This window comes from Vibrio sp. A2-1, assembly GCF_021728355.1.
GTDB lineage: Bacteria > Pseudomonadota > Gammaproteobacteria > Enterobacterales > Vibrionaceae > Vibrio > Vibrio splendidus_K.
Map to the genome: position 1 here is coordinate 1 of NZ_JAKKCO010000003.1, position 230,686 is coordinate 230,686.

Genomic DNA, 230,686 nt, shown 5'->3' on the forward strand with positions numbered 1-230,686 from the left:
CTGGACGGTGAATGTGGCGGGTGAAGACCTGGCTGCGGACACAGCGTTCGATGTGAACGTGGCGTCTACGGACGGCGCGGGCAACCCAGTGACCAGCACCGGTTCTTCAACGCATACGGTCGATGTTTTAGGTCCGACAGTGATAATCACAGCAGCGGACACCTATCTATCGGCAGGCGAAGCAACAACCATCACGTTCCAGTTCAGCGAATCGGTAGAAGGTTTCGCGGCAGAAGACATCACGGTAGCCGGCGGTACGCTGAGCGGGCTAACGCAAGTCAATGGCGACACCTGGACAGCGACATTCACGCAAAGTGGTAACGAGACCCCGATCGTGAGCGTGAGCGATGAAAGCTACACCGACGTGGCGGGCAACCTAGGTGCGGAAAGCACGCTGAGCATGTTGATTTCGCCGAGCGCCAACGACGATACATACACACATACTCAAGGTTTATCAGGCGCTTATTACGGACACAATAGTCAAGTGAGCAGTGTAGCGGTTGCCCTTTCAGTGATTAACGCTGGTGATCCAGATGTCACTTTTACAGCAACGGATCTTGATTACTCCTTGAGCGTGACGAGTGGAGTCGATGATGATACGCAATTAAGAGACTTCTTAGGTGACGACGCGGATAGTATTTCTGGCAATGTTCCTAACGGAACAACCGATGGGGTGTTCAATTTAACTGGGGCAATTTATTTAGATGAAGGGGAATTTGCGCTTAAGGTGAATGCTGACGACGGTTATTCAATCGTAATTGATAGAGTTGTCGTTGCTGAAGTGAACCGTAACCAATCACCAACAGAACGAATTCATGATGTTTTTGAAATTACTGATGCTGGTTATCACACCATAGAAATTGTTTATTGGGACCAAGGCGGTAACGCTGTACTTGATATTGACATTGGCCAGTATGATGAAGACGGTAATCTGATTGGTGCGTTTACTCCATTGTTGGACGCTCCTACATTAAATGATGAGTTAAGTACCGTAGAAGATGTCGCGCTAATAATTGATCCAGAAACACTATTAGGTAATGACACAGATCCTGATGGCGATGTGTTAAGCATTATTAGTGTACAAGATGAAAATAATGGAAGAGCGTCTATTGACCCTATAACGGGTAAAATCATTTTTGAGCCAGCAGAGAACTATAGCGGAGAGGCTACATTTACTTATACAGTTTCTGATAATAATGGTGGGTCAAGCACAGCAAAAGTAACTGTCTTTGTTAGTAAAGTTAATGATGCGCCAGCTCTCGATTCGGATACAAGCTTTGTAAAAGAAGAGCAGAGCGCTACAGGCAATGTCTTGACTAATGATTATGATCAAGACGATATACTCACAGTTGATAGTTTCCGTGTCGATGGTCAAATTTCGATGGCTGGCAATGCTTTGACACTGAGTGGGATTGGTTCAATTGTGATTGAATCTAATGGTGATTATGTATTTACTCCAATATCTCATTGGAGTGGGGATGTGCCAGCTATTGAGTACACGACGAATACTGGTGCTAGTGCTAGCCTTAATATCAAAGTTGAGGCTGTAGCTGATATTCCAACGATTGAACCGCTGGAAGAAAGTAAAGTTGTTTTCGATTCAGGGTTTGAAACAGGAGTCAATGGTCAAGGGTTTTATAGTCAAGTTGGAGCTTGGAAGCCTGCCTCGGGGGCTGAATCGATTGAAGTTTGGGTTAATGGGTCTCAAATGCTGACTGGTAATGGTCGTTATATCACGGTTAATGCATCGGAAGGGCAGAATATTGTTGAACTAAACAGCTCTGAAAATTTTGCTAATGCTAGTGGTATACAAACAAATCTTGATACAACTTCAGGAAAACTGTACACGATTACGCTTGATGTCGCACCTAGACCCGGCTATGGAGCTTCGGTTAATTCGTTTGATGTTGTTGTTGATGGTATTGTTGTGGGAACTTGGAGTGCTTCAGGCATAGGTGATAATTCACTAAATTGGAATGAAGTTCAGTTTAGTTTTATGGGATCTGATGATATTACCAATATTCAACTGATTGAGTCTGGGGTAGATAATAGACAAGGCCGTGGCGTTCTTATTGATGATATTAAAATAGTAGAACACGATGGAGTTCAAGCTGGAAATTCCGACCCACAAACTCATATTGAACTTGTCGAGTATATTAATGGTTCATTAGTTGATATTGACGGTTCTGAGTCGTTAAGTTATGAAATTGGTAATATTCCTCTACGTGGTTATATCTATGTCGGAGGGGTACTTCTTACACCAATTGATGGTAAGATCACACTTACTACTGAGCAATTACAAGTCGCTAAACTTGCATTTGATAAGGCGATGATAGGCTCTTTTTCATTGACAGTTTCTTCGATTGCGCTTGAAGCCTCTAACGATAGTTCAGCTAAATCAGTACCGGCAGTTATTGATTTTGTAATTGCTAAAGAAGGTGTTAACACTTCCCCTATTACCTCTGATAGTGATCTTATTTTGACCGGTGATTTTAATGATCAGATCACATCGGGTTGGGTGCAGTCGCCAGGCTTAACGCCTGTTCGTTATGATATTGGTGATGCTAATATTATTGATAGTCAAGCGGGTAATGACCATGTTGCTTCTGGTAATGGTAATGACACAATAATGCTTGGCGAGAGTCATACCCCTGGTTTTGATGAAACCCCATCAGCTTATCAAGCTGCTATTGTTGAGAAAAATCAGTTTGCAGCTGGTTCAGATGCCTCAAAACTGAATGAACACGACCTCGACTCATTTGTTAGTGGCTATAGCCCTTCTGCGCATGTCGATGCAGCTCATGCTGGCGATGGTAGTGATAGTGTTTATGGTCAAGAAGGTATCGACTTAATTTATGGTGGTAATGGTGATGATTATTTAGATGGTGGTATTGGCGATGATGTTTTGAGAGGCGGTGTTGGTAGCGATACATTAGTTGGCGGTTCGGGTAATGATATTCTTATTGGCGGAACGGGTAATGATATTCTTACTGGCGGAGAAGGTGATGACATCTTCAAATGGGTTGATGACTCATTAGATAACCAAGAAGATGTGATTACTGACTTTAATCGTGATAGTGATAATATCGATTTGTCCGAGCTTGTGTCTGATACCGGAAGTTCTGACATGAATGATTTACTGTCAAAGATTGATGTTTCAATTGATGGGGAAGATCTTACCTTAACAATCCCATTTGGCTCTGAAAATCAAACCATTGTGCTTGATCATGCTGCAACTCAGTTCAATGAGTTTACAGAACAACCTGATGGACACTATTCTCAATCTGACATGTTAGCAATTTTGAATATACTTCAAGTGGACTAATTTAAAGTATTAGAAAAAGAGCCGAAAGGCCCTTTTTTAAGTTTCATCGCGGCTTTCCGGGGAAAGCCGCTTCTTTCGTCATGAAGAGGTAGTTGTTCTATATAGCTTTTGAGGCGCTTCGTTATACGAGCAGAAGGCTCCAACCAAGATAGAGATTCTGTTTTTATACCGCAGTCACAACACTTAATTCTTCGTGTTTGAACGGAAAGTTCAACAGGAACACCGATCAACATAGCTTCTTTTTCATGGCGCCATTGATATTCATGGATAGCTTCGGCTCCAAGGCCACAAAGGTATTTAGCCTCAGAGTTAGGTTTAAAAATCAGGTTAATCAGTGATGATGTCTGATGAGACTTTACTATTTGAAAGCCTTCTCAGAATGAAGATAGGAAAGTATGATTCAGCATGAAAACGGTAGTTTGTGTATGATTTTTGTTTGGCGACTAAACCATATCACTTACTACCGTTTTTGTTATTAGTTCCCGTGAATCCGCGATGAACCTTTTTATTACGTCTATTTGGCTATGAAAACTAGACTCTAAAGCACTAAAATTAAAGCACCTTACATGCAAAACCTTTCAGGTAGAAACCTTCTGGGTAAGCTGTATCAATTAAGTGATCGGCAGCTTGCTCGAAGCGCTCTACAAACTTAACCGTTCGACCTGCATCTAGAGCGGCATCAGCAATGATTTTTTGGAATAAGTCAGCACCCATTAAACCTGAACAAGAGTAGGTGAGTAGGGTTCCACCTGGTTTAAGGATTTGCATCGCTAGCATGTTAACGTCTTTATAGCCGTTAGCACCAGAAGTTAGGTTGTTTTTGCTTGAAACGAACTTTGGTGGATCCATGATCACTACGTCAAACTTAGTGCCCTGGTCACGGTATTCGCGAAGTAGTTTGAATACGTCAGCGTTTAGGAATACAGCACGCTTTTTCGAGATATCAAACTCATTCAGTTCAGCGTTGAACTTAGCTGTATCAAGAGCCAACTGCGATACGTCTGCGTTGATCACACGCTTCGCGTCGCCTTTAAGCGCGTAAAGGCCAAAACCGCCAGTGTATGAAAAACAGTTGAGGACATCTTTGCCTTTAACGTACTTCATAGACTCTTTGCGGCTATCACGTTGGTCCATGTAGAAGCCAGTTTTATGGCCTTCCATGATGTTCACGCTGATCTTCACGCCGTTTTCTTCAATGACTACTGACTTAGGTGGCTCTTCACCGTGAAGTACACCAACAACCTGTTCTAAGCCCTCTTTTTTACGAACTGCTACGTCAGAGCGTTCGTAAATATTACACTCAGGGAAGCACTCAACTAACGCTTCAACGATAATGCTCTTGTTGAACTCTGCGCCAGCGCTCAGTAGTTGGCAAACTAAGAAGTCTTGGTATTTGTCGATAGTAATACCTGGCAGGCCGTCAGATTCAGCCGCCGTTAATCGGTATCCCGTTAGGCCGTCACGTTCGATGATATCTTCACGTAGTGATTGTGCGTCTTTAAATCTTTTGATGAAAAACGCTTTATTGATTTCTTCCTTTTCAAACGTCCAAACACGAGCGCGAATTTGAGATTCTGGTGAGTAAGCTGCTTTTGCGAGCCATTGACCATTTTGAGTATATACGTCTACAGTTTCACCTGATTGTGGCTCGCCTTCGACTTTATCGATACCGCGTGAAAATACCCAAGGGTGTTTGCGGCGTAGTGATTTGTCACGGCCTTTAGCTAGATGAATTGAAGGAGTCATAATTTACTCTGTTTGTTGAATTTGAAGGAGGGGTATTGTCGGGGAAGTCCAGTTGAAAAGCAAATAGGAAAGGGCTGCAGAAGCAGCCCTAATAACGTTTTTTAATGAATAAGCTGTCATTGGGTAAGACAGCTATGATTAATACCTCAGCGGTCAGATATCAGTATTAAGCCTTTAAGCCTGTCAGCAATTCTTCCATTGTGTCGCTCTGCTTACGCAGTTGATCAACATTGGAATTGCTCTTGCTGATCATTTCACAGATGTTATCTGATTGATGACGAATCTCTTCAACACTTTGTGCAATGTTGTCAGCAACAACACCTTGCTCTTCAGCAGCAGTAGCAATTTGAGTGCTGCTATCAGAAATAGATTGGTTCTTTTCAGCTAACGATCCAATCTCAACGTTTACTTCCGACATCAATGTTTGACCTTCGTTAGCATTGCTAACAGTCACTTCCATCAATTTTGTCAGTGATTGGCTGTTACGTTGTAATGATTCGATCATGCTCTGGATTTCAACCGTTGCTTGTTGAGTACGGCCGGCAAGGGCACGGACTTCATCGGCAACAACAGCAAATCCACGACCTTGCTCGCCAGCACGTGCAGCCTCAATGGCAGCATTCAGGGCTAATAGGTTAGTTTGTTCAGAGATGCCATTGATGGTTGCGACCACTTCATCAATTTGCGCTGCGTTAGCATCAAGCTCTTCTACCGCTTGCGAAGCTGATTGAATTTCTTGAGATAGGCTTGAGATAGATTCTAATGTATTTGAAACTTTTACTTGGCCACTCTGTGCAACACCGCGAGCGTCCATAGTTTGAGAGCTAGACTCATGAGCAAGGGTAGCGACTTCACGAATCGTAGCTGCCATTTGTTCCGTTGCACTTGCTAAACTATTCAGGTGTTCTTGTTGGTTACCCGAGATGTCTGAGCTCTGTTGTGTCGACTGGTTTAAGTCAGAACTGATCTGCTGCATGAGTGCGACAGACTCTTGGATTGATAGAACCATGTTTTGTTCACGTTCTGCTACTTTATCAATAGTAATTGCGATTTCACTGAACTCATCACGAACAAGGAAGTAGTTCATACGACAGGTGAGATCACCACTCGCTAGCGTGCTTAACGCTTTGTTCATAGAGAACATTGCGCCGCCGATGAAAGTCATGATGTAGTAAACACCTAGCGCGATCAGCGTTAGGGTTACTGCGATAATTGAAACCTGAGTCGTAGATAGAGCTGACCATAAGTTTTGGTCATGGTTCGCAACCAAGCTGAATGCACCGTTCATAACTGAGACGGAACCAACACCATAGCCTAAAGAGATGGTTTCAGAATTACTGACAAGTTGAGCAACTTGATCTTTCGTCAGTTGACCCGCTTCGATAAGTCCTTTCATCAAGAGCATTTCTTCTTGATAAAGATGAGCAAGTAAAGAATCTGCGGCGCTATCTAAAACAAGAGTTAATATAACCAGGGCGAGAAGAGGTAATAAGAAGAGTAGATAGAACTTTTCTTGGATTTTTAGGTGAATGAGATATTTGTCAATCCAACGAAATGGGATTTCTTTCATAATCGTTATACTCGAAGTAAGTCCACCAATAAGCGGTGAATGAATAGAGTCGCAACTATATCATTCATACAATTTATGAGGCAACGTTATGGAAAGTTCACAATATATTTTTGTCGTATCAGGCGTAGTTCAGTGTGTTGGTTTTCGCTATCACACCAGTAGGCAGGCACAAGCTCTGGGCATTTCAGGCTATGCAAAGAACCTAAATGATGGCCGAGTTGAAGTGTTAGCTGTCGGAAAGGGTAAGGAAATAGAGAAGTTCCACGCATGGCTCAATATTGGCCCTTCGAGTGCGACAGTAGACCAAGTAGTGATGCATCGAGTTAAAGAAAGTGAGCGACAGGATGTACGTATAGATGAGTTTAAAATACTGTAGCTAGCGCACTACAGTATTTGCCTTTTTACCTTGAGAGTAACCTAAAGTTGTTTAAGCGTTATAAGCATTTTGCTGGTTTAGGTAAACCTGCGAGCTTGGTTGCTTGTTTAGCGGGGCCTTTCTTGAACAATTTGAATAGGTACTTACTGTTACCTTTCTCTGGGCCGTGCGCTTTTTCCATCGCTTTAACGAGCATACGAACAGCCGGAGAGGTTTTGAATTCTTCGTAAAAGCTTCTTACAAAATGTACCACTTCTAAGTGCGCATCAGTCAGTTCAATCGCCTCGTCTTGAGCAAGAATCTCAATCATATCTTCTTCCCATTGTGTGTAGTCCAATAGGTAGCCTTGAGCGTCGGTTTCAATTTGTTTGCCATTATATTCAAACATGTTTAGTCCAGAATCAGTTTAACTCAGTAAATAGGGTACATGACCACGTTTGCCTTTCTCAAGAAATATCGTCGTTATCTCTAGGAAGATTGCAACTATAGATACAAAAAAGCCCAAGAGACAGGCTCTTGGGCTCAAATTTGAACGAACTATGATTAGTCGTTGCTGTTCATAATACCTAAGATGCTTAGTAGGCTGATGAAAATGTTGTAGATAGAAACATACAAGCTAATCGTTGCTGAGATGTAGTTTGTTTCACCGCCGCGGATGATGCTTTGCGTTGTTAGCAAAATAACACCAGTCGAGAATAGGATGAACATACCGCTCATCGCTAAAGACAGTAGAGGCATTTGTAGGAAGATGTTTGCAACCATCCCTACTAGCAGAACAACAAAACCAGCCATTAGCATACCGTTAAGGAATGAAAGGTCACGTTTAGTCGTCAGTGCGTAAGCTGATGCACCCATAAATGCTAATGCTGTACCACCAAGTGCAGTAAGGATGACATCACCCATACCTGCGCCAACGTACATGTTTAAGATTGGACCAATGGTGTAGCCTAAGAAACCTGTAAATAGGAATGTGAAGACTAGACCCATGCTGTTGTCACGGTTCTTTTCTGTTAGGAACAGTAGGCCGTAGAAACCAACTAGCATAATGATAAGACCAGGGCGAGGAAGGTTCATCGCCATAGATACGCCTGCTACTACAGCAGACCAAAGTAGTGTCATAGACAGTAGTGCGTAGGTGTTACGCAACACTTTATTGGTTTGCAGAGCACTTTCTTGAGATGCTGTGCGTGAAAACATAGGGCTGTTCATAATCTTCCTCGTAAGGTGACTTCAATAGTTATTAGTACATTTATGGGGCTGAAAGTTCGAAAAATCAAGTCTTTCATTCCTTTTGTATACCTAAAATAATAATCAAAATAGTCGGTTAAGTGTTTCTTAAGGTGTAACAAAGTGTTTCTAATGACGTATAAAGTGTCGCTAATACTCGATGTTCAAACTTTTATAGTTACTGGTTAATGATTTATAACCTTTGAAAAACTAACTATAACCTTGAAAAATAAAGAGGCGACCTAAGCCGCCTCTATAGTTTATGCATCATAACACATTAATGGTGCAAGATTTGGCTCAAGAAGTTCTGCGTTCTGTCCGATTGTGGGTTTTCAAAGAAGTCGACAGGGTTGTTCTCTTCTATGATTTCACCTGCATCCATAAAGATAACGCGGTCGGCAACTTCTTTAGCAAAACCCATCTCGTGCGTTACACACAACATCGTCATGCCTTCTTCGGCAAGCTCAACCATAACGTCTAGTACTTCACGAACCATTTCCGGGTCGAGTGCCGATGTTGGTTCATCAAACAACATGACTTGCGGGTTCATACATAAAGAACGAGCAATTGCTACTCGTTGTTGTTGACCACCAGACAGTTGGCCTGGGAATTTATCGGCTTGCTCTGGTATTTTTACACGCTCGAGGAATTTCATCGCGATGGCTTCAGCTTCCTCTTTCGGCATCTTCTTCACCCAGATTGGTGCTAGGGTGCAGTTTTCCAATACCGTTAGGTGAGGGAACAAGTTGAAATGCTGGAAACACATACCCACATCGCGGCGCACGGCTTCAATGTTTTTCAGGTCTTCCGTCAGCTCATTACCGGATACAAAGATATGACCTTTTTGGTGCTCTTCTAACCGGTTGATACAGCGAATCATCGTGGATTTACCTGAACCGGAAGGGCCACAAATTACAATTTTCTCACCTTTTCTAACTTCCAAATTGATGTTTTTAAGAACGTGGAACTCACCGTACCACTTGTTCATGTCTTTTAACTCGATCATAAGACCTTGAGAGTTGTTTTCTGTTTGCTGCGTCATAATACGTCCTTGATCTTGTTAATTATCGTTTGTGACCGGTGTGAAGTCTGTTTTCTAGCCAAATCGAGTATCTCGACATGCCAAAACAAAACACCCAGAACACTAACGCGACAAATACATAACTTTCTGTGGAGAAACCAAGCCATTCAGGATCGGTATTCGCGGCTTGGCCAATTCCCAATACATCAAACATACCGATAATTAAAACCAGACTGGTATCTTTGAACAAACCAATAAAGGTATTCACAATTGAAGGAATTGTGATTTTAAGAGCTTGAGGTAGAATGATAAGCCCTGTTTTTTTCCAGTAGCTCAACCCTAAAGCATCAGCGGCTTCGTATTGACCTTTTGGTATTGCTTGTAAACCACCGCGGATTACCTCTGCCATATAAGCAGCACTAAATAGTACTACCCCAACCAACGCTCTGATCAGTTTATCGGTTTCCATCCCTTCAGATAAAAAGAGTGGAAGCATTACCGAGGCCATAAACAGAACCGTAATCAGCGGTACACCACGCCAAATTTCGATGTAAACGGTACACATACTGCGGATGATCGGCATCTCTGAACGACGCCCAAGTGCCAATGCAACGCCAATAGGAAGTGACACTACAATACCAACAAGTGCTATGATCAGCGTAACCAGTAGACCGCCCCATTTATGGGTATCAACAACCTCTAGTCCAAATACACCACCGTATAATAAGCCAGCAATGATAAACGGGTAGATGTTTACGAAGAACAACCAAATCCACGTGCGCTTAGGTGTTTTTTCGTAAGCTAACAAAACGACAAAAATAGCTAACGTTGCGTAGAAAAGGCGAGGGCGCCACAGTTCAGCTTCTGGATAAAAGCCGTACATGAATTGGTCCCAACGAACACTAATGAAAACCCAACAAGCACCGTCGCTAGTACAGGCATCGCGTGTTGTTCCAATCCAATCAGCATTAATGAATGCCCAATCTGCTATTGCCCACAATAAAGTGAAAGCAAAATAACCAAGGACCACAGTGACGACACTGTTAATTGGTCCATTAAATAGATTTTTTCTTAACCAACCGACAGGTCCAACAGTATTCGCTGGAGGCGGAAGATCAGGTTGAAATTGATGTGTACTCATCTTATCTCTCCACCAACGCTACTTTGCGGTTGTATATGTTCATTAGAGCGGATGTTAATAGGCTTAGAGTCAGGTAGACGCCCATTGTCATCGCGATTACTTCGATAGCTTGTCCAGTTTGGTTCAATGTTGTTCCTGCAAATACAGACACAAGATCGGGATAACCAATGGCCATCGCAAGTGATGAGTTTTTGGTCAGATTCAAATACTGACTGGTTAATGGTGGAATGATGATTCTTAATGCTTGTGGAATAATCACCAACTTGAGGGTTCGTGTTCTAGGGAGACCTAGAGACATCGCAGCCTCTGTTTGCCCATGGTTTACCGCGTTAATACCTGAACGCACAATCTCGGCGATGAACGCTGCAGTGTAGATACTTAAAGCAAGCATCAACGCAGCCAGTTCAGGGATGATGCTAATACCGCCTTTGAAGTTAAACCCTTTCAAAACAGGGTACTCCGCAGAGATAGGCATGCCCATAACAAAGTAAGTTACCAATGGTAAGCCCACAATCAGTGCCGCAGCAATTCGCAACATTGGTGTTTGTTGGCCGGTTAGCTTTTGCTTGTTATTAGCCCATATGTTGATAACAAAAGTAGCGATGACACCCGTAATCAATGATGCGATCACAATACTACTGCCTTGCTCTAACACTGGTGCAGGGAAGTACAAACCACGTACGTTCAAGAAAATGGCTTCACCAAGGCTCATACTTTGACGAGCAGAAGGTAAGGCTTGTAGAACGGCGAAATACCAGAAAAAGATTTGCAACAGAAGAGGGATGTTTCGGAATATCTCAATATAAATAGCTGCAAATCGGCTAACTAACCAATTTGAAGAGAGCCTTGCAATACCCATACTAAAGCCCAGTACCGTGGCTAACATGATGCCGAGTACAGAAACCAAAGCGGTATTGAGAAGACCAATAAAGAAGGTACGACCGTATGAGAATGTTTCGTCGTATTCAATCAGTGTTAAGCCGATACCAAAACCAGCTTCTTGGGATAAAAAATCAAAACCAGTGGCGATACCACGGGAATCTAAGTTAGTGAGTGCATTATTTACAATCGTGTAAAAGAAAGCACAAAGCGCCCCGACGGCGATAATTTGGAAAACAATTGAGCGAAAAGTGGGGTTGTAAAACAGGTTGGCACTTTTGGGCTGTGGCTTTGCCTGAGCTGGAGAAATAGTTTCATTAGGTTTCATACTGCTATAACCTCAAATCCATTTAATAAATAGGGCGGAAAAGTCCGCCCTAATTGATGCTTGTAAATTTATTAACGGATTGGTGGAGCGTACATAAAGCCGCCCGCATTCCATAGTGCGTTTACGCCACGAGAGATCTGTAGTGGTGAACCTGTACCAACAGTACGTTCGAAGCTCTCACCGTAGTTACCAACTTGTTTAATGACTTGGTAACCCCAATCGTCACGAATACCAAGGCCTTTGCCTTTAGGACCGTCAACACCAAGAATACGTTTGATGTTTGGATCTTTTGACTTAAGCATTTCGTCAGCATTCTTAGACGAGATACCGTACTCTTCCGCGTTAATCATTGCTGAAAGTGTCCATTTAGCAACGTTGAACCACTTGTCATCATCTTGACGAACAACAGGGCCTAATGGCTCTTTAGAGATGATTTCAGGAAGTACCTGTGCAGATTTAGGATCAGCTAAGTTTAGGCGAAGTGCGTATAGACCAGATTGGTCAGTCGTTAGCACATCACAACGACCCGCGTCGAAACCTTTAGATGTTTGTGCTGCCGTATCGAATACCACTGGCTTGTAAGACATGCCACTGTTTCGGAAGTAATCGGCTAGGTTAAGTTCAGTTGTTGTACCTGATTGAACACATACAGAAGCGCCATCAAGTTCTTGAGCACTTGTAAGACCTAGTTCTTTCTTAACCATGAAGCCTTGACCGTCGTAGTAGTTAACGCCTACGAAGTTCAGACCTAGAGCAGTGTCACGATGTAGTGTCCATGTTGTGTTACGAGATAGTACGTCGATTTCGCCAGATTGAAGCGCGGTAAAACGTTCTTTAGCAGTAAGAGGTACATACTTAACTTTAGTTTTGTCACCGAGTACAGCCGCTGCAAGAGCTTGACAATACTCAACATCAATTCCTTCCCATTCACCTTTTGAGTTAGGGTTAGAGAACCCTGGAAGACCGGTACTTACACCACAAGTTAGAAAACCTTGAGATGTGACTTTGTCCAGAGTGCTTTCTGCCGCTGATGCTGATGTTGCCATCATCGCAGTTGATGCAGCTACTACTGAAGCAAGAAGTGTTAGTTTATTTGTCATTTGTATCCTTCCTTGTTAACCAGGTGACACCTGATACTCGTGCTCATTTGAGTTTTTCTATATGTGTTGCGTTTTCTATGACCTTGTTACTCAAATCAAACTGGTTGCATTTTGCAAATGAAACTGTGTGCGATTTAAACAACTATTTATAAGGTTAGGAAAGGATCCGTACTTTCACAAATGTATAATTTAAAAAGAATTTTGAATGAAATCACAAATCCGAACACAATTAGAATGACCAAATGTTAACTTAATGTAAATAGTGCAGCGCTTCACACTGTTGGTGCAACGAGATTTAGATTTTTATATTGACAATTGACTAGGTTAATATTCTGAATCAATGTCACAATGATGAAACATTAAACTTCAGAAAGATTGAAATTTGGTGAATAAATATTTTTATTGCACTTGGATAGTTATTAATATGCTCCAAATTTGGTAGCATGGCTGAATAGTTATTGAAGTCAACTCAAGGAAGAACATGCGTTATTTCCCAATGTTTTTAGATGTAGAAAATAAGCCGATCTTAGTGGTAGGTGGGGGTGAGGTTGCTTGCCGAAAAGTCGATAGCTTGTTAAGAGCTGGGGCGGATGTCACGTTAGTGTCCCCAAAGGTAGAGCCTTACTTAAAGCAGCTTGTCGATGATAATAAATTACATTGGATTCAAAATTTTTACTCTTCACAACTTATCTCGAAAAACTACTTACAAGTGTGGGCAACAACAGACAACCCAAACCTAAATCATCAAGTACATAATGATGCAAAAAAAATGGGTATTCTTGTCAATGTGGTCGATGACTTACCCTATTGTGACTTCATCACTCCCTCAATGATAAATCGCGGAAGAATCCAAATTGCGATCTCAAGTGGGGGCGCATCACCTGTTTTGGTGAGAAATATTAGAGAAAAACTCGAAACGGTATTGCCACAAAACATAGGTTTGATTGCGGACTTTGGTGCATCAAAACGCAATTCGATTAAGGAGTCCTTTCCTACTGTTGATGAACGCCGTAAATTCTGGGAACGCTTTTTGTCATCCAGTTTTATCAATCAAGTGACGGATAGGGAGCAACTTGAATCGTATTATCAACAGTCGCTGACTGAGCAAGTTGATAGTGAAGGTCAGGTAACTTGGATCGAATTTGAGCAAGACGTTGAGTTATTGCCTATGAAGGCCCTACGTTTGATGCAAGAAGCAGAGTTAGTGCTTTCACCGAGCGATTGTCCATTTGAATTTGTTGACCTGTGCCGCCGAGACGCAGAAAGAGAAGGTTATGCTGACAGTGGAGAGCTGTCGACCAAGCTTGAGCAAGCGAGGGCCGAGAAATTGCGAGTGTGTGTCTTTATTCCACCAGCGAGTGTTGAGTTCAATTTACTGGCCGGCAAAGACCTTAAACTGTCTGTTGCCAAAGTGCTCAGTTGAGTTGATAGATTTTAGTTGAAGTGAGCACTTTCTAGTTGTTTGAAATCGGCTAGAGACGCTGAATAAGACGACCCGATAAATAAAAAGCCACTTCCCAAAGAAGTGGCTTTTTGCTATTTCGAACACGACGACATTGTGCTGATGAATGAGCAACCCAAAGTAAGCGGTCGCTCAAACTCAAAAATTAGTCGCGGAAGTTGTCAAACTGGAAAGGTTGACCAAGTTCACCGCTGCGAACTAGAGCCATAACAGCTTGTAGGTCATCACGCTTCTTACCGGTTACACGAACTTTGTCGCCTTGGATAGAAGCTTGAACCTTAACTTTGTTGTCTTTGATTAGCTTAACGATTTTCTTAGCGACATCCGTTTCGATACCTTGCTTAAAGATAACCGTTTGGTGCCAAGTGCGACCTGTTTGGTCTGCCGATTTCGCTTCCATCGCGTTAGGATCAACATTACGCTTTGTCAGGTTGCTACGAAGGATATCGCGCATTTGCTTCAGTTGAAAATCGTCTTGAGCAGTCAATTTTACTGATTCATCTTTGTAATCAAAGCTTGCTTCAACGCCGCGAAAATCGAAACGAGTCGACAGTTCACGGTTTGCGTTGTCTACCGCGTTACGCAGTTCTACTGCTTCTACTTCAGAGATAATGTCAAATGATGGCATTGTGTTGTTTCCTTAAGCTAAGTTTCTATCTTTAATTGCTGTTGCAAGCATATCTAGCATTGTTGCAGTATCTTCCCAGCTTAGGCATGGGTCAGTAATAGACTTGCCGTATTCTAGGTTGTTGATATCTGTCATTGGCTGGTTACCTTCAACAATGAAGCTTTCTGCCATGATGCCTGCAATTTGATTCTTGTTAGATTTGATTTGCTCACAAATGTCTTGTGCAACTTCTAACTGTTTACGGTGCTGTTTCTGACAGTTAGCGTGGCTAAAGTCTACAACCAAACGTTGAGGTAGATCGAATTCAGCCAGTTGCTTACATGCGTTATCTACAGATTCAGCATCAAAGTTAGGGCCTTTATCACCACCACGTAGAATTACGTGACCGTATGGGTTGCCAGAAGTACGGTAAACCGTCATACGGCCGTTCTTATCTGGAGAGTAGAAGTAGTGTGATGCATGCGCAGCACGAATCGCATCAATAGCAATTTTGATGTTGCCGTTAGTTGCGTTCTTGAAACCAACTGGGCAAGACAGTGCAGAAGCCATTTCACGGTGAATCTGAGATTCAGTCGTACGAGCGCCAATTGCGCCCCAAGTGATAAGGTCTGCAATGTACTGACCGGTGATCATATCAAGGAATTCAGTCGCGGTAGCTAGGCCAAGCTTATTGATATCTAGTAGAAGTTTACGAGCTTTGTTCAAGCCTGTTTCAAGTGCATATGACCCATCAAGGTTAGGATCGGTAATCAAACCCTTCCAACCTACAACAGTACGAGGTTTCTCGAAGTAGGTTCTCATTACAACGAACAGTTCATCTTTGTACTGGTCTTGAATCTGACTTAGACGCTCAGCGTAATCAAGTGCCGCTTCTGTATCGTGAACAGAGCAAGGGCCTACGATAACTAATAGGCGGTTATCACGACCTGTTAGAATATCTTCGATTTGGCGGCGAGAATTTTTAATGCGCTCAGCAACGTCGTCAGTAATAGGATGTGCATTGCCTAGTTCGGCAGGAGTTGGCATAGGACCCAGAGCTTGGGTTCTCAACTCATCAGTTTTTAATGGCATGTGATGGCTTTTTTATTCTATTGCGAAGTGGTTAAGATAACGGAATTGAACAGAGGAATAAACTCTCTTAAGTCAAAGTTATCTCTGTTATTGCTAATATTCTTATTTTTATCAGCAGGCCAGCGTCAAATAAGGGATTTTCACTTGTATTAACAGGCAGCTATCGGTATTTTCGTTTGAACACAACATAAAAATGCTGGAGCAGCAATGACTCAAGAAAATCAAAGCACTTTGCACCCAGAACTAGTCTTAGGTGATGTGCTGCCTTCTTACAACGATAATAATAATTCTAACCACTTATACGTTTCATTATCTGAATTGGTTATGGATCGTATCTTCTATCACCCAAGTATTGAAAGTCACTTAGATACACTGACTGATATCGAAAAAACCTCTTTAGATGCGATCCTTGGCGATAAAACAGTCGATGAGCATTTTGTTTCGACCTTAGTGATTGCCATCCAAGCTGCCGTTCAGCCAAATCATACCTCTGTTCGTATCGCGTTAAGTAATGCTGACAGCTATGGCTTCCGTTCACTACTTGGTGGTAGTTGTGAAGCCGAAGAGATAAACCCGGCACTAGGTGTTCGAGGGGTTGCTCGTTATGCAACATCAGAGTACAGCAAAGCATTCGCTTTAGAGTGTCAGGTAATTAAAGCGTTGCGAGAGCAGGGTATTAACGTTGAAGTGGTTGTACCGTATGTACGAGCATTAAGCGATGCCGCTAAGATTATTGATTTGCTTGCAGAGCAAGGCTTACCGCGAGGCCTTAATGGTTTGAAAGTACTGTTCTCGTGCGATGTGCCGTCTGCAGTGCTACTGAGCGAAAGATTGCTGCATTACTTTGATGGTGTTGTAGTGAACGTTGATAGCTTAGCGTCTTTCACTTTAGGCGTAGACAAGCACAATGAAGCTCAGCAACATGCTTTTGATCCACAAAACGAGGCGGTTATTACCTTGTTGAGTATGATTGTTAAAGCAACGCTGAACGCGAAGAAGCCCGTCCTGCTTGTGACTCAAGGCTTGGTGGACTACCCGCGTCTACAAGGCTTTATCGCTGATCTTGACGGTGTTGAGACAGTCGTTACTGCATAGACCAGCTTATTGTCTAAATAAATCAACTTGCTGTATGAGTTTATTTAAAGCAATAAAGCTTTGAGAATGAAAGAGATATCATTATGCGATGATATCTCTTTTTTGTAACATTTTTTTGACATCTCGAGCGCTAATCGATTAACTGGTCTGATGACTTATTTGACTAGGTAACTCGAATGTTGACCCCTCTACAAAAAGCAAATTTCTACTTGAGCATGTTTGGCTTTTTCAAAGTGCCTCTGATCTGGCTATGCCGACCAAAACTGCTCGCGCTGGATAATCAACATGTTGAAGTGAAAATTCCTCTCAAAAGACGAACTAAGAACCACCTCAATAGCATGTACTTTGGTGTGTTAGCAGTAGGTGCTGATGTGGCGGGGGGCTTTCTTGCAATGAGTAAATCCCAGCAGCAAGGCGAAAAGATCTCGTTGGCATTTAAAGAGGTGACAGGTAACTTCTTGAAGCGCCCGGAAGGTGACGTACACTTCACTTGTAACGATGGTGAGCTGATCAACACTATGCTGGCTGAAACTATGTCTACTGGCGAGCGTGTGAATCAACCCGTGACCATAATCGCGACATGTCCGTCTTTGCATGGCGATGAACCAATGGCGGAGTTCACGCTAACGCTTTCGATTAAGAAAGTTCCTTCTAGAAAATAGCTCGGAAGTATAAGGTTGGTCGGAATCTAAATCTGAAGATCATAGTTCAACTGAAGGCATTCGTAGAACAAGTGGAAGAGCGGTATGTGAATCTAGTGTCCACATACCGTAACAACGCTATGACTCTTGGGTGATTTGCTCGATATCAACGATCTTTGAACGGTTCATTACGATTTTCCAACGGTAATAGGTCGGTTCAGTATCGTGATTGTTCTCTTTAATGATCAGGTTGAGCAGGTGACGCTTTTCGACAGACTCACGGCTTACTTGCCCTTCATTCAGGCGATATACGTTATTTGACCCCTTGTCCATCAAGCGTGTCAGCGCTCTCAGGCTGATCGATAACGTTTCACGAGTCTCCTCGTAACCACTCATGAATGTTGACGTCGACATCTCGGTATGTGAACGATAGTGCAAGACTTGCTCTTCACGCTGAACGACACGTTTCTTGCGTATTGATTGAATACGGTCAGCTAACTTGGAAAAGTTCGCATAGTCCAACCATTCAAGCTTGTGGCCGACAGATTTATTGGTTGTTGGGTCAAAGTAGCGACGCTTCCACTTGGGTTTGCCTTTACGAAGCCAACGCCAAAGGATGTCTCTCAAGTCATCTTTAAATATTTCACGCAGTGCGTAGATAAATGACATCGACACGATGAAAGAAGCGGTAATCTCTCCTAGAAAATCACGAGCCAATATGACGGTTGTCGTCACCACCACCATGACTAAGCCTGTCGCAATACCTTTAACGGCACGCTTAACGTTTTTACCCATGGAGGTGGTCCTCTCCTTGAGTACGATAGGGTGTTCTATCAAACGTCGCAGCAGTCGCATCTTGTTACTCAGGCGCGTTACGTCTTCACGAACTTTGGCTGAGTTATAGCGATTAAGTTTACGATGGGCTGTCTCTTTGTCACACAGCGTTAAGAGTCGCTCTTTTATCGTCGAGTACTCACTGCCACGCGGCATATGAGAGACCAGAGATAAGAATTTTTGCTCTGTGTACCAAGAAAGATAGTTATCAATGTTTGCGTAGTAGCGTTTGAGGTTTTCTTCATAAGGAATACTTCGGCGAAGCTTCTTCAAGATGTCTAACGCGAGCTCAATGACTTCATCAACCTCATCCGCTGTTACGTCGTCACTATCAGTCTTATTTAAACTGCTCACGGCTTTATCTAAAGCAATAACATATTGATATGCGAACAAACTCAAACTCACACGATACTGTGTCGTTGATAAGCGTCCACGTTTTGCCAAGCGACTGTGTACCAAAGGTAACAGTGTCTTGTCACTGTAGTAGGCGCGCTTTTGAGTAATTGAGCTGTAGAAAAAGGCACTTTCAGAAAGTACTTCGGGAGTGAGTCCGAGTTCACCGGGAATGAATAGATAAACGTCCATGTCGAGCTTTTTGGTCTTCGCCATTGCATGGTTAATTTTGAGTGTTATCGCATCTTGTTTATCAACGGTGATCAACGATGTCTCCTAGAATGTAAAAATATGAATGAAACTAGCGAAAGCATATCAGAGATCACGTATAATCACCGCCAAATTTAAAGTAGAGAAAATCTTGATGATTAATATTGGTCAAATAAACAACTTAGAAGTAGTAAAGCAAGCCGACTTCGGTGTATTCCTTGACGCTAGCGACTATGGAACCGTGTTGCTGCCAAAACGATTTACTCCTGAAGGTGTTGAAATTGGTCAAAAACTGGATGTTTTCTTATACATTGATTCTGACAACCAGATCGCTGCAACGACTGAAAAACCAATTGCTCAAGTGGGGCAGTTTGGCTTGATGACGGTTGAAGGCGTAAACAGCACCGGTGCATTCATGAGCTGGGGCGTGAAAGGTAAAGATCTTCTTGTTCCTTTCAGCGAGCAACGTGGCCGTTTAAACGAAGGTCAGTCAATCTTAGTATATGTGTATATTGATAAAGCATCTAGCCGCATTGTAGGTACAACAAAGTTCAACAAGTGGTTAGACAACACGCCTGCGACTTATAAGCAAAACGAGCAAGTGGATCTCATTATCGCTGAGCGCAGCCAGTTAGGTTACAAAGCGATCGTTAACGGTGAGCATTGGGGCATGATTTTCCCATCAGACATCATCGGTAAGCTGTTCATAGGTAAAGCGCTAAAAGGCTACATTAAAAACGTTCGTGAAGAAGACGGTAAGATTGACTTGTCTCTTCAGAAAATTGGTGTGGCTAAAATGGATGACCTAAGCACTAAGGTTCTCGATCTGCTTGAGAAGAAAGGTGGTTACTTACCTTTGAATGATAAATCTTCTCCGGAAGTTATTTTCTCTGCATTCAGAACCAGCAAAGGTACGTTCAAGAAGACAATTGGTGGTTTGTACAAGTCTGGCAAGATCACTATCGACAAAGAAGGCATCAGCCTAGTTAAATAAGCGAGCTTGTCGGTCAAAAAAAAGCCCAAACCTTCCTGTTTGGGCTTAGGGGAAAGGGCTCCGAAGAGCCTACGCTAATCGTTTTAATTCTTTGACTGTTAGACTGAAGTCTAGTTTAAATTCCCTAATAAGCGATTTTTGTTATTGGAAATAGCGACTTGAATTGATATTTGTGTAATTAAGTGTTGATTTTTCAGTGCTTCCCTTGAAATGAGCTAGCCGACAAGAATAGAAAAAGCCCAAACAATGAAGGTTGTTTGGGCTTTTTGTTTTTCTCAGTACAGTGAGAGCTTTAATCGAACGACTAGAAAAGGTTTTTGTCGCGTACTAGCTCTCTCGGTAAGCCATTCTTCACTCGGTTACCTACCCATTTACCAAGGCCGATGATTGCGCCGTTGTATTTTACTAGCACTTCGCCTTTGCCTGACAAGCCTTCTGGGCGAACGTCTCGGCCCATGAACCATTCTCGAGCATCTTCGATGATGAGGTCTACAATGTTAGCTTCATTACCTGTCGCGAGCGTTGTCGCGACTTGGTGTTGCCATCGGTAACCTTTTTTATGGGTTTCAGCGATCTTGATGCCCATACGAGAGAAACGGAATGCACCGATCATAGGCTCAAGCGCCTCAGGGAATAGCCAAACGTCTTTATCTCGGATCCAAACTTGAGTATCACTTGGTAGTTCGATATCGAGAGCACTAAGAAGTTGTTCAGCGACTTCTTGCTGAGCTTTCTTTGACGCTTTTTCAAATGGGAACTTACCCATGCGTTTTTTAACTTCTGGTGGAGTCACAGACGCTAGTTTACGGATACGTGCAACAAAGAAACCTTCAGAGTCATACACCTGAGGGAAGATGTGAAGAAAGCCTTCTTCAGTCGTCGTTGCTTTTGCGTTGTCGAACAGTGATTCAAGAGATTCAAACTCAACCGCATCACCAAAGGTTTCTTTTAGGTGATGGCACACTTGTTGGTTCTCTTCAGTGCTTAACGTACATGTTGAGTAAACCAAAACACCATTAGGTTTAAGAGCATGGAATGCACTTTCAATCAGGTCTTTTTGCGTGTCGGCAATATCGACTACAGATTGATACGTCCAGTTCTTCATCGCATCAGCGTCTTTACGAATAGTACCTTCGCCAGAGCAGGGTGCGTCCAGCAAGACAGCATCAAACTGTTCTGGCAACCAACCACCGAAAACTCGACCATCGAAGTTACTGAGTGCGGCATTACGAACGCCACAACGTTCGATGTTGGCGTGAAGTACTTTCACGCGGCTTGCAGCGTATTCATTGGCAACCAACACGCCGCGATTATTCATTAGCGCAGCGATTTGCGTTGTTTTAGAACCGGGTGCAGCAGCAGTATCTAGCACGGCTTGGTAATCAGCTTCGCCTTGGAAAAGTGCAGAAGGTGGCATCATAGAACTGGCTTCTTGGATGTAGAAAAGACCAGACATGTGTTCTGCCGTATTACCTAGAGGCGCTTCACTTTCATCGGCTGTAATCCAAAAACCTGTTTCACACCAAGGTACAGGTTCCAGTTCCCAGCCTTTCTCTTTTGCTCGCACTAGGAAGTCTTCAACACTGATTTTCAGTGTGTTGACTCGAATACTTTTACGAAGTGGTTTTTGGCATGAGGCAACAAAAGAAGCCATATCTAGGTGACTAGGCATGATCGCTTCGATGTGCGTTAGGAATTCTTCAGGAATATATACGTTAGCGTGCAAAAGAGTATCTCGAATTATTGCATTAATGCGGGGAGTTTAAAGCAAAATGAGGTCGTCCTAAACCATATTTACGGCAAACAACAAAAATGCAGCCGAATGGCTGCATTTTGATGAAGAATTAATCTTCGTTAAGCTGTATTAATTTGCATGGAGCTTCTGAGGATTCACTCTATGGACGAGGAATCGCTGTTCTCCATGACTTCCACTCATCTTCTGCTTGTGGATATAGGTAGAAAGACTGATCTTCGCTTGCCACAGGCTGAAGTTCACTCGTCGGTGGCGTTGAGAAGGTAATTCCGCCTCTTAATAAACTGTCTACCGTTCCGGCTTTGATGTTTGCACCAGAGAGGCCGATAGAGACATCGACACCCGACACGTTCCAGAACACAGTGTTTGCGCGGATCAGATACGCGTAGTCAGGTTCTATTTGAATCGTAGAGATGATGCGATCAGCAAACTCGCCTAGTTGTACATCGATAACACTACCGATTTCTAGCTCACGGAATAGGATAGGTGTGCCTTCAGACACCGAGCCTCGCGTTTCGCTTTGTAGCTGGAATATCTTGCCTTCAGGCTGCACGGGTCCTTTGCTAAGCTTAAATTTCGTACTTCTGTCACCATTGCCCGGATCTACGTTGATGTGCTTAGAGAGAAGCGCAGAGACGTTTTTGATGCCATTAAGGCCGATCTCAGGTTCTGCCAACCAGAAGTGACTGTTCGCCACGGCAATCTTGCCAACGTACTCAGGTAAGATTCGCGCGGTAATTTCAATGCCGCCTTTATTGAAGTTAGGAATCACCAAAGTAACCTCACCAACAGTGACACCTTGGTATTTGATAGCCATACCCTTGCTGACTTCTTGATCGCCAGAAGAGGTAATCGTAATCGCGCGGCCAAACTTTCGAGCGGATTTAGAATCTTTGTACAGCTTCCACACATCACCAAGCTTATTGTCTATACCGGGAAGCGAATCAAAAGCAATACCACCTTGAATTAGCGTTTTAACGGGTGCCGCTTTAATACTAATACCCGATAGCGAAGCATCAATCTCAACGCCTGAGCGGTTCCAAAAAACGGTATGTTTATTGAGTAAGTGCGTGTAACGATTTTCGATCGTGACTTTGATTCTTACACCACCATCAGCAAGCTGAAAATCCGAAATACTACCCACTTGTAGGTTACGGTAGAGCAGTGGGCTGCCTTTAGAAATTGAAGGTAACTCACTAGCAAATAATGAAAGCGTTTTTGAGCCTGACTGATTAAACTTAGCGATTTCTGCTAACGATTTGCTTTGGAAAAGTTGGTAGTCAGTTCGAGCTTCAGGTTTACCTTCACTCACAAAGCTGATCGAGCCAGTAAGAAGCTGCTTTGCCGGTGGAACCGTAACACTTAAACCTGATTCGGTCAGCTCTGCGGTCGCACTGCCTGTCACAAAGAAACGGTTGTGACTTTTGATTAGGTGCGCATATTCGTTATCGATAAGCGCATCCATAAACACTTCGTGCTTGTCAGAGCCAGTGCCAACACCATCAACTAAGCCAACTTGAATGATAGAGCCAACGGCAATACCTTTGTAGAGCAGTTGTGTACCGACATCCAATCCGAATGAGTTGTTTGATGTTAAGCGAATCGCGACTGACTTTTCTTGTTCCTGACTGAACTCGTTTTTACGAATCGCAGTGAATCGACGTGCCTTTTCACCTTCGCCCGGTACCAAGGTTAAAAAGTTACCTGTCACTAAGTTGGCAATGTTTTTCATACCAGTGAGTGACAATTCAGCTTCTTCTAAAACGAATTTACTCCCGCTATTTAAAAAGTCGCTGAATGCCGGTTGGATAGCGGCAGATGCAACCACGTTTTCGCGACCTTCGCTTAAAGATAAATCAGTGATCTGACCGATTTCTATGCCTCGATACATGATCGGAGCGCCAGTTGCGCTGATCTTGTTGTCATCTGGCACAGCGATTTTGATAGAGATGCCACGACCGGCAGTTTTCAAATCTGGGTAGAGCTTGAACTTGGTGTTCATCTCGACGGGCTGACCTTCTCCGGGAGAGTCAACCGCAATTGAACCGCCAAGCAGCGCGCTTAGGCTTTCTAAGCGCACATCGACGCCTGAAAATCCAATACTGGCACCTAAGCCACTGACATTCCAAAAACGGCTTTGGTCGGTAATGATATGGCTGTATTCATCTTTAATCGACGCTTGGATCGTAACGGACTTCGCGTTGTCGTTTAATTGGTAGTTGTAAACCTCACCAATTGGAATTTTACGATAAACGATTTGAGAGCCAACAGACACACCGCCCAGATCTTTGGTCGTCAGTGAGATATTTAGACCTTCAGAGGCCAATAAATCAGAAGGGGAGGATTCTAGAGCTTGGAAAACGGTTTCTAGTTCTTCTTTGGTTTCGCTAGGATGAATAGCAATGTAGTTACCCGAAACAAGCGCGTCTAACCCTGAGATACCAGACAAACTCGCCGTTGGTTTTACGAGCCAGAAACGAGTGCCCTTTGAAAGTAGCTTCTTCGCTTCTGGGTAGATGTCAGCATCGACATAGATACTCGATAAATCTTTGGACAAGGTGATGTCGCGCACCATACCCACCTCTAAGCCTTGGTAACGAATTGTCGTTCGACCGGCGACTAAACCTGCGGCATCTGAGAAGTATATCTGCACACGTTGCCCTGCATCGTGTATCGATTTCATGACCAACCAACCGGCTAATGCGACGGTTAATATCGGCAGAATCCACAAAGGTGAAATGCCTTTGTTTTTCCTTACTTCTGGTGAATATGACGCTTGTGATTGGTTATCGTTGTTCATTCACTGACTCATCTTTAGAGGTGTAGTTATCCCAAATTAGCCTAGGATCTAAGCTTTCCGCTGCCAGCATCGTGAGAACAACAACGACACCAAAAGCGACTGCACCATAACCTGGTGTAAAGTTTAAAATCTGTCCACGGTCGACCAAGGTCATCATGATCGAAATAACGAACAGATCCATCACCGACCATTTTCCCACCCACTTCACAATGAAATAGATGGTCATGCGCTGCCTGTGGTAAACCGCGCGCTTCATCTTGATACAAATTAAGATGTACGTTAGGCCAAGTATTTTCGCAACAGGCACGACGATACTGGCAATAAAAATGATCGCTGCGATGCCATACATGTCGCTATTGATTAGCGAAGCGACACCAGAAATTATCGTGTCTTCTAGCCTTTGTCCGTTTGTAATAAGGATAGAAATAGGAATAACGTTGGCTGGTATGATAGCCACTGACGCAGCAAACAACAGAGCCCATGTCTTCTGTATAGAGTAGGGCTTACGGTGATATAAGTCATGGTGACAACGTACGCAAGTATGACCGTCAGGTTGAGAAAGATGGCAGTTGTGGCAGTGTACGTTCTTACTTTCTACAAAAGAGTAATCAGACTCTTGAGCCCAAGCTTCCCAATAGCGACGCACACTGATACGGCTTACCAGTAATACACTGAAAAGCTGCAGTAAAATCAATCCTACTAAACCAGGGCCGACAAAAATATCTGAGTAATCCTGCAGTTTGAAGCATGAGACAGCCAAACTTACCAGAAATACATCCAACATCATCCAATGCTTTAATGTTTGGATGATGGATAACGCATACCTAAATGGCGTGAAAATCTTAAAGCGCAGTGCTGCATGAGTGACGAGTACAGAGGTACAAACGAGTAACGGGGCGATCGAACTACAGAATAGGATGAGTAGGCCTAGTAGAGGGAAGCCTTCACCCATTAAAGTAAAGACACCTGATGGTAACGTCGCAGGTATCATGACGCCAATCAGACGAATACTGATAAATTCAAAAAAGTGTGAGGGGATAAATAGCAATAAGCAGGTAATCGCGATTGCTAGGTTTCCAGACAGGCTAGGTGTACCGCCTCGGTAAAGCTGAGTGCCACACCTTGGACAATATGCGGATTTCCCTAGAGGGATATCCATTTTATCAACGGGTAGTTCGCAGCCCTGACACAGACGTACAGAGCTGCTGTCGCACAGGTGCTTGGTTCTTAACGGAGACTTAGTTGCTAACGGAGACTTAGTTGTCAACGGAGACTCAGTTGACAACTGGTGCTGAGTCGATAAAGAGTTGGTTTCGGATGGGGAGGTCACGCGACCTCCCAAGTTGAAACACTAATCAAGCTGAAAACCTGATTTAAATGCCTAGAACTACACTGACTTAAATCTCTAGAACAATAAACATCAGGCGTGCGATTGCACACTGCCATAGAGTGTTTGATATAGTCCTTGTTGTTCAACCAATTCACCATGCGTTCCTGTCTGTGTGACTTGCCCATCTTCTAAAACATAGATTAGATCGGCCTGTTTCACCGCTGATAATCGATGAGCCACTATCAAAGTTGTGCGATCTTTCAAAAACTCGCTTAGTGCTTTATGCAGTGCTGACTCTGTTGCTGTATCCAAGGCAGATGTCGCTTCGTCAAGAATAACAAACTTAGGATTACTCAGCACCATGCGGGCGATCGCTAAGCGTTGTCGTTGACCGCCAGACAGTCGAACGCCATTCCTACCAATTTGCGTATCCAAGCCATTACTCAGCTGTTTGATTACATCTTGCATTTGAGAGACTTCAAGCGCGCGCCACAACGACATTTCATCGTATTCAGCACCAAGGGTCAGATTATGCCTTAATGTATCGTTAAAGAGTATAGGTTGTTGTAAAACAACGGCAATTTGACTGCGTATTATGTCAAAACTGATGTCGTCCGTTGTTTCACCATTAAAGCGTATACAACCAGAGTCCGCCTGATAAACCCCAATTAACAACTGGATCAACGTTGATTTACCACCACCGCTAGCACCCACTAGGGCGACTTTTTTTCCTGCTGGAATGTGTAGCGATAGCCTATTTAAAACAGTGTTTTCTAATGTGTAAGAGAATGTAACGTCTTCAATGTCGACTGTCACTTCTTTATGGTCATCAAAAGGGTTTACCTTGCTAACAGGGCGATGTTCTTCTTCTAGTTGCAGTAGGTCGTTAATACGTTGCAGCGCTGCTTTCGCGCTATACCAAGAGAATTGAATCCCTAGCAATTCTTGGACAGGGCCTAACATGAACCATAAATAGCCGAACACCGCAAAAATCTGACCTATCGTCAAGTCACTGAATAACACCATTAGCATTGCGACGGCACGGAATAGTTCAAAACCTAATAAGAACAGTAGAAACGAAACACGGCCGGCAGCTTCCGATTGCCAAGCGTATTTATCGGCATCAATTCTTACTTGGTTTGCTTGAACTTTAAGTTCATCAAGAAAGATACGCTCCTTATTAGCGGCGCGGAGTTGATAGATGCCATCCAAGGTTTCAACTAAGCGATTCTGAAAACGCTCAAAAGACTGGTTCTCATATTTTTTGAGGTGTTTAACTCGGCTGCCGAGTTTACGAGAAAAATAAATAACAACAGGATTGACGAGTAAAATAAATAGCCCAAGTCGCCACTCTAACCATAGTAGGACGATAGCGGTTCCGAATACCGTTAAGAAACTGATGATAAATTTAGAAAGGGTCGAGCCAATGAACTTATCAATGGTCTCTATGTCTGTAATTAGGTGGGCATTAATACCGCCGCTGCCCTTGGTCTCATATTGTCGGATGCTAATGCGGCCAAGTTTATCGATCATCTTGCTACGCATCTGGTAGGTGATCGTTTTGGAAACCAAAGTAAATTGGCGACCTTGTAGAATATTCAGCGCTTGGCTGGCCGAGCGCATTAAGATAACCAACAAGAGAGTAAGCGCAATATAACCAGTCGGCGTTTGCAATGAGACTGGAAGTAGCTGATTCATCATCTCTAACCCTGAAGCTGGCTTATCAAGCAAAACTTCATCGACCATGAGTGGCATAAGTAGAGGGATAGGGACGCTAATTAGGGTTGCAATAATGGCAACAAAGTTAGCAAACAGTAATTTGGACTTGTGTTTTTTTACTTGAGTTATCAACCAAGAACGGCTAATAGTGTCTTCTGAATTGTTCATTGTAATGAGAATAAGTCCTATTTAGTTTGATGACCGCATTTTACTGCGTTCTCTTGATAATGGAAGTCTCAATTTAATTGGAAGTTAATATGAAAATAGAACATTACCAACGCTTAACCAAACAAGCCGTTGCATTAATTGAATCTGAAACCGATCTAATTGCAAATCTTGCAAATATTAGTTCATTATTATTCATGGAATTGGATGAACTGAATTGGGCGGGTTTCTATTTAATCAAGCAAGATTTAGCTAAGGAAAAAGACGAACTAGTACTGGGCCCATTCCAAGGTCAACCTGCTTGTGTTCGAATTCCGGTAGGGCGTGGTGTGTGTGGAACTGCGGTTGCGACAAATACAGTTCAGCGTATTCATGATGTGCATGAGTTCGAAGGTCACATCGCTTGTGACGCTGCAAGTAACTCAGAAATCGTTATTCCATTCTCTATCGATGGCAAAGTTGTGGGTGTTCTTGATATCGATAGTCCAAATATTGGTCGTTTTTCTCAAATTGATGAAGACGGATTGACATTTTTTATGGCTGAAGTGGAAAAGGTGCTTAATTCGCACGCGAACAAGGCATAAATTATTCTCTTACTGTGGTTTTTCCCAAGCATCTCTCTATAATACGTAAAAATATTTTCTTAATGCTCGCGGAAAACCGCAAAAACCAGGAACCCACATGGAAAACACTGAAAAGTTAAAAAACAGCAAAGAAGTTATCGCATATATTGCTGAATGTTTCCCTAAATGCTTTACTCTAGAAGGTGAAGCAAAACCACTTAAAATTGGTATTTTTCAAGATCTTGCTGAACGTCTAAATGAAGACGAAAAAGTAAGTAAGACTCAGCTTCGTGCAGCGTTAAGACAGTACACATCATCATGGCGTTACCTGCACGGCGTAAAAGCTGGCGCAGATCGTGTTGACCTAGACGGCAACGCGTGTGGCACATTAGAAGAAGAGCACGTTGAGCACGCTAAGGCTACACTTGCAGAAAGCAAAGCGAAAGTTCAGGCTCGTCGTAAAGAACAAGCACAGAAAGCTCGTGAAGAAGGCAAAGCGAAAGCTAAGGCGAAGAAAGCTCAACAGCCTCGTCGTCAAGCGCCTAAAGCACCGAAAGTAGAAAAGCCTGTAGAAACACGCGCTTTGAACGCTGACGAATTCATCGCTGGCAAAGAAGTAAATGTGAACATGGGTACAGGAAACATGGCTGCGACCATTGTTGAAATCAATAAGGAAGATGTGCGTGTTCAGTTAGCAAACGGCCTACAAATGGTTGTTAAAGCGGAGCACTTGCGCGCTTAAAGGAGATACTCCTACGCATGAAATGCCGTTCAAAATTGACACTGATTGCTGCTAGCTTTTGTCTAGCAGCTTCAGCTCAGGCTCTTGAAGCCAAATTAGATCAGGACGATTTACCTTTACTCGTTCCTGAGGCCCAACACGAAACTGCTAGTAAACGTGTTACTTCTCGATTTACTCGTTCTCACTATAAACACTTCAATCTCAACGATGATTTCTCTCAAGCTATCTTTAATCGTTATTTAGAGATGCTGGATTATAATCGTAATATCTTCACTCAAGCTGATATTGACTCTTTCTCCTCATCATCTGTTCAAATTGATGATCAGCTGAAAGCGGGTAATAACCAGATTGCTTTCGATGTTTATAATCTTTCTATGCAGAAGCGTTTTGAACGTTTTCAGTATGCGCTGTCTTTGCTAGACACTGAGATTAAGTTTGATACCGATGAAAGTATTGAGCTCAATCGCAATGAAGCGAAATGGCCAAAAGATATCGCCGAAGTGAATGAGCTTTGGAGGAAGCGTGTTAAATACGATGCGTTGAACCTAAAACTTACTGGTAAAGAATGGCCAGAGATTCAAGAAGTTTTGGAAAAGCGTTACAACAATGCGATGAAGCGTATCACGCAGTCGCATAATGAAGATGCTTTCCAAATCTACATGAACGCATTTGCGCGTGAAGTTGATCCTCACACCAGCTACCTTTCTCCAAGAAATGCAGAGCAATTCCAATCAGAGATGAATCTATCTCTAGAAGGTATTGGTGCTGTACTTCAGATGACTGACGACTACACCGTTATTCGATCTCTCGTTGCTGGTGGCCCTGCGTCAAACAGCAAACAATTGAGCGACGGCGATCGTATTGTTGGTGTTGGTCAAGATGGCGAAGAGATTGTTGATGTTATCGGCTGGCGTCTAGACGATGTAGTGCAATTAATCAAAGGACCGAAAGGGACCAAAGTTAAGCTACAGATCTTGCCAGATGGTAAAGATGCAAAAAGTCACGTTGTCACAATTGTACGCGATAAGATTCGTTTAGAAGACCGCGCTGTTAAATCAGAAGTTATCGAGAAAGATGGCAAGAAGATTGGTGTACTCGAAGTACCAAGTTTCTATGTTGGTCTTTCTAAAGATACAGACAAACTGATCACTGAGCTTAAAGGGCAAGGTGTTGAAGGTATTATTGTTGATCTGAGAAACAACGGTGGTGGTGCACTCACTGAAGCAACTGAACTCTCTGGTTTGTTTATCAAAGAGGGACCCGTTGTTCAGGTGCGTGATAGCTACGGTCGTGTCAAAGTGAACAGTGATACTGATGGCGAAATTAGTTACCAAGGCCCACTAACGGTATTGGTCAATCGCTACAGTGCTTCAGCCTCTGAGATCTTTGCGGCAGCGATGCAAGATTACGGTCGTGCAATCATTCTTGGCGAAAACTCTTTCGGCAAAGGAACGGTGCAACAACATCGCTCTTTGAATCATATCTATGATTTATTCGATAAAGAGTTGGGCTATGTTCAATACACAATCCAGAAATTCTATCGAATCAATGGTGGCAGTACGCAAAACAAAGGTGTAGTACCTGATATTGCTTACCCAACGCCAATTGATCCTGCTGATACCGGTGAAAGTGTTGAAGATAATGCTCTGCCTTGGGACAGTATTGATAAAGCAAATTATTCAGTGTTACAGCGTAACGATGAAGAAATAATTGCTTTGACTGCCCAACATCAAGCTCGCATTGCTACTGACATGGAATTCGGCTTTATTGCGCAAGATATTGAAAAATATAAGGCAGATAAAGACGATAACGACCTTTCTTTGAATGAAAAGGTACGTCAGCAAGAGAGCGATGATGCGGATACGCTTCGTCTAGATCGTATTAACCAACGTCAAAAGGCCGCTAAATTAGAGGCATTTAAAACGTTAGATGATATTCCTAAAGACTATGAAGCCCCGGATGCTTATCTTGATGAGTCTGTTGCTATCATGCTGGATATGATCAAGAAATAGAGCAAATACCTGTTAAAGGTGATTGTTTAAAGATGCACAATTTAAAAAGCGAGCCTAGGCTCGCCTTTTTTGTGTCTATGATTTGACAGGAATACCTGATTGTAACCGTTGAGATTGTCGCAAAGAACACTCAATACTCAGGGTCATTTAGCTCTATTTTGCATCGAATAATGACACTTAAGTTACTTTGCACTTAAAATTTAGTGACTTGGATCATATTTTTTCGCTTTCTATTCATTACGTGCCTAAGCTTAAAGAAAACGAGGGGGCGCGTATGAAATGGATTCTACTATTTTTATCTTGTTTAAGTTTTGTTGCTTTTGGGAGTGAGGTAGCTGCTTCGAGCGATCAACAATCAAAAAGTGATAGCAATCTATCTCATTTTGACCTTCCTCTGTTGCTTGGTGATTGGTATTTGATGAACCCAGATCCTGAGCAAGGTACTGAAAACTTTAGAGCAATCAAACTCACTCTCGATTCAAACTACTCTTTCTCTATTGATATTCAGAAGAAAGACTATAGTGTCGACCATTGGGAAGGTTTGTATAACGCCAATGAAGACACGATTATTTTGGGTTTAAATACTTCTGAGCCTCAGGTTTACGCTTACAGCAGTAATCACAATATGCTGAATCTTAACGGTGTGATGTTCACCAAAGCCTTGCCCAACGCCCTGGCGGGAATATGGTCAAGCGCAGAACTTTCCGGGAGCGATTTGCGTGCCAGTAACATTCAAAAAATGGATTTAGTGCTTCAACCTGACTTTATCTTCATGTTCCGAGTGTCTGATGAAGAAGGGGGGGAAGTCATTCGTCGTGGAGTGTATTACACCGAAGGCGACCAATTAGTACTGCTGTATGAAAATGGCGAACACGGTACTCGTTACACACTGAACAGTGATGTGTTGACGCTTCAAGGTGAAGAAGGAGACATGTTTGCGGTGCTCAATCGCATTCGTTAAGCACTATATCTTGCTGTTAAGTCGGGCTCGTTGATAATATGGTTCACAGTTCATTTCTTAGCCGTTCCTGTCTGATTTGATTGATAAAATAGTAAAACATGGAGGCATTTTCCTACAATGCCTCCTTTTTTCAATATTCCCCTTGTTTTATTGGCGCTCAACCTTTAGATATATACAGTTAAAAAATAATTACGTATAACGATCAAAAGGAACCCGTCATGGCACATACACCTCAAGCCAAGTATCGTAAAGATTATCAATCACCATCTCACACTATTTCTGAAATCGATCTTACTTTCGATTTGTACGATTCGGCGTCCATTATTACCGCTGTTTCTAGTGTTAAGCAGGAGAAAGAAAGCTCGACATTAGTACTTGATGGTGAAGGCTTGAAGTTGGTGTCTGTTCTGGTTGAAGGTACGGAGTGGACGCAGTACGAACAGTCTGAAACTCTACTTACTTTGAATTACCTTCCGAAAGAATTTACGCTAACGATCGTGACTGAAGTCGACCCTGAAGGAAACAGTGCACTTGAAGGCTTGTACAAATCGGGTGGTGCGTTCTGTACTCAATGTGAAGCTGAAGGTTTCCGCCGTATTACATATTACATGGACCGCCCAGATGTATTGGCGAAATTCACGACAACGGTTATCGCAGACAGAGCCGAAAATCCATTCCTACTCAGTAACGGTAACCGTGTAGACGAAGGCGAAGCTGAAAATGGTCGTCACTGGGTGAAATGGCAAGACCCACATCCAAAACCTGCGTATCTGTTTGCTTTAGTTGCGGGTGACTTCGATGTACTTCGTGACGCATACACCACACAATCTGGTCGCAATGTCGATCTAGAAATCTTTGTCGACAAAGGCAACCTCGACCGCGCAAACCACGCGATGGTTTCTTTGATTAACTCAATGAAGTGGGACGAAGAGCGTTTCAATCTTGAGTATGACTTAGACATCTACATGATCGTAGCCGTTGATTTCTTCAACATGGGTGCGATGGAAAACAAAGGCCTGAACGTATTCAACTCTAAGTTCGTTTTAGCAAATGACCAAACAGCAACTGATACAGATTACCTAGGTATAGAAGCGGTTATCGGTCACGAATATTTCCATAACTGGACTGGCAACCGAGTAACGTGTCGCGATTGGTTCCAGTTAAGCTTGAAAGAAGGTTTAACGGTATTCCGTGACCAAGAGTTCTCTTCTGATCTTGGCTCTCGCGCAGTTAACCGTATCAACAATGTTCGCATTATCCGCGGGCCACAATTCGCTGAAGATGCGAGCCCAATGTCTCACCCAATTCGCCCTGAAAAAGTGATAGAAATGAACAACTTCTACACGTTGACAGTATACGAAAAGGGCAGTGAAGTGATCAGAATGATCCACACACTGTTGGGTGAGGAAGGTTTCCAAAAAGGCATGAAGCTGTACTTTGAACGTCACGATGGCACGGCTGCAACATGTGAAGACTTCGTAGCGGCAATGGAAGATGCATCGGGCGTTGACCTGTCTCAGTTCCGTTTATGGTACAGCCAATCTGGTACGCCGACGCTTTCTGTTGAAAGCCATTACGATGCAGAGAAAGAAGAGTACACGTTAACGACTCGCCAAGTAACAGCGCCAACTCATGAGCAAACTGAAAAGCAGGCTCTGCATATTCCTCTAGATATCGAGCTATACACAGCGTCAGGTGAAGTGATTGAGTTACAATGTAACGGTCAGCCAGTTCACAATGTATTAGACGTGAAAGAAGCGGAACAAACGTTCGTGTTTGAAAACGTTTCAGAGCAACCAGTTCCATCTCTGCTGCGTGAGTTTTCTGCGCCAGTGAAACTTGAATACAATTATTCAGACGAAGAGCTGATCTTCTTGATGGTGAATGCTCGTAACGAATTCTCTCGTTGGGATGCAGGGCAAATGCTGCTAGCGAAATACATCCGTAGCAACGTAGATAACGTTCAGCAAGGTCAAAAGTTTGCACTTTCTTCTGAAGTCGTTGATGCATTCCGTGGTGTATTACTCAGCGATTCGTTAGAACCTGCGTTTATTGCAGAGATGCTTTCTCTACCAAGTCATAATGAAGTGTCTGGTTGGTATGAGCGTGTCGATATCGATGCGGTTGCATCTGTATTGAAAGCGATGAAAGTGACGCTAGCGAAAGAGCTCGAAGATGAACTTGCTGCGGTTTACCACAGTCACGCATTAACAGAATACACGATTGACCATGATTCAATTGGTAAGCGAACTCTGCGTAAAGTTTGTCTAAGTTACTTGGCTCATACTGAAAAGGGTGATGACTTGGTTGTCGCTATGTACCAGCAAGCAAACAACATGACAGACACAATGGCAGCAATGGGCGCGGCGAACATTGCACAACTCCCATGTCGTGAAACTTTAATGGCGGATTACAGCGACAAGTGGAAACATGATGGTCTTGTCATGGACAAATGGTTTGCTCTTCAAGGAACAAACCCAAGTTCAAATGCACTTGAGGTGATCAAGGCGTCTATGTCACACCAAGCATTCAGTTTGAAGAACCCGAACCGTACTCGCAACTTGGTTGGTTCGTTCTTAAATATGAACCCGGTTCAATTCCACGACAAGTCAGGACAAGGTTATGCGTTTGCTGGCGAGATCCTACGTGAGCTGAATAGCAGCAACCCGCAAGTGGCTTCGCGCTTGATTGACCCGCTACTTAAGTTCCGTAAATATGATGATGAACGCCAAGCTCTAATCAAGAAAGAACTTGAGACGCTGAAGAACATGGACAACCTAGCGAATGACTTATTCGAGAAAGTGGCAAAAGCACTAGAGGCTTAAGTTCGCGCTCATTCAGGTAACTGTTTGTTAATATGCGGTTTGCTAATAAGCGGCTTGCTAATAAACTGTTTATTAATAACAAAAATTCATCAGTGGTAGATAATATCTGCCACTGATTTTTTTGTTTCTGGGTCATCGAATTTTCGATAAGCTAGAGAAGTTTTCAAGCTCAGTTGTACAGTCAGACATCGTTAAGTGCCAAAAAACACTGGTACTGTATATTTAAACAGGTATTGTATGAATCGCTATATTTTCCAACTTAACATCTCATATCAGCAGTTTCTGGCCAGCTATTCTGGTGCGGCAAGTAAAGTTCAAGTGATAACGACTACTGGATTACGTCTACAGTTACCTGCAACTCGGTTCAGACCTTTTCTTACACAAATAGGGGTTAGAGGGCAGTTTAGACTGACAACTGACCAAAAAAATAAGTTTATTAAGTTGGAAGCTCTGTAAACCTTGGCGTGCCTAGTGAGTTAAAAGGAATCTTAATCACATAATCAAACATTTCACCTCTTACCACCTCCAAAACAATTAACTATTTCTCAATAATACTTTTACAATAAATGAATGCATTACCTTTGCTTAACTCGTTAGTAGGAAAGAGCTCAACGGCTCAATTCAAACACTAGCTTAAGTAAGTCCCCTAATAATAAAATATAATTCTAATTGTGGAGTGTGACTATGACCGCACGTGAAACTGTGGTTCCAGTTTTACTTGAAAAAGTGTACAAACTGATTCAAGACAAACTTGACCTTGCTCATCGACCTCTCGTAACTCAACTTGCTCAACACTTGTTTAGTAACGTTTCTCACGACGACCTGACTCAGAGAAACGAATCCGATTTATACGGTGCTGTAGTTAGCTTATGGCATCACATCAATGAAAAGAAAGCCGACGAAATCTCTGTCCGTGTTTTTAACCCGACAGTAAGTCGCCAAGGCTGGCAATCTACTCACACTATCGTCGAGATAGTGGTACCAGATAGCCCATTCCTCGTTGATTCTGTAAAAATGGCATTAACCCGCCTCGACCTCTCTTCTCACCTTATGCTTCACAACCCAACACAAATCTCCCGTTCTGATAAGGGAAGTGTTGTTGGTGTAAGCAACAATGAAGGTGCTTTCCAATCGCTTTTCCATATTGAGGTTGACCGTCTTAGCAGCAAAGCTGAAATGACAGCGCTTAAAACAGAGCTGTTGGATATCTTTACCGATACAGGTCTTGTGGTTAATGACTGGCTACAAATGGTAGAAAGACTTGAAGAAGTCACAAATCAAGTTGAACAGCAAAAAGACACGATTCCAGTCGATGGTCAACGCTTTGATGAAACGCTTGCGTTCCTTCGTTGGTTAGGTGAGCACAACTTTACATTTATGGGCTACAAGGAATACGACCTTGTTTCTGTGAATGGCGACACTGAACTACAACCTACCAAGGAGCAAGGCCTTGGTTTGTTCGCAAATTCAGATCGTGTACGTAACGTTAAGCTGTCTGAGTTTTCTGACTCGGCGCGCTTAGAAGCGAAAAAACCGTATGTATTGATCGTAACCAAGGGCAACACGGCTTCACGCATTCACCGCCCAGCTTACAATGATTACATCGGCATCAAGAAGTTTGATAAAAACGGCAAGGTAATTGGTGAGCACCGTTTTACGGGTCTTTACACTTCTGCTGTTTATAACCAAACCGTTGAAAGCATTCCTCTAGTTCGCGAGAAAGTAGAGCGTATTTTAGATGCAAGTGGTTACCGTAAGGGTTCATACTCTTACAAAGCACTGCACAATATTCTAGAAAACTATCCGCGTGATGAACTGCTTCAAGCTCGAGAAGAAGAGCTACTTGAAGTCGGTACGGGCGTTGTACAAATGCAAGATCGTGATCTTCTGCGCTTGTTCGTTCGCAAAGACCCGTTTGGCCGTTTCTTCAGCTGTATGGTTTACGTAACAAAAGATCGTTACAACACCGAGCTTCGTCGTCAAACCCAACGCATTTTAAAGCAATACTTCGGTTGCGAAGAAGAGGTCGAATTCACGACATACTTCTCTGAAAGCCCACTGGCAAGAACGCACTATATTGTTCGTGTTGATAACAACAACATGGATGTGGACGTGAAAACAATTGAGCAAAATTTAATGGAAGTATCGTCTACGTGGGATGACCGCCTGTCTGAATCAATCGTTGCTAACTTCGGTGAGAGCAAAGGTCTTCCGTTATCTAAAGAGTACATGCGTGCATTCCCACGTTCGTACAAAGAAGACATGATGCCTGGTTCTGCGGTTGCAGACATCGAGCGTCTAGAAGCACTAAGTGAAGACAACAAACTTGGCATGCTTTTCTACCGTCCTCAAGAAGAGGCGGCAGATTCTAAAGCTGTTCGTTTGAAACTGTTCTACCACAGTGATGAGCCAATTCACCTGTCTGATGTTATGCCAATGCTTGAAAACTTTGGCCTGCGCGTTATTGGTGAATCACCTTATGAAGTGCGCAAGACCAATGGGGTGACTTATTGGATCCTTGATTTCTCGATGCTTCATAAGAGTGACAAGACGATTGATCTTCGTGAAGCTCGCGATCTATTCCAACAAGCTTTTGCTGCGATTTGGGCGGGTGAGTTAGACAGTGATGGTTTCAACCGCTTGGTATTGGGTGCAGGTCTTTCTGGCCGTGAAATCTCAATCTTACGTGCATATGCGCGTTACATGCGCCAAGTTGGTTTCCCATTCAGCCAACAATACATTGAAGACACATTGTCTCATTACCCAGATCTAGCGAAAGGGTTAGTGAGCTTATTCGGCAAGCGTTTTGATCCTAGATTGAAGGGCAGCGCGAAAGGCCAACAAGATCTTATGAAGAAGATCACTGAACAGTTGGATCATGTAGAAAGCTTGGATGATGATCGTATCATTCGTCGCTACATGGAAATGATCACAGCAACGCTTCGTACTAACTATTATCAGTTAGACGACAACAAACAGTCTAAACCTTGGTTGGCTCTAAAAATGAGACCAAGCGAGATTCCAGATATCCCAGCGCCGGTTCCTGCATTTGAGATCTTCGTTTACGCACCAGACATTGAAGGTGTGCATCTACGTGGTGGTAAAGTTGCTCGTGGTGGTTTACGTTGGTCAGACCGTCAAGAGGATTTCCGTACTGAGATTCTAGGCTTAGTTAAAGCACAACAAGTTAAGAACACGGTTATCGTTCCGGTTGGTGCAAAAGGTGGTTTCGTTTGTAAGCGTCAACACACTATGTCTGGCCGAGACGAGATCTTTGCTGAAGGTCAACGTTGTTACAAGCGCTTCATCCGTGCCTTACTAGACGTATCAGACAACATCATTGAAGGCGAGGTTATCCCACCTAAGAGTGTTGTTCGTCACGATGAAGATGATCCGTACTTGGTTGTTGCTGCCGATAAAGGCACAGCAACGTTCTCGGATCTCGCAAACTCAGTATCTGAAGAATACAACTTCTGGTTAGGCGATGCGTTTGCCTCTGGTGGTTCTAACGGTTACGACCACAAAGCAATGGGGATCACAGCGAAAGGTGGTTGGGAATCTGTTAAACGTCACTTCCGTGAAATGGGCATCAACTGCCAAACAACGGACTTCACTGCTATTGGTGTAGGTGATATGGCGGGCGATGTGTTTGGTAACGGCATGCTGTTGTCTAAGCATATTCGTATGCAAGCTGCGTTTAACCACATGCATATCTTCATCGATCCGAATCCAGAATCTGCCTCTAGCTGGGTAGAGCGTGAGCGCTTGTTTAATCTACCTCGCTCAAGCTGGGAAGATTACAACAAAGATCTTATCTCTCAAGGTGGTGGCATCTTCTCTCGTCGAGCGAAGTCTATCTCTCTGACGCCTGAAATTCAGAAAATGCTGGGTACCAAGAAAGCATCAATGGCACCGAATGACTTGATCAAAGCGATCTTGTCTATGCAGGTTGATCTTCTTTGGAATGGCGGTATCGGTACATACGTTAAGTCTTCAAACGAGACTCATACGGATGTTGGTGACCGTGCAAATGACGTGCTTCGTATCGATGGCCGTGACCTGAAAGCTAAGGTTGTTGGTGAAGGCGGTAACTTAGGTATGACTCAACTGGGTCGTATCGAATACGCACTAACGGGTGGCCGTGTTAATACCGACTTCGTTGATAACGTTGGTGGTGTAGACTGCTCAGATAATGAAGTAAACATTAAGATCTTCTTGAATGGTTTGGTGTCTAATGGTGATCTAACCGTTAAGCAACGTAACCAAGTGCTTGAATCGATGGAAGATGAAGTGGGTGAAATCGTACTAGACGACGCATATTGCCAAGCTGAGTCTATTTCGGTTACTGAGCATCAAGGTGTTGGCTTAGTCAAAGAGCAAATCCGCTTTATTCATACAATGGAAAAAGCAGGGTACTTGGATCGTGGTTTGGAATACATTCCAGACGACGAAACATTGCTTGAGCGTGAAAAGCAGGGCCAAGGCCTAACAAGACCAGAGCTTTCTGTACTTGTTGCTTACGGAAAAATGGTGCTTAAAGAAGATCTTGTTAGTGATGATATCGCTAATGATGAATTCCATGCTCAACAACTTATGCAATACTTCCCAACAGCGTTACGTCGTAACTATTCTCAGCATATGGATAACCATCCACTACGCTCTGAAATCATTGCAACGGCACTGGCTAACCAAATGGTTAACGAAATGGGTTGTAACTTTGTTACTCGTCTGCAAGAAGAGACGGGTGCAAATATCGTTGATATTGCAAATGCTTACGCGGCATCACGTGAAATCTACGGTCTTGGCCATGTTCTGAAGAGCATCCGTGAACTGGATAATGTTTCAAGTTCTGAAGCTCAATATGAATTGATCTACCATGTTCGCCGTACACTTCGTCGCTTGGCGCGTTGGTTGTTAAGAAACCGTACCGGTAAACAGTCAGTGAAAGCACTGATTGAACTTTACCAAGGCGATGTTCTTACTATCACAGAGAAACTGGATGAAAACCTAGTGGCTTCTGAAGTAGAAGAGCATAACGCAATGGCACAGTTATGGATTGACCAAGGCGTAAACGCTGAGTTGGCTAATTCAGTTGCGCGTTTGTCTAGCTTGTACTCAGCACTGGATATATCCACAGTGGCTCGTGAAACAGGTAAAACAGTACAACAAGCGTCTAAGCTTTATTTCAATCTTGGTGACCGTTTGTCTCTGCACTGGTTTTTGAAACAAATCAATGGCCAAGCAGTAGACAACAACTGGCAAGCATTGGCACGTGCCGCATTCAGAGAAGATCTGGATTGGCAGCAACGTCAGTTAACTGGCCAAGTACTTAACTGCGGTTGTGCTTCAGATATTGATGTGATTAAAGCGCTTGATGATTGGATGGAAAGCAACTCGGTTTCTCTGCATCGTTGGGAAAGCATCTTGAACGAATTCAAAGTGGGTTCGGTTCATGAGTTTGCTAAGTTCTCAGTAGCACTACGTGAATTGATGCTACTGAATCTAAACTGCATGTCGACAGACTAGCGATTAGATAAAAACGAAAATAAACAAGGGCAGGCCATTAGGTCTGCCTTTTTCGTTTGGCCGAACAATGTTATTTGACAGAACAGTGCTATTTGGCTGAATAGTGAATGACGTGTCCGATTATTTCATTGAGTCACTTATGCTTGGTCAAGTTAGCTTATCCCAGGTCGAGTTAATCTATGCTCGTTACACGAATGATAGTCAAATGGACTATCCGTTGGAGGATACGGTAACGTTTGCTTAATAATAAACCTCTTTCGTTAGCAAACTCGATTATCTTACCCTAACAGACAGTAATAGATTGAATAGTTGGGTAAATAAGTAAATAATATCGCCCCGTTTACACGGCGCTTTTTTCTATCGGAGGCACAATGCTTTACCGTCTAGCCAGAACTGGCTTTTTCCAACTTGATGCCGAAAAGGCTCATGATCTTGCAATTCAAAATTTCAAACGCTTCACTGGCACACCTATTGATCTTTTGTATCGCCAACAATTACCTCACCGACCTGTAGAGTGCATGGGTCTTACTTTTAAAAACCCAGTTGGCCTTGCTGCCGGCCTAGACAAAAACGGTGAATGTATTGATGCATTTGGCGCAATGGGTTTTGGTTTTGTAGAAGTAGGGACTGTTACTCCTCGTCCACAAGCTGGTAATGATAAACCACGTCTGTTCCGTCTTGTTGAAGCCGAAGGTATTATCAATCGCATGGGCTTTAACAACCTAGGCGTAGATAACCTAATTGAGAATGTTAAGAAGTCGAACTATGACGGCATCTTAGGTATCAATATCGGTAAGAACAAAGACACGCCAATTGAAAAGGGCGCGGAAGATTACATTATCTGTATGGAGAAGGTTTACCAATACGCGGGTTACATTGCGGTAAATATCTCTTCACCAAATACTCCAGGACTTCGTTCGCTACAATATGGCGAAGCACTTGATGATCTGTTGTCTGAACTAAAAACCAAGCAATCTGAATTAGAAGCGAAGCATGGCAAATATGTCCCGCTTGCTCTTAAGATCGCGCCGGATCTAAGTGATGACGAAATCAGTCAGATTTGCGAATCATTGATCAAAAATAAGATCGACGGTGTGATCGCAACAAACACAACATTAGATCGCAGCATTGTTGAAGGCATGAAACATTGCGACGAAGCGGGTGGCCTAAGCGGACGTCCGGTTCAATCTCGCAGTACTGAAGTTGTTCGTAAACTTCACGAAGAGCTGGGTGACCAATTACCGATCATCGGGGTAGGTGGCGTTGACTCTTACGTTGCTGCAAAAGAGAAAATGATGGCGGGCGCGAAGCTTGTACAAGTTTACTCTGGTTTCATCTACAAAGGTCCAGGACTTGTAGGCGACATCGTCAAAAATCTATAGTTCGCAAAAACGATCTTAGTCCAAAGACTACAATCCGGCATCGTCTTAATAAAAGAGACACTGTAACTCACTGAGTTGTAGAGAAAAGCAATAAGAAAGAGGAATTCATTTCCTCTTTTTTTTTGCCTATCGCACAGTAAAATTACTGTAATTGAAGGTAATTTTGCGTTTTACCTAATGGAATGGTTCAACAGTGTGAGACGAAATGATGCTTAAACCTAGCGATACATGGAGTTGGTATTACGATGAGCAGCAATGTTCATTGATGCTAAACCTCGGAGAGGATATGATTTTTAAAACGAATCTGGTCCGCAATAAGCTGGTGGACTGCGCTTTTAAAGATAATGAATTCACTGTTGATGATGCATCTTCCTACCAAACCTTCAAAGAACAAATTTCTGGCTTAGAACTGTCTGAGCCACGACAAGCTGAGCTTGCACTTTATTGTGTGGCTGCAAAGCGTTTCCATAAGCCTGTGCAGCCTAAAAGCTGGTTCTTCGACTCACAAGGCGCTGGCCATGAATATCCTCAAGAAGGGGATATTGTACAAATGAATAACGAGCATAGTCTTGGTTACTTCATTGTATTAGAAGTAGGAGAGTGTGCGAGCTTATGTGCATTTGTAGACTTAGAAGAGTTCCTGTTAACGCCTTCAAAAGGGTTACGCTTTGGAGACTCGATTAAAGTCATGCACGATAGAATGACTGACGCAAATGCCATCCTTCATCAAACGCATATTGCGATGGTGGGTTAATCTTTAATCTCTAACCTAGAGCATCACTAGAGCATTATTTCACCCAACCATCGCTACGAATAAACCTGTAATACCTTCCCCATAATCGGCTTAATAGCCGATTTTTTTGTGCCTAAAAAAGCCTATCTCAATAAATACGACGTAGTTCATTCATTTGAATGACGTTGTTCACTTATTTAATTTGTAAAAAACGTATCTTTTTTAACCTCAATTTCGACCGATTCTCTTATTATCGATGGTGGGTTTCCTCTGTTTATTCCCTGTTTGGGGTCTTTTGTTGCTAAGTTTCAACTTAAATTTACCTCTGGTATATACCAGTTTCGGGGTGAATATAAATGCACTTAATGATTTAAGCCTATCGATGAGTGTTATTTCTGCGAGATTGAGAGTTGTTGTGTTGTAAGGGGATGCGAGTAAGCGATCGCTTCATGACTGACCATTTGCTAAGCAGTTAGTAGAAAGATTCAATGAAAAGACGAGTTTAGTGTGATGCTCTAATAGCAAATTCAGGTATAATCGAGCTCATTTTTATCAATAAAAGAACACTATGAATCAATATCTAGCGGTTACCTCAAATGGCCTTGAGAATTTATTAGTTGAAGAACTAACCCAACTAGGGATTACAAACGCAAAACCTGTTCAAGCAGGTGTTAAATTCAAAGCCACCAATGAGCAAATTTATCGTTGTTGTTTGTGGAGCCGTTTGGCTTCTCGATTTGTACGTGTCCTTTCAGAATTCACTTGTATGGATGACATGGATCTTTACCTATCGACCACTGCGGTTAACTGGGTAAATCAATTCCATAGCACCAAGCGTTTCGTTGTTGACTTCAATGGTACGAACAACGAAATCCGTAATAGCCAATACGGTGCGATGAAAGTAAAAGATGCCGTTGTAGATTGCTTCGAGAAGAAGTCTTTACCGCGCCCATCTATTAGCAAAGAAAATCCAGATATTCGTATTCACGTTCGTCTGCATCGTGACAAGGCGATCCTTGGTGTAGATATGGTAGGCAGTGGCCTTCATCAACGTGGCTACCGTCCAGAATCCGGTCGCGCACCATTGCGTGAAACTCTTGCTGCTGCGATTCTTCTTCGTAGTGGCTGGGATGCAACCAAACCTTTCCTAGATCCTATGTGTGGTTCAGGTACGTTAGTAATTGAAGCTGCGATGATGGCTGCAAACATGGCACCTGGTGTGAAACGTCAGAAATGGTGTTTTGAATCACTAGAAGATTTCGAACCTGAGCTTTGGGCTGAAGTTAAAGCTGAAGCGAACGTTCAAGGCCGTCGTGGCGTTAAGAAAGTAGAATGTAAGTTCTTCGGTTATGATAATGACGAACGCATGATCAAAACGGCGCGTGACAATGCACGTCGTGCTGGCGTTGAAGAGTTGATTGAATTCGAAGTAGGTGACGCAGCAAAGCTTAAACGCCCTGCAGAGTTTAATGATGGTGTGATTGTGTCAAACCCTCCTTATGGTGAGCGTTTAGGTACAGAGCCAGGCTTGATTGCACTGTACACTGCATTTGGTGCTCAACTGAAGGCTGAGTTTGGCGGTTGCAACGCTTCTATCTTCTCAAGTTCTGATGAATTACTTAGTTGCTTGCGTATGCGTGCAGACAAACAGTTCAAACTGAATAACGGTGCGTTACCGTGTCACCAGAAGAACTACTCAATTTCAGACCGTCCTATGTCTGAGCGTCCAACTGGCGAGCAAGAACAGCTAATTGCACCTGATTTCGCGAACCGTCTTAAAAAGAACATCGGAAAAATCGGTAAGTGGGCTAAGAAAGAACAACTAGATTGCTACCGTATCTACGATGCTGACTTACCAGAATACAATGTAGCGATTGACGTATACCCGGGTCACCTTGTGATTCAAGAATACGCAGCGCCGAAAGATGTGCCAGAAGACAAAGCTAAGCGTCGCTTAACCGATATCATCCGTGCTTCTATTCAAGTAACTGGCGTTGAAGCAAACAACGTAGTGCTTAAGGTTCGTCAGAAGCAGAAGGGTCGTTCTCAATACCAGAAGATGGCTCAAGACTCTTCTAACCTAGAAGTAAACGAATATGGCGTTAAGCTGATTGTTAACCTTCATGACTACCTAGATACAGGCTTGTTCTTAGATCATAAGATTACTCGTCGTCGTATTGGTGAGATGGCTGGTGGTAAAGACTTCTTGAACCTGTTTGCTTACACAGGCAGTGCTTCTGTTCACGCTGCAGTAGGTGGCGCTCGCTCTACAACGACAGTGGATATGTCGAACACGTATCTTGAGTGGGCAAAAGAGAACATGGAGCTGAACGGCCGTGTTGGTCGTCAACATCAATTCGTTCAAGCAGACTGCTTACAATGGTTGGCGAAAGAGCAAGGATCTTACGACTTGATCTTTATTGATCCACCAACGTTCTCAAACTCTAAGCGTATGGATCAATCTTTTGATGTTCAACGTGACCACATCCAGTTGATGGAAGATTTAAAGCGTCTTCTAAGAGAAGAAGGCACGATTGTGTTCTCTAACAACAAGCGTCATTTCAAGATGGATATGGAAGGACTGGAAGAGCTGGGTCTTAAAGCTCAGAATATCTCGTCTAAGACATTGCCTCTGGATTTCTCTCGCAACAAGCACATTCATAACTGCTGGTTGATTACTCATAAGTAATTAAGAGATTGTATAAGGATATATAGTGCTGACTCTCTACAGTACAGAAGGGTGCCATCTATGTGAGATGGCATTCAAACTCACGGAACAGCTGAATATAAGTCATCAGATCAATGTGGTGGATATCGCATTGGATGATGAGCTCTTTTCCCGTTACGGGGTCACTATTCCGGTGCTCAAATTTGAAAGCTCTGACTTGTCTCAACACTCAGAGCTTAACTGGCCATTTGGCTTGTTAGAACTTAACGATTGGTTAAAGAAGAATGGCATTACTTACAATTCATAATGGGCAATTAGCGTTTGGCGATCACCCATTATTAGATGGTGCGGATTTCGCACTGCAAGAAAATGAACGTGTGTGTTTGGTTGGCCGTAATGGTGCAGGCAAATCAACGCTGATGAAGATTTTGTCTGGCAACATCATCATGGATGACGGCAAGATGCAGATCACACAAGATGTGGTTGTCTCTCGTCTAGAGCAAGATCCACCGCGTAATGAGCAAGGCTCTGTTTACGAATACGTATCTGGTGGTTTAGCTGAGATAGGTGAGTTGCTTAAGGAATATCACAACTTACTTGATGTTATTGCAGAAGATCCTAGCGAAAAGAATTTAAACCGTCTTACTCGCGTTCAAGAAAAATTGGATCATGCCAATGCTTGGCGTTTTGAAGATCGCGTAAGTAATGTTCTTGCCGCTCTTAAACTAACAGCAAATACCAAACTGACTGAACTGTCTGGTGGTTGGCAACGTAAAGCTGCACTTGCACGTGCGCTTGTATGTGACCCTGACGTATTACTGCTTGATGAGCCTACCAACCACTTGGACGTAGCTACGATCGAATGGTTAGAAGCTTTCTTAAAAGATTTCCGCGGTTCAATCATCTTTATCTCGCATGACCGTGCTTTCATCAAATCAATGGCAACACGCATTGTCGACCTTGACCGTGGCAAGCTAAGTTCTTTCCCTGGTGACTACGACAACTACTTGCTAGAGAAAGAAGAAGCGCTACGTGTTGAAGAGATGCAAAACGCTGAATTCGACAAAAAGCTAGCGCAAGAAGAAGTTTGGATCCGTCAGGGGATCAAAGCGCGTCGTACGCGTAATGAAGGCCGTGTTCGTGCCCTTAAAAAGCTTCGCGAAGAGCGTCAAGATCGTCGTGAAGTACAAGGTAAAGCGAATATCCAAATCGATACGTCCGCACGTTCAGGTAAAATCGTATTTGAAGCAGAGAACCTTAACTTCGCATTTGAAGGCAAAGAGATCGTTACAGACTTTAGCTTCAACATCATGCGCGGCGACCGTATCGCACTTATCGGGCCAAATGGCTGTGGTAAGAGTACGGTTCTTAAACTGCTTCTTGATCAACTTAAACCTGATTCAGGTCGTTTGCATTGTGGTACTAAACTTGAAGTGGCTTACTTCGACCAATACCGCGAAATTCTAGACCCTGAGAAGTCGGTGATTGATAACCTAGCTGATGGTAAACAAGAAGTGACCGTAGGCGGACGTGAGCGTCATGCACTAAGTTACTTACAAGATTTCTTGTTCTCTCCTAAGCGTGCTCGTACGCCGGTTAAAGCGCTATCTGGTGGTGAGAAAAACCGCTTGTTATTAGCTCGTATTTTCCTTAAATCGAATAACTTGTTGATTCTCGATGAGCCTACCAATGATTTAGATATCGAAACATTGGAACTTTTAGAAGATTTGCTTGCCAACTATGAGGGTACGTTGCTTCTCGTGAGCCACGATCGTCAGTTTGTAGATAACACGGTAATGACGAGTTGGATATTTGAAGGTAACGGTGTAGTTGAAGAGTTTGTTGGTGGTTACCACGATGCTCAGAAACAAAGAGCACAAGCACTGGAGTATCGTCAGGCTGAAAAGCCAGCAAAGGCGGAGAAAGTTGTTGAGGAAACTCCCAAAACTGCGCCAGTTAAAGCTAAACCTAAGAAGTTATCGTATAAGCTACAACGAGAACTAGAAGCGCTACCAATGCGTTTAGAAGAATTGGAAACCGAAATTGAAACTCTGCAGCAAGAAGTTAATGATCCAGACTTCTTCTCAAAATCTGTAGAGCAGACACAACCAGTTTTAGATAAGCTATCTGCAGTAGAGCAGGAGCTTGAAGTTGCTTTTGAGCGCTGGGAAGAGCTCGAGGCACTACAACAGGAAAGTTAAGAAGTAATAATGACTTGTACTAAATTTAAATTAACAACAGTTGCAGCATTAGTATTTGCTGCAACTAACGCAAATGCTGCGCTTTACAAGGTAGTTGAAGTAACGCCTTCTTTTGCTGATGAACCTGAAATATCTGAGATATTTGGTGTTGCAATTCAGCCAGGTAAAGCTGTCAACGTTAACGCAGTATTGCCAGCATTACCTGATGATGAGTTACTTCTAGGTTGTTTTGATTCTAATGCAACTAACTGTGCCGATAGTACATTTAAACTCGCAGGCGAGACACGTAACACCGTTGAAGCAATTAGCTACCGGGAAGAAGTTCCATTCGCAATGGATGCTCGATTTCAATACATCCAAGAGCGCGATGATTTCGAAAACTATTGTGATCGAGAGCTGCGATACTCTACGTGTGAAAGTTGGGCATCCATCCGCTGGTATGACACTTGGAATAATGAACGAAATGACCTAAGTTATGTAAATGCAAAAGCATTTGTAGAAGGTGGTGATACTTTTGAAGCTCGCAATACGGTAATCAACTCCCTAGATGATAATGCTAAACCAGTGGGGGTTAAATCTGAAGGTGACATTCGCAATAATGCATTGTTTACGACGACAGCTGCGCCTGCCGGAAGTTCAGAAACTCGTGTATGGAAAGCTATAACAGCAAGTAACGGTACTGTTTATAACGTAGGTAGTGTATCTACGAAAGGCCCTAAAACAGACACTTCAAATACAACGTTTAGTTCAAAAGCAGCAATCTGGGATGGAACTAATACAGAAGAAATTGATTGGGTCAGAGGTGGCAACGCCCAACAAGGTGATTACTTTGCCCAAGGCAGCATGCGCTCAATTACCGAGTCAAACTCTCTTTTTTACGGTGTAGGCTATAACACTGTAGATGGTAATGGCGATTTACAAGACATGAATGCCAGTGTTTTTGTGAGTGACTCATTAGATCTGACTAGTGCCAAATGGACTACTACACAGGTTAGTGGTGCACAGGTGAATTCTGGCTCATCTAATGATGATGCTAGATACAGTAATTCTGTAGTTACAGATATAAACAAGAACTTGTTGGCTATAGGTTACGCGAAGCGAAATGGATATGTTCCTGAAAGTGGAAGTGCAGCCAACAAAGCTTTCTTTGTTAAAGATGCTTCTAATCCTAGTGCAACATTCTTATCCGGTGGTATTTTCTTTACTGGATCTGGTGGTGAAGCAAAAGCGGTAAACAACTTTAATGAATTTGTCGGGCAGATTGATGCTGAGCCGATTCGAGAAGTAGATGGCAGTGAGCGTCGACACCGTGGTTTTATTTATCCCTATAAATCTGATGATGTCTCAGGTACGTTGACGGAACGTTACAGTGGGGTTTTTCGCAGCAAATCGTGGTGGTTAGATGACTTAACTAATGGTGCTAATACTGATGGTCAGGATTATTCTAACGCTAATAATTATTTCCGTGTGATCGATGCGACAGACATTAATGATGCAGGTGTTATATCGGGAACTGCCATTAAGTGTACTGTAAATGGCACAGCGCAACCTTATGACACAACTGCACATAACTCCTACTGTGGCGGAGCTGCTTCCAACGCAGTTGAAGAGGTTGTCGCGGTTAAGTTGATTCCTATTAGCGGTGCTACTGAAGAAGATATCCAGACTCGTAGCACAGACACAGAAAAAGTTGACCGCCAAGGTGCAGGCTTAGGTTGGTTAGGTTTGACTGTGCTTGGCTTGTTAGGGTTCCGTAGAAAATTTAAATAATTTTATCTCTTGAGCCCGAGTTCACAATTCTGAACTTGGGCTTTTTTTCGCCTTGAGAAAAGTGCAAAAGTGGTCGATTCTTAAAGCTGGAGTAAACAAAACTCCACGAAGTTGTAATCATTGTATGTTAGTAAACGAACACCCGTATGAGGACTGCACTATGAAGAGACAAAAGCGTGATCGCCTAGAACGAGCACAATCTCAAGGTTACAAAGCTGGTTTAAACGGCAGGTCACAAGAAGCTTGCCCATACAGCCAAATGGATTCTAAATCGTATTGGTTAGGTGGTTGGCGTGATGCCAAAGATGATAAGCATTCAGGTCTCTATAAGTAGATAGGGCGAACATATTCAAAGGTCAAGGCTCCATGTTGTATAACAGCTGGAGCCTTGTTAGTTTCTGAGAACCATACAAGGCCTTATAAACCGAGAACTGGCTGATTAGAAAGTGATTTAAGGTTGTTTCGCTGGTGGACATATCATTGATGAGAGTTACTTAGCCACATCTTAATGCACTATAACTGAATATGTTGGAATGAAAATAAAGCAACCATTGGCTGCTTTATTAAAAATCTAACTATTAGACTAGAATGCTGATGTGTCTTGGAAAAGACCAACTTTCAAATCTTTAGCAACATAGATCTCTTTACCATCAACAAGAACGCGACCGTCTGCAAGGCCCATTACTAGGCGACGGTTAACAACACGCTTCATGTGAATTTCGTAAGTTACTTTTTTAGCCGTAGGTAAGATTTGGCCAGTGAATTTAACTTCACCAACACCTAGAGCACGGCCTTTTCCTTTGCCGCCAACCCAACCAAGATAGAAGCCAACAAGCTGCCACATTGCATCAAGGCCTAGACAACCAGGCATTACTGGGTCGCCAGGAAAGTGACAGTCGAAGAACCATAGGTCAGGAGTAATATCCAGTTCAGCAAGAATCAAACCTTTACCGAAATCACCTTCAGTCTCAGACATTTTAGTGATGCGATCCATCATCAACATGTTCGGTGCTGGTAGTTGAGGACCTTCTGGCCAAAGTTCGCCTTGGCTTGATGCTAGAAGATCTTCGCGAGTGTAAGAATCACGTTTGTTTTGCATTATCAATTACTCCGATTTTTGATAGGTGCATATTAGTGAACAGGTGTACGCTAAACAAGTCCGATCAGTACTAGACAAACCAGTTTTTAATGCGTCCAACGATTCCAATAGGGTGCTCATGTCTTTCAAAGTTTTCAATACGTTCCGCAATTTTACTCAGAACGCTTTCTTGTTCTTCGTCCCTAAATGGTGCGTTCATAATAAGAGGAATCGCTTCATCTACATTAGACACAGACCAGATATGGAACTCTTTGTTTTTGATGCTTTCAATTAGGTCTGGCTTCAGAGCAAGGTGTCTTAAGTTAGATCTAGGAAGGATCACACCTTGTTCGCCAGTTAGCCCGTTGTGTTTACACACATGGTAGAAGCCTTCGATTTTCTCGTTTAGCCCACCAACGGCTTGTACACGGCCGAATTGGTCAACTGCGCCTGTTACCGCTATTTGTTGATTGATAGGATATTCCGACAAAGCACTTACCAGAGAGCAAAGCTCAGCAAGGGAAGCGCTATCGCCATCAACTTCGCAGTATGATTGCTCAAACACAACAGAAGCAGCATATGGCAACGGATCTTCTAAGTTTAGCGAGCTACTTAAAAATGCTTGCATGATCATCATGCCTTTCGCATGAAGATTACCACCAAGCTCTGCTTTTCTTTCTACATCGGTAATGTCACCATCGCCAAAGTGAATAACACAGGAAATACGAGCTGGTTCACCATACGATATCGGGTGCCCCGGTACATCGATAACAGTCAGGCCGTTAACTTGTCCTACTTGCTCACCCTCTGTTTCGATGATGACTTGGCCATCTCGAATATCATCAAGGGCGCGCTCTGGCAGGTACGACTCTCGGTTGTACTTGTGCTGTTGAGCTTGTTGGATATGCTGAATGTCAATGTCACCATTGTCCGCTTCAACTAAAGCTTCGCTCAATAGCGCATTGTGCCAAATAGGGCATAAAGGGATATAGCTCTGATCTTCAGTCTCACGCGCGCCAGCGGTAAGAATCCCAATTAGTGCCTGTTGCGTAATGTATGGGAGGTTATAACGTTGCTGAAGCCATCTTAGATACCCAAGATATTGGGTCAAAGTATCGTGTGAAAGCTTAATATCTTGTTCTATTTCACTGAATAGACAAAACCCTGTTTGAATATCGCCATCTAGATAATCCAGATCACCAAGTTGAGCGCGGTCTCCGACAACAATCAACTTAATGTTGTATGTCAGTGCAGCGATAGGCGTTTGATTTAGATGCTCTGGAAAACTGCTAATTGGTTCGACTGCTTCACCGAGAAGTGCGGATTTCAATAACAACCAACTTCCTGGATTTGCAAGGATCAGATTCGCTGAGACAACGAGGTAACCATTGTTCGCTCTAGAAAGTAGACCTGGCTTTGTCGCTACAATTTCACCATTTTTAGACTGAACTTGGTCAAATAAAGCGGCTGCATTTAAAGATTCGGTTTTTATAACAGGCTGAGCATCGTCTTTTAACTCTGTCGTCAAAGATTCAACGATAAGTTGACGATAGATTGAGTTGTCAGGCGCATTAACAAGTAGAACTCGTGAAAGATTGGATAGGCGTACAAAACGGGTTAGCGCATCTCTAAATCGATGTTGAATATCTGAGAATGTGAAAGGAGAGATGTCAGGGAATTGCTCTAGTTGAGCGCTATATTCATCGTACTGAGGCGTTACATGTCGCCAATCTACTTGAGTCATTTAAATGTCTGATTATGATAATAAGGTAGGGAGTATATAGAAAAACCGAGGAGTCATATAGGTCTATGTTGTAGTTACTAAACACTAAGCTAATATAAGTATGATCTTGGTCTATTCTTTCAAGACAATAATTGTTAAATGACCTATTGTGGGTTACGCTGTCACTAGGTTAACTCTCGAGATTAGACATGAAATATCAGCAGCTTGAAAATTTAGAATGTGGTTGGAAATGGAACTACTTGGTAAAAAAATGGAAAGAAGGTGATTCGATCACTTGCCACATTGATTCAAGTGAAGCTGATGTTGCTGTGAAAGCTTTGTTGGAGCTAGAACACCAACCTACAGGGGTTCTTGAGTGGATCTCAAATAACATGTCGCCTGAGCTTGATAACAAGCTCAAGCAAGCGATCAGAGCCAAACGTAAGCGTCATTTCAACGCTGAGCAAGTTCATACTAAAAAGAAGTCTATCGATCTTGATTATCGAGTCTGGGAGAAGTTATCTCAACGAGCAAACGAACTCGGTTGTACGTTATCTGATGCGATAGAGTATTTGGTTAGCGAAGCGTCTCGAAGTGAGCAGGCCAGCAAGACAGTTACTAGCCTTAAAGAAGATTTGAGTAAGCTCCTTTCTGACGATAAATAGCCGTCAACAGTAGTGGTGACATTATGATGTATGTAATCTTAATTGGTGCAGTGTTGGTTTTCTGGTTAGTCGCAGTTGATCGGCCGGTATTGAAAATCAAATTTAGTGACGGGGCGATCGAACAAGTTAAAGGTCATCTTCCACCGAGCTTTAAGCACAACCTTCAAGAAATTGGCCACAACAACGCTTTTAAAGGTGAGTTAAAAGTGTATGCTAAACGCTCTGGCTACAATCTCAAGTTCACTAAAGATGTGCCTAAAAGCGTTCAACAACGTATTCGTAACGTATTTCCGCATAATGGATTTAAATCCACAGGTTCAAAGAAAGCGTAACTGTCGAGAATTACGCGTTATCTGGTAAAACGTCATACTTAGTTAATTCTTCATCCCCCTTAACTGTAAGCATACTGTTCTCACCCCCAATAAAGAGAGAGCAGTATGAGATATCTAATATTCTTGTCGTGTTTTTTATCCCCATTCGTTTTTGCCGACGATGCATTGGTTAACCCCGTAGCCAAAAAAATTAAAGCCACAGTGCTGAAAGGGCTCAACAAGAGTAATATTGATTTTGATGGTTATTGCGACCTGATGATAGAAATGAAGCACTCTAAAGGTTATGCCAGAATTAAAAAGGCTAGGGCATCTGGCGATAGCAAAGCATGCAAACAAGCTAAAAAGCACTTACCGAGGAAGAAAAAGTTCAAATACAGCTTTCCTGAAAAGTACATCCGCCTCCATATCACATAATAATCCGATTTCATGCACTATAACTAAATAACCTTAATTTTATTGAAACAATCACGTGAACCAATCTCTAATTTCTATTAATATTAGTTTTATTATAAAGGCAGGATATGCCGGCAAAAGAGCATTTAGGGCAAAGGAAAGTCACGGTTGTTGTTAGCACATAAAAATTACCCCCCTGAAGTGATTGAGATATCTAGAAAAGTCTCAATCAATGTTGAGGCTCGCTTTAATCGGTGGCTGATCTCACCGGAATATAAACTCGAGCAATCTACGGTAGATACATTGCTGAGTTTGGAAAATAGATACTGTGATAGCGTTATATTTGATGAATCTGACCGCATATCTCACAATCAACGTATTCTATTGCGTTGTGAACAAGATAGAGTTAACGCTCATCGTGAGAAAGTTGTCGCGAAGCAACAAACATTGCGCTACGTGATTGAAGATGTCAGTAATGCTGCCACTGCGCTTATGCTTGAGAAGCTTCAAGGAACCTTAATAAGCACATTGTTTTCAGAGCTACCAGACTACAACCAGTTTGCTAGTGTTGTGTATACGCCATCCTTAAACTTTTCTAAGATCCATCAGATTTTAGATACGAGCAGATTGTTGAGTTCAAATTTAATAGAGTTTGTTTCCAATCCGGAGTTTTCTGAGAAATACGGTAGAAAGTCTAAGATGATTCTCGACCCTAAGGTTGCAGCACAGCAGATAGGTATAGACAACTGTCGTTTATTGTTTCCATTACTAATGAGCCAGAAACTAATTAAATGGAGTGATGGCAACATCAAGCACATTACTCCTAAGGTTTGGCAACATTTAGTCGTAACTTCTAATGCGACTCGGATTCGACTTCAAGACACGTCGATAAAGGATCCTAACGTCGGTATTCTACTGGGTGTTTTGAGGGTTCTGCCTTTGTTTTTGATTTGTAACCATTTTTCTTCAATATTTGAAGATGCATTGGTAAAAACGATGCTTGGCTATCGTGAAGCAAGTGACAAGCATGATGAGTATTATGCTTGTACTGAAATCCTCCCAAACACACAGTTTCTCGAGACCATGATAGATCAATTGGATCTTAAGCTACTCAAAAATTTTGTTGAGTTTATAGATTGGAGCCCCGGTAACCAATTTATAAAGGAGGCGCTTCTAGAGGAAGTGAATGATATCCCCGTGCTTGAGCGAACAGTTTATGGTGCAGCTCTCGCTCAGGGAAGAAAATTTTCTATTTTTGAAGCGTTAGATAACAGCGAATTGTTTAACTTTAAGCATCGCCCTTATTGGTTTTCCACAGTTCAAATGTCTATAACGACAATTGAACAAATGCAGGATAGAGTGCCTGGAAAACTGACAACGAACATGTAAACAAGGAAAAGGGAGCCACATTAAATTTGGCTCCTTTGTTACACCGTAACCTTGGGTGATTACTATTATTCCCAATAAAAATCAGTTGGTTATATTAGCTGACGACTTCGAATGTAAACGACTCCTGTTTGGCTGTTGCGTGTTTAACAGGAATACCAAGACGTTGGCAAGTCATCAGAACTTTCAGCTTCCTGTCGGCAGGAGCGTGTTCAGAGAGGATCACAGAGCTTAGGCATTCTCTATTAAGGTACAGCTTATTGCCGAGCATCTCCTCATCAGGCAACACCCAGCGATATTCCTTTTCGTAACGCCAGTTAGAATGCTTTATCTTGAATATTTTTGCTTCCAATTCAGATGGTTGGAATTCCCCCAACGATTCTAAGCGGAACATACTTAGGTCGTCTTCATACTGGACTTCAAAGCAATCGAGCTTGGCCTCACCATTATAACAATTGAGATCATACTCGATGCACATGCCTTTAAAGTTGTCGCCATACTGAGACCATAGTATTGGGTGGTCACTCGACTGAGAAAAACACATAACCTTGAAGTCGTTTTGAAGCTCTTTATCGAGCAGATGGTTAGACTCAAATGGGTTATTAAATGTCTTAGCGTAATCAAACCACAACGAACATTCGGCAATAGATTGTATGTTTCTGTCGTGGAGCGATCTGAACTTATAAAGTTTAGGCAACATATCAAACACCTAGTTTACAACATTGCTTGATGTTAACACTTTAATTCATAACTCATACCCGAATGCATAGCATTTGATTGCTCAATCACCAAATTTATTGGCACAACTGTTTGATAGATCAAAATTTAAACACGAAATAGTGACCGGTTTAAGTGGTTTGTTTTGCAGTAGAGCAATAGCGAACTAAAGTAGGTTAGTTGCAAATAAGATACAACGTAACTTTTTGTTTAGACTAAATAGCTTAGGCTTAGTATTTGAGAATCGTAAGGTTAATCTAATAAAGGAAGTGTTCTAGTTGACTCTTGAGGGTTTCTTGCACTTGAAAATATCGTCGAGTTCTTGCTTGGATTATCGAACCTGACGATGCATGTCTTTCGGGTATTGAGCGGGCTTAGCAAAGCGATGGTTAAAATCGGCGATGAAGTAGGGAAGCCAGACGTTGGCTTGTTCTATGGTGTCGATACCTTGTAAGCGCATCTCTTTTACCAGCCGGTCTTACAGCGTGAGGTTGGCTCGCTCAACGCGGCCTTTGGCTTGGGAGCTGTTGGCACAGATGAGTTCTATCGCCAGTTCTTTCAACACGCGCTCGTATTTAGTTTGGCCAACTTGTTTGTGTTTCTCCTGATTCACTCGAAAAATCGAGTGCTTGCCGCTGTAAAATGCGATGGGTTTACCATTCTCATTGAGGTATTCACGCGTGGTCAGCATGTAGTCAAACGCGGATTCAGTCTCACTGAATCTTAGGTTCATCAAACGCTCAATCGCATCATCAATGAACACCAATGTCGCTGCGACCTTCAAACCAGTCATGATGGGAGCCGTCAATTTGGATAAGTTCACCCAAGCAATCACGGCGATAACTAGTCTGATAGACCGAGGTTTGCGTTGTGAGTGCGGGATCCAAAGGTTGTCGGCAATCATCCATTGGCGAAGTGTCTCTAACGAGATAGCTAAATTATGATTTTCTATGATCTTTTCACGTGCAAATGTGGGTGAGAAATCAGAATAGTGTTTATGGATAGTCGAAAGAATCTCTTTGCGATATTCGTCAGAATAACGCCGATTACTGGGTTTACCTCTAGAAGCATGGGTTAAACTAGCCGCACCATGTTCACATAGTTTGTTCATTAACCTTTGAACTTGACGCTCACTTAACGAAAGTATCTCTGCCGCATCAGTACGACGCAAACGATGTTCACAGACGTCTTGAATAACTTTGAATCGACTAATTTCTTTTTCACTCATGGCAATCAACATCTCAGTAGTCCTTAGTAACCGAAGCTGGTACATGAAATGTAGCCAGTAACCAGCACTAAGGTGATATTTTAATCTAGCTCAAAAGTGACATTACTATCTGGGGTCTACAAGATCAGTGCGTATTATGTATATTATGTTAAATTGAATTTGGTGTTTATAAGGCAGGTATCTTTCTATGATGCCCTGCCTCTTGTTTATCTACCAAATTGGCGTTCTATTTAACAGTAAGGCTATTTACCATAAAATACCTAATAAACATATATCCTAATCTTCGATTAAGAATACGTTTATTAGATTTCAAGCATTAATCGATCGATAGCCTCTGTGATCTCTTTGGTTCTTACTGGTTTGGTGACGAAATCATTCATGCCTACATCTAAGCACGAATATTTATCTTCTAGTGATGTGTGTGCTGTTAGCGCGACGATTGGCGTTTTGATGTTCGCGTCTCTCATGTATTTAGTTGTCGTTAGGCCATCCATTACTGGCATCGACACATCCATCAAGATAATATCTATCGAGTCGTTTCCTCTTTCAACAAATCCAATTGCTTCTTCACCGTTACTTGCGATAAAAACTTCGTGGCCTTGTCGCGTTAGAATCAATTTAATCACCATTTGATTTGTTGGATTGTCTTCGACAACTAAAACTGAATAGCGGCTTCTGAGTTCTCTTGAAGATTTGTCCTCTTCACTGTGAGCTAGATTGTTCGTGACTCTGGTAAGTACTGGTAACTGCACTTCGAATTTAGAACCTTTTCCGGGTTCACTCTCTACAGATATGCGTCCTCGCATCAGTTCTACCAGTCGCTTGGTTATCGCAAGGCCTAAACCGGTGCCACCAAATCTGCGTGTGATTGTACTATCAGCTTGCACGAATGGGCTGAATAGCGACGAAAGTTGTTGTGAGCTAATGCCAATCCCGGTGTCTTCTACTGTTATATAGAATGAGCTCTGCAGGTATTTGATCGAAACATGGACATGCCCACGCTCAGTGAACTTAATCGCGTTACCGATCAAATTAAATAGGATTTGTGCCAAGCGACTTGGGTCGATGTAATGAAGTTCACCTTCAGGGATATCGCTGGATATTGTTAGCGCCAAACCTTTATTGTCTGCTGTCTTCTTTTGTTCAGACAATACAAAAGTTACAGTGTCTCTTACGTTGCTCCATTGAGGTGCTAGTGAGAAACATCCAGATTCAATCTTAGAAAAATCCAATACGTCACTGATAATTGCCAATAAAAGCTCAGATGATGTGCTCATATTAAGCAGTATAGACTGTTGCTCTTCGTTCAGTGATGTGGATTTTAGGGCGTCTATCAAGCCAATGATGGCATTTAGCGGTGTTCTTAATTCATGACTCATCATTGCGAGGAATTCAGACTTGGCCTTGTTGGCTCTTTCTGCGTCTTTTCTTGCTGTGACAAGCTCTGCTGTACGCTCTCGAACGGTTGCTTCAAGCTTTTCTTTGTTTTCAATATCGAAAACAGCACGCTCAATTAGTGGTCTAAAGCGGTTTAGGGTTGCTTTTGTTTCAACACTAAAGTGCTTGGTATTGGAGTGGATAAAGATGATGACGGATTGTGTTAGTCCGCTATCGATACCAGTAATTAGAACAGAGTTGATTTGATCGAGGATGATGGGATGTAAGGAATTGAACTCACCCAGAGACTTGGGTTCAAAAAGGATGGCGCATTCTCCATTGATCACTCGAGATAGCTTGCCACAATCACTCCAATTCATTTGTTCGAAGACTTTGTTATTGGTTAGTAGGGTTTTGAAATTGCCTTCGTTCCCTACCCTAGATATTACGATAAAGTCATCAAACTTAATGTATTTTTTGAGCACAAATTCAAGACTATAAAATATCTCAGATATGTTACTTGCCTTACTGATCGCAGAGATGGTTGATAAGATCACCCTGTTCTCTTCAGCCAGTTTTCGCTCACGGGCTTTTAGTTTTTGCAGTTCAATACGTGCTTCTTGCAGCGCTTCTTGACCTTCAGAGCCCATTATTTTTTCAACCTATAAAACGTTGCAGACGATACCATTAAATTTCCGTGCGCACTCTCACCGCCAGATAACCTTCCTTGTTCACCAAAGGTGAATGGGCATATGTATGGGAGTCCGTTAAGTGCTTGATTTATTTGATCGCATACTTCGTCCATATCTTGCTTAAGGTTCAACATTGGACCTGCACAGAAGATGTTGATCGCACCTAGTTTCTCTTCTAAATCCATGTCGTTGTAGTAAGAAGAGTGAATAATATTAGCGGCACGGCTTATCAATTGCTTTTTAGAGCCCTGCATCAAATAAATGGTGTCGCCTTCACTGATATCTGTGAATAGCTCGATTCCATTGCACTCTGTTTCTCTGATTGAGTGGGACAATTTGAAATATGGGTAGTCGTATGAAGAGCCAACTTTTCGCCCTAGCGGATACACGGACGACTTTTCGAATATATAGCCATCATCACTACCACCTAGATGGAAATTGGTCCATTCGTTATAAACGGTGACGGCTGGTCTATGGTCAATCTCCAACAATATTCGGTTTCTTACTTTAGTCACGGTCCCAGAATAGCGAGTGGGCGTATGGCCTGCACTAAAAGACGAATAGATGGACTGAGAAGCAAATACCACAGTTAAAGATACGCCATTGATAGAGAGTGACTCTTCGGTAAAGATACTCCAGTTTCCAGAAACCTGATTGTCCGCCGCGCTGCCACCAATAACAGGTACCTCAGTACCAAACTTCTTATCTATAGCCGCCATTACCTTCTCTTCATTGCCTGGAGTGGAATGCAGTAAGATAAGATCAGGGATTTCACCTTCTCGGTTGGCGTTCTTAAGTGCTTTATCGATGGCGCTGAAGGTGCTTTGGTTTATGGAGTCGCTAAAGTGCTCGATACCCGTACCATAGGCGTTGATCCCAGAGTCATAGATGATGAGTACGCCTATCACTGGGCCTGAGTGGAACCCAGTTTCGGTCATAATGCCGTGACAAGTGGTGCAGCCATGTATTGGGGTGTTAGGGAGAGCATCTACGAAATATCTCTGCACAGCGAGTGTTGAGTACTCTTCTGTGCAGTAGCAAATAAGACAGGCAATATCGTCAGGGTTTTCTACTCCACTGAGCAACTCATCTACTGCGATTTTATCGTCTAGGGAATAAGAGACTTTTGATAGAAATTTCATAGATTCCGGGAAACTTTATTAATGTCCTCTTTATAACACTTTAATGCATGGTGTTTCACTGATTTGGTACATATTTCTATCAAAAGAACCGAGGCGTGACTCAGTTTTCCCTCTATTACTCTTTAGAAAGGTTTACGGAAAACGTGCTTATCTGTTGTGGAAATGTAACTGTTATTGAGGAGGTCTTATCATTAGTTTGTAACAGCCAATTCGATGGCCCTTTTTCTTCTAGAATTCCACTCTCATTGTAGCTAATGATAAATTTGCCAGTTTTAGATGTTTCGATTGAATACCCTGATCTATCGCCCGAAATTAAAACATTATGATTATCAATACCAAATTCACACGGTTTTGAAATTATACAGCTTACTGTTTCGTGATTATCGTATGTTACTGTTCTCCAAGTAAATGCCGCTATTAAAATAACCAACATGACGATAATTTGAACAAGCCTGCCTTTTGTTAGCTTTTGTGCCGCCATTATAATCTTTACTCCTTGTTACAAAGTTCAAAGTTTTTAAATAAAAATCCAATTCCAGACCAAGCGTAAGGTTACTACTCTGTCATTGATTTGTTAATTCAAGTATAGTGTCGCGTTGAAAATGCCACTTTTTTTTAAAATCAGCAAGTGGAAATAAAGCCCTGAATAGGCTGAATTTCCTTTTCTAATTTGGGTGGCATTACGACGTGAGTCGTGTTGGAAGTAAAGTGTAGTAAATAAGAAATTGGAAGCATGCAAATGAGCCAAGAAAAGCAGCTTGAACAAAACTACAACTATACGGTCGTCCGTCAATTTACCCTCGTTACAATTTTGTGGGGTATTGTCGGTATGGGCGTTGGTGTTTTGATTGCCGCTCAATTAGTTTGGCCACAGCTAAACTTTGATACGCCGTGGCTGACGTACAGTCGTTTACGTCCCCTGCATACTAATGCGGTTATTTTTGCGTTCGGTACAAGTGCGCTGTTTGCAACATCATATTATGTTGTACAACGTACCTGTCAGACGCGTCTCTTTGGTGGCCCTCTCGTAGCCTTTACCTTTTGGGGTTGGCAAGCGATTATCCTGTCCGCTGCAATTACTTTACCGTTAGGTTTAACCTCTGGTAAAGAATATGCAGAACTTGAATGGCCAATCGATATTGCTATTACTCTTGTGTGGGTAGCTTACGCAGTCGTGTTCTTCGGAACCATGATTAAACGTAGGACATCGCACATTTATGTAGCAAACTGGTTCTTCGGAGCCTTCATCATCACGGTTGCCGTGTTGCACATAGTTAACAGCTTAGCTGTTCCTGTATCTGCGTTTAAATCTTACTCGATTTATGCAGGCGCAATTGATGCAATGGTGCAATGGTGGTACGGACACAATGCGGTAGGCTTCCTATTGACAGCTGGTTTCCTAGGTATGATGTATTACTTCGTTCCTAAACAAGCTGGTCGCCCTGTTTACTCTTACCGTTTGTCGATTGTTCACTTCTGGGCTCTTGTGTCACTGTATATCTGGGCTGGTCCACACCACCTACACTACACTGCACTTCCAGACTGGACTCAGTCTCTAGGTATGGTTATGTCATTGGTTCTGTTTGCTCCGTCTTGGGGTGGCATGATCAACGGTATTATGACTCTATCTGGTGCGTGGCATAAGCTTCGCTACGACCCAATCCTACGTTTCCTAATCGTTTCTCTATCATTCTACGGCATGTCGACTTTCGAAGGCCCTATGATGGCAATTAAAACGGTTAACGCACTATCTCACTACACGGACTGGACCATTGGTCACGTTCACTCTGGTGCGTTAGGTTGGGTTGCTATGGTTTCAATTGGTTCGGTTTACCACTTAGTTCCTAAACTATTTGGTCAAGAGCGTATGTACTCTGTATCTCTAATCAATGTTCACTTCTGGTTAGCAACGATTGGTACAGTTTTCTACATTGTTGCAATGTGGATCTCTGGTGTGATGCAAGGTCTGATGTGGCGTGCAGTTAACTCTGACGGTACATTGACTTACAGCTTTGTAGAATCTGTAGAAGCTTCTTACCCGTTCTACTTTGTGCGTTTCTTAGGTGGTCTTATCTTCCTATCTGGTATGTTCTTACTGGCATACAACACGTACAAAACTGTTTCTGCACCTAAAGATAGTCTTAAAGCTATCCCTCAACCGGCTTAAGGAGATTTAGAATGAGCTCAAATTCAAAGAATCGCCATGAGTTGGTCGAGAAAAACGTTGGTCTACTCGCGATCTTAATTGTTATCGCAATCAGCTTTGGTGCTTTAGTAGAAATCACTCCGCTTATTTTCCAAAAGCAGACGACTGAGCCTGTAGAAAACCTACGCGTTTACTCTGCTCTGGAAATGGAAGGTCGTGATATTTACATTCGTGAAGGTTGTAACGTATGTCACAGCCAAATGATTCGTCCTTTCCGCTCTGAAACAGAACGTTACGGTCACTACTCTGTAGCTGGCGAAAGTGTTTGGGAACACCCATTCCTATGGGGTTCTAAGCGTACTGGCCCAGATCTAGCGCGTGTAGGTGATCGTTACTCTGATGAGTGGCACCGTGTTCACCTTCTCGACCCTCGCGAACTTGTTCCTGAATCAAACATGCCTGGTTTCCCATGGCTTGCTGAGAATGTACTTGATGGCAAATTGACTAAGCAGAAGCTTGAAATCTTCCGTAATCAATTTGGTGTTCCTTACACAGACGAACAAATTGCTAACGCTAAACAAGATGTTGAAGGAAAAACAGAGATGGATGCAATCATCGCTTACCTTCAATCGCTTGGCCACGCAATGAAATAAGGAATAATTATGGACATTATTACATTTCAAAGTGTTTGGACTGTTACTGTTTTTGCTTGTTTCATCGGCATCGTTTGGTGGGCTTTCGGTAAGAATCGTAAGTCGCGTTTCGACGAAGATGCAAACCTAGTGTTCGCTGATGAAGCACCTGCGAAAAATAAAAATCAAGGAGTGACGAAGTAATGAGTACATTCTGGAGTATTTGGGTAACAGTCATCACAATCGGTACGCTGATTGGCTGTGCAGCCTTACTTCGTTGGTGTTCCAACGATAAAACAGGTGTAGAAGAAGGTCATGACATGGGCCATGAATACGATGGTATTCGTGAGCTTAATAACCCACTACCTAAATGGTGGACATACCTTTTCGTTAGCACAATTGTGTTTGCAGCTGTTTATCTTGCTCTATACCCGGGCCTTGGCAACTTTAAAGGTCTACTAGGTTGGACGAGTTCAAACCAAACAGTTCGTAGCGTAGAAGAGTCTCGCTCTGCAATCGCGGCAGCTCAAGCTAACAAACAGTTAGATGAGTACGCAAAAGAGCTTGATGACGCGAACACTTACTTTGGCGAAGCATTTAAGAAGCTAGCTCATGATGAGAACGGTCTTCGTTCTGTTCCTGACATTGCATCAGATGCTGACGCAATCAAAGTTGGTCAACGCTTGTTCCTGCAAAACTGTTCTCAGTGTCATGGTTCTGATGCTCGTGGTCAAAAGGGCTTCCCTAACTTGACTGACGATGCATGGCTATATGGCGGTGAACCACAAGCGATCGTTACTACCATCATGCATGGTCGTGTCGGTCAAATGCCAGCGTGGAAAGACGCACTTGGCGAAGAAGGCGTTAAAGAAGTGGTTAGCTACACTCTTAGCCTTTCTGGTCGTAGTGTGAACGTACGTGAAGCAGAAGCTGGTAAAGCACGTTTCGTAGTGTGTGCTGCATGTCACGGTACAGATGGTAAGGGTAACCCTGCTGTTGGTGCTCCTGACCTAACAGACCGCGATTGGTTGTTTGGCGATTCTCGTGCTGATGTAACTGAAACAGTAATGAACGGTCGTTCTGGTGTAATGCCGGCTTGGAAGGATATCCTCGGTGAGGATAAGGTACAGCTCGTCGCTGCCTACGTCTGGAGCCTCAGCAACTCAGATAAAGAGTAACATAATAATAACAGCCCCTTCTTAAGGGGCTGTCTTTCTTTTACAGTTATAACCTTAAGTGTTTGTAAAAATTAGTTTTATTTCATTGGATATATTGAGAATAATAATATGGTACAACCTTGGTATAAGCAGTTTTGGCCGTGGTTTTTGATCTTCCTAACCGTTGGCGTTTCTATGCTAACATTGGTTCGAGTCGCGATACTTACCAACCATTCAGTTAACGTTGTCACTGAAGATTACTATAAAAAAGGTAAAGGTATTAATGTCGACATTTCAAAAGTAAACGTTGCTAAAGAGCTTGGCCTATCAGCTTCAGTTAGCGAGAAAGGTAACGCAGTTATCATTACCCTAGACAAAGGCAAGCTAGACCACTTCCCTGCTATTAGCGCAATGTTCGTGCACCGAACGCTCCCTGACCGTGATTTTACTCAGCTACTGACCGCTGATGCGAGCGGCAACTACACGTTGACTCTGGACCATGAAATGCAAGGTCCATGGTTTATCGAGCTTTCTCCGCATGATTCTGAATGGTTAGTGCAAGGTCGCATGAACTTCCCAATTGATACTCCTACTCAACTAACGAACTAAAGCTTATGTGTGAATCCTGTTATCACTGCGGTGAAGATGTACCAGCGGAAACGGATTTTAAAGTAGAAATCTTAGGATCGGTTCGACCGATGTGTTGTCCAGGTTGCGAAACTGTAGCCCAGACAATCGTTGATAGCGGTTTGGTCTCTTATTACCAATATCGTACCGCTCCGGCTGAAAAAGCGGATCTAGTTCCAGAGCAACTTCTGGCACTTAGTCATTACGACAACGAAGATGTTCAATTGGAGTTCGTCCGTAACTCTGAAAATACATCTGAAGTGACATTGTCACTCGAAGGTGTCTCTTGTGCTGCTTGTGCATGGCTTATTGAAAAGCAAGTCTCTTCAAAGTTAGGGGTTGTTAGCATTCGTGTTAATACCACGACTAACCGCGCCCTGCTCAGCTGGGACAACACTCAGGCTAAACTGAGCGAGCTGTTGTCTTCAATCCATACCCTAGGCTACAAAGCAGCACCATTCGAGGCTGATCAACAAGAAGCCGCCTATCATCGATCGATGAAGAATTATCTCTATCGTCTTGGTATTGCTGGTTTAGCGACCATGCAAGTCATGATGTTAGCTGTAGCGCTCTACCTCGAAGTATTTGGCAGCCTTGAACCTGAATTCAAAAGTTACTTCCGTTGGGTAAGTTTGATCTTCGCAACACCTGTTCTCCTATACTCTGCGTTACCTTTCTATATTAATGCGTGGCGCAGTATTAAAGGCCGAACATTGGGTATGGATGTACCCGTTTCGATCGCTCTGCTATTTGCTTACGTTGCGAGTTTAGTGGCAACAGTGACAGAGCAAGGTGAAGTGTTCTTTGAATCTATCTCGATGTTCACCTTCTTCTTGTTGCTTGGTCGATTCCTTGAGATGCGCGCGCGTCGTAAAGCGGCAGCCGCTAGCGGTAACCTGCTTAAGCTCGTTCCTGCGATGGCGACAACGCTAGACGGTGAGCAAGTACCGGTAAAAACCTTAAAAGTTGGCGACCAGATTCGCGTTCTACCGGGTGAACATATTCCCGCAGATGGCAAAGTATTGTCTGGCAGAATTCATATCGATGAATCCATGCTGACTGGCGAATCTATCCATGTGGTTAAGAATGAAGGTGATACGGTCTTTGCTGGCACATTGAATGGTGATGAATCGTTTGAATTGGAAGTGATGACCTCTAAAGCGGATTCGGTTATTTCTAATATCGTTCGTCTTCAAGATGAAGCTCAATTGTCTAAACCCCGAATTGCTGAAATCGCCGATGTGGTGGCTCGATACTTTGTCGCGGTTATCTTAATCATTTCATTCGGGACTTGGTTCTACTGGCATCAAACACGACCAGAAGACGCTTTCTGGATCATGCTTTCAGTATTAGTAGCGACCTGCCCTTGCGCTCTGTCTCTTGCAACGCCGACGGCGATTACGTGTTCAACATCTCGTATGGGTAACTTTGGTATTTTGCTGCGCAAAGGTCACGTATTTGAAACCTTGTGCAAGGTAAACCACTTAATCATCGATAAAACGGGCACTCTGACTGAAGGTGATATTCGTATCAGTAAAGTTGAGACGTTTGCTGACCTTGATAAAGACACTTGTTTGCAAGTTGCAGCAAGCCTAGAGCAACACGCTAACCACCCTATCGCTAAAGCGTTCAAAACTTATATTTCTGATGATATCGAAGTGGAGTCGGTAAACAACGTGATTGGCTCGGGCATTACTGGCGAGTTGAATGGGCAAGAAGTGGCGATTGGTAGCAGCGAGTTCATTCTAGGTGAAGCTCAGCCATCTGAAAGCAATGGTATTTACTTGTCGATGGCCGGCCGTCATATCGCAACATTCACTTATGAAGACCCGATTCGTAAAGAAAGTATTGAGCTCATTAAGCAATTCAAAGAAGCAGGAATCAAAACCACGCTGCTGACTGGCGACTCTTTGATTAACGCGAAGCCTGTTGCGGCAGAGATTGGTATTACTGACATTGTTGCTAACGCGAAGCCGGAAGATAAACTGGCTTATTTAAACTCTAGAGACGCAAGTGACATCACCATGATGGTTGGCGATGGTATCAATGACGCCCCTATTCTTGCTGGTGCTCACCTGTCTGTTGCTATGGGCGGCGGTACTGATGTGGCGAAAGCCTCTGCGGATATGGTGCTATTGGGTGATAAGCTCGATAGATTACTTAAGTCCCGTACTTTGGCGCTAAAAACGCGTAGGATAATCCGTGAAAACCTAGCTTGGTCACTAGGATATAACTTACTTATTCTTCCATTGGCTGTTGCAGGTTTGGTTGCTCCATACATTGCCGTTGTTGGCATGTCTGCTAGCTCTATTATTGTAGTATCTAACTCGTTAAGGCTTTTAAAAGAGCAAGGTAAATAATGGAAAGTTTATACATACTCATTCCAATTGCGATCGTACTTGTATGTATCGCGGTTGGAATCTTTCTATGGGCAGTGAAGAGCGAGCAGTTTGAAGACCTTGAACGCCAAGGCCATAACATTCTGTTTGATGAAGATACTAATGTTCATCATCATTCTGATAGTAAACCTGTCAAGAATGAGAAAGCTAACGTAGAAAGCCAAACTAACTTAGACAAAAAGAACGATGACGCCTGATTGGATCGGCGCTTTTGTTGTTGGGTTGATTGGCGCGGGCCACTGCATGGGAATGTGTGGAGGTATTGCGTCGCTTCTTTCGATTGGCAACAGCAAACCTTCCCCTGTCATTCCCCTGCTTTATAACTTAGGGCGGTTGCTAAGCTATGCTGTGATTGGCGGTGTGATTGGTGGTGCAATCTCTTCGATAGGTCAGCTGAGCGATTTTAATGCTCTGTTGGGCTGGCTTCGTTTGTTTGCTGCTGGTTTTATGATCGTCTTAGGTTTGTATATTGGTAAATGGTGGTTTGGCTTGTTGTTCTTTGAAAAAGTTGGACAGAAGCTATGGCGTTATATCTCTCCTTTAGGCAAATCATTTCTACCATTAAAGCACCCTAGCCATGCTTTACCTTTTGGTTTTATCTGGGGTTGGCTTCCATGTGGTCTTGTTTACTCAATGCTAACGTGGGCGGCAGTGTCTGGAAGTTGGTATAACGGAGCGGGTATCATGCTTGCTTTCGGTTTAGGTACTCTTCCAGCGATGCTCACGGTTGGAATGGGTGCCAATTTCCTCAAAAAACTGCAACAAGCTGACTTATTTCGCCAGTTTGGCGCAATTTTAATCCTTATTTACGGCTTCTATACCGGTTATATGGCGCTACAGCTCATTATTTATACCGTATAGTGGTGTCTTTAATCCGGTTTTTTTACTACCCTTTAGGATTAAGGAATGCTAAAATATTGACGTATATCAAATAGTGAAAGATTGTTATGATTTCTGAAAAGCCTGTGACGAAACGAGTTCAGTCTGGTGGCTGTGCGATCCACTGCCAAGATTGTAGTATTAGCCAACTCTGTATCCCATTTACTTTGAATGAATCTGAGCTAGATCAACTTGATCAGATCATTGAAAGAAAGAAACCTATTCAAAAAGGCCAAGAGCTATTTAAAGCGGGAGACGAACTTAAGTCTCTTTATGCTATTCGCTCTGGAACGATTAAAAGCTATACGATTACCGAGCAAGGTGATGAGCAGATTACTGCATTCCACTTAGCGGGCGATCTTGTTGGCTTTGACGCGATCACGGGTGACGAACACCCTAGTTTCGCTCAAGCTTTGGAAACTTCTATGGTATGTGAAATTCCATATGAGATTCTCGATGATTTATCAGGGAAAATGCCTAAATTGCGTCAGCAGATTATGCGTTTGATGAGTAATGAGATTAAAGGTGACCAGGAAATGATTCTGCTTCTTTCTAAAAAGAACGCGGAAGAGCGCCTTGCGGCATTCCTTTACAACCTTTCAACTCGCTTCTCTCAGCGTGGCTTCAGCCCTCGTGAGTTCCGCTTAACGATGACTCGTGGCGATATTGGTAACTACCTTGGTTTGACTGTTGAAACAATCAGCCGTCTGTTAGGTCGTTTCCAAAAAGCGGACATCTTGAGCGTTAAAGGCAAATACATCACTATCGAAGATCACGATGCGTTGATGGAACTTGCTGGAGTTTCAAAAGAATAGTCTAGATATCAATGATGTAGTTCAATAATGAGCTACATCATGTTTCTCTCTTAAAACCTCTTATATTTCTCTTATTCTCTCCATAACTACGCTACATTATTTATATGTTCGGTCTGAAAAGTAGGCTTAGTTATGAGTATCTATAACAAAATTTTAGTTGTCGCAGACATTAATCACGATGAGCAACCTGCTCTAGTTCGTGCTATCCAACTTGCCAAGAAAAGCACCTCAACAAGCCACATCACTTTCTTTTTGTCGATCTACGATTTCTCGTATGAAATGACATCTATGCTCTCTGTTGATGAGAGAGATGCAATGCGCAAAGGCGTAATTCATCAGCGTGAAATTTGGATGAATAAGGTTGCTGCTCCTTACCTTGATGATTCTATTGAATTTAACGTACAAGTGGTTTGGCATAATCGCCCGTATGAAGCGATCATTGCTGAAGTTTACAGTGGTGAGCATGACATTTTGATCAAAGGCACGCGTAAGCACGATACCTTAGAATCGGTCATATTTACTCCAACCGACTGGCACCTATTGAGAAAGTGCCCTAGCCCAGTGCTGTTGGTTAAAAATGATTTCTGGCCAGAACACGCGAAGATCTACGCTTCCGTTCATGTAGGCTCTGAAACAGAAGCTCACTTAGAGCTCAATGATACGATGGTCGACAGATTACTTGAGATCACTAGTCGTTTGGATGCTGAACCGTTCTTGGTGAACGCCTACCCGGTGACACCTGCGAATATCACAATCGAATTGCCAGAGTTTGACCCAACCTCTTATACTGATGCGGTTCGTGGCCATCACTTAACCGCGATGAAAGCACTACGCCAGAAACACGGTATGTGTGAAGAGCAAACCGTGGTTGAGCAAGGCTTGCCTGAAGATGTTATTCCTCGTGTAGCGTCTGAACACAATGCGGCTATGGTTATCCTTGGTACAACTGGTCGTACTGGCTTGTCTGCCGTGTTTATCGGCAATACTGCGGAACATGTCATCGATAAGATTAACTGCGATGTACTGGCTCTTAAACCGTCAGGTTACGTTAGCCCACTCGATCCGAATCTGTCTAAATAGTTGGTTTTTTTTAATTAAAAAACGCCTCAAGCAATGCGTGAGGCGTTTTTGTTTATCTAAAGCTTACGCGATTCCAACAACAGAATCGTTTATATCGCGTTATAGGTTAGTTACATCGATGAACATTGACTCATCAATGTTTGAAGACGAGATTTCAGCTTCTTCGAATTCGTATGCTTTGCGATCTTCGCTACGATCCAGTGGAAGGTTAATGAAATCAAACAACTCACGGTCAGCCAATTGGCTTGGGCTCACGTTCTGAATTGACTTGAAGACCTTCTCAACACGGCCTGGAGTCTGTTTATCCCAATCAATTAGCATCGCTTTGATGTTTTGACGTTGCAGATTTTCTTGAGAACCACACAGGTTACACGGAATGATCGGAAACTCTTTATGCTCTGCGTATTTGATTAGGTCCGTTTCGCGACAGTAAGTCAGAGGACGGATTACAACGTTACGACCATCGTCAGAGCGAAGCTTAGGTGGCATAGCCTTGAGGCGAGCACCGTGGAACATGTTCAGGAACATAGTCTCAACAATGTCGTCTAGGTGGTGACCTAGAGCAATCTTCGTTGCGCCAATCTTCTCTGCAAACGAGTACAAAGTACCGCGACGCAGACGTGAACAAAGGCCACAAGTTGTCTTACCTTCTGGCACTTTTTCTTTTACCACTGAGTACGTATCTTTATCTACGATGTAGTAAGGAATGTTCAGAGTTTCAAAGTACTCAGGAAGAATATGCTCAGGGAACCCCGGTTGTTTTTGGTCTAGGTTTACGGCAACAACATCAAATTTGATGGGTGCTGCTTCACGTAAACGTAGCAAAATGTCTAGCATCGCAAATGAATCTTTACCGCCACTAATACACGCCATTACTACGTCATTCTCTTCGATCATGTTGTAGTCGACGATGGCATTCCCAACATTTCTTCTTAGAAGTTTCTGAAGCTTGTTGAATTCAAGTGTATCTTTTTTATTTTCGTTTTGGTTCATTGCGACTCTCACACCGTCGTATTACCGACTGTAGATTGCTAGTGGGACTGTTTTAGGGCGTGGATTATACGGATTTTTATTTCAGGTTGGAACAGTAATGGCAGGATAAACAAGCCAAGCAGGAGAAAGATTCCGCCTTATCATACGATCTGTCCTCTAGCGGTGAGAAAAATATGTCTTAATAAGAGGTTAGAATCAAAGATGAAAGGCCGTTGAGATATGTGATTTGGTAAGATTTAAAGGTTTAGGTTTAAGACTTTAAACGAAAACAGCCTGTTCAAAGAAGAACAGGCTGTTTCGTCAAGATCTTAAGCTGAGCAAACAGCTTCTGGCCGGTAGTTATTATTGCGCAGGGATGTAAGGCAAAACACGAACTGTGGCTTCTGGTAACGTGATGCTGTCACTTCCGTTCAGTTCGTCCAGCGTGAATTTCGCACGCCCTTCTTTGATTGGGATTTGCTTACCATTAGACAGGGCAATATTGCCTTCAAGTTTACTATCAAATTCTAGCGTCAAACCTTGAATATCAGGAGTGAACCAACTAGAGAACATGCCGCTGACGTCTTCTAGCATCGCTTGCATCTGTGGTAATAGGCTTTCTAACTGTGCAACCTGAACCGTTCCAGCCAAAGGTTCCTGAGTCATTACGACGAGCGAATACGCGCATTCTTGTTCTTGGGTTTGTACAAAGATAAGAGGGTTTGCTGAGCGTAGGTTTTTATCTACCGGTAGAAGCAGCTCATTCGCAGGAGACACTTTTAACTCTTCGTAATGCTTTTCTTTCTCCATCCAAGCTTTGCTGATGTGACAGGTTTTCTGTGCTTGTTGGTCAACAAAGAAGACCGCAACTTTGACATCATCGTGCCCTTCTTTGGTGTTGTTTTTCAGCTGAGTATAGAGTTTAGAATACGTGAACATGTATTCTTGCGCCGAAGCAGGAAGAGAAACGCCAAGGCTTAAAGTGGCTAATAGAGCGAGTACTGTCTTTTTCATTATTATAATCTTGTCGAAGTTGAGCGTTTATAAATAGAAAGAGCAGCCAATGAGCTGCTCTTTTTGTGATGTTACTTAGTGTCAGCCGACTATCGAAGGCAACCAAGTTGGTATCAAAATGAGTTACTTTTTCCAGTATACCTTGTTGTGACGGATCATAGCTTGTAAATCAGTCACATAGTCTGAACCTCGCTCAGAATATTTTAACAAGCCGTTGGTGAGCTCTGTCGCTGTTTCGGTTGTTAAAAGGTCGTCACCTTGTGCAGCAAGTTTTGCGCGAATGGCTCTTAAATCAGAGTAAGCACGGTTGCGGTTAAGGTTCATGAAGTAACGATGCACCGATTCTTGGCTTGAAGAGAATGTTGCTACTTCATGCGAGCTACCTTCGTTACGTTGTAGCGGAACAAGTCCACAACCTTTGGTGTAACACCAGTGTCCGAAATAGTTGTTGGCTTTGGTGGCGAAACGCGATGTCCCCCAAGCCGATTCATTAGCAGCCTGTGTCAGTACCAGCGCCTCTGGCAGTACGTTGACACGGCTCAGCATCTCTGTCAGCCATGCCTGATCTAAACCTTCACTAGGTACTGGTAAGCTGTACAACTTCCCTAGCCTTTTCGCATAAGACGCGTCTTCAGAGTCAATATTGCTCAAACCAGATTCAGATAGCTTAGTTAAAAACGCGCGCTCTTTGGTGATACGTTTGTTTTCAATATTGATGCTTGGGCGAAGGAATGAAAAGAATGTGTCTTTTTTCACGTTCACATCTTCGATAGCAGCAAAATTTGGTCGATCTGAAGCCACGGTCAAATCACCAAACTCACTTGATGTATTTGAACTTTGGTCTGCCGAACGTCGGCGCTCTTCTTCTTGGTAAATGTATGGACCAACCAGTGAGATAGAACCCACGATCGCCAGTGCAGTTACCTTTAGCGCAAGTGATTTACTTGCGCTGCCTTTGACATTATTACGCATCGAACACCTGAGGGTTTTTGTTACCATCGTTACTGTTGTTGCCGTCGTTATTACTGTCGCCGTTGCTGTTGTCGTCATCACTATCAGGTCGATCTGACGCAATAACCTTCAGTTTGATGCCAAACATTTCACGGTAGATGATGCCTTTCACATGAAAGAAAAACGGAAGAACGAATATCAAGCCAATGCCGTACATCATTGCTGCCACAATGAACATCAGCATAACCATTAAGTAGATAGATGCGACGACGAAGATTTTCTTATTTACCGCTCTTAGAGAAAGCAGCAGCGATTGCATTGGCGGTACTTTCTTATCACAAATCAGCAGAATTGAATTGCTGAATGCTAGTGAGAAGTAGATAGACAAAAATGGCAAAAGCATACCTGCGATGCCTTGAAGCATGAGGCTGAACAAAGTAACTAGAATGACTGGAACCGTGAACTGTAAACCTTTTCCGATATGACGCACTTTGGTTTGTAAGCCTGCGGCGTGGCTCATTGCCATTAAACAGATGCCAGCATAGATAGGCGCGCTGATTACTTCGTAGCTGAAGTTAGCAATAAAAATGGATTCAACGACCTGTGGTGTAAATGCCTCTGGGTCGATAACCGCGTCTAAGATAATCGCGGGGTCACCAAGCTGCAGTTTTAGTGCGATATAAAAGATAGCCAATTGCACGAACATCAGCGCAACAATCGCAGGGGAAAACGAAAGAAAGTGACTTATCGTATGTTTCCAAGCTTCTTGGAATACAGCCGTTGCTTTGAGCTCATAATCGCCGGAAAGTGCACGGTCGATACTACCGCCCAAATTAAAATCTTTTTCGATGTCGTTGTTCATATTGATACCTAGGTGCGCCAACTAAACGAAGCCACCTAACTTATTGATAAAAAATTGCCTTCATTATACCCATATGTCGGCTGCAAACTAAAATATGAATCTGTAACAAGGCTTGCTTTTGCGTCTTAATGGTTAATAATTAGACACTTGTTAGGGTGTGAACCCAATAAATAACAGTATGGTAAAGGATGTTTACTTTTACCTGCGAATTTTTTTATCTATGAATGGTAAAAAATGCTTTGAATTCACGTTTTTGGTGATTATGATGCGCGCCTTAAAGGTGTATAGCAACAGGTCTCAAATAGAACCAAGGTGGAGAAAAACAGACGTTGAACGCTAAAAAATCAGTAGGAAAGCCAGTCGTACAGTTAACTGGCATTAGTAAAAGTTTCGATGGTAAGGAAGTCATCGGCAATCTTGATCTAAACGTAAATCATGGTGAGTTTCTCACGATATTAGGCCCGTCCGGTTGCGGTAAAACCACGGTACTAAGGATGATTGCAGGGTTTGAAACGGCAGATAGTGGTGAAATACTATTAGCTCAACAGAATGTAACCCAAGTTCCTGCTGAACAAAGGCATGTTAACACTGTATTCCAAAGCTATGCCCTATTCCCACATATGACCGTTTTCGACAATGTGGCATTTGGTTTACGCATGCAAAAAGTGCCAAACACCGAGATTGAACCTCGTGTCATGGATGCTTTAAAAATGGTGCGCCTAGAACAAATGGCACAACGAAAGCCACACCAGCTATCCGGTGGCCAACAGCAACGTATCGCAATCGCTCGTGCTGTCGTTAATAAGCCTAAAGTTCTTTTGTTGGATGAGTCTCTGTCTGCTCTAGATTACAAACTACGTAAACAGATGCAAATTGAGCTTAAACAACTGCAACGTCAACTTGGTATCACGTTCATTTTTGTAACGCATGACCAAGAAGAAGCATTGTCCATGTCTGATCGTATTATTGTTATGCGTGATGGCGTGATTGAACAAGACGGAACACCAAGAGAAATCTACGAAGAGCCTAAGAACTTATTTGTTGCTCGTTTCATTGGTGAAATTAACGTATTCGAAGCGACAGCGAAATCTCGTCAAGATGAAAAGCGCATTGTTGCGACAATCGAAGGTGAAGAGTCAATTATCTATCATGATAAAGACGTAGCACCGGGCCAAAAACTGCAAGTACTACTTCGCCCTGAAGATCTTCGTATCGAAGAAATTAAAGAGTCGGACCAAAGCGGTATTGTCGGCCACATTGTCGAGCGAACCTACAAAGGCATGACATTAGATTCAGTCGTAGAACTTGAATCAGGTATGCGTGTCATGGTTAGCGAATTCTTCAACGAAGATGACCCTGATGTTGATCACTCACTGGGCCAAAAAGTTGCAGTAACTTGGGTTGAGAGCTGGGAAGTGGTGTTAGAAGATGAGCAAGAAGTTTAATTTACAAAACGCGATTGTTGCTTTAATCACAGGTTGGTTAGTGCTGTTCGTGATGATTCCAAACATCATGATCATCGGCACTAGCTTTCTAACTCGTGACGAAGCGAACTTGATCGAGATGACCTTCACTCTCGACAACTACCTGCGTTTGGCTGATCCGCTGTATTTTAAAGTGCTGATGCACTCTTTCTATATGGCGATAGTCGCAACCCTACTTTGTTTAATTATTGGTTATCCATTTGCCTATATTGTGGCAAAAATGCCTACGAAATGGCGCCCAATCATGTTGTTCTTAGTGATTGTGCCATTCTGGACCAACTCTTTGATTCGTACTTACGGGTTAAAAGTGGTTCTGGGTACTCAAGGTGTGTTGAACAAAGGTTTGTTGGCGTTAGACATTATCGATAAACCACTTCGTATCATGTATTCAGAAACGGCAGTAATGATCGGGTTAGTGTATATCCTATTACCTTTCATGATTTTGCCGTTGTACTCAGCGATAGAAAAGCTAGACGATACTTATTTAGAAGCGGCTAAAGACTTAGGTGCGAACAAACTTCAAACGCTATTGAAGGTTGTTTTACCTCTAACGATGCCAGGCATTATCGGTGGTTGTTTACTTGTATTGCTCCCTGCGCTTGGAATGTTCTACATTTCAGACTTGTTGGGCGGTGCTAAGAACCTGTTGATCGGTAACGTCATTAAGAGCCAAGTGCTTAATGCCCGTGATTGGCCGTTTGGCGCCGCAACCAGTATTGCACTGACTACCGCTATGGCCGTGATGCTTTATGCCTACTACCGTGCAGGCAAGTTATTGAATAAGAAAGTGGAGCTAGACTAATGGGTCGCACAGTTAAGTTCAGCTTTATGGCGCTGGTATACGCTTTTCTATACCTACCTATTATCGTATTAATTGCCAACTCTTTTAATGCCAATAAGTTTGGTATGAAATGGGGTGGCTTTACCACCAAGTGGTATGACGCGCTGATTAACAACGATAGCCTAATGCAGGCTGCGTGGCACTCGATCAACGTCGCGGTGTTCTCAGCAACTGCCGCAACGATTGTTGGCAGCCTGACAGCAGTAGCCTTATTCCGTTACCAATTTAAAGGTAAAGGCATAGTCAATGGCATGTTGTTCATCGTGATGATGTCTCCAGATATCGTAATGGCGATTTCGCTTCTTGCGCTATTCTTAGTTATGGGTGTACAACTTGGGTTCTTTACCCTACTTGCAGCGCACATTACTTTCTGTCTGCCGTTCGTTGTTGTCACGGTTTACAGTCGCTTGAATGGCTTTGATGTGAAGATGCTAGAAGCTGCAAAAGATTTAGGGGCAAGTGAATGGACGATTCTAAAACAGATCATTCTGCCTCTTGCTAAGCCAGCGGTTGCTGCGGGTTGGTTATTGAGCTTCACCCTGTCTTTGGACGATGTGATCATCAGCTCTTTCGTAACGGGCCCAACTTACGAAATCTTACCACTGAAGATTTACTCGATGGTTAAAGTCGGTATATCTCCAGAGGTCAACGCCCTAGCAACAGTGATGTTAGTGGTGTCGTTAATACTGGTGATTATTTCTCAGTTATTAGCGAGAGAGAAAATCAAGTAAGTCTCCTATTCTTTACTGAGACGGACTTGATAAGATTCAAGTTTAACAAAAATGTTATTCATAAACAGAATGGTAAATTGCCATTCTGTTTTTCTATCTAGTGCCTTCGGGCAACGTTTAGTTTGGAGCTAACGTCAATGAAAAAATGGGCTACTCTATTAGCTGGTAGTGCATGTGCGCTTTCAATGTTATCTGCACCATCGTTTGCAAAAGATAACAAAGAATTGGTATTCATGAACTGGGGACCTTACATCAACAGTGAGATCTTAGAACAGTTCACGGATGAGACTGGCATCAAAGTGATTTACTCGACTTACGAGTCGAATGAAACTTTGTACGCAAAATTGAAAACGCACAATAAAGGTTACGACCTTGTGGTTCCTTCAACCTACTTCGTGTCTAAAATGCGCGACGAAGGCATGCTTCAAAAGATCGACAAAACCAAGCTGAACAATTTTGCGAATCTAGATACAAACTACCTAGATAAGCCATATGATCCGAACAATGACTACTCTATTCCACACGTAGTGGCGATCACTGGCCTAGCTGTTAACACAGACATGTACGATCCAGAAGATTTCCAAAGCTGGGCTGATCTATGGAAGCCAGAGCTTGAAGGTCAGCTGATGATGATGGACGACACGCGTGAAGTGTTCCACATCGCACTGCGTAAGTTAGGTTACTCAGGTAACACGACTAACGAGCAAGAAATCGACGAAGCCTACGCTGAACTGCGTAAGCTGATGCCAAACGTTCTTGTGTTTAACTCAGATAACCCTGGCGCGCCATACATGTCTGGTGAAGTGGGTCTTGGTATGCTTTGGAACGGTTCTGCTGCTGCAGCGCAAAATGAAGGTCTGCCAATCAAACTGGTTTTCCCTAAAGAAGGCGGCATCGGTTGGGTTGATAACTTTGCTATCAGTTCTGGCGCAATCAACGTAGAAGCTGCTCATAAGATGATCGACTTCCTACTTCGCCCAGAAATCGCAGAGCAAATCTCTCGTGACACCGGTTACCTAACGGCAGTTAAAGCGTCTAATGAGAAGTTCAAAGACAGCCCTGCTCTGTTCCCGTCGCAAGAAGATCTTGACCGTGTTGAATGGCAAGCTGCGGTTGGCGATAAGACAGTGAAGTACGAAGATTACTTCATGAAGCTTAAAGCCGGTCAGTAAACGAGTTCGTTATCTCATTGCTCTGGTCAACAGAGGCTAATAAGTAACTGGTTTACTTAACAAGCCTAGTTAGGTAATCAACAAGTTAAAAATAAGAATATCAACGAATAGGCAGCTTAGGCTGCCTATTTTGTTATATCACTGCTATAATTTAGCGCGATTTTTAGAAATCCATTTACTTTGGGTTCAATACCCAGCTCCAAATCAAACAAATGAACGGAACAGTAATGAAAAAAACACTGTATACCGGCGCATTGTGTGCTGCTACTTTACTTTCTACACCCTCTTTCGCAGCTGACCAAGAACTGTATTTTTACAACTGGTCTGAATATATTCCAAATGAAGTACTAGAAGACTTCACAGAAGAGACTGGCATTAAAGTCTATTACTCAACTTATGAGTCTAACGAAAGCATGTACGCTAAGTTAAAAACTCAAGGTACGGGTTACGACTTAGTGGTTCCTTCTACTTACTTCGTTTCTAAGATGCGTAAAGAAGGCATGCTTCAAGAGCTTGATAAAACTAAGCTAAGCCACTTTGCAGATTTGGACCCAAATTACTTAGATAAGCCATTTGACCCAAACAACAACTACTCGATCCCATACATCTGGGGCGCAACGGGTATTGGTATCAACTCAGATATGCTAGACAAGTCTTCAATTAAAAACTGGGGCGATCTGTGGGATACACAGTGGGAAGGTCAACTGATGATGATGGATGACTCTCGTGAAGTTTTCCATATCGCATTGTCTAAACTGGGTTACTCTCCAAACACAACGAACCCTGAAGAAATCAAAGAAGCGTACGAAGAACTTCGTAAGCTGATGCCAAACGTATTGGTATTTAACTCAGATTTCCCTGCGAACCCTTACCTAGCGGGTGAAGTGTCTCTTGGTATGCTTTGGAATGGCTCTGCTTACATGGCACGCCAAGAAGGCGCAACGATTGACATCATCTGGCCAGAGAAAGGCGCTATCTTCTGGATGGACAGCCTAGCGATTCCAGCAGGCGCTAAGAACACTGAAGCGGCACATAAGATGATCGACTTCCTTCTTCGCCCTGAAAACGCAGCTAAGATTGCTTTAGAGATCGGTTACCCGACGCCAGTTAAAACGGCTTACCCTCTTCTTCCTAAAGAATTTGCTGAAGATAAGAACGTTTTCCCACCGCAATCAGTGATGGATAACGGCGTTTGGCAAGATGAAGTTGGCGAAGCGAGCGTTATTTATGACGAGTACTTCCAAAAACTTAAAGTAAACAACTAGATTGTTACTGATAGGTTAATAAAGCGGCGTAAGCCGCTTTATTTTTATCTACACTTTATATAGGATTGCATCAAACAATATAGAGTGCGATTTAATATGCCAGCAAACCCTATTTTATTGGTTGTGACACTGATGCTTCTCGCGTCATTCTTGATGCTTGGCCTCAGCTCGTTTATTCATATCGACTCAAATTACGACCTGTTTTTCGAAACAAACACGCTCGTGATTACCATGTATATCTACTACGTTTCTCGCCACGCCATTCGTCCCCATAAAACCCTTCGCTACGGCGCTCTGCTGCTTATTTTTAATCTATTCTATGACGTGACCACAGAGCTTAAACATCTCGACGAATGGGCAGACAGAAACGAATTGCTCGACACTTTCCTAGAAGATGGTTTATTGCAGATCGCCTTCCTACTTATCGCCTACGGCATTACTGAACTGACAACCAAGTTGAAAGATCAGGGTAAACAAGATGAGCTGACAGGTTTATACAATCGCAAGAAGTTCGACGCGATTCAGCTTAAGGAATTCGAGTTGATCTATTTTGATTTGGATGGATTAAAGCAGGTTAATGACCGTAAAGGTCATCAAGTTGGCGATCTAATGATTGTTCGCTTCTCTCAGGCTTTAAGCCAAGCGGTATTGGAAGATGAAATGGTGTTTCGAGTTGGCGGCGATGAGTTTGTCGCGACTGCACAACTTGGCCGTGGTGGCGAGTTTGTAAGCCAAGTGACGAATCTATTACATGGAGAGAACATCGGCTTCTCTTACGGTATTGAAGTAACGAGTCGAGAGAACTTTAAACAGGCGCTCGATGAGTCAGATAAAGCGATGTACGAAATGAAAAAAGCGCAGCGAACAGATCAACGAGCCTAATTACTCCATTATTTAGTGGCTTATTTGGCCGTAAGGCAGGTAAAAAATAGAGACAAAAAAGCAAACATACATACGACTCTAATTCTCTTTAGGTCAATGTATATTTGCTTATATATAGTGGATAAAGATTAGTTAAGCCGTTAAAGAGCCTTTCTCTAAAGACAACAGCTCACCGACTAATTTCGGCACTTCAATACTGGCTTTACCGTAACGTTTCTCTTCAAATTCGCTCTCAACCGCACTTGGCTCGAGGTTGATTTCAATTGTATGTGCGCCATGCATTCTTGCGTCATGTACAAAACCAGCCGCTGGATAAACCACACCTGATGTGCCGATCGAGATAAACAGATCAGCTTCTTCTAACGCTGAATAGATGTCGCCCATTCTTAATGGCATTTCGCCAAACCAAACAATATGAGGACGCATTTGAGCTGGTATTTGGCAACAATGGCACAATTCACCAGTATGGATGTCGTCTTTGTGCTCTAGAACTTGATTTGATTCGCTGCAACGTGCCTTAAGAAGTTCACCATGCATGTGAATAATATTGTTGCTACCGCCTCTCTCGTGCAGGTTGTCGATGTTTTGAGTGATGATCGTTACTTTGCTGTCTAGCTTCTCTTCGAGCTCACCTAGCGCCTTATGGGCAGAGTTTGGCAGAATACTTTCGTTCTGTAAGCCATGGCGACGCTTATTGTAGAACTCTTGCACCAAGTCTGGATCTTTTGCAAAACCCTCTGGTGTCGCGACATCTTCGATTTTATGGTTTTCCCATAATCCGTCTTGTGCTCGGAATGTTTGAATCCCCGACTCCGCAGAGATGCCGGCGCCAGTAAGAATTACGATATTTCGATATGGGAAATGCATATAACGTCCTTTTCAATATGTCACTTTGTAACAGCTTAGCACTGTTCAAATTCCAACAATAGTTTTAGGGATTAGACCATAGTCTTAGCCAACTGAATTCATTGATTATTTGTGACATAACTCGCTTGTTCTCCTTCGTTCTTTCTCAATCTCCTTTCTGACTGACTCGTATTGCTTTCTATTTCCCATAAACGCAAAAAAGCGGCCGAAGCCGCTTAGTTATAATTTAATTTGTGTCTAGCAAGGGCTTAACACTCATCAAGATTGATGACGTTAGTCTTCGTTAATCGAAGAGATCTTATGGATTGAAAGATCCGCACCGTTGAACTCGTCTTCTTCACTTAACCTTAGGCCAGTTACTTTGCTCAACACACCGTAGACAACCAATGCACCGATTAAAGCTACTGTAATGCCCGCTAGCGTACCAATCACCTGAGCACCAAAGCTCACGCCACCTAGTCCCCAGAGGGCTTGCTGGCCGAAGATGCCAGCTGCAATGCCACCCCAAGCGCCACACACGCCGTGCAATGGCCATACACCCAGCACATCATCAATCTGTGTTTTGTTCTGCATGTAAGTAAACAGGTAAACGAACAATGCGCCCGCTACACCACCTGTAACGAGAGCGCCAAGTGGGTGCATTAAGTCTGAACCTGCACAAATCGCTACGAGACCAGCCAAAGGACCATTGTGGATGAAGCCTGGGTCATTTTTACCTGCGACTAAAGCCGCTAGAATGCCGCCGACCATCGCCATAAGTGAGTTCATGGCTACTAGGCCGCTGATGCCATTGATAGCTTGAGCTGACATCACGTTGAAGCCAAACCAACCCACACATAGGATCCAAGAACCCAGTGCTAAGAATGGGATGTTAGATGGTGCGAAGTTAGTGTGTTTACCTGCACGAATACGACCTTTACGCATACCTAAGAAGTAAACCGCGACCAAAGCAATCCAACCGCCAACGCCGTGAACTACTACAGAGCCTGCGAAGTCATGGAAGCCATAACCGAATTGTGCTTCAAGCCAATCTTGGAAACCAAAATTACCATTCCAAATGATGCCTTCAAAGAATGGATAAACAAACCCAACGGTGAAAAGTGTTGCGATGAGTATTGGATAGAAACGTGCACGCTCAGCGATACCACCAGAAACGATCGCTGGAATCGCCGCTGCAAACGTCATCAAGAAGAAAAACTTCACCAGCTCGTAACCATTACCTTGCGATAAGGTTTCTGCATCTGCAAAGAAATGCGCACCGTAAGCCACCCAGTAACCGATAAAGAAATAGGCAATGGCAGAAACGCCGAAATCCGAGAGGATCTTAACCAGCGCGTTCACTTGGTTTTTCTTTCTTACTGTACCGACTTCCAAAAATGCAAAGCCTGCGTGCATTAAGAAGACCATGATGGCGCCTAATAATAGAAATAGAGTGTCTGAACTCTGCGTCAAGCTCTCTACTGCGCTATGAACTTGGGTAACCGTTTGACTCATTAAAGCTCTCTCCCTTAGCTTTGTCTCAATTGCACTAGAACCGTGCGAATTGATGTCGTAATTAATTAAAGACTCAACAGTAAACGCAAGATGCGTTCCAACACGCTCACGTAATTTTCGTGCAACAAGTTTTTGCTTTAAACTTATGATTTTAAAGGGTTAAAATTACCACTGCACTTTTTTGGATATTTGAGATGGAGGGATGTTTAAAATTAATTGCACCAATTAAGGGAGTTGCACCATATTGGCGCGGTCAATATCATGCTTGGTTCTGTTTTAGAGCTACTCCAAATATTTTGAAGCATTCACTAAAAATCTTCTTCCAAGTTGACTAGACCCTTGTTCAGGGTGGACAAAAAAAGCCCAGTGATTCGAATCACTGGGCTTTCTATACAATGGTTGCTTTGAGTAAATCGCTCTAGATAAGTTGTTATCTACTTCGTCTGATACTCACTACAGGTTTGGTCCTGTTGTCGGGTTTTGCGGTAGGTTTTGACTTAAGCGCTGCATGCCTTGATACATACGAATAAACCACACCACAATCGCCACACCACCAAACAGCATGCCGACATAGGGAATGTAGTAAGCGATGTCATCGATAATATGGTTTTGATACCAGTAATCGTTCACACCAATTAACACGCCGTTAGAGGTCGCTACTGTGACGATAAGTACAACAAAGAACGTCAGGTTCAAGAAGAACGAGCGAATCAAGCCATAGTAGTGCGTATCCACTACTTCGCCGTCTTCACCTTTATCTAAACGATAGCCTGCGTAGATAATCGCGACCACACCAGAGAGAAGACAAGTAAATGGTGTAAAGCAGCTTAGGATGTAAGCGACCCAAATACCTTTATGAGGTTTGTTCATTCTTATTCACCCCTTCTGTTTTCTCTGTTGTTACGTTAGCGCTTTGTTCAGTGCCGTTTTTCTCTTGTTCCATCACTTCTTTGTACCAAAGGTCATGGTGCTCTTTAGCCCAAGTTTCATCAACTTCGCCTGTTACCATGCCTTCAAGTGCACCTTCCATACCGAACAAGCCGATGTAGATGTGGAACACAAAGCCACAGATAAGGATTAAAGCAGCCAACATGTGGACTAGGTTTGAAAGCTCCATATCACGACGGGTTTGACCGAAGATTGGGAAGTCCAAAACCAAGCCACTGATCGCAGCGACACTACCCATAACAATCAATAGCCAGAATAGCGCTTTCTCACCCGCGTTAGAAAACTCTGCAGATGGATGAGAACCTTTATGTTTCCCGACCATACCACCCAGTTTTATAAACCACTGGATATCGACCATTTTGAAGATCGACTTGCGCCACCACTTGATAAGAACAGCCATCAACAGCACATAGAAAATCGGGCCGATGTAGTTGTGGTATTGCTTCGCCAATAGAACGATGAAGCCCCATAAATCGGTTGGGATATAAGGTTTCAAGAAGTGTTTACCGTAAACCAACATCAAACCACTGAAAGCCAGTGTTAAGAAGGTAAACGCCATACTCCAGTGCAGTGCGCGGTCAAGTCGCGACCAACGTTTGATCTTACGACCCGTTCTTGGCGCACTCAGCATTAGTGGGCCAATCACAACGTACATTAAGGTAACGAAAGCAATACTGCCAAAGATAGCGACAGCACCGGCTGGTGACATCCACTTCTCCTTCAATATGTACCACGTTTGACCTGGAGTACTGATCAACACACCGTGCTCAGCAGATTGAGATGTGGTGTAACCTTCTTCACCGTTTCTTACTTGTCGCCAAAAATCGGCGCCAGCAAGTTGTGTGATTTCTCTTTCTGCACTACTCGATTGAGTTTGTGAAGCGTTAGTCTCTGATGCATGGCTCATAGGAGACAGCATTGTTAGTGCTGCCAACATTGGCAGCACAACAAGGAAGAGACGCTTAAACATTGTAAGCATATGTCTCTCCTAACTAGCTCTTCATCGCATCGTAAGAAAGGTCATTGCCGTCTGTCCAGCCTGCACCCTTCGCACCACGCTCAACAACACGCTGACGGAATACATCAGAGACTTTCTCTGCATCACCCGCTAGCAGTGCTTTGGTTGAACATAAAGAAGCACACATTGGTAGCTTGCCTTCAGCAATACGGTTCGCACCGTACTTCTGACGCTCTTCCACAGAACCTGGCTCTGTTTCTGGACCGCCAGCACAGAAGGTACATTTGTCCATTTTACCGCGCTCACCAAAGGCTTCCTGTTTAGGAAATTGAGGTGCGCCAAACGGACAAGCAAACAAGCAGTAACCACAACCGATACATAGATCTTTATTGTGAAGTACGATGCCGTCTTCTGTATGTTCAAAACAGTCTGCTGGGCAAACTGCCATACAAGGTGCATCAGTACAGTGCATACACGCTACTGAGATAGAGTTTTCACCCGGTTCACCGTCGTTCAGTGTTACAACGCGGCGACGTTGAATACCCCATTCCAGAGCATCATCATTTTCGTTCTTACATGCAGTGACACAACCGTTACATTCGATACAACGTTTGGTGTCACAAAGAAATTTCATTCTAGCCATTTTAAGACTCCTTACGCTTTACGAATATTACAAAGGGTTACTTTCGTTTCCTGCATCAACGTGACAGGGTCGTAACCGTATGTGGTTGCTGTGTTTGCAGCTTCACCAATAACGTAAGGATCAGTGCCTTCTGGATACTTAGAACGCAAATCTTCGCCTTGGAACTTGCCACCGAAGTGGAATGGTAGGAATGCTAGGCCAGGTTTCACACGACGAGTAACCATCGCTTTCACCTTAATTCGACCTTTCTCAGCACCTTCAACCCAAACATCATCACCATCTTTGAAACCGATGTCGTTCGCATCTTTCGGGTTCACTTCAACGAACATCTCTTGTTGAAGTTCGGCTAGCCATGGGTTTGAACGGGTTTCTTCACCACCTCCTTCGTACTCAACCAGACGACCAGAAGTAAGAATAATCGGGTATTCACCAGACTTGTCTTGGTCTTGAATCGACTTGTAAAGCGTAGGAACACGGAAAATCGCTTCTTTGTCATCCCAAGTTGGGTAATCAGCAACTAAGTCGCGACGTGGCGTGTAAAGTGGCTCACGGTGCAGTGGTACGCGGTCTGGGAATGTCCAAACAATCGCACGCGCTTTCGCATTACCAAACGGAATACAACCATGCTTAATGGCAACACGTTGGATGCCACCAGAAACGTCAGTTTTCCAGTTTTTACCTTCAGCAGAGGCTTTTTCTTCTGCTGTTAGGTCGTCCCACCAACCCAGTTGTTTCAGCAGTTTGTCACTGAACTCTGGGTAACCATCTTTGATTTCGCTGCCTTTTGAGTAGCTGTCTTCAGCCAATAGGCTTTGACCTTCAAATTCGACACCGAAACGAGTACGGAAGTTACCGCCGCCCTCAGCAACAGGTTTAGACGTATCGTAAAGGATATGCGTACCTGGGTGTTTCATCTCTGGGTTGCCCCAGCATGGCCAAGGCAGACCGTAAGTCTCGCCATTCGCTGGGCCGCCTTCTGCAGCAAGCGTTGTTTTGTGGAACGTGTGCCAGTTTTGTTGGTGTTCTTTCAAACGCTCTGGGCTTTGACCTGTATAGCCGATCGTCCACATACCTTTGTTGAATTCACGAGTGATGTCTTCAATCAATGGTTGGTTGTTCTCAACACGGATGTTTTTGAACAGTTGCTCAGAGAAACCAAGCTTCTTAGAAAGAAGGTACATGATTTCGTGGTCAGGCTTAGACTCGAACAGAGGATCAACAACCTTGTCACGCCACTGTAGAGAACGGTTTGACGCCGTTACACTGCCGTAGGTTTCAAATTGAGTGGTTGCTGGAAGCAAGTAAACGCCATCGGTGCGATCGTTCATGACTGCCGCGACTGTTGGGTATGGGTCAACGATAACCATCATATCCAGCTTCTGCATCGCCTTCTTCATCTCTGGACCACGAGTCTGAGAGTTCACCGCGTGACCCCAGTAGAACATGGCGCGGATGTTTTCGCGTTGGCGAATCTTGTCTTTGTCTTCAAGCACGCCATCAACCCAACGAGAGACAGGAATACCTGCACTGTTCATTGGCTTTTGACCACCGTATGCGTTGTCGTCAAAACGTCCTTTGACCCAGTCAAAGTCGATATCCCAAACTTTAGACCAATGGCGCCAAGAACCTTCAGACAAGCCGTAGTAACCCGGTAGCGTGTCTGATAGTACGCCAAGGTCAGTTGCGCCTTGTACGTTATCGTGACCACGGAAAATGTTTGCACCGCCACCTGATTTACCTATGTTACCTAGCGCAAGCTCAAGTACACAGTAAGCGCGTGTGTTGTTGTTACCCGTAGTATGTTGAGTACCACCCATACACCAAACGATACAACCCGGACGGTTCTCTGAAAGCAGTTTTGCTGTGTGGTAAACGTCTTCTTCGCTAACGCCTGTTACACGCTCAACTTCTGCTGGGTTCCACTTCGCAACTTCTTCACGGATCTCGTCCATGCCGAATACACGTTGGCGGATGAATTCTTGGTCTTCCCATTTGTTAGCAAAGACATGCCATAACAGACCCCAGATAAACGCAACATCTGAACCCGGGCGTAGAGAAACATAGTGATCAGATTTCGCAGCAGTACGCGTACGACGAGGATCCGCAACAACGATCTTACAGTTGTTCTTCTCTTTCGCGATTAGGATGTGTTGCATCGCAACCGGGTGAGCTTCTGCAGGGTTCGAACCAATGAACAGCATCGACTTACAGTTGTGCATGTCATTGAACGAGTTTGTCATCGCGCCGTAACCCCAAGTGTTTGCAACACCGGCTACTGTGGTTGAGTGACAAATACGCGCTTGGTGGTCAACGTTGTTGGTGCCCCAAAGCGACGCCATCTTACGGAATGCGTAAGCTTGCTCGTTACTGTGTTTTGCACTACCCAAGAAGTAAACGGAATCAGGACCAGACTCTTTACGAAGTTCTAGCGCTTTATTACCGATCTCTTCAATCGCTTGTTCCCAAGAAAGCTTCTTCCACTTACCGCCTTCCAATTTCATTGGGTACTTAAGGCGACGCTCACCGTGGCCGTGCTCACGCAGAGCTGCGCCTTTCGCACAATGTCCACCAGCGTTGAATGGGTGATCGAATGCAGGCTCTTGACCCGTCCAAACACCGTTTTGAACTTCAGCGTAAATGCCACAACCCACAGAACAGTGAGAACAGATAGTGCGTTTCACTTCTGTTTTCGCTTCAGGGTCGACTGACTTAGCTTCCGCCTTTTTCATCATACCCGGAGCGAATAGACCAGCGCCTACTACCGCACCACCAGCCGCTAGAGAGGTGTTTTTCATGAAGGCACGTCGAGACACACCCAGTTGATTGGTTTCTTTGCTCACACTATCGGAGCGTTTGACAAGTTTCATCCGTTATCTCCTAAAGCGTGTCGTAGTAATCGCGAATGTGTTGCGTTTCACGATAGCCCGTCTTCTTCATGTCTTCTTTCGGCATTTCAACCGTTTCTGAAGCAGTTGCCACCTTCGTTGTTCCAGCGACAACTGCACCCGCTACGGCTGCAGTTGTTAAGCCTTTGAGTAAGTCCCTACGGCTTGTGTTTATTTCTTTATTATCTTTCATCATTGCTTCCTTACCTTGCGGTAGATCTTTTTGGAGGCTTAATGCCCCTCTATCGATATAATCGCGTACTGCTCGATTACTCGTAATCAGTGACGTTTTTCACATCAATCTTTAATTTATGCTTACTGCTTTTTGTATTAACGCTAAAACGCACTTGCTCTAACGTTAGGAATGCTTCACACAGCTGAGCTGCCGATTTGTAGAAGTTCGCACTTTCTGCACTTTTAAGCTGACGCGTAAAAGAGTTGAACCAAGGGCCAAGATGCTTATTGAAAACAGCTTGCTGAAGCGCTTCTTCTTCACCGGTTAGCATTGCCATTACTTCACACAATGCCGCAATATGATCTTCTGGCTCTTTCACTTGATCATCACGCTCAATGCCTAAAAGCTCTAAATCATGACGAATCTCTGCTAATGGTTTTTCCATCATGGCGCCAGTTCTATGCCAAGAACCAAATGGAACAATCTCTCCACGGCCAATGCCAATGAACAGATCTTGATATTCGTCTTCTAACGCTTCGCGATTTGATTCCGTTGCTGCTTGTTGAATGGCAATCCAAGCTTTTTGCATTGCACTCTCAGACGCTTCAATGTCTAACGTCTTTAGGAAATCAATGACCTCTTCAGAAGGTGCGCTACGGAACAATGCAGAAAGAACCAAATAGATTTCAGTTCTTAGTGTCTGTTCTTGATCCAAATTAGTATCCAATGCCAACTCCTAGTATTTCAATTGATTCAATGGGTCTTGAGCCATTGAGTCGAACATGTCCACCACACGACAGTCTTCACACATCGCAATACGATTAATCGCAGTTTCATCTGAAAAATGAGAGTGACCACGTAACTTATTCTGCAGCATGTCAATCATAGACTGTGGAGCGAATGGCTTATGGCAGCGTAAACATTCCGCCGCTTTCTCTTCATGAATCACAACCGCTTGTTGACGTTCTTCTTTCACCCAATTCATACGAGGTGTCAGAGTGAGAACATTCTCAGGGCATGCCTTTTCACACAGACCACATTGAATACAGTCTTGTTCTACAAACTTAAGTGATGGAGAAGCACCGTCGGTATGAAGAGCACGTGTAGGACAAACCGCAACACAACTCATGCATAACGTACAATCTTTGCTTTCACACGAAACCGTGCCGTATGGTGCATTCGAAGGAAGTTCAACGATATTCTCGACAGGAATGCGAGATGAAGACATAGCATCGAGTGCAGTGAATAGACGTTGACGTTTGTTGCCTTGAAGATCGCCAAGTGCAAGGTCGAAAGAATCAACGCACAGTGTTGGAGGCCCTTCACGTAGAGACTCTAAATACAGGATATCGATGGTTTCTTTTGGAACACCGATTTGGTCTAGTAGCTCTTGAGCAATCCCGACTTCGTTATTCAGAACACGAATGATCGTCTCTGGCATAAAACGAGAAGCAGCAAACAGAACCTGAGTTGCGCCATTCACTAGCGCTGCAAACCAAGTATCAATACCAATAGAAGGCAGTTCTTCAACAACGATTGGAATAACGTTATCTGGTAGTGCTTTTAGCGCCATTACATTGTAAGTCTCATGACGAGAGCTACAGATAAGTACGATTGGATCCAGACCGCCCGCATGTTCATAGTTAGCTAGCGTACGTTCAATGAACTTTTGAGTATCGTCAGGGTTTGGAAGCGCATAGGTAATCGCTTCTGTAGGACAGCTTGTTGCACAAGTTCCGACGCCTTGACATAGATAAGGGTTAATCTCGATTTTGTGACCTGTTTTGTCTGAGCCTTCACTTGATAGCGCGCCAGCAGGACAAGCATCAACACAACGTTCACACCCTTTTACGCCACGAGAACTGTGCGCACAAAGGTCAGTGTCTAAACGGAAGAACTTAGGCTTATCAAATGTACCCATTAGCGTTGGAATCTCTTCCAGTGCTTCGGCCAGTTTTGGATAGCCTCGACCCACTGGGTAATAACCCGGTACAGGCACTTCTTCTGTCATGCAGCTATTCAGACATAGGTCTAGAACAACATCGAAACAATCGTGATTAATCGCGATTTTCGCTAAGTTGCTTGATGTGCCTTTACTCTCAATCACAACTTCAAACGTACCAAGGAAACCGGATACTTGAACCGAATTCGCGAAGTACAGTTCTGGGTTTTTGCCCTTTTCGCCGTCTGTCGACAATAAGGTTAAGCTCGTCAATTGAGGTAATTGAGCCGCAGCACTTTCAATGATCGCAGTTGGACCAATAACAAGAGTATTACCGCCGCTTTCGTAGCTAACAGTAGGTGGAATCAGATTTGTTAACTCAACTGTATTTTCAAATGCATACAGTCTTGCTTTAGCGTTATTTGAAGTTGCTTGTTCTAATAATTGTTTAAGCATTGCTCAGTTCCATCTTTGGACATGGATAATCTGTTCAACCTTCATTGTAGTAAGCGATAGAGAACTTGCTGAGTAATCCGTTAACAACTAACCCTTTAGCCAGTGTCTCGCTCGTCAGACTATGAATTCGTCTATCTACAAAAAAGTTGATAATAAACGTTATTTAGCAAATGCCATGCCAATTTAATAAACCTTATATATCAGTAATTTAATTCTTTATAGCGTTTATTGTGCGTATAAAAAAACCGCTTGGGACATTTTGTCGCAAGCGGTTCATTGAGTATTTAGTCAAAATGTACCTATTCTTTGTGTGGTATATTTTGTCCCATCTCTTTCAGGTCATCTTCGTCTGATGTGGTAGCGCTTTTATCTGAAACTGTGTTTTTATACAGTTCTTTTTCTTGTTCGGTTATTTCGGCACTTTCTGAAGTTTCAAGTTCATTATCAGATGCCTCAAGATCGCTTTCAGAAGTTTCTAAAACTGAGCCTTCATCTTTATTATCAATGACTTGGTCTTCTTCTGGCGTAGTGTCTTCTTCCGTTTTATCTTTAACCCAATCACGCAGGGTTTCCGCAACCCCTTCAGAAAGAGACTTTAAATTACTGTAATCGTCGTCGTAATCATCTAAACCATCACGAACATTGAATTCTTCTGAGAGGAATAATTTACGCAATGCGGCTTTTTTTACGCTTTCTGAGGCTTCTGATACCAATAATTGAGCAACAGACAAGTCTTCAGTGGCTTCTGGTGCGGGATCTTGAACGTCAGCAGCATGAACTTCTTCATTGGTTTCTAAAGGATCACTATCTAAAGACTGAGGCGCTGCTGCTTCCATTTCAGAAGAAAGATCAGCAGACGAAATCTCAGAAGATGAAGAATCAGAGGAAGTGAGTTCCGGTGCTTCCAGTGTTTGCTCTACTTCCAAAGCTTCGTCAGTGGATTCGTCAAGCTTTCGTTGAGACCAACGGCTAAAGAAGTTAGTTGCCATTTGATCTACCCGCACCTTTACGTTTCTTACGTCTTGCTTCTAGCAACTCACCATGACGGCCTATGAAGGCTTCCATCCAAGCTTGCACAGGTAGCGGAATGTCGTATGAAAGGACTTGGTTGTCACCGTCCATGTATTGCCCTGCAACAGTTTGTGATGCTGTAAGTAACTGAATAACTGGTTTTACACCAGAATCGACATTATCCATCACTAAGAAAAGCTTAGGTTGCTGAGAGCTTAAGTTGAAACGATAGTCCGTACGCTCGTCTTTGTGTAACTGAAGTAAGCAAACGTCTTGGGCATCACCTTCTGGCGACAGTTCAAACCCCGTCAATTCCCATTGCGTCGTTACCCAGATACCTGTTTTGATCTCTTTCTCAATTCTTTGGACACCGATTGGCCAAGCTGCTTCTGTTTTTTCATATTGTTCTTTGAATTCTTTTATCTCAGACATACTTCACCCAATTGATTTTCTTTGGTCTGAATGCACTTAGGACATTTTGTACTGTGCGCAATCATATACACCCCATAAAGCAATAAACACGCCAATACGGATTAACTGCGAGAGCGTATCTATAGCGTTCGTTATCAAGTTGTCACTATAACGTTAGTCGATACTGGTTATTTCAGACAACTCCACTCGGTGAACTCTCATATTTTGCGCTATTTTAATCGAATGCTTCATGTTTTCCTGAATACCCGTTATTTTGGAATAAGATTTGCTTTAAGCATGGGCTAAAGAATCGATTAACAAGAGTGGCGTTAGACCGTCTTGTTAACTTCTTATCTCTTAAAATCGCTATCTCATTAAGTAGGACGTGACTGTGGTAAAACCAAACATAATAAAAACTAGCGAAAACCCACTTCAGACAATTGAAGTTGAAGTGTTTGATGAATATGGTGAGAAGCTAACCAAACAGATCGCTTGTGAACGCCCTCTTACCGTTATGTTGAACTGGAAAGAGATCGTAACCCTGATGACGCTTGGCTCGCGCCCTGAATCTTTAGTCTTGGGTTATTTGAAGAACCAAAGCTTCCTTTCTGACCCTGAAGCGGTTGAGTCTATCATCATCGATTGGGAAACCAGCTCTGCAGCGGTTATCACCAAAGAAGATACGAGCCAACTTGAGCAAGCGCTTAAGAAGAAGACGGTGACCTCTGGCTGTGGTCAAGGCACCATGTTTGGAAACGTGATGAAGCAGTTGGAAGATTACCAGGTGCCTCAAACCAAGATTAAGCAATCTGAAATTTACACGGCTTTAGAAGCGCTGACTCATTACAACGACACCTACAAGAAAGCTGGCGCGGTACATGGTTGCGCAGTTTGCAAAGACGACAAGGTTCTATCGTTTGTTGAAGATGTTGGCCGTCACAATGCGGTAGATACGTTAGCTGGTGAGATGTGGCTTAACAAAGAGTCTGGTGAAGATAAGATTTTTTACACTACTGGCCGCCTGACTTCTGAAATGGTCATCAAAGTAGCGCAGATGGGTATTCCTGTTCTGCTATCACGCTCTGGCGTAACACAAATGGGCTTAGACTTGGCTCAGCAATTTGGTATCACGACCATTGCTCGCGCTAAAGGCCTGCGTTTCCAAGTGTTCACTGGCGCAGAGAAGATCGACTTTGATGTGAAAGGCGAACAGGCTTCGTCTGAAAGCTAGATTCAAAAGCCCTGTTCATGCCTAATTAAAGCTGATTTTAGGCGAATGATATAGCTAAACAACAATGCCGCTCATAACCTTGATGAGTGGCATTTTTTATTTGTTCAAAGTTTATTTCAAGATATGCCTAGTAAGCTATATAGCTTGGAGGTTTCTCTCAACGGTACCCACTGATTTTTGCTTGTAGATAAATAACGGCTCCCTCGACCTTAGTCGTAAACGAATCTTGCTTTAACAACCTTATAGGCTATTAGTTACATATTCATCATTTAAATGCATCTATTAATTACAAAACAAAGATGAATATTAACGTCACTGGCTTAAAGGGAATTAACCATGAGTAATCCATCGGAACCTCAGCGTCGTTCGCTGTCTCTTTCAATACGCAGTAAATTTATTCTAATCAACCTCACCTTGTTTGTTTCAGTTTTCATATACGCCATTTACGAACAGTTTAGCTTAGACAAGCTTGAATCCTTGGAGCGCGCTGCGACTGAAAACCTCAGGAGTTCAGTTGACTTGCTAACGCTCAGGAGACACGAGAAAGATTTCTTGTCTCGCCACGATCAAAAATACGCAGAACGCTTCGACAAAACCGCCAACACCCTGAATCAACGATTGGTGACTTTGAACCAAACTCTCACCTCGCACGAGCTGCACCTGTCTGACCAAATGACAAGGATTTCGGACACTCTTCATCAATATCAAAAACAGTTTCACCAAATCGTTGAACAAGTAAATAACATTGAACGTACGACCGCACCTTTAGGTTTTGTCGCTGCGTTAGATGGCAAAAGAACCGCGTTAAAATCAGCGATCGAATCTGAATCGAGTTTGGCTCTAGAGCTTGCGCTATTGGAGTTGATTGAAAAAGACTTCCACTATCTCGCTCATATTAATGACCAAACACATATGGCGTTAGCTGGTGCTCTTAAAGAGTTTGAACCCTATTCTCAAACGTCGGTTGCGACAGAGCAAGCCTATTCGGATTACAAAGCTGCGGCTGAAACGCTTCTGTTGGCTAACACCAATTTAGGTTTATCGGCAGAACTCGGTCTTAGAGGCGCCTTACGTAGCAACGTCCACCAAACAGAACAAGCCATTGAAGCGGTACAAACCGAGATAAGCCAAGCTATCTCAGCGGCGAGTACACATACCAAAAACACACTACATCTTTTTGGTGCGGCTATCGTAGCTCTGCTCTCTCTGTTGTTAGTGTTCATTGGGCGCAACATACTTGCGCGAATCAAAGCGATAAACGTGATGATGGAGTCAATTGCCAATGGAGATGGCGACTTAACCGTGCGCATGAACGCCAAAGGCAACGATGAACTTGCTCAGTTGGCGCATTCCTTCGATACCTTCATCAATAAACTGCATGGCAATATTAAAGAGTTGTCTGGCGTGATGACGGTGTTGACCGATAGTTCGTGTAGCTCTGAAGAAGCGGCAATCAAAAGTATGAGTAATGCTGAAAAGCAGAAGCAACAATCTGAATCAGTAGCGACGGCAGTTAATGAGCTGGTGATGACCAGTAATGAAGTGACGGCGAACATAGAAAACGCAGCGACGAACGCTGAGAAGATCAAAGACAATGCACATCAGGCGTTACAAGAAACCCACGCAACCAATGACAGCATTAATGTGCTGGCCGAGAATATTGCAGAGTCTCAAAACCTAATTGTTCAGCTTGAAGACCAGAGTCGTGAAATCAATCAAGTCGTCACTACCATTCAAGGTATTGCGGAACAAACTAATCTACTCGCGCTAAATGCAGCGATAGAAGCTGCGCGCGCTGGCGATCACGGACGTGGGTTTGCAGTCGTGGCGTCTGAAGTAAGAGAGCTTTCGCTAATGACTAACGATTCAACCCATCAAATTGAATCGACCATTCATGGCCTAACGTCTGGAATAGCAAAAACGGTCGCTAAGATGTCGGTAAGCCTAGAACAAACGGGATTAGTTAAACACCAAACCAAAGATGTGGTAAATGCGATTGAAGGTATACACTTTCAAGTTGGAGAGATGTTCGACTTAAACAGCCAGATTGCCACGGCGTCTGAAGAGCAATCCATGGTTTCAGCGGACATCGATCGGAACATTACCGATATCGCTCATTTAGCCAGTGATACTCATACCGTGGTTTCAGGGTCAGTTCGTTGTAGTGAACAAGTATCGAACGTGAGTGTGAAGCTTGAGAAGATTGTCGCGCAGTTTAAGTATTAATGAGCAGTGTAAGCATTGATGAGTAAAGGTATTTTCGACCAACCACTCGACATTTTTTAATACAAAGAGACTGATTTAAAAAACTGATATGAAAAACAAAAGGCCTCTATCTTATTCATAAAGATAGAGGCCTTTTTAATCAGGGATACGTACTAACGTTGTATTACGTATTCATGTTTAATGCGTACTAAGCGCGTGCTTTCAAGAACTCAGCGTAAGTACCGCGGAAATCGTTGATCTTGCCGTCTTTGATTTCAAGAACACGAGTCGCTAGAGAGTCTACGAATACACGGTCGTGAGAAACGAAGAACAATGTGCCTTTGTAGTTCTCAAGAGCCAAGTTAAGTGCTTCGATAGATTCCATATCCATGTGGTTCGTTGGTTCATCCATTAGCAGGATGTTTGGTTTGTGCATCATGATCTTGCCAAGAAGCATACGCCCTTGCTCACCACCAGAGATAACCTTTACCGACTTTTTGATGTCGTCTTGGCCAAACAGCATGCGACCTAGGAAGCTACGAACAACTTGCTCGTCTTCACCTTCTTGACGCCATTGGCTCATCCAATCAAACAGGTTTAGATCTTCTTCAAAATCATGTGCGTGATCTTGAGCGTAGTAACCGATGTTTGAGTTTTCAGACCACTTATATTCACCAGTACGCGCTTCTAGAGCACCCGCTAGTGTGTTAAGTAGTGTTGTTTTACCCACACCGTTCTCACCGATGATAGCAACACGCTCACCAACTTCGAAAATCGCATCGAACTTGTTGTATAGGTCTTCTTCAAAACCTTGAGATAGGTTTTCAACCACAAGCGCGTTACGGAATAGCTCTTTAGACTGTTCGAAACGGATGAATGGGTTTTGACGGCTAGACGCTTTTACTTCATCTAGTTGAATCTTGTCGATCTGTTTAGCACGAGACGTTGCCTGTTTCGCTTTAGATGCGTTAGCAGAGAAACGAGAAACGAACGTTTGAAGTTCAGCAATTTGTGCTTTCTTCTTCGCGTTATCAGAAAGTAGACGTTCACGAGCTTGTGTCGCTGCTGTCATGTACTCATCGTAGTTACCAGGGAACAGACGAAGTGCGCCGTAATCAAGGTCAGCCATATGTGTACAAACTGAGTTTAGGAAGTGACGGTCATGCGAAATAATGATCATTGTGCAGTTACGTTGGTTTAGCGTATCTTCCAACCACTTGATGGTGTCCATGTCCAGGTTGTTCGTTGGTTCGTCAAGAAGCATAATATGCGGGTCTGCAAACAGTACTTGAGACAATAGAACACGAAGTTTCCAACCTGGTGCCACTTCGCTCATTAGACCGAAGTGCAGTGATTCTTCAATACCTACAGCAAGAAGAAGCTCACCTGCTTTCGCTTCTGCCATGTAACCGTCCATTTCAGCGAACTGAACTTCAAGATCAGCCACTTTCATGCCGTCTTCTTCGCTCATTTCAGGCAAAGAATAAATGCGGTCTCGCTCTTGCTTAATCGCCCAAAGCTCTTTGTGACCCATGATAACCGTGTCGATTACCGTGAATTCTTCATAAGCAAACTGGTCTTGGTTTAGCTTAGCAACGCGCTCATTTGGATCGTAGCTTACGTTACCTGCACTTGGTTCAAGTTCACCAGATAGGATCTTCATGAACGTCGATTTACCACAGCCATTCGCGCCGATTAAACCGTAGCGGTTGCCTTCGCCGAACTTAACTGAAATATTTTCGAAAAGTGGCTTAGCGCCGAATTGTTGGGTGATATTTGCTGTGGAGATCAATGCCGTTACCTTTTTAATGTGAAAAACGCCGCAACGTTACTTCTTCGGGGCTTTAACTGCAAGTCTTGATTGCAATTACTCGCCATTAAGTGAGTGATAACCTAGCCAAATCATAGTTTGAGCTGACTCACATTTTTGATTTTCTATTTGTCGTTAAAAAACCATCTATTTTCAGGAAAAACAAAATATCGAACAGCGCCCCATAATGGGCGGTATATAACGTCCTAAATCATGCCAACCATTGAATATATCGTATGCTGATTGGTCACAGTAAAACTAACCCGATCAAAGCAACAACAGACATAGGCAAGACTAGCCTAATCTCTGACAATTTCATGACAAAATCAGCCAAAACGGGAATAAAGTACTCGCCCCCGATACGGGGTTGGATTTCACAAAGTAAGATTAACTAACTATAGTAATCCTAACCTCATAATTCTAAGAGACTTTTATGCGTTCACTTTCGCGCTTCTTAATCTTCACTTTGGCCATTCTCTCTTGGCCTAGTCATGCCAACTTGGAATATGACTTACAATCTCAGCCTCAGGTATCTAATAGTGCTGTAGATCTGGATAAGCGTATTGATTCCCTACCGGATCCCCTCTTTATGGAGCAGTCGGACAGACGCCAAGTCAACATCCTGCTTGCCGAAGTCCTGCGAGTTCAAAAGCAGGAAATCAAAACCTTCGAGCAACAGATAAAAGCCTACAGAGATAACAACGACGCCGATCAATGGTTTGTCGTTCAAACCAGCTACGTTACTTTGAATAGCTTGAACGTTAGTAAGCAGCACCTGTTAGAGCAGACCAACTCTGCGAACAAAGAGCGCTTAACCGGTTTTGGCCCATACGGCGTGATTCAATTTAAACAAGAGTGGGAATTAACCAAACTCAATATTGAGTATCTTGTTTACTTCCAAATTCGTAGCTTTAAAGCATTAGTTAAAGACATTTTTATTTCTCCAGTGCCTGTCATTTGGGCTTCTCTAAAGGTGCTGTTCATTTACTTCGGTTTAGTATGGTGGCTTGCCAACAGCACTCGCTTGATTGAGTTGTTTCGAGTTAACTTTCTCGAAGCGAAAACGAACCCTCCTTTTTTGGTTCGTGTGATTTGGTATATCAGCCGCGCTGAGCGTGCGATTGCTTGGTTAATCGCCATCACACTTTCTTTGAGAGTGCTTTCTAGCATCCCTAGCCTGCAGCACCTGATTTTCCTAGAAATATTCACGTGGTGGATTCTAGGTGGTTCGATTGCTATTAGCTTTATTCTTGAATTTGCGTATCGCTTGGGTCGCACATCAAACCAAGAAGTCATCGCGCTGAGACTATCGACTATTCGTCGCTATGTTTGGAGTATTATTGTTGCAGGTCTGACTTTGCAGATATCGAGCATCACACTGGGTAAAGGCACCATTTATAGCTGGATCTACAGTGCGCTGTTTTTCTGGTTTGTGCTGGTCACGATATCGGTACTTAGATTATGGAGAGCGAAAGTCTTCGATACGCTGCAACACATCTCCGATCGTCCGGTGTGGGTTAACTGGGCGGTAAACCGCAAGGAAACCTTCTTACTTAATATACTGGCGACGGCAATTGGAATCGTCTGGTTGAGTGTTTACAACTTCCAACATCGAATCATGGCATTGCTTTCTAGTTACACGTTGTTTAGTCAGGCCTTAGCCTATCTCTTTCGAATCGAAGTGGCTAAGCAGTCTGATCTTGATAAAAACCAACAAAACTTGGTTCGAATCAAAGGAGACAAAACCTATGAGTACATTCTGCCGGGTAATATCGATAGCACCTTAATTGATTACGCGGGCGATGAGGTTAAGCAACTCTCTCGTTACTTAATGTCTGACAGCCCTGCTATTTGTATTGTTTCAGGCGAACGTGGTGTGGGTGCGACAACGTTGCTTTATACCTTGCTACATAAAGTATCCAACGCAGAGCCTGTTTACGTGAGTTGCCCTTACGCAGGTTACCAAGAGCTCTTAGCGCATCTAGCCGTGAGCATCGGCTTGGAAGAAGAAGCGACTGAGATTCAGATATTGGCGCACCTACGTAAAAGTAACACCACGTACCTAATTGCGATTGATAATGCCCAACGATTAGTTAAGCCAATGGTCGGTGGCCTGTCTGATTTGATTCGTTTAACCAACCTTCTCCGTCGTTCTAAAAAGAATCACCGTGTCGTGATATCGATTGCCAAATCAAGCTGGCGATTTGTTGATAGAGCGCGTGGCGAGCGTCTGCTGTTTGACTTGGTGTGTTTCCTACCACGTTGGACAGAGAAACAAGTTGGTGAGCTACTGACTAGCCGCATCAATACAGATCTTGAAAAGCCGTTATCGTTTGATGGTTTAGTTGTCCCTAAGCAGTGGGATCAAGATGACATGAGTGAAGAAGAACGTGCACGCCAAGGCTTCTATCGAATCTTGTGGCACTACTCTGATGGCAACCCTACCGTTGCGCTGCGATTCTTTAGGCTCTCTTTGAACCGCAATAAAGAGACAGATCAAGCCGTGGTGCGTCTGTTCCACGTTCCTGAAGCGCAGGAACTCGAGAATATGCCAAAACCTATGCTGGCTGTACTTCGCTCTATCGTACAACTGGAGATAGCGTCTCCGGAAGTGTTGTCTGAATGTACTCAGCTGAGCATTGCAGAGATAACCGGGATTCTACGTTATTTTGAAAGCCGTGGTTATATTGGTTGGCATGAAGAAAAGGCTCGAATTTCTGAGCACTGGTTCCGCCACATTACTAATGTTCTCGACCGTCAACATCTACTGGTGAAGTAAAATGAAGAAGTTATTTATCCTACTATTTGTTGGCTTGGCAAGTGCTGTCAGTTTCCCGACCTTCGCGACGGAAGAGTTAGCTAACGTAGAAAACATCTCAAAGATTGCGAGTTTAGTGCGTTGGAGCGGCGTGTTCTTCTCCATGATCGTTATTGCCGCAATGTGGTTGTTACTTAAGTTCATCAATTCGTTGGTGACCAGCTTTGGTAGTCAGTTCGTGCAATATCGAATGCTGCTACAGAAATTGCAGTCGTTTACTCAGTTCTTTATTTACGTGAGCACCGGTCTTATCGTGTTCATGATGAGCTTTCGAATCAACGATCAAATCTTAGCTTTGATTGGTGGTACCCTCGCCGTGTCGGTCGGCTTTGCGCTTAAAGACTTGGCTGCGTCATTCATCGCCGGTATCACGGTGATGATTGACAGACCTTTTCAAGTTGGTGACCGTGTCACGTTCGAAGGTAACTATGGCGACATCATTACCATTGGTTTGCGTTCTGTTCGAATGAGAACCCTGAACGACGACATTATCACGATCCCGAACAACAAGTTCTTAAACGAAGTAACGACTAGTGGTAACTATGGCGCGCTGGATATGCAGGTGGTAATTCCATTTTATGTCGGTATGAATGAAGACATCACCCTAGCCCGTGACTTGATTCAAGAAGCGGCATCTTCAAGTCGTTACATCCATTTGCCGAAGCCTGTTACGGTTCTGGTCAAACAGACCATCACGGATAATTACTTGGCGATACAGCTAACTTGTAAGGCCTATGTGGTCGACACGGCGTATGAGAAGCTGTTTGAAACCGATATTACCTTGCGTGTGATGAAAGAGTTTAGAAAACACAATATCAACCCTCCGAAGATTTCAGTGACTGCACATTAACAAGATTGGCTTAACGCGCTTCTTTTTCTAAACGCTCTTCTTTTGTTGAGCAAGTTAACAATCCAGTCATCTACAAACAAAAACACCTCCGAACTTGTCTCAAGTGCGGAGGTGTTTTTTTATGAGGTTTTTGCTTAGACCTTAAAGTACTTTAACTGATCAGTAAGGTGTTCTGTAGTGTTGGCCATTTTCTGGCTATCCTCAGCTAACGACTGTGAAGCTTGCAGTACTTCGTTAGCCGCCAGATGAATCCCAGTGACACTTTCACTCATTTCGGTTGCTACCGTGCTTTGTTGCTCCGAGGCGGCGGCGATCTGCGCGACCATGTCGTTAGCGTTGTGAAGCTCATTCACAATCACATCGAGTTGTTGGCGAGTTTCGTTAGACGCGACAACACTGTGATCGACTTTCTCATTGCTGCTTTGCATTGCTTTAAAGGTACGCTCGGCTTGCTGAGTCAGTTTTTCAATCGTCGATTGCACTTCATTGGTTGAGTTCTGAGTACGGCTAGCAAGGTTACGAACTTCATCGGCGACTACCGCGAACCCTCTTCCTTGCTCACCCGCTCGCGCTGCTTCTATCGCGGCGTTAAGTGCTAACAAGTTAGTTTGTTCAGAGACATCACGTATCACGCTCACCACTTGGCTTATCTCTGTGACACCAGATTGCAAGTCTCTGACGAGATCGTTCGCGGTCGAAATGTTTTCTGAAACCTGAGATATGGTTTTAGACGTTACTTGCATGTTTTGGTCGTTCTGGTTTGCGTGCTCGACAACCTTATTGGTGCTTGCGGCAGTGTTTTCAGCATTCACAGCGACATCAGAAATCGTGGCACTCATTTCTGTCATCGCTGTCGACAACAACTCAAGTTGCGCATGTTGTGAGTTAACACTGGTCGCCGCCTCTTCACTCGCTTGTGCAATGTGACTCGCCATGTTGCTGGATAAACCTGCTGATTCATTCGCTGTACGAAGCGTGCTTTGTAACTTGTTGAGCATGGTATCAATTTGATTACTCATATCACCCAGTTCATCTTTGCGTGTCATATTCATGCGCACACGAAGATCCCCATCTGCAATCTTATGGGTGTTGTCGATAAGCTTGTTAAGTGGCACAAGGATATTGTTAGAAATCGCGTAGCCCATAGCAAACAACAGGCCTGATAATACAACCGCGACCAGTCCTTCTTTGAGCGCTAATGCATAGAAAGCGTCTTGAATATCCGCAACTAAGATTCCCGAGCCAACAATCCAATTCCACTCAGGGAATAGCTGTACATATGAGATCTTGTCTTTAAGTTCACCTTGCGGGCTCATCCATTGATAATCAAGAAACCCTTTCTCCTCTAGGGTACGTGAAATGTTGACCATCTCACGCCAGTGGTGTTTACCTGCACCATCTTTAAAGTTACCTGCGTTCTTGCCATTGAGTTCAGGTTTTAATGGATGGATAACAACGTTGAGTTGTTGGTTTAAGATCCAGAAATAATTAGTGGTGTCGTAACGAAGCGTTTCAATCGCTTGCAGCGCTTGTTTCTTTGCTACTTCTTCACCGAGCACGTTACGTTGGCTGTAATAATAGCTCGCTAAGCTGACCGCGGTTTCGACTTGAGCACTGAGTTTATCTTGGCGCTCTTGCATTGAGCTTTCACGTTGTTGCATTAGGTTGAAAGATGACGCCATTACCAATAGAACAACCGATAAAATGACGATGGAGATAAGTTTTGATTTAATAGATAGATTACTTAATTTCATAGCTGACTGACTTTATTATATTTTTTGATTATGAATTTGGGGTCAATGTATCAAAAATCCGTACAGTTCAGATGATATGCATCAAGATCGAAAGATATACACTGTGTTACATAACCAAAAGGAGGTACTCGTCAAACGGGCAGAGGTTGAGATTTAGTTGGCGATAGTTTAGTAGTGCGGAATTTTCGTGCTTGGGCTGAAACGTTCATGTAACCGCCCAAGCGCAATAGAAATATTATCAGGTGATAATATGGTTGGATTCGATCTTAAAGCTAAAACTTATAGGTTTGAGACCAACAACTGTGGTGTCGCTTTTTGCTGAAGGTAGATACTAAAGCGGCTTCCCTTGCCTACTTCTGATTCGACACGTATCTCGCCACCTGTTTGACTCAAGATACTTTGAGATACTGACAAACCTAAACCTGTACCGTCTCGTTTGGTGGTATAGAAAGGCGAGAAAATACGTTTCAGTTGCTCTTCTTTGATACCACAGCCTTCGTCTTCAACATGAACAATAGCCCCATGAGACACGCCATTTTCAACCCAGTCTTCACTTGAAATAGTTAATGTGCCCTTTCCGTCCATAGCGTGAATCGCATTCATCTGTAGATTAACCAGAATCTGCAGCAATTGGTTGCGGTTCACTTCGACAGACGTTTTCGCGTGCAGTTGGGATACGTACACAATGCCCTTCTTCTTAGCCCCCGTTTTGACAAGCGTAATACTCTCATCAACGATTGGATTGATGTGTTGCCAAGTGATTTCATCTTGTACGCCACCATGACGGCTATATTGAAGCAGGCTTCGTGTGATATTTCGGATTCGGTCAATCTGTTCCATGATGGCATTGACTTCTTCGTCTACACGAGCGACTTCGTCACCGAGCTCAAACTTCATCAGTTCGACGTTGCCAAGAATCACCGCTGTCGGGTTGTTAATCTCATGGGCGATGCCCGCGGTTAATTCGCCTAGCGCGGCTAACTTTTCATTGACCACCAGCTTGTCTCGAGCTTGATTCAACAGCTTGATATGCAGTTCGAGTTCTTCGGTTTTCTCTTTCAAGCTAGCAGTACGTGAATGAACCTTACATTCGAGTTCTGAAGCGGCTTGTTGGATCTCTTGATTACGTTCGTGCAGCAAATCTAACATCTTGTCGAATTGTTTAGCGAGTAAAGTCAGCTCGTGTTGATCGTTCAAACCCAGAGTGCCGATTCGCTTGTCTTGCCCCATCTGGACTAGCTTGACGACTTTATGAATGCGTTCAATAGGATTGAAAAGATCACGCGCACCACGGTGAACGATCAAACCAGACGCCAGTAACAACAACACAATCGTAATACTGATTTCACCAAGATTGGTTAAGTACGTTTCCACCAATGGCCAAATCAGATAACCGGTATAGAGCATGCCGATGACGTTATCGAATTGGTCATGAATCGGTTGATACGCAGTGATGTACCAAGCGTCGTAAACATACGCTCGATCTAGCCACTCTTTGCCTTCATTCAATACTTTAGAATGAACCTCGTGAGAAACACGAGTACCAATTGCGCGCCCTGCACTTTCTTCGCTGCTTAACGGTACATTAGTGCTGACACGTAGGTCATCAAGAAACACAGTGACGGTACCTATGCGGCGATTAAAGCCCTCGCGTTGCGGATAAATGAGATTGCTGATCTGATCAACCAACTGTGTGCTGTTATTAAGGAGGATCCCGCCATCAAGAAAACCAATTACGTGATCATTCTTGTCACGAATCGATACAACGGTGCGGCTAACTAAACCCCGAGTTTCAACATTTCGACTATTGAGCATTGGGACTTCGGCTTGCCTGGCAAGGTTTTGGTCTAAATCGTTGAGTTCGTTTTGGCTCAATACACTAAAGAACGACTCTTTGTGTGTCAGGTTGAGGTATTCAAGCTTTTTCTCCATGCTCTCGACGCTACGCCAACGTAGAAAATCGAGTTCATAGCGAGATTTGTTTTCAGAAACCCAACGTGTGAGCTCTTCTTTCGAAATATCACTCGTGAGTTTGATTCGGAAGTTGTAAGACTCAGCAAATGCTTGAACGTTATAGGCCTGTTGGTTCTGAATTAGATGGATACTGTTGTCGGCAACATCCAAACGCTCATCGACATCAATCAGAGCACCCTGCCACGTGTAATGTACTGACCAATACAGTGTTATAGCGACAAGCGCACACAAGGTAAGAATGATGGGAGCGGATGTTAGAAATAGCAGGCGATAACGCACCATGGTTTTGAACCGGAACGCCCACTTTGTCCACCAATGACGTCTAATCGGCATATTCTGAGCCTTCTGTATTCCACTCTTTGTACTTACGCTCTAGTGTTTTACGCGCCACACCGAGATCTCTCGCAGCTGCAGACTTATTGCCATCATGGAAACTCACCAGTTGTTCTATGTGAGATTTTTCTACTTCTTTGAGTGTCCAAGTGTTCGGGTAACCCTCAGCAGCGTCTACATTATTCAAGTTTGGTATTTCTGCTCCATGTGACACCGTCACTGAAATGCTGGTTGGGGCTGGATCACCATTAATTTCGCGCCAATAGTGTGCTGGTGGCTTGTCTAAAAGAATGCATCTTTCGACTAGGTTCTTAAGTTCGCGAATATTTCCCGGCCATTCGTATTCATTCATCGCCAAGATATCTTCATGTGCCCAGTTTGGAACCGGCATACCCAGTTCACTTGATAAAAGACGAGTGAAGTATGGAACAAGCTCTATCAGATCAGACGGTCGTTCTCTCAATGGCACAACATCAATCTTAAGTACATTGAGTCGGTAGAACAGATCGCGACGGAAGTGGCCTTTATCGACTTCTTCTTGAAGGTTTCGGTTAGTCGCCGCCACCACACGTACGTCAACGGCAATTTCTTTCTCACTGCCAACTGGACGAATAGTACGTTGCTCTAGTACGCGTAACAGCGCTGCTTGCATTGGCAGTGGCATTTCACCTATTTCATCAAGGAACAAGGTGCCACCACTTGCGACTCTGAATAGACCTTCACGGTTTTTCTTCGCGCCGGTAAATGCGCCAGAGGTATGCCCGAATAGCTCACTTTCTAGAAGTTCAGGCGCAATTGCACCACAGTTGATTGGCACAAATGGGCCACTACGCTTGCTGGCTTCATGTACACCACGAGCAACTAACTCTTTACCGGTACCCGACTCTCCTTCTATAAGAACTGATGCTCTCGACGGTGCAAATTGACTGATCAGCAATTTAAGCTGTTTAGTTTTGTCTGAATTGCCGATCAATTCGGTCTTGATATGACGGCTAACATCACGCTTCAACGCATACTGCATTCTTTGGTCAAGGCGCTTGTCCATACAACGCAGAACCGCTTGTATCATTTGTTCGAGGTTGAACGGCTTAAGAATAAAATCTGAAGCACCAAGCTTAAGCGCAGATATCGTCATCTCTAAATCAGCATAACCTGTCATGAAAATCACATCGGCACGTTTGTCGTTGTCGTTAAACGCCTCTTCCCACTCAATACCAGACCGACCTGGTAGGTTGATATCAAGAACAATCAGATCAAAATGCTCGCTCGAACGCAGTATTTCGGCTTCTTCAACCGACCCCGCACTCGATACCTTGCCAAAGAACTTACCCAGTGCTTTCTTTAAAATAGCTTGCATACCTATTTCATCATCCACAACCAAGACGGAAAACGCTTGATATTGAGTCAATGTGTTCGGGTTGAGGTTGGGTGCAGATGAACTAGGTAAAGACATAATGATTAGCCGGTGGGGAAAGTTGGGACAGAGTGTACCAATTAACCTTTTGTGCAACAGGGACAATGTGCGACATTTTGTCCTAGCTCATGTTTTGATTCATTTTAGAGGGCTAAATGACGCAGTTTTGTCCGAAATAACAGCAATTTAATGAGATCTGATGCATGATTTATTGGCATTAAGATTGCTTGTAAGGTGTAGATTTCTAATTACAACAATTAGCGTCTTATGCACATGCCCTTTTTTGAGCTCTTTAAAACTGAAGGCATGTCATTCATTTATAACAAAATGGACATAATAATAATGAAAGCAATTCCCCTAACTATTGCAGCTCTATCTATCGTCAGTTACACGGCTAGCAGCGCGGAAGACACCACCCATATCAAATTGGCGACCACCACAAGTACCTACCACTCTGGTCTACTTGACTACTTATTGCCTGAGTTCGAAAAAGATTCTGGTATCAAGGTTGATGTTTTAGCGGCGGGTACAGGTAAATCACTTCGTATGGGTGAGAATGGCGATGTAGACCTAGTGATGACTCACGCACCAAAGGCTGAAGCTAATTTCGTTGAACAAGGTTACGGGGTTCTACCTCGCAAGCTGATGTACAACGACTTTGTCATTGTTGGTCCTCAAAGCGATCCAGCGAAGATTGAATCTCAAAAAGCAGTGACTGATGTGTTCAAAGCAATCGCGAACAATAACGTGACCTTTGTTTCTCGTGGTGACGACTCTGGTACTCATAAGAAAGAGATGGGTATTTGGGCACAAACTAAAATGGAACCAAACTTCGGTGGTTATCGCAGTGTTGGTCAAGGCATGGGCCCTACTCTGAACATGGCGTCAGAAATGCAAGGCTACACCATGACAGACCGTGGTACTTGGTTGGCTTACCAAAACAAATTGGATCTTAAAATCCTTTTCCAAGGTGACAAGAACCTGTTTAACCCTTACCAAGTGATTCTTGTTAACCCAGAACGCTACCCGAGCATCAACTACCAAGCTGCGAAAGTATTCAGTGATTGGCTGGTTAACCCTAAAGGTCAGAAACTGATTAACGACTTTAAACTGCACGGCAAACAGCTGTTTGTTGCGAGCGCAGAATAGTTGGTTGTAAGCGCAGAGTAGTTTGTTGTAAGCAATGAGTCTTTAGTTGTAAGTAAAGCGTAGCGTTGAAGGTGTAGTTAAAACCAACAAGCACTACACTTAGCTAAACAGTTAACGAAACACTCTTAAAAACAATAGCTGGCCAATTCAAGCTCAAATAGTTTGTGTCAGCTATGATTAACATCAGTCATTACCGATAAAGACCTATTATCGATTCACACGAGATTCTTCATGACCCTATGGCAAACAACAATTGATGCAATGAACCTACTAGTGAGTTTTGACCACGAATTGTGGAAAATCGTCGCGGTATCCTTCAGCGTATCTTTGTCCGCCATCTCATTAGTGATTGTTCCTGCAATCCTTATGGCTTTCTTATTGGCTTATACCGAGTTCCCCGGGAAGTGGGCATTGTTATCGGTGATCAACACCCTGCAAGCTATCCCAACCGTGGTTATCGGTTTGTTGATGTACATGATGCTCTCTCGTTCTGGCCCACTCGGTGATTGGGAATTACTGTTCACCCAAAAGGCGATGATTCTAGGTCAGATGCTGATCTGTTTCCCAATCCTAGTCGCGATGATGCACGGCGCTCTCCAAGCCAGTGACCGCCGAGCAGTTGAAACGGCGCGCACGCTTGGCGTATCAACGACTCGTGTGGCGTGTACGTTAATTTGGGAAACGCGCTTCCCTCTTTTAGCGGCAACTATCGCTGCTTTCTCTCGTATCGTCACTGAGGTTGGTTGTTCAATGATGGTCGGTGGCAACATTATGGGGATGACAAGAAACATCCCAACAGCTATCGCTATGGAAAGCCACAAAGGCGCATTCGCTCAAGGCGTCGCCCTCGGTATGGTGTTATTAGCATTGGCATTAGCCCTTAACTTTTTCCTTTCCAGTGTGAGAGGAAAAGGCTATTTAAGAACTTAGGAACGCTGTCATGAGTATAAAAATAACAACGCAGCAAATTTCAATGCGCTACAAAGAGCGTGTTTTGTTCCATATTCCCGAATTGTCGATCGGCCCCAACGATGCCGTTTATCTCAAAGGAGATAATGGTGTGGGTAAAACGACCCTACTTAAAATATTGTCTGGATTGATTCAGCCAAGTTCTGGCCGCATTCAGTCTCCGACACAAAGCTGGCAGCAGATCTTATTCCCTAGGCTCAAGTTCAAAGACATTATCTACCTGCATCAAACCCCCTATCTTTTTGATGGTTCGGTGTACCAAAATGTCGCTTATGGCATTCGCTTTAACAAAGAGAGCCAAAAAGATAAGCGAGCTCAAATAATTAATGCGCTGAGAATGGTAGGTTTAGAAACCTTGGCAGATGAACACATTTCTGTGTTGTCTGGTGGTGAGCGTCAACGCGTTGCAATGGCACGAGCCTGGATTCTTAAGCCTTCAATTTTGCTGATGGACGAACCAAGTGCCTCTTTAGACAAAGAATCTATTGAAAGATTGGTGATAATGGCCGAAGATCTTCTTCAAAGAGGCGCGAGTTTAGTCATCACGAGTCACCAAACTAACGCGTTAACCGACTTATGTAAGAAGCAATGGTGGATCAAGGACAACACTTTGACTGAATCACCGCTTCTGCAAGTTATTAAAAAGAACAAAGCACAAGAGAATATTTATGCTGCTTCCAACGCAAACTAGTTGGGTTATTTTGGCTGGCGGACAGGCCAGCCGCATGGGCGGAAAAGATAAAGGACTTGTTGAGCTCAACGGTTCTCCGCTTATTCAATACGTTATAAACAAGCTGTCACAGCAAGATGTCAGCATCACTATCAATGCCAACCGTAACTTAGACAGTTACCAAGCATTTGCTCCGGTTGTTTCCGATTCCTTCCCTGACTATCCAGGTCCATTGGGCGGCATTCATGCTGGCCTTAAAAACGCGAGTACAGACTGGGTCGGCTTTGTCCCTTGCGACAGCCCACAAATCAGTGACGACCTTGTTGAGCGTTTTTGTTCTGCAGTTAAAGAAGACAGCGACATTCTTGTCGCGCATGATGGCGAATTTAAGCAACCTGTATTCACCCTATTCCACAAACGTGTTCTGCCAAAGCTAGAAGCGTTTTTGGAGCGTGGTGATCGTAAAATCATCTTGCTATACAAAGAATGTGTCACGGAATATGTCGATTTTAGCGATTCTCCTAACTGCTTTGTTAATCTGAACACGCCAGAAGAACTCACCCAATTCGGAACGCTTCAATAATGAAAGATTCAAAACAACGCCCTAACCTTCCTCTATTGGGCTTTGCTGCTTATAGCGGTACAGGCAAAACGACCGTACTTGAAGCTCTGCTTCCGCTGTTGACTGATGCGGGTTTAAAAGTGGGTGTTCTTAAACATGCACACCACGATTTTGATGTCGATAAGCCGGGTAAAGACAGTTACCGCTTACGTAAAGCGGGCGCGAATCAAATGTTGATCGCTTCTCGTAACCGTCACGTGATGATGACAGAAACGCCAGAAGCCGAAGCTGATTTTGATTACCTTCTGACACGTTTCGATACCAACACGCTTGATCTGATTTTGGTTGAAGGCTGCAAGAACATAGCTTTCCCTAAAATTGAATTGCACAGAGATGAAGTCGGTAAACCTTGGTTATACCCGAACGATGACAACATTATTGCCATTGCTGCAGACAGCCAAGTGGAATCCGAACTGCCACAAATGGCGATCAGTGACTTAGAAGCGATTCGTGATTTCATTATTGAATATGCTCAGTCGTTTGACGGTTCCTCGAAAATAAGCGAAACCGCTTCTTGTTCGTCTTCAAGAGACAACACGCCCGCAGTGTGTTGTGATTCGTTCTCTCCTGCTGGTTTAACCGTTACTCAAGGCCAACAAAAGATCGTTGATAGCATTGACGCGCTCGATCTCACAGAGAGTGTTGAACTATTGCAGGGCTACGGTCGTGTTTTGGCTGAAGATATAATCTCGCCAATCAATGTGCCTCAAAACACCAACTCAGCAATGGACGGCTACGCAATTCGTAGTGAAGATTTAGAACTGGATAGTTACCAACTGGTCGCTGAAGTTATGGCTGGTCACAGCTACGACAAGACCGTTCAACAAGGTGAAGCCGTTAAGATCATGACGGGTGCACCAATGCCTGAAGGCGTTGATGTTGTTGTTATGCGAGAGCAAGCCGTACAAGATGGCGATAAGGTTAGCTTCCCTGATGCGAAAATCTCAATTGGACAAAATGTCCGTATGGCAGGTGAAGATTTAGAAATCGGCCAACCTGTCTTTACTCGTGGCACACGAATCGAAGCACCAGAAATGGGCATGATGGCGTCACTAGGTTTTGGCAACTGCCCTGTTTTACGTAAAGTTAAAGTCGGTGTGTTCTCTACGGGTGATGAAGTTCAAGCCCCGGGTAGTGAGCAGAAGCCGAACTCTATCTATGACTCGAACCGTTTTACTATCATCGGCATGCTTCAAAAGCTTGGCTGTGACATCGTAGATTACGGCATCATTGAAGATGATGAGCAGAAGATGATGGATGTGCTGCATTCAGCGTCGCTTGAAACCGACATGGTTCTGACTTCTGGTGGCGTGTCTGTCGGTGATGCGGATTACATCAAGCTTGCGTTAGATAAGCTGGGTGAAATCAACTTCTGGCGTATCAACATGCGTCCGGGTCGCCCTCTTGCTTACGGCAAAATTGAAGACAAACCTTTCTTCGGTTTACCGGGTAACCCAGTTGCTGTGATGGTGTCGTTCATTAACTTTGTAGAGCCAGCGATCCGTAAGCTACAAGGTCAAACCAACTGGACACCAGTTAAAGCGAACGCGGTAGCGACTGAACAATTGCGTTCACGCCAAGGTCGTACTGAGTTCAGCCGTGGTGTGTTCTCGATGAATGAATCGGGTGTGCTTGAAGTAAACACGACGGGCAAGCAAGGTTCAGGTATCCTGCGTTCAATGAGCGAAGCAAACTGTTTAATCGAAATCTCACCAGCGGTTGATACCGTGAAAGTTGGTGAGACGGTAACGATCATTCCTCTTCAAGGGCGTGTTTAATTTAAGGTTCAATGAGACCTAAATTGACTTACCAGATCTTTAATTAACTTAGCTGCTTTTTAATTGATTTGGAAGATCTTCGCCAAGACATAGATGAAGCCCCTTCTATAGATTTTTCGATATTATGGGGCTTTTTGTTCTTTTCGCTTCGTGAAAAACGACCTGTTCGTTGCCTAAAAGGCAAATAGCTTAAATTACGCTAAACGTTAGAACGATAATCTTAAGATTTTTTATCATAACCTTGAGCCACGTACTGTTTTTATGTAGAGTGCGCGCAAAGTAATAATTCTATTGGAGAGCATCATGGCTCGTACCATTCTGTACACTTACAAAGACGAAGACAAAGAGTTGCTGTTTTCGAAACAAGAACACCGCACGATCCAAGAAGCTGTTGCTGCAGCTGAAGGTATCGACATCACTGAGTATCTAAAAACTGAGCAACAGCTTGAGTTTATTTCTGATACTAAAGCGGTTCGTAACTACCAAGATAACTATTTCCGTAAGCTTGGCTTTACTAAGCTTACGTTGAAGCAAAAAGACAACCTTGGTGTTGGAAAAAAGAAGAAATAAGCCCTCTGGCTTCTTTTTCTCGATCTGTAGTTTCTAGCTTTGCGTTTTGACTTGAGAACTAAGAAATTAAGAAATTATAAGAGCTAAAGAAACGAAAACCAAACAATAAAAAATGCCGCAACCTCTTTCGAGATTGCGGCATTTTTATTTGTGCTTTTTAACTAGCTTAACGTTAAGTTTCGATTACTTAATGTTAAGGAATGCAGCGCCACGAACGCCGCCTGAATCACCGTGCTTTGCTTTGATGATTTTTGGACATTTCGCTACAGACAATAGGTATTTAGGAACACGCTTTGGCATCTCTTCGTAGATAAGTTCGAAGTTTGAAAGTCCACCACCTAGAGCTACAACATGCGGGTCAAGTGCAGTAAATAGGTTTGCGAAACAGATAGCCAATAGCTCCATGAAACGGTCAACGTGCTCAGCTGCTTTAGCTTCGCCTTCGTTGTACGCTTGGATGATTTCAATCGCCTTCTTTTTCTCACCGAAGTAGTGTTCATAAATCAGTTCAAAGCCGCGACCAGATAGATAGCTATCTAAACAACCTTTCTTGCCACAACCACAACCCAATAGCGGTGCGTTGTCGCCAAGGTGGAACCATGCATCAATAGGAAGACGCATATGGCCGAGCTCGCCAGCAACGTGGTTACGTCCTGAGAATACTTTGCCATCAAAAACCAAACCACCACCAAAACCAGTACCTAAAATTAGGCCAGCCACTGATGGTTCATCTTTCAATTCATCATCCCACGCTTCAGACAGCGCAAAACAGTTCGCATCGTTCTCGATTTTAACACTACGACCAATCAGCGCTTCTAAGTCTTTGCGTAATGGCTTACCTGTTGAAGCCGGTACGTTAACAACAAGCATAGTGCCGTCGTCCGCATCTTCCATGCCTGGAAGACCAAGGCCAATTTTGCCTTCGCAAGAGAATTCGCTATCGTATTTTTTTACCAAACCGGCAATCGTATCAAGTAGCAGTTGATAATCTTCAGTAGGCGTTGGTACGCGTTCGGTTGCTACTCGCTCAAGTTTTTCATTGAACGCACCAAACTCAATTTTTGTGCCGCCAACATCAAAGCCGTAATACATGAAATCTCTCCAATTTTTCCCTAAATTCGGGCAAATAAATTTTTTAAATTAAACAACTAGGAAGCATTATCCATAACACTCCCCCTACAAACCGTGATAGATAACAAACTTATCTCGTGTTCGAATCTGTTTGAACAACAAGTCAGCACAAAGCGGTTAAAGGTTAGAGTGACGTCTCACTTTTAGTATGCTCTATGAAAGCATTCAGGCTTGGTTTGGTTGGATCCGATTTATAACGTGTCTTACTCAACATGTAGCTTTCACGAAATGCTTCAAACCATAGCTGTAAAGTCTTAGCGCCCTGCTCTTCACCGGCTTGTTTCAAGACTAAGCTCGCGACTTCGGCCGTTGATAGATGTTGTTCGTTGTCTGACTTACGCATCATATATTGAGAAACCGATTCCGGCTCAATCGACAACACAGGTAAATCTTGCAAATACTCTGAGCGACGGAAGATACGTCGTGCTTCGCGCCAGCTGCCATCAATGAAAATCAGCAACAGTGTTTTGTTTGGGTCACGCATTTGTGGCAGATCTTGAACCACGCGTGTTTTGTCGTCGGTATAGTCTTCAGGGAATACGATCACGGGTTGGTATTTGTCATCTTTGAGGACTTCCAACATCTCTTGATTTGGCTCAGTACGATGCCAAAGGTAGGCGTAACTGTCTTTAACCGTATCAACAATCAAACGGCCAGTGTTACTTGGCTTTAAGATTTCGTTGTCTGACAAGATCAACATAGTCGCGACATTCGTATCAACGTTAGGTTGATGTTCACAGATACAGCTGTCTTGTTTGATTTTACAGAATTCACATCGCACGACTTTACACCCGCGCGCATTAAACGGTTTGGTAGCAATGGACAAACGATGTTGATATAAACGGTGAAAAGCGTGGATTCTCATGGACAATAACGATAACTCTAGAAAAGTGGCACGATTGTACTTACAGTGTCCTTAGAATGATAGAAGGAATTCCCATGCAAGACCCATCACTGCTTCGCCTTGTTTGTTTTATTGTCGTTTTTGGATTGTGTGCGCTTTGGGAATACCGTTTTCCGCGTAAAACACTGACTCAAAGCAAATGGTTTCGTTGGGGAAACAACTTTGCGCTGGTCGCTTTGAACAGCTTTCTATTAGCCACTCTGATTCCTATCGCAGCATTCCAAGCGGCGGTTATCGCACAAGAAAACCAATGGGGTCTGTTCAATACCCTGTCACTTCCGAAAGAACTCACTATTTTGGTCTGCGTATTGCTGTTAGATTGCGCCATTTACCTGCAGCACTTGGTGTTTCACCGTGTTCCTTGGTTATGGAAGCTACATCGAGTTCACCATGCGGACCTAGATATCGATGTCACAACCGGAACGCGCTTTCACCCTATTGAGATGATTCTTTCAATGCTCATCAAAGTGAGTTTGGTAATCGCACTTGGTGTCCCTGTCATTGCGGTTGTGATATTTGAAATTGTTCTTAATGCGAGTGCGATGTTTAACCACAGCAATGCACGTCTACCGCTGTGGATTGATAAGCGATTGAGAAAAGTGATTGTGACCCCAGACATGCACCGCGTTCATCACTCGGTCATTGTGAAAGAAACCCACTCAAACTTCGGCTTCTTTTTATCTGTGTGGGACATCTGGTTTAAGACTTACCGCGCTCAGCCAGAGCTTGGCCACGATAAGGTTCAGATTGGCGTTCCAGAGATTCAAGATGGTAAAGAACAACGGTTAGATCTGATGCTTCGTCAGCCATTTGCACGATTCCCTGCAACGAAAGACTAGGTTCTAATACACCTGAGTTTCAAGCTTGTATTGAGATCGAACTTACTTAATTCCCAAAAAACGCACTTAAATTCTTACAAGAATCTAAGGGCGTTTCTGTATCAATAGAACTAAAAGCGGCGGTAGATTAGTGCTTCAACTATTGTACTGTTTGGCTAACTCGGCAGAATCGTTTACTTTATTTGAGCACGCTTGTTTATTTCAGTACATATTTATGAAGCATAGCTTGTTGGTGCCCTGCTATCTCACCAACTTGCTCTGAACTCTCGATCATAGATTCAAGTTGCAGCTTAGTATTCTCACCCTGCTCAGACACGCGAGTGATAGAATGCGTTACATCGACAGTCGCACGGGCTTGTTGTTCGGTTGCCACCATGATTTGTTCAACACGGCCTTTGATCTGGCTAACCGCGAATTCGATTTTCTCGAAGGCTTGTTTTACATCACCACTGGTTTCCAGTGCGTTGGCCATTTCACTTCTCGATTCCGTTACAGAAGCGCGTGATCGGTCTGCCGCCGCCACCAATTCGTTCATCATATTACGAATATTAGTGGTTTGCTGGGAGGTACCACTCGCCAGTTTTCGTACTTCATCGGCAACCACTGCAAACCCTCGGCCTTGGTCTCCTGCTCGCGCTGCTTCTATTGCGGCATTCAATGCGAGTAAGTTAGTGTTTTCAGCAATACCACTGATCACGTCAACCATTTCACGAATCTGTTTAACGCGAATATCCAAGTCCGTCATCGATTCTTGATTCAGGCTAAGAGATTGCTCGAGTGCTTGTAATCGCTTCTGATTAAGGCCGACCACTTGGCTACCATTGACTGATTCGTCTTCTGCTATCTGCGCGTCGTCATTCGATGCGTTCGAAATACGAGCAATCTCACCAATGGATGCTTCAAGTTCTGTAATTGTGGCGATCATATTCTGTAGTGATTCGTTCTGCTCATTCAAGCTTGAATTGGTTTGCTCGGCAGCGTCATGGCTTACTTCAGCGGTTTGATAGAGCGTTTCACAATTACGCGTTACCAAACGAACCGAGTCAGCGGTGGAATCTACGACCGTATTGAGTTTCGAAGTAATAACCTGTAACTCTAGCGGCCCGAGTAGTTCACTTTGTTTAGAGAAATCATGATCTGCAAGTGAACTCAACTGGTGAGTAATATTTTTAAGCCCTTTATTCATCCAGCGGCGTAACACGAACCATGAGATCACAATAATAAAGGCAATCACTAGCCCGCTGATAAACAACACACGATCAATATTGGTGATGGTTTGATTTACAACCAATTCACTTTCATCAATCAGTTGCGAGGCGGTAGAAGACAACTGATTCAGTGTGCTGATGACGGTATTCGCTAGGGTGATGACTTGCGTTAAGTTTTGCTCTTGCTGCTGAACCAGTTCGAGTTTCAAGAGGATTTGTTTGATTATCCCTTGCTCGGTGAAGCCTTCTTTCACCATTTCGTAAGGCGCCGTCAAGCTTGCGAATTCAGCGATGTCTGGGTGCCAATCGGCAAAATCGCTGTAAGCCAAGTTAAGGCCTGCGATTCGGTTTCTCAATTGACGATATTCGTCTTGTGCTTTATCAATGTCAGATTGCATCATCAACATCAAGAAGGTGTTCGCCATAGCAGACGCACTGGATGTAAATCGGTTCGCTGCATCGCTCGCTTCTGGGTTGTCTTCAACCAAGAATGAGCTGATTCGGTTCATTTCTGGTCCGATAGATCCAACGCCATAACGGAACTCGCCCATTTTACTGTCGATCAGATTTTGCTTACTTTGAATCTCAATCTGCGCCAGCAATACCGTATTAGTCATGGTTTGCAGTTGCGCCATATCATCAATAAGGTTTTGTTGTTGCTCTAAAGAGATCGCATCAGGAAAAGATTGGGAGATAAAAAGGAGTTCCTCAAGCGTGGTATTACTCTCTGTTGCGAGTTGGTCAATTGAAACCCTTGTCGAATTCAGCGCATCTAAGTCGGTTGACTGGGTGCTATAAGTGAGAAGTTTCACTTGCTCTAATACGCTTTGCGTTAATTCGGCGTTGTGCAAGGCAAGGGGTAACGCTTGTTCTGAAAGTGCGTCAAAATGTCCCCCGACCCGTTCAACTCCCCGAATGCTAACCATTGATAAAAAACTAACGAGTAAAAGAATGGAAATAAATACAGCAGTGACGGTTTGAATGAGCGAGAATGTATAACGTGAGGGTTTTATTGATAAATTTGTGTCGGGCATGTGAAATCCAGTTTGACTACGAAAAGAGATATCCTTAAGTTAGTTCGTATACTAGAAGTCCTTGATGACGTTTTTATTTCAGTTTTTTGTCAGAAGAGTTACATATGAAATTCAGAAAAATGGCTGTAGTTACAATAACTTTAGCAACATTGGCTGCTTGTAGCTCGTCACCATCGCCTTCTCAGCTTAGTCAAACCGCACAGAAACCCTTATCAAAGTCAGAACAATTGACTACAAACGCTTATATGAGTGTGTATGAACAGTGGAAAGGTGTGCCATACCATTTCGGTGGGACATCATTTCGAGGCGTAGATTGCTCCGCTTTTGTTCAAATTGCCGTGCAAAATGCGACACAACAAGCCTTACCGAGAACCACAAAAGATCAGAGCAAAAAGGGAAAAGAAATAGCGTATGGGCAAGCAACAAGCGGTGATTTGGTATTTTTCAAAACATCGATGACGGTACGACACGTAGGTGTGTATTTAGGAAATAATCAATTCCTACATGCTTCGACATCGAAAGGTGTCATCATATCGAGGTTGGATAACCCTTATTGGGCTTCTAAGTTTTGGCACTTTAGGCGTTTATAGCGGTTTAAAGTCTTAACCGTTAAACGAAGTCACTTTTAAAGCTACGACGTAAACGCCTATCATCGTGAACATAATCATCGTGAAAAAATGACTAACGAGGAAATGGACAAATAGTTAGTCGTATTTAGCAACAGCAGAATCAAATAGATTCTTCACTAGCGCGATGTATTCATCTAGAAATACAATTTGCTCGTTGGTCGCTTTCTTAGCCCATACACCCGCTAATACTTCGCCTAAATCCGCTACCACAGCATCGGCTTCTTTCAAAAGTTGAAAACGAACACTCGAATGTAACTCTGGATTTTGCTCAAAAATAGCCATGATGTTTGTTGAAATCATGTCTGTGATGATGTCTTCAACACTCTCATTGCCTGTATCGCCATTACTATTTGTAAAGACATCCAGATTAAACGATAAGTGCTCGATCAGAGCCAAATAGCCATCGGTTTCTACAACCACAATAAATCTCCGTTTTAAGCTCAAGAGCAGATTAATACGTACTTGCTTAATACTATGTAAATGAAGCGATTTGTCATCACTTTATTACCAAAAACCGTATTAAAATGATCCTAGTTAGTATTTCAGCTTAAATATTAAACCAATAGCTGAATATATACGTGTCGCTAGATGTCTGTTGGTCAAGATACTTGCAGACTCAGCACGCCATCATTACTCGGCTATTAAAGAGTCATAAAGAGCTAGCTAGCAAGTTGAGATGATCACGTGCCCTATCGTTAACTATAGTCGTTCAACCTACTCTAATAGCGCATTTAAGTTGATGCGTAGACAATAACAAGCTCCAACTACTTTTCCAGTTTGTTTCAACCAAAACCGTTTCGATTGTGAGGCCAGTTCCAAACAATTCTATAACTTTGCCTTGCCAATTTCTGTTTGTATTTCAAAGAGCTTGAATCAGTTCGAGTTCACAAATCAGCCAATTGATTCTACATAAGGTGAAGAACAGATAAGAACATTGACGAGCACGTCTATAAATTGCTCAAATTTATCCTAAACTATGGCTAACAAACAGTATTTCTAACCTTCAATTTTTTAACTTTCAGTCTTTGAGGATTTCCTATGTGGCAGGCCATTTCTCAACAACTTTCAGATACTCTTCTATTTAACTTTCAGATTACTGAACGTACCAAGGTTTCTGGTGGTGACATTAACGATTGCTATATGATCAGCGATGGTAATGAACGCTACTTCGTAAAAGTGAACCAGCGAGAATTTTTACCTAAGTTTGAAATCGAAGCTGAGAACTTACGCTTGTTAAGAGAAACTTCCACCGTTTATGTGCCTGAGTTGGTACTGATCGGTAAAACCAAAGAATGCTCATTCATTATTCTCAATTACTTGCCAACTAAGCCGCTTGATACGGGTAATAACAGCTTTGATTTCGGCGTGCAGCTTGCTCAGCTTCATAAATGGGGCGAGCAAAAAGAGTTTGGTTGTGACCAAGATAATTATATCGGTAGTACGCTTCAGCCTAACCCTTGGCATAAGAAATGGGGTCGCTTTTTCTCTGAACAACGCATCGGCTTCCAACTGCAATTGCTAAAAGAGAAAGGCATTGAATTCGGTGATATTGATGACATCGTTGATGTGGTGAACATGCGTCTTGCTGGCCACAATCCTCGCCCTTCTTTACTTCATGGTGACCTATGGAATGGCAACGTAGCGAATTCAGCCTTTGGGCCAATCTGTTACGACCCCGCTTGTTATTGGGGCGATCATGAATGTGACTTAGCGTTAACGGAATTGTTTGATGGGTTTCCAAAAGAGTTTTATGAAGGTTACCAGAGCGTCAATCCACTCGACGTTGGCTATACTGATCGGAAAGACATTTACAACTTGTACCATCTTCTTAACCACTGCAATCAATTTGGCGGCGAATATTTAGCACAAACTGAGGCGTGTATTCAGAAGATACAGGCCGTTTAATACCAATCACAGCTAGCTGTTGCGGTCTATACAAGCTACTGCGATCTTTAAAGCTAATACGATTTGGACAAGATACAGTGAGGAGAATTAGCCATGCATAAATACACAGAGAAACATGTCTCGTGCCCCCACTGTGGGCATGCAATCAGCATAACGCTCGATGCTTCAAATGGGAGCCAAGATTTTTATGACGATTGTCCGGCGTGTTGCAATGCCATTCACCTCGATATGCAGGTAGATGAAGTCAGAGATAGAATTAACCTCTCAATTGATGCAGACGACGAACAAGTCTTCTAACACCTATTCTCTTGTCGAGTTGGAGCTACGCTTCGATTTAGAGCTTCCCCTCGATTTTGAGGCTAGCCTAGAAAAACACAAATAGACAAAAATAGAAAAAGAGCACCTAACGTGCTCTTTTTTAATATCTTCGACTTTTACTTGGTGTCGCTTTTGGGGGCAAATGCTATTGATAAACCGTCACTACTATTTCTGGTTTGCTAGTACGCGTTCAACAGTATCAACAATCGCTTGTGTTTGAGGATCAAACTCAATGTTTACTTGGTCGCCTACTTCACGGCCGCCAAACAGAGTACGATTCAGCGTTTCTGGGATCAGGTGAACAGAGAAACGGTTCTCTTCCACTTCACCGATTGTCAATGAACAACCATCAACGCCAATGTAGCCCTTGCTCAACACATACTTCATTGATTCTTGCGGCAGCTCAAACCAAAGCGTACAGTTATTTTCCGTCTTAATCACATCAACGAGGTTAGCCATCAGAGTAATGTGGCCAGACATACTATGTCCGCCAATTTCGTCACCAAACTTTGCTGCACGCTCAACATTCACTTTGTCACCAACATTCAGTTGGCCCAAGTTCGTCAATCGCAATGTGGCTTGCATTAAATCAAAAGCAATCTGATTGCCCGAAATTTCCGTTACCGTTAAGCAACAACCGTTATGAGCTACTGAGGCACCAATTGCTAATCCCTCAACCATTTCATCTGTTAACTCAATGGTATGAATCTGAAACAGCTCTTTTTTGTTTATTGCAACCAGTGTTGCCATGCCTTGAACGATACCTGTAAACATAAGATTCCTATTTAGCATTCTAATAACAGTTTTTCATAGCAGTTATTGTGACATTTCTTTATGATTCGTCCAGTGGAAGCTTAAGATCATTGCCTCTGATTCCTTCAGAATGTCCTTTCCTACACTATTATTCTAATTTTCCCTCTTATTTGGAGTTGTTTGTGCATCGTTACAAAGAAGAATCCTCGAATCTAATCAAACTTGCGACCCCAGTTTTGATTGCATCTGTTGCACAAACCGGAATGGGTTTTGTTGATACCGTGATGGCCGGTGGCGTAAGTGCTATCGATATGGCAGCGGTTTCGATTGCAGCAAGTATCTGGCTACCATCAATCTTATTTGGTGTCGGTCTTTTGATGGCGTTGGTTCCTGTTGTTGCACAACTGAACGGTTCAGGCCGCCAAGTCAAAATTCCATTTGAGATTCAGCAAGGTGCATTTTTAGCTCTCGTCATCTCGTTACCTATCATTGGCGTGCTGTTCCAAACGCAGCTGATATTGGAATGGATGGACATTGAGCAACTCATGGCGGAAAAGACCATCGGTTATATGAACGCGGTGATGTTTGCTGTGCCTGCGTTTTTGCTGTTCCAAACATTGAGAAGTTTTACTGATGGCATGTCTTTAACTAAGCCTGCCATGGTGATCGGTTTTATCGGCTTACTATTAAACATTCCGCTAAACTGGATGTTCGTATACGGGAAACTTGGAGCCCCTGCTTTGGGTGGTGTTGGCTGTGGCGTTGCAACGGCTATCGTCTATTGGGTGATGTTTGCACTGTTGTTCGCCTATGTTTTAACATCAAAGCGTTTGGCTAAAATCAACATCTTCGGGACGTTCCACAAACCTCAACTTAAAGCTCAAATTCGTTTGTTTAGACTTGGTTTTCCAGTTGCTGCCGCTATCTTCTTCGAGGTCACGCTGTTCGCTGTGGTTTCCTTATTAGTTGCCCCATTAGGTTCATTGGTTGTTGCCGCACACCAAGTCGCGATTAACTTCTCTTCTCTCGTGTTTATGATTCCAATGAGTATCGGTGCCGCCGTGAGTATTCGTGTTGGCCATAAGTTGGGTGAAAACAACACTGAAGGTGCGAAGATCGCAACACACGTGGGTATCATCGTCGGTTTGGTAACCGCCTTTATGACAGCGGCATTAACAGTATTGTTTAGAGAGCAGGTTTCGTTACTTTACACAGAGAACACGGCAGTAGTTACCGTTGCAATGCAATTGCTGTTGTTCGCTGCGGTTTATCAATGTACCGATGCAATCCAAGTTATCGCTGCAGGTGCTTTGCGTGGATACAAAGACATGCGTTCGATCTTCAACATTACCTTCGTAGCGTATTGGTTACTTGGTCTTCCTATCGGCTACATCTTAGGAATGAAAGATTGGATTGTTGAACCTATGGGCGCACATGGCTTCTGGATTGGTTTCATTATCGGCCTAACATCAGCTGCCATTATGCTGGGTATGCGTTTGCATTGGATGCATAAACAAGACGATGATGTTCAGTTAAAATTTAGCTCTCGTTAGATTCGTACTCGCTAAACCGGTATCGCCGTTATCACATACAAAAAGAGCTCTGATTTTCAGGGCTCTTTTTGCTTACGGCTGTAAATGATTTAGGGGCGATTAGTTTATACTCAGGAGATTAGTATTCACTCTTCTCTCTAACAAAGCGCGCAAACTTGGGCTTTCCGTTTTGCGTAAAGCCGTTATACCGGAAGGTGATTTGACTGCCTACTTCAGGCGGTGCGAGTCTCATCTGGTCACTGAACCCACTTCCAATATAAAATTCCACCCCCTCTTCTGTGTGAACCAAAATCGAACCCATCATCCCTTTATACTTCCCTGTACCGCCTTTGTAACCAATAACCGTGGCTTCTGCATCGTGATGCCTTTTTAGCTTTAAAAGGTCATTACTTCGGCCTGCTTGATAGCGACTGGTGATCTTACGAAGCATCAAACCTTCACCATTACTCTCATCGACATTATCGAGTTGATGGAACAGAGCTTCTTCATTGTGAATCGGTACATGTTCGATGTAGCTGACATGAGGTTCTCCAATCATGCTTACCCAATGCAAGATGTTGTAATAGCGCTTTTGATAATCACCAGCAGCCCCTGGCATATCAAACAGCATGAAATCTATTTTGCGCCACGCTACGTCACTAGGCGTATGATCGAGGACGGTAGATTGGACTAAGTGGAACTGACCTCTTCCTGCCCACAACTCCCCTTCGAGATGTACCTTAGGCAAGTTTTTTGTAAACCACTTCGGTGAGTAAATGCGATTCCCGTTTCGAGTATAAAGGTGTTGTCCGTCCCAAAGAGCACGAATCCCATCAAGCTTTTCACTTTTCCAGTATTCAGAAACATCAATGCCTTGTTGGTATGTATTGGCCAGTACCAAATGGTCGGGAGGTAAATAGGATGAATGAGAAGAAAGCGAACACGCCCATAGAGTTGCTATCGCCAATTTAGTTAATCTCATCATCTGCTCCGTATTGATATCTGTAGTGGTCAACAAACGCCTTTAATCCTAAGCGTTCTGACACGTAGGTAGACAACCTTTGCTAGAAGATGCGATCCACACATCAACCTTATTTAACTTTCAATTTCATTCATATAATTAATGACTTATGGGTCTCAAATGTTCACCCATTTTTAGTTCTCATATTGAGAAACCGACTTTCTCAATATGAGATAGAGATTAGCGTTTTATTTAAGTTATTGAAAAATATAAACATAAAAGTTGGCACATTCAGTGCAATTGTCCATACATACTCAAAAGGAGATATCGCTATGGAACTACGTAAGATTGATTTAAATACAACGACACTGACTCTTTCTATTTTCGGTGATTTAGATGCAGCAGGTAGCCGTGATGCTCAGACCGATATTGACGATGTAATCTCAAATGATGGCCACCCTGAAATCGAAGTTGATTTTAGCCAAGTTGAGTTTTTAGATTCATCTGGTGTTGGCGCGATTGTTTACATGTTCAAACGCCTAACTGAGCGTGAGCGCAACATGCGACTTGAAAATGTGACTGGCCAGCCTCTTGAAATTATGAACTTGCTACGCATTGGCCACGCTATTCCAGTAAATTCAAAAAATCCTACAAATTCATGAAGATCCACTAAGCTAGAAGTAACAAAACATAATAATAAAAAGTAAAAACATAGGACGTTGGCATGAAAATACTGAAAAACTACATAGCCCTTTCTCTGTCTGCTTTGGTTCTAGGTGGCTGTACTAGCTACCCTGAACAAGGCACCGGCGGTTTGGCTGAAAGTTATGACTCTATTAGTTATCAAAATTCCGACTTTTCTCCTGTGATGCCAGACGAACCTCTTGGTCCTGAACACGGACTACGTTTTGATTGGCAACTGGCTAAATTACATCTTGATGCCTTGATTCAAGAAGGCGCCCGTTGGTGCTTCCCCGCTGCTGTTGTGCAAGCGATAGAGAAGCAAAATCGTATCGCTCGTGAACTACAAGGTGGCCTGCTTCTAGATGCGGCCAACGACCTAGTCATTCAAAGAAAACGCTTAAACGAACTTGAAGTCCAACTGGACTATGTGACCTCACAAGCCCGCTGTGAACCACCAAAAAATGAAAACCAATTTAGAATGCAATTGTCGGTTATCGAACAGTTGTACGACCTGCTTAACGTTGACAACCAATTCGCGGAAAACTCTACTGAAGTCAATCCAAAGTACATGGGACGACTTGCCGAGGCGACCACACTACTGAAAGAACATAAATCTCTAGACCTTGTAGTTACGGGTCATGCCGATGCCACGGGTACCGAAAAATTTAACGATGATTTGGCACTTGGACGTGCTAAACAAGTCGAACGCTACCTGACTATTTTTGGCTTAGGTGCTCAGCGAATCAAAGCAGTGTCTGTGGGTGAAACTGTCCCCCTTTTTGAAGGCGAATCGGACGGTACGCGTTTAACTAACCGCCGAGTGAGTGTCGAAGTTATCTCCCCTAAAAATGCCGAGAAAATGGGAGGTGGATTATGAAATTATTGATCGCTTTTATCATCACCCTATCGCTAAGCTTTACGAGTGTCGTGAATGCGAGCGAAGAGTTTTCAGACGCAGTTCAAGTCGGTGACCTTATCCAAGTTAACGTACCCGGCGAAAGTACATTAAACACAGGGTTCCAAGTGGATAAGCGTGGCCGCATTACCCTTCCTGAAGTTGGCGCCGTATTTGTTGCCGGTTATGACAGTGAACAGCTTAACAAAGTCGTTCTAGAATCACTGGCTACCGCTTATAAAGATCTTTCGAATGCTTCGGTGTACGTCAAAGAACAACAAATCATTATTTACGTTCAAGGTTATGTAGAACAGCCTGGCGAATACACACTGTCATTGGGCTCTAGCATCCAAATGGCGCTTTACGCAGCCGGAGGATTACGCCCGGGAGCACAACTGGACAAATTGATTCTCAAGCGAGGCGCGGACAAGAAAGAGTTTAACTACAAGCGTTTTCTTGATTCAGGTGACGAATCAACGCTACCTACTCTGCAATCATTGGATTCGCTTTTTGTTCCAGCCTCGCCATTAGTAGGCAATATTGAACAAGAATTCGATGCTGCCAAGCTTGCTAACTCTGGTGACAGTGCTGACTCTCGCAATTCAATTAAAGTATTTGGTGAGGTAAATGCACCGGGTTCGTTCACTTATAAAGAGAACACCGATCTTGTCGACGTACTAATGCGCTCGGGCGGTGTGACTCGCTATGCCAGTGTTGAGCAAATACGAGTAATTTCAAACAATACGCCTACGCTATTCAACCTTAAGCGTTATTTAGATTCTGGTGACGAAAGCCTACTTCCAATCTTACGCCCGGGTGCAACCATTTTTGTGCCGAAGCAAGAAGAAGAGATCAAATCCGGCGCAAACATGGTTTACGTCATGGGTGAAGTTGCCGCTCCCGGCGCTTTTGAAGGAAAAAGAGACGCCACCTTCATGGATATCCTTGCGAATGCTGGCGGTCCAACTCGATTTGCAGAATCGCGCCAAATACGTGTGATCAAAGCGGATGGCAGAGTCCTTAAATTCGATTTAGCGGCTTACACAGAAGGTCTACCTAACTCTAACCCACCGAGTATTAAAGCCGGTGACGCTATTTTCGTTCCAGAGAAAACCGACATGAACGAGAAGTCTTGGTTGAAGATTGCACCAGACAGAGCGGTTAACGTTATCGGTGAAGTAAACCGACCTGGTCGTATTGAATGGTCAGATGAAATGAACTTCATGGGATTATTGGCTCACGTCGGCGGTCCTACGTTACGAGCGGACACCTCAAAAATTGAAGTCGTGACGGGTAGAAAGATGGTTGTGTTTAATCTTGATGATTTCATCAGAAATGGCGCGCCACGAGATCTGATGCCGCAAATTCGTGCAGGATCTATCGTCCGTGTCCACGACTTACCACAAGACCCTTCAGACAATAAATCTCAATGGGTACGTCAAAGCTCTGATGCTTCGATCTACATTTTTGGGCAAGTGAATGCGCCCGGTCGTTACCGCTTCACCAAAGACATGCACTTCCTTGATATCTTGTCTGCGGCTGACGGCCCTACTAAGGATGCCGATATACACAACGTTCGTGTCACGCATCGTGATAAAACCTACTCTAAAGTAAGCAAACTCAATCTTTCACTGTACTTTGAAACCGGTGACGAATCATTACTGCCCAATGTAACCACCGGTGACACCATTTATATCCCAGAGAAAGGTAAGAACTGGTTAGACACACCGAAAGAAGAAACAGTTCGTGTGCTTGGTGCGATTAACAACCCAGGTCGCTATGTGTTTAACGACAACATGACCATTCTAGATATATTGGCAGAAGCGGCAGGCCCTACTGACAATGCTTACGTAGAGAAAATTACCATAGTGAATATGTCTTGTTGCCAAGGTCAAGCTCGTACCTTCGACCTTGTTGAGTTCAGCAAAACAGCCAATATTTACAACTTACCTGTGCTACGCGCTGGTGACACCATTTACATCCCAGATCGTCGTGAAAGCTTTATCGAAAAAGCACGTGTCGGATTAGATGACATACTACGTATTACGACCACCATCGTACTAATAGGAGCTTTATAATGACTATTTCAGCAACCCATGCCGAAGTCGAGCAACTGTATTTAGCTTCTGAACTTAACGGACAGAAATCGATTTGTGTGACGGCCTGTCACTCAGGTGACGGGGTAACCTCTGTTGCAACTGCATTAGCGGAACGTTTTCTTCTTGCTGGTCACTCCACGCTTTATGTTGACCTCAACTTATACAACCCCGCTTTCAAAGATTTGAACATGTTAGAAGACAGTCAACAGGGACAGTTAATAGAACATGTTGAGTCTCACCGGATGTTCATTGGTGTCCCGGCACCTCAAGTGGCATCAACACAGCTTGCTTATAAAGACCCGACAACGCTACAAACAGTAGTGAACAAATGGTTAGAGAAATACGATAGAGTCATCATTGATACCTCACCGCTTCTCAACATTAACAAAGGGAATATCCCTGCACAGTCTGTTGCGAGTGCCTGTGACAGCACATTGATGGTTGTCGCCTATGGTGAAACGTCAACTCACCACCTAGAACAAGCGAAAAAGCTGCTTGATGCACAGAGTATCAATCTAATGGGCAGTGTGATGAACATGAAACAAACTCCTAGCTTTGCACAAGAGCTGGTAAGACAAATCAATCGAATGAAATTCCTTCCAACTAAACTTCGCGATAGCTTGGCAAACAAGCTGTATCAAAATGAGTTTTTAAACCTGCCGATGTAACTTTTTCGTGCCACTATAGCTTCTTGTACAACTATAGCTTTCTTGTACAACTGTATGGCTGTCATTGATACCATGACAGCCACCTATCCTATTAAATTTCAAGCCGCGACAGCTCTAAATACCTCAAAACCAAATTGGGTGTTTTTGGCGAAATTATTATTGAAAATAAGATTTTAAAAACCATTCAACGCATTTCACATACGTCAATCATGGTCTTACCACCTTTAAATCCCTTCAAAAATCAACAGCCCCATGCCTAACTTTAGCGGTAATGTGACACGGACGGTTAAAGTGCCATGTAAATCGCATCAAAGATGGAATTCGTACGATTATTCCCTAAGATTATAAATAGAGGTGGTTTTTGACGAATTTGTAATAGTTTGACAAAGTTATCCGATGGCTGTTGAAACACAGTGGATGAATTGGCAAATCACACTTCACTGACTTTGCACATTTATCTATTCAAACTTCACCCATCCCTCCTTCTGCTCAAATGGTTCAAATACACGGAAAGGATCACCATCGAGCAATTTAGATAATCAATTTACCTTGGTTACCTTAGTTGTATTATTAAAGAGAAAGGAAACTCAATATGAAATACAAGTTAAGCTCCGTATTTTTGTTAGTAGCAGCAGCCAGCGGTAATGCTAACGCTGGAGAATGTGGCAGCGTAACAATCGCAGATATGAACTGGAACTCTGCAACACTGATCGCCAATATCGACCAATTCATCCTAGAACATGGTTATGGGTGTGATGCTGAACTTATCCCTGGCGACACCATGCCAACAGGCACATCCATGATTGAAAAAGGTCAGCCTGATGTTGCACCTGAACTTTGGAGCAACAGCTTAAAAGATGCATTGGACAAAGGTGTCCAAGAAAAACGTCTTCGCTACGCAGGTAAAGCACTTGTGAATGGCGGTGAAGAAGGCTTTTGGGTTCCAGCTTACTTAGTTAAACAATACCCAGAGATGGCAACCATCGAAGGTGTACGTAAAAACGCTAGCTTATTTAAGCACCCTGAAGACCCAGATACATCAGCATTCTACAGTTGCCCAGCAGGCTGGAACTGTCAGATCAGCGCCGGAAACTTGTTTAACGCTCTTGAGCTGGAAGACAGTGGTTTCACGATTGTTGATCCAGGCTCGAGTGCCGGCTTATCTGGCTCTATCGCAAAAGCTTATGAGCGCGAAGAAGCTTGGTTTGGTTATTACTGGGCGCCAACTGCCGTTCTAGGTAAATACGACATGGTTAAAGTTGACTTTGGCAGTGGTGTTAATGAGCAAGAGTTCCTAACTTGTACCACTAAAGAAGACTGTGATTCACCTAAAGCGACCATGTACCCGCCTTCACCAGTGCACACAGTCACTACAGAAGACTTCGCATCGAGAGCACCAGAGGCTTACGACTACTTCACTAAACGTGGTTTCACTAACGACAAAATGAACTCACTTCTTGCTTGGATGGAAGACAACCAAGCGGATGGCGAAGAAGCGAGTATCCATTTCTTGAGTGAGTTCCCAGAAATATGGCACCCATGGGTTTCTCAAGAAGTGGCTAAGAAAGTTGAAGCAGAGCTGTAAGAGCTTGGTTTAATAACAAACAATTACGCTTCAATAATACGGAAATAACGTCGCTATACTTGATGTTATTCATGATTCGGAGCCCTTTTCATAGGCGATACCTCATCGCATGAACAAGTGGCTCCGAACTATAAGGATATAAAATGGCTGACACCAATTGGTTATCAAGCTTTCCAGAGATGGAACGCGCTGATTTACGAACCATAAAAAAGACGCTAGATGGCGCATACCGTGAATTCTCTCGTGAATACGGTGAAATGATTGAATCTCTATTTGACCCTCTTCTTTCATTCCTTGTTTGGTTTGAAAAACTTCTTATCTCAACCCCTTGGATTATAGTCCTCGCCGTTTGTACAAGCCTTGTCTACGCCGCAAGTCGTTCTTGGAAACTGGCTTTAGGTTGTGTCGTTTCTTTGCTCCTTATTGGTTACTTTGGAATGTGGGAAGACACCATGCGGACGCTCAGTATAATTACTGTTTGTACCTTGGTTTCGATATTCTTAGGCATTCCGATTGGTATTGCGATGGCTCGCTCAAATCGAGCTCAATCTATCGTTACACCGATGCTTGATATCATGCAAACCATGCCAGCATTCGTTTACTTGATCCCAGTGGTGATGTTACTCGGCATCGGTAAAATTCCAGGTCTAATCGCCGTGGTTATCTACGCTATCCCACCCGTGATTCGTTTAACCAACCTAGGCATACGCTTGGTCGACAAAGAAGTACTTGAAGCCGCTACCGCATTTGGTGCGAGCAAAAAACAACGCTTATGGGGTGTTCAACTTCCCCTAGCAATGCCAACGATCATGGCGGGTATCAACCAAACCATCATGATGGCACTGTCTATGGTTGTTATCGCATCCATGATTGGCGTGAAAGGCCTAGGACAACCAGTTCTTAAATCCATCACCAACCAATATTTCACATTAGGCTTGATGAATGGTTTCGCCATTGTTGCCCTCGCAATTCTTTTTGACCGCGCTTCCCAGGCATACGCAAGAAGAACCAATGCGCATTTAGGAGGACTCAAGCATGACTAAACCATTGATTGAAATTAGTGGTCTATACAAAGTGTTTGGACCGAAACCGATGTCTGTTATGAACCGAGTTCAGAACGGCGAACACAAAGATCAGATTCTTGCGGACACAGGTCATACCGTCGGTTTAAAAGAGATTAATCTCGAGATTAACCGCGGTGAAATCTTCGTTATCATGGGGCTTTCTGGCTCGGGTAAATCGACTCTAATTCGCCACTTCAACCGTTTAATTGACCCAACTCAGGGTAAAATCATGGTCGAAGGCATTGATGTAATGAGCCTCAACACCAAGCAATTAGAAGAGTTCCGCCGTCATAAAATGTCGATGGTATTCCAACGCTTTGGCTTAATGCCTCATCGCACCGTGGTAGAAAACGTTGCGTACGGGTTGGAAGTACAAGGCATTAAAAAAGAAGACCGTTTAGCAAAAGCCAATGAATGGTTAGAAACAGTGGGTTTGAAAGGTTACGGCAAGCAGTACCCTGCCCAGCTTTCTGGTGGTCAGCAACAACGTGTTGGCCTTTCTCGCGCTCTGTGTACTAACGCTGAAATCTTGTTAATGGATGAAGCCTTTTCGGCACTCGACCCTTTGATTCGAAGTGAAATGCAAGATCAGCTTATCGAACTTCAACAGAAGCTTCATAAGACGATTGTTTTCATCACCCACGATTTGGATGAAGCACTCCGTCTCGGCGATCGAATCGCAATTTTGAAAGATGGCGAGTTGGTACAACAAGGCACACCACATGAGATTCTGCTGAATCCAGCCGATGACTATGTAGAGGCGTTCGTTAAAGACGTAAACCGTGCTCGTGCATTGACGGTTGAAACGGTTATGCAGCCTCCTCTCTATCGAATCACTTCAGAAACGATTGAAGGTGCTCTGGCACAAATGAAGATGCTGAAAAACGATTACGCTTATCACGTAACGGATGACGGCTATCAAGGCCTAGTCACACAAGAGAGCCTACAAGACGCCGTTGAAGATGCCTCTGTTCATGACTTCAGTGATGAGATTTACGAAGAGGTTCCTGCTGTTTTACCTGATGCGGTCATTGAAGAAGTTCTACCAGACACCATGTCTTGTGACTACTCCCTTCCAGTTGTCGACGAAGATGGAAATCTGAAGGGTGAATTAGAGAGAAGCGCCGTTGCTGATATCTTCTCTGAAAGTAGCGAGGAAGAAGTAGAAGCTGACCCAAAGCCAAAGATTGATAAAGCTTCGTAGCCTAAACTACTTAACCCCTCTAAGACCACTGTTGTTAATTCACTGCAGTGGTCTTTTTATTTGTATCGGCCTCGTTTTCTCCTGAGCTCTACCCGCCCCTTACGTTTATAGGCACCTAAGTTTATATTTCATAAGAGAAAACAAAATTAAATAAGTCCGTACGCTTGTCACAAACCCTGTAGCAATATGAGTGAGATGGTAATTAATTGCTCTGTTTATACGGCAAGCAGTTGAAATTATTCTAGAAAATGACTAGAACTTATTAGTACTCACGGATATTAGGCTCAATAGAAGGACTTAGTTTGATGAATTCCACTTTAGCGTCAGACACAGCTGCACATCTAAACTCACAAGAAGTTAGCGAGCTTGTTGATGAAAGCGTTCTAGAGCAAATGATTCGCGATACAAGTGCGGATATTATCCCGATCTTGATCGACCATTATGTTGAAGAATCACAAACACGCTTGGTCGCCATAAAAGAGGCTGTCGCTCAGAAAGACGCTCAAACACTTGAGTTCGAGGTCCACACTCTTGGCAGCACCGCGCTCTCATTAGGTAATCGCCCTTTGGGTGAGTTAGCTCGCGCCTTAGAGAAGCAATGTTTAGAACAGAATCATGATGCAGCATTTCGACAAGTTGACGAATTACTAGAACTCGCAGATCGTTCAATCAAAGCCTTGCTTGAAAGAAAAGAGGCTGGTTTCAGTTAACTTTGGATGTTCATCATAAGTATCAGACAAAAACTCAACATAGTCGTTATCAATATAGTGGTTATCAATATAGTGGTTATCAATATAGCCACCATTAACATGCACTCCGGCGTGACCAACAACGCGAGAAGTACATCTATAGTTTGTTAAGAGATTGCATGCGGTAGATAACAAATAAACAAGACTCGTATTGATGGATGCATACCACTATGTTATTGATTGGTTAGGATAAAGTTTCAAAAGGAATACACAATGCGCCCTAAGGTATTGTTAGTTGAAGACTCCACCTCACTCGCCGTACTCTACAAGCAGTACGTAAAAGACGAACCCTACGATATTTTCCACGTCGAAACCGGCGCAGAAGCTAAGATCTTCATTGAAAGGCACTCTCCACAGCTTGTTATTCTCGATCTTAAGTTGCCCGACATGCCAGGTGAAGAAGTACTAGATTGGATTAGCGAAAATGAAATACCGACCGCCGTCATTATCGCGACAGCACATGGCTCAGTTAATATTGCTGTAGACCTTATCCAACGCGGTGCGGAAGATTTCTTGGAAAAGCCAATTCAAGCCGATCGACTTAAGACCTCTGTTCGCTTGCATTTGAAACGAGCTAAGCTAGAGAACCTCGTTGATGACATGCAAAGCAAGTTTGATCGTGACCGCTTTCATAATTTCATTGGCTCTTGCCTACCTATGCAGGCTGTCTACAAGATCATTGATTCGGTGGCGCCAACCACCGCTAGCGTGTTTATTAACGGCGAAAGTGGTACGGGTAAAGAAGTGTGCGCGGAGGCTATTCATCAGGAGAGTCAGCGTAACGGCAAGCCCTTCGTTGCCATTAACTGTGGCGCTATCCCTCGAGACCTAATGGAGAGTGAAATCTTCGGTCACGTCAAAGGTGCGTTTACCGGTGCGACAACCGACCGTAAAGGCGCGGCGATGCAAGCGCATGGTGGCACCCTATTTCTCGATGAGCTTTGCGAAATGGAACTGGAGATGCAAAAGAAGCTCCTACGATTTCTGCAAACAGGTACGTTTACTCCACTCGGTGGTAATCGCGAGATTAAAGTAGATGTCAGAATTATCTGTGCGACCAACCGCGACCCACTGGTTGAGGTCGAAGAAGGACGTTTTAGAGAAGACCTTTACTATCGTGTTCACGTTGTGCCTATCGAGATGCCACCACTTCGTGAACGAGGAAGTGACATTGTGACTTTGGCTAATCACTTTTTGAAATTGTATGCGAAGCAAGACAAGAAGAAGTTCAAATCCATAGACAAAGAAACGCAGAATCTACTTAAACGTTATGTGTGGCCAGGCAACGTCCGTCAGTTGCAAAACATCATCCGTAACATCGTGGTGTTGAACAATGAAACGAGCGTGACCAAAGACATGTTACCGCCTCCTATTAATAAAGTAGACGCAGCTCCAACTTCGAAATCAGTGACACCGATTCGAGTAGCGGCGCCCCAAGCTGCTGTTGTGGAAGCACCAGAAGCTAAGTTGCCACCGATTACTCCTGAAGAGTTGGAGCAATCGTCAGTTGTTCCCGCTGACAACGACCCGATGACGCCCGCATTTACAACAAACGAAGGTGCTATTCGTCCAATGTGGCAAATAGAGCGCGAAGCCATTCAACACGCGATCAATCATTGCGATGGGAATGTGCTAAACGCTGCTGTGTTGTTAGAACTTAGCCCTTCTACCGTTTACCGTAAGAAGCAGGCTTGGGAATCGGAAGATGAGTACAATCAAGCCTAAACAAGGTGTACTCAACGTAAACCTTCATGAGATCTGGCTGTTGATCGACAGCCAAACTTTTGGAGGTATAGAAACGCATGTTTTAGAATTAGCACAAGGCCTGATATCTGAAAGCGCTCAGTATTCAGAGGCTGTTAGAATCGTTCTTTTGACTAAGTTTAAGCCTGAAGCGATCATCGTTGAAAAGTTAGATGCGCTGCATATCCCTTATAGTTACCTCTCCGATTTAGCCTCTTGCTGTGCGGATTCAAGCAGCAAGAGCGCGACACAACTTAAACGTGCAGTTCGACATTATCAGCCAAGGCTTATCCATGCTCATGGTTACAAAGCCAGTTTGGTCAGCAAGCTCATAAAACTCTCACCTCGTTTAAGCAATACCAAACAAATCACCACTTATCACGCAGGTGAAACCCCAACAGGCAAAGTATGGCTTTATGACTGGCTCGACCGTTACAGCAGCTTCCTTTCTGATCAGTCGCTCGTGGTTAGTGAGAAGATTAAAGCGAAAGTGCCGAGTAAAACCCATCAATTGAATAACTTTGTTAAAGTGCCAACCGGGTTAACAAATGCCCCTTCGTCAAGCCCATTCCATGTTGGTTTTGTAGGCCGATTAAGCCACGAAAAAGCGCCTGATCGATTTATCGCATTAGCTAAACAGTTTCCTGATGTTCGGTTTGAGCTTTTTGGTGATGGACCAGAAATGGAGGATTTAGTTAAATCGCAGCCTGATAATGTTACCTTTCATGGGCATCAGACCAATATGGACGACGTCTGGAGCCAAATCGATTTGTTAATCATCCCTTCCCGCTTTGAAGGCTTGCCGATGGCAGCATTAGAAGCCATGATTCGGGGCATTCCTGTTCTCGCCACCTCCGTTGGTAATTTGCCTCAACTCATCGAGCATCAAGTCAACGGCTACCTCGCCAATTCAGAATCTGATTCAGAAACAGCGTTAGTACTAGAACAGCATTTATCCACGTGGATGTCATTGACGAGTGAGCAACGTGACTCCCTCAAGAATAACGCGATAGAAACCGTCAAACACCAATACTCGCCACAAGCCGTTGTCCCGCAGTTGTTAGAAATCTATCAACTCGACCGTTAATACTCGTCTTAGTAGATAACTGGTTATTTGGACTTGATGATTTAAGTACTTTAGTCAGTTTTATACTGATTCTCAAAATGACAAAACTCAACTCAAGGCTAAGCCCTATCCTAATAATCTAAAGCTAAATCAGTTGGTTAAACAAAATGCATAACTGGCACTCGCTTTGCAATATTTAACATCAGGCGTAACTACGTCTCAAAAGATTGCGAGCCGAGTCATTAAGAGTTTATTTGCGAATAGAGGTCACAATGGTCAACCCTGAAGCCAATAGATTGCCAGTCATCATCACGATCAGCGCCTTGTGTGTCGGGCTCGGTATTGTCTGGTACTTCGTGCCGCATCCCGCTGTTATTGTTGCGCTAGCACTTCTTCCTTTGGCCGGAATGTTTGTTATTAACAAAACCTTTTGGATGGTGATACTGTTCGTTGTCTTTTCATTTTTTCGAATCCACGAAGCGATACCTCAACTCTATTCGTTAAAGATACCGCTATTACTCTCGCTAGGCGCGCTTTCCGCTTTGCTCTGGCATGCTTTCATCAGCAAAGAACTTAAAATATTCTGGCACCCTACATTGAGCTGGCTTGCTGTTTTTTGGGCTCTCGTCTTTATCGGTCTGATCTTCGCGTCTAACCGTCCAATAGCGTTAGCTGAATTTAAAGGCGTGTATTGGAAAATAATGGTGATGACACTCGCTATCGTGTGGCTGGTAAACAGCGTCGAAAATTTAGCAAAGACATCGACAATCATCATGATGGCTGGTTCATTAGTCGCACTTATTGCAATCAATAACTCAATCAATGGTATCGGATTAGTCGAAGGGTCACGTGTCACTATTGGGCGTGATTTTGGCTCGATGTTAGGAGATCCTAATGATTTAGCACTGGTTCTCTTGTTTCCACTTGCGTTTGCGCTCAGTCAGACGACCACCCATGGCATTCATGCTTTTAAGCGTGTATTGAGTATTGGTGTCGCTGTATTGTTACTTGCCGCTATCGTTGCAACCCAAAGCCGTGGTGGATTACTTGGTGCGCTAGCAGTCGTCGGGATTTTTGCGTTCAAAGTAATACGATCAAAATCACTGTTGATCACTTTGGGCGCGATCGGAGCGATTGGCCTTTACTTTGTTGCTGGAATTTCAGACAGAGCATCAGGCGGTGCTGCTGAACAAGGGGTTGATGAATCTGCAATGGGGCGAATCTATGCATGGGAAGCCGCGTTCAAAATGGCACTGGATAACCCTTTAACCGGAGTCGGCCTAAACAATTTCTTTTCTAATTACTTCTTTTATAGTTCGCACTGGGACGGACTGAATCATGCGGTTCACAGTACTTGGTTTGGCGTACTCGCAGAAACTGGCTTTCTAGGGTTGATTATCTTTCTGATATTGATTGGCTCACTGATCAAAACAATACGCTCGACACTCAAACAGCTTTCAGATACGACCAACGCAATCGACCCAAATCTCAATGCCGCGGCTTACGCCGTATATGCTGGGTTAATTGGCACCATCGTCTCGGGTACCTTCCTAACACAAGGCTTCAACTGGCCTATCTATATCCTTTCCGCATTGATTGTTGCTGTTGCGAACGTATCTCATACTGCCTGTCAAAATGAGAAAATCTAAAAGAAAAATTGTAACACATTGAAAATAATAAATTTATTAAATGGCACAATATATGAAAGTACTTCTATATAACAAAAAAGAGGATTTTCATTATGACGTCAGTATCTATACATCAATTCAAACATTGGCTTAAGTTTCACCCTAATTCTCGAATTAGAAATGTGTTTATCATTTTGAAAAACATCAGAAGCACAGAGCTACCTACCCCTCAAGTACTTAATCGCTGCCTATACCAAGCACACAAGCTTGTCGTGAATTTGGTTTCTGGTTTTACTCGGTTCTTCTACTGGACACCAGCTTTCAAAGGTCGTGTCGCGCAATGTGGGAAACGCCTGTATTTATACGGTGGCCTCCCTTTCGTGAGCGGTCCGGTACAAATTACGATTGGCGATAACTGCCGTATCTCTGGCCACACGACATTCTCTGGTTGTACCCAACCACTTGAAGGCTTGGAACACCCACTACTGTCGATTGGCAACAACGTAGACATCGGTTGGCAATCGACTATCGCAGTTGGAGGTAAAGTCGTTATCTCTGACAACGTACGCATCGCTGGCGGCGCTTTCCTGTTTGGATACTCTGGACACCCGCTTGATGCAAAACGTCGAGCACTAGGTGAAGGCGATGACCCTCAGCAAATCGGCGACATCATTCTTGAACAAGATGTATGGCTAGGCACCAATGTTACCGTTAAAGGTGGCGTAACCATCGGCGAAGGTGCCGTAATAGCCGCAGGCAGCGTGGTAACAAAGAACATCCCTGCCTTCACAATCGCAGGCGGCAACCCTGCTCGAGTTGTCGGTCAGATTAAATCCGTTGAAGTGACCGAATCCGATGTATTCGATTCGTTAGAGACTCATGGAGGCGACCATGCGTGATTTAATCGTATTTGGTGAAGACTTTGGTGGCCTACCTTCATCGACTCAACACTTGGTTCGCCACTTGGCTAAACAACATAAAGTCTTATGGGTAAACTCTATTGGTCTTAGACAGCCAAGACTGTCAGTTAAAGACATCACTCGTGCATTCAATAAACTGACAGGGCGAAGCAACGCAGTTACTCAAAACATGCTGGGTCCTCAACATGTCGCGGATTCAAACGACCAAGGCAACATAACGGTCGTGAACTTGAAAACCATTCCTGCGCCTTCTTCTAAGCTGTCTAGAAAACTGGCTCAGCAAATGATGTTACGTCAGTTGAAGCCAATTATTGCTGAGCTGAAACTTCATAATCCTATCTTATGGACTTCGCTACCGACCGCTGTTGATTTGTGCGGACACTTAGGCGAGTCAGCGGTTGTTTATTACTGCGGGGATGACTTTAACGCACTTGCGGGCGTTGACCACAAAACTGTCGCACAGCATGAATTGGAATTGATTGAAAAATCAGATCTGATCTTCGCTGCTAGTGAAAAGCTGATGGGCAAATTCCCTAGTGAGAAAGCGCAACTCTTACCACATGGTGTCGATGTCGAGCTATTTTCTACACCAGCTCCAAGAGCACACGACTTGCCAAGCCACCACCGCCCGATTGCAGGTTTTTACGGAAGCTTATCTCAATGGCTGGATTACGACATGGTCAAACATGTGGCGACAGCAATGCCGGAATGGGACTTTGTATTCATCGGCCCTAATGAGCTTGATACATTGTCGTTGCCTAACCTCGATAATGTTCATTACTTGGGGCCTCGCCCACATCACACGTTGCCAAGCTATTCACAACACTGGGATGTGAGCCTATTACCTTTCGTGGATAACGAACAGATCCGAGCATGCAGTCCATTAAAGTTGATGGAATACCTAGCCGCGGGAACTCCTATCGTGACCACCCCTTTTCCTGCAATGGTTCCTTATAAGAATCACGTTACGTCCGTTGATAATGGACAACAGATGGTCGAAGCTCTCGAGCAAAGCCGTCACCTTGAAAACTCGCCAGTATCTGTTGTCTCCAAAGACAGTTGGCAGAACCGCGGTAACTTCGTACATTGGATGTTGGAGCTATTATGAATAATCTGAAATTGCGGTTATTAGTCATCATCAATGCCATGTGGCGCCAACGCTACGTTATTGTTCTACCAATCCTTATTTTGCCCTTTGTAGGCTTTGGTGTGAGCAAGTTGGCTCCGACTAAATATGACGCGCATACCAGTATGTTGATTCAAGAAACGGCCAAGATGAATCCATTCTTGGAAGACATCGCCGTTTCTACCATGCTCAAAGACCGCCTTAACGCGTTGAGAACACTACTTCATAGTCGACATGTGCTTTACTCGGTCGCAGATGAACTGCAATTAACCACGCCCGATATGCCTGAAATTGAGAAACAAGAGATCATTACTGACTTGTCTCAGCGTTTATCAGTTACTCAACTTGGAAAAGACTTTCTAAAGATAAGCTTAACGTCAAACACACCAAATGGAATGGAACAAACGCTTCGTTCGGTGAGTGAACATTTTATTGAGCAACTGTTAGCACCAGAACGTTCTTCGATTGAAGACTCGAGCAACTTCTTGAAAATTCATATAGATAAGCGCAGTGCTGAACTTGAAGTAGCAGAAGAAGCTCTTGCCTTATACATGAATGAGAATGTTCATTCGACGCCTGAGGTACAGAGCCAAAGTTTGAATCGCTTAGCGTCACTCAAACAAACACTCGCAGAAAAAGAGGCCGAGTTATCCGGTGTTGAAAAAAGCTTAGGGTCAATCGATCAACAGCTTTCAAAAACCAACCCAGTGATAGGTCGAATAGAAGATCAGATCATCGACATTCGTAGTGAACTGGCTCTACTTCAAGCCAAATACACAAACAAACACAGTGCCGTACAAGCTAAAGTTCGTGAACTAGACAGACTTGAAAATGAGAGAAAGAGTTTGCTCGATGTAACCCAACCAACGATGAACAGCGACCAGCTTTGGGACATTGCAAGTAGCACGACACTGAACAAACTGTCGGATACCCAACCTCTTTTGGTCACCCAGCTACACAGCTTACAACTGGTTCGAGCTCGCTTTGAGTCTTTAACTGAAGAGACTAAAAGCCTTCGTACTATGATTTTTGAATTAGAACACAAGGCGAATAACTTCGGTGAGAATGCAAAAGAGATGTATCGCCTTAAACGTCAAGTAGACATTAAGCGCCAGCTATCCGATGAACTCACAGAGCGTTATGAAATGGCTCAACTAACGGGTTCGCTTGGTGTATTCGAGCAAAACAAACGTGTGAAGATTATCGATTTGCCCTTCACGCCTAGTATCAAATCTAACATACCTTCTTTTGTATTTGTTCTGGCTGGTTTCGTTGCCGGTATCGGCCTTGGCATTGGGTTGGCGATATTGTTTGAGCTGTTTGACTCTTCAATCAAGCGTAAAGATGAAATTGAAGAAATCTTAGGTGTCCCTGTGATTACTGTTATCCCTAAAATGAGTTGATTAGCCTTAAAGCCATTTTTTAACTTGCTAGCTTCTTAGCTTCGTGCTTTCTAGTGTCCAAATACTAAACGCCAACACTCGGTTGGCGTTTTGCTTTTATAAAGCCCCAATTATTGATCCCACTTTCGATTTCCCCTGAACTTTCCCCATGATTTAACACCATGATTCAAACAGCCATTCATTCGTATTCTGTTTTGATTCCCATTTTGAGAAATGAAAATCCCCCTAGAATCATTCGCCATAAGCTGCTGAAATATAGCAACTATTTAATTGGCACAACTCCTGCAATCTCCTTGTGTAGTCAAACGTTTTAAAGAAGTTACTTCAAGAGAAACGTCAGAAAGGCGAAACAAGAATTATAAAGGCAGGGTCCAAATTATGAATAACCAGATAACAAAGCATGGCAAGAAGATCATACACGTTGTTCAACACCTTGCCCCAGGCGGATTAGAAACCCTAACGTTAGATTTGCTGCGCCTTGCTAAACCAACAGACCAAGTGTTGATCGTCAGTTTAGAAGGCACGAAAGCAGAATCCATCGCAAACTGGCCGAAGCTGAAGCCTTACCACAACCAAATCGTGTTTTTAGATAAAGAGCCCGGTGTTCAATTCAACATCATCATAAAACTCATCAAAGCATTTAGAGGAATTAGCCCTGATGTTGTTCACACGCATCACATAGGCCCACTGCTCTACGCGGGTTACGCTGCCCGCGTATCAGGGGTTCCTACTCGAATTCATACTGAGCATGATGCATGGCATTTGAAAAATAACAAACGCCGTCGCTTACAAGCATTAGCACTTAAAGCCGCTCAGCCAACTTTGGTGGCCGATGCAACCCGTGTTTACAACCAACTTCGCTCTGCCTTTTCATACAACAATATCATCACGATTAAAAACGGTGTGGATTGCGAGAAATTCAAACCGATGTCAAAAGCAAACGCGAGAGCAACACTCGATCTACCAACCGATAAACACATCGTAGGTTGTGCGGGACGTTTAGAACACGTGAAAGGTCAAGACCAACTGATTAAAGCGCTTACCTTACTTCCGACTAACACCGTTGTCGCATTGGCTGGTGATGGTTCAAAACGCAAGCAACTGGAACAACTCACTGACCGCTTGAATTTGAGCGACCGTGTGATCTTCCTTGGCCTTATTGAAGACATGACCACCTTTTACGGCGCTTTGGATACCTTCTGTTTACCTTCTCGTCATGAGGGGCTGCCACTTTCTACACTAGAAGCTCAGGCGTGCAACATCCCTACCGTCGCGATGAATGTAGGAGCTGTCGATGAAACCTTATGTCCAGTCAGCGGCGCCCTCGTCAAAAGCGGCAGCATTGTGGGGTTAGCTAGTGCGCTATTAGAAAAGCAAAATGAACGCTTTTTATCACCTCGTCGTTACGTACTCGACAACTTCGACATTGTAAAAATGGTTGCCTCTTACAACGATATCTCAGAAGGAGTTTGCGCATGATCGACTGGTTGCTTGCAGGACTTTGCTTATTCTCTGGTGCGCTGATTGTCTACCATCACGCTGCCTATCCACTGTTACTGCGTTGGTATGCGAAAAGTCACCCTGCGCGTCAAATTGAAGAGAGCCATCGTTGTTATAAAGACGAGCAACAAGATTGCACACTACCCACCATTACCATTCTTGTGCCGGCATTTAACGAAGAGCAATGGATCGCAGATAAAGTTCGTAACCTTGCTTCATTAGATTACCCAAAAAAGAAGCTACAAGTGATTATTGCTTGTGATGGCTGCACTGATAACACGGTAGAAATCGCCGAAATGACGATTCAAGAAGCGATGTGCAGCGATATCTATTTCGAGATACATGACCACAAGACCAACCGAGGAAAAGTTGCGGTTATCAATGAAGAAGTGACAAGTACAAAAAGCGACATTACGGCGCTAAGTGACGTATCAGCCCTTATTTCATTGGATGCATTGCTTATTGCAGCGGCTCATTTTGAAAGTGACAAGGTTGGTGTGGTAAACGCAACGTATCAACTATGCCCTACAGGCAATGAAGGCGAAAACGCCTACTGGCAGTATCAAACAGCCGTTAAAGAGTCTGAGGCATCATTAGGTTCTAGCTTAGGTTCTCATGGTGCTTTCTACTTGTTTAGAACACACCTGTTTGAACTACTGCCATTAAACACCATCAACGATGATTTCATTCTACCAATGCAAATCGTTAAACAAGGTTACATCGCAGAATACGAAACCCAAATGGTTGCATTAGAGCTAGAAGAATCAAATTTAGAAACAGACTTCAAAAGAAGACTTCGTATATCAGCGGGCAACATGCAACAAGCGATTCGATTGTTTGGCTTGTTCAGCCCTAAGTTCAAGGGCATCGCGTTTGCGTTCTTCTCAGGAAAAGGACTTCGCCTCCTAACACCATATTTAATGATCGTGTGTTTAGTGTGTTCCATCTTGCTTAGCAACTACTTGGTGTTTGAAGCACTGTTATGGGCTCAAGTTACCGTTTATACCATTGGCGTACTTGGTTGTATCTTGCCAAAGCGTCTAGTAAACAAACCTATTTCATTAATCTCTTATTTGATAGTTGGACACTATGCCAACTTCATTGGTGGCATTCGTTACCTAATCGGACTAGAAAACTCACCTTGGACACGAGCGAATCATTAAGGACTTATTATGATGAACATTGAACAGCTATCTACTCAAAACTTATACCAATACAAAATCTCACGAGCTAAACGTACGTTTGATTTCGTAAGCTCACTAATTGCTTTGATTTTGCTAGCGCCAGTATTTCCATTGATTGCGATGGCGATAGCACTGACATCTCGCGGTCCTATTTTCTACCGCCAATTGCGTGTCGGTAAATCTACGCCGGAGAAAATGGCAATCTTTGAAATCATGAAGTTCCGTAGCATGTACGAAGATGCAGAAACGCGTTCTGGCGCAGTCTGGGCTACAGCGAATGACCCACGAATTACACCCGTTGGGCGCTTTTTGAGAAAGACACGTCTTGATGAACTCCCACAGCTGTTCAATGTATTGAAAGGTGAAATGTCTCTAATTGGTCCACGCCCTGAACGCCCTACTTTTTACACCAAACTAGAAAACGAAATCCCTTACTTTGCTGACCGTACATACGGCGTAATGCCCGGTATTACGGGGCTTGCACAAGTAAATCAAGGTTATGATACCTGTATTGATGATGTACGTCGTAAAGTGGGCTTTGACCATAGTTACGCATTAAGCCTATGTTCTGTTAAGTCTTGGATTGCCGCTGATCTCAGCATCATTTCTAAAACTATCATTGTGATGGTCGACGGTCGAGGTCGTTAAACTGATATGGTGTGAGGCGAAAAAACAAGCTGCCTAGTCCAAGGTGAAAAATAGAGCAGTCTGTCCCATGCGAACACAAAGCCAGCTTTGATAATGATTGATCAGCTGGCTTCTTACTGTCTTAAAATAAGCCAAAACCAAGAACGCTTCGATTTTAAAATCCAATTGGTATACGATGCCAACATACTGTTCTAAAAACGATTAAATGCCGTTGTTATGAAAATCGAAGATCTTAAGCTATTTACCACTGTAGTCGAACTGGGTAGTTTTACTGCCGCAGCCAATGCACTTGACCTTCCCCGAGCTAACGTTAGCCGTAGAATTAACGACCTTGAGAAGTCTCTCGGCATTCAACTGTTTTTTAGAACTACACGAAGCCTCTCCTTAACCAAATCTGGCCAGCTCTATTACAAAGAACTACTCAATGCATTAAGTGCGCTCGACAAAGCGAATCATGTCGCTTCCAACCTTTCAGAAGTTGCACACGGGCAAGTTAAGATTGGTCTATTGCCTGAAACCAGCGACATCATGCAGTCGACTCTGTTTAAATTCCAAGATATGTACCCCAAGGTTGAGCTTGATATTCGCAACATTAGTAACGGCTTTGTCGACATGTACCGTCAAGGGTTAGACCTCGCTATGCATGGTGGTACGTTGAGCGACGCTAACGTGGTTGCTCGTAAAGTGATGGTTCTCCAACGTATTTTTGTCGCAAGCCCTGAGTTTCTAGAGAAACAAGGCAAGCCCTCAAACCTAAGAGAGCTCACCAATTACCCATTTGTTTGCTTCAGGTGGCCAAGTGGCGACATCGATAAACAATGGGACATCAAAGATCACATCATCAAAGTTGAACCTTCGGTCGTCAGCGACAGCATTGGCTTCGTGAAAGGCGGTGTAATTCGACATAGAGGCATCGCGTTGTTACCAGAACTCTTGGTACGACAGCAACTTAAAGACGGCAGTCTGATTAACCTGTTCCCCGACGAGAATCTTCAAGAAGAAGAAGCATGGCTGCTCTATCCTCAGCGTAAAGCGTTAAGCCATTCAGCACAGCTTTTGATTGATTTTTTATTACAAGAACTTCCGAAATTATAGTTATTGTAACGAATAATGTGACAGTGTTTCACGTGCAGACTAGATTATCTAAACAAGACTGAAAGATAGAATTACTCCATAAATTGACAGGAGTAATCCATGAAGCCTATATCTCAACATTCATCTGTTTTGCAGCGTTCGTCTATCTTTCAGCAGACACCTATCTTCAAATACACAGTCATTGCACTAAGCCTAACCGCTCTGTTTGGCTGTAATGACTCTGAGGCGACGATAGCTCAAAAACAAACGCGCCCGATTCAAGTTATCCAACTTGAACCTCTCTCTCATCAAGTTGAAAAATCGTTCACAGGAAAATTGCAGTCATCAGAAACGGCTGGCGTCGCGTTTCGTGTGCCTGGCACTATTCAAAAAATGATGGTGTCGGTTGGTGATTCAGTTAAGAAAGGCCAACCACTTGCGCAGTTAGACCCTCATGATTATCAAGTCGCGTTAGAAGAGTTACAAGCTCGAGCACTCGAAGCGAAATCTGCACACAAATTAGCGAAATCCGAACTTGTACGAGTAAAACAAGCCATCGCTGATAATGCGATTGCCGATGTTAACCTAGACCGTGCAATCAGCGGTTATGAACGAAGTGAAGCGGCGGTTAAAGTCGTAGAACAGAACATACGCCGTGCGAAAGATTCGATTCGTTATACCCAACTGCTCGCACCCTTCGACGGCGTTGTAGCGGCATCGAACTTCGATCAGTTCGAACAAGTCCTGCCGGGTATTTCGGTTTTCACAATCCATAACCCCGAACAACTTGAAGTTAAAATCCAAGTCCCAGAAAACTTGATTCATGAGTTCCAACCGAATCAAACCGCTGTTATCAATTGGTATGGCTCAGAGGAAAAGCTGATTGGGTACGCCGCTGAAATTGCCACGTCACCTCACCTTATCAAACAGACCTACGCGGTAACTTACCATGTAGAAACAACCAACAAGTCAGTGTTGCCAGGAAAAGCCGTCACACTGACAACTCAACTTGGCGAAGCTAGCAGTAATTTTTGTTTACCGTATTCAGCGTTGGTGAATCAATCTGGCATCGAGCAAGTGTTCACGATTAAGAACGAGCAAGCTCATGGCGTGACTGTGGACGTGGTTTCGATGTCCCAAAATACCGTATGTGTTGAATCAACGCTCAACGATGGTGATTTCGTCGTGGTGAGTGGTGCTCAGTACGTCATGGAAGGCCAACACTTCTCCGATATTCAAGTTAAGAGTCTGTAGGTAAATCATGATGAATCTAGCTGATTTTGCGATCAAACAACGCACCTTCATCCTGTTTTTCACTGCATTGAGTGTTATCGCAGGCCTGTTTTCTTACTTTGATCTTGGCAAGCTCGAAGATCCAAGCTTCACTATCAAAACGGCCGTCGTAGTAACGCTCTACCCCGGAGCTTCTGCGGAAGAAGTGGAACAGCAAGTTACTGATACCGTCGAAACTAAACTGCAAGAGATGGGATCATTAAACCGACTTCGTTCACTCTCTCGCCCTGGCATGTCGATGGTATTTGTCGATCTCAAAGAGTCTCTTAATTCAAAGGCACTTCCTCAAGAGTGGGATTTGTTGCGTCGCAAAGTCTCTGACATGAAGCTGTTATTGCCTTCGACTGCACAGATCAGTGTCGTACAAGACGAGTTCTCTGAAGTCTACGGCATGCTTTTCTCTATCCACAGTAAGGATGCATCGCCTGCTGAGCTAAGACGTTACGCAGAAGAGTTGCAACGTCGAATTAAAACCGTCGATGGTATTAAGAAGATCGAATTACACGGCGTTCAACCACGCGTTGTTCATATCGACATCCCAGATGAAAGGTTGGCGCAATACGGCCTATCTATCACACAAGTTTGGTCGCAGCTGAATACTCAAAACATGGCGTTCGATGCCGGTAAGTTTTCAGCAGGAACTGAACGAATCCGAGTTCAACAGTCGAGTGAGTTCGGTTCATTAGACGACATCAAAAACCTGATGATCAAAGGCGGCCTGAGTGAATTAGGAACCAGCTTAATCCGCTTAGGCGATATTGCAGACGTCACAATGGGCTACCAAGAGCCAATGATGACGGAGAACCGCTACAACGGCGTACCTGCAGTCACATTAGCGATGAGCCCAGTCACCGGCGTCAACGTGGTATCACTTGGTGATGAAATCAATCAAATCGTCAGCGATTTTCAAGCAACCCTGCCGTTAGGTGTTGATATCGCGACAGTTGCTAACCAACCGGAAGAAGTTCAGAAATCGATCGACAACTTCGTAAGCAACTTGCTAGAGAGTGTCGCGATTGTATTCATCGTCCTGTCTATATTCATGGGGTTAAAAAGCGCAACCATTGTCGGCTCAAGCTTACTGCTGACTATCTTGCTGACACTTATCTACATGAACATCGCTTCAATCGATTTACACCGAGTTTCGCTAGGTACGTTCATTCTTGCGCTTGGTATGTTGGTTGATAATGCCATTGTCATCACCGATATGATGATTGTGAAAATCAACAAAGGCATCGACCGAACCAAAGCCGCAATTGATTCTGTTAAAGAGACCGCTACACCACTCTTTGGCGCGACAGTCATTGCTATCATGGGTGCGAGCCCTGTTATCTTTTCAAAAACCGATGCCGCTGAGTTCGCAAGCTCAGTATTCCTAATTATCGCCTCTTCATTGTTGTTGTCATGGTTTGTCGCAATGACCTTCACAGCTTTGATGTGTTGGTTCTTCATCAAGCCAACTAAGCAAGCTGACAACACCAAAGTGAGCTTATACCGTAAGAGCGTAAACTGGACGGTAGATAACCCACTCAAAGCACTTACGGGGCTTGTTCCGCTGATCTTGGTTACTGCATTAGCTATCCCGAATATTGCGGTTAACTTTATTCCACAGGCCGACAGACCCATTCTGTTCTTAGATTACTGGCTGCCAAATGGCGCCAAGGTTGAACAGACCTCAGAAGACATGAAGCGTATCGAACAATGGTTGTTAGAGCAGCCGGAAGTCGAGAGTATTTCAACGTACATTGGTGCTGGCGCTCCTCGTTTCTCAGTGACCATTGAGCCAGAACCGTTTGACTCTGCTTACGGTCAGATCTTGATTAACGCGACAGATTTCCCATCACTCAGCCCGTTGATTGCGCGTGGCGACAAATGGTTAATGGAAGAGTTTCCAAACGCCGATCCTCGCTTTAGAAGCTTAAAGCTTGCGACTTCGGATAAATTCAGTGTTGAAGCGCGTTTTTCAGGCCCAGATATCGAGGTACTGCACGGCTTATCTGAACAAGCGAAAGCTATCTTTGCTCGACACCCAGACACCAAGTACGTGCGTGATGACTGGCGACAGAAGAGTAAAGTGCTAGAACCTGTCATCAACCAAGACAAGATGCGTCTTGCAGGTATTAACCGTGCAGATATTGCATTCGCGATGAAACGCGCGTCAGAAGGCATGCCGCTGGGTCGTATGAACTTAAACGATGAATTGGTGACTATTGAACTGCGTGGTACAGACAGCTCTATTCAATCGCTAGAAACTTTGCCGGTACGTTCTTTACTGGGCATCCACAGCGTTCCACTAGGTCAAGTCATTGACGGGTTTGAGCTTACAAGCGAAGAGACCATGATTTGGCGTCGCGACCGAGTAAAAACCATCACAGCACAAGCTGGCGTTGGTCGCTACACCACACCTGCAGCAGTGAGAGACTCAGTTAAAGAACAAATAGAATCCATTCACCTTCCACACGGTTACCACTTGGAATGGGGTGGCGAATATTACGACGAGCATAAAGCGGTCAGCGATATTCTTAAACAGCTACCTAAAGCGATGTTGTTGATGGTGATCATCCTAGTTGCGATGTTTAACGGCTTCAAACAGCCAGTGATCATCTTCACCACCCTACCGCTTGCGGCGACGGGTGCAACATTCAGCTTGTTGCTGTTGGACAAACCGTTCGGCTTCATGGCGTTGATTGGCGCGGTAACGTTGACAGGTATGATCATCAAGAACGGCATCGTGTTGATGGACCAGATCGAGCTTGAACGTAAAGACGGTCGTTCACTGTCAGACGCAATTAAAGAAGCAACCGTGAACCGTACTATGGCGATCTCGATGGGAGCACTCACCACAGCACTTGGCATGATCCCGTTGCTTAGTGACCTGCTGTTTGATCAGATGGCGGCGACCATTATCGGTGGCTTGGCTGCGGCAACCGTGTTGTCTCTGTTTGTAATGCCTGCGCTGTACAAGCTCTTCTATCGAACTGAAGAAAAAAAGACAGTGGCTGAAGCCATTAAAGATGCTGTAGTTGTGCTCGATGCGACGCCTCAGTCTACAAACAGCGGCACTACAACCTCATTCAACAAGGAGCAATAAACATGTATCTATTAACTAAGTTTAAAGTGGCTCCTATTGCTCTTGCCTTGTTGCTAACAGGTTGTGCGGTTGGCCCTGATTACGATGAACCGCAAACGACTATGGCTGAGACCTTCTTATATAGCCAAGGTGATGTGAACCAAGAAGGCGTGAGCCAAAACGAACAACACAACCATTGGTGGACACAGTTCAATGACCCGACGCTCAATCAGTTAGTGGCCGATGTTCAAAACCAGAACATCCCACTTAAACTGGCCGCTGAGCGAATCAACATGGCGAACTCATACAAAAGCGTGGTCGAATCATTCAAAGTCCCGACCATCAATGTCGGTGGCGGTTATTACAACTACCAACTGAGTGAGAACGACTCCCTACTCGGCCCGGTATTTGGCGCCTCTGATGCGGTTGAAGCAGCAACGGGGATGTCGTTGCTGGAAGCGCAACACGATGGCGGATTCTTAGGTGCAAGCATCGCATGGGAAATGGACTTGTTTGGACGTATCGATAAGCAATCCAACGCGGCGACGATTCGAGTTGAACAAGCCGAGATATTCCAATCCGGTTTGAACACCTTGATCACCGCCGATGTCATTCACAACTACCTGCAATATCGTGGCGCTCAAGAGCGAAAAGCGATCGCACTAGAGAACATTTCCGACCAAAAGCAGACTTTAGAACTGGTCACCAAAGTGGTTCGCAGCGGCTATGGCTCGGAGTTAGATCTTGCTCAAGCCAAAGCCATGCTTGCCGCGACTGAATCCATTGTTCCTCAACTTGAAATCGCAGAGCAAGTTCACAAACAACGCATGGCAGTGTTGTTAGGCGAATCACTTACGAGCGTGAACCAACGTTTAGCGGGTAAATTTACCTTACCGAGAATGAAGGATGTGATTCCTACAGGCTTACCTTCTGACTTGTTAGAACAACGCCCTGATATCCGAATTGCAGAACGAGAAATGGCAGCCATTAACGAAGAACTGGGCGCAAGCATAGCTAATCGCTATCCAAAATTCTTTCTAACGGGTACGCCAGGAGTGACTGCCGGAAGTTTTGATGATCTGTTCAGTAGCGACTCATTCGGTTGGGCGGCATCTGCAGGCATCAGTTGGAATGTATTCGATGGTGGCCGAGGCGAAGCCATGGTGGAAATAAACGAAGCAAGGTTCCGTTCTGCTGCGCTTAACTACCAACACTCGGTAGACAGCGCCTTTGCAGAAGTCGATTCAAGCTTGTTTGCCTATGGCCGTAGCCAAGAAAACCAAAAGCGCATCGATGAAGCTACCCTTGCCGTTGATAATGCGGTGAACAAAGCAAAGTCGCTATACAAAGCGGGCCTAGTCGATTACTTGTCGGTGTTAGACGCACAAAGACAACAAAAAGCGATGCAAGATCGCCAAGTAGCCGCCAAGCTTCAAACCGCCAACACCACGATTGCGGTGTATAAAGCCTTAGGTGGCGATTGGAAAGTAGCTAATGAAACGCAGAGTGTTGAATTAGCCCACGTTAACTAGGCTCTTTGTTCTCTACTTAATGATGTAATAAGCGTAAAAAAATACCGCCGTTGATTACGGCGGTATTTTTGTGTAAGCACGTTATGCGTTTCGAGGGCCGAACATAATAATCGCCATACCGAGTAGTGCAACTGAGCCACCGACCAGATCCCACGTTGTCGGCTTTTCGCCATCAACAAGCCACAGCCATATCAGGGCAACAGAAATATACACACCGCCATAGGCCGCATAAACACGCCCTGTCGCGGTAGGATGAAGCGTCAATAACCAAGCAAACAACGCCAGGCTGATCGCAGCTGGAATCAATAACCAAATACTCTTGTCTTCTCTCAACCAAAGATAAGGTAGATAACACCCTACTATCTCGGCGACCGCCGTAAGTACAAAAAGACCGACCGTTTTAAATTCAATCACAACTTACCTTTATCTGTTTAAATGCAGAATTCCCTCTGGCGTCTAGGGCCGACAAACGCAATAACCAGTGACTAGGAATTAGACGCTTCGTTGCTGTCTGTATCTACGGTTTTGATCAGAGGACCAGCACACTCGACAAAATCACCGATATCGAAAGTATCTGGCGCATCGGCTCCGCCCGTCACACCAAAACTGCCTTTGACCGCTGGATCCTTCTCAGTCTTATCTACGTCTAAAATGATCTCTACTTTATACGTGTGACCATCAGGAAGGAGTTTGGCACACTCTTCCAGTGTTGAAGCGCTAGCACTCATGCTGAAACCGAATAAACACACCGCAAGTACACTACTTTTCATTTTCAACATCATAAAACCTCTCGAAGACTATAGAAACATCATACCTATAATCGACTCATCTTCACGGGAATTGCCATAAAACGTCTAAAAACATAACGTTGGTTATCTATGAACGCTATTTTGGCGCTTCTGACTCCGTAAAGTTGGTTTTAAAAGTGAAGGCATACGGCGTATCACCGATTTCTCTGAGGTGTTCAAGTCGCTCTATCGCTTCTTCGAGTGTGGGAATATGGTCTTCTTCAATCCACCAAAGCACATAAGTATCTTCAGGTAAACGATGAAACCAATCCCCCTTTCGACGCATAAAATCACGGTGATGTGTGCGGAACATGAAGTTCTTTAACGAATCCACAGAGTCCCACACCGACATGTTCACAATCATATTAGGATCATCGAAAGCTTGGATATTGGTGGCGTCACCAGATTCATCTTTCAGACGCCAAACAAACCCTTCACTGCTTTCTGCGATTCCATTAACCAACTCTAAGTTATCGACAAACTCTTTGATTTCTGGCGCATCTAACGGGTATTTCGCCAGAGCGATATTTAACTGAGCTAATTTCATAATGTTTCTTCCTTGATAAATTATGAGTAAAACACTTCGGATACACTTAACCTTCTAAGCCCCGCTTTTTATAACGAATCGAAATACTCACGCCTAGAAGTAATCTGGTATTCGTCCATCAAACTCAAAAGAGTCGCTTGAAATATACATACAATCTGAGCCTACTATGCCCACAAAGCCAAGCCTATTATAAAATTGATGCTCAATGTCGCTGTGTAGGTATAAAGCCTTACAATTCTGACGAGTGAATAACTCCGTTTTTACCAAGTTGATCAACTCAGACGCATAACCTTGGTGTCGTAATTCTTGAGGTGTAGCCACAGAGCCAATACCGAAACATCCTTTTGCAAGGCCAAACATGTCACGGTAAACGATAAGAGACGACACGACTCTATCCTTCTCGACTAACACATACCAAGTGCCAGACAAGTACTTTTCACTGTTACGACAACCTGCTAAGTAATCGTCTAACGTCAAGCCACCACCCCAAACATCGAAGCCCATTGTATAAATGGAATCTAACTCGTGAAGCTGTGCTTTTCTTAAGTGCATTACTCTAAATATCCTGAATCAACTAACCCATGTAATACCACATTACCGAGACAACGACGGCCACTCATAAACTTACAGATACGAGGCAAACTAAAGAACCGTCACGCCTTCAACTTCAATTACTGAGTTAACATTAGCGCGCTCGATTATCTTGAGCAGCGTCGTTTGGATTAGCTCATTATCTCGGATTTCGGTTTCACAAGAAAAACGCTCTTCTTGAACACCATCGCCCTCACCCAGCATAAATTGAACTGCGACTTCCGTTGCAAGATCTTTGGTCGCCCCATAATACGCTAACGTGATTTTTGGGTATCCGTTGTCGCCTTTTTTAACCTGCTTTGCGATACGTTTTTTAGCTTTATCTAAATTCATACAACTTCCTTTAAAGACTGAAATACAAGGCGACTAGAACACCTTTTTATACGGTAAGAATAATAAGCGGCTTGTTATTGAGTTTCCCCTAGCCTCTTGATACCAATCAGAATAGTACATTCCGAGCGACCCAAAGAGTGATAACTAGAACACAGAAAACCAGTTTCAGGGATATGATGAATCAAGTCTTGATTTGTATTTTCGTACTCATCTAAGTCTGTTTGACCGTGAGCTAGATATACACCACCCATCACTACGCCTAACTTTTGTGTGCTCATATAATTAATCGCCGCACACTTGTTGTTGAAAGCCAATAAATGGTCTGAATATTGGTTAAGTAAACGAAGATCAGCAAGGTCAATATTGTTAGGCATCTCGTCTGAAAACAATTTATCAACCAAGTTGATCACCACATCGTGGATTACGGTCAAATCATTTGTTGGGTTTTCCAGTACAACAAGCTCAATCCTTTTGTCTACGCAAACCTGAGACAGTTCTTTGCTTTGTTCAGCAAAAGTACCTGAAACAAACAATGCATCGAAAAATGAGTCCGATAGCGAAGAAGCGGTGAGTGTATCGAATGGTAAGAAGGTTCCGTTGACTACAGAATCTAATTCCGGAAGTGAGATGGCTAACTGCAATTCATCTATTTCTGACTCTATTGGTTCAAACATTTAAGTCCTATATTAATGAAATTCTGATAGTTTCAGTAACGATATACTAAACCTCTACAAATCACATTAAGTAACACTATATAAAGCGCGATGCATTGGGAACAGTTTAATTTGGCCATGTTGATTTTTACTTATTAAGGCTAAGTGGAGCTTTAAAGATCTTAACTCTAGAAGGGGCGACTTCAAGCATAATTTTTAAACGTCTTGCGTTGTAGACCCACTAAGTTAAGCAACAGACAGCGCGTAAGAACTACGCGCCCAGAAGCGGAAGATGTTTTCGTTGCTGATAAGTTAAAGCCAGCTCCAAGCACTGCTTAATAGACGTTTTTGGAAGTGGTTCAGTTAGGTTCAAGACGATTGCCCTATTACCCTGAAATGCCAATGTGCCGTCGTGCAATTCTCTGAATGTGTCGATTAGCTTGGTTTGACAGTTAAAGAACAAGTAATAATTGTTTGGTGATTTAAATTTCCAGTCGATTCGAATTGGGCTGCCCGTCTTGACGCTGTAACTCGGCTCGCCCCATTTCAGAGACTCTTCAACTTCACCGAGATCCAAATCAGAGCAAAGCTCTAAGATTAATGAACGCAACTCTTCAAGCCGAGCTCGAACATCATTGGGATACTCATCGAAATGTGTTTTGGTTGCCTTGTCCATTGAACCTCCGATTCACTTGTTGCGGTACTAAGGAGCTGCTAACTCAAATTAGGCTTGGCTACATAACTTGTTAAGCGTCTTGTTGAAGCCAAACAACATTTTCATTTGAAGTTGGAACCTCAAACCAAGACCAAAATAGGTCTAACATTTCCGGTGTCATTTCATAAGACTTACCATTCAGTTCCGAGTTACGGATAAATGCTCTCTGCTTGCAAGTCTCAAAGGGAACATCAAGGTAGTGAACTTCGCTGTCCATACCTAGGTTTGATGCCCAGCTTGTAAAAGAATCCCGATCAGACTCACGCCAAAAACCAAAGTCAAAAATTACCGGAACACCCAAGGAAAAGAGCTGCATTGCAGAGTCCTTGAATAACCCTTGTAACGTAGCCAGCCGGCGATCAAAAACTTCACGCTCCATATGCTCGCCATACAAAGGAATCATCCACTCATCGATTGAGAAACGAAAGGCGCCATGCTTTTCTGCAAGCGCTTTAGAGTAAGTCGTTTTACCTGAACCAATAAAGCCACATACGAAATAGATTTTTGTCATGATTCCTCTTTTGCTTCTAGGTAGAGTTGCCGCGTAAAAGCGCTGACACCAAGCTTAAGCACTAACATAAGCTTAGGATGCCAAGTGTCATAATTCATTCTTAAAAGCGTTCTTACCCGGAACTTCTCGTGCATAGTGTCATCATTGTTTCAGACACAGACTGTCCTTCTATAAGATAACAACCTGGGACTTCTCCAATCACTTCGAAACCACATTTCAAATACAAATTTTTCGCAGGAAGGTTATTCGAGAGAACATTGAGATCTAACCAATCGATACTTGGGCTCTCGTTACAAAACTCAGTCACGCACTTAATCAGCTCTACACCTAACCCCTGCGTTCTTAAGCTCGAATCAACACCCATGCCGAGAAGCACACGATGAAACTTATACTCTTCACTGTAATGACGTAAGTCTATATGACCAAACACTCGTTCCTTAGAGTCTTTGATTACCCAGAGCTTTCTCCAGCCATGTTCACCAAGGCTTGCCTCAAAACCATTTCGAAACTTATCTTTAAATTGTTCTGAAACTACACAATTTCCTTTAGAGAGCGGTTGGAAAAGTGGAGAATCATCATCCGCATTCTCAAGAAGCTGCGCTCCTATATACTCGAAGAAAGACTCTAGATCAGACCGACTTGCTTCCACTATTCTCACGCAGTCTCCTTTTTACGCATGATTATTTCTTTTAGAACGGTACCAATACTGCTAACTACAAACGTAAAAGCAGACACCACAATTGACCCATAAAAATCAAACGCACCGTCTGTCATAAAAAAGTACTGATGAATGGCAACACCAAAGCCACCCCCTAATGCCAGCTTCAAGTTCTTGAAAAGTCGTTGTTTCATGTTCATTCCCTCGCAGTAAAAATTTGGCGTATAGATATGAGCAGTGCCAACTAATTTGAACTTAATCCAATGGAAACTCTAGGTTTGGGCCGCCCCATTGATAATTCAATTTATCTGAATCGATCCAACAAATAAGTAGGCCATAGTCTTCCTTTTCAAATGATCTAAGTCCCATATCTCCCTCTTAGGTTATAGCGCTAAGAAGTTATAGCGCTAAGTTCGTTGCTGATGGTCACGCAACGCGTTTTTAATTTTTTTCATTGCTACGTAAGTTATTGGAGTGCACTTTTCTGGCAATTCGTCGAGATTGAACCAACGCAACTCTCGACACAAGTTAGGTTCTGCGTTCTCTATTTTGCCAACCCAATCAAAACATAGGTAAAAATAATGACGAATCGGCAAACTAGGGTCAACCAATTCAGCCGCTAAATTCAATTCTTTAGTGCTAACCGAAGTTTCCTCCAAAGCTTCGCGTTCTGCTGCGTCTAGAGGAGATTCACCGTCCTCTATGCGTCCAGAAGGAAAGCCCCAATACTGGTCAAACGCTTCAGTATTTTGGCGGAAGGCGAGCAATAACTGATTTCTAGAGACAAAGACAAGTTGAACTACATTTTTCATTTATATGAATCTTCCTTTGGAAAACAATACTCACGTGAGGGGGCTACAAACGCTGCAATACTGTAAGATAAACCTGCAAGCATTAGAGTCTCCCTTAAACTGGTTGCTGTGCCTATAGTTATACCTTGTCTGCAAAGTAGGCCATGATTTCTTCGGTAGTCATTTCCTTAGTTTCATTCGCAAAGCAATAATAGCTTGGGCGCATGTCACTAAAATACTGCATGTCCATTTCCAACCCTTCTAAATCTGGAAACAAACCAACTGGCATATTGTACTCGCCTGTTTCTTTGAATTTATAGAACAAGTGGGTGCCACACTCAGAACAAAAACCTCGAGAAGCCCAAGAGGAAGACTTGTACATTTTTACTTTATCAACCCCTACTATTTTCACTTGAGTACCACATTTCACAGCAAAAAATGGAGCACCACCCCAAGTTCGACATGACTGACAATGGCAAACCGTAAACTTAGGGTTGATGTTTTCAGCCTTGATTTTTACCACACCACAAAGACAACTAGCCTCAGAATATGACATTGAAATAGCTCCTAAATTGATGAAAAATATAACGTCGAGTTAAGTAATGATCAACGCAGACCACCCAACCTAACCCATTGCACCGTAAACACGACCCCGACTTGAACTGAAAATGCCAAGTGTTGAGAATCGGTTCTAGGCGCTTTTTCCTCTGCATTTTTTTGCAATAACTAAACCATGATTACTGCTACCAAGCAATGAAACCTCGGAGCATGTCGATAAATGATACTTAAACCATGATTGATACTGTTGCTCATTTAGTTGATTAACTTCCTGACCAATAAACCGAACGTACCCATCGGTTGCAATATGATTTTCGATACTAAATCCAGATTCAATTGCCAAACTTTCAATCTCTAAAGGCTTAGCAAAGTATCCCGTTCTAAAAAATGGGTCTACATCGGGTGAAGAGACCAAGCCACTTTCATTCAATTTACTTAGAATATCAGGGGAAACTAAGCTACTGGACATTTTGGCAAGCAAACCCGCCACAAAGAAACGACTGATATACGCTATCGCAACTACACCATTTGGTTTCAATATTCGATTTGCCTCTTTTAAAACTGCTTCTCGGCCTGACTTCGATTGTATGTGATAAAGCGGCCCCAATACTAAAACAACGTCTTGAGTACCGTTTTCAATAAAACTCACGTTAGTTGCATTTGCTTCGTGAACAACCAAGTCTAAATTCTGGGTCTCAGCATTATATTTAAGTTGCTCGACTAATTCTGGAACTAACTCCACTGCTGTCACATCCATACCTTGTCGAACATAATGAAGTGAATAGCGACCAGTAGCCGCACCAAGCTCCGTCAAACGACCTGCTGATTCGAGATAAGACCCCAAAACATTAATTGTTGTATCAAATTCAATACGCGTTATGTTTTGAGAAAGTAGACGCTTCTCTTCGTCAAATTTCGCGTAGTAATCCATATACTCTTCTTGCACGACTCACTCCTATCCAGTTCACACCAAATGAAGTAAATGACAACGTTACAAATACACTCAAACTTGCCACCTAAATCACTCAAGCTAAACCGTGTTAAAAATACCAAGTGTTGGTAGTCTACTTAAGCGCTTGTTATTCGAATGCTACCTTTAGTGCCGCAGCTTGTTGCTCAAATAACCCATTGTCAGATTCAGAGGTAGACTTAGCTACATTTACCCATTGAACTCCTGTATCGTCAATATGACGAAACTCAATTTGTAATGCATATTTTGAACAATGAAGTAGACCAAACCCAAAGCCTACAAAAGTTAAGATAACAACTATAGCTTTAAGCCAAAGCGGGGTACTTTCAAGGCTTGGAACTGCTAGCCAAACTGCTCCAGAGAAGACAAATAACCAAAATATTATTTGCCCCACATTGTCGAGCAAACCGAGTTTTTTAACTCTCACATCATTAATTTTTGATAAAGGGTATGAATCTTTTTTGAAGCTAAACTCTTTTTGGCTTAGTCGAAAATCTGTTTCCTTGTACATTATTTACTCCATTCGTATAACGCCAAATTAAGGTATGAACAACGCTAACGACCCAGCCTAACTATTGTGCTGTAAACACTTAAGCTGAATCAGACCGAAAATGCCACGCGTTGTGAATCATTCTTAAGCAGTTTGTTAGTTTAATAGTTGTGCTCTTGCGTACAGTGATAAAAGTCAGAAGATAAGTTCACTCGTTTGAAAAGATCGCTGGACATAATAAGCTCTAGTAAAGTTTGCATTACGACTCCATACTCGCTTAACTTTTGATCATCGTCACTCAATTCATAATGCTCATCGTATGCCGCTTCATCATAGCCAGACATACCATAAAGTGCGATAGCATAACGGTTACTCCAATCTCCGATATTTTTCCTCACTTGTTCACGGCTCTCTTCGGACCTATATGTGTCCTCTAACCTGTTTCTCTCGCGCTCAGCGTTAATCAACCTCAACAACTCAACTTTATGCGTACCAGTCAACTCAGATTCATTTGCCTTAACTTTCTCTTGAATTTGTGTGTCTATAATTCCATCCAAATCAGACCAAGTATCTAACTTATCCTCTTCGTATTCTTCAAACTCTTCCCAACTGTCTAAGGGCTTGTTTGCTTGATCCCACCAGTCAATGTACTCATTGAGAGTTTGGTTGAAACCAGCTTCTGTATGGATGTAAACAACGCTTTCAGAAATAACTAACGCGTAAATACTTTCACTTTCATAATTATCAATTAATATTTTTAGCTTAGGCTCAAGCTCCTGAAAAATTAAATCTGCGTTTAAACGCCTTCTCATAAAGTTTCCCTATTAAACTAACGAATGACATGGATTCCCCCTCCCGAGGATCTGCCACACTTATGTGGTACTTAAATGCATCGGAGGCACCATGTCTGATTATTCTTATTTCTGCGGTATCGACCTAGCTAAAAACCACTTTAGTCTTCATGCCGTAGACCAAAATGGTAAGGTCATACTTCATAAGTCAGTAACCCGCTCTAAACTACTGACTACAATAGCAAATATGCCACTCATGCGTATAGGCGTTGAAGCGTGTGATGGTGCACATTATTGGGCAGAACACTCAATAAACTGGGTCACGACGCCCGTATTATGGCCGTTAAATACGTAATTCCTTATCGAACCAAGGGAAAGAACGACCTTAATGATGCTGTTGCTATCTGCGAAGCTGTTCAGCGACCATCCACTCGCTTTGTGCCCGTAAAATCACCCGAGCAACAAGCCATCCTATCGGTACATAGAATGAGAGAGCATTGGGTTCGTGAACGCACCGCGCTTATGAATCGCATACGTGCCCTACTCTCTGAATTTGGGTTGATCATACCTGTTGGCCGCTCTTCGTTAATGAAGCACGTTCCCTTAATGCTGGAAGACGCAGAAAATGAGCTGCCACACCTCGCAAGAACAGTGATTGCCGATGCTTATCACCACCTTGGAGAATTGAATCAACGTATCGCCGATACTGAGCAAGTCTTCGATTCTTTTGCTAAGGTCAGCGCTAATGTTCAACGAATGATGAAGGTTCGAGGTATCGGGCCGCAAACTGCAACAGCGATACTTGCTTCGATAGGTAATGGCTCTCAATTTGATAAAAGTCGCGATTTCTCTGCTTGGCTAGGCTTAGTACCAAAGCAATATTCGACAGGAGGAAAGCCTCGCTTAGGCCGGATAACCAAACACGGTGATAAATATTTACGAACGCTATTAGTTCACGGAGCAAGGACCGTGATTGCCAACCTTGGCGACAAGCAAGATAAGCTAAGTCAGTGGTGTCGAGGCGTTTTAGAACGGAGAGGAATGAACCGAGCAATAGTGGCACTTGCCGCGAAGAACGCACGAATTATATGGTCGCTTTTACACAATCAAACAGAATATGAAAACTATGCTGCTTAAGTAAAAACCTAAGCAGCATAAAGAGTTAAACCCACCGGGTCATTGCAGACGCTAATGATGGAGATAGGTTAAGACCACTTGCGGAGAGCCTGTTAATGCGGCGGACACACTAGATGTCATCTAACGAATAAGGCACCGCAGTCGCGCAAAGTCATCAGGGCCACGACGTATGCGAATCGTCGATAAATAGGCCGAATGTAGAGCGGCAGTCCAAAACCCATCAACATAAGTTTAGCGGATGTTTGACAACCGGGGGAATCCATGTAGCCCTGTTAAGGTGTGAGCAACGCAATACCGATGCTTCCGCATACCACCTTAAACACTAAACTCAACGCATAGTAAAAATGCCACGCATTGCGAATCACTCTTAAACAGTTTGTTATACCACTTGTACTTAAGGTGTCTGTAGTTCAACAAACCATTGTTTCTTGCCACGCAGTTGCCAGACAAACCGATAGCTATTACTCAACGAGAAATTGACGTCTTTTCCGCCAATTGGAATATTAAACTGGCTTGGAGTAATAACAGCATGATCTGAAATGTCATAAGTCCAGCACTTAGCGGTTTTGCTCTTAGGGTTAACTAATCGCTCCAAGTCATTCATGACTAAAGCAATCCCTTTATCCACGTGCTTGTAGTGAACATACCTTTCTAACAAAAACAGGTCAAAATATACGTCTTTCATAAAGATATCTGTAGCACCACGAGGTTTGCCAGAAGATGCTTTTTCCTTATAACATTTCATCTCTATCGCAATTGAGAAGTTATCGCTAGGGCATTTCCCCTTGAACACTATATCAATCTCGCGCCATGTCCCGTCTACTTCAACGCTAGTCTCTAATTCAATGGAAAATTGATCGTCAGGATGGAATGTAATAAGTGGAATATATTGCTTTAGAAGATATGCGTATTGTAGTTGCATCGAAGCTTCTTTATTAATTGGTATTAACCCACTGCCTACTTTTATGGCAAACACGTTCCAACAGAAAGAAACCGCATCGCACATCCTTCGCTCTAGATTTGAAGTATACTGAATCACATTTTCTCCTTGTGGTATAACGCTAAGTTAACGTGCCAAAAATCATGGCATATACTTTCACGAAGTGAAAATGCCAAGCGTTTTTGGTCACTGTTAAACGCCTTGTTATAACACTAACTACTCTGACGGTTTCGCTTTCTCTCCAAGGTGCTGGGTAAACCTTAGTAAATAACCATCTAGATCTTGTATCAGAAACTCTCGTTCACCTGATAGCTTTTCACCAATGTCATACCATGTTTCTTTTAAATCACGAAAAAAACGTACGTTAGCTTTCTTCAGTCTTTCAGTTAGCGGATCTAAGTCTGAAAGCTCTATTTGAAAATTTACTCCACGTCCTAATGGAGTAACTAACTCACCAGTAATCCACCCTGAATCCGTGATTTGTTCGAGCATGATCTGAACCTGTTCTTGTTCAAGGTATACAAAGTCAGGGTTTTCTCGCTTAATACGTACAGAGAAGCCAAGCACATCGACGTAAAATGATAACGACGCTTCAAAATTACTCACTGATAATTCGGGAACCATCGGGTTCCAGTATTCTTCCATAATCTATCCTTGCTATATGCTGTAATACTGCTTGTGTTATAACGCCGCGTTAAGTAGTGAGCAACGCTGCCACCTTACTTAAAGCACTACACCATAAACACAAAACTCAACTTACACTGAAAACGCCAAGTGTTGCGAATCTGTCTTAAACGCTTTGTTATATTTTTTTATTTCGAATAAATCTAAGTTAAACGGCTTAAAGTTTAGGTATATATGATCGTTAATGATCAACTCGGGCACCCCGTAAACATAGGCAACTAACTGCTCTTTATCTATACCTATTGAGTCTTCAATACTTTCTACGATAGACCGCTTGAAGCGGTAGTTCTTTAAAAGTGAGCTTCTGATAACAACACTAACCTTAGTTCGTGCGGTTTTAAAACGAGCAGACTCATAAAATTGAACTTTAACATCGCCATTTTTCAGACGCACGACACTTTCGACAAGCCCCCAGTAAACACGAGCTCTTTGCTCAATAATTTCGGGATTTACAAAATCCTGATCTTCAAGTCGCTTAAATAACTCACTATATGCGTATGAATTATCACCAATGTCGATTGCTCTCTTTTTGAGTAAACCCACTTTTTGGTATTTGTAGTACTTACCAACTAATGAACCCAAATGATAAATATTCGAAGGAGATATGTGCTCAATATGACCCAAAGGCTTACCCGTGATTTTCGTTACAGTCTCCACGCCTTCAACACCAGGGTTTACCCTCGTTTCGACAAGGTGACTCTTAGGTCGCTTCATAAAAAACAAGTCTGGCTCATTTTCATTTTTCTTCTGTTCATCAGGAACGTGAGCCGTATCACCAAGATCTGTAGTATTCAGATAATTGGTCTCGTATATATTGCAGGACTCAGAGTGAAGATCTACAGTTCTAAAATATGGGTCTACTTTACGTTTTGACAATGGCTTATCGATATTTACACAAGTAATTAAACAGCCACAGCCATCCCCAACACAGATAAATTTACGTTTATCCGTAATTTTCCCCTGCTGAAAATACAAATCTGCTGTTTCCGGAGATACTACCTCTCCACACTCTAGACTTTGAGCCTTACTCAGTGATGTCATCGTACCTCCTAAAAATATAACGCCCTGTTAAGGTGTGAGCAACGCAATACCGATGCCGCCGCATACCACCTTAACCACCAAAACCAACGCATAGTAAAAATGCCACGCGTTGCGAATCACTCTTAAACAGTTTGTTATGTAATTATTTGAAGAATTCATCCAACGTAGCTTGATGAGGAGGACTAACATCAAAGCACTGCTTAGCAATTATTCTAGCGTCCTCGTTAAAATCATATTGGAGTTCAAAACCATTTTCGAAAACGGCTTCAGCTAGCATATCAACAGAGCGCTCAGAGCCATATTCATTAGGTTTAGCAATTGACATGCTCATGAGTCCAACGGAAGCATAAACACTCATTTCCTGCTCGTTGAAGTAATTGGATTTATAAATGTTCTCAAGCGCTAATAAATCATCTAAGTACAAGTTATTGATAATATTTGACAACTTAAGAAACTTTTCTGTAGTTATTTCATTCAAACCGCACGCAATAAATAAACGTCCGATCAACTCTGGTTTCTTGTGGTCATCACAACGATCAATAAGAGAAACAATAGTTTCACCCGCTCTTGTTATACCGTCTCTTTTATCAGAAATTTCATTAATCACTGTGACTCGTTCTTCAACTGTTAGAGTCGATATCTTAGCTAAAAATCCATATATTTTCTTAGCAAACATTGCCTCTCGTACATGTTGAGCAGCATCGTAAGTTTTAACCATAACACCAAAAAATGGGATATCTTTCAGAGCATCATGCTCAACTAACTCTTTCATTCCCAAGTCTAGAAGATCTGCACTCAAGCCACTAACTTTATCTGATTTAATTGATTCTACTAAAGAATTTCCTACTTCCACCTGAAGCTCCTTTAATTACATAACGCCCGCTTAAGCGGACGGAAATAGTTGGCTATACTGTGAAGCGGAGCGAAACGTAGCCAACTGTTGACGTTCCGTTTAAAGCGCTTGTTATGTTTATTTTCCGCGTACCCTAGTGCCAAAAAACTCTTCTACTTGTTTAACTGCACTCAACAATTGAACGCTAAAAGGATCTTCGTCTGAAACGTAATACACCGTTTCATTATTTTTTGCTACTCGCTCAGGAGAATTGTCTACTGTAGCTCCAGGTCCTGCGTACGCACCCTTTAACCAGAAATGTAGCCAAATATCAGCTTTAATTTTACTAACACATTTTTGTATTTCATCGAAACTAGAATGAGCATCAATGGACCAAATAGCTTTCGCTTCTAGCCTCGTCACTTGCAATTCAGACCACGCTTCAGATAAAGAATTCAATCTCTCACTATAAATCCTTTGCTCTTCTTGAAGCTGGTTTCCAGCTTCAACTTCTTCCTTATTAAGGTGGAGCATTGGATTTCTAACTAATTGAATAGCTTCTTGTAATTGGTATGTTTTTAATATGGCACGCTTTGCAACTTCATATTCGCTTGTGCCTCTTAGTTGCCTCTTCCAAGTAAACAACCCCACAAAGCCAATACTAAGAGCACCTATAGTACCAATGATGGAAAAAACATCTTTAGTAATAGCCCAGTTTATTTCGCTTATTGAAATACAGATGCTCAAATATACCTCCGATAAACATAACGCCCAATTAAGTAGCTGACAACGCTACCAATACACTCAAATTTAACACCGAAACCACTGATGCTAAACCGAGTTGAAAATGCCAAGCGTTGGCAGTCTGCTTAAATTGCTTGTTAGGTTTACCATTTACACTGCTTCCGCAAAGGCTTTATTGCTTCTTCGATGCCTGAAATATCAAATGTTGTCATTACGGAATTCTCACCATATGGCGTCAACTGCATAAGCAGCTTTTCCTTTCCAAGTAATTGTTTAATAAATGGTATTGATGAACTTCCACTCCATTTACCAATATGCTCATTTTTTGTTGATAGTGACCACTTGGTTTTCTTAGGCTTCAACTTATCAACCCTGTAAGTCACGTATGTTGAATTTAAACCTAAATATGTTCCCCACCACACACTTAAAGCTGTTGTATTTTCTTTACAACGTATAACCAATTCAGGTGTAACAAGCTTATTATAACGATTGGGGATTGTTTCATTTCCTGAGACTCTAATATAAATATTGGTTGAGTCATCCAGAGGTGACACTTCTTCTTGTTTTTTCCACTTTCCCGAACTTTTCTGCACACTAACTTTTGGGGTTGCAACACCAATCCTGTTTGATAAGGAATCAAAACAAGCTAACCGTTGAACACTACTTGTTTCTGCAGCACAAACAGCAATATCTCTTTTATTAACATCATGAGCATATGTAAAGCACGGAACTAAAGATAAAACAAAAATACATTTTTTGAGCATAAATAACCCTCCTGAAACCTAACGCCCACTTAAGCGGACAAAAATTGTTGGCTATAATGTGGAGCGAAGCGAAACGTAGCCAACTGTTTTTGTTCCGTTTAAAGTGCTTGTTATATGCTCGCGATCAGTTTGAAAACTCTGATAATACAAGTACATAACAATATGGAATGATAACGCAAACCACCGCGATTTAAAGCCACTTAAGTATTAACTTTGAACTCCGTAGAAAACACTCCCCGATAGTTACTCAAAACTAATAATTAAATAGTTTACGAATACTTAAAACCACCCTTTGGGATTTCAATTAACAAATCAGAAACTAACTGATGAATTGAAAACAAAGCTCAGTTTTATTACACAAAAAACCGCAACATTCAAATTGACGAATTCTACAATTAGCCAACCAAAGCAACGGCTCAATCAAAGTTACAATTAAGCGTTTCTATTTTAGGAAATTTCTACAAATAGAATGGTAAAACAGTAACCAAAGCGTATCTGAAAAACTAAAATACATCCCAAAAAGTAGCGACATATAACGCCGCATTAAGCGGATTAAAATGGTGGGTTATAATGTTGAGGCACGAAACTTAACCCACTGTTTTAATTCCGTTTAAATGCCTTGTTATAAGCCGTTTCTTCGTTTTTCAATATTTGAATTATGAGGCAATACACTACCTCCTTGAATTGATTTATTAACGTAGCCTAGATCAGATTCAATTGTTAATTCGATAATATAGCGATCTCCCCCGAGGGGCGATCGCCAACGATGATATTTATTTTGATATTTTTCATCAAAGTTAAATTTAACAGTTACAATAGAAATCCATTTTAAAGGTATTTTATACCCAGCAACAATTCTATCTAACGAAGCCCGCATAGTTTTACATATTAAACTTATTTCATTACAACTTAAACTATTTGAGAAGTCTGAAAGGTTCAACACTATTGAACTCACACTATTATTTAGTGCAAATGAATACAGTTGACCGGTTGCCCAGTAACCTTGAAAATCATTATTTCGGCTATTCAACAATTCAGCGAAGTCTTTTGTAATTCCTTTTAATTCTCTGCGACGAGGCATACGTATCCATTAGGCTTATAACAGCTATATTAGACAGAAAAATTCTGCACTTAAATACAGAATCATTCTATCTAGTTTCATATGGTCAGAACTCTACCACAATTAGTTACAGAATTTCAGTGACTTAAAACATAGATAGACTCATTGAATGACAAAATGCAGAATATTTCCATATAGTATGAATTTCGCAAAAAAACCGAACTGCTGGATATAAAAACAGTACCCGTACGCATACCCCAAACACAAAAAAGCCTGCCATCTATGCGAACATAAATGGCAGGCTTTTAGCGTTAGTTAAGGCTGTGAGTAGCTAGCTTACGCGGCTTCGAATGCGAGGGCTTTCTTCTCTACTTGGCGGAAGATCAGCGTTAGCACGCCATTCACAGCTAAGTAGAATGCGCCTGCAATACCGAACACGGTTAACGTGTCGTAGGTTTGGCCATTGATACGCTGAGCGTAGCCCATCAAGTCCATGATGGTGATGGTGCTTGCCAGTGACGTGCCTTTGAATACTAAAATCACTTCGTTCGAGTAAGCTGGAACGGCGCGGCGTAGTGCGTATGGAAGTAACACTTTAAGCGTTGCGATTTTGTCCATGCCAAGTGCACGACATGCTTCCCACTGCCCTGCAGGTATCGCGTTGAATGCACCTCTAAACAGTAGCGTGCTGTATGCCGCCGTGTTCAAAGCCAATGCCAACATCGCACAGAACCAAGGTTGACTTAACCATGTCCATAGGAAGCTTTCACGAATCCAATCGAACTGACCCGGGCCGTAATACACCAAGAAGATTTGCACCAATAATGGTGTGCCGGTGAACAGCGTAATAAGGCCACGAGTGAACCAATGTATTACTGGCAATCTAAGGATCAGCGTTACCGTCATTAACAACGATAAGATACAACCAACCAGCAATGAAGCACTTGTGAGTTGAAGACTGGTCGCTAAGCCTTCAAGCATTTGAGAGAGGTATTGTTGATTCATGCCATTGCCCCTTTGTTACCCAAACCTTGAATAGAGAACTTACCGTCAATCACTTTTACCAATCTTTGTGTGATTAAAGTGATGACCAAGTAGATTGCTGCTGCTGTCGCGTACCAAGTGAATGCTTCGTGCGTTGCCGCTGATGTTAATTGTGCTTGTTTTAGCAAATCCGTTACACCAATTAGCGATACTAATGCGGTGTCTTTCAGTAACACTAACCATTGGTTGGTTAACCCTGGTAGCGCGTGTCTTACCGCTTGAGGTAACACGATACGAAAGAATGAACGAGACTGAGAAATACCAAGCGCGCTTGCTGCTTCTCTCTGCCCTTTGCTAACTGCTTTCAAAGCACCACGGATGGTTTGTGAAGCGTAAGAAGCAAAGATAAGTGACAGTGCAACAACACCAGATAAGAACGGGCTCACTTCGATGAAGTCGCCAGTGATCATGAACAGAACTTGTGTCGAACCAAAGTAGATAAACAGCACGACCAGAATTTCTGGTAAACCACGAACAATCGTCACAAATGCAGTCGTTGGCCATTTGATTGCAATACGACGAGACATCTCACCACTTGCAAACAAAACTGCTAGAACCAATCCAACCAATAGGCTTACGAATGCAAGCTGAACAGTCATCCAGCTTGCTTCGACGAGCCCTAAAGAGTAACCCGTTAATTCCATAAATTACTTACCGAAGTACTTGTTGAAGATCTTGTCGTATTCGCCGTTCGCTTTCACTGCTGCAAGTGCAACGTTAAGCTGGTCTACAAGTTCTTGATTGCTCTTATTTACTGCGATACCAAAGCCGTTACCGAAGTACTCTTGGTTTGTTACTTGGTCGCCAACGTACGTTAGGTTGTCTTCTTTCTTGAACCATTCTGCTACAACGGCTGTGTCACCGAACACAGAATCGATACGACCGTTTTTCATGTCGATGAATGCATCTTGGTAGCTTGAGTAAGGTACCGCTGTTACGCCAGTCATTTGCTCAAGTAGGAAGCTCTGGTGAGTAGAACCGTTTTGAACACCAACACGCTTACCTTCTAGTGCTGCTTGGTCTGCTACTTTGCCTTCGAAAGAGATGAATGCTGCAGAGTTGTCGTAATATGCGTTAGAGAAGTTCACTTGTTGAAGACGCGCTTCAGTGATGTCCATTGCCGAGATAGCCGCATCGTAACGTTTGAATTTAAGTGCAGGGATCAAACTATCGAATGCTTGGTTGTGGAAAGTACATGTCGCTTTCAGCTCTTCACAAAGTGCGTTTGCTAAGTCTACGTCAAAACCTTGAATTTGGTTGTTCTCATCCATGTATTCGAATGGTGCGTAAGTTGCTTCCATTGCGAATTTGATTTCTTCTTGCGCCGCTGCGTTGAAAGAAGCAAGGCCGATAAGTGAAGCTAGTAGAATCTTTTTCATGTTGTTACTCCGAATACTGTTTGATAGCGGCCTGTGGCCATTCTTATAATTTGATTGTTTTGATCGATGTTGTGTTTAGCTAAATCTAGAGAGTTACGTGAATCTTATGCGTTAACTCAGATTTAATGAGTCAACTAACCTAGTGAGTCAAATACTCGGCAAACTCAGGTGTCTGCGGATTAACGAATGAATCGCTGGTGCCGTGTTCGACGATGTACCCTTTCTCTAGATACAGAACGTGGCTAGCAATCTTCTTCGCGAAATCGACTTCGTGCGTCACGACTACTTGGGTAATGCCCGTTCCGCTCAATTCTTTAATAATGCTCACGACTTGGTTGGTGATCTCAGGATCAAGCGCCGCTGTTGGCTCATCAAACAACAACACATCCGGTTTCATCATCAGCGCACGTGCAATCGCAACACGCTGTTGTTGACCGCCAGACAGTTGAAGTGGCCAAGCGTCGGCTTTGTCTGCAAGTTGAAGTGTCTTTAGTACTTCTTGAGCTTGCTTAATCGCCTCTTGCTTATCCAAACCCGCAACTTTCGTTGGTGCTTCAATCAAGTTTTCCATCACCGTCATGTGTGGCCATAAGTTGTATTGCTGGAACACCATGCCGACTTTACGACGAAGTTTAAGCCCTTGCTTCTCTTGGATCTGGCCAGCAAAATCGAATTGCTCGTTAGCAATGTCTAATTCGCCGTTGTCCGCAATTTCTAGCAGGTTCAAAACACGCAGTAGTGAACTCTTGCCAGCGCCGCTTGGGCCAAGCAATACCAAGGTTTCGCCACTCTCACAGTCGAAGCTGATGTCATGAAGAACTTGGGTATCACCGTATGATTTGTTGATGCTCTTTACTTGAATACTCATGCCACAATACTGCATTAATTGTCATTTGTTGGTTATTCTATTCAATCCGAGGTTTTATGCAAGAAAAATGTATAAAAAACTACTTTGTTGAATTTTTGTAACAAATATTGCACAAAAAACAGTCGCTATAACTGGTCTTACAACCAAAAATTGCAAGTCATTGATAAAGTTAATATCGAGACAAAAAGCAATCGTTTTTCTATCAATTTACAAATCATCACTCGATTGCTAACTTATGAGCGCACTCTCCTATAAACGCCAATTTGCTTGCATAAAAATTAGGGTTAAACCCCTTATTTTCCTATCGAACTGACTGGACCAGAATGCTTAGTTTTCCTTTAAGGTCGTTTCGAATTATTCACTTAGTGGCGATGAAATATTGGAAATTGAATTTCCTAGGGAGCGTCACAGTGCAATAAATGCTTTAATGGGTTCTATTCTCAACAACAACTACTTCCCAGCGAACAACGCGCAGTACTGGCAACAAGCCATAAACCATAAGCAAGAAGTAATAAGTAACAAGCCATCTATTTTTAAAGCGACAACACATTAAGGCAGTCATATGCAAAACGATGTCTCTTCTACGCTCGACTCAACTCATCGATCGACTCAGCGCTCTACTCAAAAAGCGCCAGACCCCAAACCTGAGAAGAAAAGCCTCAGTATTTTGTTTGAGCTAAGCAAATTCATTCAGCCTTATAAAGGTCGTGTTATTGCCGCGTTGATCGCGTTGATCTTCACGGCGAGCTTAACCCTTTCAGTCGGACACGGTATTCGCCTTCTTATCGACCAAGGTTTTAGCCAACAATCACTCTCAGATTTAGGCAGCGCAATTCAGTTCATCATGGTCGTGGTCGTATTGATCTCGATTGGTACTTTCTTCCGCTTCTATTTGGTTTCTTCTGTTGGGGAACGTGTAAGTGCGGACATTCGCTTATCGGTTTTCAATCATGTCGTAACGCTGCATCCGAGTTACTTCGAAACCAATGGCAGTGGCGACATCATGTCGCGCATCACAACGGATACCACTCTGCTTCAAAGCATCATAGGTTCGTCGTTCTCTATGGCGATGCGCAGCGCGTTGATGTGTATTGGTGCAATCATCATGCTGTTTGCGACCAATATTAAGCTGACGTTGATTGTATTGGCGTCGGTGCCGTTTATCTTGATTCCGATCCTTGTCTATGGGCGCCGTGTAAGAGCCTTATCTCGCCAAAGCCAAGATTCGATGTCTGATGTCGGGTCTTACGCAGGTGAAGCGATTGAGCACATTAAAACGGTGCAAAGCTACAGCCGAGAAGCGCAAGAGAAAGCTTCATTCGCGGTAGAAGTGGAAAAGGCTTATGAGATTGGACGCCAGCGCGTTAAACAGCGCGCGATTCTTATCTCTGGTGTGATTGTTATCGTGTTCAGCGCAATATCAGGGATGCTGTGGGTTGGTGGTAGTGATGTCATCAATGGCACCATGTCGGCGGGTGATCTGGCTGCATTTGTCTTCTATGCCATTATGGTCGCTTCATCGCTAGGTACGATTTCTGAAGTGATGGGTGAATTGCAACGTGCGGCAGGTGCGACAGAGCGATTAATTGAAATTCTACAAGTTGAAAGCCACATTGTTGCGCCTGTAGAAAACCCAACACCACTGGATAACGTGACACCAGAAGTTGCATTTGATGATGTGACCTTCTGTTACCCATCAAGACCCGACCAGCCCGCAACAAGCAACCTCACGCTCACAGCCCATGAAGGCAAAGTATTGGCATTGGTTGGCCCATCTGGCGCGGGTAAAACTACTTTGTTCGAACTGCTGCAACGTTTCTACGACCCTCAAGTGGGTAAAGTAACCTTAGGCGGTGTTGAACTGAATCAGTTTGATCCAAATGAGCTAAGAAAGCAGATGGCGTTAGTTCCTCAGCAGCCTGCTCTGTTCAGTAACGATGTGTTCCATAACATCCGATACGGAAACCCAGAAGCAACGGACGAGCAAGTGATCGAAGCGGCGAAAAAAGCGCACGCGCACGAGTTCATTCAGAACTTGCCTGAAGGCTATCACAGCTTTCTTGGTGAACGTGGCGTGAGATTGTCTGGCGGACAAAGACAACGCATTGCCATCGCTCGTGCCATCCTAAAAGATCCGAATATTCTATTGTTAGATGAAGCAACCAGTGCGCTAGACAGCGAAAGTGAGCATCACGTTCAGCAAGCATTAGAAGAGTTAATGCGTGGTAGAACGACTATCATTATCGCCCATCGATTATCAACAATTAAACACGCCGACCAGATTGCGGTGCTCGATAAAGGACAGCTAGTAGACATCGGCGACCACCAGTCTCTCATCAATAGCTGCGAATTGTACCAACGCCTAGTTGAACTCCAATTCAAACACCTGAGTAGCTAAGTTATAGAGCAAAAGCGTTTAAGTCATTAAGTAATGAAAGACTAAGTCACTGACATTGTGTGGTTTCAAGCTTCAAAAACTTAAATCACACGTGTTGCAGTTTTGTTAATTTAGCGGTAGGGTTTTTATTCCAATAACAACTTATCCCGATGAAGGATAAGCCGATAACATTAATTACCCAGATAACATTAACTACACAGATAACAATAAGAGAGTTCGCATGGAAGCACTATTATCTGACTACCCGGTAGTAACAGAAATCCCTGTCGCTTGGGGAGAAATGGACGCACTCAATCACGTTAACAACGCCGTATATTTTCGCTATTTCGAAACCGCTCGCTTAGATTTTTTCAAGCACGTTGAGCTGATGGAAGAGATGGCGATTACCAAAGTTGGCCCTGTTCTTGGTGACACTTACTGTAAGTATTTCCGCCCAGTCACGTATCCAGATACCTTGATGATTGGCTCTCGTGTCACTGATATTCAAGATGACCGATTCACCATGGAATACGCGATTGTCAGTAAAACTCAGCAGAAACTGACGACCATAGGCACCGCGACTATCGTGATGTTTGATTTTGCTTCAAACCAAAAAGCCCTGCTCTCGCTGCGCTTAACCAACGAAATTGAAAAGATGAACACGTTGAAAAGCCCATGCTTCAAACAAGAAGCCGTGACGGAATAACGTATTCGCTGATTCAAAATACTCAGATACAAAAAGGCCACTCGATTGAGTGGCCTTTTGTTTATTGGTTCAGAGTGCTTATAAGCGGTTAAGACTTATAGACCTTGAACGCTCTCTATCTTGAACGCTCTCACTTTAGAAGTTATAAACCTTGAACCCTATAAGCCTTGGACGTATTGAGCATTAGTTCGAACTTCAACCATCTGCTCTAGGTTCTGTTGTGAGCCATCAACGCCGTCAATCAAACCTTGGAAGTGCTTAATCAGCTCTACTTTGTCTTGTACTTCTTTCGAGCCCGCGCCGATGTTGGTTAGGTCGATGAAGAACTCGTCGAACAGACCCGAGAAATCTGTTACAGCGTCATGGTTTAAGAACTGCTCGTGGTTGTAAATGCTTGGGTAGCCACCCTTCTGTTTATCAACCGCGAAAGAGATGCCTTTCACGTTGGTAATCGTGGTCGCTTTCTCACACTTCAACATACAACCCGCTTCGATGCTTGGCTTGTTACAACCCACAGTTCTTTGGAAGAAACACTGGCGGCTGGTCATCATCAAGATTGGGTGGTAGATGCTGTAGAACAGTTTGAAGTTCTCTGGGCGGCGAATATGACGAATCTGACCTTTGTTGATCTCGTTCGAAATGAAAGCACCAGCACAGTTCAGCTCTTCTTTCAGCGTAACCAGTGCGTGAGAGTTGGTCGTGTTCATGAACGGGCCTGCAACCCACTCAATTCCCATCTCGTAAGCTTTGTAAGCAATACCCGTGTTGTTGGTCACGATGCGAGCTGGCTTGATCTCTTCAAGAATACGAACCGCTTCATCGTAATCTTTGCCGATTAATACTGCAGGGAACCAAGGAATCAAACGTGGGTTTGCTGCCAAGATGTCGATGTACTTGTTACAACGCTTCTTGAAGCTTTCAGGCAGTTTAAAGTAAACATCCGCGTCAGTTACGTCACACAGGTGCAAGTCTTCCACATCAGCGATAAGCATCGACATGGTTGGCTTTTCGTTAACCTTTGGTTGCTGAGGCAGTGCTGGTACTTCAACGTGCTTAATCACTTTCACAGAACCGTTTAAGATGAAATCGATTTCGTCTTTTAAGACCGACACTTCTTTCAAAGGGAGAATCAGACCTTCATCTAAGTTGTCGTAGTTACAGTTTTCAAGCGTATGAACCGCACTCTTCACTGATTTGAAACGCTTCTCAAGTAACGCCTGAGTAATCGAAGTCTCTTTAGCTGTTGCCAATAATGATTGAGATTGAACCGTAAAGTTTTCTTTTGGTGTGTTCACTGTCACCGTAAATGGTTGACCCACCTTAGCACTAAACGACAATGACACGGGTATTTTACGAATATCAAGGAACTCGATCTTGTCGCGCATTTCACTGCCTAGGGCATTTTTCGCTTCATAAAGATCGCTGGTCACTTCTTGAATTTGTACCACTGAGATTTCATTGTTCTCTTTCGTCGCTTTATCAACGGCGTAGTTCATGCTGTTGTCACGAGGATTATCAATGAACATGTCTTTCGTTAGGTTGCCCTTAAGGAAAGAGTTAGTGAAATCACGGTTGAATACTTTGTGCAGGTTTGAATCGTCTTCGATCAACAAACCACTTTCTACAAAGCTATCAATTTGTTTGCGCCACGTATCAACCACTGTGTATACGTAGTGTGCGCCTTTGATACGGCCTTCAACTTTCAATGAGTCGACTTTCGCGTCAACCAATTCAGGTAGGTCGTAGTACGCTGAATTATCTTTCAGATTCAGTGGGAACTTGTTTCCTGCATCAGTGATTTCGTATTCATCACGACATGCTTGGCTACAACGGCCACGGTTACCTGAGTTACCCACACTTACTGAGCTTGAGTAACATTGGCCAGAGAATGCGATACACAAAGCGCCATGTACAAACACTTCGGTCAGAACATCGTGGTCGTGTGCCACTTCCGTCAGCATTTTGATTTCTGGCAAGTTCAATTCACGAGACAAGTTAACGCGTGTTGCGCCAATTTTAGACAAGAACTTAATCTGGCCTTCGTTGTGTGTCGTTAACTGAGTCGATGCGTGAACATCTAACGATGGGAAATGCTTTTTCACCAAATCGAACAAACCAAGATCTTGGACGATGATGCCATCAAGCTTAGTGTTCACAAGCTGGTTCAACAGTTTAGTGATGCTCTTAATTTCATGCTCCAGCAGCACAACGTTAAGAGTCAGAAACACTTCACAACCGTATTCATGAGCAAGGCGAATCACACCATTCAACTCATCTAACGATAGGTTAGAGGCTCTGTTACGAGCGTTGAAGGTGTCTAAACCGCAATAAACCGCATTAGCACCCGCTACGATAGCTGCTTTAATCGCCTCTACATCGCCACCTGGGGCTAATAACTCAATCTTTCTGCTCATTTTTGAAGTCGCTCACTTACTTATAATTTTTAAGCCGCGTATTCTACCTACATCACGATCTCTTTACCACCTAACAACACTTTTCAAACTAAATGACCTCAATAATGCCAAACGAATCCGATTTACCTATCCTTTATTCTTTACGTCGCTGCCCTTACGCCATGCGCGGACGAATGGGCATCGCACTATCACAGCAAAAAGTGTTACTTCGAGAAATCGTTACCAAAGACAAGCCTAGCGAACTATTGGCCAGTTCGCCAAAAGGTACCGTTCCGGTATTGGTGTTACCAGATGGACAAATCATTGAGCAGAGCTTGGATGTGATGAACTGGGCACTTCAGCAAAACGATCCTCAAGATCTTCTTCGTTCAAGTAATCCAACACTTAGCCAACAAGTCCACCAGCTCATCAAAATCAACGATGAAGATTTTATTGGCCACTTAGAAAAGTACAGAGCGTCTGTTCGTTATCGAAACATCGATGTTGAACTACGTCGACAAGCCTGCGAAGCGTTCATTAGTCAGCTAGAAACGCTACTCACCGAACAGCCCTACTTTTTCGGAGAAACCCCAAGCTTAGCCGACTTTGCCGTGATGCCTTTTGTCAGCCAGTTTGTACGAGTCGAAAAGAAGTGGTTTGTGCAATCTGAATATCAAAACGTAGGACGTTGGTTAAGAGCGCACTTGGAAAGTAAGCTCTACACCCAAGTCATGAAGCAATACCCTTTGTGGAATGAAACCAAGCAAGATTGTGTTTTTGGGTGACTTAAGGGAGTTTGGGGTGCTCTAGGGAAATTCAGGGTTAGATAAGGCGTGGGTATTAAGGTAATTACGTGACACTGTATCTTATTTGGAATGAATAGATATTCAAAGGCTTAACTGGTTTTTCGCAGTCTCTTTACCGATAACTACTGTCTCTTAACTGGATACTGCAGTCCTTTAACCGGATGTTAGAGTCTAAGTTAAGCCTTTTGTTTATTTTAAACTGATCACTGAATCGCTATCGAAATCTCGACTTCAGTTTCGCCTTTGTAGAATTCAAAATCTGTCGTGTAAGTTCGAACATGTGGGCAATCCACTGCGTTGAAATACGCCCAGACTTCACCCCATAGATCGATCACCGCTTGAGGGAGTTCACCTTCAGCAGAAAACGTTAAATATTTGCCTGCTTGTATTTCGGTTTTTACAAGCGCATCTAAATTGTTATCGGTGAGTGCGTTAGTACAAGCGATGACATCAAATTCACCTGTAAAGTCCGATTCGTAGTTGGTGTAGACACCATACACTTTTGAATCTGGTGTCAGCTTAGGAAAAGCCTGATCAAAAAAGCCCTGCCATAATTGACCTATTTTCGCTTTAGCTGGGTCAATCTCATCGGTATTAGTGGTTCTTACTGAAAAACCATACGCCTTTACGGCTTCAATCGTTTCTACTTTCATTCGTTTTATTCCTAAGCCAATCGACGATCTAACTGTATTGAATCCAATGTTTTGTAGAATAACACTACTAATCTTGTATCTCTTTGTGGCCACACTTTTCACAGACGAGGTGACGAGAAAACTCATCCATTGACGCGATAAACGGGCCAAGGAACCAGCCTTTAATCACTCCCGCCCAAAACTCGTGTCGCTTTTGGTTAGGTTTGTCTGCAAACGCACTCGCCTTTCTGACCAACACAACAACGTGTTGTGTGTCTTCTCGGCACGCGGTGCAATAGCATTGTTCTATGGTGTTATTCATTTGAAAGCCTATGACGTTTTGAATGAAACCTGCTGAAAATGAGGATTGTCGACACAGACTTCTAGTGTGGAAAGATCAGTGAGTACGACAAGCTGTTCTGCACCTTGAATACTGACCTTAATGCACTCTTCACGGCTGTCATTGCGTTGAGTATCTAATCCGACACATTCAACCTGCTCGCCAGACTTCAGCGTTAATTTGATTGGGTATCGGTGCATACACACAATCTCAATATAATCGTAATCGTTGCAACTAATCATAATACCCCTCCAATTCATCCACCACGCTAATGCGACACGCCATACTATGCAATATGCATATAATCAATCATTTACCCAAATCACATTGATGTTCGTCCACAACTAAACTTGTTTCTAAATGTACGTCTAAAGCTACTTCTAAACTTACTTGTAAACTTAGCTTAATCCCGCTTTACCTATTCACGTTTCTTCTACTCTCGCCTGCTTATTCTTTCGTTGTTAAATAATAATCGAGAACAAAACAATGAAAACCATGAACCATTCACACGTGTTAGCTTTCTTAGGTCTAGTCGCTTCAATAATGGCGTTTAATGCCAGTGCCGCCTCAGAAATCGATGCGAGCCACTTCGCCAATGGTAAAACCAAATACCGACAGCTTTGTCAGGTGTGTCATGGTGACAAGGGTCACGGTGATGGCCCCAATGCCGCTTCATTGCCACACAAGCCCGCTAATATCGCTAATAAACTAGGCGGCTTTTTTACCAGTCCCAGTTCTGTGGCGGATGACATTTTAGAGGGTAACGTAGAACAAGGTATGCCAGCGTGGAAAGGTACAATTACCAAGCAAGATGCTCTGGATATTCTGACGTACGTAGAAACTATCCAATAGTAAACGTTGTTCCATTCGCCTTTTGAACCGATATACCGGTTAATACTCCTCGTTCTATTGCGCTATCTATTTGATTGATTACACTCAATTTAATGGATAGTGAATAATACGGAATGTTATGACCTTTAAACCTTTAGCACTAAGTAGCCTGATACTTTTTTCTACGGCGACACACGCCGTCAGCTTTATCGATGAAATTGATGGCCAACTCGATATGGGAGAATACCTCGCAGAAAATGCCTACGGTTTTCTTCCTGTGCCAATTCTCATTACAGAGCCTGCGGTAGGATACGGTGGCGGCTTCACCGGTATCTTCATGCACGAATCTGAAGAACAAAAAAATACGCGCAAAGAACTTGCTGAAAAATCCATCGATGGTGGCGCGCAGCTTCTTACCCCTGCAATCACTGCGGTTGGCGGCTTTGCGACAGAGAATGGCACTTGGATGGCGTTTGTTGGCCACAAGCGCAGTTGGAATGAAGACTCAATACGCTACCTTGGTGGATTAGGTTATGGCGATATCAACATGACCTTTTATCGACAAAGCTCTCCCAACGCCTTGTCTCCACTCGCTCCAAACGAAGGTGTTGATCTAGGACTCAAAGGCATGGGCGGGATACAGAAACTCCAATTTAGAGTACCCGACTCCCAATGGTTACTGGGGTTTTCTCAACAGTTCTTCGCACCAACACTCTCACTTAATAATCATCCTAAAGCGCAAGAAATCTTAAACAACATTGGCAACACGTCACCGACCTCTTCCGGTTTGGGTCTAATCGCTGAATACGACAGCAAGAACAGCTTCTTGAATCCGACGCAAGGATATAACTATGCCGCGGAATACCTTTGGTTTGGTGATGCGATTGGCAGTGACTACACCTACCAAACGTTTAATGTGGAAGGGCTGAACTATTGGGAGTTAAACAAGGAGTGGAACCTAGCATTGCGAGGACAGTACAAATCATTGTCGACCAATGAACGCGTGCTTTCTCCTCAATATTACCCAGACATTGAACTGAGAGGTATCGCCCGTAATCGTTATCAAGGTGAACACACCGTCGCGGCAGAAGTTCAAGTAAGCAAACAATGGACACCACGTTGGTCAACCGCGGTATTTACGGGAATTGGCTATGCAGGTGACAGCGATAAAGACATGTTTGATCAAAGCTCTCACGCTGCTTACGGCGTCGGTTTCCGTTACCTGATCGCAAGACGCTATGGTTTAATTTCGGGAATTGACCTCGCGTTCAGTGAAGAAGATACCGCGCTCTATTTTCAAGTTGGCGCAGGTATCTAGCTCACGTGCGTTTATTTAGGCGCACTTGTAATTTCAGCGAGCCTGAATTTAAGATTGCGCGAACGCTTTCCAATATTGGTACAAACCGTCGATATCTGAAGAACACATCAATGGCATCGCGCCTTTGATTTGTTCTTCGCTCCACTCCCACCATTTCATTTCTAACAACTGAGTAATTTCAGTTTCATTGAAACGATAACGGATGTGACGCGCAGGGTTTGAACCAACAATCGAGTATGGTGCAACGTCTTTAGTCACAACCGCTCGACTTGCGATAATGGCTCCGTCACCGACCTTAACACCACTCATGATCATGGCTTCTGTGCCAATCCACACATCGTTACCAATCAAGGTATCACCAGAGCGTTCGAAGCCGTCTATCGCATCTTCAAATTTCTCGTCGTCTTGATAGAAGAACGGGAAGGTACTCACCCACTGATTTTGGTGGCCTTGGTTGCCCGCCATCATAAATACGGCGCCAGAACCAATCGAGCAATAGCTACCGATGATCAGCTTATCGATGTCGGTTCTATCCGGTAATAAATAACGCGCACAGTCATCAAAACTATGGTTATGGTAGTAACCCGAGTAATAGCTGTGCTCGCCCACGATGATGTTTGGGTTGGTCACTTGTTCTTTGAGTGACTTTCCGACAAACGGACTTTCAAAATAGTTTTTCATGTTTGTACTCTTAGTTTCGTTCTTTTAGTTAGGTACTTTTGTTGCGTGTTTATGGTTTTTACTGGTTTATCTGAGTGTAAAGGCTAACGTGCCCTATCGCCCGCCCGCAATATCAATAAACGAGCCAGTTACATAAGAAGCTTCGTCTGACAGTAACCACACGATAGAGTTAGCCACCTCTTCTGGCGTGCCACCTCGTTGTAATGGTAACTGCGAAGCTAGTCTGTCTACGCGATCTGGCTCTCCACCGTCTGCGTGCATTTCGGTGTAGATACAACCCGGCCTTACGCCATTCACTCGGATATTACGCGCAGCCAATTCAAGCGATAAGCCTTTAGTCAGTGAGTCCATCGCACCTTTCGATGCTGCGTAATCCACATATTCAAACGGCGCTCCTGTGCGAGAAGCAGCAGATGAGACATTCACGATAGAACCTGCACCGTCCGCTTGTTTGATAAAGGCTTTACTGCACAGGAAACAGCTTGATACATTCGATTTCATCACCTTCTCAAAGCGATCCAATTCGATGTCAACTAATGGTGACTGAGTAAACAAGATCCCGGCATTATTGACCAAGTGAGTCACTGGACCCAGCTTGTTACGTGCAATCTCAAATAAGGATTTCACGTCCGATTCAACAGACACATCCGCACGCACGCTTATCGCGGTTCCGCCTTGTTCACGAATCTCGTTCACTAGATCTTCAGCTCGTGACTCATTGTGTATGAAGTTAACGCATACAGCATAGCCTTTACTGGCCAACAATTTAGACGTCGCTGCGCCAATGCCTCGGCTTCCGCCTGTTACAATCACTACCTTGCTCAATGAAACCTCCTAATGCCACTTGTTTGTTATAACCTGATTACTCGATACAAACTAATTGCTCGATACAACCTCAACCCACTGCGAACGCCACGCCGGCGCTTCAAATGGGTCTGGCCAAAACTCAGTTTGCTTTTGAATAAAACCATCAACCACCGTGTGAAAGGTAATCACTCGGTCTTTCAATACACTGTCAGTAACCGAAACGTCTGTTACTACGGAATCGCCTTCACAGACAATCGAATTGAGGGTGAATTCCCAAACACCATTGGCTGGGTATTCAGAGTTGATTGCAGTGAAGTTGTGGCGGCCTACCGTCAATTCAGACGACTGAGGCCAATAGCCTTCAAAATCTGCGGCTAGCCATTCACTCGCCTTTGCAAAATCATTACTGCGCATTGCATCCCAAAAACCTAATACCACTTGTTTTGGTGTCATTATTCTTCCTTAAAATCATTCAGGTGTGGTGATTTTTATACGTACTTGCCGATGATCGTTAAAAGATCATCGACATTGTTAGCAATATAATCGGGCTTGGTTTGCCAATTTTCAGGCTCAGATCGGCTATAACCGGCAGCCACCGCAATCACTTTTGCGTTTTTACCCAGCGCGTCTTCAATATTGCGAGCAAACTGTGTGTCCGCTTCATGGTCACCGATGTACATCAAACAAAGCTCGTTAGCCTGATCGACGCCAAATATGTTCTCAACACATTTCACTCCACCAAATGGATGTGGTTTTTGGTGGCCGTTCGAGACATCGTCATAGCCCACTACCGATTTAAACAAATCGCCAATGCCATAACTGTCGAGTACACCACGAATATTCAATTGAGAGTTTTGAGAACAAATCCCATGAGGAAGATGAGCAAACTGACTTACCACAGTGTTCATCCCGTCAAACAAGGCGACAGCAGTTTGGTTTTTCTCTTGATGCTCTGCCCACATTCCACCGGCGATCAACATTTCGTCATGTGATAGGCCGTAATAATCGACATATAAAGCTTGCCAGTTTTTAGCACCGTGGTTGGCTTCGTGATAAAGCGTTTCGCTCAGCAGATATTTAGGTAAGTTCTCACCTGATAAGCGTGGCGCGACCACAGAGATAATATCTTTAGTAATTGCGATATTCTTTGGAACTGAATTCACTAAGGTTCCATCGTAATCCCACAGGATGGCATCTAACTTCATGGGGTATCTCGTTGTTTAAATTGACGATTTCAATTTATCACTTGAAGCCCTATTAAGGGAAATCTTATTGTCTTGAGTTTCAAAATTAGTCTAATTAGAACAAAGCAATAAAACAAATAATTGCTAGCAAACAAAAACCAACAATCTTTACTCACATCACTGCTTTATCAATTGGAATATATGCGTATAATCCCCCGCTCTATAACGCTACCTAGCATAGGAATAGCGTCATCCCAAATTTTGTGAGTACCCAATGTCGAAACTATTTTTCAAAGGCCGTATCGAAACAAGACAGAACCACGTTCTTGCTGGCTACAATGTAAACCGCGATGTTAAAGTGGGTACTGAAGAGTCACCAGTTGCGGTAATGGTTCAAACTGAAGCTCGTAAAGCAGAAGTTGAAGCAATCGCGGCTGAGCATTCAATCTTTGTTACTGTATCTGTTGATGCAACTAAAGAAGAAAACACGCTTGAGTTCGACACGTTGCTAAACAAGCCAAAAACAATGACGTTCGAAAAGACACCTAACCGTAACGACCCATGTTCTTGCGGTAGCGGTAAGAAATACAAGAAGTGTTGTGCATAAGGCTTCTCACTCAAACTGCCAATAGCACGATGAGTTAAATAATACCTAACGGGAAGATCATTGAGGTCTTCCCGTTTTTATTTGTCCAAGCCAAACTCAGTCTAGATTGTCTGGTGTTCGCAAATTGGTTCCACACTTTATACATTTATAATCACCGGTTCCGCCGCTTGAAGCTAATGACGATAAAATCATTCCCAGCAACCCTGGCTTCTTTACATCTTGTGGCGCTTTTTCGGCTTGGTTACTGAACATAGTGTACTTATGCAGTGTAAGTTCCTTACAGTTACAGCAGAACGCTCTCGTCTTCTCACTTCCATACATAATATCTATAGCCTTAACTTAAAGCACAAATTCAACACATGGCAAATATGCCACATGTTGAATTAAATCTAAATATTTTCATGAAGTTATGAGCAAATTAAAGCGTTTCAAAGAAAGGTAAGCTCTCACCTGTTAAGTGACGTGTTGGCGGACAAAGTTATTCAATTCACTCACGCTTCTGATGATGTGAACCTCTTTCTCTTTTGCGCGTAATTCTAACCGTAGTCTAAAGTCGTCATTCCAAAACTTAGGGCACAGTTTTAGTGTCTTGTAACTTTGTATCGTGCCTTTTATCACTGAGCTTCCATCAGGCCAACCTTCAGGTTTAACGAACAACCCTTTGAGCATTCGCTTGGTAACAAACCAGTAGTTAATTGGATAAGGAAGGTCGATATAAACCAAAGTATCTGCGGCTTCTAAACGTGTGTTGAATGAGCTTAGAGGGCCAAAACCATCGATGATCCAGCTTTCTGACTTAAGTATGCTCTCATGAGCCAGCTCGAATACTTCACGTTCAACAAACTCTCCGTTGGCCTTATAAACAATAGAGTCCAACTGGTGAAGCTCTATCTCTGTAGCTAGAGCTAAAGCTTTGCTGATTGTGGACTTTCCGCTCCCAGGCTTGCCAAAAACCGCGACCTTTTTCATATGACTTCCTCTATTCAGATAAAACCCATAAGACAGCGACAAAAAACCCACCTTACGGGTGGGTTCGATAAACAAAGCGCATCAACAATCCCACCATTCCTATGGAATGATGATAATTCGTTGGTTAGATGGCGCTAAATTCAGTTTCATAACACTACTTTTATATATTGTTGCTTAGTTGTCAATGCAGCCAAACGTTGATTGGGAAGCTATATCATCGTCAAGTCGCACCCATTAATGGTCTAAATGAGTGCTTATTGGCTCGGTTATTCAGCTTTCGCCACTGTCGCTTCTGAAAGCTTGCTTAGTACACCCGAGATCTTCTTAACCACTTCGTCACAGCCATTGATTGCGTGACGCTCTACCAAGTAATTAGGATCGTTGTAAGATAGCCATACTTCTTTATTAGAATCCTCAGTGACTAACACCTTCTGCGGTAAATCTATCGCGACATCTTGAGCGCATTGCATTAATGGTGTCCCTACTTTTGGGTTACCAAAGATGATGACTTCCGTTGGTCTCAATTCAAGACCAACCTTACTCGCATTTTTCTGATGGTCGATTCTCGCAAACAAGGTCAAACCTTTGCTTTTAGCGATTTCTTCAAAGCGGTCTGCAGTCTCTTTCACTGAGTAATTACTTTGGTATTTAATCAAACCATCAGAAGCCGCAGCTGAAAATGATGCCGAGAGTAAAATGGCGCATAGTGGTAGTAATTTTTTCATCGTCACCTCTGAGATTTAGCCTAATCAAACTTACATTCATAGCGCCACTTCTTAAATCAGTGACGTAACCCATGTCAGTATAGACGCGTTTCCATTCTCAGTTTGCAGAGAGGATCACTTTTCTAATGCGTCTTATTATCATCAGTTTATGCTAACTCGACGCTAACTATTGGCTTTGAAGCTTGAATGTCTGGTCATCAAAATCAATAGTGCCTTGCACACCTAGTGGCGTGACTAGCATAGGATGGGTGTGACAACTGTCGAAGCCATACAGGATCGGGACATTTTTACCGTTCAACACTTCAAGAAGTACATCGAGGGGTGTTCGCCCTGTCCCTTTGTCATCAAACAGCTCATGTTTGCCGAGTACAATAGCGCCTACTTTATCGAATACTCCGCAAGCCAATAAGTGTGCGAATGAACGCTCTACCGCTTCAATGCCTTTTAGTGAATCTTCAATAAGAAGAATATCGCCAGGCTGAATTTCTGGCATGTATTCACTGCCCCAAATCCCCGCCATCGTACTCAGATTGCCACCAATCACGCGACCGCTTACTTGACCTATTCCCATGAAGTGCCATTCGTTATTGTAAACTGGCTTTGCCGAATCTTGAGTTTCCCAGTCGTGTTTGATGTCCGTCCAACTCTCAGGCATCGTGTACTGATGTTGGCTTGAATCCGAACATAAGATGTCAGTAAATGATTGGAAGGTTTCGTCGACTAACGGCGGGAACTCACCAAATGACGCGACGAGTGCTGGGCCATAGAAAGTCACCAATCCAGTTTTGGCGTAGATGCCTAACAGTAATGCGGTGGCATCTGAATAGCCGACGATGATCTTAGGGTCGTTTCTAAGGGCATCATAATCGATGTATGGCAACAATGAGTTGCTGTTGTTACCACCAATGGTCGACATAATGCAGCGCACGTCTGGGTCTCGAATGAGCTGGTTGAGTTCTTCGGCTCGTGCTTGAATGGAACCAGAACGATACCCTTCTGACTCTCCAGTTAACGAACCTTCAACCAGAATGAAGCCCTGCTCTTCCAAATAGCGTTTAGAACGAGCAAACCGTTTAGGAGCAAAGACAGTTGCAGGCGATGACGGTGAGAAAAATCCGATTTTGTCACCGATATTTAAAGTTTTTGGGTATATCACTCGTTTGTCCTCCATAACAAAGTAAGAATAATACGCCTGATTGAAACTCATTAATTATTAAAGCTAACTAGTTCTTTAAGCTAATTGATTTTGGGGATTAGAGCTCGAAAATTAGGGTTGAATCAAATTTTCATACCCAATTAATGCCACGACTTAGTCCCACACTTTTCACATTGGTATTCATAATCACTGTCGACATAAAAACCGGGAACGTTATTGTCACCTTTAAACAATAACGTCATCAAGTACTCCATCAACACGCCTAACTTCCATTGTTTCTTTTCAGATTCAGCGTCCGCTTTAGATTCAGCATCGGAAGCGTTAACTGCAAGGTGTGGGGTCAGTGCGTTGCACTGTTCACAGTGATAAGGGTGTTTAATATACTTATTATCAAGCATTTATATAAACCAACTAATATTTATAAAGTTTATGCATACTAACAACTTATCACTCGGTTCTCGAACTTATTGTTGTCCATTAGAGTTTTATTAGAAAGAAATGAGACACAAGATAATACCATGTGTCATGCATCTACTTTAATTGGCATTGCGGTGTTCAATAGCAGAACAAAAAGAGTAACGTTGTATCGTTTGAAATTTAGTTAAGCGCTTTAATTAGAACCGTGTATTTCCACAGGTTTGCTTCATCTTCTCCAAGCTCGATACTTGCTTCTCCACCCTCTTTATCAAGAATAAAAACAGGCATCTCACGACTAGACTCACCATTTTCATAATCGCATGACATTTTGGCCTCTAATAGAATAGCGTTAGCTTTATGCTTAGAAAGAACACCCGAATAAATGCATTCTTCAGTTTGAGATGAGACTTCCTGTCCGAAAGAGTCGAACTTAAAGGTTGGGAAGTTGAGTTTTGATTCGGAATCCTCGACAGTGACCGACACTTGGTAATCGATCGCTTCAATATTGGTTGCAAATGCACTACCAAAAACACTAAGCAACAATAAAGCTAAAGCAGTGGTTTTCATGTGGTTCTTATTCCTTTAACAATGGGCTTGCTACGCTGAAGTAACACTATGAATTCTCGAGTTTAATTTAAACGTTGTTAGGTTGAAACTTCTTTGTCATTCCTTGGCAAGATAGTTAATTTTTACTTTAATAGCCCTTTGTCCGCAGCCCCTTCAAGTTGCACTTCTAGCTCTTTCCATAGAGCACGACTGCCTTTAGAAATACGCTCGCCATTAAAGGTCAGTACTTTATCTTTAGATATGTTGTGCTTCTTCCAGCTGTGACCACCTCCATGGATGTTATGAAGCAAAGGTGGCACTCTATCGATCGCCTTACCAAATCTGGCTTCCGGTGACTCACCCGCTTCGAACTCAAGCCATAGATCCAAGTACTCAGCGCTTAAATGGCTCGGCAATGATTTCAGCAAGCGCTCGACGCAGTTTCTCTCTTTGAGCTTGTTTTCTTCGGTTTCACTGGCATAAATGATGGTGTCTCCGGCATCGATTTCCCCAAGGTCATGAATCAGCAACATCTTCATCACTCGCGTAATATCGATTTCTTCATTGGCATAGTCTTTCAACATGAGCGCGCTCAAACAGACGTGCCAACTGTGCTCAGCGGAGTTTTCATATCGAGCCAATCCAACTGGCTTTGTTTGTCGATGAACATCCTTTAATTGTTCAATTTCGACCATGAATTGGAGAATGCCTTTTATTTCTTCCACGATGAGCTTCCTTAACTTAAGTTGATGATTTTAGCGATACGGAGGGTTAACAGAGCTACAGAGAACCGTTACTCCCAATGAACCGACATTTTGTAATACGCGACACCCGATTTTTCAAATTCAGAGCCTTCTACAGCCATCCCAAACTTTTGATAAAAACCTAAAGCCGTTGTACGTGCATCGCACCAAAAGTATTGGATGTTTAAATCTTTGATGTTAGAGATCGCATGCTCAATCACGTTGGAACCGATTCCCTGCCCTTGGAATTCAGGCAGCGTAGCAAACTTTCTCAACCTAGCTTCATTGTCTTGAATATAGATAGATGCGACACATACCAGTAGCTCACCAACAAACGCGCCGTAATGCGTTGCTTGTTCGTCATCTGGCACCACACAAAACGACATCGGTTTATCAGGCCAAAGCACTTGATGCCTAACCGGAAGTACCTCAATCGCTGAAAGCTGTTTTATTTCCATATTCTCTGTTTAAACTCCCGACTTGATTCCCCTTGTTGTAATTGTAGGGCTTGTGATTGTTATGATTGTTATTACTAAACTTATTATTACAAAGCTCAGTACGTCATTAAGTGATAACGCTCTAACCCCTCTCCCTCTGTGGACGAGATAACAAAGCCTTGCGACTGATAAAAGCCAATCGCATTTTCATTGGCAGTCAAACACTTCAATGTCAGACCAGAGTAATGTTGTTTGCAGGTATTGAGTAAAGCAGAACCAGCCCCAGAACGTAGCGTTCGCGGGCAAACATAGAGGTGATGGATGAAGCTTTCAGGTATCCAAATAGAGGCAAAACCTAAAACCTTATTGCCAGAAACAGCGACCCATATTTGCTCACCTTCTGTATCTAAGTCGAAATCGGATAACTTAAAAGCGTTAGTATCAGCCCAATGAAAGGTGTTCTGTCTCGATTCTAAATAGATTGCCTGTAAAGCGGTTAAATACTTGGGATGATACTTTGTGACTTCCATGTCGCTCCTGTCAATCCGTATGACTAGAATTAGGGTTGTTGACTAAGCTATTCTACCTATTAGCCATAGGGTGTTCAGGGTTTAACTGAAGCAGATCCCACAAATTACCGTAAAGATCTTCAAACACAGCAACGGTACCGTAGCCTTGCTCTTTTGGCTCTCGGACAAAGTTAATACCCAAAGATGTCATGCGTTCGTAATCACGCCAGAAGTCATCGGTGTTTAAGAATAGGAATACACGTCCACCAGCTTGGTTGCCGATGAAATCAAGTTGCTCTGGCTTGGAAGCTCTAGCAAGTAACAGGCTCACACCGGTTGAATTTGGTGGAGCAACAACAACCCAGCGCTTATCTTCTTCTGGTAGATACGTGTCTTCGATGAGATCAAACTTAAGCTTGTTTACATAGAAATCAAGCGCTTCATCGTAGTCTTTTACCACGAGTGCAATGTGGACAATATTCTGTTTCATAACATACCTTGTTGGGGTTTTAGCTGCGTGGAATGATGCCATGAAGCCGGCAAAGACACTAGGTGTCGTATCATAAATCGCAGTATCTCGTCCTTCACAATCTAAAGGCTATGTATCACCTATAACTCCCAGAATCCGAGCTCGACGCCACCTTGAATAACAATGGCACACATGCCGTGACGTGGTAACTCCATTGGCGGTACTGCGACTTCGGCGCCTAGTTTCTCGGCTGCATTTACTGCAGACTGAATATCCTCAACCAGCGTGTAATGTCGAACAGTTGGTTCTTCAGTTTCACGAAGCGGTGCTCGAATACCTATTACCCCACCATTAGATAGCTTTGCAGTGCGCGCCCCACCAAGGTTCACATCAGCACCACTAAACTTCACGTTGTAGAGCTGAGCGTATGTTGCACAAACAACATCGACTTCTGGGGTAACCACTTCAAGATATTGAACCTTCATCAAATTTCCTTTTCGTGCTCTTTAAAACTCTCAACCTGCATACAACTGTGCAGGTGTTTCTCATCAATAATTAGTCGGTATAATATTACTAAGCGATTCGACCGCTCATGATAAATTGCGGGCCTGCTGCACCACCTAAATACTGCTCACTGGTATCTTCGAAGCCGCCTTTCTTATAACAGTTAAATGCTACGGGATTTTTGCAATTCACAGTTAAGTAAATCGACTCATACGCTAAGTAATTCGCTTTTAAATACGGAAACAAAGCCTTCACCGTGCCTGTGCCCAAACCTTTACCTTGCTGGTTTTTATCAACAACAAAGGCTCTTAACCCAATGCTTCCTTCAGGGCAAAACTCATAAGAATCTGCGTAAGCGATATCCAGCTTAAAGAAACCAACAACTTCGTTATTAGACTTAATCACGTGCAAGTGCGTCGTTTCACTGCCGTCTAATAAAAACTCTGCAGCTGTGCCAGCGAACTTGACCTGTTCATCGGCGAGTTGGATGGCCTGAACTAACGCCACATGTGATTCTTCAAGCCTTTCGATAGTTATCATTGTTCTTCCTTTTTATACAAACCACATAGTCCCTTATTGAGAGGCGGGAGAGGTTCTAACCTCGTAAGCCAATTAGGTTACCAAATGGGTCCTCTACTTGGCACATGATTAGCCCACCTTCTATGGCCATTGGACCACGATATAACGTTGCCCCAATTGACTGAAAATAAACAAGAGATTCTTCAACGCTGTCGACTGACCAATACAGTACTGTTCCTTTTTTACCTGCATTAACTTTATTGTCAGCTTGCACAACTTCAATAGAGAACCCATTAAGATCCAAAACTGTAAAATCAGAATCTGGATGATAAATGGCAACGGCATGTGGAAATGCTTTCTGGTACCAGTTCAGCCCTTCTTCAATATTTGGGACATGGACAAGGATAGCGATTGGACTCAAATTTACCTCTTCTTCGTTGTTACCGATGATTCAGAATAAAACAAGTTAATATGAACCGACTAAAGCTCATCGCTAGTATCTCGAGAACCGTAGTTTGGGAAGTTGATATTAAGAACATTATTGTCCTCAAGAGTGAATAGCACACTTCCATTCTCTACACCGGTTTCATTTCTATCTGAACAGCCGAGAAATAGCTCCCAATCAAACGAATATTGAAGTCGGTATTGATTCGAATTGATGTGTAGAACGTCTTTGATTTTAATGCCGTTCACCACATGTGCCATATCATCGATGTATGACAGTTCTGGGATTAACTTTTCTTCGAAATCACTCTTATGCTCGGTTAAGAAATTGAGCAGTTCAGAACATAACTCGGAGCCATGAACCAATGGTTTAGACAGACTAGAAAACAACATTTCTAAATACTCCAAGGATTTTTTGATATTAGACGGATGCGCGCGAACCTGTTGCAAATTCAAGCTCAGCCAACGCGAACTTATAAGGCTAAACGTTACTATTATCAGAGCTATTAAACGAGTACATTCGAACTTCATCTCGAGGAAACCAGCCCAACTTTTCGTAAAACTGTTGAGCATTGATGTTATCGTTATAAACAAACAAGTGGGTCTTGGGGATACCTAGCCCTGCAAGTGCGTTGACCGCCTCTGCGACAAGCTTACAACCTAATTTTTGCCCTCTGAAGTTGGCCGAGACAGCTAAATGTTGTAAATACCCACGACGTCCATCCGTTCCGACCAACACAGCGCCAATGATCTCGTTGTTACTTTCAGCCACAAAACTCAGACCGGGGTTACGAGCTAAATAGCTCGCAATGCTTTCTTTCGAATCGGAATCTCGAATACTCATGCCTTCTGTCTGGCACCACAACGCGATCACTGAGTCGTAATCTGAAATTGCCATTTCCCGAATGTTGACCACTCTACTCTCCTTGTTTAAGCAGGTACTTAGTTAGCCATGTTTCTCGTAGTAAGTAACCAATAATATTTATGTGTTAACGAATATCTTGGCTGAACCTAAAGAGATAACCGTCAGGAGTTTGAACGATGAACTGCTTCTGAGTCGCGATCGAATCCCCACATTGATAAGACTTTGACTCTAACGCTAAGTAAATAGAATCAGCGGCGCTTTCGTTAACTCTCTGATATAGAGGTTCGATATCGATAACATCCCATTGGAAGTTAACACCACGCCCTAACGGAAACCCCAGATCACCTGAAAGCCATTTTCGACTTTTTCCCGCAATCCCTTCAAGCATCACATCAACACCATTAAGCGTTAGATAAACAAACTCTTCATCTGGGCGCTCGTATTTCACTTCAAACCCCAACACATCGACAAAGAAGGATTTGCTCACATTAATATCGAAACAATAAAGCTCTGGAACTACTCGTAATGTCATGATTTACCTGTCTCATTATTTTATTGCTGATTAGTCATCTTCTTTTAATGCTAGAGGGCTATTGCGTTACTTTCTTTATTGGCTGACACACTAACAGCACGTAAAACAATGTAAAACTAAGCACCATGGCACCTAAAGTGCTAAACCCTGCATAATTCATTGAAATCGAAACCGTAAAAGGGGCAATAAAAAAGAGTGAATAGTAATAAATAGTAAAAGGCTTCAATACTTGAGCGCATTGTTTACATGGCATGTGCTTGGAAGGATGTAGCTTCGATTTCTCTTTAATAGAAACCGACGCCCCACAATTTGGACACTTGAACATCGAACTTCTCCTTAATACGACCAAATCTACCGTTTCAATACTGCAAGGCGTAGTGAAAGTACCTTGTTAGTTGACTTAGTACGCTGCGCCGTTGATCTTACGAACTGGGATGCTTGCAAGCACTTCATTTTCGGCCATTCTCATGTTCACAGCCAAGATATCTGCGGAGCATTTCTCTGTCGTTACGTAATGCGTTAAACATCCACACAACTTGCAGCGATGAAATTCGACTTCTTTATCGCCCCAACAATAAAACTCAGTTTTATCGCTCAAGTTGATTTGAACTTGCTCCGGAGAAAAATACGCCCAAACGGCAGCATAACGACGACAGATAGAACAATTACACTCCCCGACTTCATCTGGAAGCGAACTCAGTTCTAAACTCACGCTTCCACAGTGACACTTTAGTTCCATTTGATTGTTCCCTGTATTCACATAACATACGATTTAAATAAGCATTGTGTTTTTAGACTCCGCTGAGCCTTTCGTTGATCTCCCAAAGCGCGTTTCTGTTCGAGTCATATGTTAGAAGTTCAATAGCTTCTTGGTAATCACACCAACGGTAATCTGTGTGTTCATTTGATAATTGAGGGTCTTCCGTCACTTTAACTGAGAAGGAATGCTCAGGAATTACGAATGGATGCTCAGTCCAATTCTGATTTCCTGCATAAAAGACTTTTGGAAGCATGCACATTGAATCAAGTAGCTGCCAGTTACAACCGACTAGCTGAGCCTCTTCAGAGAGCTCTCGTTTTGCTGCTTCAAGTAATGATTCATTGTCTTCGCCACCACCCGATATTGCCTGCCATACACCATTGTCCCTTCTACGTGCGATTAAAAATCGAGATTTGTTATCGACTGTTTTGTAGGGAAATACTAAAACTTGAAAAGGTGCTCTCATTGATTTTCTCTCCAATCGTTCACGTTTACTGCGCTAGCTTCCCAAGAATGACCGGATCGCTCAACAGATTCGTCAGAGAAAGAAACAATGGCTCAGGTAACTCATCTAGCTTAAACCATTTCCATTGCTTACATTTATCAGGCTCTGTCACCTGCGGTTCGCCGTTAGCATCAGAAGCAACAACAAACAGCGTTATATAGTGCTTGTTCTCTTTCTCAAAAATATCATTGGTAAAAGTCAGCTTCTCAAATGCACTAACAACTAAGCCAGTCTCTTCGAGTGTTTCGCGTTTGGCACACTCTTCAATGCTCTCCCCCCATTCAAGGTGTCCGCCCGGCGTTGCCCATGTATGAGCCCCGTGAGAACCAATTCGTTCTCCAAGTAACACTCGCCCTTCACGGAGAATAACCGCAGCGACACCTACTCTTACTTCCTGACTCACTTAAAACTCCTTAATTCTTACTAAAAGACAAACGAACAGCTAAGTGACTAACAATTCTGAGATTGCGTTCAAATTTACCACTAACGCCAAGCCGAGTTAAATACCAAATGTTGATAGTAATCTCGCAAAGCTCTATCGTTCAATCCCAAGGGAGCACTTTCACTTGCTGCCATCGAGCCTTATAGCCAGTGGTCATTTTGTTGTAATTTGCTTCTGTCATTGCTCGCTTATTCGGCTTAATCAGCATATCAAATGCGTCCTCTACACCGTATGGTGCAAACAACTTGATATCGCCTGAATCATCCAGAGTAAACCCGATAGCAAATGCAGAGAGCCAAGACTCGATACCTTGTTCAACACGATAGTATGGTTGAATGAAGCAACCGAACTTCTTAGCGTAATGCTCATGAATGGTCGCTTGGTTCTTTACGTCCACGTCGACACAATGACTTAACCCCGAACGAATGCGGTTTTTGAACTCATCTTCGGTGATAGCTGAGGTACTATTGAAATAGACAACATCGAAGTCTTTGACTTGGTCTAGAAGCGGTTTGTTTTCGATATCATTCCAGATAATTTGAGTGATAGCACCGCCTGCAATATAGAAGTTTGGCAAGCCCACCTCACGACATACGTTGGCTGTTTCGATTAGCTCAGGAACTTGTTGAATGAGGTTCTTTAGTTTTTGTTTATTCATCGTGACTTAAACACCCAGTAATGGTGCGTTTTGACAAAACGTATCGCCACTTCCCATATCGAACAAGCTCTTTAGCGATTCAGTTTCAATATGCAGTGATAGTCCGCGCTCAACGGCTAAATCTTTCCTGTTATCCAGTCGAGAGTTATCAACCAGCGTCGTTATTTTCATAGTTCCCTTTTGATTCATTTACGAATCGCACATTGCCCAACGGAAATAAGGCCTTTGACCATCCATTCGCTCAACCTCTGCACCCAACCTTTTGTAGAAATCATGCGCTTTCTTATTATGTGGACTTGCCGTCCATGAGATGTGAGAGGCATATGATGACTCCGCTTGTGACTTTAAAGCCAACATAAGTTCACGGCCATACCCTTTTGATCTTTGATTTCCTGTAACCAATAGGTCGTCAAGCCAGATTGATGGCTCACCACTGAAGGATGAATATCGATAGTGATACAGTGCGAAGCCAAAAGGCTCACAATTCCGTTCCAATATTAATGCATGAGCAAATGCGTAATCACCAAATAGTGTGCGTTCGATTTTCTCTATAGTTGTCGAGATTTCACCACTAAACCCTCTCATACTCCGGTCAAAGTCAGCTTTTTGTTCAATAAACTCTAACAAGACACTTGAGTCTTCTTTCGTCGCAGTCCGTACGATCACTCTCTTCTCCATGGATGAATTTATTCGTTGTCGCCTAACGCCTGTTAATTGATGACAAATGCCACGCGTTACAAATCAGCTTGCTGCACCAATTAAGTTTTTTGTTTCGCACACTTTATTGCTTGGGCTATTTTAGCCCTATGACTCGTTTCCCACTCAGCGAGTGTTAATGAAGCTTCGTCACTTGCTTTCTTTGAAGCCATTAGAAACACTTCATCTTTTCTTGATTTAGGAATAACGACAATACCCTCTACATCAGCAACAATGATATCTCCCGTAGAGACCTTTGCTCCCCCGCAAGTGATTGGAGCACCCAATTCAGAATAGACCTCTTTCTTTCCCGGTACTGGATGAACACCTTTCGCAAAAACTGGAAACTTCATATCTGAAATTTCACTCAAATCTCGAATGACACCATCAATAATAAAACCTTTGATACCTCGACTCTTAGCGACTGCGCATACATTACCGCCGGCTACTGCATATTCGCTATCAACTCCATCCACTACAATGATGGAACCTTCTGGTGCTTCGTATATGGCTGAATGAAGCATTAAATTATCACCAGACGTTAACTGGACAGTAAACGCTTCTCCAAAAATTGGCGGCATTCCCTGCCAAAGAGGACCAATGCTAAAGTTGATAAAATGGTCGTGACTTAGTATGTTTCCGTACTCGGTTGTCGCAAGTTTTGAAAAATCTGACTTCATATTTTCACTCCATGTTTGAATGAAACCTGCCGGTCTATGTATGTTGCTTGATATGTTAAGGCTACCCGCTTAGTTTCTTAGACATATTGAAACCGGTAACCTCAAAGCCAACTTCTTTATACAACTTAAGCGCCCGTTCATTATGATATGCGACCCTCAGCTTTATTTGATTGATACCAATAGCGAGTAGTTGGGTCTCTAACGCAGAAATTGATTGAGTACCATAACCTAGACCTCGATGTTCATTCGAAATGAAGAAGTCATAGATAAACGTAGATTTATCTCCAATATTTACTGAGTGCCATAGGTAACCCACAAGCTTACATTCACCATCGACTTCAGCATCAATGCATAATAGCGAATGCTCATTGCCCTCTAGTCCGTTAGGGAAGCTGCGATGCAAGTCCTTCTTTGCCAATTCGACTGCAACGTCCAAAGAATGCCCATAATTTCTAGCTATTTCCTGACTGTAATCGTCAATAAAATACTGACAATATGCTGGATATTCGTCTTGGCGCATTCCTCTAAGTACTACCATGTTCATCCTTTATAAAAGTTGAATTCAATTAGTCCCCTAACGCTGTCTTGAGCTAACGTAATTTGACTTAAATTCCCGTTAGAGCCGTCAATATCTTCCCATTCATTGTCACGGGTTTTATCCAATGGGTTCCAATAGGTTTGTGTAAATTTCATTAAGCTTCCTCCTTGAGGCTGAGAACACTATTTAAAACACCAATATCGCCGCATGTCAAAAATGCCACGCGTACCGAATCTCGCCTAAGTTGTTTGTGATAACAAAACATCTTCGTGTACTCGTAGCTTAACTGGATTACTGGCACTTTCTCTGTCTAACGAACGCCACAACAAAAGCCACTAACGCAAGTAGCTCAAAAAGCCAAAATAGAGGAATAAGCCCGAATGGCTCAACCAACAAACCATTTTCATCTACGTATGAACCTATGGTGTTATAAGCAATGAAACACAAAAGGCCACTAACACAGAAAAGAAAGCTGATTTTATACTTACGGAGAAAATTCATCGGAGCCTCAACATTTGAATATCTAAAATGTCAGACACTTTGTAAGAGAACATGGTTCACTCGGATAACCATAATTGGATAGACGAGTTTTCGCCGCTTGAAGTGGCTGACATCGCGACCACCTCACCTCAACCATGTACCGAAAACACTAAAGCTGATTCGAACAGGAAATGCCAAGCGTTTAACATCACTCTTATATACCGATATGGATAATAAACACTTGTTATGTGCTTTTTATTGAAGCCTATCTTCTGGGTTATCACGATACCAAGCTTCGAGCAGTTCCCGACCATAGACGACTTCTGTCTGCATATGCATGTAAAGAAGGAATACAGCCAATAGAAAACTAACTCCATTCAACCACCTTAATGCTTGTTTACGCTCTGCATCATAGAAAAACATACTGACACCAACAAGAAAGAAAGGATAACAACCGATAAGAAGTAACAACCAGCCAAGGTAACTTGATATTGCCATATCTGTCATTTCCGCCCCCTAAGAGCCATTAGAAAACTCAGTGTATATTAGAGTAACTATTCAGCTATTCGGAGTTCACACAATCGAGTTTCGAGGCACTTCAAATTGGGGGTTGAGGCTGGGAGATTAAGCGTGAACAACGCTACCACCTGACCGAAACCATTGCACCGCAAACACAAAACTCGACCGAAACTAAAAAATGCCGAGCTTTGTGAATTAGTCTTAAGCTAATAAAAACTAAGTGCTACTCTCTACTTTCAAAGTAGGCAAAAACCTCTGCACCAGTCATATTTTGTGTTTCATTTTTAAATTCGTAGTATTCAGGCTTTTCATCGATGAATATTTGATGAGTTAACTTGTAGTCACCCCCAGGCATCAATAACCCGACAGGAAGGTGATACTGATTATTTGGCACCAAAAAGTAAAACAAGTGAGTACCACATTTACCGCAAAACCCCCTCTCAGCCCAATCGGATGATTTATATCTCACTACATTTGATTCACCTGATATTTTGACGGAATCAGCACAATCAATGACTAACATCGGACCGCCAGACCAATTTCTACACATACTACAATGACAAGCCCCCAATTCATTACTGGCGTACTCTACTTCCAACTCAACCGAGCCACATAGGCACTTTCCTTTACCTTTCATGAATCCTCCAATCTTTGTAATGTGTGTAAAATTAATAACAGCTAACGCTTTTTATACCGATGACTTAATAAGTAAAGGCTATTTTTTGTTTCCCTTATCCGACAGATACGCGGCGTACTTTTTAGAGATCCATTTATGAATATGAAGCCCTGTTTTACGAAAAAGATACAAATCTATAGCAGCTAGAATCACCAAACCGATTACAGTTCCCATGATAAAACCTCCGTGCACACTGAAATGCCACTCTAACAAATAGTTAAGAAAAGCACCGTGAACCTAAACAAACTATTAAGACTAGGTATAGATAGTTAATTTTACTCAGTAAGAATGACAGAGGCATAACACTTTGTTGAGTATTGTTAGTATGACCTTGTTAAAAACTACTTTTTTGCGATGTAAACTTTAAACCATAGGAGCACTCGTAATTTACAGTTACCGAAATTCTTTGCAAACAGTTCAAAATATCAGCTTTGTTATATGGTTTGTTTCCCACATTGTTAAATTCAAATAGGTTAATTTCTTCGGAACTAGAAAGTGCTGAATGCTTGTGCAATTGGCAGTGCTTGACTTCTAGATGCGTGTTTTCCAGTCCGATATCAAGAATCAAACCTTTAAAGTCATCAGACGACTCAATTTGATACTTTTTCCCATCAAGGTAATAGTTTACTTTCTCTACATATGCAGGACCAACGCCGTAATTTTTCAAAGAACATTTGAAGCCGTCATTTAGGGTCGATACCCAAGTAAGATCAATATATGGTTTTACTTGCATACGATTATGTAGCCTCGAAAGCCAAGCTTGATAAATCGTCAGAGCAAAGGAACAACTGGCTATAACCAATGCTCCTAAAGCAATTTTTTCTTCCATTCTGATTTTATTCCTTTGAGTCCTAATAGCTATCAGACTGAAAAATTCCGCATTTAAACTCAGAATAATTCGTTCTAGTGCCTTCACAAGCAATATACAACTAAGCCATTGCATAACAATGGTTTATATTACAGCTAGTTTCAGGCGTGTGAAAAATCGCTTACTTTAGTTCATCAGGAATGCGGCGATCTTTATGGTAATACTCTCGGTCGTGCTCATTGATTTCACGTACCACTTTGCAAGGGTTTCCAACGGCAACCACATTAGCTGGGATGTCTTTGGTGACTATGCTGCCCGCTCCGATAACCGAGTTTTCACCAATGGTGACACCGGGAAGTACGACGGTATGCGCGCCAAGCCATACGTTGTTGCCAATACGAACGGGGATATTGAACTGCGCTGCTTTTAGCCTGAGTTCTGGGCTGATGGGATGTGTGCCAGTGGCGATGGTCACGTTAGGCGCAATCATCACGTTGTCGCCGATGAATACGTCTGTGTCGTCGACCAGAGTTAGATTGAAGTTAACGTATACGTTGTTGCCTAAGTGGGTGTGACGCCCCCAGTTCGCGCGTAACGGCGGCTCGATGTAGCAGCCCTCACCGACTTCGGCGAACAGTTGCTTCATGATTTGTTGTCGTTTATCCCCTTCACTAGGACGAGTGTGGTTAAAATCGTATAGCACTTCTAAGCATTGAGTTTGCTCAGCAACCAAATCAACGTCGTCACAGTAGTAAACGTCTTGGCTGTGCATTTTAGCCTTTATATCCATGTTTGAACCTATTTGATCATTGCCTTATGTCGGCATAAATAAAGAAACAGATGAATAATTTGAAGTTTTCACTGGCCTCAATGCAAGTTGGACGAATTAACGCGGCCTGATGTTTTCAGCCACACGCCACAGCACACCACTTGGGTCAGTGATACAAAACTCAAGCATTCCCCAAGGCTGCTCAACAACCTCGGAAACAGTAACTTCAAATTCCGACACTACATTAGAGTTTTGGATGTGTTGATACCAACTTTTTACGTCTTCAACCAGCAAGTGCATCATGTAATTGTGACAGTGCGCAGGTTCATAAAAGTTTTGCAGAAGGAACGCACAACTGCCGTGTCGTAGATAGGCGATATCGTGAAATTCAGACATCACTTCGAAGCCGATTGACTGGTAAAAACGCTTGGATAAAACGAAGTCTCTTGCGGGTACGAAAGACTTAATTTCTGAGACTTTTAGGTTTTCCATCCTACATCCTTATAGTGTTGGTATTCTGGTGCAACACGCTCAACGCTTTAAGTGGTTATGGCGTTCATTTATAGCTCTATTGAAATGAGTCGACTTCGGCTTGGGTTAAATAACGCCACTGACCTGCTTCAACATCTAAACGAACATTACCAATCTGTTCACGATGAAGGCCAACAACTCGATTCCCTACCGCGGCAAACATTCGTTTTACTTGATGAAACTTACCCTCTATAATGGTCAACAGCACTTCTTTACTGGTAATCACTTCGAGCTCTGCCGGACGTGTCAGCTTTTGCTCGCCTTGCAATTGAATGCCCGCTTTGAACTTGTCAGCAACATCGTCTTTAATGTCTCGTGACAATGTCACGCGATACACCTTCTTACATGACTTGGTTGGCAGCGTGATATTGAATGACCATCGCCCATCATCGGTAATCAAGACTAAGCCTGTTGTATCTGCATCTAAGCGCCCTGCGATGTGCAGTTCTGATGCTTTGTCTATCTCGATGTAATTGAACAGTGAAGGATAAACCTCATCGATATTGGAGCAAATAGTACCGGCTGGCTTGTGCATTAAAAGGTATCGAAATTCACGTAACTTAAGAAGCCTACCATTTAACAAGATGGTGTTGCTTTCGTGAATCTGAGTCGATTCATCGGTGACAATCTCGCAGTTCACGTTCACCTCGCCATTATGGATGCGTTCAATCGCTTCAGGCTTGGTTAGTTCAGTGCTTTTGCATAGGTATTTATCAAGGCGCATTAATCGTCAGCGCCACATTTTGCGCATGGCTTGTAGGTACGTTCGCCTTGAGCAATCACCACATAACCTCGAACGCAGTTATCACATAGCGCCAACTTTGGGTAAGCGTCTTTCTGTTTCTTTGCGTTGATATCGCCTTCGGTGGTGTATACGGTTCTCATTTCTATGCCTTATTTTAATAACTTACTAGGCGCAAATTGTATCACTGTTTACAGCCTTGTTTGGAGTGGTGTTAGGTAGTTAAAGTAATATTAAGTACTTCTATTTTAGGCTCCTTCCCGAAACCGTTTAACCATGAACAACAAAGTCAACGTGCCACGCCTATCAGTGGTAAAATGATAAAAGCTCACCAACCAATGAAGTCACTAATGAAAAATTGTAATCAATGCGGGAAATGCTGTATCAAATACGGAGATGGTGACCTTGCCGCAACGCAAGAAGAGATTGATTTGTGGGAGTTGTTCAATCCAGACATCTTTGAATATGTTCGAGGAAGCGAGATCTGGTTCGACCCTGAATCTGGTGAACGTTTAACTCGCTGCCCTTTTCTGGAGCTAGTTCCGACGAAAGACACCAAGGCTCAAGCCAAGTACACCTGTAGTATTTACTTAGACCGACCAGAAGATTGCAGACACTATCCAAGCCTGATTAATGAGATGGTACGAGATGAGTGTGAAATGATTGAGGTGGTGGATTTACAAGACACGAAGAAAGCTCAAAGGAAACTCGACCTATTGATGAAAGACAGCCGCCCTTCAAGCTATTCGTAAGCGATGATCTTTTGAAGATCAATTTTCAGCATTAGCTAATATGCACTAATACAGCTGATAGATGCTAAAACCTTAAGCCAAATACTGGTTCGCTTCTAACCAATCAAGCGCAACCAGTGCCGCCAATGAACATACCGCTCTGTCGTTGCCATCCACAAACTTAAGTTCTTCAATTTCGGCATCTGGAGACAGTTCGCCAGTATAATCAGCAAGATAACAAGTCAATTGCACCGATACGCCTTCTGCTTTACCGTCAGCTTGGCCTGTAAACGTCTCAACGTATTTGATGGAATCAGGCACCAAATCTACCGAGATCTCTTCTTTGATTTCGCGAACCAGTGCTTGCTCATCACTTTCGCCAGCTTCACGCTTACCACCCGGTAGATAGAACAGTTCTTTGCCTTTTGATCTCACCATCAACAACTTGCCGTCTTTGATGAATATCCAAGCCAGCTTATCAATTACCTTATGCATGTCGTTAGACCTTATTTCTGTTTTAGTTCTCGTTATTACTGAATCTGGCCGCGTTATTAGTCACGACCAAACCAAGCCTGCGTATGTTACACGCTGCAATGAATATACTCTATTGAATCGAATAGGAAATATCATAGTCAAAACAAAAAATGACAGCCTTTGAGCACAGTGCTCATCAACTGTCATTGGCGATGTTTACGAACTACTCTCTAGCTGCCCGCGAATAGTATCAATCGACTAGCCACTGAAGCGCAGAGTCATGCTCTTCGAATGACTTTATCTCACCGGACACAAACCAGCCCCCTATTTTTGAAGCGAATTCTTGCCAGCTTTTATCACCATAAATCGCGATTTTGTCTATCTTCGAATTGAGCTCTAACCCCAATTTGAAATCATCCCAAGCAGCACGCAACTCCCATCCCGTTAAAGTAGAGATGTCGACAAGCATCTTGAGTTCGGATGAATCGAGTTCTTCTAGCGTGGTATTTAGAATTGGCATCATTGCTTGATAGTCATCATGTGTGAGTTTACCTTTCGCTTTAAACACAACAATGGTTTCACCACTAACACGTTCAATCCCAACCGATATTCCGTGACGTTCGATATTCATAGCCTAGCCCTCATAGTGGAAACTAGACTTAGCTTAGAGGATTAAATAACAAAGAGATGAGAAGTTGGCGTCAAAACGGACAAGCGATTTATCCGAGCTTAATATCAGAGAGTTAAACATGCTTTTCCAACAGTGCGCTTAGATTTTGAACTTGCACGATACGCGGATGCTCTGACTTAAGATCAACTCCTTCCGTATTCAACCACACCGCTTGCAAACCCGCTTCAAGTGCTGGGTAAATGTCTTTATCTAGGGTGTCACCCACCATTGTGATGTGTTGTGGTTCAACACCGAGCTTAGAAATGATGGCGGGATAGAACTCCGGTTCGAACTTAGAAAAGCCAATGCTCGCCTTACAAAAATAACCCAAGATATATTGAGACAGGCCAACACGCTCAAAGGCTCGAATGATGTCGTTTTTACTTGAATCACCGGCATTGGTGGCAACATAGACTTGATGATTTTTGGAGAGTTCAGCCAGTAATACACGAGCACCACTCACTTCTTGTACGGTTTCCCAGTCACACATCTTCCCTTGTGCGTCGGGGAAATCGACCATCAGCGTATTGCCCCAGTCGAATAAGACTACTTCTGTTAATTCGATTAGCTTTGTCATCTTGCCTCCTGCATTAGTCATCGCGCCTTTATAGGCCATCTCTTTGATAGGACAGAATGTTGTCGAAAGCGATATCGAAGTAGAGTTCGTAGCTATTTTGTTCAACATAGCCCAAATGTGGAGTCGCTGTGACGTTTGGCAAGGACAATAGCGGTTCGGTGTCTATTGTTACTGGCTCACAATCGAACACATCAATAGCGGCAGTTTTGGTCGCTACCTCGCGTAGTTCATGATACAAGGCCATCGGTTCGACTAACTCGGCACGGCTGATGTTCACAAACAATGAGTTCGGTTTCATCAAGCTAAGGTCGTGTGCCGTAACACATCCTCTGGTGACATCATTCAAACGCAAATGCAAAGAAAGAACATCAACTTCTCGAAAGAAGTCTTGTTTGGTTGCTGCTGCTTCGAAGCCATCTGCTTGTGCTTGATCGCGTGAAGCTTGGCTCCCCCACACTACGACAGACATCCCAAATGCTTGGGCGTATTGTGCAATGCATTTTCCGATTTTTCCGTAACCCCAAATACCTAGCTTCAAGTCCTTCAAAGTTCGACCTAACCCTAATGAGCCAGAATCCTGCCACTGGTTCTGTTTAAGGTTTGAAGCATAAGTCGGAATGTGGCGCGATGCAGCCATAATCAACGCCCAACATAGCTCGGAGGGCGCACAGGCGAGCCTCGACCTTCTAAAACGGTAACACCAAATCGTTCGCACATTTGCGGGTTGCTCACTTTGCCCGTCTGGCTAATCAGCTTGAGGTTGGGGAGTTGTGATAACAAAGATTCGGTGATCTCGGTTCTTTCACGAATGAGCACAATGGCTTCAAACGAGACCAACTTAGCGACGAGCTCTTGCTCTGAGTAAGTCTCGGTAAATACAGTGACATCGTGTTGTTCGAGTTTGTTGAAGCAATCGAGGTCTTTAACAACGTTCTGGTAGTCATCCAATATCGCTATTTTCACATCACTCTCCTTGTGATTGTTAGTTATCTTGTATTGTTCAAACGAAGACTAAAGTGCCATGCCTCGAGATTCAACATGGCACTCACTGGGGAGTTCACTGTTGATAAACCACTTTGAAACGCTCTAACATAAGTAACATGTCTTCACTTGGTGAGATCTTGAGTTCTTCACATTCACGAGAGAAGAAGTTCCAGTGAGCTTTTCTCCACCATTCTAGTGTTTTGTCACCCTCGCCTTCTGCAGCAGCAAACTCCGCACTCACTTCGTTGTATTTGCACGACGACACCGACGTGATCTCAACAATACAGACAGGCTCACCATCCCAATCGGTGACGACTTGTAAGTGACCCACTATGGGTCTCGTCTCGCCTTCATAGGTATACCAGTGTTCAAGGCCGCAGGACGCCTGTTTTTCACCTTTTAAAATCAACTGCGCGCAAAGGTTGGCGTTGTACTCGTCGGCGCAGTAATAATCAGCACTAAAGGAGGTGTACTGCGAGGCAACGTCTGCTGGCAATGTGTTGAGGTACCTATCAAGATAAGCTTTACTTCTTTCTTCCATGATCTTTCCAAGTTCAATATTAGGTTGAGCCGATAAATACTTATAGATTAAGCATCTGGCTGCATTGGGAGTAACCTATCAAGTCAGGTTATTGCTGTAAACCGAGTGAATATCAAAATGTGGGCTGAGAAAGAAGAGTATGGGTAGGATTTCGAGGCCAGTACAAGAAGAGCCAAAAAGTAAAAGAGCTAAAAGCGCCTTTAGGCTGTGCTTTTAGCTCTTCGTATCTCGTTACTAGTACCTCGTAACTGAGCAGGAAATTAACGTTTTAAGAAGTCGACCGCTTTGTCCGGAAAGTCGGTAAACACACCATCGACTTTGACTTGGTTGTAGAAGACATCCAACATGCCATCAAAGTTATCAGCATAAGCTGGGATTCTTCCTGGATCAGCACGGAACGTGTACGGGTGAACGTCTAAGCCAGCGTCTTTTGCTGACTTCATCAATGGTTTAATAATGATGTTATCTTTGGTCGATGCATCGTCCACCAACATAGGTTTCCATGGGCCAATGCCATCAGCATAGCTAGCGACTTTTGCCATTCCGCCCTTCTCAAACATCCAGTCATAACTGTACGGCATTGCTTTGTCACCTTGGTACGTCATGGTTTCATTCCAATCTGTATAAGCCATCAACTGAACGAGCTTAAGATCCATTTCCATCGCTGGCATAAGTTCATCATTGATGCGTTGAAGTTCATTGGCGTCGAAACACTGCAAGTACACCTTGTCGTCTTTCGATAGATACCCATATTGTTGCAAGGTGGCAAGCACAGCTTTAGAGATATCTTTGCCTTCGTGACGATGGAACCAAGGTGCTTTAATCTCTGGATAGATACCCACGTCATAACCGAGCGTCTTGTTTAGACCTTGGATCAATTCAATTTCTTCTGCAAAGGTAGCGACACGAAAATCAGACTGCCACATTGGGAAGCGTGCTGGGAACCCAGTCACTCGATTACCTTGGTCATCTAGGTTAAAGCCTTCAGTCACTTTTAATGATTTGATCTCGGCAAGCGTAAAATCAATCGCATAGTAACGGCCATCTGCACGAGCGCGTGTTGGAAAACGATCCGCGACATCGGTGACGCGATCTAAATAGTGATCATGCAAAACCACCAATTGGTCATCTTTGGTCATCACTACATCTTGTTCGATGTAGTCGGGCTTCATTGCGTAAGCGAGTGCTTTAGCCGGTAATGTATGCTCGGGTAAATAACCAGAAGCACCGCGATGCGCAATCACTAAAGGATCGGCGAACGCATTTGCAGATAAGCTAAGTGCTAATAAAGTCAGAGACAGTGACGTTGTTTTCATTATTGTTTCCCTTGATAAAACAGAAGCAGGATATACCTGCCTCTGTTGTTTATTAGTATGACGTTGTCCAGTTAATGAACTACTGAGTTAACGCTTCTTTCTGTTGTTCGAGTTCTTTTTGTTTATGGTGTTCACGCTCTCCTAAGAAGGCATAAAGCAGACAAATTATTGAAGCAACACAAGCACCTACCAAGATAATGAAGCCGCCATCCCAGCCGTAATGGTCAACCATGAAACCAAGCACTGCATTGGCAGCAACTGCTCCACCTAAGTAACCAAACAAGCCAGTAAGACCTGCAGCCGTACCTGCCGCTTTCTTAGGTGCAAGTTCAAGTGCATACAAACCAATTAGCATTACTGGTCCATAGATAAGGAAACCAATCGCGATAAGTGCCAGCATATCAACCGTTGGGTTACCTGCCGGATTTAGCCAGTACACTAATACAGCGACAGTAACGAGAACCATGAACAGGATCCCAGCTGGAGCGCGTCGACCTTTGAACAACTTATCTGAAATCCAGCCACACAATAATGTGCCAGGAATACCTGCCCACTCATACAGGAAGTAAGCCCAAGACGATTTATCTACAGAGAAGTCTTTCGCTTCTTTTAAGTAAACTGGAGCCCAATCGAGTACGCCATAACGGATAAGGTAAACAAACGCGTTAGCAATCGCGATTGACCATAACAACTTGTTAGAGAAAACATACTTAAAGAAGATCTCTTTCGCCGTCATTTCTTTCTCATGGGACGTGTCGTAGTCGTCTGGGTAATCGTCTTTGTGTTCTTCAATCGGTGGTAAGCCACAAGATTGAGGCGTATCTCTTACAGTAAACCAAACAAAGACAGCAACGAGAGTGGCAAAAAATGCAGGAACATAAAAAGCGGTTCGCCAATCATCGTTAAAAGCCCACAGTCCCAATAAGAACATTGGGCCAATCAAGCCGCCACCCACGTTGTGAGCAACGTTCCATACCGATACGATCTCACCACGTTCTTTACGCGACCACCAGTGAACCATGGTTCGTCCACAAGCCGGCCAGCCCATGCCCTGAAACCAACCATTCAAGAACAATAGAATAAACATTGCAGTGATGCTGCCTGTTGCCCATGGCATGAAACCAAAGCAGAACATGACCAACGCCGACATTAACAAGCCGCCACTGAGGAAATAACGAGGGTTAGAACGGTCAGAAACGCTTCCCATCAAAAACTTAGATAAACCGTAAGCGATGGATACTGCTGCTAAAGCAATCCCTAGCTCTCCTCGACTGTACCCTTGCTCAATCAGGTATGGCATTGCCAAACTGAAGTTTTTGCGGACTAGGTAGTAACCGGCATAGCCAACAAAGATGCCGAGAAAAAGCTGCCATCGTAATCGTGTGTAGGTGCTATCGATCTTATCGGTAGATAAGCGATCGATATGCGCCATAGGTTTGAATATTCCAAACATAGGAACCTCATGTGTATTGGGCGATAGAAATAAAATGCTCGAACGAAAAAATTTAGCGCTCATTCGAAAGCCTGGGAATTGTATGTGCTTCAGGATTATTTTCTGTGATAGAGATAGCCATTAACAATAAATAACCTGAAATACAGCACTTTAGTTTCATTTAATTAGACTGCGCTTCATTTTTTTGTTTTTAGTTGATCAATTTAACAGCAGTAATTTCGAATATGAATCAACCAAAAACGAGCGAGCGAACATAAATCAACCATCAGCAAGCGCATAATTCCAACGTATGCATAGTAGACGTCGACAAGTTTGATAAGCTTTGTGGAGTTATGGAGGTGGTTTTGGTTATTGGTTATTGGTTATTGGTTATTGGTTAAACAAGTTCGCAAACATTAATGCAAACAAAAAGGGTCTAGATTTCTCTAGACCCTTTCAAGTAATAACTCTTAGTGACTTTATGTTGGCTAATTAGACAAAACATTTGCTAACTACACGAAGCATTAGCTAGTCACACAAAGCGATTATTCTTCGATGTAAAAAGCTTCTACAGAGCCTTTTAGAGTAATAAGCATTGGCTGACCACGGCGGTCTAGCGCTTTTGGAGAAGGGATCTTAACCCAACCTTCGCTGATGCAGTATTCTTCAACATCAGTACGCTCTTTACCATTTAGACGAATGCCGATTGGGTATTCGAAACACTCAGCCACGTGGTGTGGGCTGCGTGGGTTACCTGCTAGATGATCTGGTAAAGCTGGTTTTGAATTAGTATCGCTCATGTTCATTACCTGTATGTACGTAAATAAAAAAAGTGCGCCATTCTAGTCAATATAGGCTTTGTGCTCAACAACTGCTGCAATAAATCGTCTTGATCGTTTTAATCAGCGCCTAGTTGTTTGATTTAGCAGCGGTAGTTGCAGCGTTTCAAAACAAAACTTTCACAGATTCCAACATTTCTAACGAAGTTAAGAATGATTACCCTAATATAAAACAAAAGCACCCAGCCCGTTGGACTGAGTGCTTCTAAACGAGTAATCAATGGTTATAAAGTTACGTTACCAGTCATAAGTTACGCTCGCAATCACGTTACGGCGATCACCGTAGTAACAGGTACCAAATGTCGTATCACTACAAGTCGCGATATAATCTTTATCTGCTAAATTCTTCGCTGCGACTTGGAACTTGTAGTCTTCGATACGGTAGCTCAGCGTTGCATCAAACAATGTGTATGAAGGAACTACGTTAGTCTGTGTATTATCAGCGTATGATTCACCAACGTAACGCGCACCGGCACCGACTGTTAGTCCATCTAATGGACCATTTAGGAAACGGTAGTTTGCCCAAGCTGAAGCGAGTTGGTCAGCAATTTGTGAAGGCGTGTTGCCTACATTACTGCTTGTCGAATCTGCTGTTATTTCAGAATCGATGAATGAAATGTTACCAATTAAGGTTAATGCTTCAGTCACGTTTGCGACAGCTTCTAGCTCTAGACCACGGTTACGAACCTCACCAATTTGCGTTAGTTGACCACCGACCTGACGCGCTAAGTTTTCTTTCGATACTTCAAACGCAGCAATATTGAAGTAACCATCGAAACTACGCGGTTGATACTTCAAACCTACTTCGTACTGCTCGCCACGTTCCGGCTTAGCTGGGTTCCCATTTTGATCTAATTGAATAATCGGATTAAACGACTGTGCATAGCTCGCGTATGGTGTAAAACCACTATCCATCAAGTAAGCAACACCGAAGTTGGTCGTCCATTCTTCATTATCAACCTTAGTTTTAGCTCCGGTTGTTGTGTTATGTGTCTTGTTTTCAGAATCATCATAACGAACACCAATTTGAACAGCCCACTTGTCTGAAATCATCATTTGATTTTGTATATACAGACCTAACTGATTGTTATTAGTTTTCGTCGTTTGACGCTGTGACTCTGTATACGGTTGCTGGGTAACTGGATTGAATAACGTAATATTACTGCCGTAGTTTGGATTAAATATGTTAAACAATGGGTTGCCGTCAGATAGAACGATAGGATCCCCTGTCAACCTGTTTAGAGGATAGTCTTTGCTCTCAATATCAATACTTTGATAATCAATACCAGCTAAAAGAGTATGGTCTACAGAACCGGTTGTGAACTTATGAATAACGCGATTATCCATGTTAAACGCATCAGACGTACCCTCTTCTGTCGTTGCACCACGAACTACAGAAGTATTAGTTGGATCTAACGGACCATAGCCCAAGTCTTTCGCATAGCCAATCGTGTACATTTGACGAAGGTTGATGTCCATCTTGCTGTAACGCGTGTTCTGCATGAAATAAGTGCTGTCATTGAAATGATGTTCAAATTCATAACCTACTGACAATTGTTCACGCTCGAACGTTTCCCAATTTGTATTACCTACCGCAGTGCTATCACTGATTTTTCCATTTGGATTCGACGTTAACGTCCCTTCCATTGGTAAGAATTGTAGGTACGGATCAGAATCATCTTTTTGGTAGCTAGTTAGCAGCGTGATTTTGGTGTCATCTGTGAATTTATAAGCAAGAGAAGGGGCAATGAAAATGCGTTCCGCTTCTACTCCATCAACACGGCTGCCATTTTTACGACCAAGCGCCTGCAGACGAAACGCCATTTTATCGTTAACTTCAGAGTTCACATCCAAGCTAATTTGCTTGCGATCATCAGTGCCGTATTCAATAGCAAATTGACCAGAACCACCGTCAAATTGAGGTCGCTTGCTCACAACGTTTATTACGCCACCTGGAGGGGTTTGCCCGTAAAGTGCAGAACCAGGACCACGCAGAATCTCTACACGTTCCAAGCCGAACGGGTCGATTTGCCAACTGTAGAAGCCTGATGAGTACAAACGCGTTCCATCTTGATACAAGCCGCTGTTGGCTTGCTTAAAACCACGGATAACAAACCAATCTTGCTTGTTGTCTTCACCAAAATAGTTGGCTTGGATGCTCGGCGTATATTGCAGTGCATCGGCAATACTGATTGACGCTCGATCGTCCATTTGCTCACGAGTTACGATAGAAATAGCACGAGGTGTCTCGCCTATCACAACGTCTGTTTTTGTTGCTGTTCGACTGCTTAATCCTACGTAACTAAAATCCGGACCTACTGAGCTGTCTTCAAGCTGCTGCCCGATAACGACAACGGTTTCATCTTCGTTGGCTTGAACCATTCCTGACGATATAACTAAAGCGACCGCAAATGCTGTTGGGGTGCGCATAAAGTGCCGATTCATATAATTCTCCTTTAATACGGCTATGAACCAATTGAAATAAAACACAAACAATCACTGTAATTCTTACTATTCAATTGTTTGTTTTTGAACCTAACTCGGCTCTAAAATACTCAAGCCACAACACTCTCTAGTGCTTGGTGCGCTTGAGCCAAATTCCCTTTACTCAACTCAATAAGATTGCCGGTGTCCATTTTAAAAATACGGTCAGCGGCATCAAAATAAGCGTCATCATGAGTAATCGCGATGACAGTCACGCCACGTTGTTTTAGTAGTGGTAGTAACTGGCGGTAAAACAGCTTTCTAAAGCGTGGGTCCTGATCAGCTGCCCATTCATCAAGCAGAATACAACCGCGTTTTTCGAGTACTGACATCATCAGTGCCAGTCGCTTTCGTTGACCTTGTGAGTAGCGAACGTCACTTAACTTACCTTGCTGGTGGTCAACCTTGTGTGCCATTTCAAGACGGACCATCCATTCGTCAATATCTTTGCTATCGATGTCTTGACCTTCACCATCGACAATTTGATGGAATAGATGAAAATCACTGAACACAGCCGAGAATTGATGGCGATAATCTTGCCAATGCGTTCGAGTCACCTCATTACCATCGACATAAACTTGGCCAGAATGCGGTCGGTAGAGCCCGGTGAGCAAACGAGCAAAGGTCGATTTACCACTGCCATTGCCACCAATAATGAAGATGTGTTCGCCGCGTTCTATTTTGAAATTAATTGGACCTACGCCGAATGCATCGCCATCAGAATCTGAGCGATAACGATAGCTAGCACCCACGAGTTCTAGTGAATTGAATACTTTGGTTTTTGCCGGTTTCGGATTCAGGCTTCGATCGGTACTCAACTCTAACGACGACAACTTGTTCATCGAAATGTTGGCAGTGATCAATGTAGGGATAGACCCTACTGCAGACATCAATGGTGTTCTCATAAACAACACGACCAACGCGAATGTAGACGCGACTTCTAACGTCGCCCAACCTAAGCCAGTCGCTAGGTAAAAGTTCAAGCCGATCAACGCCAATACCACGGTGTTCGCCATGTTGGCAGCAAAACCATTTAAGATGTCGGCTTGTGTCACTTCGTTTCGATACCCTTCAGCATTCACTGAGAAGGTTTCGTCGAAATAGCGCTTGGCTCTGAATGGGTTCAACGACAGCTCTTTGCGGCCATCAATCAAGGACTGGTAATCGTGATATAACTTGTCATCGTATTCTCGAACCTGTTTGACGTGTGTCGTAATTCTCGTCACTAGCGTGTAACCAATGACACCCGTTAACGACAACATCAGCACGCTAACACCAAACAAAGGCATCGATAGAAAAGCCAGATAACCAAGAGCGACAATCGTGAGCACCAAGCCGTAAATCAATTCAGGTAAATGTACGAAAGCGATGGTGATGTTGCGAATGTCAGTGTTCAGTGAAGCGAGCACACCTGCGCTCCCTACTTTTTCCACTTGCTCAATATCAGTGTTCAACAGCTGAGAAACCAACTCACAACGTTTGTTGTAAACGAACTTATGACCCAATTTATGAAGTGCGACTTGAGCAACGGTGGCTGTCACCAACAACCCAATCAGCAGCAAAGTAAACTGAATTAAGGTATCGGAAAGCGATCCACTGCTTTCTAGTAATTTATGTTGAATAAACGCAATCACGCCCACACTCAGGAACGCACTCGCAATACTCAACAAGATGACCAGAGACAATGATTTTTTCTGTTTCTCAGCCAACAATAGGATCAGTCCCATCTCACACACCATTCAATTAATTATTATTGTGATTATCATTATCAACTAATTGATAAGTAACCCTCGTTTAAGCCAAACTTAATCACGTTGTTATTTTTGTTTCTGTCTTTATCACTAGAACGCAAGACTCGCTAGCTATCAGTCACTTGATGTCATCACAAGCTAATAGTCTAAAGCCTTCTCAAACCCCACATCAGGTACATGCCACCAATGATCGAAGCAACCAGCCCTGCCGGAATTTCTTGTGGATAGAGCCACTGCCTACCAAGCCAATCCGAGAACAACATCAGTGCCATACCAATTAACGAAGAACAGATCAGATGCTCTTTCGCTCGACTGTAACCAAACAACCTCGCCATATGGGGGGCCATCAATCCAATAAAGCTCAATGGACCAACCACTAACGTCGCACTAACGGTTAAACACGCCACTAACACCAATAGTAGAATTCGAGATCGAGAAACATTTAAGCCAAGAGATTGCGCACTCGCCTGCCCTAGCGGTAACACATCTAACCAACGAGCACACAGAAAACCCAGTGAGATAAATACAACTGAAGATATAAATAACGGAACAAGCGTTGCTTCGGTAACGTAATACGTGGAGCCCGCCAACCAAGCCAGAACTTGATAACTTCTTGGATCGCCGCCTGCCAACACAAAGCTTTGCACCGCGTTCATCAATGCCGTTATCGCAACGCCTGTCAGCAACACTCTTTCAGGTTGAAAGCCTGATTTTTGGTTGAGAACGACAATGATACCCAATGTACAGACCGCACCAATAAATCCGCCGGTATAAAGCCCAACCACATTGCTTCCGAAACCCGCAAAAATGGCGATGATCAAACCTAATGCAGTACCCGAGCTAATACCAATCACTTCCGGGCTCGCCATCGGGTTGCCACTCAATCTTTGAACAATAGTTCCTGCTACCGCTAACATACCACCGGCCAATGCCGCCGCTGTTAATCGAGGTAAACGCCATTCGAGCAACGCCCAATCTTGGGTTTGCAATAACCAACGCCAGCCTTCGGTTTGTACCGAAAACAAGCTGAACACGATGAGCGACAAAACAATAAAGAAACTAGCGAGCGTCACAGAGTGTTTATTTAGGCGTGATGCAACTTCGTTATGACGCGTTAAAACAGTTTGCGTTTGTGATTGGCTCTTCATCGACAATTTAGGCAATAGCCATAAAAGAAGCGGAGCACCCAAAGCTGCGGTTGCTGCACCCGTAGGCACAAACATCGACATCATTCCCGGCAATTGTTGTATCAGCAGATCGGTGAGGGTCAATAACAAACCACCTAACACCATAGAAACCAATAACTTCGGCACTAAACGATGAACACCCATCAAGCGCGTCAAAGCTGGCGCGGCTAAGCCAACAAAACCAATCACGCCAACCGCACTCACGACCCAAGCCGTCAGTAATACTGCCAACCCTAAACAAACCACTCGTAACTTAGGTAACGACACCCCTAAGCTTTTTGCGCCCTGCTCTGATAGCTGAAGCAAGCTCAGTGGTTTTACAAACAAGAATGCAATACAGGTAGCGATAGCTAAACGTGGCGCAAGATACTGGACGTCTTCCCAGCCAGTTTGAACAAGCGAGCCTGCGCCCCAAATCATCAAACCATTCAACTTGTCTTGATTCATCATCAACAAGACAGTACTCACAGCGCCAAAATAGAGATTCACGACCAAGCCGGACACAATTACCACAGTTGGAGATAACGCTCTTCGCCACGACAGCGCAAACACCAAGCCAATCGTAGTAACACCACCCACTAACGCCACCAAAGAGTAAGACCACTCTAATAACCAAGGTGCGTAAAGCGTTGCTAGCATCAGCGCAAAGCTAGAACCGCTCGCGACACCCAATGTAGAAGGTGAAGCCAATGGGTTTCTTAACACTTGTTGCATTAAGACACCTGCAACCGCCAATGCAGCACCAGAGAGTAATGTGGTGAATAATCTCGGCCACCACGCTAAATGCAGTTTCACCGAATCCGGAGAAGTGAAATCAGCAATCCAAAGACTAGCAAGGTGTCCGAGCCCAACTTGGGAGACAGCCAAATGCTGACCTATCAAAGTTAGCGTTGAAACCAATAACAGTGCTAATACACCGAACGTTAGCACTCTCATAACGTAGATCCTCCATTCAGCTCAGAAGCAATGAACTTTGCAAAACGTGTCGCTGAAGGAATCGCGCCAAAGCTCCAGACAGCAGGAACTTGCAGTGCGGGATAGCCTGACTCTTTCACTATGTATTGCCAAAACTGATTCGTTTTAAGGTGTTCTTCGGTTCCTGCTGGCATTGGAGAAATAATCACGATTTGTCCTTTAACACCAATGAGCTGATCGACGCCAACCAAACTGTAACCCCAAGCGTTGGTTTGCCCTTTCCATGCTGACTCAAGGCCAATCTTATTGACCGAGGCTTTGTAAAGGCTGTTGTCACCGAAAACACGCACGTGGTTTGTATCCATGAACTGCACCATCAACATTGCAGGAGCATTGTTGGGTAGCTGAGATCCTAAACGATCCATTTCAGCATTCGCTTTCTGAATCAAAACTTCAGCTTGAGGTTGCTTTTCAGAGACCTCTGCTAGCTTTCGAGTAACCGTTTCTAATGCCGACCAATCGACATCACCACTTCGGTACAAACCAATGGTCGTGACAGGGGCAATTTTGCTAAGTTGAGTCTCCAGCGTTGAAAACATTGGAGAGAGTAATATTTTGTCGGGTTTGAGCTCATGAATACGTTCAAGGTTGGGTTGCGTTCGTAAGCCGACATCCGCGACCGTTGGGGGAATTTCAGGAGACTTAACCCAAGAATTGTAATCGGCTATTTGCGCTACTGCGACAGGGACAACACCCAGCGCCAATAGGGTTTCCGTATGCGTCCAATCGATGGATACTAAGCGAGGTGTAGCACCCTCATTTACTGTTGGCGCCTCTTGTTCTACCAGCGAGCCTTGTTTTACGGATGATACTGGTTTATTTGATGACACAGATTTAACTGACGATACTGGTTTAACTAGGGCTTCCTGTTGAGCAACAGATAGCGGAGAAGCAACCAATAAGCCCAATATGACGATAGTAGAGATAATCGGACGCACGATCTGTAAGCGACGTACGTTTAATGGAAGAGAATCGCTGGACATCATGCTGGCTCCAAATCACCAGGCATCGCAACTGGGTAACCGGCTGAATGCTGAGTAATGTGCATCGGCACCCCATAGATATCTCTCAGCACCGACTCTTGAAAGACCTCATCAACCTCACCTTCAATCAGTAACTCCCCACTATGTAGGGCAATGATATGGTCGCAGAAACGTGCTGCCATGTTGATGTCGTGAACTACGATGATCACACCAATCTCTAACGTTTCGCTCAGTCGTTTAATCAGCGTTAGCATTTCGATCTGGTGACCAATATCGAGTGCAGACAAAGGCTCATCAAGTAACAAATATTTGGTGCGCTGTGCTAGTAACATCGCTAACCAAACTCTCTGACGTTCTCCGCCAGACAAGGTATCAACCAAACGGTCTGAATACTTGGTGGTATCAGTCAGCTGCATCGCATCTTGAACATATTGCTTGTCTTTACTTGAGAGTCGACCCAACAATCCGTGCCAAGGGTAACGACCAAAACTGACTAAGTCTTCACCAGACAAACTGTCGGTTGCCGGCAAGTGTTGAGGTAAATATGCAATCTGTTTAGCGAAGTCTTTATCTGACCATTTAGTGATGATTTTATCTTTGAGAAAGATATCGCCTGATGTTGCACTTTGTTGCTTGGCTAACAACTTCAATAAGGTCGATTTCCCCGAACCATTGCGCCCAACCAAAGCGTAAATCTTTCCTTGCTCAAAAGACACATTGAACGCCTTAAGCAGTTGCTTATCCCCTACGCTAAAACCGAGTCCCTTTGCTTCGAGCATACCTTCAACCTTAAAACACATCATTCACTAAAAATTTAATGAAATATGAACATATTCATAAAATCATTAACAGACACGCTTTTATACACTTGCAAAAACGCTAACGCAAACGATTTTCATTTAGATTAAACTGAATGTCGTACTAATTTATCCCTATATTTTAAAGAGTTAGAAGCTTAATTCAGGGAATTAGATCTGAAATTGATTCAAGACCTTGTCGCAACAAAGTTTAAGCATTTATAAAAAGGTGCTCATAAATCGATAGATGAGGAAGGCAGAGAGTTTCGTGGCTGTTAGGCTGTTTCCGAATATTCAGCCTAAAACGAAACGCTCATGACGTGATGATTGGGTTCGGTTTCAATCTCAACGATTGACCAACCAAGAGAAAGGTACAAAGGCGCAATATTGGTGTAGGCGTACAACTTAGACGTTGAATCTTTCGAGGGTTGGGATTGATAATAGTCTGGCATTTGTTCAACACCACGATTAATCAATTCACTTGCAATACCTTGGCCACGCCATTGAGCATCAACATAAACAGCATTAATCCACACCACATCCCGCACTTGGTGAGGTTCCTGAAAATGGGAATATGCCAAGCCACCAATGACCACATTATCGCGAAGCACTACTATTACTGGAGGGAGTTGTACGCAGTCTTTATAGGTATCTTTAAACTTAAAATCCGACCATTCACTTTGAAACAAGCGCTCTAAATCACTCCAATATGGCGAACTCTCATCGCAATTTCTAAAGATTACTTTCTGCATGTCTTCCCATCCTTTGAAGGGCTAATACGGCCATCCTAGCCTTGGTTTATATCAGTGTAGATAAAGTTACTCTTCTTCGTCGTAATCGTCTGCAGGGTCTTGATTGATCTCTTCACCACACCCTAAGCATTCGGCTTGCAAATCTGTTGGCATGACAATAATCAAACCACAATGCGGGCATAAATCGCCTTGTTGATACATCCTGTTGTTCCTTCTACTGCAACGGCTATTGTTTAGGATACTTTTGCTTACTCAGTTCTAGCCAATCGTGAATGACTTGGCGAGCAGACTCAGATGGCGGTGCATTTCGTTTCCCACAGATCTGGTCAATCTCAAACGGAAAAGCTTTGCTTGGAACACGGCGTAGGCCAATGGTTAAGCGCTGAGGCTTAAGCATTCGAAACACTACATAGCGGTCGCTCATGATTCGATTGTGATAGACGCCAATACAATGTTTTTGTTCCACACCCTCTTGTTCAAGGTCGTAGTAATCAGTCAGCGGATGAATATTGTCGTTACCGAGTAAAGGAACTGGATAAGGGATGTCCATGTCCACAGGCCGATTTCCTTCTAGACGGCGTAACTGACGCTGTTCTGTCCATCTATCATGCAGTTGCTCAAACATAGCAAAGGAATTTTGACTGGTAATAGCGCGTAATGGATCATCCATCTCCAAATCTAGTCCTAACAATATCGCATCTTGGAACATCGCCATTTTTGAAGGCGCATTAAGCCTACCCTCTTCCACCATCGCAATGCCCAATCGACTGCCGGTTAGAAATGGATGAACTTGGTCCAAACGAAGCGCTGTGTAGCCAACTTTGGAGTAATGCTTGAATTTAAGAACACGTCTTTGCAGGGGTTCGAGAATTCGCACAATGTGGTCAAGCTCATCACCGACGTTGTAATGAAGCTCTAGCTTATCGATAAATTTGAGTGTGGCTTTACTGCCGTCTAAGCCCAGTTTGGTTAAGATTCTCTTCTGCCCTAGGCGACTCAGTTCCAATGCTTTCTTGTTATCGACACTGTGTTTCATGCAGATTAACGCCAAGATAACCGGTCTTAACTCAAGCAGTTGAGCAGCTTCATAAGTATTCGCCGCGAGCCACAACATCTGGTATTGATACTCTGGGAAATCATCGGTGATCTCACGATAACGAGCTGGCAATGAATCTAACCAACGACCATTCACATCAAACTGCTCAACGAGGTTTAAGCTCAAGCCAATACCACCATCGAGCGGTCGTCTACCATCTTCAAATACGTGAAAACCGACAAGTTTTTGCGACCAATCGCGGATCTCAATATCGTAGTCAAAGCCTAATGTTCGAGTTGGGATGGTGAGTAATGCTGTCATTGATGCCTCTTGGTTATTGACGAGTTGGACTATCGAGCTTATCTAATAGCAAAAAGCGTAAAGATCGAACTCACTTCACTATAACAACCTTTTGTAAATTTCTTATCAATCAAAGCGATATAAATACGAGAGTACTTAGAAGATCTTTGAATGATGATTTTACGCAATATGAGACCTCTTCGATATCATTTACTTAGAGAGAAACTATGCTTGTAACATCACTAATAACAAGAGGCTTTAATTATGGAATACCGACATATTCTGGTCGCACTTGAAATGTCTGATGACTCGAAAATACTCATTGATAGAGCAACCTTCTTCGCGAACAAACTAGAAACGGAACTTTCATTTGTTTATATCGACGGTACTCACGGAGAAATCTACCCAGAACTCGTTGATATTCAAGAAAATGAGAATGACCTACCTGTCAATGAAGATGCCATAAAACAACTAAGAGAGTTTGAGGCTTACGCTAAACAGCCGGTTCAGCACATCTTTGTGGGTACGGGTGATTTGAATGACAAGCTCAAAGACACCGTAAAAGCGCACAACATTGACCTGATGCTCTGTGGTCACCATCATGATTTTTGGCATAAGATCATCTCGCACTCGAAGCAATTGATAGACTCTTCTCCTGTCGACATACTCGTCGTTCCTATGGACTAGAGCTCGTTCCTAAAGACTGACTGCTTCTACGGACTAGAGTTTCTATGGACTGTCTGCTCCTAAAGACTGTCGCTCTTAAAAAATAGCTGTTTGGGCTAATAAAGCCAAGCTTCAATCGCCAGCCTCTATCGGTATTATTGGTTGGCTTCTATTCCCTCCTCAATCCTCTTCTTTCCCCAAATTCAACCATTACCCATTCGGCGTAATCATTTGTGATCTTGTTTGCTCATCCACTCGTAACCGTCTAATAACTAACAAATCACGAGTGCAAGCAATGAAAAAGATTGGTCTCTATCTTTTTACGAACGACTTAAGAATCAACGACAATCAATTGCTCCATTACGCCGCGCAGAGCGTCGATAAACTCATTTGCGTGATTGTCGAACCCACTTTAGTTCATTTCTCTGCTGATTTAGCGCAAGAGCAAAGTTATGGCGCACATCGCCAGGCTTTTATTTCACAATCGATAGCTAATCTAGAATCAAATTTAGTGAAGCTTGGGCAGCAACTTGTCGTAATTCACAGTAACCATATAGAGCCAGGCTCTGCTGAGAAAACACTCAGCCAAATCATCGCTACTCAACACGTCACTCACTTTTTCGCTAACGCACATTGCGGCTACGACGAGCGACAATTGACTCGGTCAATACAAAGACAGTCCCCTAACTTAGTAATGTGTTTACCACATCACTCGACCTTGTTTGACTCACATGAGCTACCATTTGAATTATCAAAAGTCCCAAGCTCGTTTACCAAGTTTAGAAAGCTAGTCGAACACTTGGACGTTAATGAGAGTGAGACGGTTATTTCACGCCTTCCACCAGCAGTGACACCAATAGCGACACCCGAACCAATATCGACAATCCCACTATTTAGTTCAGCAAATGATGAAATCGGAGTAACAAGCGATTATTTGGGTGGAGAAGACGCAGGACTAGCGCATTTAGAAAACTACTTTTCACATGATTACGCCCTTAACTACAAGCAGACTCGAAACGCATTTGACGGCATCGAAAACTCAACCAAGTTCTCGCCGTGGTTAGCGCTCGGTTGCGTTTCGCCTAAAACGATTTATCGCCATTTGAAACAGTTCGAAGCCGAACATGGCAGTAACGATTCGACCTATTGGATCTACTTTGAGTTGTTATGGCGCGAATATTTCTATTGGAAGTGCTTATCACTGGGCTCGTCGTTATTCGGTGATTCTTCAAACCGTGAACTCTACAGCCCTAACCCCGCGGCAACGTCGAACCGCGATTTCGCTAAATGGAAAAGTGGCAATACCAACTACCCGATTGTCGATGCGTGTATGCGCCAACTTAACGAAACAGGCTACATGTCTAATCGCGGAAGGCAACTAGCAGCCAGCTGTTTGATCTACGAACTAGGGATCGACTGGCGACACGGCGCAGCGTATTTTGAGAGCCAACTTATCGACTATGACGCGGCATCAAACTGGGGCAATTGGGCGTATATAGCCGGAGCACTGAACTCTCAGGTAAACACTCAAGCCAAAAAGCAAAATAATGCTAAGCAACCTAAACCTAAAACCAAATCTAAATCTAAATCTAAATCACGACATTTTGATTTGGGTAAGCAAACGGATATGTACGATCCAGACCATGCGTTTATCAACAAGTGGAATGCGAGCAGCAAAGAACCTGTCTTAACTAACAATCAGGATGTGTTATGAACTTCAAAACCGTGCGCCTTGTCTTAGGCGACCAACTCAATATCCAGCACTCTTGGTTTCAACAAGTTGATGACGACGTCATTTATATCATTGCCGAACTTAAGCAAGAGACTGACTACGTTGCATCGCACATCCAAAAGGTGGCCGCTTTTTTCTCTGCGATAGGCTACTTTGCCGACGAACTCAAACAACAAGGTCATCAGGTACTCCACCTAACTCTGGATGACACGACTCAATTTGAAAATCTCGATGCTCTATTGCAACACTATGTACACGAGTTTGCTGCTGAAAAATTTGAATACCAACGGCCAGATGAATATCGACTTCTCCAACAACTGGCAAAGCTGAAGTTAACTGGAGTAACCAAAGGCTGTAGCGATTCCGAGCACTTCCTGTTTCCGTTTGACGAGATTGAAACCCAGTTTCCTAAAGACAAACACATCATGATGGAACACTTCTATCGTCGAATGAGAAAGCGTTTCGACATCCTGCTCGACGATGGTAAACCGGTTGGCGGAAAATGGAATTACGATGCAAACAATCGTAAGAAGCTAAAGAAGCAAGACATCGAGAACCTGCCGCAACCATTAATGTTTGCCAACGACATTTCTGCGATTTTAGAACGCATCGAGCATCATCAAGTTCAAACCATTGGTGAAGTTGGCGATCAGTTATTATGGCCAGTCAATCGAGCGCAAAGCCTGTCTCTGCTTGCTCACTTCTGCCAAGTCTGTTTGCCACTGTTTGGTCAGTTTCAAGATGCAATGACGACCGAGCACGATTCGAAATGGAGTTTGTACCACAGTCGCCTCTCCTTTTCGTTGAACAGTAAACTGCTAAGTCCCCAAGAAGTGATTGACGCAGCACTTTCGGCTTATCAGGCTTCTTCTAAACCAAACGCACCCACTATCGATATTGCACAAGTTGAAGGGTTCGTACGCCAAATTCTAGGTTGGAGAGAATACATACGTGGCGTTTATTGGGCGAACATGCCTGCTTACGCAAACAAAAACCACTACGCAGCAGACCGTCAGTTGCCTCATTACTTTTGGGATGGACAAACCAAGATGAATTGCATGAAGCACGCGATTGATCAATCCCTCGAGTTTGCTTATGCGCACCACATTCAAAGGCTTATGATCACCGGTAACTTCTGCTTAATTACGGGCATTGCTCCGGAGCAAGTCGACAGTTGGTACCTTGGTATTTATGTTGATGCGATTGAGTGGGTCGAAATGCCGAATACGCGAGGTATGGCACTTTTTGCCGATGGCGGGATCGTCGGAACCAAACCATACTCTGCCAGCGGTTCTTACATTAATCGCATGAGTGATTACTGCAAAGGCTGTCATTACCAAATTAAAGAGCGCAGTGGAGAGAGTTCTTGTCCATTCAACAGCTTGTACTGGCGCTTCATGAACAAACATCGCGAGGCCTTAAATCGCAACCCTCGAATGGGGATGCTTTATCGCTCTTGGGACAATATGGATGAGCAAGACCAACAAGCGATACTCGACACCGCAGAACAACGACTGACTAACTTGGAGAACTTATAATGGTGGAACAACTCAGATTACACATATTGGTCATTGGTGGCAGCGGCGGTATTGGTTTCGCCGTGGTTAAGCACCTACTGTCTGAGCTGTCTCGCTTTGATTTTCTCGATGTACATGTCGACGCGACTTATCACTCTCAACAGCCAGAACTAGAAAACAGTCGCTTAAACTGGCACCAAGTCGATGCAACCAATGAAGCTGATATTGAGCAACTCAGCAAACAGTTTGAAAAATTGGACTGGTTGATAAACTGCGTGGGTATGCTTCACACACCAGAGCTCGGCCCAGAAAAGAATTTGTCCTCTATCGACCCAGAATTCTTCCTGAAAAATATCTCGGTAAACACCCTGCCTAGCTTGTTACTGGCGAAACACTTCACGCCGATTCTCAAAGCCAGTGACAATCCAAAATTTGCAGTGGTATCGGCCAAAGTCGGCAGTATTTCAGATAACCGCTTAGGTGGTTGGTATAGCTATCGGTCATCGAAAGCGGCACTCAATATGTTTATCAAAACCATGTCGATTGAATGGCAACGTACCATAAAGAAAGGCACCGTGTTAGCGCTCCACCCTGGTACAACCGACACCGCTCTATCTAAGCCTTTTCAAACCAATGTCCCTGAAGGTAAGTTGTTTGAGTCGAGCTATGTCGCCCATCAATTGGTCGATATCATTCGCACTGCCACACCGGACAAAAGTGGGCACTTCTACGCTTACGATGGTGAGCAGTTAAACTGGTAGTGAGGAATACCAATCGCTGGCTTTGATGAATGGTAAAATTTGATGAGTGCTAAAAAAGAAAACCCAACGAGTGTTACTCTGTTGGGTTATTTTTAGAATGAATGCATCAATTATTTAAGAAGATATGGCTGATGTTTAACGAAAGATCAAAACGGATCATTACGACTACTCAGCCCAATTGAACTTGCTGTCGTCCACACCTTCTTTTTCTTCTTTAACACGCTCGCGTCGGTGTTGTTCTTCAATTCGCGCAGCGTCTATCTCTTGCATAATGGCTTCGATGTCTGCCAAATCGTCAGTTTCTGTAAACTCGCCCGTCAGCTTGCTGTCTGGCTTTAAGTCGCCTTTCTCGTATAAAGCCCACATTTCCTTGGCATACTCGGTTTTCGCCAATTCAGGGGCAAACTGAGCGTAATAATCACGGATGTTATTGATGTCACGAGCCAACATCCACTCGGCGTTGTTATTAGCCGAAGCGTCGACCGCTTGCGGTAGATCGATAATCACAGGGCCGTATTCATCAACCAATACGTTGAACTCAGACAAGTCACCATGGATCAAACCAACGCAAAGCATTTTAACCACGTAAGTCATCATCACTGCATGATCTTCAATTGCTTGTTCTGGCGGCATCACAACATCGTTCAATCTTGGAGCGACATAACCGTCATCATCAGTGACTAGCTCCATAAGCAGCACGCCATCAAAACAGCCATAAGGGACTGGCACACGAACACCCGCTTCTGCCAGTTTATACAAGGCATCCACTTCGGCGCTTTGCCACACTTTCTCTTGTTGCTCACGTCCAAATCCTGAGCCTTTTTCCATCGCTCTGGCACGGCGGCTGTTTCGTACTTTTCGTCCTTCACGATACGCCGTTGCTTTTTTAAAGCTGCGCTGGCTTATTTCCTTATATACCTTGGCACAACGGATCGTATCGCCGCAGCGTACGATGTACACTGATGCTTCTTTGCCACTCATTAATTGGCTTGTCACCTCGTCGACTAAACCATCGTCAACTAAGGGCTGTATTCTTTTAGGTATCTTCATGCCGCCTTTATACATTAGTTGTCTTACAGATAGAAATATTAACTTAAGAAATGAATGACGAAACTATTAACGTGTTCTAAAAACGAACAGAAATTACGCCAAAGTTGGCTTATGACGACGACAACGTTCAGAACAGTAGATCACGTCATCCCAACAGCGCTGCCACTTTTTACGCCATGAGAAAGGCTTTTGGCAAATAGGACATGTCTTAGTTGGTAAATGGGGCTTCTTGTGCATGGCCGTATCCTTTTTGATGAGTCCACGTCCCGTGTTTACTAGAAATTCCCTATTACGTTCGTTCCTCACTTTAGGGAATAGCGGCAGTTACTCTAATCATTCTTTACTGCAGAACGTGACGGCGGAGTGATTGATAACAGCCCCGAAACTCCGTCATCCTCGAGAAGGAGGAACGACTGAGTCGGGGATCTGCTTGGTCTAGCTCTACCTCTATTTCTGCGCTAATGAATATGGCTAGAAGCTAAGCAACAACCTTGTACTGCTTCTCCATCTCACTCACACCTAAGCCGGAGTGTTTTGTTACTTTAAGCTGAACAGGCACTCGCTCTTTCAATGCTTCAACGTGACTGATGACGCCAATCATCTTGCCAGATGCATTCAAGTTATCGAGCGCGTTTAAAGCAATGTCCAATGTGTCGCTATCCAACGTGCCGAAGCCTTCATCCAAGAACAATGAATCAATACTGGTTTTGTAACTCACAAGATCAGAAAGCGCTAATGCCAACGCCAGGCTCACTAAGAAGCTTTCGCCACCGGACAAGGTTTTGGTGTCACGCATCACATCGCCCTGCCATGTATCAAGCACTTGCAGTTCTAAGCCATCATCGGCTTTACGTTTTAGCTCGTAACGACCATGCAAACGCTGTAGCTGCTTGTTCGCCAAGTACACCAAGTTTTCCAGTGTTAAACCTTGAGCAAACTTACGGAACTTGTCGCCGTTCTTAGAACCAATAAGTGAATTCAGACGTGAGATATCATCAAACTCGACCTGATGCTCGTCGATCTGCTTGAACAGATCTTGTTGATTACTGCGGTTCTGGCTATCCGTTTCAAGATTGGCCGAAATCGCGCCGATCTTTGTCGCATGGCTTTGTTGTGCGTTTTGGCATTCAGTAGTCGCTTCTTCAACTTGCTGTTGGTCTTGCTCTTGCCATGCTTTAGCATTTTCGTGGTTTTGTAGCTCCACTTGCGTCGTTTTGGCAGTGTTCAACCTAGCTTGTGCACTGACAATCGCTTCGTCTAAAGACTTTTTCAGGCTTTGAAGTTGAGTTCTAACCTCTTCATCCAACAATGCTGCTTCAAAATCAGCCTCACCTTCGAATGGGCTCGTTTTAAGCGCTTCTAACCAAGCATTCGACACTTGTGTGTAACTTGACTGCTTGCTGGCCAACTCTTCAGAGAAGCTAATGTGTTTGGTTTGCTCAGTTCGATGTTCCAGTTCGCAGCGGTTAAGCACTAACTGCGCTGCATCAAATGCATTCACCGCTTCAGTGACTTTTTGCTTCATCGCATTGCTGGTGGCTTGAATGTCTTTGTCACCAAACAACTCTGCCCTTTCAGCACTAATACGAGTCAGCTCTAACACTAAAGACTCACTCTCTTGCGTCAGTGTCGCGATCTCTTTCTCTGCGCTACTTAGCTTGTCATCTAAGGTTTTCAATTCGGCATTTTGAGTAATCAGTTGCTTCTCAATATCGGCCTGTTGCTGTTTAGTTTGCTGCCATGTGCTTGATGCTTGCGATTTCGCAGTAAACCAATCATCAATATGCTCAAGTTCAGGCGCTTCGATAGCCGTTTGAACAATGCTCTCTTTTAAAGAGCTCCATTGTTGATCTTTCGCTTGAGTTATCTGAGTCACTTGCTCGTTTACGACTTGGTTTTGCTTATTCAAATCCGCTAAGCGTTGCTCGGCCAGTTCAAGGTTAGATTGCGCTTTGTCAGCCATAACACTTACAGACAGGCGTTGTTTCTCAGCTTCGGCGTAATGCGCTTTAGCATCAGCCAACGCTTTGAGTTGCTGCGAGTTCTGAATTAGTTGAAACTCACACTGCTGAACAAAGGTCGTCACCGTAACTTCATTACCTAAATCGTTAATCGTAAGTAGAGCCAGTTCAGGAGTCGTACCAACGAAATCCGATAAGCCCTGTTGAAGCTTGCCAACAATGCCTTGCCAATTTAATTGAGCTTGTTGAGTATCGGCATGTGCACGTTGAATATCATCGTTGAGCGCAGTAATCATCGGAGCAAGAGAATCCAACTGCTGACGATGCTCTTGACCGTCTTTCTTGATGATCACTAACTCATGCTTTTCACGCTCTTGTTGAGCAACCAAGTTTGCAATGTCTTGCGACTGTTCAATCGAATGGTCTGTCGAACCACACAATGGGCACTCAGATCCAGATTCTAAAGCTGCTCTGTATTTCGCCAACTCGCCTTCTTGATCAATCAAACGCGTTAATCGCTCAAGCGAAGTCTCTTTCTCTTTATATCGCTCCACCAACACTTCACGCTCTTTCGAAAGCTTGTCGACCAACTGAGTGTTAGTTTGATGTGTTTGTGTTTTAACGTGCAGCTGTTGTTGGGCATTTAGGAAACCACGATTAATCTCAAGTAATGAGTGCGTATTGCGATTCCAAAACTCCAACAGATCTTTTTGCGCATTCAATACTTGTTCACTGGTGTTGCCTTGCAATGCTTCCCACTGTTGCTTTGCACGACTCTCTAGCACAACCAATTCAATTAAAGTTTTGTCTTGCGTTGCTTTAGCTTGTTGCGCAGATTTGATGATCGTTTGCTGAGTATCAACCGCTGACAAAGTTTGCTTCGCTGAGTTTAACTGTTCTGCATGCTGACGCTCTAGAGTACGAACTTGCTCTACCTTTGCTTGCCATTGACCTAGGTATTTTTCCAGATGTTGGTCAGCTTGATGTGTATTTAAGTACTCAGTGCTGAGTTGATATTGTTGCTTCAGTGCATCAGTTTTTTGAACTAAATTGACCTGTTGATTACGCTGCTGCGTGTGTTGCTCGTTTAGCGTATTCGCTGCATTAACAGCCGCAGTTTGCTTATCTTTGAGTACAGCAATTTGGTTATCTAGAGGACGAACCTGTTCAATGATCTTCTCTTGATCTTGTTGTTCGGTTTTTATCTTCTGAACAGCGTCACTGCTTTGAGTCAGTTGAGTTTTCGCGTCTTGCTTTTCCGCATCACGAACAGCAAGTAACTTAGTGCTGTTATCTAAGTGAGCTTGAGTAGTGTTCACCTCTTGTTCGCAACGCTTTAAATCTTTGTGCATTGGGCGCAGCTTTTCAGCCGGCTCACTGTTTGCCAAACGCTCTAGTGAAGGTTGGTTATGGTCTAGTCCATCTTGAGTGGTTTTAAGATCGTGCTCACTGGTCGCAATAATTTGCTCAGCTTTAGTCACGTCTTTCCACCAGCTAAGGTGAGCTTGCCACTCTTTTAACTGCTCAGACAAACGCTTCTGCTCGACTTCTAACGTTTCTCGATCTGCGGTTAGCTCTTGGATTTGCTCTTCAGACAGCAAACTCACACCCTCAGCTTTTGCTTTCAGGTGATTAAGCGACTCTTCACTAGACTTGAAATGGTCGTAGATGCGTTCGGAAATCAGGCTATAAACTTCTGTTCCCGTCAGCTCCTCAAGTAGCTCTGCACGGTCGTTCGCATTGGCATTTAAGAACGCCGCAAACTCACCCTGAGACAACATGATGGATTTGGTGAAACGAGAGAAATCGAGACCTGTTACCTGCTCGACCAACTTGGTCTTCTTGGTCAGCATGGTTTCTAAGACTTTGTCGGTGTCCGCATCGGCAAATTCGCACGTTGGTGTTTGTAATGCGCCATCGTGTTTTCCACGCGCTCGCTTTTGGTGGAAGTTAGAGCGATACGTTTTGCCCTGTACTTCAAACTCCAGTTCAGCAAAACACTCACCCGTGCCACGCGTCATTAATTCGTTGTTGCCTTTGGCGATACTTTTCAAACGCGGCGTGCGGTGGAACAATGCCAAACAAATCGCATCAAGAATGGTGGTTTTACCCGCCCCTGTTGGGCCAGTAATCGCAAACAAGCCATTTTCCGCAAACGGCGATTGGGTAAAATCGAGCTTCCAACGTCCTTTCAAAGAGTTCAGGTTTTCAAATTCTAGGCTTAAAATCTTCATACTGGTTACTCTTCTACTTTGTTTGGTGTTTGAGCGCTTTCAGACACTTCAACCATCACTTGTTTAAACTTCACCGTCATTCGCTCTAAACGCGCTTTTTCAGAATCGGTTTCAAACTCTTCTAAGGCAATACGCTTGCTAAAAACGTCCATCGGGCTCAGTTCAGATAAGGTTTCTGCTGATTCTTGCTCTAATGCCTGATTGCGACGTTCTCTTGCGCGGCGCAATTGAAGCACTTCCACATTCAAACCTTCGGTTAGTGCGCGCATACGTTCTTGAAGATCCGACAAGTAATCTTGCGCTTGCACTTCTATCGATAACCAAACGCTTTGTTCGCTATCTAAGCCTACATATTGATTCAGTTGAGATTCGATTTCACTCAAGTCGCCTTTGATTTCAGCTAGAGGCTGAAACGTTGGAACTGGCAATTGAGAAATGGTTCGCTCGCCCTCAACAAACTCAACCACACATACCTGCTTTTGAGATTTAAGTTCATCAAAGCTTAATGGTATTGGTGAGCCGCAGTAACGAATGTATTCACGCTTTGCCACCACTTGTGGGCGGTGGATATGACCAAGTGCAATATAGTCTGCGTCTGGGAAGCCATCAGCGGCAAAACCATCAAGGTTGCCGACATAAATGTCACGCACCGAATCCGATTGTTGAACACCCATCGCCGTTAAATGACCAGTAGCGATAATCGGCATGTGCTCGCTGTTTTCAAACGTCGCACGTTTTTCTACAGCGGCATCATAAACACTTTGGTAGTGCTGTTTGATTGCATCGCCGAGTTGCTTCTGACGCTCAACGCCTGTGACACCTGCCTGACTGGTCAACACATCGCGAGGACGAATAAAAGGAATAGCACAAACCAGCGCTTCTACTTTGCCGTTCTTGCCTTGTAGTTCAACAACCTGAGTCGCATGATCTTCGTTGGTGTTCGGAATTACGTCTGCGCCCATGTACTTCAGTAATTGCTGTGTCTCCTTCAACACAGACACCGAGTCATGATTTCCACCTAACAACACCAATTGGCAGCCGATCTTGTTCGAATCGACCACAAACTTGTTATACATCTCACGAGCGTAACTCGGCGGTGTACTGGTATCGAAAATGTCGCCAGCAACAATGATCGCATCGATGTCGTGCTCTGTAACTTGCTCAAGTAACCATTGTAAAAACCGTTCATGTTCATTCTTACGGCTTTTATTGTAGAAGTTTTGGCCAAGGTGCCAATCGGACGTGTGAAGAATCTTCATTGCTGCTCACTGGAAGTCTGTAATACCTTTAATCTACCAAAATAGTCGACATAATTCCCTTTTATAAGCTTGTGAAAACCAACTAATTTCAGGCTTTGGACCAACTCCGCCCACAGCGTGAGCAATCGTTATTTTTGACATAAAAAAACCGCTCAACGTTAGAGCGGTTTTGGGTGTCCATAGCTTTAGCTTTAAGCTATTTAACAGAAGCCATTAGAAATTGTATGAAGCACCCAGAGTTACTGTGCTAAAGGCTACATCACGGCTTTCCAATCGATTACCCGTTGTTCTATCGAAGAATTCGATGTTTACTGCGTCTGCTTGTGATATCAAACGTAATGTTAGGTTTTCTACTGGCGTGTATTCAACACCAATACCGAAATGAAAGCCGGCACCAGAATCATCATCAAAAGAGCTAGCGTTGTTTGAGTTCAAATCTACGTAGCTCAAGCCCGCTAGTACAAATGGACGAATTGAGTTATCGAAGGTGTAGCCAAGGTTTGCTGCAACAGAAAGCGATGTTGGCGAAAACACCTTCGTTCCAAATGATTCATAGTCAGCATAATCCGTGTAACCAAGTTCGATACCTACAATGCGGTTAAATTGGTAACCACCGTAAAGGCTATATCCCATGCTTTCAGCATCTAAATTACCTGCGCCGTCAGTGTCTGAGTCTTGATACACACCAAGGCCGGCGCCAATGTATGGACCCCCCTCAATACCAGCAGCAAATGTAGGAAGTGAAACTAAGCCAACTAGGCCCAATAGAAATGATGATTTAAGCATGAAAATACCCTTTTTTTGTCTGTCCTACAGCAACGTTGATCAACCGCCAATAGCTTCCGACACTATTTCACCTGTTGCGTTACTGTTTAAAATAAATTAAATAAGCAGCCCCTAATAAATAATAAAACACTGTTCATTTACGGAGCGAATGAGAAAGTACCACAAGATTTTTAGGTCATCAAACGAACAATCATAGATATTTAATCTAGTCTTATTTATGAGACAGATGTATTTCCTGAGAAGTAACGAGTACTAAAATACGTATAAACCTGATAGTAAACCTGAGCATCATCAACATTAAGTTCATTATAATCATGTCGTTACCGTACTAGCCAAATTGTCACTCGTTCTCAAAAACAACCTGAATCTTCACGCCTAAATATAAAAACTCATCCTGTTTCTCTCTTTTCCCAATAAAAGATATAAAGGGAAGAATGAGTTTTATTTTTGGAGGACATTTATTTAGAACAACCTGCTATTAAAATATATTACAATTTAATTCATATTATTAATGAGCGTCAACGAGACTAGCCAAATAGTTATTCGTTAAGTAGAAGCCGCTGAACTTCTCAATAAAGTCCGCAGGAACGGTTTTATCGGTCAAGCCAGATTCAATCAGCGCCGCTTGCCACTTCTGTACTTTCGGGAAGCCTTCAAGCATATCAAAGCCTGAGCCCTCTTTGATTACTGACGCTCGATGTAACAGGGGTAGCCAAGCGATGTCGACGTTGGAGATGTCATCGCCTTTGAAGAAGTCGCTGTCACCCAGCTTGTTCTCGGCCTTTTGGAAGGATTTTTGAAGATTCGCTAAACGCGTCTCAAAGGTTTCTTTATCTTTACTTCCCATCGTTCCGCATTGTGGCATGTAATGTTTGCTTGCCTGATAAGACCAAGCACGGTCTAGTGCTTTTTGCTCGGTAGACACCTCTTCTATCGGCGCATATTTATCGTCTAGGTATTCAACAATTGCATCAGACTCAAACAGAACCGTGTCATTTTCTGTAATCAATACCGGCACTTGTCCGTTTGGCGAAATATCTAGGAACCATTGAGGCTTATTGTTTAGCTCAATGTATTCAATTTCAAATGGGACATTTTTCATTACTAAAGCACCCATTACACGTTGAACGAATGGGCAGTTTTTAAAGCTAACAAGTTTAATCATGGTTGACTCCGAATTAGGTCATTAATTTGTATTTGTACCCCTAAGACGAACGCCAAAACCGAAAGACGAAAAATAATTCCATTTTTGTGGAAATAATTAAATACAAAGGCAACTAAAGACAGTCATTTTAAGTCGTCACTTTAAGTGGGAACTTTAGATAATATATTTGAATGCCTAATTACGAGTAACTAGACGATCAAAGATATTGCAATAGATGCCATGATCACGCCAACGACAAACTCCAACACCTTCCACGATCTCGGGTTCTTAAACATTGGAGCCAAAAAGCGTGCTCCATATCCAAGTGAAAAGAAGAACACAAACGACGCCGATACTGCACCAGCGCCAAACAACATTTGGTTAGGTTGATATTGTGTTGAGATAGAACCCAGCAATA

222 protein-coding genes and 5 pseudogenes (1 of these 227 cut by a window edge) are annotated in these 230,686 nt (G+C 43.3%); 89 read left to right on the plus strand and 138 right to left on the minus strand.

The annotated features are described in order from the left end of the window. Positions 1 to 13: 13 nt before the first annotated feature. Complete coding sequence (locus L3V33_RS23210; RefSeq protein ID WP_346730224.1) at positions 14 to 3,325, plus strand: tandem-95 repeat protein; 3,312 nt, start codon at positions 14 to 16, stop codon at positions 3,323 to 3,325. Positions 3,326 to 3,877: 552 nt separating this feature from the next. Here L3V33_RS23210 and L3V33_RS11290 read toward each other — a convergent pair. Both L3V33_RS11290 and L3V33_RS11295 read right to left on the minus strand, forming a co-directional pair. Continuing rightward, the gene (locus tag L3V33_RS11290) at positions 3,878 to 5,071 is read right to left on the minus strand and encodes a class I SAM-dependent methyltransferase (protein ID WP_017074243.1); all 1,194 of its coding nucleotides are present in this window, start codon (positions 5,069 to 5,071) and stop codon (positions 3,878 to 3,880) included. A gap of 166 nt (positions 5,072 to 5,237) precedes the next feature. Further along, complete coding sequence (locus L3V33_RS11295; protein ID WP_237290401.1) at positions 5,238 to 6,641, minus strand: methyl-accepting chemotaxis protein; 1,404 nt, start codon at positions 6,639 to 6,641, stop codon at positions 5,238 to 5,240. Positions 6,642 to 6,729: 88 nt separating this feature from the next. Between L3V33_RS11295 and yccX the strand changes: the two genes are divergently transcribed. Continuing rightward, on the plus strand, positions 6,730 to 7,017 hold the full coding sequence (gene yccX / locus L3V33_RS11300; RefSeq protein ID WP_171308305.1) for an acylphosphatase: 288 nt from the start codon (positions 6,730 to 6,732) through the stop codon (positions 7,015 to 7,017). Positions 7,018 to 7,075: 58 nt separating this feature from the next. Here yccX and L3V33_RS11305 read toward each other — a convergent pair whose 3' ends face one another. From L3V33_RS11305 to L3V33_RS11330, 6 genes are all read right to left on the minus strand, one after another. Next, the gene (locus L3V33_RS11305; protein ID WP_237290402.1) at positions 7,076 to 7,405 is read right to left on the minus strand and encodes a TusE/DsrC/DsvC family sulfur relay protein; all 330 of its coding nucleotides are present in this window, start codon (positions 7,403 to 7,405) and stop codon (positions 7,076 to 7,078) included. Positions 7,406 to 7,560: 155 nt separating this feature from the next. Continuing rightward, complete coding sequence (locus L3V33_RS11310; protein ID WP_016767698.1) at positions 7,561 to 8,226, minus strand: Bax inhibitor-1/YccA family protein; 666 nt, start codon at positions 8,224 to 8,226, stop codon at positions 7,561 to 7,563. 295 nt (positions 8,227 to 8,521) lie between these two features. Next, positions 8,522 to 9,286 carry an amino acid ABC transporter ATP-binding protein gene (locus tag L3V33_RS11315; protein ID WP_004733637.1) on the minus strand — a complete coding sequence of 255 codons (765 nt, stop codon included), beginning with the start codon at positions 9,284 to 9,286 and terminating at the stop codon, positions 8,522 to 8,524. 22 nt (positions 9,287 to 9,308) lie between these two features. Next, complete coding sequence (locus L3V33_RS11320; protein ID WP_004733636.1) at positions 9,309 to 10,406, minus strand: amino acid ABC transporter permease; 1,098 nt, start codon at positions 10,404 to 10,406, stop codon at positions 9,309 to 9,311. Position 10,407: 1 nt separating this feature from the next. Continuing rightward, positions 10,408 to 11,613: an amino acid ABC transporter permease gene (locus tag L3V33_RS11325; RefSeq protein WP_054547706.1), complete on the minus strand. Its 1,206-nt coding sequence runs from the start codon at positions 11,611 to 11,613 to the stop codon at positions 10,408 to 10,410. A 71-nt stretch (positions 11,614 to 11,684) separates the two neighbouring features. Next, complete coding sequence (locus L3V33_RS11330; RefSeq protein WP_004733634.1) at positions 11,685 to 12,713, minus strand: amino acid ABC transporter substrate-binding protein; 1,029 nt, start codon at positions 12,711 to 12,713, stop codon at positions 11,685 to 11,687. A gap of 481 nt (positions 12,714 to 13,194) precedes the next feature. Here L3V33_RS11330 and L3V33_RS11335 point away from each other — a divergent pair, with 481 nt between their 5' ends. Then, on the plus strand, positions 13,195 to 14,136 hold the full coding sequence (locus L3V33_RS11335; RefSeq protein ID WP_017082223.1) for a bifunctional precorrin-2 dehydrogenase/sirohydrochlorin ferrochelatase: 942 nt from the start codon (positions 13,195 to 13,197) through the stop codon (positions 14,134 to 14,136). A 184-nt stretch (positions 14,137 to 14,320) separates the two neighbouring features. On the opposite strand, the gene L3V33_RS11340 is transcribed toward L3V33_RS11335, so the two are convergent. Further along, a complete protein-coding gene (locus L3V33_RS11340; RefSeq protein WP_114633587.1) occupies positions 14,321 to 14,803 on the minus strand; it encodes a YajQ family cyclic di-GMP-binding protein in 483 nt (160 codons plus the stop codon). 12 nt (positions 14,804 to 14,815) lie between these two features. Continuing rightward, a complete protein-coding gene (locus L3V33_RS11345) occupies positions 14,816 to 15,874 on the minus strand; it encodes a 3-deoxy-7-phosphoheptulonate synthase (protein ID WP_017077204.1) in 1,059 nt (352 codons plus the stop codon). A gap of 207 nt (positions 15,875 to 16,081) precedes the next feature. Here L3V33_RS11345 and L3V33_RS11350 point away from each other — a divergent pair, with 207 nt between their 5' ends. Continuing rightward, positions 16,082 to 16,969 carry a putative PEP-binding protein gene (locus L3V33_RS11350; RefSeq protein ID WP_171312409.1) on the plus strand — a complete coding sequence of 296 codons (888 nt, stop codon included), beginning with the start codon at positions 16,082 to 16,084 and terminating at the stop codon, positions 16,967 to 16,969. Positions 16,970 to 17,145: 176 nt separating this feature from the next. Beyond that, a complete protein-coding gene (locus L3V33_RS11355; protein ID WP_017082222.1) occupies positions 17,146 to 17,631 on the plus strand; it encodes a DUF4442 domain-containing protein in 486 nt (161 codons plus the stop codon). Positions 17,632 to 17,748: 117 nt separating this feature from the next. Here L3V33_RS11355 and L3V33_RS11360 read toward each other — a convergent pair whose 3' ends face one another. Beyond that, the gene (locus L3V33_RS11360; protein ID WP_017077207.1) at positions 17,749 to 19,104 is read right to left on the minus strand and encodes a hypothetical protein; all 1,356 of its coding nucleotides are present in this window, start codon (positions 19,102 to 19,104) and stop codon (positions 17,749 to 17,751) included. Between the two features lie 28 nt (positions 19,105 to 19,132). On the opposite strand from L3V33_RS11360, the gene L3V33_RS11365 reads away from it, so the two are divergent. Next, on the plus strand, positions 19,133 to 20,041 hold the full coding sequence (locus L3V33_RS11365) for a S1-like domain-containing RNA-binding protein (RefSeq protein ID WP_004733627.1): 909 nt from the start codon (positions 19,133 to 19,135) through the stop codon (positions 20,039 to 20,041). A gap of 304 nt (positions 20,042 to 20,345) precedes the next feature. Here the strand turns inward: L3V33_RS11365 and rsmF are convergent, their stop codons facing one another. From rsmF to L3V33_RS11385, 4 genes are all read right to left on the minus strand, one after another. Then, positions 20,346 to 21,767, minus strand: coding sequence for a 16S rRNA (cytosine(1407)-C(5))-methyltransferase RsmF (gene rsmF, locus L3V33_RS11370; protein WP_017086834.1), 1,422 nt, complete (start codon positions 21,765 to 21,767; stop codon positions 20,346 to 20,348). 169 nt (positions 21,768 to 21,936) lie between these two features. Beyond that, positions 21,937 to 24,594, minus strand: coding sequence for an MlaD family protein (locus L3V33_RS11375; protein WP_237290403.1), 2,658 nt, complete (start codon positions 24,592 to 24,594; stop codon positions 21,937 to 21,939). Further along, entirely contained in the window at positions 24,581 to 25,936 is a 1,356-nt protein-coding gene (locus tag L3V33_RS11380) for a paraquat-inducible protein A (RefSeq protein WP_054547710.1), read from the minus strand. The genes L3V33_RS11375 and L3V33_RS11380 overlap by 14 nt, the downstream gene beginning before the upstream one ends. 78 nt (positions 25,937 to 26,014) lie before the next feature. Beyond that, positions 26,015 to 27,811 (minus strand): ABC transporter ATP-binding protein, encoded by a 1,797-nt coding sequence (locus L3V33_RS11385; protein WP_114633583.1) that lies wholly within the window; start codon positions 27,809 to 27,811, stop codon positions 26,015 to 26,017. An 89-nt stretch (positions 27,812 to 27,900) separates the two neighbouring features. Here L3V33_RS11385 and L3V33_RS11390 point away from each other — a divergent pair, with 89 nt between their 5' ends. From L3V33_RS11390 to rmf, 14 genes are all read left to right on the plus strand, one after another. Beyond that, positions 27,901 to 28,392, plus strand: coding sequence for a GAF domain-containing protein (locus L3V33_RS11390; protein WP_017077212.1), 492 nt, complete (start codon positions 27,901 to 27,903; stop codon positions 28,390 to 28,392). Between the two features lie 97 nt (positions 28,393 to 28,489). After that, positions 28,490 to 29,113, plus strand: a complete 624-nt coding sequence (proQ, locus tag L3V33_RS11395) for an RNA chaperone ProQ (protein ID WP_054547712.1) — start codon at positions 28,490 to 28,492, stop codon at positions 29,111 to 29,113. A gap of 17 nt (positions 29,114 to 29,130) precedes the next feature. Beyond that, the gene (gene prc, locus L3V33_RS11400; protein WP_065205174.1) at positions 29,131 to 31,125 is read left to right on the plus strand and encodes a carboxy terminal-processing peptidase; all 1,995 of its coding nucleotides are present in this window, start codon (positions 29,131 to 29,133) and stop codon (positions 31,123 to 31,125) included. Between the two features lie 274 nt (positions 31,126 to 31,399). Then, the gene (locus L3V33_RS11405) at positions 31,400 to 32,086 is read left to right on the plus strand and encodes a hypothetical protein (RefSeq protein ID WP_054547714.1); all 687 of its coding nucleotides are present in this window, start codon (positions 31,400 to 31,402) and stop codon (positions 32,084 to 32,086) included. Between the two features lie 218 nt (positions 32,087 to 32,304). Then, positions 32,305 to 34,911 carry an aminopeptidase N gene (gene pepN / locus L3V33_RS11410; RefSeq protein WP_054547715.1) on the plus strand — a complete coding sequence of 869 codons (2,607 nt, stop codon included), beginning with the start codon at positions 32,305 to 32,307 and terminating at the stop codon, positions 34,909 to 34,911. Between the two features lie 237 nt (positions 34,912 to 35,148). Then, positions 35,149 to 35,367, plus strand: coding sequence for a DUF2835 domain-containing protein (locus L3V33_RS11415; RefSeq protein WP_004733645.1), 219 nt, complete (start codon positions 35,149 to 35,151; stop codon positions 35,365 to 35,367). Positions 35,368 to 35,595: 228 nt separating this feature from the next. Continuing rightward, positions 35,596 to 40,437: an NAD-glutamate dehydrogenase gene (locus tag L3V33_RS11420; protein WP_237290404.1), complete on the plus strand. Its 4,842-nt coding sequence runs from the start codon at positions 35,596 to 35,598 to the stop codon at positions 40,435 to 40,437. A 371-nt stretch (positions 40,438 to 40,808) separates the two neighbouring features. Continuing rightward, positions 40,809 to 41,819: a quinone-dependent dihydroorotate dehydrogenase gene (gene pyrD, locus L3V33_RS11425; RefSeq protein WP_017077215.1), complete on the plus strand. Its 1,011-nt coding sequence runs from the start codon at positions 40,809 to 40,811 to the stop codon at positions 41,817 to 41,819. Positions 41,820 to 42,024: 205 nt separating this feature from the next. Next, positions 42,025 to 42,573: a cell division protein ZapC gene (locus L3V33_RS11430; protein WP_004733648.1), complete on the plus strand. Its 549-nt coding sequence runs from the start codon at positions 42,025 to 42,027 to the stop codon at positions 42,571 to 42,573. A gap of 547 nt (positions 42,574 to 43,120) precedes the next feature. Then, positions 43,121 to 45,241 carry a bifunctional 23S rRNA (guanine(2069)-N(7))-methyltransferase RlmK/23S rRNA (guanine(2445)-N(2))-methyltransferase RlmL gene (gene rlmKL, locus L3V33_RS11435; RefSeq protein ID WP_017088510.1) on the plus strand — a complete coding sequence of 707 codons (2,121 nt, stop codon included), beginning with the start codon at positions 43,121 to 43,123 and terminating at the stop codon, positions 45,239 to 45,241. A 25-nt stretch (positions 45,242 to 45,266) separates the two neighbouring features. After that, positions 45,267 to 45,527, plus strand: a complete 261-nt coding sequence (locus tag L3V33_RS11440; protein ID WP_017106982.1) for a glutaredoxin family protein — start codon at positions 45,267 to 45,269, stop codon at positions 45,525 to 45,527. Beyond that, positions 45,505 to 47,421, plus strand: a complete 1,917-nt coding sequence (locus L3V33_RS11445) for an ABC transporter ATP-binding protein (protein WP_237290405.1) — start codon at positions 45,505 to 45,507, stop codon at positions 47,419 to 47,421. The genes L3V33_RS11440 and L3V33_RS11445 overlap by 23 nt, the downstream gene beginning before the upstream one ends. Positions 47,422 to 47,430: 9 nt before the next feature. Next, positions 47,431 to 49,191: a DUF3466 family protein gene (locus L3V33_RS11450; protein ID WP_237290406.1), complete on the plus strand. Its 1,761-nt coding sequence runs from the start codon at positions 47,431 to 47,433 to the stop codon at positions 49,189 to 49,191. A gap of 160 nt (positions 49,192 to 49,351) precedes the next feature. Then, positions 49,352 to 49,525 carry a ribosome modulation factor gene (gene rmf / locus L3V33_RS11455; RefSeq protein WP_017074275.1) on the plus strand — a complete coding sequence of 58 codons (174 nt, stop codon included), beginning with the start codon at positions 49,352 to 49,354 and terminating at the stop codon, positions 49,523 to 49,525. A 249-nt stretch (positions 49,526 to 49,774) separates the two neighbouring features. On the opposite strand, the gene fabA is transcribed toward rmf, so the two are convergent. After that, entirely contained in the window at positions 49,775 to 50,290 is a 516-nt protein-coding gene (gene fabA / locus L3V33_RS11460; RefSeq protein ID WP_010440782.1) for a bifunctional 3-hydroxydecanoyl-ACP dehydratase/trans-2-decenoyl-ACP isomerase, read from the minus strand. Positions 50,291 to 50,360: 70 nt separating this feature from the next. Continuing rightward, on the minus strand, positions 50,361 to 52,013 hold the full coding sequence (locus tag L3V33_RS11465; RefSeq protein WP_237290407.1) for a Lon protease family protein: 1,653 nt from the start codon (positions 52,011 to 52,013) through the stop codon (positions 50,361 to 50,363). Between the two features lie 188 nt (positions 52,014 to 52,201). Here L3V33_RS11465 and matP point away from each other — a divergent pair, with 188 nt between their 5' ends. From matP to L3V33_RS11485, 4 genes are all read left to right on the plus strand, one after another. Then, a complete protein-coding gene (gene matP / locus L3V33_RS11470; RefSeq protein ID WP_004733655.1) occupies positions 52,202 to 52,657 on the plus strand; it encodes a macrodomain Ter protein MatP in 456 nt (151 codons plus the stop codon). Positions 52,658 to 52,680: 23 nt separating this feature from the next. After that, the gene (locus tag L3V33_RS11475) at positions 52,681 to 52,989 is read left to right on the plus strand and encodes a DUF3634 family protein (RefSeq protein WP_146454320.1); all 309 of its coding nucleotides are present in this window, start codon (positions 52,681 to 52,683) and stop codon (positions 52,987 to 52,989) included. Between the two features lie 105 nt (positions 52,990 to 53,094). Further along, positions 53,095 to 53,403: a hypothetical protein gene (locus L3V33_RS11480; RefSeq protein ID WP_237290408.1), complete on the plus strand. Its 309-nt coding sequence runs from the start codon at positions 53,095 to 53,097 to the stop codon at positions 53,401 to 53,403. 147 nt (positions 53,404 to 53,550) lie between these two features. Then, positions 53,551 to 54,771 carry a hypothetical protein gene (locus L3V33_RS11485; RefSeq protein ID WP_146454318.1) on the plus strand — a complete coding sequence of 407 codons (1,221 nt, stop codon included), beginning with the start codon at positions 53,551 to 53,553 and terminating at the stop codon, positions 54,769 to 54,771. 94 nt (positions 54,772 to 54,865) lie between these two features. Here the strand turns inward: L3V33_RS11485 and L3V33_RS11490 are convergent, their stop codons facing one another. From L3V33_RS11490 to L3V33_RS11510, 5 genes and pseudogenes are all read right to left on the minus strand, one after another. Then, positions 54,866 to 55,468, minus strand: coding sequence for a DUF2971 domain-containing protein (locus L3V33_RS11490; RefSeq protein WP_146454316.1), 603 nt, complete (start codon positions 55,466 to 55,468; stop codon positions 54,866 to 54,868). A 351-nt stretch (positions 55,469 to 55,819) separates the two neighbouring features. Beyond that, a pseudogene (locus tag L3V33_RS11495) lies at positions 55,820 to 56,713 on the minus strand (ISNCY family transposase); the annotation flags it as partial. A 302-nt stretch (positions 56,714 to 57,015) separates the two neighbouring features. Continuing rightward, the gene (locus tag L3V33_RS11500; protein ID WP_146454314.1) at positions 57,016 to 58,740 is read right to left on the minus strand and encodes an ATP-binding protein; all 1,725 of its coding nucleotides are present in this window, start codon (positions 58,738 to 58,740) and stop codon (positions 57,016 to 57,018) included. Further along, positions 58,740 to 59,924: an FIST N-terminal domain-containing protein gene (locus tag L3V33_RS11505; RefSeq protein ID WP_237290409.1), complete on the minus strand. Its 1,185-nt coding sequence runs from the start codon at positions 59,922 to 59,924 to the stop codon at positions 58,740 to 58,742. Before L3V33_RS11505 ends, L3V33_RS11500 begins: the two co-directional genes overlap by 1 nt. A gap of 115 nt (positions 59,925 to 60,039) precedes the next feature. Next, positions 60,040 to 60,405, minus strand: a complete 366-nt coding sequence (locus tag L3V33_RS11510; RefSeq protein ID WP_017080464.1) for a hypothetical protein — start codon at positions 60,403 to 60,405, stop codon at positions 60,040 to 60,042. Between the two features lie 258 nt (positions 60,406 to 60,663). On the opposite strand from L3V33_RS11510, the gene ccoN reads away from it, so the two are divergent. From ccoN to uspE, 10 genes are all read left to right on the plus strand, one after another. Continuing rightward, positions 60,664 to 62,091: a cytochrome-c oxidase, cbb3-type subunit I gene (gene ccoN / locus L3V33_RS11515; RefSeq protein WP_032497766.1), complete on the plus strand. Its 1,428-nt coding sequence runs from the start codon at positions 60,664 to 60,666 to the stop codon at positions 62,089 to 62,091. Positions 62,092 to 62,102: 11 nt separating this feature from the next. Further along, on the plus strand, positions 62,103 to 62,723 hold the full coding sequence (ccoO, locus tag L3V33_RS11520) for a cytochrome-c oxidase, cbb3-type subunit II (protein ID WP_017074286.1): 621 nt from the start codon (positions 62,103 to 62,105) through the stop codon (positions 62,721 to 62,723). Between the two features lie 9 nt (positions 62,724 to 62,732). Then, the gene (locus L3V33_RS11525) at positions 62,733 to 62,906 is read left to right on the plus strand and encodes a CcoQ/FixQ family Cbb3-type cytochrome c oxidase assembly chaperone (RefSeq protein WP_065205186.1); all 174 of its coding nucleotides are present in this window, start codon (positions 62,733 to 62,735) and stop codon (positions 62,904 to 62,906) included. Beyond that, positions 62,906 to 63,880 (plus strand): cytochrome-c oxidase, cbb3-type subunit III, encoded by a 975-nt coding sequence (ccoP, locus tag L3V33_RS11530; RefSeq protein ID WP_004733681.1) that lies wholly within the window; start codon positions 62,906 to 62,908, stop codon positions 63,878 to 63,880. The genes L3V33_RS11525 and ccoP overlap by 1 nt, the downstream gene beginning before the upstream one ends. Positions 63,881 to 63,988: 108 nt before the next feature. Beyond that, entirely contained in the window at positions 63,989 to 64,468 is a 480-nt protein-coding gene (locus L3V33_RS11535) for a FixH family protein (RefSeq protein WP_237290410.1), read from the plus strand. A 5-nt stretch (positions 64,469 to 64,473) separates the two neighbouring features. Next, entirely contained in the window at positions 64,474 to 66,846 is a 2,373-nt protein-coding gene (locus L3V33_RS11540; RefSeq protein ID WP_237290411.1) for a heavy metal translocating P-type ATPase metal-binding domain-containing protein, read from the plus strand. Continuing rightward, positions 66,846 to 67,082, plus strand: a complete 237-nt coding sequence (ccoS, locus tag L3V33_RS11545) for a cbb3-type cytochrome oxidase assembly protein CcoS (protein ID WP_004733686.1) — start codon at positions 66,846 to 66,848, stop codon at positions 67,080 to 67,082. The genes L3V33_RS11540 and ccoS overlap by 1 nt, the downstream gene beginning before the upstream one ends. Then, positions 67,072 to 67,746, plus strand: coding sequence for a sulfite exporter TauE/SafE family protein (locus tag L3V33_RS11550; RefSeq protein WP_004733688.1), 675 nt, complete (start codon positions 67,072 to 67,074; stop codon positions 67,744 to 67,746). The genes ccoS and L3V33_RS11550 overlap by 11 nt, the downstream gene beginning before the upstream one ends. An 86-nt stretch (positions 67,747 to 67,832) precedes the next feature. Continuing rightward, on the plus strand, positions 67,833 to 68,579 hold the full coding sequence (locus L3V33_RS11555; RefSeq protein ID WP_004733691.1) for an FNR family transcription factor: 747 nt from the start codon (positions 67,833 to 67,835) through the stop codon (positions 68,577 to 68,579). Between the two features lie 132 nt (positions 68,580 to 68,711). After that, positions 68,712 to 69,659, plus strand: coding sequence for a universal stress protein UspE (gene uspE, locus L3V33_RS11560; protein WP_237290412.1), 948 nt, complete (start codon positions 68,712 to 68,714; stop codon positions 69,657 to 69,659). A gap of 99 nt (positions 69,660 to 69,758) precedes the next feature. Here uspE and ttcA read toward each other — a convergent pair whose 3' ends face one another. From ttcA to L3V33_RS11580, 4 genes are all read right to left on the minus strand, one after another. Continuing rightward, a complete protein-coding gene (ttcA, locus tag L3V33_RS11565; protein WP_054547728.1) occupies positions 69,759 to 70,652 on the minus strand; it encodes a tRNA 2-thiocytidine(32) synthetase TtcA in 894 nt (297 codons plus the stop codon). A gap of 342 nt (positions 70,653 to 70,994) precedes the next feature. Beyond that, a complete protein-coding gene (locus tag L3V33_RS11570; protein WP_237290413.1) occupies positions 70,995 to 71,645 on the minus strand; it encodes a DUF2987 domain-containing protein in 651 nt (216 codons plus the stop codon). 123 nt (positions 71,646 to 71,768) lie between these two features. Next, positions 71,769 to 72,617, minus strand: a complete 849-nt coding sequence (locus tag L3V33_RS11575; RefSeq protein ID WP_237290414.1) for a glucosaminidase domain-containing protein — start codon at positions 72,615 to 72,617, stop codon at positions 71,769 to 71,771. Beyond that, positions 72,610 to 73,458 carry a hypothetical protein gene (locus L3V33_RS11580; protein ID WP_237290415.1) on the minus strand — a complete coding sequence of 283 codons (849 nt, stop codon included), beginning with the start codon at positions 73,456 to 73,458 and terminating at the stop codon, positions 72,610 to 72,612. The genes L3V33_RS11575 and L3V33_RS11580 overlap by 8 nt, the downstream gene beginning before the upstream one ends. Before the next feature lie 329 nt (positions 73,459 to 73,787). On the opposite strand from L3V33_RS11580, the gene potA reads away from it, so the two are divergent. The 6 genes from potA (at position 73,788) to L3V33_RS11610 (ending at position 79,833) form a co-directional block, all read left to right on the plus strand. After that, a complete protein-coding gene (gene potA / locus L3V33_RS11585; protein WP_017077234.1) occupies positions 73,788 to 74,903 on the plus strand; it encodes a spermidine/putrescine ABC transporter ATP-binding protein PotA in 1,116 nt (371 codons plus the stop codon). Continuing rightward, complete coding sequence (gene potB / locus L3V33_RS11590; RefSeq protein ID WP_004733704.1) at positions 74,887 to 75,744, plus strand: spermidine/putrescine ABC transporter permease PotB; 858 nt, start codon at positions 74,887 to 74,889, stop codon at positions 75,742 to 75,744. The genes potA and potB overlap by 17 nt, the downstream gene beginning before the upstream one ends. After that, on the plus strand, positions 75,744 to 76,514 hold the full coding sequence (gene potC, locus L3V33_RS11595; protein WP_004733706.1) for a spermidine/putrescine ABC transporter permease PotC: 771 nt from the start codon (positions 75,744 to 75,746) through the stop codon (positions 76,512 to 76,514). Before potB ends, potC begins: the two co-directional genes overlap by 1 nt. 137 nt (positions 76,515 to 76,651) lie before the next feature. Next, entirely contained in the window at positions 76,652 to 77,686 is a 1,035-nt protein-coding gene (locus tag L3V33_RS11600) for an extracellular solute-binding protein (RefSeq protein ID WP_237290416.1), read from the plus strand. A gap of 227 nt (positions 77,687 to 77,913) precedes the next feature. Continuing rightward, complete coding sequence (locus L3V33_RS11605; protein WP_029223699.1) at positions 77,914 to 78,951, plus strand: extracellular solute-binding protein; 1,038 nt, start codon at positions 77,914 to 77,916, stop codon at positions 78,949 to 78,951. An 84-nt stretch (positions 78,952 to 79,035) separates the two neighbouring features. After that, on the plus strand, positions 79,036 to 79,833 hold the full coding sequence (locus L3V33_RS11610; protein WP_171312462.1) for a GGDEF domain-containing protein: 798 nt from the start codon (positions 79,036 to 79,038) through the stop codon (positions 79,831 to 79,833). A gap of 132 nt (positions 79,834 to 79,965) precedes the next feature. On the opposite strand, the gene cobB is transcribed toward L3V33_RS11610, so the two are convergent. From cobB to L3V33_RS11665, 11 genes are all read right to left on the minus strand, one after another. Beyond that, positions 79,966 to 80,700: a Sir2 family NAD+-dependent deacetylase gene (gene cobB, locus L3V33_RS11615; RefSeq protein ID WP_237290417.1), complete on the minus strand. Its 735-nt coding sequence runs from the start codon at positions 80,698 to 80,700 to the stop codon at positions 79,966 to 79,968. Positions 80,701 to 80,973: 273 nt separating this feature from the next. Then, a complete protein-coding gene (locus tag L3V33_RS11620) occupies positions 80,974 to 82,194 on the minus strand; it encodes an ammonium transporter (RefSeq protein ID WP_171316391.1) in 1,221 nt (406 codons plus the stop codon). 453 nt (positions 82,195 to 82,647) lie between these two features. Then, positions 82,648 to 83,064 carry a hypothetical protein gene (locus L3V33_RS11625; protein ID WP_017059624.1) on the minus strand — a complete coding sequence of 139 codons (417 nt, stop codon included), beginning with the start codon at positions 83,062 to 83,064 and terminating at the stop codon, positions 82,648 to 82,650. Beyond that, positions 83,048 to 84,121, minus strand: coding sequence for a formate dehydrogenase subunit gamma (locus L3V33_RS11630; RefSeq protein ID WP_171316387.1), 1,074 nt, complete (start codon positions 84,119 to 84,121; stop codon positions 83,048 to 83,050). Before L3V33_RS11630 ends, L3V33_RS11625 begins: the two co-directional genes overlap by 17 nt. A gap of 13 nt (positions 84,122 to 84,134) precedes the next feature. Beyond that, positions 84,135 to 84,743 (minus strand): formate dehydrogenase FDH3 subunit beta, encoded by a 609-nt coding sequence (gene fdh3B, locus L3V33_RS11635; protein WP_004733723.1) that lies wholly within the window; start codon positions 84,741 to 84,743, stop codon positions 84,135 to 84,137. An 11-nt stretch (positions 84,744 to 84,754) separates the two neighbouring features. Continuing rightward, positions 84,755 to 87,610: a formate dehydrogenase subunit alpha gene (locus L3V33_RS11640; RefSeq protein WP_237290418.1), complete on the minus strand. Its 2,856-nt coding sequence runs from the start codon at positions 87,608 to 87,610 to the stop codon at positions 84,755 to 84,757. Positions 87,611 to 87,620: 10 nt separating this feature from the next. Then, a complete protein-coding gene (locus tag L3V33_RS11645) occupies positions 87,621 to 87,821 on the minus strand; it encodes a twin-arginine translocation signal domain-containing protein (RefSeq protein WP_004733728.1) in 201 nt (66 codons plus the stop codon). Between the two features lie 76 nt (positions 87,822 to 87,897). Then, positions 87,898 to 88,530, minus strand: a complete 633-nt coding sequence (locus tag L3V33_RS11650) for a molecular chaperone TorD family protein (RefSeq protein WP_237290419.1) — start codon at positions 88,528 to 88,530, stop codon at positions 87,898 to 87,900. 9 nt (positions 88,531 to 88,539) lie between these two features. Then, positions 88,540 to 90,201, minus strand: a complete 1,662-nt coding sequence (locus L3V33_RS11655; RefSeq protein WP_017087794.1) for a 4Fe-4S dicluster domain-containing protein — start codon at positions 90,199 to 90,201, stop codon at positions 88,540 to 88,542. A gap of 299 nt (positions 90,202 to 90,500) precedes the next feature. Next, entirely contained in the window at positions 90,501 to 91,190 is a 690-nt protein-coding gene (locus L3V33_RS11660; RefSeq protein ID WP_016795574.1) for a DUF3306 domain-containing protein, read from the minus strand. Continuing rightward, positions 91,180 to 91,644, minus strand: coding sequence for a DUF3305 domain-containing protein (locus L3V33_RS11665; protein WP_016795575.1), 465 nt, complete (start codon positions 91,642 to 91,644; stop codon positions 91,180 to 91,182). Before L3V33_RS11665 ends, L3V33_RS11660 begins: the two co-directional genes overlap by 11 nt. A 370-nt stretch (positions 91,645 to 92,014) precedes the next feature. Between L3V33_RS11665 and fdhD the strand changes: the two genes are divergently transcribed. Beyond that, the gene (gene fdhD / locus L3V33_RS11670) at positions 92,015 to 92,854 is read left to right on the plus strand and encodes a formate dehydrogenase accessory sulfurtransferase FdhD (RefSeq protein ID WP_237290420.1); all 840 of its coding nucleotides are present in this window, start codon (positions 92,015 to 92,017) and stop codon (positions 92,852 to 92,854) included. Between the two features lie 336 nt (positions 92,855 to 93,190). Continuing rightward, positions 93,191 to 95,080, plus strand: coding sequence for a methyl-accepting chemotaxis protein (locus L3V33_RS11675; protein ID WP_237290421.1), 1,890 nt, complete (start codon positions 93,191 to 93,193; stop codon positions 95,078 to 95,080). Positions 95,081 to 95,267: 187 nt separating this feature from the next. Here L3V33_RS11675 and L3V33_RS11680 read toward each other — a convergent pair whose 3' ends face one another. Next, entirely contained in the window at positions 95,268 to 96,851 is a 1,584-nt protein-coding gene (locus L3V33_RS11680) for an ABC-F family ATPase (RefSeq protein ID WP_017077249.1), read from the minus strand. 451 nt (positions 96,852 to 97,302) lie between these two features. On the opposite strand from L3V33_RS11680, the gene L3V33_RS11685 reads away from it, so the two are divergent. After that, entirely contained in the window at positions 97,303 to 99,648 is a 2,346-nt protein-coding gene (locus L3V33_RS11685) for an AAA family ATPase (protein WP_237290422.1), read from the plus strand. A gap of 1 nt (position 99,649) precedes the next feature. Further along, complete coding sequence (locus tag L3V33_RS11690; RefSeq protein ID WP_004733762.1) at positions 99,650 to 100,537, plus strand: mechanosensitive ion channel domain-containing protein; 888 nt, start codon at positions 99,650 to 99,652, stop codon at positions 100,535 to 100,537. A 134-nt stretch (positions 100,538 to 100,671) separates the two neighbouring features. Here L3V33_RS11690 and L3V33_RS11695 read toward each other — a convergent pair whose 3' ends face one another. From L3V33_RS11695 to L3V33_RS11705, 3 genes are all read right to left on the minus strand, one after another. Further along, positions 100,672 to 102,291: a methyl-accepting chemotaxis protein gene (locus L3V33_RS11695; RefSeq protein ID WP_237290423.1), complete on the minus strand. Its 1,620-nt coding sequence runs from the start codon at positions 102,289 to 102,291 to the stop codon at positions 100,672 to 100,674. A 279-nt stretch (positions 102,292 to 102,570) separates the two neighbouring features. Beyond that, the gene (locus tag L3V33_RS11700) at positions 102,571 to 104,598 is read right to left on the minus strand and encodes a cache domain-containing protein (RefSeq protein WP_237290424.1); all 2,028 of its coding nucleotides are present in this window, start codon (positions 104,596 to 104,598) and stop codon (positions 102,571 to 102,573) included. Then, on the minus strand, positions 104,588 to 106,051 hold the full coding sequence (locus tag L3V33_RS11705) for a sigma-54 dependent transcriptional regulator (RefSeq protein WP_237290425.1): 1,464 nt from the start codon (positions 106,049 to 106,051) through the stop codon (positions 104,588 to 104,590). Before L3V33_RS11705 ends, L3V33_RS11700 begins: the two co-directional genes overlap by 11 nt. A 303-nt stretch (positions 106,052 to 106,354) precedes the next feature. Here L3V33_RS11705 and L3V33_RS11710 point away from each other — a divergent pair, with 303 nt between their 5' ends. The 6 genes from L3V33_RS11710 (at position 106,355) to L3V33_RS11735 (ending at position 111,770) form a co-directional block, all read left to right on the plus strand. After that, positions 106,355 to 107,161: a substrate-binding domain-containing protein gene (locus L3V33_RS11710; RefSeq protein WP_017077255.1), complete on the plus strand. Its 807-nt coding sequence runs from the start codon at positions 106,355 to 106,357 to the stop codon at positions 107,159 to 107,161. Positions 107,162 to 107,392: 231 nt separating this feature from the next. Further along, positions 107,393 to 108,091 carry an ABC transporter permease gene (locus L3V33_RS11715; protein ID WP_017068184.1) on the plus strand — a complete coding sequence of 233 codons (699 nt, stop codon included), beginning with the start codon at positions 107,393 to 107,395 and terminating at the stop codon, positions 108,089 to 108,091. A 10-nt stretch (positions 108,092 to 108,101) separates the two neighbouring features. Next, positions 108,102 to 108,821, plus strand: coding sequence for an energy-coupling factor ABC transporter ATP-binding protein (locus tag L3V33_RS11720; RefSeq protein WP_171308280.1), 720 nt, complete (start codon positions 108,102 to 108,104; stop codon positions 108,819 to 108,821). Then, positions 108,799 to 109,383 carry a molybdenum cofactor guanylyltransferase MobA gene (gene mobA / locus L3V33_RS11725; protein WP_004733776.1) on the plus strand — a complete coding sequence of 195 codons (585 nt, stop codon included), beginning with the start codon at positions 108,799 to 108,801 and terminating at the stop codon, positions 109,381 to 109,383. Before L3V33_RS11720 ends, mobA begins: the two co-directional genes overlap by 23 nt. Then, the gene (locus L3V33_RS11730) at positions 109,383 to 111,200 is read left to right on the plus strand and encodes a bifunctional molybdopterin-guanine dinucleotide biosynthesis adaptor protein MobB/molybdopterin molybdotransferase MoeA (protein WP_237290426.1); all 1,818 of its coding nucleotides are present in this window, start codon (positions 109,383 to 109,385) and stop codon (positions 111,198 to 111,200) included. The genes mobA and L3V33_RS11730 overlap by 1 nt, the downstream gene beginning before the upstream one ends. Positions 111,201 to 111,503: 303 nt before the next feature. Further along, positions 111,504 to 111,770, plus strand: a complete 267-nt coding sequence (locus L3V33_RS11735; RefSeq protein ID WP_004733780.1) for a DUF2960 family protein — start codon at positions 111,504 to 111,506, stop codon at positions 111,768 to 111,770. A gap of 183 nt (positions 111,771 to 111,953) precedes the next feature. Here the strand turns inward: L3V33_RS11735 and nagK are convergent, their stop codons facing one another. Continuing rightward, a complete protein-coding gene (gene nagK, locus L3V33_RS11740; protein ID WP_004733781.1) occupies positions 111,954 to 112,862 on the minus strand; it encodes an N-acetylglucosamine kinase in 909 nt (302 codons plus the stop codon). Between the two features lie 163 nt (positions 112,863 to 113,025). Then, positions 113,026 to 113,772, minus strand: coding sequence for a tRNA-uridine aminocarboxypropyltransferase (locus tag L3V33_RS11745; protein ID WP_237290427.1), 747 nt, complete (start codon positions 113,770 to 113,772; stop codon positions 113,026 to 113,028). Positions 113,773 to 113,840: 68 nt separating this feature from the next. On the opposite strand from L3V33_RS11745, the gene L3V33_RS11750 reads away from it, so the two are divergent. After that, on the plus strand, positions 113,841 to 114,644 hold the full coding sequence (locus L3V33_RS11750; RefSeq protein ID WP_237290428.1) for a sterol desaturase family protein: 804 nt from the start codon (positions 113,841 to 113,843) through the stop codon (positions 114,642 to 114,644). A gap of 196 nt (positions 114,645 to 114,840) precedes the next feature. Here L3V33_RS11750 and L3V33_RS11755 read toward each other — a convergent pair whose 3' ends face one another. After that, complete coding sequence (locus L3V33_RS11755; RefSeq protein WP_237290429.1) at positions 114,841 to 116,886, minus strand: methyl-accepting chemotaxis protein; 2,046 nt, start codon at positions 116,884 to 116,886, stop codon at positions 114,841 to 114,843. Positions 116,887 to 116,990: 104 nt separating this feature from the next. Here L3V33_RS11755 and L3V33_RS11760 point away from each other — a divergent pair, with 104 nt between their 5' ends. Further along, positions 116,991 to 117,476 (plus strand): NlpC/P60 family protein, encoded by a 486-nt coding sequence (locus tag L3V33_RS11760; protein ID WP_017083653.1) that lies wholly within the window; start codon positions 116,991 to 116,993, stop codon positions 117,474 to 117,476. Between the two features lie 114 nt (positions 117,477 to 117,590). Here L3V33_RS11760 and L3V33_RS11765 read toward each other — a convergent pair whose 3' ends face one another. Further along, positions 117,591 to 117,935, minus strand: a complete 345-nt coding sequence (locus tag L3V33_RS11765) for a DUF3802 family protein (RefSeq protein ID WP_004733787.1) — start codon at positions 117,933 to 117,935, stop codon at positions 117,591 to 117,593. A gap of 618 nt (positions 117,936 to 118,553) precedes the next feature. Here L3V33_RS11765 and L3V33_RS11770 point away from each other — a divergent pair. Continuing rightward, a complete protein-coding gene (locus L3V33_RS11770) occupies positions 118,554 to 119,420 on the plus strand; it encodes a fructosamine kinase family protein (protein WP_054547752.1) in 867 nt (288 codons plus the stop codon). A gap of 93 nt (positions 119,421 to 119,513) precedes the next feature. Further along, positions 119,514 to 119,717 carry a CPXCG motif-containing cysteine-rich protein gene (locus L3V33_RS11775; protein WP_004733789.1) on the plus strand — a complete coding sequence of 68 codons (204 nt, stop codon included), beginning with the start codon at positions 119,514 to 119,516 and terminating at the stop codon, positions 119,715 to 119,717. Between the two features lie 186 nt (positions 119,718 to 119,903). Here L3V33_RS11775 and L3V33_RS11780 read toward each other — a convergent pair whose 3' ends face one another. Further along, on the minus strand, positions 119,904 to 120,512 hold the full coding sequence (locus tag L3V33_RS11780; RefSeq protein ID WP_237290430.1) for a riboflavin synthase subunit alpha: 609 nt from the start codon (positions 120,510 to 120,512) through the stop codon (positions 119,904 to 119,906). A gap of 161 nt (positions 120,513 to 120,673) precedes the next feature. On the opposite strand from L3V33_RS11780, the gene L3V33_RS11785 reads away from it, so the two are divergent. Continuing rightward, positions 120,674 to 122,044 (plus strand): MATE family efflux transporter, encoded by a 1,371-nt coding sequence (locus L3V33_RS11785; protein WP_237290431.1) that lies wholly within the window; start codon positions 120,674 to 120,676, stop codon positions 122,042 to 122,044. A 118-nt stretch (positions 122,045 to 122,162) separates the two neighbouring features. Here L3V33_RS11785 and L3V33_RS11790 read toward each other — a convergent pair whose 3' ends face one another. Continuing rightward, positions 122,163 to 123,005 carry a DNA ligase gene (locus L3V33_RS11790; protein ID WP_237290432.1) on the minus strand — a complete coding sequence of 281 codons (843 nt, stop codon included), beginning with the start codon at positions 123,003 to 123,005 and terminating at the stop codon, positions 122,163 to 122,165. 311 nt (positions 123,006 to 123,316) lie between these two features. On the opposite strand from L3V33_RS11790, the gene L3V33_RS11795 reads away from it, so the two are divergent. The 21 genes from L3V33_RS11795 (at position 123,317) to L3V33_RS11895 (ending at position 150,119) form a co-directional block, all read left to right on the plus strand. Further along, positions 123,317 to 123,646 carry an STAS domain-containing protein gene (locus L3V33_RS11795; protein WP_004733793.1) on the plus strand — a complete coding sequence of 110 codons (330 nt, stop codon included), beginning with the start codon at positions 123,317 to 123,319 and terminating at the stop codon, positions 123,644 to 123,646. A 62-nt stretch (positions 123,647 to 123,708) separates the two neighbouring features. Continuing rightward, positions 123,709 to 124,545 carry an OmpA family protein gene (locus L3V33_RS11800; RefSeq protein ID WP_237290433.1) on the plus strand — a complete coding sequence of 279 codons (837 nt, stop codon included), beginning with the start codon at positions 123,709 to 123,711 and terminating at the stop codon, positions 124,543 to 124,545. Further along, on the plus strand, positions 124,542 to 126,641 hold the full coding sequence (locus L3V33_RS11805; RefSeq protein ID WP_171329827.1) for an SLBB domain-containing protein: 2,100 nt from the start codon (positions 124,542 to 124,544) through the stop codon (positions 126,639 to 126,641). Before L3V33_RS11800 ends, L3V33_RS11805 begins: the two co-directional genes overlap by 4 nt. Continuing rightward, positions 126,641 to 127,330 carry a tyrosine-protein kinase family protein gene (locus L3V33_RS11810; RefSeq protein ID WP_065205216.1) on the plus strand — a complete coding sequence of 230 codons (690 nt, stop codon included), beginning with the start codon at positions 126,641 to 126,643 and terminating at the stop codon, positions 127,328 to 127,330. The genes L3V33_RS11805 and L3V33_RS11810 overlap by 1 nt, the downstream gene beginning before the upstream one ends. 592 nt (positions 127,331 to 127,922) lie before the next feature. Next, positions 127,923 to 128,915 carry an ABC transporter substrate-binding protein gene (locus tag L3V33_RS11815; protein WP_065205217.1) on the plus strand — a complete coding sequence of 331 codons (993 nt, stop codon included), beginning with the start codon at positions 127,923 to 127,925 and terminating at the stop codon, positions 128,913 to 128,915. A gap of 143 nt (positions 128,916 to 129,058) precedes the next feature. Then, positions 129,059 to 129,958, plus strand: coding sequence for a proline/glycine betaine ABC transporter permease (locus L3V33_RS11820; protein WP_054547760.1), 900 nt, complete (start codon positions 129,059 to 129,061; stop codon positions 129,956 to 129,958). Next, positions 129,951 to 131,183, plus strand: a complete 1,233-nt coding sequence (locus tag L3V33_RS11825) for a glycine betaine/L-proline ABC transporter ATP-binding protein (protein WP_054547761.1) — start codon at positions 129,951 to 129,953, stop codon at positions 131,181 to 131,183. Before L3V33_RS11820 ends, L3V33_RS11825 begins: the two co-directional genes overlap by 8 nt. Before the next feature lie 305 nt (positions 131,184 to 131,488). Beyond that, positions 131,489 to 131,893, plus strand: coding sequence for an Hpt domain-containing protein (locus L3V33_RS11830; protein ID WP_054547762.1), 405 nt, complete (start codon positions 131,489 to 131,491; stop codon positions 131,891 to 131,893). Between the two features lie 252 nt (positions 131,894 to 132,145). Beyond that, positions 132,146 to 133,657: a sigma-54 dependent transcriptional regulator gene (locus L3V33_RS11835; protein WP_237290434.1), complete on the plus strand. Its 1,512-nt coding sequence runs from the start codon at positions 132,146 to 132,148 to the stop codon at positions 133,655 to 133,657. Further along, on the plus strand, positions 133,638 to 134,762 hold the full coding sequence (locus tag L3V33_RS11840; RefSeq protein ID WP_237290435.1) for a glycosyltransferase family 4 protein: 1,125 nt from the start codon (positions 133,638 to 133,640) through the stop codon (positions 134,760 to 134,762). Before L3V33_RS11835 ends, L3V33_RS11840 begins: the two co-directional genes overlap by 20 nt. A 251-nt stretch (positions 134,763 to 135,013) precedes the next feature. Further along, positions 135,014 to 136,390, plus strand: coding sequence for an O-antigen ligase family protein (locus L3V33_RS11845; protein WP_237290436.1), 1,377 nt, complete (start codon positions 135,014 to 135,016; stop codon positions 136,388 to 136,390). A 92-nt stretch (positions 136,391 to 136,482) separates the two neighbouring features. Further along, positions 136,483 to 137,268: an acyltransferase gene (locus L3V33_RS11850; protein ID WP_237290437.1), complete on the plus strand. Its 786-nt coding sequence runs from the start codon at positions 136,483 to 136,485 to the stop codon at positions 137,266 to 137,268. Continuing rightward, entirely contained in the window at positions 137,261 to 138,397 is a 1,137-nt protein-coding gene (locus L3V33_RS11855; RefSeq protein WP_237290438.1) for a glycosyltransferase, read from the plus strand. Before L3V33_RS11850 ends, L3V33_RS11855 begins: the two co-directional genes overlap by 8 nt. Further along, a complete protein-coding gene (locus L3V33_RS11860; RefSeq protein WP_171329837.1) occupies positions 138,394 to 139,818 on the plus strand; it encodes a Wzz/FepE/Etk N-terminal domain-containing protein in 1,425 nt (474 codons plus the stop codon). The genes L3V33_RS11855 and L3V33_RS11860 overlap by 4 nt, the downstream gene beginning before the upstream one ends. A gap of 378 nt (positions 139,819 to 140,196) precedes the next feature. Then, the gene (locus L3V33_RS11865) at positions 140,197 to 141,297 is read left to right on the plus strand and encodes a glycosyltransferase (protein ID WP_114633536.1); all 1,101 of its coding nucleotides are present in this window, start codon (positions 140,197 to 140,199) and stop codon (positions 141,295 to 141,297) included. Next, positions 141,294 to 142,481 carry a glycosyltransferase family 2 protein gene (locus L3V33_RS11870; protein ID WP_237290439.1) on the plus strand — a complete coding sequence of 396 codons (1,188 nt, stop codon included), beginning with the start codon at positions 141,294 to 141,296 and terminating at the stop codon, positions 142,479 to 142,481. Before L3V33_RS11865 ends, L3V33_RS11870 begins: the two co-directional genes overlap by 4 nt. 9 nt (positions 142,482 to 142,490) lie before the next feature. Beyond that, complete coding sequence (locus L3V33_RS11875; RefSeq protein ID WP_017077278.1) at positions 142,491 to 143,150, plus strand: sugar transferase; 660 nt, start codon at positions 142,491 to 142,493, stop codon at positions 143,148 to 143,150. A 216-nt stretch (positions 143,151 to 143,366) separates the two neighbouring features. Beyond that, positions 143,367 to 144,245, plus strand: coding sequence for a LysR family transcriptional regulator (locus tag L3V33_RS11880; RefSeq protein ID WP_237290440.1), 879 nt, complete (start codon positions 143,367 to 143,369; stop codon positions 144,243 to 144,245). Between the two features lie 99 nt (positions 144,246 to 144,344). Continuing rightward, positions 144,345 to 145,478: an efflux RND transporter periplasmic adaptor subunit gene (locus L3V33_RS11885; RefSeq protein WP_237290441.1), complete on the plus strand. Its 1,134-nt coding sequence runs from the start codon at positions 144,345 to 144,347 to the stop codon at positions 145,476 to 145,478. 10 nt (positions 145,479 to 145,488) lie between these two features. After that, positions 145,489 to 148,608, plus strand: coding sequence for an efflux RND transporter permease subunit (locus L3V33_RS11890; protein ID WP_237290682.1), 3,120 nt, complete (start codon positions 145,489 to 145,491; stop codon positions 148,606 to 148,608). Positions 148,609 to 148,610: 2 nt separating this feature from the next. Continuing rightward, the gene (locus tag L3V33_RS11895) at positions 148,611 to 150,119 is read left to right on the plus strand and encodes an efflux transporter outer membrane subunit (protein WP_237290442.1); all 1,509 of its coding nucleotides are present in this window, start codon (positions 148,611 to 148,613) and stop codon (positions 150,117 to 150,119) included. An 81-nt stretch (positions 150,120 to 150,200) separates the two neighbouring features. On the opposite strand, the gene L3V33_RS11900 is transcribed toward L3V33_RS11895, so the two are convergent. The 16 genes and pseudogenes from L3V33_RS11900 to L3V33_RS11975 all read right to left on the minus strand — a co-directional run bounded on the left by L3V33_RS11900 (position 150,201) and on the right by L3V33_RS11975 (position 158,536). Further along, a complete protein-coding gene (locus L3V33_RS11900; protein ID WP_004733816.1) occupies positions 150,201 to 150,533 on the minus strand; it encodes a YnfA family protein in 333 nt (110 codons plus the stop codon). A gap of 71 nt (positions 150,534 to 150,604) precedes the next feature. After that, positions 150,605 to 150,901 (minus strand): hypothetical protein, encoded by a 297-nt coding sequence (locus tag L3V33_RS11905; RefSeq protein ID WP_004733817.1) that lies wholly within the window; start codon positions 150,899 to 150,901, stop codon positions 150,605 to 150,607. 103 nt (positions 150,902 to 151,004) lie between these two features. Then, a complete protein-coding gene (locus tag L3V33_RS11910) occupies positions 151,005 to 151,454 on the minus strand; it encodes a DUF3291 domain-containing protein (protein WP_017080506.1) in 450 nt (149 codons plus the stop codon). A gap of 93 nt (positions 151,455 to 151,547) precedes the next feature. Further along, positions 151,548 to 152,006 carry a GNAT family N-acetyltransferase gene (locus L3V33_RS11915; RefSeq protein ID WP_237290443.1) on the minus strand — a complete coding sequence of 153 codons (459 nt, stop codon included), beginning with the start codon at positions 152,004 to 152,006 and terminating at the stop codon, positions 151,548 to 151,550. A gap of 90 nt (positions 152,007 to 152,096) precedes the next feature. Further along, complete coding sequence (locus tag L3V33_RS11920; protein ID WP_029405771.1) at positions 152,097 to 152,378, minus strand: hypothetical protein; 282 nt, start codon at positions 152,376 to 152,378, stop codon at positions 152,097 to 152,099. Positions 152,379 to 152,452: 74 nt separating this feature from the next. Beyond that, positions 152,453 to 153,052, minus strand: a complete 600-nt coding sequence (locus L3V33_RS11925) for a hypothetical protein (protein WP_237290444.1) — start codon at positions 153,050 to 153,052, stop codon at positions 152,453 to 152,455. A 250-nt stretch (positions 153,053 to 153,302) separates the two neighbouring features. Continuing rightward, positions 153,303 to 153,707, minus strand: a complete 405-nt coding sequence (locus tag L3V33_RS11930; protein ID WP_237290445.1) for a DUF1801 domain-containing protein — start codon at positions 153,705 to 153,707, stop codon at positions 153,303 to 153,305. A 70-nt stretch (positions 153,708 to 153,777) separates the two neighbouring features. Further along, complete coding sequence (locus L3V33_RS11935; RefSeq protein WP_237290446.1) at positions 153,778 to 154,257, minus strand: ATP-binding protein; 480 nt, start codon at positions 154,255 to 154,257, stop codon at positions 153,778 to 153,780. Between the two features lie 112 nt (positions 154,258 to 154,369). After that, entirely contained in the window at positions 154,370 to 154,915 is a 546-nt protein-coding gene (locus L3V33_RS11940; protein WP_237290447.1) for a GNAT family protein, read from the minus strand. Further along, positions 154,912 to 155,109 (minus strand): hypothetical protein, encoded by a 198-nt coding sequence (locus L3V33_RS11945; protein WP_237290448.1) that lies wholly within the window; start codon positions 155,107 to 155,109, stop codon positions 154,912 to 154,914. Before L3V33_RS11945 ends, L3V33_RS11940 begins: the two co-directional genes overlap by 4 nt. A gap of 64 nt (positions 155,110 to 155,173) precedes the next feature. Continuing rightward, a pseudogene (locus tag L3V33_RS11950) lies at positions 155,174 to 155,284 on the minus strand (GNAT family N-acetyltransferase); the annotation flags it as partial. 38 nt (positions 155,285 to 155,322) lie between these two features. After that, complete coding sequence (locus L3V33_RS11955; protein WP_017087944.1) at positions 155,323 to 155,727, minus strand: NUDIX domain-containing protein; 405 nt, start codon at positions 155,725 to 155,727, stop codon at positions 155,323 to 155,325. Positions 155,728 to 155,845: 118 nt separating this feature from the next. Next, on the minus strand, positions 155,846 to 156,262 hold the full coding sequence (locus tag L3V33_RS11960) for a GFA family protein (protein ID WP_237290449.1): 417 nt from the start codon (positions 156,260 to 156,262) through the stop codon (positions 155,846 to 155,848). Positions 156,263 to 156,397: 135 nt separating this feature from the next. After that, the gene (locus tag L3V33_RS11965; protein WP_237290450.1) at positions 156,398 to 157,210 is read right to left on the minus strand and encodes a class I SAM-dependent methyltransferase; all 813 of its coding nucleotides are present in this window, start codon (positions 157,208 to 157,210) and stop codon (positions 156,398 to 156,400) included. A gap of 133 nt (positions 157,211 to 157,343) precedes the next feature. Then, positions 157,344 to 157,745, minus strand: a complete 402-nt coding sequence (locus L3V33_RS11970; protein ID WP_171331221.1) for a hypothetical protein — start codon at positions 157,743 to 157,745, stop codon at positions 157,344 to 157,346. A gap of 140 nt (positions 157,746 to 157,885) precedes the next feature. Further along, complete coding sequence (locus tag L3V33_RS11975) at positions 157,886 to 158,536, minus strand: hypothetical protein (protein ID WP_237290451.1); 651 nt, start codon at positions 158,534 to 158,536, stop codon at positions 157,886 to 157,888. 91 nt (positions 158,537 to 158,627) lie between these two features. Between L3V33_RS11975 and L3V33_RS11980 the strand changes: the two are divergent. After that, positions 158,628 to 159,652: pseudogene (locus L3V33_RS11980) on the plus strand (IS110 family transposase). A gap of 394 nt (positions 159,653 to 160,046) precedes the next feature. On the opposite strand, the gene L3V33_RS11990 reads toward L3V33_RS11980, so the two are convergent. From L3V33_RS11990 to artP, 11 genes are all read right to left on the minus strand, one after another. Continuing rightward, positions 160,047 to 160,691 carry a hypothetical protein gene (locus L3V33_RS11990; RefSeq protein ID WP_237290452.1) on the minus strand — a complete coding sequence of 215 codons (645 nt, stop codon included), beginning with the start codon at positions 160,689 to 160,691 and terminating at the stop codon, positions 160,047 to 160,049. A 117-nt stretch (positions 160,692 to 160,808) separates the two neighbouring features. Then, positions 160,809 to 161,237, minus strand: coding sequence for a VOC family protein (locus L3V33_RS11995; protein ID WP_237290453.1), 429 nt, complete (start codon positions 161,235 to 161,237; stop codon positions 160,809 to 160,811). Between the two features lie 111 nt (positions 161,238 to 161,348). Next, positions 161,349 to 162,317 (minus strand): hypothetical protein, encoded by a 969-nt coding sequence (locus L3V33_RS12000; RefSeq protein ID WP_237290454.1) that lies wholly within the window; start codon positions 162,315 to 162,317, stop codon positions 161,349 to 161,351. A 142-nt stretch (positions 162,318 to 162,459) separates the two neighbouring features. Continuing rightward, a complete protein-coding gene (locus tag L3V33_RS12010) occupies positions 162,460 to 163,170 on the minus strand; it encodes a hypothetical protein (RefSeq protein ID WP_237290455.1) in 711 nt (236 codons plus the stop codon). A gap of 117 nt (positions 163,171 to 163,287) precedes the next feature. Then, on the minus strand, positions 163,288 to 163,896 hold the full coding sequence (locus L3V33_RS12015; protein ID WP_237290456.1) for a hypothetical protein: 609 nt from the start codon (positions 163,894 to 163,896) through the stop codon (positions 163,288 to 163,290). Between the two features lie 140 nt (positions 163,897 to 164,036). Beyond that, positions 164,037 to 164,657, minus strand: a complete 621-nt coding sequence (locus L3V33_RS12020) for a type VI secretion system-associated protein TagO (protein WP_237290457.1) — start codon at positions 164,655 to 164,657, stop codon at positions 164,037 to 164,039. A 622-nt stretch (positions 164,658 to 165,279) separates the two neighbouring features. Beyond that, the gene (locus tag L3V33_RS12025; protein ID WP_237290458.1) at positions 165,280 to 165,738 is read right to left on the minus strand and encodes a hypothetical protein; all 459 of its coding nucleotides are present in this window, start codon (positions 165,736 to 165,738) and stop codon (positions 165,280 to 165,282) included. Positions 165,739 to 166,053: 315 nt separating this feature from the next. Continuing rightward, positions 166,054 to 166,722 (minus strand): arginine ABC transporter permease ArtM, encoded by a 669-nt coding sequence (gene artM, locus L3V33_RS12030; protein ID WP_237290459.1) that lies wholly within the window; start codon positions 166,720 to 166,722, stop codon positions 166,054 to 166,056. Continuing rightward, positions 166,719 to 167,405: an arginine ABC transporter permease ArtQ gene (gene artQ / locus L3V33_RS12035; RefSeq protein WP_017083621.1), complete on the minus strand. Its 687-nt coding sequence runs from the start codon at positions 167,403 to 167,405 to the stop codon at positions 166,719 to 166,721. The genes artM and artQ overlap by 4 nt, the downstream gene beginning before the upstream one ends. A gap of 3 nt (positions 167,406 to 167,408) precedes the next feature. After that, entirely contained in the window at positions 167,409 to 168,140 is a 732-nt protein-coding gene (locus tag L3V33_RS12040; RefSeq protein ID WP_054546341.1) for a lysine/arginine/ornithine ABC transporter substrate-binding protein, read from the minus strand. A gap of 139 nt (positions 168,141 to 168,279) precedes the next feature. Continuing rightward, positions 168,280 to 169,008 carry an arginine ABC transporter ATP-binding protein ArtP gene (artP, locus tag L3V33_RS12045; RefSeq protein WP_004733840.1) on the minus strand — a complete coding sequence of 243 codons (729 nt, stop codon included), beginning with the start codon at positions 169,006 to 169,008 and terminating at the stop codon, positions 168,280 to 168,282. Between the two features lie 379 nt (positions 169,009 to 169,387). Here artP and L3V33_RS12050 point away from each other — a divergent pair, with 379 nt between their 5' ends. From L3V33_RS12050 to L3V33_RS12060, 3 genes are all read left to right on the plus strand, one after another. Next, positions 169,388 to 169,561 carry a hypothetical protein gene (locus tag L3V33_RS12050; RefSeq protein WP_237290460.1) on the plus strand — a complete coding sequence of 58 codons (174 nt, stop codon included), beginning with the start codon at positions 169,388 to 169,390 and terminating at the stop codon, positions 169,559 to 169,561. 9 nt (positions 169,562 to 169,570) lie between these two features. Then, positions 169,571 to 171,406 carry an ABC transporter ATP-binding protein/permease gene (locus L3V33_RS12055; protein WP_237290461.1) on the plus strand — a complete coding sequence of 612 codons (1,836 nt, stop codon included), beginning with the start codon at positions 169,571 to 169,573 and terminating at the stop codon, positions 171,404 to 171,406. 220 nt (positions 171,407 to 171,626) lie between these two features. Then, positions 171,627 to 172,091, plus strand: a complete 465-nt coding sequence (locus L3V33_RS12060; protein ID WP_016786146.1) for an acyl-CoA thioesterase — start codon at positions 171,627 to 171,629, stop codon at positions 172,089 to 172,091. Between the two features lie 158 nt (positions 172,092 to 172,249). On the opposite strand, the gene L3V33_RS12065 is transcribed toward L3V33_RS12060, so the two are convergent. Beyond that, positions 172,250 to 174,505 carry a DUF3656 domain-containing protein gene (locus tag L3V33_RS12065; RefSeq protein WP_237290462.1) on the minus strand — a complete coding sequence of 752 codons (2,256 nt, stop codon included), beginning with the start codon at positions 174,503 to 174,505 and terminating at the stop codon, positions 172,250 to 172,252. A gap of 173 nt (positions 174,506 to 174,678) precedes the next feature. Between L3V33_RS12065 and L3V33_RS12070 the strand changes: the two genes are divergently transcribed. After that, the gene (locus L3V33_RS12070; protein ID WP_237290683.1) at positions 174,679 to 175,269 is read left to right on the plus strand and encodes a glutathione S-transferase; all 591 of its coding nucleotides are present in this window, start codon (positions 174,679 to 174,681) and stop codon (positions 175,267 to 175,269) included. Between the two features lie 224 nt (positions 175,270 to 175,493). Here the strand turns inward: L3V33_RS12070 and L3V33_RS12075 are convergent, their stop codons facing one another. The 3 genes from L3V33_RS12075 to L3V33_RS12085 form a co-directional block, all read right to left on the minus strand. Continuing rightward, entirely contained in the window at positions 175,494 to 175,943 is a 450-nt protein-coding gene (locus L3V33_RS12075; protein ID WP_237290463.1) for a GyrI-like domain-containing protein, read from the minus strand. A gap of 67 nt (positions 175,944 to 176,010) precedes the next feature. Next, positions 176,011 to 176,244: a hypothetical protein gene (locus L3V33_RS12080; RefSeq protein WP_237290464.1), complete on the minus strand. Its 234-nt coding sequence runs from the start codon at positions 176,242 to 176,244 to the stop codon at positions 176,011 to 176,013. A gap of 8 nt (positions 176,245 to 176,252) precedes the next feature. Continuing rightward, entirely contained in the window at positions 176,253 to 176,504 is a 252-nt protein-coding gene (locus tag L3V33_RS12085; RefSeq protein ID WP_237290465.1) for a Rho-binding antiterminator, read from the minus strand. A 244-nt stretch (positions 176,505 to 176,748) separates the two neighbouring features. Between L3V33_RS12085 and L3V33_RS12090 the strand changes: the two genes are divergently transcribed. Both L3V33_RS12090 and L3V33_RS12095 read left to right on the plus strand, forming a co-directional pair. Beyond that, a complete protein-coding gene (locus L3V33_RS12090) occupies positions 176,749 to 177,114 on the plus strand; it encodes a cytochrome c (protein ID WP_237290466.1) in 366 nt (121 codons plus the stop codon). A gap of 118 nt (positions 177,115 to 177,232) precedes the next feature. Then, on the plus strand, positions 177,233 to 178,411 hold the full coding sequence (locus L3V33_RS12095) for a BamA/TamA family outer membrane protein (protein ID WP_237290467.1): 1,179 nt from the start codon (positions 177,233 to 177,235) through the stop codon (positions 178,409 to 178,411). A gap of 48 nt (positions 178,412 to 178,459) precedes the next feature. On the opposite strand, the gene catB is transcribed toward L3V33_RS12095, so the two are convergent. From catB to L3V33_RS12115, 4 genes are all read right to left on the minus strand, one after another. Continuing rightward, a complete protein-coding gene (gene catB / locus L3V33_RS12100) occupies positions 178,460 to 179,092 on the minus strand; it encodes a type B chloramphenicol O-acetyltransferase (RefSeq protein WP_171313067.1) in 633 nt (210 codons plus the stop codon). A 93-nt stretch (positions 179,093 to 179,185) separates the two neighbouring features. Then, a complete protein-coding gene (locus L3V33_RS12105) occupies positions 179,186 to 179,917 on the minus strand; it encodes a glucose 1-dehydrogenase (RefSeq protein WP_054546350.1) in 732 nt (243 codons plus the stop codon). A gap of 51 nt (positions 179,918 to 179,968) precedes the next feature. Further along, entirely contained in the window at positions 179,969 to 180,352 is a 384-nt protein-coding gene (locus L3V33_RS12110; protein WP_237290468.1) for a nuclear transport factor 2 family protein, read from the minus strand. A 35-nt stretch (positions 180,353 to 180,387) separates the two neighbouring features. Beyond that, positions 180,388 to 181,104 carry an HAD hydrolase-like protein gene (locus L3V33_RS12115; RefSeq protein ID WP_237290469.1) on the minus strand — a complete coding sequence of 239 codons (717 nt, stop codon included), beginning with the start codon at positions 181,102 to 181,104 and terminating at the stop codon, positions 180,388 to 180,390. A gap of 253 nt (positions 181,105 to 181,357) precedes the next feature. On the opposite strand from L3V33_RS12115, the gene L3V33_RS12120 reads away from it, so the two are divergent. Next, positions 181,358 to 181,690 (plus strand): PBPRA1643 family SWIM/SEC-C metal-binding motif protein, encoded by a 333-nt coding sequence (locus L3V33_RS12120; protein WP_004733856.1) that lies wholly within the window; start codon positions 181,358 to 181,360, stop codon positions 181,688 to 181,690. Between the two features lie 96 nt (positions 181,691 to 181,786). Here L3V33_RS12120 and L3V33_RS12125 read toward each other — a convergent pair whose 3' ends face one another. The 33 genes and pseudogenes from L3V33_RS12125 to L3V33_RS12285 all read right to left on the minus strand — a co-directional run bounded on the left by L3V33_RS12125 (position 181,787) and on the right by L3V33_RS12285 (position 199,472). Beyond that, positions 181,787 to 182,011 (minus strand): hypothetical protein, encoded by a 225-nt coding sequence (locus L3V33_RS12125; RefSeq protein WP_032555842.1) that lies wholly within the window; start codon positions 182,009 to 182,011, stop codon positions 181,787 to 181,789. A gap of 132 nt (positions 182,012 to 182,143) precedes the next feature. Then, on the minus strand, positions 182,144 to 182,659 hold the full coding sequence (locus L3V33_RS12130; RefSeq protein ID WP_054546353.1) for an adenylate kinase: 516 nt from the start codon (positions 182,657 to 182,659) through the stop codon (positions 182,144 to 182,146). Positions 182,660 to 182,925: 266 nt separating this feature from the next. After that, positions 182,926 to 183,384, minus strand: coding sequence for a DUF302 domain-containing protein (locus L3V33_RS12135; protein WP_029406454.1), 459 nt, complete (start codon positions 183,382 to 183,384; stop codon positions 182,926 to 182,928). Positions 183,385 to 183,550: 166 nt separating this feature from the next. Next, positions 183,551 to 184,540, minus strand: coding sequence for a S66 peptidase family protein (locus L3V33_RS12140; RefSeq protein ID WP_054546786.1), 990 nt, complete (start codon positions 184,538 to 184,540; stop codon positions 183,551 to 183,553). Positions 184,541 to 184,680: 140 nt separating this feature from the next. Then, complete coding sequence (locus L3V33_RS12145) at positions 184,681 to 184,938, minus strand: hypothetical protein (protein WP_054546354.1); 258 nt, start codon at positions 184,936 to 184,938, stop codon at positions 184,681 to 184,683. A 199-nt stretch (positions 184,939 to 185,137) separates the two neighbouring features. Next, positions 185,138 to 185,524: a hypothetical protein gene (locus L3V33_RS12150; protein WP_237290470.1), complete on the minus strand. Its 387-nt coding sequence runs from the start codon at positions 185,522 to 185,524 to the stop codon at positions 185,138 to 185,140. A gap of 122 nt (positions 185,525 to 185,646) precedes the next feature. Next, complete coding sequence (locus L3V33_RS12155) at positions 185,647 to 186,228, minus strand: HD domain-containing protein (protein WP_237290471.1); 582 nt, start codon at positions 186,226 to 186,228, stop codon at positions 185,647 to 185,649. A gap of 68 nt (positions 186,229 to 186,296) precedes the next feature. Then, the gene (locus L3V33_RS12160) at positions 186,297 to 186,704 is read right to left on the minus strand and encodes a GNAT family N-acetyltransferase (RefSeq protein WP_237290472.1); all 408 of its coding nucleotides are present in this window, start codon (positions 186,702 to 186,704) and stop codon (positions 186,297 to 186,299) included. Positions 186,705 to 186,799: 95 nt separating this feature from the next. Continuing rightward, a complete protein-coding gene (locus L3V33_RS12165) occupies positions 186,800 to 187,213 on the minus strand; it encodes a GNAT family N-acetyltransferase (protein WP_237290473.1) in 414 nt (137 codons plus the stop codon). Positions 187,214 to 187,265: 52 nt separating this feature from the next. Then, a complete protein-coding gene (locus L3V33_RS12170) occupies positions 187,266 to 187,682 on the minus strand; it encodes a VOC family protein (RefSeq protein WP_017061801.1) in 417 nt (138 codons plus the stop codon). Between the two features lie 119 nt (positions 187,683 to 187,801). Next, positions 187,802 to 188,146: a hydroxylase gene (locus L3V33_RS12175; protein WP_237290474.1), complete on the minus strand. Its 345-nt coding sequence runs from the start codon at positions 188,144 to 188,146 to the stop codon at positions 187,802 to 187,804. An 88-nt stretch (positions 188,147 to 188,234) separates the two neighbouring features. Next, on the minus strand, positions 188,235 to 188,705 hold the full coding sequence (locus L3V33_RS12180; protein WP_146454502.1) for a GNAT family N-acetyltransferase: 471 nt from the start codon (positions 188,703 to 188,705) through the stop codon (positions 188,235 to 188,237). A gap of 55 nt (positions 188,706 to 188,760) precedes the next feature. Beyond that, a complete protein-coding gene (locus L3V33_RS12185; protein ID WP_004733869.1) occupies positions 188,761 to 189,105 on the minus strand; it encodes a hypothetical protein in 345 nt (114 codons plus the stop codon). 59 nt (positions 189,106 to 189,164) lie between these two features. Continuing rightward, a complete protein-coding gene (locus L3V33_RS12190) occupies positions 189,165 to 189,521 on the minus strand; it encodes a hypothetical protein (protein ID WP_237290475.1) in 357 nt (118 codons plus the stop codon). A gap of 88 nt (positions 189,522 to 189,609) precedes the next feature. Further along, entirely contained in the window at positions 189,610 to 190,044 is a 435-nt protein-coding gene (locus L3V33_RS12195; protein WP_171308231.1) for a GNAT family N-acetyltransferase, read from the minus strand. Positions 190,045 to 190,117: 73 nt separating this feature from the next. Further along, complete coding sequence (locus tag L3V33_RS12200; RefSeq protein WP_237290476.1) at positions 190,118 to 190,525, minus strand: VOC family protein; 408 nt, start codon at positions 190,523 to 190,525, stop codon at positions 190,118 to 190,120. Positions 190,526 to 190,925: 400 nt separating this feature from the next. Further along, positions 190,926 to 191,264: an aldehyde-activating protein gene (locus L3V33_RS12205; RefSeq protein WP_065205267.1), complete on the minus strand. Its 339-nt coding sequence runs from the start codon at positions 191,262 to 191,264 to the stop codon at positions 190,926 to 190,928. 52 nt (positions 191,265 to 191,316) lie between these two features. Next, on the minus strand, positions 191,317 to 191,751 hold the full coding sequence (locus tag L3V33_RS12210; RefSeq protein WP_017078749.1) for an NUDIX pyrophosphatase: 435 nt from the start codon (positions 191,749 to 191,751) through the stop codon (positions 191,317 to 191,319). A 25-nt stretch (positions 191,752 to 191,776) separates the two neighbouring features. Then, on the minus strand, positions 191,777 to 192,193 hold the full coding sequence (locus L3V33_RS12215; protein WP_017078748.1) for an NUDIX hydrolase: 417 nt from the start codon (positions 192,191 to 192,193) through the stop codon (positions 191,777 to 191,779). Between the two features lie 139 nt (positions 192,194 to 192,332). Then, a complete protein-coding gene (locus L3V33_RS12220; RefSeq protein ID WP_237290477.1) occupies positions 192,333 to 192,890 on the minus strand; it encodes a nucleotidyltransferase family protein in 558 nt (185 codons plus the stop codon). A 9-nt stretch (positions 192,891 to 192,899) separates the two neighbouring features. Then, positions 192,900 to 193,061: pseudogene (locus tag L3V33_RS12225) on the minus strand (MBL fold metallo-hydrolase); the annotation flags it as partial. Positions 193,062 to 193,079: 18 nt separating this feature from the next. Then, entirely contained in the window at positions 193,080 to 193,568 is a 489-nt protein-coding gene (locus tag L3V33_RS12230; protein WP_171308227.1) for a GNAT family N-acetyltransferase, read from the minus strand. Between the two features lie 80 nt (positions 193,569 to 193,648). Beyond that, on the minus strand, positions 193,649 to 194,266 hold the full coding sequence (locus tag L3V33_RS12235) for an RraA family protein (protein WP_054546366.1): 618 nt from the start codon (positions 194,264 to 194,266) through the stop codon (positions 193,649 to 193,651). A gap of 61 nt (positions 194,267 to 194,327) precedes the next feature. Continuing rightward, entirely contained in the window at positions 194,328 to 194,804 is a 477-nt protein-coding gene (locus L3V33_RS12240) for a GNAT family N-acetyltransferase (protein ID WP_054546367.1), read from the minus strand. Positions 194,805 to 194,806: 2 nt separating this feature from the next. Continuing rightward, positions 194,807 to 194,959 carry a hypothetical protein gene (locus L3V33_RS12245; RefSeq protein WP_237290478.1) on the minus strand — a complete coding sequence of 51 codons (153 nt, stop codon included), beginning with the start codon at positions 194,957 to 194,959 and terminating at the stop codon, positions 194,807 to 194,809. Between the two features lie 136 nt (positions 194,960 to 195,095). Next, complete coding sequence (locus L3V33_RS12250) at positions 195,096 to 195,305, minus strand: DUF3955 domain-containing protein (RefSeq protein ID WP_237290479.1); 210 nt, start codon at positions 195,303 to 195,305, stop codon at positions 195,096 to 195,098. A gap of 234 nt (positions 195,306 to 195,539) precedes the next feature. Then, the gene (locus L3V33_RS12255; RefSeq protein WP_237290480.1) at positions 195,540 to 195,791 is read right to left on the minus strand and encodes a hypothetical protein; all 252 of its coding nucleotides are present in this window, start codon (positions 195,789 to 195,791) and stop codon (positions 195,540 to 195,542) included. Positions 195,792 to 196,026: 235 nt separating this feature from the next. Further along, the gene (locus tag L3V33_RS12260; RefSeq protein WP_237290481.1) at positions 196,027 to 196,440 is read right to left on the minus strand and encodes a GFA family protein; all 414 of its coding nucleotides are present in this window, start codon (positions 196,438 to 196,440) and stop codon (positions 196,027 to 196,029) included. Between the two features lie 373 nt (positions 196,441 to 196,813). Beyond that, on the minus strand, positions 196,814 to 197,308 hold the full coding sequence (locus tag L3V33_RS12265) for a hypothetical protein (protein WP_237290482.1): 495 nt from the start codon (positions 197,306 to 197,308) through the stop codon (positions 196,814 to 196,816). A gap of 160 nt (positions 197,309 to 197,468) precedes the next feature. Next, positions 197,469 to 198,077 carry a sugar O-acetyltransferase gene (locus L3V33_RS12270; protein ID WP_237290483.1) on the minus strand — a complete coding sequence of 203 codons (609 nt, stop codon included), beginning with the start codon at positions 198,075 to 198,077 and terminating at the stop codon, positions 197,469 to 197,471. Positions 198,078 to 198,173: 96 nt separating this feature from the next. Continuing rightward, the gene (locus L3V33_RS12275) at positions 198,174 to 198,548 is read right to left on the minus strand and encodes a VOC family protein (protein WP_017078093.1); all 375 of its coding nucleotides are present in this window, start codon (positions 198,546 to 198,548) and stop codon (positions 198,174 to 198,176) included. A 76-nt stretch (positions 198,549 to 198,624) separates the two neighbouring features. Continuing rightward, positions 198,625 to 199,311 (minus strand): pseudouridine synthase, encoded by a 687-nt coding sequence (locus tag L3V33_RS12280; protein ID WP_237290484.1) that lies wholly within the window; start codon positions 199,309 to 199,311, stop codon positions 198,625 to 198,627. Then, positions 199,311 to 199,472, minus strand: coding sequence for a hypothetical protein (locus L3V33_RS12285; RefSeq protein ID WP_167409361.1), 162 nt, complete (start codon positions 199,470 to 199,472; stop codon positions 199,311 to 199,313). The genes L3V33_RS12280 and L3V33_RS12285 overlap by 1 nt, the downstream gene beginning before the upstream one ends. A 207-nt stretch (positions 199,473 to 199,679) precedes the next feature. Between L3V33_RS12285 and L3V33_RS12290 the strand changes: the two genes are divergently transcribed. Next, the gene (locus tag L3V33_RS12290) at positions 199,680 to 200,081 is read left to right on the plus strand and encodes a YkgJ family cysteine cluster protein (RefSeq protein WP_004733901.1); all 402 of its coding nucleotides are present in this window, start codon (positions 199,680 to 199,682) and stop codon (positions 200,079 to 200,081) included. A 72-nt stretch (positions 200,082 to 200,153) separates the two neighbouring features. Here L3V33_RS12290 and L3V33_RS12295 read toward each other — a convergent pair whose 3' ends face one another. The 16 genes and pseudogenes from L3V33_RS12295 to L3V33_RS12365 form a co-directional block, all read right to left on the minus strand. Further along, positions 200,154 to 200,555 (minus strand): NUDIX domain-containing protein, encoded by a 402-nt coding sequence (locus tag L3V33_RS12295; protein WP_017059210.1) that lies wholly within the window; start codon positions 200,553 to 200,555, stop codon positions 200,154 to 200,156. 229 nt (positions 200,556 to 200,784) lie between these two features. Beyond that, complete coding sequence (locus tag L3V33_RS12300) at positions 200,785 to 201,165, minus strand: STAS/SEC14 domain-containing protein (RefSeq protein WP_065205278.1); 381 nt, start codon at positions 201,163 to 201,165, stop codon at positions 200,785 to 200,787. A 112-nt stretch (positions 201,166 to 201,277) separates the two neighbouring features. Beyond that, on the minus strand, positions 201,278 to 201,781 hold the full coding sequence (locus L3V33_RS12305; protein WP_237290485.1) for an HAD family hydrolase: 504 nt from the start codon (positions 201,779 to 201,781) through the stop codon (positions 201,278 to 201,280). A gap of 28 nt (positions 201,782 to 201,809) precedes the next feature. Continuing rightward, positions 201,810 to 202,744: pseudogene (locus L3V33_RS12310) on the minus strand (D-2-hydroxyacid dehydrogenase family protein). A 94-nt stretch (positions 202,745 to 202,838) separates the two neighbouring features. Continuing rightward, positions 202,839 to 203,306 (minus strand): ASCH domain-containing protein, encoded by a 468-nt coding sequence (locus L3V33_RS12315; RefSeq protein ID WP_102442728.1) that lies wholly within the window; start codon positions 203,304 to 203,306, stop codon positions 202,839 to 202,841. Between the two features lie 260 nt (positions 203,307 to 203,566). Then, complete coding sequence (gene glpQ, locus L3V33_RS12320; protein WP_237290486.1) at positions 203,567 to 204,622, minus strand: glycerophosphodiester phosphodiesterase; 1,056 nt, start codon at positions 204,620 to 204,622, stop codon at positions 203,567 to 203,569. A 79-nt stretch (positions 204,623 to 204,701) separates the two neighbouring features. Continuing rightward, complete coding sequence (glpT, locus tag L3V33_RS12325) at positions 204,702 to 206,075, minus strand: glycerol-3-phosphate transporter (RefSeq protein WP_054546380.1); 1,374 nt, start codon at positions 206,073 to 206,075, stop codon at positions 204,702 to 204,704. 524 nt (positions 206,076 to 206,599) lie between these two features. Beyond that, positions 206,600 to 206,854 (minus strand): DUF3297 family protein, encoded by a 255-nt coding sequence (locus tag L3V33_RS12330; RefSeq protein ID WP_004733911.1) that lies wholly within the window; start codon positions 206,852 to 206,854, stop codon positions 206,600 to 206,602. 276 nt (positions 206,855 to 207,130) lie between these two features. Continuing rightward, positions 207,131 to 209,323 carry a TonB-dependent siderophore receptor gene (locus tag L3V33_RS12335; RefSeq protein ID WP_237290684.1) on the minus strand — a complete coding sequence of 731 codons (2,193 nt, stop codon included), beginning with the start codon at positions 209,321 to 209,323 and terminating at the stop codon, positions 207,131 to 207,133. Positions 209,324 to 209,448: 125 nt separating this feature from the next. Further along, positions 209,449 to 211,104 (minus strand): multidrug ABC transporter permease/ATP-binding protein, encoded by a 1,656-nt coding sequence (locus L3V33_RS12340; protein WP_237290487.1) that lies wholly within the window; start codon positions 211,102 to 211,104, stop codon positions 209,449 to 209,451. Positions 211,105 to 211,274: 170 nt separating this feature from the next. Then, positions 211,275 to 213,251, minus strand: coding sequence for a Fe(3+)-hydroxamate ABC transporter permease FhuB (fhuB, locus tag L3V33_RS12345; RefSeq protein WP_145564942.1), 1,977 nt, complete (start codon positions 213,249 to 213,251; stop codon positions 211,275 to 211,277). Further along, positions 213,248 to 214,276, minus strand: coding sequence for an ABC transporter substrate-binding protein (locus L3V33_RS12350; protein WP_237290488.1), 1,029 nt, complete (start codon positions 214,274 to 214,276; stop codon positions 213,248 to 213,250). The genes fhuB and L3V33_RS12350 overlap by 4 nt, the downstream gene beginning before the upstream one ends. Continuing rightward, positions 214,273 to 215,052 (minus strand): ABC transporter ATP-binding protein, encoded by a 780-nt coding sequence (locus L3V33_RS12355; protein WP_237290489.1) that lies wholly within the window; start codon positions 215,050 to 215,052, stop codon positions 214,273 to 214,275. The genes L3V33_RS12350 and L3V33_RS12355 overlap by 4 nt, the downstream gene beginning before the upstream one ends. A gap of 317 nt (positions 215,053 to 215,369) precedes the next feature. Further along, positions 215,370 to 215,822 carry a GNAT family N-acetyltransferase gene (locus L3V33_RS12360; RefSeq protein ID WP_237290490.1) on the minus strand — a complete coding sequence of 151 codons (453 nt, stop codon included), beginning with the start codon at positions 215,820 to 215,822 and terminating at the stop codon, positions 215,370 to 215,372. 66 nt (positions 215,823 to 215,888) lie between these two features. Continuing rightward, complete coding sequence (locus L3V33_RS23175) at positions 215,889 to 216,023, minus strand: hypothetical protein (RefSeq protein ID WP_261875693.1); 135 nt, start codon at positions 216,021 to 216,023, stop codon at positions 215,889 to 215,891. A gap of 25 nt (positions 216,024 to 216,048) precedes the next feature. Beyond that, the gene (locus tag L3V33_RS12365; RefSeq protein WP_237290491.1) at positions 216,049 to 217,179 is read right to left on the minus strand and encodes a PcfJ domain-containing protein; all 1,131 of its coding nucleotides are present in this window, start codon (positions 217,177 to 217,179) and stop codon (positions 216,049 to 216,051) included. Between the two features lie 243 nt (positions 217,180 to 217,422). On the opposite strand from L3V33_RS12365, the gene L3V33_RS12370 reads away from it, so the two are divergent. The 4 genes from L3V33_RS12370 to L3V33_RS12385 all read left to right on the plus strand — a co-directional run bounded on the left by L3V33_RS12370 (position 217,423) and on the right by L3V33_RS12385 (position 221,834). Next, positions 217,423 to 217,845 carry a universal stress protein gene (locus tag L3V33_RS12370; RefSeq protein ID WP_054546383.1) on the plus strand — a complete coding sequence of 141 codons (423 nt, stop codon included), beginning with the start codon at positions 217,423 to 217,425 and terminating at the stop codon, positions 217,843 to 217,845. Between the two features lie 274 nt (positions 217,846 to 218,119). Continuing rightward, positions 218,120 to 219,538 (plus strand): DASH family cryptochrome, encoded by a 1,419-nt coding sequence (locus L3V33_RS12375; protein WP_237290492.1) that lies wholly within the window; start codon positions 218,120 to 218,122, stop codon positions 219,536 to 219,538. Beyond that, positions 219,535 to 221,094 carry a cryptochrome/photolyase family protein gene (locus L3V33_RS12380; protein WP_237290493.1) on the plus strand — a complete coding sequence of 520 codons (1,560 nt, stop codon included), beginning with the start codon at positions 219,535 to 219,537 and terminating at the stop codon, positions 221,092 to 221,094. The genes L3V33_RS12375 and L3V33_RS12380 overlap by 4 nt, the downstream gene beginning before the upstream one ends. Beyond that, the gene (locus L3V33_RS12385) at positions 221,094 to 221,834 is read left to right on the plus strand and encodes an SDR family oxidoreductase (RefSeq protein WP_237290494.1); all 741 of its coding nucleotides are present in this window, start codon (positions 221,094 to 221,096) and stop codon (positions 221,832 to 221,834) included. The genes L3V33_RS12380 and L3V33_RS12385 overlap by 1 nt, the downstream gene beginning before the upstream one ends. A gap of 165 nt (positions 221,835 to 221,999) precedes the next feature. Here the strand turns inward: L3V33_RS12385 and L3V33_RS12390 are convergent, their stop codons facing one another. The 7 genes from L3V33_RS12390 to L3V33_RS12420 all read right to left on the minus strand — a co-directional run. Continuing rightward, the gene (locus L3V33_RS12390; protein WP_029221996.1) at positions 222,000 to 222,884 is read right to left on the minus strand and encodes a PA4780 family RIO1-like protein kinase; all 885 of its coding nucleotides are present in this window, start codon (positions 222,882 to 222,884) and stop codon (positions 222,000 to 222,002) included. A 93-nt stretch (positions 222,885 to 222,977) separates the two neighbouring features. Continuing rightward, positions 222,978 to 223,121, minus strand: a complete 144-nt coding sequence (locus tag L3V33_RS12395) for a DUF2256 domain-containing protein (protein ID WP_017078065.1) — start codon at positions 223,119 to 223,121, stop codon at positions 222,978 to 222,980. A gap of 241 nt (positions 223,122 to 223,362) precedes the next feature. Further along, positions 223,363 to 227,079, minus strand: coding sequence for an AAA family ATPase (locus L3V33_RS12400; RefSeq protein WP_237290495.1), 3,717 nt, complete (start codon positions 227,077 to 227,079; stop codon positions 223,363 to 223,365). Between the two features lie 5 nt (positions 227,080 to 227,084). Further along, a complete protein-coding gene (gene sbcD, locus L3V33_RS12405) occupies positions 227,085 to 228,338 on the minus strand; it encodes an exonuclease subunit SbcD (RefSeq protein ID WP_237290496.1) in 1,254 nt (417 codons plus the stop codon). Between the two features lie 213 nt (positions 228,339 to 228,551). Beyond that, positions 228,552 to 229,124, minus strand: a complete 573-nt coding sequence (locus L3V33_RS12410; RefSeq protein WP_065205291.1) for a porin family protein — start codon at positions 229,122 to 229,124, stop codon at positions 228,552 to 228,554. A 508-nt stretch (positions 229,125 to 229,632) separates the two neighbouring features. Next, entirely contained in the window at positions 229,633 to 230,289 is a 657-nt protein-coding gene (locus tag L3V33_RS12415) for a glutathione S-transferase family protein (RefSeq protein WP_171316245.1), read from the minus strand. Positions 230,290 to 230,477: 188 nt separating this feature from the next. Continuing rightward, positions 230,478 to 230,686, minus strand: the 3' portion of a protein-coding gene (locus L3V33_RS12420; RefSeq protein ID WP_114633473.1) for a LysE/ArgO family amino acid transporter. 388 nt of this gene lie beyond the right edge of the window; only the last 209 of its 597 coding nucleotides appear in the window; its start codon lies off the right edge, out of view — the gene reads right to left on this strand; it ends in the stop codon at positions 230,478 to 230,480.

Coding starts and splice junctions, on each gene's coding strand:
- L3V33_RS12280 (WP_237290484.1), bottom strand. CDS start 199,311: ATGCGCCTTGATAAATACCTATGCAAAAGCACTGAACTAACCAAGCCT.
- L3V33_RS11525 (WP_065205186.1), top strand. CDS start 62,733: ATGGACATTATTACATTTCAAAGTGTTTGGACTGTTACTGTTTTTGCT.
- L3V33_RS11505 (WP_237290409.1), bottom strand. CDS start 59,924: ATGAAATTTCTATCAAAAGTCTCTTATTCCCTAGACGATAAAATCGCA.
- L3V33_RS11445 (WP_237290405.1), top strand. CDS start 45,505: ATGGCATTACTTACAATTCATAATGGGCAATTAGCGTTTGGCGATCAC.
- L3V33_RS11810 (WP_065205216.1), top strand. CDS start 126,641: ATGACTATTTCAGCAACCCATGCCGAAGTCGAGCAACTGTATTTAGCT.
- ccoN (WP_032497766.1), top strand. CDS start 60,664: ATGAGCCAAGAAAAGCAGCTTGAACAAAACTACAACTATACGGTCGTC.
- L3V33_RS12285 (WP_167409361.1), bottom strand. CDS start 199,472: ATGAGAACCGTATACACCACCGAAGGCGATATCAACGCAAAGAAACAG.
- L3V33_RS11840 (WP_237290435.1), top strand. CDS start 133,638: ATGAGTACAATCAAGCCTAAACAAGGTGTACTCAACGTAAACCTTCAT.
- L3V33_RS12245 (WP_237290478.1), bottom strand. CDS start 194,959: ATGAAATTTACACAAACCTATTGGAACCCATTGGATAAAACCCGTGAC.
- L3V33_RS11830 (WP_054547762.1), top strand. CDS start 131,489: ATGAATTCCACTTTAGCGTCAGACACAGCTGCACATCTAAACTCACAA.
- L3V33_RS12400 (WP_237290495.1), bottom strand. CDS start 227,079: ATGAAGATTTTAAGCCTAGAATTTGAAAACCTGAACTCTTTGAAAGGA.
- ccoP (WP_004733681.1), top strand. CDS start 62,906: ATGAGTACATTCTGGAGTATTTGGGTAACAGTCATCACAATCGGTACG.
- L3V33_RS12265 (WP_237290482.1), bottom strand. CDS start 197,308: ATGGAAGAAAAAATTGCTTTAGGAGCATTGGTTATAGCCAGTTGTTCC.
- pepN (WP_054547715.1), top strand. CDS start 32,305: ATGGCACATACACCTCAAGCCAAGTATCGTAAAGATTATCAATCACCA.
- L3V33_RS11325 (WP_054547706.1), bottom strand. CDS start 11,613: ATGAAACCTAATGAAACTATTTCTCCAGCTCAGGCAAAGCCACAGCCC.
- L3V33_RS12410 (WP_065205291.1), bottom strand. CDS start 229,124: ATGCTTAAATCATCATTTCTATTGGGCCTAGTTGGCTTAGTTTCACTT.
- L3V33_RS11645 (WP_004733728.1), bottom strand. CDS start 87,821: ATGAAAGATAATAAAGAAATAAACACAAGCCGTAGGGACTTACTCAAA.
- L3V33_RS11795 (WP_004733793.1), top strand. CDS start 123,317: ATGGAACTACGTAAGATTGATTTAAATACAACGACACTGACTCTTTCT.
- prc (WP_065205174.1), top strand. CDS start 29,131: ATGAAATGCCGTTCAAAATTGACACTGATTGCTGCTAGCTTTTGTCTA.
- L3V33_RS11895 (WP_237290442.1), top strand. CDS start 148,611: ATGTATCTATTAACTAAGTTTAAAGTGGCTCCTATTGCTCTTGCCTTG.
- L3V33_RS11710 (WP_017077255.1), top strand. CDS start 106,355: ATGAAAGCAATTCCCCTAACTATTGCAGCTCTATCTATCGTCAGTTAC.
- L3V33_RS11340 (WP_114633587.1), bottom strand. CDS start 14,803: ATGCCATCATTTGACATTATCTCTGAAGTAGAAGCAGTAGAACTGCGT.
- L3V33_RS11735 (WP_004733780.1), top strand. CDS start 111,504: ATGGCTCGTACCATTCTGTACACTTACAAAGACGAAGACAAAGAGTTG.
- L3V33_RS11850 (WP_237290437.1), top strand. CDS start 136,483: ATGACGTCAGTATCTATACATCAATTCAAACATTGGCTTAAGTTTCAC.
- yccX (WP_171308305.1), top strand. CDS start 6,730: ATGGAAAGTTCACAATATATTTTTGTCGTATCAGGCGTAGTTCAGTGT.
- L3V33_RS11620 (WP_171316391.1), bottom strand. CDS start 82,194: ATGAGTCAAACGGTTACCCAAGTTCATAGCGCAGTAGAGAGCTTGACG.
- proQ (WP_054547712.1), top strand. CDS start 28,490: ATGGAAAACACTGAAAAGTTAAAAAACAGCAAAGAAGTTATCGCATAT.
- L3V33_RS11935 (WP_237290446.1), bottom strand. CDS start 154,257: ATGACAAAAATCTATTTCGTATGTGGCTTTATTGGTTCAGGTAAAACG.
- fdh3B (WP_004733723.1), bottom strand. CDS start 84,743: ATGGCTAGAATGAAATTTCTTTGTGACACCAAACGTTGTATCGAATGT.
- L3V33_RS12175 (WP_237290474.1), bottom strand. CDS start 188,146: ATGAAGGTTCAATATCTTGAAGTGGTTACCCCAGAAGTCGATGTTGTT.
- L3V33_RS11550 (WP_004733688.1), top strand. CDS start 67,072: ATGACGCCTGATTGGATCGGCGCTTTTGTTGTTGGGTTGATTGGCGCG.
- L3V33_RS12145 (WP_054546354.1), bottom strand. CDS start 184,938: ATGCTTGATAATAAGTATATTAAACACCCTTATCACTGTGAACAGTGC.
- L3V33_RS11290 (WP_017074243.1), bottom strand. CDS start 5,071: ATGACTCCTTCAATTCATCTAGCTAAAGGCCGTGACAAATCACTACGC.
- L3V33_RS11345 (WP_017077204.1), bottom strand. CDS start 15,874: ATGCCATTAAAAACTGATGAGTTGAGAACCCAAGCTCTGGGTCCTATG.
- L3V33_RS12230 (WP_171308227.1), bottom strand. CDS start 193,568: ATGGAGAAGAGAGTGATCGTACGGACTGCGACGAAAGAAGACTCAAGT.
- L3V33_RS12315 (WP_102442728.1), bottom strand. CDS start 203,306: ATGGAAGAAAGAAGTAAAGCTTATCTTGATAGGTACCTCAACACATTG.
- L3V33_RS11700 (WP_237290424.1), bottom strand. CDS start 104,598: ATGCCGATTAGACGTCATTGGTGGACAAAGTGGGCGTTCCGGTTCAAA.
- L3V33_RS12135 (WP_029406454.1), bottom strand. CDS start 183,384: ATGAAAAAATTACTACCACTATGCGCCATTTTACTCTCGGCATCATTT.
- L3V33_RS11790 (WP_237290432.1), bottom strand. CDS start 123,005: ATGAGATTAACTAAATTGGCGATAGCAACTCTATGGGCGTGTTCGCTT.
- cobB (WP_237290417.1), bottom strand. CDS start 80,700: ATGCATTTCCCATATCGAAATATCGTAATTCTTACTGGCGCCGGCATC.
- pyrD (WP_017077215.1), top strand. CDS start 40,809: ATGCTTTACCGTCTAGCCAGAACTGGCTTTTTCCAACTTGATGCCGAA.
- L3V33_RS11320 (WP_004733636.1), bottom strand. CDS start 10,406: ATGAGTACACATCAATTTCAACCTGATCTTCCGCCTCCAGCGAATACT.
- L3V33_RS12240 (WP_054546367.1), bottom strand. CDS start 194,804: ATGGTAGTACTTAGAGGAATGCGCCAAGACGAATATCCAGCATATTGT.
- L3V33_RS11375 (WP_237290403.1), bottom strand. CDS start 24,594: ATGAACAACGATAACCAATCACAAGCGTCATATTCACCAGAAGTAAGG.
- L3V33_RS12205 (WP_065205267.1), bottom strand. CDS start 191,264: ATGGAACTAAAGTGTCACTGTGGAAGCGTGAGTTTAGAACTGAGTTCG.
- sbcD (WP_237290496.1), bottom strand. CDS start 228,338: ATGAAGATTCTTCACACGTCCGATTGGCACCTTGGCCAAAACTTCTAC.
- L3V33_RS11805 (WP_171329827.1), top strand. CDS start 124,542: ATGAAATTATTGATCGCTTTTATCATCACCCTATCGCTAAGCTTTACG.
- L3V33_RS11945 (WP_237290448.1), bottom strand. CDS start 155,109: ATGAAACAACGACTTTTCAAGAACTTGAAGCTGGCATTAGGGGGTGGC.
- L3V33_RS12370 (WP_054546383.1), top strand. CDS start 217,423: ATGGAATACCGACATATTCTGGTCGCACTTGAAATGTCTGATGACTCG.
- potB (WP_004733704.1), top strand. CDS start 74,887: ATGAGCAAGAAGTTTAATTTACAAAACGCGATTGTTGCTTTAATCACA.
- L3V33_RS11925 (WP_237290444.1), bottom strand. CDS start 153,052: ATGTTTGAACCAATAGAGTCAGAAATAGATGAATTGCAGTTAGCCATC.
- artM (WP_237290459.1), bottom strand. CDS start 166,722: ATGAATCAACAATACCTCTCTCAAATGCTTGAAGGCTTAGCGACCAGT.
- L3V33_RS11540 (WP_237290411.1), top strand. CDS start 64,474: ATGTGTGAATCCTGTTATCACTGCGGTGAAGATGTACCAGCGGAAACG.
- L3V33_RS11385 (WP_114633583.1), bottom strand. CDS start 27,811: ATGAACAATTCAGAAGACACTATTAGCCGTTCTTGGTTGATAACTCAA.
- L3V33_RS11755 (WP_237290429.1), bottom strand. CDS start 116,886: ATGCCCGACACAAATTTATCAATAAAACCCTCACGTTATACATTCTCG.
- L3V33_RS11750 (WP_237290428.1), top strand. CDS start 113,841: ATGCAAGACCCATCACTGCTTCGCCTTGTTTGTTTTATTGTCGTTTTT.
- L3V33_RS11975 (WP_237290451.1), bottom strand. CDS start 158,536: ATGAGAAGGCGTTTAAACGCAGATTTAATTTTTCAGGAGCTTGAGCCT.
- uspE (WP_237290412.1), top strand. CDS start 68,712: ATGAGTATCTATAACAAAATTTTAGTTGTCGCAGACATTAATCACGAT.
- L3V33_RS12235 (WP_054546366.1), bottom strand. CDS start 194,266: ATGAAGTCAGATTTTTCAAAACTTGCGACAACCGAGTACGGAAACATA.
- artQ (WP_017083621.1), bottom strand. CDS start 167,405: ATGGAATTAACGGGTTACTCTTTAGGGCTCGTCGAAGCAAGCTGGATG.
- L3V33_RS12290 (WP_004733901.1), top strand. CDS start 199,680: ATGAAAAATTGTAATCAATGCGGGAAATGCTGTATCAAATACGGAGAT.
- L3V33_RS12250 (WP_237290479.1), bottom strand. CDS start 195,305: ATGAATTTTCTCCGTAAGTATAAAATCAGCTTTCTTTTCTGTGTTAGT.
- L3V33_RS12055 (WP_237290461.1), top strand. CDS start 169,571: ATGCAAAACGATGTCTCTTCTACGCTCGACTCAACTCATCGATCGACT.
- L3V33_RS11855 (WP_237290438.1), top strand. CDS start 137,261: ATGCGTGATTTAATCGTATTTGGTGAAGACTTTGGTGGCCTACCTTCA.
- L3V33_RS11815 (WP_065205217.1), top strand. CDS start 127,923: ATGAAATACAAGTTAAGCTCCGTATTTTTGTTAGTAGCAGCAGCCAGC.
- L3V33_RS12130 (WP_054546353.1), bottom strand. CDS start 182,659: ATGAAAAAGGTCGCGGTTTTTGGCAAGCCTGGGAGCGGAAAGTCCACA.
- L3V33_RS11390 (WP_017077212.1), top strand. CDS start 27,901: ATGAAAATAGAACATTACCAACGCTTAACCAAACAAGCCGTTGCATTA.
- L3V33_RS12020 (WP_237290457.1), bottom strand. CDS start 164,657: ATGCTCAAAAAATGTATTTTTGTTTTATCTTTAGTTCCGTGCTTTACA.
- L3V33_RS11330 (WP_004733634.1), bottom strand. CDS start 12,713: ATGACAAATAAACTAACACTTCTTGCTTCAGTAGTAGCTGCATCAACT.
- L3V33_RS11555 (WP_004733691.1), top strand. CDS start 67,833: ATGATTTCTGAAAAGCCTGTGACGAAACGAGTTCAGTCTGGTGGCTGT.
- L3V33_RS11535 (WP_237290410.1), top strand. CDS start 63,989: ATGGTACAACCTTGGTATAAGCAGTTTTGGCCGTGGTTTTTGATCTTC.
- rmf (WP_017074275.1), top strand. CDS start 49,352: ATGAAGAGACAAAAGCGTGATCGCCTAGAACGAGCACAATCTCAAGGT.
- L3V33_RS12080 (WP_237290464.1), bottom strand. CDS start 176,244: ATGAATAACACCATAGAACAATGCTATTGCACCGCGTGCCGAGAAGAC.
- rlmKL (WP_017088510.1), top strand. CDS start 43,121: ATGAATCAATATCTAGCGGTTACCTCAAATGGCCTTGAGAATTTATTA.
- L3V33_RS12375 (WP_237290492.1), top strand. CDS start 218,120: ATGAAAAAGATTGGTCTCTATCTTTTTACGAACGACTTAAGAATCAAC.
- L3V33_RS11605 (WP_029223699.1), top strand. CDS start 77,914: ATGAAAAAAACACTGTATACCGGCGCATTGTGTGCTGCTACTTTACTT.
- L3V33_RS11600 (WP_237290416.1), top strand. CDS start 76,652: ATGAAAAAATGGGCTACTCTATTAGCTGGTAGTGCATGTGCGCTTTCA.
- L3V33_RS12090 (WP_237290466.1), top strand. CDS start 176,749: ATGAAAACCATGAACCATTCACACGTGTTAGCTTTCTTAGGTCTAGTC.
- L3V33_RS11625 (WP_017059624.1), bottom strand. CDS start 83,064: ATGAACAAACCTCATAAAGGTATTTGGGTCGCTTACATCCTAAGCTGC.
- L3V33_RS11295 (WP_237290401.1), bottom strand. CDS start 6,641: ATGAAAGAAATCCCATTTCGTTGGATTGACAAATATCTCATTCACCTA.
- ccoO (WP_017074286.1), top strand. CDS start 62,103: ATGAGCTCAAATTCAAAGAATCGCCATGAGTTGGTCGAGAAAAACGTT.
- L3V33_RS11475 (WP_146454320.1), top strand. CDS start 52,681: ATGATGTATGTAATCTTAATTGGTGCAGTGTTGGTTTTCTGGTTAGTC.
- L3V33_RS11845 (WP_237290436.1), top strand. CDS start 135,014: ATGGTCAACCCTGAAGCCAATAGATTGCCAGTCATCATCACGATCAGC.
- L3V33_RS11970 (WP_171331221.1), bottom strand. CDS start 157,745: ATGTACAAGGAAACAGATTTTCGACTAAGCCAAAAAGAGTTTAGCTTC.
- L3V33_RS11685 (WP_237290422.1), top strand. CDS start 97,303: ATGCGTTCACTTTCGCGCTTCTTAATCTTCACTTTGGCCATTCTCTCT.
- L3V33_RS11365 (WP_004733627.1), top strand. CDS start 19,133: ATGAAACTAGCGAAAGCATATCAGAGATCACGTATAATCACCGCCAAA.
- L3V33_RS11890 (WP_237290682.1), top strand. CDS start 145,489: ATGAATCTAGCTGATTTTGCGATCAAACAACGCACCTTCATCCTGTTT.
- L3V33_RS12340 (WP_237290487.1), bottom strand. CDS start 211,104: ATGGGACTGATCCTATTGTTGGCTGAGAAACAGAAAAAATCATTGTCT.
- artP (WP_004733840.1), bottom strand. CDS start 169,008: ATGAGTATTCAAGTAAAGAGCATCAACAAATCATACGGTGATACCCAA.
- L3V33_RS11315 (WP_004733637.1), bottom strand. CDS start 9,286: ATGACGCAGCAAACAGAAAACAACTCTCAAGGTCTTATGATCGAGTTA.
- L3V33_RS11430 (WP_004733648.1), top strand. CDS start 42,025: ATGATGCTTAAACCTAGCGATACATGGAGTTGGTATTACGATGAGCAG.
- L3V33_RS12385 (WP_237290494.1), top strand. CDS start 221,094: ATGGTGGAACAACTCAGATTACACATATTGGTCATTGGTGGCAGCGGC.
- L3V33_RS11960 (WP_237290449.1), bottom strand. CDS start 156,262: ATGTCATATTCTGAGGCTAGTTGTCTTTGTGGTGTGGTAAAAATCAAG.
- ccoS (WP_004733686.1), top strand. CDS start 66,846: ATGGAAAGTTTATACATACTCATTCCAATTGCGATCGTACTTGTATGT.
- L3V33_RS23175 (WP_261875693.1), bottom strand. CDS start 216,023: ATGTATCAACAAGGCGATTTATGCCCGCATTGTGGTTTGATTATTGTC.
- L3V33_RS12365 (WP_237290491.1), bottom strand. CDS start 217,179: ATGACAGCATTACTCACCATCCCAACTCGAACATTAGGCTTTGACTAC.
- L3V33_RS12360 (WP_237290490.1), bottom strand. CDS start 215,822: ATGCAGAAAGTAATCTTTAGAAATTGCGATGAGAGTTCGCCATATTGG.
- L3V33_RS11760 (WP_017083653.1), top strand. CDS start 116,991: ATGAAATTCAGAAAAATGGCTGTAGTTACAATAACTTTAGCAACATTG.
- L3V33_RS12170 (WP_017061801.1), bottom strand. CDS start 187,682: ATGAAACAGAATATTGTCCACATTGCACTCGTGGTAAAAGACTACGAT.
- L3V33_RS11860 (WP_171329837.1), top strand. CDS start 138,394: ATGAATAATCTGAAATTGCGGTTATTAGTCATCATCAATGCCATGTGG.
- L3V33_RS11995 (WP_237290453.1), bottom strand. CDS start 161,237: ATGGAAGAATACTGGAACCCGATGGTTCCCGAATTATCAGTGAGTAAT.
- L3V33_RS12070 (WP_237290683.1), top strand. CDS start 174,679: ATGGGCATCGCACTATCACAGCAAAAAGTGTTACTTCGAGAAATCGTT.
- L3V33_RS11770 (WP_054547752.1), top strand. CDS start 118,554: ATGTGGCAGGCCATTTCTCAACAACTTTCAGATACTCTTCTATTTAAC.
- L3V33_RS12335 (WP_237290684.1), bottom strand. CDS start 209,323: ATGCGCACCCCAACAGCATTTGCGGTCGCTTTAGTTATATCGTCAGGA.
- L3V33_RS12125 (WP_032555842.1), bottom strand. CDS start 182,011: ATGTATGGAAGTGAGAAGACGAGAGCGTTCTGCTGTAACTGTAAGGAA.
- L3V33_RS12350 (WP_237290488.1), bottom strand. CDS start 214,276: ATGATGTCCAGCGATTCTCTTCCATTAAACGTACGTCGCTTACAGATC.
- L3V33_RS11420 (WP_237290404.1), top strand. CDS start 35,596: ATGACCGCACGTGAAACTGTGGTTCCAGTTTTACTTGAAAAAGTGTAC.
- L3V33_RS12415 (WP_171316245.1), bottom strand. CDS start 230,289: ATGATTAAACTTGTTAGCTTTAAAAACTGCCCATTCGTTCAACGTGTA.
- L3V33_RS11335 (WP_017082223.1), top strand. CDS start 13,195: ATGCGTTATTTCCCAATGTTTTTAGATGTAGAAAATAAGCCGATCTTA.
- L3V33_RS12165 (WP_237290473.1), bottom strand. CDS start 187,213: ATGGAAGTCACAAAGTATCATCCCAAGTATTTAACCGCTTTACAGGCA.
- L3V33_RS11870 (WP_237290439.1), top strand. CDS start 141,294: ATGATCGACTGGTTGCTTGCAGGACTTTGCTTATTCTCTGGTGCGCTG.
- ttcA (WP_054547728.1), bottom strand. CDS start 70,652: ATGAACCAAAACGAAAATAAAAAAGATACACTTGAATTCAACAAGCTT.
- L3V33_RS11955 (WP_017087944.1), bottom strand. CDS start 155,727: ATGAAAAATGTAGTTCAACTTGTCTTTGTCTCTAGAAATCAGTTATTG.
- L3V33_RS11350 (WP_171312409.1), top strand. CDS start 16,082: ATGACTCAAGAAAATCAAAGCACTTTGCACCCAGAACTAGTCTTAGGT.
- L3V33_RS11490 (WP_146454316.1), bottom strand. CDS start 55,468: ATGTTGCCTAAACTTTATAAGTTCAGATCGCTCCACGACAGAAACATA.
- L3V33_RS11630 (WP_171316387.1), bottom strand. CDS start 84,121: ATGCTTACAATGTTTAAGCGTCTCTTCCTTGTTGTGCTGCCAATGTTG.
- L3V33_RS12120 (WP_004733856.1), top strand. CDS start 181,358: ATGTCGAAACTATTTTTCAAAGGCCGTATCGAAACAAGACAGAACCAC.
- L3V33_RS11450 (WP_237290406.1), top strand. CDS start 47,431: ATGACTTGTACTAAATTTAAATTAACAACAGTTGCAGCATTAGTATTT.
- L3V33_RS11910 (WP_017080506.1), bottom strand. CDS start 151,454: ATGAAATTAGCTCAGTTAAATATCGCTCTGGCGAAATACCCGTTAGAT.
- L3V33_RS12355 (WP_237290489.1), bottom strand. CDS start 215,052: ATGCTCGAAGCAAAGGGACTCGGTTTTAGCGTAGGGGATAAGCAACTG.
- L3V33_RS12150 (WP_237290470.1), bottom strand. CDS start 185,524: ATGAAAACCACTGCTTTAGCTTTATTGTTGCTTAGTGTTTTTGGTAGT.
- L3V33_RS11825 (WP_054547761.1), top strand. CDS start 129,951: ATGACTAAACCATTGATTGAAATTAGTGGTCTATACAAAGTGTTTGGA.
- L3V33_RS11465 (WP_237290407.1), bottom strand. CDS start 52,013: ATGACTCAAGTAGATTGGCGACATGTAACGCCTCAGTACGATGAATAT.
- L3V33_RS11690 (WP_004733762.1), top strand. CDS start 99,650: ATGAAGAAGTTATTTATCCTACTATTTGTTGGCTTGGCAAGTGCTGTC.
- mobA (WP_004733776.1), top strand. CDS start 108,799: ATGCTGCTTCCAACGCAAACTAGTTGGGTTATTTTGGCTGGCGGACAG.
- L3V33_RS12110 (WP_237290468.1), bottom strand. CDS start 180,352: ATGACACCAAAACAAGTGGTATTAGGTTTTTGGGATGCAATGCGCAGT.
- L3V33_RS12060 (WP_016786146.1), top strand. CDS start 171,627: ATGGAAGCACTATTATCTGACTACCCGGTAGTAACAGAAATCCCTGTC.
- L3V33_RS11640 (WP_237290418.1), bottom strand. CDS start 87,610: ATGAAACTTGTCAAACGCTCCGATAGTGTGAGCAAAGAAACCAATCAA.
- L3V33_RS12380 (WP_237290493.1), top strand. CDS start 219,535: ATGAACTTCAAAACCGTGCGCCTTGTCTTAGGCGACCAACTCAATATC.
- L3V33_RS12085 (WP_237290465.1), bottom strand. CDS start 176,504: ATGATTAGTTGCAACGATTACGATTATATTGAGATTGTGTGTATGCAC.
- L3V33_RS11695 (WP_237290423.1), bottom strand. CDS start 102,291: ATGAAATTAAGTAATCTATCTATTAAATCAAAACTTATCTCCATCGTC.
- L3V33_RS12210 (WP_017078749.1), bottom strand. CDS start 191,751: ATGAGAGCACCTTTTCAAGTTTTAGTATTTCCCTACAAAACAGTCGAT.
- L3V33_RS11915 (WP_237290443.1), bottom strand. CDS start 152,006: ATGCACTTAAGAAAAGCACAGCTTCACGAGTTAGATTCCATTTATACA.
- catB (WP_171313067.1), bottom strand. CDS start 179,092: ATGAAAAACTATTTTGAAAGTCCGTTTGTCGGAAAGTCACTCAAAGAA.
- L3V33_RS11865 (WP_114633536.1), top strand. CDS start 140,197: ATGAATAACCAGATAACAAAGCATGGCAAGAAGATCATACACGTTGTT.
- L3V33_RS11415 (WP_004733645.1), top strand. CDS start 35,149: ATGAATCGCTATATTTTCCAACTTAACATCTCATATCAGCAGTTTCTG.
- L3V33_RS11675 (WP_237290421.1), top strand. CDS start 93,191: ATGAGTAATCCATCGGAACCTCAGCGTCGTTCGCTGTCTCTTTCAATA.
- L3V33_RS11875 (WP_017077278.1), top strand. CDS start 142,491: ATGATGAACATTGAACAGCTATCTACTCAAAACTTATACCAATACAAA.
- L3V33_RS11655 (WP_017087794.1), bottom strand. CDS start 90,201: ATGCTTAAACAATTATTAGAACAAGCAACTTCAAATAACGCTAAAGCA.
- L3V33_RS12190 (WP_237290475.1), bottom strand. CDS start 189,521: ATGTTGTTTTCTAGTCTGTCTAAACCATTGGTTCATGGCTCCGAGTTA.
- fhuB (WP_145564942.1), bottom strand. CDS start 213,251: ATGAGAGTGCTAACGTTCGGTGTATTAGCACTGTTATTGGTTTCAACG.
- L3V33_RS11405 (WP_054547714.1), top strand. CDS start 31,400: ATGAAATGGATTCTACTATTTTTATCTTGTTTAAGTTTTGTTGCTTTT.
- L3V33_RS11310 (WP_016767698.1), bottom strand. CDS start 8,226: ATGAACAGCCCTATGTTTTCACGCACAGCATCTCAAGAAAGTGCTCTG.
- L3V33_RS12180 (WP_146454502.1), bottom strand. CDS start 188,705: ATGATAACTATCGAAAGGCTTGAAGAATCACATGTGGCGTTAGTTCAG.
- L3V33_RS11720 (WP_171308280.1), top strand. CDS start 108,102: ATGAGTATAAAAATAACAACGCAGCAAATTTCAATGCGCTACAAAGAG.
- L3V33_RS11920 (WP_029405771.1), bottom strand. CDS start 152,378: ATGAATTTAGATAAAGCTAAAAAACGTATCGCAAAGCAGGTTAAAAAA.
- L3V33_RS11660 (WP_016795574.1), bottom strand. CDS start 91,190: ATGGCAACTAACTTCTTTAGCCGTTGGTCTCAACGAAAGCTTGACGAA.
- L3V33_RS12025 (WP_237290458.1), bottom strand. CDS start 165,738: ATGCCTCGTCGCAGAGAATTAAAAGGAATTACAAAAGACTTCGCTGAA.
- L3V33_RS11510 (WP_017080464.1), bottom strand. CDS start 60,405: ATGGCGGCACAAAAGCTAACAAAAGGCAGGCTTGTTCAAATTATCGTC.
- L3V33_RS11930 (WP_237290445.1), bottom strand. CDS start 153,707: ATGGACAAGGCAACCAAAACACATTTCGATGAGTATCCCAATGATGTT.
- L3V33_RS11480 (WP_237290408.1), top strand. CDS start 53,095: ATGAGATATCTAATATTCTTGTCGTGTTTTTTATCCCCATTCGTTTTT.
- L3V33_RS11665 (WP_016795575.1), bottom strand. CDS start 91,644: ATGTCTGAGATAAAAGAATTCAAAGAACAATATGAAAAAACAGAAGCA.
- L3V33_RS12270 (WP_237290483.1), bottom strand. CDS start 198,077: ATGGATATAAAGGCTAAAATGCACAGCCAAGACGTTTACTACTGTGAC.
- L3V33_RS11730 (WP_237290426.1), top strand. CDS start 109,383: ATGAAAGATTCAAAACAACGCCCTAACCTTCCTCTATTGGGCTTTGCT.
- nagK (WP_004733781.1), bottom strand. CDS start 112,862: ATGTATTACGGCTTTGATGTTGGCGGCACAAAAATTGAGTTTGGTGCG.
- L3V33_RS11580 (WP_237290415.1), bottom strand. CDS start 73,458: ATGAACAACGACATCGAAAAAGATTTTAATTTGGGCGGTAGTATCGAC.
- L3V33_RS11800 (WP_237290433.1), top strand. CDS start 123,709: ATGAAAATACTGAAAAACTACATAGCCCTTTCTCTGTCTGCTTTGGTT.
- L3V33_RS11500 (WP_146454314.1), bottom strand. CDS start 58,740: ATGGGCTCTGAAGGTCAAGAAGCGCTGCAAGAAGCACGTATTGAACTG.
- potC (WP_004733706.1), top strand. CDS start 75,744: ATGGGTCGCACAGTTAAGTTCAGCTTTATGGCGCTGGTATACGCTTTT.
- L3V33_RS11715 (WP_017068184.1), top strand. CDS start 107,393: ATGACCCTATGGCAAACAACAATTGATGCAATGAACCTACTAGTGAGT.
- L3V33_RS11305 (WP_237290402.1), bottom strand. CDS start 7,405: ATGTTTGAATATAATGGCAAACAAATTGAAACCGACGCTCAAGGCTAC.
- L3V33_RS11570 (WP_237290413.1), bottom strand. CDS start 71,645: ATGAAAAAGACAGTACTCGCTCTATTAGCCACTTTAAGCCTTGGCGTT.
- L3V33_RS12200 (WP_237290476.1), bottom strand. CDS start 190,525: ATGACATTACGAGTAGTTCCAGAGCTTTATTGTTTCGATATTAATGTG.
- L3V33_RS12255 (WP_237290480.1), bottom strand. CDS start 195,791: ATGACAGATATGGCAATATCAAGTTACCTTGGCTGGTTGTTACTTCTT.
- fabA (WP_010440782.1), bottom strand. CDS start 50,290: ATGCAAAACAAACGTGATTCTTACACTCGCGAAGATCTTCTAGCATCA.
- L3V33_RS12075 (WP_237290463.1), bottom strand. CDS start 175,943: ATGAAAGTAGAAACGATTGAAGCCGTAAAGGCGTATGGTTTTTCAGTA.
- L3V33_RS12390 (WP_029221996.1), bottom strand. CDS start 222,884: ATGAAGATACCTAAAAGAATACAGCCCTTAGTTGACGATGGTTTAGTC.
- L3V33_RS12000 (WP_237290454.1), bottom strand. CDS start 162,317: ATGACATCACTGAGTAAGGCTCAAAGTCTAGAGTGTGGAGAGGTAGTA.
- L3V33_RS11575 (WP_237290414.1), bottom strand. CDS start 72,617: ATGCGTAATAATGTCAAAGGCAGCGCAAGTAAATCACTTGCGCTAAAG.
- L3V33_RS11905 (WP_004733817.1), bottom strand. CDS start 150,901: ATGATGTTGAAAATGAAAAGTAGTGTACTTGCGGTGTGTTTATTCGGT.
- glpT (WP_054546380.1), bottom strand. CDS start 206,075: ATGTTTGGAATATTCAAACCTATGGCGCATATCGATCGCTTATCTACC.
- L3V33_RS12305 (WP_237290485.1), bottom strand. CDS start 201,781: ATGACAAAGCTAATCGAATTAACAGAAGTAGTCTTATTCGACTGGGGC.
- L3V33_RS11835 (WP_237290434.1), top strand. CDS start 132,146: ATGCGCCCTAAGGTATTGTTAGTTGAAGACTCCACCTCACTCGCCGTA.
- L3V33_RS12395 (WP_017078065.1), bottom strand. CDS start 223,121: ATGCACAAGAAGCCCCATTTACCAACTAAGACATGTCCTATTTGCCAA.
- L3V33_RS11775 (WP_004733789.1), top strand. CDS start 119,514: ATGCATAAATACACAGAGAAACATGTCTCGTGCCCCCACTGTGGGCAT.
- L3V33_RS12295 (WP_017059210.1), bottom strand. CDS start 200,555: ATGCATAAGGTAATTGATAAGCTGGCTTGGATATTCATCAAAGACGGC.
- L3V33_RS12065 (WP_237290462.1), bottom strand. CDS start 174,505: ATGAGCAGAAAGATTGAGTTATTAGCCCCAGGTGGCGATGTAGAGGCG.
- L3V33_RS12095 (WP_237290467.1), top strand. CDS start 177,233: ATGACCTTTAAACCTTTAGCACTAAGTAGCCTGATACTTTTTTCTACG.
- L3V33_RS12160 (WP_237290472.1), bottom strand. CDS start 186,704: ATGGAAATAAAACAGCTTTCAGCGATTGAGGTACTTCCGGTTAGGCAT.
- L3V33_RS12275 (WP_017078093.1), bottom strand. CDS start 198,548: ATGGAAAACCTAAAAGTCTCAGAAATTAAGTCTTTCGTACCCGCAAGA.
- L3V33_RS12300 (WP_065205278.1), bottom strand. CDS start 201,165: ATGAATATCGAACGTCACGGAATATCGGTTGGGATTGAACGTGTTAGT.
- glpQ (WP_237290486.1), bottom strand. CDS start 204,622: ATGAAAACAACGTCACTGTCTCTGACTTTATTAGCACTTAGCTTATCT.
- L3V33_RS12115 (WP_237290469.1), bottom strand. CDS start 181,104: ATGAAGTTAGATGCCATCCTGTGGGATTACGATGGAACCTTAGTGAAT.
- L3V33_RS11880 (WP_237290440.1), top strand. CDS start 143,367: ATGAAAATCGAAGATCTTAAGCTATTTACCACTGTAGTCGAACTGGGT.
- L3V33_RS11780 (WP_237290430.1), bottom strand. CDS start 120,512: ATGTTTACAGGTATCGTTCAAGGCATGGCAACACTGGTTGCAATAAAC.
- L3V33_RS12330 (WP_004733911.1), bottom strand. CDS start 206,854: ATGAGCGATACTAATTCAAAACCAGCTTTACCAGATCATCTAGCAGGT.
- L3V33_RS11705 (WP_237290425.1), bottom strand. CDS start 106,051: ATGTCTTTACCTAGTTCATCTGCACCCAACCTCAACCCGAACACATTG.
- L3V33_RS11885 (WP_237290441.1), top strand. CDS start 144,345: ATGAAGCCTATATCTCAACATTCATCTGTTTTGCAGCGTTCGTCTATC.
- L3V33_RS12040 (WP_054546341.1), bottom strand. CDS start 168,140: ATGAAAAAGATTCTACTAGCTTCACTTATCGGCCTTGCTTCTTTCAAC.
- matP (WP_004733655.1), top strand. CDS start 52,202: ATGAAATATCAGCAGCTTGAAAATTTAGAATGTGGTTGGAAATGGAAC.
- L3V33_RS11355 (WP_017082222.1), top strand. CDS start 17,146: ATGTTGACCCCTCTACAAAAAGCAAATTTCTACTTGAGCATGTTTGGC.
- L3V33_RS12220 (WP_237290477.1), bottom strand. CDS start 192,890: ATGAATAAACAAAAACTAAAGAACCTCATTCAACAAGTTCCTGAGCTA.
- L3V33_RS12260 (WP_237290481.1), bottom strand. CDS start 196,440: ATGAAAGGTAAAGGAAAGTGCCTATGTGGCTCGGTTGAGTTGGAAGTA.
- L3V33_RS11820 (WP_054547760.1), top strand. CDS start 129,059: ATGGCTGACACCAATTGGTTATCAAGCTTTCCAGAGATGGAACGCGCT.